Raw genomic sequence first — 228712 nt, forward strand, 5'->3', positions numbered from 1 at the left:
GTGCACGTCGTCGCGGTGTGAGACGTAGCTCTCTCCGTCGCGGGTTGTCGACGGCTGGATCTGGTCGACATCGGACTTGGTGGCCATGGTGGCCCTCCCTTTCGTTTCCTTCGCTGTGGGCGAGTGGGTGAGGACTAACTCGGATATCGTGAGACTAGACTCACAGTGGATTAAAGTCAACGGTCTGTCGATTTTGCAGTTTCGCCACACGCCGAGTGAAAAATAAGTGGGCCGCACATCGCACCTTGCGTGCGAATGTGCGGCCCACCTTCTGTGTCCGGTCTGTACTACTGAAGGGCGACGCGGAAGACCTGGAACTCGATTACCGGGCCAGGCGTGATGCGACCCTGGCCCACGAAGATCGTCTGGTTGACCCAGCTGTACCTGGGGTCACCGCACTCGAGCCTAGGCGTCGTGACGAAGTAGTGATCGCCGAAGTTGGTGCTCGACTCACCCCCGGTGAGCGCGGCCTCGGCTGCTTCGGTGACCTCTACCAGTCCCTCATAACTCATGTAGATGACGGCGCCGTCATTGGTGATGAACTGCGCGCGCACGTCCAGTCGCCCGAAGCCGTCGTCGCCGGCGAGCAGCCAGTCGCCGCCGCCGATCGCTGCCTGGCCGCTGAGGCGATCGCCGGTCACGGTCCCGCCCGTAACGGGAAGAACCTGACGAAGGCCATACGGTCCGGGGCCGACGATCTGTGGTGCGGCCAACTCTGCCGTGTAGGAGAATTCCGGAACAAGCTTCACTGGGACACCTCCAGGCCTGCGGCGGCCATTACCTTGGACATACCTTCGGCGATGAGTTCCGTACCGAAGGCTTGCTTGACGACGTTCGGGTCGAAGTACTCACGCATCAAGATGACCTTGCCGTCTCGAATCCGCATGTGCGTGCAGTACGTGTTCGCGTAGATATTCCCGTTCTGCCTGACGGTCGCCTTGCCGTGAAGCTCGAGAATGAAGAGTTCAGGATCGGTCGTGTCGTGGACGACCAGCGAGTCGATGGCCAGATCGGGCACAGACTCGAAGAACCAGTCGACGAAGTGGCCGATGAGCGCACCGCCAGGGACTGACGTCGCGAGCGGCTCTGGCGCAAAGGGCATCTCCCACACCGCGTCATCCGCGAACCACCTCTTCCACTTCTCGAGTTCTGCCCCGGTGGGCGGTCCACCTTCAAGATCGCCCCAGAAACCATCTACTACCTTGCGATTCTCCGCTTGCGTACTCACAGTCGCCTCCTTCAGTGCGGTCAGGCGGCGACGGATGTGTTCGTCGCCACAGGTCCGAGACTGCCCGACATGTCGGTGATAGTCAACACAGTGTCGACAACTTTTGGGTCCTGTGTTTGTCGCTCGCAGTCTTTGCTCAACGTGCCGTTGACTATAGTCGACACTACGTTTAATGTCTCCTTGGTTGGGCCGGTTCGCTCGTGTTCGAGCGATTCTCGGCGTTACCCGCAGGAAGGGAGTCTCGCTATGCAGAGCACTACGGACCCTGGCCGACGGCCAAGCACCTGCTGCGTGTTCCTCGTCCTACTACTTGTCGCGCTCTGTTCTGGGTGTGTAGCACTCGACGATCGGGCGGCGGGCGACGACCGCCCGGTGGTGTTGACAACTTTCACCGTGCTAGAGGACATCGCCGAGAACGTGGCAGGCGACCGACTGCGGGTCGAGTCGATCACCAAGGTTGGCGCGGAGATTCACGGCTATGAGCCGACGCCGCGCGATGTTGCTAAGGCGTCGGAGGCCGACCTGATCCTGGACAACGGCCTGAATCTGGAGGCCTGGTTCGGGCAGTTCGTCGAGTCGGTCGATGTTCCGCATGTGGTGGTCTCCGAGGGTGTTGAAGTCCTGGACATCACCGAGGACGCCAATGCGGGCAAGCCCAATCCACACGCGTGGATGAGTGCGCTCAACGCGCAGATCTACGTCGACAACATGGTCGCCGCCTTCTCGGATCTGGAGCCGGCATACAGCGCGGAGTTCGCTGAGAACGGCGAGGCGTACAAGCGAAAGCTTGAGAAGTTGCACCAGAAGATGGTCAAGAAGTTGGCTTCTTTGCCTGACAATGAACGAGCGCTGGTGTCCTGCGAGGGTGCGTTCTCTTACCTCGCCCGAGACTCTGGCCTGAGGGAGAAGTACATCTGGCCCGTCAATGCTGAGCAGCAGGCCACTCCGCAGCAGATCAAGTCTGTGATCGAGTTTGTCAAGGCCAACGAGGTGCCAGCAGTGTTCTGCGAGTCAACGGTGTCGGACAAGCCCATGCAACAGGTCGTCCGCGCGACGGATGCATCGTTTGGCGGGACGCTGTACGTCGACTCGTTGTCCGAGTCCGACGGACCGGTGCCGACGTACCTCGACCTGATCCAGCACGACGCTGACACAATCGTCGCGGCGTTGACTGGTGGTGCAGAGTGACGCCGGCGATCGAGGTGGATCACCTGGTTGTTCGTTACGGAGCAGTGTGCGCCCTCGACGACGCGAACCTACGGGTCGCACAGGGACGGGTGACGGCGCTGATCGGGATGAACGGATCCGGAAAGTCGACCCTGTTCAAGGCGATCATGGGCCTCGTCCGACCCGATTCTGGTGAAGTCAGGGTCGGGGGCTCATCTCCGAGTGCCGCACGTCGCCGCGGCCTCCTCACCTATGTCCCTCAGGACGAAGCAGTGGATTGGAACTTTCCCGTCTCCGTACGCGAGGTAGTGATGATGGGGCGCTACGGCCATCAAGGCTCCGCTCGGCGCCCACGCCAGGCGGACCACATCGCTGTGGCAGATGCCCTCGCCCGCGTAGGGCTGACCGACAAAGCCGATCGACAGATTGGGCAGCTTTCCGGCGGACAGAAGAAGCGCGCATTCGTGGCGCGAGGTATCGCCCAGGACGCTCGCATCCTCCTGCTCGACGAGCCATTCGCCGGAGTCGACAAGCGCTCCGAGGCGACCATCACCCGGCTTCTGCGAGAACTGGCCGCTGGGGGCCGGACAGTCTTCGCTTCGACCCATGACCTACACGGGGTTCGGCAACTCGCCGACGACGCGGTGTTGCTCAAGCGCCATGTGCTCCTGCACGGACCGGTGGATGAAGTGGTACAGCCCGATCATCTTGCCCTGACATTCGGGCTTGACCCGCGCGACCTTGGTGCTGGCAACGACCTAGACGACCTGGACGGTGTGATGTGAACGGCGACCTGACTTTTCTCGATCTCGTTCTTGAGCCACTCCAGTACGAGTTTGTGGTCCGAGCTTTGACGACCACCATCATCGCCTCCGTTTTGTGTGCCGTTTTATCGTGCTGGCTGGTCTTGGTTGGCTGGTCGCTCATGGGGGATGCCGTTTCCCATGCGGTCCTGCCCGGCGTCGTGCTCGCTTACGTCATCGGGATCCCGTTCGCGATCGGCGCGCTCGTGTTCGGCCTCATCGCCGTCGTCGCCATCGGCGCGATCTCGACAACCAGTCGCGTCAAGGAGGACGCTGCGATCGGGATCGTCTTCAGCACGCTGTTCGCTCTCGGTCTCGTCCTCATTTCGGTGACCCCAAGCCAGACAGACCTCAACCACATCATCTTCGGAAACATCCTGGGTGTCTCAACGACAGACCTGGCCCAAATCGGCGGCCTAGCGGCGATTGGGCTGGTTCTTCTACTCGTGAAGCGGCGGGACCTAACACTTTATGCCTTCGACCCGATCCATTGCCACGCACTCGGGATCTCCACGCGACGTCTCCAGGCTCTGCTTCTCGGCATGCTCGCCCTTACGGCGGTGGTGTCGCTCCAGGTCGTCGGGGTGATCCTCGTGGTCGCCATGCTCATCATTCCCGGGGCGACCGCGTACCTCCTCACCGATCGGTTCAGCCGGATGCTTCTCATCGCACCCGCAATCTCGGCGACATGCGCCGTCGTCGGAATCTACGTCAGCTATTGGATCGACGCCGCCTCCGGTGGACTCGTGGTCGTCGCACAGGGAGTCTCCTTCTTCGTCGTGTATCTCCTGGGCCCTCGACACGGACTCCTAGCCAAACTGACAAGTTCAGCGCGACGAACCGGCACGTCGCCCGCTACTGCCGAAGGCTCCGAACCGGTTGTAGCGGTCGGGGAGTCGACCCCATCGACCTTGACTGCGGAGTCCGCGACGCAGCATCAGGGGGAAGGCGAAGGCTGGCGAGACACTCGACCATTTTGACGTCTAGGTCGTGGACGCGCGTGACCCGGCCAATCCTCAAAGACTCCGCCATGTTCTCGAGTCTCGTGTTCCATGGCGACGTGACTGCGGCCAGTCGGGCGCAGGGATGCCCCTTCCGTGGTGACCTCGAGAGGCGTGGGCCTGGTCGCCATGGGCTAAGTGTATTGACCGCGAGCGTTGCCGACGGTAGGCGTGCGGGGTGGAGTTTCACTCACAGCGGCTGCTGTCGATACCTTCGGTCAGCACGTCCCGGAGCGACGTCGCTACTGCGTGCAGGCAGGTCGCGAAGTCCTTTTCGGCGCGCCCCTCAGTCCAGCGGTCGAGGGCGTTCTGGGATGCGATGGTGGCGATCTGCGCCACCATCTTCGCGCTGTCGTCGTCGACGCCCCGTTGTGGTGTGGTCGATGTGCTCGGCGAGGGCGGGCGGGTTGACCACTACCAGACCCGGCCGCTCTCCGGTCAGGGCGGGGTCGCGGATTTTGACCTCGGCGTGCAGCAGCACGTTGTCATGCGACCGAGTCCCGGGCGGATCCAGTCCGGCCACGCGACCACCGTGCCGTCGGCATAACCCTCCGAATCGGGATCCAGCGAAGCACGGCGGGGGAGAGGGAAGGTTTCGTTGGCGGCGCTACGCCTGCACCGCTCTTTCCGGCAAGCGGTCGGCTCCTCACTTTTTCGGGTCAACGGCGCGCAGGGCCCGTAGCGCGGTGTCGGTGACGTGGTCTAGGTAGTGGGATTCGACCGGCGCCTGTCGTACCACTAGGCGCCAGTAGATGAGCGCGGCCACGATGTCCTGGGCCATTTCCAGGTCGGTGTCCGCCGGGAGGTCGCCTCGGTCAATAGCTCGTGTCAGGAGTGAGCGCAGGTGGGCACGCCGCGGTTCCGCTATCGAGATCGAGATGGCCTCGGCGAGCGCGGGTGTCCGGTGTGCTTCAGCAATTAGGTCCGGGATGATCTTGGCGTAGGGCTCTGCGGCGAGCCAGGCGGCCATCGACTCGGCGGCGGCACGCATGTCCCGGCGCAGGTCTCCCGTGTCGACTACGTCGGCCATAGGCACGCTGATATCGGCGAGGACGGCGAGCACCATGTCCTGCTTGGTCGGCCAGCGGCGGTACAAGGAACTCTTGCTGGTTCCTGCCCGCTTGGCGACCCCCTCCATGGCTAGCCGGGCATAGCCCCTCTCGACCAGCTCGCCCAGAACGGCCGTGACGATAGCTGCGGTGACGTCGGGCTGGAGAACGGCCGCTCCGGACGGGGCACGCTGAGTCATAAAGCGAATCCTAGCCTATGGACGAAACGGTACCGGCCGCCCTATGGTGCACGAACGGGACGCTACCGTCTCGTCCTTTCCGTAGGAGAAGCGCTATGACGTTCAGCTCACCTGTCTCGGACGATCGCTCAATCGAGGCCCGCCTGGCGCGCTCGGACGGGCTCCACTCGCCCCGCCCACTCACCCGTGCCGACCGGGAGCGTTTTCTCTCCGAGGCGCGCGTCGCCGTGCTGTCCGTCGATGCAGGCCCGGGTCGACCTCCGGCGAGCGTCCCCCTCTGGTACGCGTATGAACCGGGCGGTGACGTGCTGGTCAACACCTCGCTCTCGAGTCGCAAGGCGCGACTCATCCGCGCTGCTGGCGCCGCTACTCTCGCGGTGCAGGACGCGTCTCTGCCCTACCGATACGTCGTCGTCGAGGGGCAGGTCGTCAATATTGTGCACCCGTCACCGATGGCTGTCCGCCGAGCCATCGCGAGGCGCTACCTCAGCCCCGAAGGGGCAGACGCGGCTGTCGACAGGTACGACCCTGATGACCAGGTGCTGTTCGTCCTGAGACCGCAACGCTGGTACTCAGCCGACTTCTCGGCTTCGCCCACCACCCATGCCGCCAACGGCTCCCTCGAGCCAACCCGTCCTGCATATCCCGCCCACGAAACCGGAGTTTCCGATGACTAGTGAAGTCCCTTCTAAGCAGGGTCCCGTCGCCACCGACATGCCACGCCTCAGGGGCGGAACGGTCACGACGGCGGGCATGATCTTCCTGGTGGTGGCCGCCACTGCGCCGCTCACCGCCCTGAGCTCCAATATCTCTATCAGCATCGGTCTCGGTGCGGGAACCGAGACTGTGGGCTATCTCCTCGTCGTGGGCGCGCTCCTGGCGCTCTTCGCAGTCGGCTTCCTGGTGCTGTCGCGGTACGTCGTCGAGCCAAGCGCATTCGCCGCATTCGTGACGTTCGGGCTCGGAAGGAGGCTCGGCTCTGCCGCCGCGTTCGTCGCCGCGCTCGCCTACGGGCTCGCATCGACGGCGATGGTCGCGGCCACGGGGTACTTCGCCGAGCTGACACTGACCTCGTATCTCGGCTCCTCGCCCCCGTGGTTCGTCCTGTCGGCGGTCGCCCTGTGTGTCGTCGCGGTCCTCGGTGTCCGTGGCGTCGACATCGCCCAGTGGGTGACGGCCTTTCTCTGCACCGCCCAGTTCGTCATCATCGTTGTGCTGTTTACGGCCGTGCTGGTCCAGCGTCCGGCATCCGCCTGGTCTCCCGACGGACTCATGCCGACCGAGCCCTTCTCGGGCACCGCCGCCCTGACGCTGGTGTTCTGTTTGGTCTGCTTCGGTGGCTACGAGGCCACGGCCGTGTACGGCGAGGAGGCGCACGCTCCGCGTCAGAGTATTCGCAGAGCGACGTTTGGAGCGTTGGGCCTGTTGCTCGTCGTCTTTGCGATGGGGACCTGGACCCTCAAGGCCGCCCACAATGACGTCGTCGCGGTGGCGACGGCGGACGCCGGTGCGCTGGTTCCGGCAACCGCGGAGGCCTACCTCGGCGGATGGGCCGGCCCGGTCCTGAGTGTGATGGTGGCCTTCAGCTTCCTGGGGGCAGCGATCGCGCTCCACAACATGGGCAGCAGGTACCTGTTCGCGATGGGCCGCGCCGGGCGCCTGCCCGATGTTCTGGCGCGGGTGCACCCGCGACACGGCACCCCGGTGCTCGGCACCGCGGTCCAGATCGCGTTCACCGCCGGCGTCCTGGCCGTGTTCGCGGCACTGGGAGCGGACCCGCTCACCAACCTCTTTCCGGCGGTCTCCGGGATCACGTCCATCTCGCTGGTGACACTCATGCTCGGCTGCTGCATCAGCGTGGTTGTCGCGCGGCTGCGAGGCCAAGTGACCGAGGGGCCCTGGCAGGCCATCGTCGCGCCCCTCCTCGCCGCCGCGGGGTTGGCCGTCGTGCTGTGGGCGATCGCCAGCAACTACGCGACCGTCACCGGCAGTGAGCACTGGGTGGTGGCGTGGATGCCCGCCGTGCCGGTTCTGATCGCCGTCTACGGCTGGCTCCATCCGGGCCGCGCAGGCAAAAGTGGGTTGCAACCGTGACGACGATACGGTACCGTTCCGACGTGACTTCTTCCACCCCTCTGCTCTTCCCAGACCATCCTCAGTACTGGTTCGAGACCATGCGCATGCTCGGCCACACTTCGTTCGGGGGCTCGGAGGTCGGTGAGGTGCTGGCCACATCGGCGAGCATCGCCGCGGGCGACCAGGACAGCTGGTATGACGCCTGGCTGCAGACAGCCGACCGAGTTGCGGAGGGCGCCCGGCAAGACTCCTCTCGAGGCCGCCTGACGAGCGCACGCGAAGGCTTCCTGCGCGCCGCGAACTACTACCGCAACGCCGACTTCTTCCTACATGCGGATCCACATGATCCGCGTGTCCGGCATGCCTACCGCCTCGGCGTGCGGTGTTTCGAGGCCGCGATCGCCATCTCCCGACCCTTCGAGGAAGCGGTGGCGTCGAGCATCACGCCGGTTCAGATCCCCTACGAGGGCCAGGCTCTGCGCGGTTACCTCTACCGAGCGGCACAGGGCTCCGACGAGAGGCGCCCTACGATCGTGATGCACAACGGTTTCGACGGCAGTGCCGAGGAGATGCACTTCTTCGGTGCCGAGGCTGCAGCCGAGCGCGGCTTCCACGTGCTGACCTTCGACGGTCCGGGGCAGCCGGCTGCCGTGCACGACCACGGCCTGACGTTCCGGCCGGACTGGGAGAACGTCGTCGGCCCCGTCCTGGATTTCCTCCTCGCTGAGCACGGCGACATCGTCGACTCTGATCGCATCGCGCTCCTCGGAGTGAGCCTGGGAGGCGTGCTGGCCCCTCGCGCGGCCGCGTTCGAGCCACGCATCGCGGCCGTCGTCTGCAATGACGGCGTGTACGACGCCCTCGGTGCGGTCGAGGCACTCCTTGGGCTGACCCGCGCTGAGATGGAGGCGCGCTGGCACGATCCCGCGTTCAGTACCGAGGTCGAGGCAGCCGCTGCGGAGCAGCCCACCCTGCGTTGGGCGCTCGATCACGGACTCTGGGTCATGGGAGCCGCAGACGCGGCCGAGTTCGTGCGGACTTATGCGCAGTATCACCTGCTCGACGGCGTGGCCGAACGGATCAGCTGCCCGGTTCTGGTCTGTGAGGCGGCCAGCGACCTGTTCTTCGCGGGCGACGAGACCTCGCTGTCGCAGCCTCGTCAGCTGATGGCTCATCTGTCGGCCCCCGCCACGCTGATGACCTTCACCAGCGCCGAAGGAGCTGATGCCCATTGCCACGTCGGTGCCCAGCGGCTGGCCGCAGGACGCATGCTCGACTGGCTGGCCGAGACCTTCGCCGCCGACCCGTCCGACCCCGGCGCCCCAGCAAGGAGCACAGCAGTGACACCACAGACCCCGGTCAGCAGCCCGGCGCACGCGGTCCTGATGCGGTCGATCGAGCTCCTTGCCGCCATGGACCTCGACGGCTACGTCGACCTCTTCGCCGAGGACGCCGTGATCGAGTTTCCCTACGCGCCCCCCGACCGACCCCGTCGACTGGACGACCCGTCATCCGTGCGGGACTACGTAATGGCGATCGGAGCCGCGGTCACGATCGAGTCGTTCCCGAGCCTCGTCGTTCACCACCTGACCGACCCGCACTCGATCGTTGCCGAGGTTGCGCTGCACGGCACGGCGGTCGAGTCCGGCGCGCCCTACGACGTCCAGTACGTCTGGATCCTCGAAGAGCGCGACGGTCGGATCACTCGCTTCCGCGACTACTGGACCCCCACGCAGACCGCGGCGACGACCGGGCATGCTGCCGGAGAGGTCGCACCATGAGCGCAATCGGGACCGTCCTCGTCACGGGGGGCACGGGGCAGACCGGACGCATCGTCACGGACCTCCTGCACCGACGCGGTGTGAACGTGGTCGTCGCAAGCCGGCACCACCCAGGCGAGCGGCTCCCCGCCGGGGTACGGCACGTCCGGTTCGACTGGGCAGATGTGGCAACGCACGAGGAGGCGCTGCGCGACGTCGACAGCATCTACCTCCTGCCGCCGCCACTGGACCCGGACCCGGTGGATGTCGTCGACGGCTTCCTCCGGAGGGCCGTGGGCGCCGGAGTCAGGCGGGCCGTGCTGCTCAACTCCTCTGCCTTCCCGCTGTGTGCACCTGGCTTGCACGCCGTACGGCTCACTGTCCAGCAGATGCCGGAGTGGTCGGTCCTGCTGGCCTCGGGTTTCATGCAGAACTTCTTGGGCACGCACCCCACCGCCGTCGCCGTCCGCGAACACCACGAGATCGTTGCGGCCGCAGGCAACGGCCGGATGGGATGGGTCGACGCGGCAGACGTGGCTGCGGTCGCGGCCGAGCTACTGACGCGCGCTGACCACGACAGCCGGGAACACGTGCTCACCGGACCGGAGGCGTTGTCCTACGACAACCTGGCGGCTGCCATCGCCGCCGAGTGGGAGCTCCCCGTCGGCTACCGGCCCGTCACCGCCGCCGAGCGCGCCGCGCAGCTCGTCGACGCTGGGCTCCCGCCGACGTTCGTCGACGCGCTCGTCGGCGCAGACGTGCTGACCGCGAGCGGCGCCGAGGACCGCGTGACGACGGAGGTCGCCCAGCTCGTCGGTAGAGACGCCACCTCGTTCGCCGATCTTCTCCACCGTCACGCACCACGCGCGGCAATGACGACGACACCGGAGGTGTAAGCCGTGCCAGCCTCAACCGCCCTCCTCTCCCGTGCCGACCTCGACTTCCTGCTCCACGACTGGCTCCGGGTCGGGGAACTCACCGACCGGCCACGCTTCGCGGAGCACTCGAGATCGACCTTCGACGCGATTCTGGACGCCTGCGCCGACCTCGCCCAGGACCGCTTCGCCCCTCACAACCGACGCAACGACACTGACGAGCCGCGGCTCGTCGAGGGCAGGGTCCACCTGCATCCAGAGGTCCGCCCGGCCCTCGACGCACTGGCGGAAATGGGCCTCCTGAGCGCGACGGCGGACCACCACGTGGGTGGGCTCCAGCTGCCTCATGTCGTCCACCTGGCCTGCGCCGCGTGGTTCGCGGCCGCCAACGTGAGCACCTACGGCTACGCGATGCTCACCGTCGCCAACGCGCAGCTCATCTGTGCACTCGGCTCCACAGAGCAGGTCACCCGGTTCGTGACGCCCATGTTCGAGGGCCGCTTCCACGGCACGATGTGCCTCTCCGAGCCACAGGCGGGCTCATCGCTCGCCGACACGATGACGCGAGCTCATCTGGCCGACGACGGGACGTACCGCATCACGGGGACCAAGATGTGGATCTCCGGCGGTGACCACGACCTGGGCGAGAACATCGTGCACCTCGTGCTGGCCCGTACCGGCGCCGACGACTCCGGCGTCCGGGGTCTGTCGCTGTTCATCGTTCCCAAGTTCCTGGTCGAGGATGACGGCAGCATCGGCGAACGCAACGACGTGTCGCTGGTCGGGCTGAACCACAAGATGGGTTTCCGCGGCACGGTCAACACTGTGTTGAGCTTCGGCGACGGGACACATCGGCCCAGCGGCTCCGCCGGCGCTGTCGGCTACCTGATCGGAGCGCCGGGGGAGGGTCTCGCGCAGATGTTCCACATGATGAACGCCGTCCGCCTCGAGGTCGGTGCGTGCGCCGCAGCCCTCGGCTACACCGCGTACCTCAAGTCGTTGGCCTACGCGCGGACGCGTCCGCAGGGGCGCCGGCCGGATGCGAAGGCCGCGCACCTCCCGCAGGTGCCGCTCGTGGAGCATGCCGACATCCGCCGGATGCTACTGGCCCAGAAGTCTTACGCCGAAGGGGCGCTCGGCCTGACGCTGTACTGTGCCCGGCTGCTGGATGAACGTGATACGGCGGTGGAGCCAGCCGAGCGCGATCGCGCGGCGCTGCTGCTCGACGTCCTCACCCCGATCGCGAAGAGCTGGCCATCGCAGTGGTGTCTGCACGGGACGTCGCTGGCCATCCAGGTTCACGGCGGATACGGCTACACCCGCGACTACGACGTCGAGCAGCACTACCGCGACAGCCGACTCAATCCGATCCACGAGGGCACCCACGGCATCCAGGCGATCGACCTGCTGGGCCGCAAGACGTCGATGCTCGACGGGGCGGGTCTCGAGGCGCTGGACGAGGAGATGCGGCGAACCGTTGCGACCGCTTCGCAACTGGGGCCCGAGCTCTCGGCCCACGCAGCCGATCTGGATCTCGTCAGAGCGCGCCTCACGGAGGTGACAAAGCTGCTTCATTCGCACCCCGAGCCGATCACCCGACTTGCCAATGCCTCGATCTACCTGGAGGCCGCCGGACACGTCGTCGTCGCCTGGATCTGGCTGGAGCAACTCGTCGCGCTCGGTGACCGGGATGATGCGTTCGCTCGTGGCAAGCGTTCGGCAGCGCGCTACTTCCGGACGTACGAGCTCCCGCGGGTCACACCTCAGCTCGACCTGCTGGCCTCTCTCGATCGGACGACCGTCGACCTCAACCCGGCTTGGCTCTGAGCATGCACGACGATCCGCGCCGACCAAGTTCCGCCCCTACTCTCACCTTCGTCAGGAGATGACTATGCCATCGCTCGGTCAACTGGTAGCCCGACAGGCCCACCGGGCGCCGACCCGGGACGCGATCGTCTACAATGGTAGACGAATCACCTGGGCGGGGCTTGACAGCGAGGTCAACCGCGCGGCGGCGGTGTTCCAACGCCGCGGCATGGTCAAGGGTGAACGGCTCGCGGTCATGAGCACGAACTGCGACGACCTCGTCGTCGTCCTCTACGCCGCGGCGAAGCTCGGCCTCCTGGTCGTCCCGGTCAACCCGCGGATGGCGGCGCCGGAGGTCACCTGGCTGCTCGAAGACAGCGGTGCAACGGGCTTCGTCTTCCATCCGGACCTCACGGCGGTTGCAGACGCGGCACGAGCAGCGGCCTCCGTACCGCCACGGATCCACCTCGCGCTCGGCCCGCTAGCGGGCCGCCCCGAGCCCGAGAGCCTCAAGAGCCTCATGGCCGACGCCCCGAACCACGAGCCGGCAACCCTGGTCGCGGAGTCGGATGATGCCGAGATCCTCTACACCTCAGGCACCACCGGTCGTCCCAAAGGTGTCCTACTTGATCACCACCAGGTGATCTGGGCGGGGCTCAACGTGAGCCTGACCGTCGGGATGGCGGAGAGTGAACGGATCCTGCAGGTCGCCCCGCTCTACCATTCCGCGGGTCTCAACCTCTTCCTGCACGGCGGCACCGCGGTTGGCGCCACCCACGTCCTCCTCGACACGTTCGACCCGGGGGTCGTCCTGGACGTCATGGAGTCGGAGCGGATCACGACGTTCTTCGGCGTCCCTACGATGTACCAGATGCTCCTGGACCGCCCGGACTTCGCCAGCCGGGACCTGTCCGCCTGGCGTATCGGTCTGTTCGGTGCGGCTCCGATGCCGCCGATCACGATCGAGCGACTTCACACAGCGGCACCGGGCGTGCGGCTCTTCAACCTCTGCGGACCGACCGAGGCCGGCCCGGGTGGCATCGGCCTCGGCCCAGACCACATCGCACAGCGCCCGAGCGCCAACGGGTGGCCCATCCTCAATACCGAGGCAAGGGTCGTGGACAGCCAGGGACGGGACGTCCCGACCGGCAGCACAGGAGAGGTGATCCTGCGGGGCGAGTCCGTGATGAAGGGTTACTGGAACAACCCGGAGGCGACGGCGGAGGCCCTGCGAGACGGATGGCTGCACACCGGAGACGTGGCGCGCATCGACGCCGACGGCTGCATCACGCTCGTCGACCGCATGAAGGACATGATCATCACCGGCGGCATGAACGTGTACTCCGTCGAGGTCGAGAACGCGCTGGCCGCCCACCCAGCTGTGGCGGACTGCGCTGTCGTCGGGGCACCTCACCCGGTCTACGGCGAGAGCGTGGTAGCCGTCGTATCGCCCCGCGAGGGCTGCGCAATCACACTCGAGGACCTGAGGTCACACGTATCGGCGCTCATCGCGGACTACAAGGCGCCGCACCGCCTCGTTCTCGGGGAGATTCCGCGGAACCCCTCGGGCAAGATCCTGAAGCACGTCCTGCGCGAGCAGGTCCGCGGCGAAACGGCAGCTTCATCATGACGAAGATGAAGGCGACGATGGTCGCCATCAGCCAGGACGTCCTCGGCGGTCCAGAAGTCCTTCGTCAGGTCGAGGTCCCTCGTCCGCGGGTCACGCCCAACCAGGTCCTGGTGCGAGTGTGTGCCGCAGGCCTCAACCCGACGGACCTCAAGCATCGGTCTCGACGGGTCTTCCTCGGCCCTACGCCCTTCGTGCTGGGGTGGGACGTCTCCGGTGTCGTGGAGGAGATCGGTTTCGGGGTCGCCGACTTCCGTCCTGGCGACGAGGTGTTCGGAATGTTGCCCTACCCCTCGGGGCACGGAGCGCATGCCGAGTTTGTGCTCGCCCCGGCCCGAGCACTTGTGCGCAAGCCCGCCGAGCTCGATCACGTGCAGGCGGGAGCTCTTCCGCTCGCTTCGCTCACCGCATGGCAGGCACTGGTCGAACGCGCGGGCATCGTGCCCGGGCAGCGAGTGCTCATCCACGGTGCAGCGGGCGGTGTCGGTCACCTTGCCGCCCAGATCGCCCGGGACCGGGGCGCGGCCGTGATCGGCACCGCGAGCGCATCGAAGCACGACTACCTTCGCGAGATCGGCGTCCACGAGGTGCTCGACTACCGCACGAGTGCCTTCGAGGCCGAGCTCTCCGACGTGGATGTCGTGCTCGACACGGTCGGTGGTGAAGTCATGACCCGCTCGCTCGCGGTGCTCCGCCCTGGCGGCACGCTCGTCACCATCATGCCCACCGGACGCGAGGTCCTGGTGGACGAGGCGCGCCAGCACGGCGTCCGGGTGGTCGGCATGCTCGCGGACGCCGATCGTGCTGGCATGGAAGCGGTAGCGGACATGGCGCGACGCGGCGCGCTGCGGCCCAAGATCGACCAGGTCTTCTCGATGAGCGCGGCAGCCGACGCCCATGCCCGAGGAGAGTCGGGACGCGCCTTCGGCAAGGTCGTGCTCGTGCCGGACTGACCTGCGCACCAGCGCGCCCGCGCTTCACACCGCGACCCGCACCGCCGTCGACCGATCGCACATCTGAAAGGAATCACATCTCATGAGTCCCATCCATCCAGACACCCTGGCCGGGAAAGTTGCCGTCATCACCGGCGCCAGCTCCGGCATCGGCGCCGAGATCGCCCGCGACATGCACCGAGCCGGTGCCCAGGTCCTCCTGGTGGGCCGCAACCAGGAGCGGCTGGCCGCCGTCGCATCGAGCCTGGCGGCGAACGGTGAGCGGGTCGAGAGCCTCCGCGTAGACCTCACCGACGAGGCTGCGCCAGACGCCGTCGTACGACGTGCGCTGGACCGGTTCGGCCGCCTCGACATCCTGGTCAATGCCGCCGGCGTCTTCACCCCCACGCCGTTCCTCGAGACGACCGACCAGATCCTGGACGACCAGTGGGACGCCAACGTGCGGGCACCGTTCCGGCTAGCTCGCGCTGCTACCGGCCACCTCGGCGAGGGCTCGTCGATCCTCTTCGTCTCCTCGATCTGCGGCTATGCCGGGTTCCCCAACTCGACGGCCTACTGCGCCACCAAGGGCGCCGTCGAGCTCTTGGTGAAGGCACTCACCGCCGAGCTCTCGCCACGCGGCATCCGCGTCAACGCAGTCGCGCCCGGCAACGTCCGGACCAGCATCAACGAGCACCTGCTGACCGACCCGGTCTACGAGAAGCAGATGCTCGCGGCAACCCCAGCAGGTCGCATCGGAGAGGTCAGCGACATCGCACCCGCGGTCGTCTTCCTGGCCTCACCGGCTGCCTCCTACATCCACGGGTCGTCCCTGCTGATCGACGGCGGATGGATCGCAAGTTGACCGAGTCTCCGGGAGTGCTCGAGCAGGGACTCGGAGAGCACCTGCTCGAGCACTACGCCATCGACGCTGCGCTCACGCGCTTGGGATCCGAGCGCGACGAGACCTACCGGGCCTCGCTCGCCTCGGCCGAGGACCTGATCGTCAAGGTCTGCCCTCTGGGCGAGCCGCGGGAGATCGTCGAGCTCCAGCTCGCAGTGGGCGATCATCTCGCCCGGGCCACGACGGTTCCGGTGCCGGTCGTCGTGCCCACGCCTGAGGGCAGGACCATCACCCGCTGGAAGCGCTCGGGCGCCGGTCTGTCGGACCGCATGGTCTACGTCATCTCGTGCCTACCGGGCCGCAGCCTCGCCGATCAGCGTCTTGGCCCCGAGCAGGTCGAGCGGGTTGGCGCCGTCCATGGCGAAGTCACCACGGCGCTCGCCGGCTTCCAGCACCCGGCCGCGGCACGCCGACTCCTGTGGGACCTGTCCGGACTGGCCGAGCTCGCTGACACCATCACACCCCCTCGGGCACAGGCCCGGGTGGCCGCTGAGGTGGTGAGGCAATTCACGGCTTCCGTCCGTCCCGTTGCCGAGAGCGGCGCGCGGCAGGTAGTGCACGGTGACTACAGCGTGCATAACGTGCTGGCAGACCCAACCGCTCCCGGCTTCGTCACTGGTGTCATCGACTTCGGTGACGTGCACATCTCTCCGGTGCTCTACGACCTCGCGGTCGCGGTGTCCAACCTCCTCGACCACCGGCTCGCCGACCCGTGGGTACTGGCATCCGCACACGTACGGGGATTCCTCAGCGCGCGCGACGTCCCACCGGCCGAGCTCCGAGCCCTCGCTGCGGCCGCGGCCGCCCGCTGCGTGCAACGAGCGCTGATCTCGCGATGGAGGTCCACCGCCGGCTCCACCCGTGCGGAGTATCTCCAGGAGCACTCGCGGCACGACTGGGTCAGAGCCGACGCTGCGATCCAGACGCTCGACAGTGCGACCGAACACTTCCTCGCAGCCGCCTGAACACCCGCCCGCACACGACTCAAAGGACCACCCCGTGTCATACCCGCGTCCCGCAGCCGTCAGCCCTGTTGGAATGGTCAACGGCTTCAACGTCGCCGACCTTGGGTCCCAATCCGCGGACATCACCTCGATGATTGAGCGACGGAACAGACTCCTGGGCCCCGGATACCAGCTCTTCTACAGCGATCCCGTCGAGGTCACCCACGCCCAGGGGGTGCACCTCTACGGCAGCGACGGGACCGAATACCTCGACGCCTACAACAACGTGGCGCAGATCGGGCACAACCACCCCCGCGTGGTCGAGGCGGTCTCTCGTCAGCTGGCGAGCTTAAACACCAACACACGCTACCTCCAGAAGCCGCTGCTCGACGTGGCCGAACAGCTCCTCGCTCACTTCCCGGCGCCGCTGGACCGGGTGACGTTGACGTGCACCGGTTCGGAGGCGAACGACCTGGCGACCCGGATCGCCCACCACCACACGGGCGCCAGCGGGATCATCGTCACCGCGCACGCCTACCACGGAGTCACGAGCAGCGTGGCGGCGTACTCACCATCACTGGGCCCCGGAGCACCCCTGGGACCGCATGTGCGCACCATTGCCGCGCCGGACCCAGCGCGGTTCCCGGACGAGGCTGCTCTGGTCGCTGCCGTGCGAGGCGACGTACGCCGGGCGGCCGACGATCTGATCCGTGCCGGGTACGGCGTGAGCGCGTGTCTCGTCGACACGGTCTTCTCCTCCGACGGCGTATTCGCCCATCCGGCCGGTGTCCTGAGGGCGGTCGCGGAGGAGGTCAATTCCTACGGTGCGGTGATGATCGCCGACGAGGTACAGGCCGGGTTCGGCCGCACCGGCGACGACTGGTGGGGCTTTGCTCGCCATGGTTTCGTCCCGGACATCGTAACGATGGGCAAGCCGATGGGAAACGGCTACCCGGTCGCCGCGGTCGTGCTCCGTGAGGAGGTCGGCCGTGCCTTTGAGGCGGCGGTCCGCTACTTCAACACCTTCGGCGGGAGCACGACCGCAGCCGTGGCGGCACAGGCGGTGATGACGGTCATCGAAGAAGAGGATCTGGTCGCCCGAGCCCGGCAGGTGGGCGCATCGCTGGGGGATGCGCTGAGACATCTGGGTCGAGGAACCACCCTCATCAGCGCGGTCCGCGGCATCGGGATGTTGTACGGCGTCGAGCTGTTGGCCGATGAGGGGACCGGCGACGGCGCCCAGATCGCGCGCGAGGTCACGAACCGGATGCGCCTAGCAGGGGTGCTGATCTCGGCCTCCGGCCCCCGGGGCAATGTGCTGAAGATCCGCCCGCCCCTCACCTTCGACCAGTCACACGTCGACCGCCTGGTCGAGACGCTCGCCACAGCCATCCAATCAGTCGACTGCGCTACTTGGGAGGGATGACCCATGACAACGATCGACGTCAACGCGGACGCGGGTGAAAGCTTCGGCCGCTGGGTGCTTGGTGATGAAGTCAGCCTGTTTGCGTTCGTCTCGAGCGCCAACATCGCTTGTGGTCATCATGCCGGCGACCCTTCAACGATGCGGGCGGCTGTTCAGGAGGCTCGGAACGCCGGCGTCGCGGTCGGTGCGCACCCCGGATACGACGACAAGGTCGGATTCGGCCGCCGTGCCATCGCGATGTCAATAGAGGAGACCGCCGACTCGGTCGTCTACCAGGTGGGAGCATTGGCCGCGATCGCCGCGAGCGAGGGCGTCCAGCTCCGGCACGTCAAGCCGCACGGCGCCATGATGGGTGCGATCTGCCGAGACCCCGAGCTCGCGGTCGGGGTCGCAACAGGTCTTCGCAGCGCCGGCTTCGAGCTGCCCCTGATGATGGCGCCGACGCCTGCCCTCACCGCCGTACGGACGGCGGGTCACCCGGTCATCCCCGAGAACGCCGTCGACCTCGACTTCGACGAGGACGGCATCAACGTCATCGAGCCGCGTCCCGCGGCCAAGGATCCCGATGGGGTCGCCGACACCGCCTTGAGGGTGGCAGGTGGCCGAGCAGTGGCCGTGTCGGGGCGCAGCATCGAGATGCCGGTGCGGTCGGTGTGCGTCCACGGCGACCGGCCCAACGCCGTACCCATCGCCGCCGCGGTCAACCGAGCTCTCACCGCTGCCGGTTTCGAGATCAGGCCGGCCGAGCCGTGGGTGTGACGCCCGCCCGGAGGGACTCGCCCGTGTACACAACGCTCCGCGACGGGAGCCGGGCCAGCTTCGGTGGCGACGAGTACGTCTTCGTCGAGCTCGACGAGGCGATGAGCCTCGACGCGGCCCTCCGGGTCCAGTCGATCACAGCGCGCGTCGCCGACCTGGAGCTGCCGGGCGTTCTCGACATCGCGCCTGCCAACAGCAGCTACCTGATCCGTCTCGACCCCGAGATCATCGACCCGCGCGGGGCGCTCGCCGCGATCGTGGACATCCACGCAGCCGCGGAGGCGGCGGCCACGACGATCTCCACCGAGATCCTCGACGTGCCCGTCCTCTATGACGACCCGTGGTCGGTCGAGGTGTGCATGCGGTTCCGCTCCGGTCACCAGTCAGCGACCGAGACCGACATCCAGTACACCGCGCGGATCAATGGCTTAGGCTCCGTCGACGAGTTAGTCGAGGCACACTCGAGCGCACCGTTCATCGTCACGTTTCCTTGCTTCAAGCCTGGCAATGCAGAGTCCTATCAGCTGGTGCCTCACGAGCGTCAGATCCAGGCGCCCAAGTACCTTACGCCGCGCACCGAGACACCGGCCCGGGCGGTTGCTCACGGCGGCGCCTTTACCGTCATCTACCCCTCGAGCGGCGTAGGTGGCTACCAGCTACTCGGCCGCAGCGCGATCCCGGTCGTCGATCTCACCCAAGCCGCGCGTGAGTTTCGTCGATCGCCATTGTTGACCCCCATCTCGACGCTGCTGCAGTTCCGCCCGGTTGGCCGGGAGGAGTATGACGAGGTGCGCCGTCTCGTCGACGCTGATGAGCACGTCGTCCGCCGTGCACCCGTCGAGTTCTCCCTCGCCCACTTCGAGGAAGACCCGGTGGGATACGCGCGATCGCTCAAGGCCCTGCTGTCGTGATCTCGGTCCTCGCCCCCGGTCCGCACACCACGATCCAGGACCTCGGCCGCCCCGGCTACTACGCCATGGGACTGCCACCCTCCGGTGCCCTGGACCAGTACGCTCACAAGTGCGCCAACCTGCTGGTCGGCAACGCCGAATCCGCCGCGACCCTCGAGTTGACCATGGCCGGACCCACCCTCGGCTTCGAGCAGGATACCCTCGTCGCGGTCACCGGCGCCGATGTCGACGTCACCGTCGACGGCCGTCCGGTGAATACATGGGCCGCGCACGCGATCCGTGCAGGTCAGCAATTGGCAATCGGTCCGGCTCGTGCCGGCGCCAGGTCCTACGTCGCGGTGCGCGGCGGCATCGACTCCCCGCCGTTCCTCGGCAGCCGTTCGACCTACACCGCCGCTGGCATCGGCGGCCTCGCGGGCGTGCCCCTCGTTGCCGGCGACACCCTGCGGGTCGGCTCCGAGATCGCGGCGCCGGGGCGGCCAGGCGCGCACCTCGACTCCCGTCTCCACGGCCGCCTTGCGGATCAGGTGACGGTCCGCGTCGTACTGGGGCTGTGCAGCTACCGCTTCACAGCCGAGTCGCTGGAGCAGTTCTTCACCAGCACCTACACCATGACTCCGCGCTCCGACCGCATCGGCTGCCGCCTCGACGGTCCCGGACTGGCGTTCGTGGAGCGGGACCCGCCGTTCGGCGCCGGTGACAACCCGAGCAACGTCGTCGACCTGGGCTATCCGGTCGGGTCGATCCAGGTTCCCAGCGGCATCGAACCGATCTGTCTGCTCCGCGACGCGGTCACTGGCGGCGGCTACGCGACGCTGGGCACGGTGATCAGCGCCGATCTCGACCTGCTGGCACAAGCGCGAGCGCCCGACACAGTGCGCTTCGAGCCGGTCTCGATCGACGGTGCCCTGGCTGCTCGTGCCGACGCTCGGGCGCGACTGCGTGACGCACGGATCAATCTCAACCTGCTCAGCCTGTTCTGAGTGGTCTTGCCCCTACCCATGAGCGACAACGGAAGTGAGAGAACATGCAGATCGACAACGTCGCGGCCATCGTCACGGGTGCCGCATCCGGGCTCGGAAACGCGACCGCTGCGGCACTAGCAGCCAAGGGGGCCCGCGTCTTCGGGCTCGACGTCGACATCACGACCGCTCCCCAGATCGATGGCGTCACCTACATCGAGGCCGACGTCACCAACGAAGGCCAGGTACGTACCGCAATCGCGCATGCCGCCGAGCAGGGACCGCTCAGAGTGGCCGTCAACTGCGCCGGCATCGGAACACCCACCCGCATCCTGGGCAAGGACGGCGTCCACGACCTGGCCCTCTACGCCAAGATTGTCGAGGTCAACCTGATCGGCACCTTCACCGTGCTCGCAATCGCCGCCGAGGCGATTGCGAGCACGGAGCCGCTCGACCACGCCCAACGCGGTGTCGTCGTCAACACCGCATCGGTCGCGGCCTTCGAGGGGCAGATCGGACAGGCGGCGTACTCATCCGCCAAAGGCGGCGTGGTCGGCCTCACCCTCCCGGCTGCCCGTGACCTCGCCCAGTTCGGCATACGCGTGAACACCATCGCCCCAGGGATCGTTGAGACTCCCATGCTCGCCACCCTCAGCGAGAAGGTCCGGGAGAGCCTCGCCACAGGTGTGCCGTTTCCGAAGCGCCTCGCACGACCGTCCGACTATGCCGACCTCGTTGCGTTCATCATCGATCACGACTACCTCAACGGCGAGACCGTCCGCATGGACGGAGCCCTGCGGTTGGCACCTCGCTGACCCCCCAGCTCTCATCAGAAAGAAGGCACCAGCATGCGCTCAGCCGTCATCGTCGATATCGTCCGGACCGCCTCCGGAAAGGGAAAGCCAGGCGGCGCCCTCTCCGGGGTCCACCCCGTCGACCTGTTCGGGACCCTCCTCGCCTCGCTCGCCGAGCGCAACGACCTCGATCCGGCCGTCGTCGACGACGTGATCGCCGGCTGCGTCACCCAGGCGGGTGACCAGGCCCTCAATGTCGCCCGCAACGCCGTGCTGGCCGCAGGCTTCCCGATCGAGGTTCCCGGCACTACCGTCGACCGGCAGTGCGGGTCTTCGCAGCAGGCCACACATTTCGCCGCCCAGGGCGTTATCGCCGGCGCGTATGACGTCGTGATCGCGGGCGGCGTCGAATCGATGAGCCGCGCCCCGATGTTCTCCTCAGCTCGCGGCGGCCACCCCATGGCGCCCCTCGGTGAGCGATTCCCGTCCCTGCCCAACCAAGGCATCGGCGCTGAGCGGATCGCCGCACAATGGAGGCTCGACCGCGAGGCACTCGACACGTTCTCTGCCGAGTCGCACCGCCGCGCCGCGACGGCAACCGCCGGCGGTGACTTCGGCCAGGAGATCGTCCCGATCGCGCTTTCCGACGGGAGCCTTTACACCGAGGACGAGACCATCCGCGCCACGACGTCCGTGGAGGGGCTCGCCGACCTACGACCGTCGTTCTACAACGATGAGATGGCCGCTCGGTATCCGGAGATCGGATGGCACATCACTCCCGGAAACTCCTCGCCACTGACCGACGGTGCAAGCGCGGCGCTGATCATGAGCGAACAGAAGGCCAGTCAGCTCGGGTTGACCCCGCGGGCTCGGTTCCACAGCTTCGCGGTCGTGGGTTCGGATCCGGAGATCATGCTGACCGGCCCGATCTCGGCGACGCACAAGGTCCTCAGGAGGGCCGGACTCACCATCGGCGACATCGACGCCTACGAGGTCAACGAGGCGTTCGCGTCGGTACCGCTTGCGTGGGCGGCGGAGTTCAACTCAGACCCCGGTAAACTCAACCCCCGCGGTGGCGCGATCGCCCTCGGTCACCCCCTTGGCGGATCCGGGACCCGGCTGATGGCAACTATGGTCAACCACCTTGAGGCCACCGGTGGGCGCTACGGCCTCCAGACCATGTGCGAGGGAGGCGGAATGGCCAACGCCACTATCATCGAGCGCCTCGGCTGACCCCCGGAGACGGCGGAGATCTCGGTAGAATCCGGCGAGCTGCAAGTGCTGACGCATGCGCCCCGGCGCGGTTCCTCCCGAACGAGCCTTTGTGGGCGAACCTCTGCGGCGTCGCCAACGGGCAGCGCTGAATGGGCAACTGGCGTGACGACGCCCCGCGCCATGGATTCGAAACATGTGGCGACGGTGGCGTTCCGTTCGAGACGGGGCAGGGGAGTGTCAAGGTCCTGCGTCAGCCAAAGGTCACCGGTCATTGAGTTCACGATTGGGTTTGAGGCGGCTTACGGACTTCTGGAGCGACAAGAGTCAGTTGTCTCGCGCGCCAAGCAGTTCGCGTGCCATGACGAGGCGTTGGATCTGGTTGGTGCCTTCGTAGATCTGGGTGATCTTGGCGTCGCGCATCATGCGTTCGAGGGGGAAGTCCTGGGTGTAGCCGGCTCCGCCGAGGAGCTGGACGGCGTCGACGGTGATCTCCATGGCGGTGTCGCTGGCGAAGCATTTGGCGGCTGCTCCGAAGAAGGGCAGGTCGCCGGCGTGCCGCTGGGACTTGGCGGCGGCGATGTAGACGAGCTGGCGGGCGGCCTCGAGCTTCATCGCCATGTCGGCGAGCATGAACTGGATCCCCTGGAAGTCGGCGATGTGCTTGCCGAACTGCTGGCGTTCCTGGACGTAGGCCAGTGCGTGGTCGAGGGCGCCCTGGGCGATGCCGACGGCTTGGGCGGCGATCGTGATGCGGGTGTGGTCCAGGGTGCGCAGGGCGAGCTGGAGGCCGGTGCCGGGTTCGCCGATGATGCGGTCGCCGGGCAGGTAGACGGCGTCGAACATCAGCTCGCAGGTGGGGGAGCCTTTGATGCCCAGCTTCTTCTCGGGTGCGCCGATGGTGAACCCCTCGTCGCTCTTCTCCACGACGAAGGCACTCACGTTGGATCCGCGCCGGCCGTCAGGATCGGTGACGGCGAGGACCGTGTAGTAGTCGGAGACACCTGCGTTGCTGATCCACGACTTCTGGCCGCTCAGCACCCAGTGGTCGCCGTCGCGGACGGCGCGGGTCTTCATGGAGGCGGTGTCGGAGCCGGCCTCGCGCTCGGAGAGGGCGTAGGAGAACGTCGAGGTGCCTGCGGCGAGCGGTGGGAGGTATCGCTGGCTGAGGCTTTCGGAGCCGGCGAGGATGAGCGGGAGGCTGCCGAGCTTGTTGACCGCGGGGATCAGGGAGGAGGAGGCGCACACGCGGGCGATCTCCTCGATGATGATGCAGGTCGCCAGGGCGTCGGCGCCCTCGCCGCCGTACTCCTCCGGTACGTGGGCCGCGTGGAGGCCGGAGGCGACGAGCGCGTCGTAGGCCTCGGTCGGGAACCGGCTGCTGGCGTCGACGTCGGCGGCGTAGGGGGCGATCTTGTTCAGTGCGATCGCGCGCACGGCCTCGCGCAGGTCGAGGTGGTGGTCGGCGAGCTCGAGATTGGGAACGTCCGCGGTCATGGTGTGTCTCCATCGTCGGGTGCGGTTGACGGTCTGTCGACGGGGCAGTAGGGGTGGAGGCCGTGGCCGGTCTTACGGCCGGCCCAGCAGGCCAGTGCCGACCACTTGGGCCAGGGGTGGAGGGGCGTAGAACGCCTCCTTGCAACTCCTCGTACAGCGACTTGCCCGCGGCCTTCGTTGGATCTTCGACGGCGCTGCGTGCTAACAGAGCCCACTGACCGCTGGCAACGACGGTCTTGACGAGCCGGCGCGGGCCGACCCGCTCTGTCCGCTGTCACGATTACGGAGTACCTTCCTTGCCGTGTCGACTAACGGCCCGAGAACACTGGGTCGCGACCTTCGGTGAATGCCTGCATGGCTTCGCGAAGGTCCTGGCTGAAGATGAAGGCGGCATTCCAGGCCGCGGTGTAACGGAGGCCCGCCGCGACGCGGGGCCCTCTTTCTGTATCCAGAACCTCCTTGACCCCGCGGAGCACCAACGGCGAATTCTGGGCCATACGCGCAGCCGTCCCGGCTGCGGAGGCCATCGTGTTCTCGGCGCCGTCCGTCACGTGATTCACGAGGCCGATCGAGGCGGCCCTGCTCGCTGAGATGTCATCGCCTGTGAGGGCGAGTTCGCGCAGATGACCGTCGCCGATGACGCCTGCCAGTCTCTGGAGACTTCCAAGATCAGCGACGATACCCACGCGCACCTCGCGTACGCTGAAGACCGAATCGCTGGAAGCGATACGGATGTCACACGCTGCCGCGAGGTCGACGCCGGCACCGACGCACCATCCGGTGATACATGCGATGGTGGGCTTTCGGCATGCCGCGACCGCGTTGATGGCGTCCTGCCACCCTTGGAGCAGCTCGAGGAAGTCCTGCCGCGCTTCGGTGTCGCCCGCCTCGGCGAGGCTGATGAGGAGACCGCCTGCGCTCTTGAGGTCCAGGCCAAGCGAGAAATCCTTGTCGGGCCCGACCAGGATGACGACGCGGACCGCGTCGTCCTGATCGAGGGACTTGAATACCTCGCCCAGCTCCTCGAAGAGTCGGGCATCCATGAGGGCACGTCCTCCGGGGCCGACGAGACGTACCCTGGCAATCCGTTCTTGCAGTACGACCTCGATGCGGCGCTCGCCGGACAGGTCAGACTCGGATTCCACGTTCTTGACACCCCTCGCATTTGTATGTCGACGACCCGGGTGCTCGAAGTATGCGGGCTCTGCAAGGTTCGAGAACGGGGTCGCGTATCCCACACTCTGCCTTCGCGGCATTGCGTCGTGCGCGACCTTGCCCCGGTCGTGGTCGGAAGACCAATCGGCACTCGGTTGCTCGATTATGCACTTTAGTGCACAATCGAGCAACCAGCTCGCCCCAGCGGTTGGGACAACACAGAGAGAACGTGCAATGACTCGCTACCCGCACCTCATGTCACCCGTCGACCTCGGCTTCGCGACACTTCCGAATCGCGTAGTCATGGGCTCGATGCACCTAGGGCTGGAGGAGGCCCCAGATGGATTCGAGCGGATGGCGGCGTTCTACGCCGAGCGCGCTCGCGGGGGTGTCGGCCTGATGGTCACCGGAGGCATCGCCCCCAATCATCCTGGCCGGCCGTTCGAGACCGGTGCGACGATGACGACCGAGAATGATGTGAACGACCATCAGCTCATCACCCGCGCCGTTCATGAGGCGGGTGGTCGGATCGTCATGCAGATCCTCCACTTCGGCCGCTATGCCAAGCATCCTGACCTGGTGGCGCCGAGTGCCGTGCGCGCCCCCATCAACCAGTTCACCCCGCGAGCGATGATGACCGCCGAGGTCGAATCGACCGTCGAGGACTTTGCGCAGGCCGCTGTCCTCGCGAAGCGGGCCGGATACGACGGTGTGGAGATCATGGGGTCCGAGGGTTACCTGATCAACACCTTCCTCGCGTCGAGCACTAATCTTCGGGACGACGAGTGGGGCGGCGATTTCGCATCCCGCATGCGTTTCCCGATCGAGATCGTGCGCAGAACCCGCGAACGGGTCGGTGAAAAGTTCATCGTCATGTTCCGGATGTCGATGCTCGACCTCGTGCCGGGCGGCTCCACTCTCGAGGAGACCTTGGAGCTCGCCAAGGAGCTGGAGGCCGCGGGGGTGACGATTCTCAACACTGGCATCGGGTGGCACGAGTCTCGAGTGCCCACCATTGCGTCCTCGGTCCCGCGCGCGGCGTTCGTAACGGCGACGGAGCGCCTGATGGGGATCGTCGGCATTCCGGTGGTCGCCAGCAACCGGATCAACGCTCCTGAAGTCGCCGAGGAGATCATCTCCTCGGGTGCGGCAGACATGGTGTCGATGGCGCGGCCGTTCCTCGCTGACCCGGACTTCGTCTCAAAGGCTCGCGACGGTCGCCCGGAACTCATCAATACCTGCATCGGATGCAACCAGGCGTGCATCGACCACACGCTCAGTGGCCAGTTGACGAGCTGCCTGGTCAACCCGCGGGCTTGCAATGAGACGTTGATCGACCTGTCGATCTCTCCGAGGCGACGCCGCATCGGTGTTGTCGGCGCCGGTCCTGCTGGGATGGCGTTCGCTCTGGCAAGCGCGCAGAAGGGCAACGATGTGGTGCTGTACGACGCCGAGCCTGTGATCGGAGGACAGTTCGACATCGCCCGACGTATCCCTGGCAAGGAGGAGTTCAGCGAGACACTGCGGTACTTCCGCAATGCGCTACCGCTGGCGGGCGTCGACATCCGGCTCGGCGAGAAGGTCACGGAGGATGAGTTACGCGATGGAGCCTACGACGATGTCGTCCTCGCCACGGGAATCAGGCCACGCGCGCTGGAGCTCCCAGGTGCTGACCACTCCAAGGTCGTCTCCTATCTCGACGTACTCCGGGGTGAGGCCGAGGTCGGACGCTCGGTTGCGATCATCGGTGCTGGCGGCATCGGCTTCGACGTCGCGGAGTTCATCACCCAGGAAGGGTCGCCGGCTAGCTTGGACAGCGGAAGATTCTTCAATGTATGGGGCGTCGACCCCAGCTTCGATGCGCCTGGTGGCCTCACCGCGGCGGTGGAACAGCGAGTCGAGCGAGAGGTGTACCTCTTGCAGCGGAAGGCGTCGAAAGTCGGCGCCAGCCTCGGTGTCACAACGGGCTGGATCCATCGAGCCGAGCTGGCTCGCCGCGGTGTCCGGAGTATGTCGGCCGTGACCTATCTCCGCATCGATGATCACGGTCTTCATGTCCAGGAAGGCGGTCGACCCCAGACGCTTGCGGTCGATACGGTCATCGTCTGTGCCGGCCAGGAGCCGAACCGTGACCTGCACGATCGGCTGCTCACGGTCGGAATCAGGCCCCATCTCATCGGTGGTGCAGACGTCGCAGCTGAGCTCGACGCCAAGCGAGCGATGAGGCAGGGCATGTTGCTCGCGGCTACGATGTGAGGTCCACGTCGTACCTGCCGTCGGCTGCTCCGTGGGGGGTATACGACACTTGGATCTCCGTCTACCCGAAGGCCATCATGTCGCTGCGCCATGCAATTCTCACCGCTCTGCTGGAGCGGCCGTCGTCTGGCCTCGACCTCACCCGCCGGTTTGACCGGTCTATCCGGTTCTTCTGGTCGGCCACGCACCAGCAGGTCTACCGTGAGCTCGCGAAGCTCGAGACGGAGGGGCTGGTTCGGACAGTTCCTCAACCGCCTTCGCGCGGCAGCCGCAAGGAGTACGAGGTCCTGGGCAATGGCCGCGATGATTTGCTTGCATGGGTAGGGCAGAGCGAAGGCCCCAAGCCGATCCGTGACCCGCTCCTGGTCCGACTGCGTGCTGCCGCTGCACTCGCCCAAGGTCGTGAGTCGATACTGGCGCAGATGCGCCTGCATCGCGCTGAGCACCAGAGGCAGCTCGATGAGTACCTCGAGATCGCCGAGCGCGACTTCAAGGGGGATCTGGACGAAGCCGGGCAGTTGCGCGGTCTGATCCTGAAGGCTGGAATCGGGCTGGAGGAGTTCTGGATCTCCTGGCTCGAGGATGCGATCGCAGACATCTCAGTGATGAGTGACGCCTCCACGGATCGGTACTGAGACGCAGTCAAGCGTCGGGCGAGAGATTTAAGGCCGAGACCACCTCGATAGGGCTCCCGTCGCTCTTTCGCGAATCGAACCTCTCTTCGGTGTGCCCTGGGGTCGGTGTGCCCTGGGGTCGGTGTGCCCTGGGGTCGGTGTGCCCTGGGGTCGGTGTGCCCTGGGGTGGGCGCTCGGCCTGTGCGGTCGAGTCTTGTGGCGCCGCGCGACCTGTCAGGTGGTCGCGGAACTTGACAATGATGATTCATCATTATACAAATTGGGAGTCGAGTAACACTGGACGGACTAGTCGAGGGGTAGGCGCGAATGCTGACGGATCTTGAGCTCTCGGTACAGGAAGTGACGCGCAGCTACGTCGAGCGCCAAATCTCGCCATACATCCAACACTGGGAGGACGAGGGCGAGGTCCCAGAGCATGTGTGGCGAGAGCTCGGCGACCAAGGTTTCTTCGGGCTAGCCGTCGATGCGGAGTTCGGAGGCGCCGGTGCAAGCGTGACTGCTTGGGCTCTCATGATCGAGGAGCTCGCCAAGGGCGACTGTGCCATTGCCAACCAGGTCGGCGGGACGAACTTCCCGTTCGGGTCGAAGCTCTCCGAGCTCGGCACCCCCTGGCAACAAGAACAGTTCCTGAAGCCAGCTGTGGCAGGCGACTACTACATCTCGTTGCTCCTCAGCGAAGCGCACGCAGGGTCCGATCTATCCCAGATCCGTACGAAGGCCACGAGAAGCGGCAAGGGGTGGGTCATCAACGGTGAGAAGAACTGGATCACCGGTGGAGCCACATCCGGCGCCGGCATCCTGCTCGCAACGACCGATCCGGATGCGGGGGCCCGTGGTCTCACGCTGTTCCTTGTCAGGCCGGATATGCCCGGCTACAACGTGGTGAGACGCGAACCGAAGATGGGCCACCGCGTCATCGACATCTGTCAGATCTCCCTCGACGACCTCGAGCTCAGTGACGATCACGTGCTGGGTGAAGTGGGAATGGGGTATCGCACCATCCTGGACGGGTTGGACACGAGTCGGATCGGCGTCGCGGCACAGAGCGTGGGTGTCGCGCAGAAGGCCTTCGACCTGGCACTCGAGTACGCCAAGGAGAGGGTCAGCTTCGGTCAACCGATCTTCCAGCACCAGGCGATCGGATTCAAACTCGCCGAGATGGCGACCAGCATCGAGGTCGCTCGCCAGATGTATTTGAGAGCGGCTGAGCTGAAGGAATCTGGCGCGCAGTCGATGCGCGAGTCGGCCATGGCGAAGCTGTTTGCATCTGAGATGGCGGAGTCCGTCTGCAGCGCGGCAGTTCAGATCTTCGGCGGCGCGGGTTTTGCTGGGGGCGGACTGGTAGAGAAGCTCTATCGCGACCAACGGATCCTGCAGATCTATGAGGGGACTAGCGAAGTCCTGAAGATGCTCATCCAACGGGAGCTGGCATGAATCGACCATTGACGGGCCAGATCGCCCTCGTGACTGGCGGGGGAAACGGGATCGGTGCGGCGATCGCCAGGCGCCTGGCCACCGCGGGCGCCTCGGTCGCCATCATGGATCGCGATGAGGCATCAGCCCAGGCTGTCGCGAGCGAACTGGAAACCATCGCCGAAGCAACCATGGTTGTGGTGGCTGACATCAGTGACAATGCTGCGGTGGCCAGCGGGGTATCGGAGGTCGAAGCGGCCATTGGGCCGATCGCCATCCTCATCAACAACGCCGGGTGGGACTCGCTTCGGCCGTTCCTCGACAACGACGTGGCGCATCGTGACCTCATCATCGACATCAATCTCAAGGGCATGATCAACGTGACACACGCCGTGCTCACCAGGATGGTCTCCCGCGGTCACGGACGCATCGTCACGATCTCATCGGACGCCGGTCGGGTCGGGTCATCGGGGCAGGCGGTCTACTCAGCGTGTAAAGCGGGCACGATCGCGCTGACGAAGTCGATCGCGCGAGAGGTTGCCAGGCATGGGATCACCTTGAACGTAGTGGCGCCGGGTCCCACCAGAACCAAGATGATGGCCGAAGCGCTCGAAGGTGACGACGAGGCCGCGAAACACATTCTCGAGCGGATGACCAAGGCGGTGCCGATGCGGCGCATGGGCGAGCCGGAAGACGTCGCGGGAATCGCTGCCTTTCTCGCGTCGGACGAGGCATCTTTCATTACAGGCCAGGTCATCAGTGTGTCTGGCGGCCTCACTATGCATGGTTAGGACGTGGTGGACATGAATGTTGTCGAATTCTTGGCAGACCTCGAGGGGAGGTCGGGGGAGCGGCCGATCATCTACTTTCGCGACCGCGGTGTTACGACAGCCGCCTTCCGGAAGCTCGTCTCGGATGCGGCCGCAGCGTTGGATGCGGCCGGAGTGCGTCTGGGAGACCGTGTGGCGCTGCTAGCGTCGAACCGTCCGGAGTGGCTGGCAATCTACTGCGCCACCCTGGCGAGAGGTTCGACCCTGGTCCCGCTCAACCCTGCTCTGTCGGCATCTGAGGTCGCCTACATCCTGGCCGACTGCGCGCCAACCTTGGTCATCGTCGACGACAAGAACCAGGTCCGAATCCCTCGCGACTTGACGGCACCGGTTGACGTCCTCGCCGAGCCTGAGGCGCAGGCATGGGATGTAGACGAGGGCAGCAGGTGGCCCCAAGTGGTTGACGTACCAGGCAGGCATCCGGCGCTCATCCATTACACGTCGGGGACCACCGGGCACCCGAAGGGCGCCGTGCTTCCGCACGTCGGCGTCGCTGCCACTCTCAGTCGAACGACCACATGGATCGAATCCACGGCCGACGACACCATCTTGATCAATGGATCGCTTGCCTTCATCATGCACTCCACCATTGCCGCGATGGGACACATCGCCATCGGCGCGACCGTCGTGCTCCAAGAAAGGTTTCACCCCGCTGAAGCGGTCAATGCCATCAACCTCTACGACGTCACGGTCATCATGTGGGTCCCGACGATGTACGTGATGGTCTGTGAATGGCTTGAGTCGCATCCGATCGAGACGGCCGGCTCCCTGGACAGTCTGCGCGCCTGTGTCTCCTCGGCGGCGAGCTTGCCGTGGAGCCTGGTGGAGCGGATGCGTTCTTTGACGGGCAAGACTCCGCACAACGCATGGGGAATGACCGAGGGTACTCCGTTGACCGGATTTCCCCCGAGGGTGACACCTGTCCCCGACTCGATCGGCCCAGCGATCGGGGACAGCGAACTCCGCATTCTTGGTGCTGATGGTGAAGAGCTGGGTGCTGGCGAGGTGGGTGAGATCGTCTTCCGGAGTCCGAGCAACATGATCGAGTACTACAACAGGCCCGACGCCACAGCGAAGACCATCATCGATGGCTGGGTCCACTCCGGCGACCTCGGTCACCGCGACGAAGCCGGAAACTTCTACATCTCCGGGCGGATCAGCGACATGATCATCCGCGGCGGCGCGAACATCTATCCCGCGGAGGTGGAATCGGTTCTAACTGAGCACGAATCGGTTGCCGAAGCTGCTGTTGTCGGAGTCGCCGATGAGCGGTTCGGCGAGCTTCCGGTGGCATTTGTCGTCCCTCGAAGCGGTGCGTCGGTGGACGACGATGCGCTGAGGGAGTTCTGCGCATCCAGACTCGCCCCCTACAAGGTCCCGGTATGGATCGCGAGTGTTCACGATCTTCCCCGAGGTCCCACGGGGAAGACCTTGAAGCGTGTCCTACGTGAGCAGGCCGCGTCGTCATGAGCTTCTTGATCCGAACGTCGAAAGGGACGGCATGACTACATATCGTGCAGAACGAGTCTCCGCTGGGCACGGCCTTCTCGAGGGCCCTGTCTGGACTCCAGAGGGACTGCTGGTCGCTGATGCCACGGCCGGAGGTGTCCTTCGGATCAGTGACTCCGGAGTGACGGAGACGGTGATTGAACACCGTCGGGGGATCGGCGGTATGGCGATCCATAGTGGTGGGGGCCTGGTGATCAGCGGTCGGAATGTGGCGGTCAAGGGCTTGGTCGGAAGTGACGATACTGCGACGCATGTGCTGAAGGAGAACGATCCGACCAACGGGATCATCGGCTACAACGATCTGACGGTCGACGCCCACGGTCGCCTCTATGTCGGCTCGCTTGCTTTCGTCGCCTCCGAGTCGCGCGATGTCGACAAGCCAGGCCAGCTCTTCTGTATCGACCTCGACGGTTCGGCCAGGATTGTGGCAGATGACATCCTCTTGACCAACGGGCTGGGGTTCTCTCCCGACGGTTCGCTCCTGTATCACGCAGACACGCTTCGATCGACCGTTTTCGTCTATGAAGTCGGAGACGGTGGCAGCCTCGGTCCTAAGCGGCCGTTCGTGCAGAGGAGCGACGACGGCCATCCAGATGGCCTGGCCGTGGACGTTGCGGGCAACGTCTGGGTGGCGCTGCCCCACACCGGTCGGGTCGCCTGTTTCGACGCGGCAGGCCGTTGCACTGCGTCGATTCAGATCGACGTCCCGATGGTCACGAGCCTCACCTTTGGTGGTGAGGACATGCGTGACCTGTACATCGTCTCAGGCTCTGAGGGTCTCGACTCCGACCGCGGAGCGGGAGTGTTCAAGGCGCGCGTCGAGACGCCTGGGCTGGCGATCGCCCGGTGTCGGGTCCCGCTGTGAGCAGGCTCGGAGAACGATGGATGAGTGCGGTGGCTAATGAACGCTCTTGACGCTGGTGGAGGACCTGGCGCAGATCGTCAAAGCATCAATTCCGGAGTCACGGGTGTGCGTGAGCAGCACCGGTTCGACGAAGCGCGGCTGGCTCATTGGCTTCGCTCGACGGTGGTGGGCTTCGACGGTCCCTTGAAGGTGGCTCAGTTCCGCGGCGGGCAGTCGAATCCCACATATCGGTTGACCACTCCCGGCGCTGACTACGTCCTACGTCGCAAGCCTCCCGGTCAGCTTGTGCCTGGCGCGCACGCTGTCGATCGGGAGGCCCGCGTCATGTCGGCGTTGCACACGGTGGGGATCCCTGTCCCGAAGGTGGTCGCGGAGTGCGGTGACGATGCCGTCATCGGCACTCCGTTCTACCTGATGGAGCTTGTGAACGGACGGATCTTCTGGGACAGCAGAATGGCTGGTGTACCCACTGGCGACCGAACGAAGATGTTTGATGACATGAACCGCGTCGTCGCTGCTCTGCACACAGTAGATCCCGACGCGGTTGGGCTAGGTGACTTCGGACGCAGAGATGGCTACGTGCGACGCCAACTGGAGCGATGGTCACGGCAGTACGACTCAGCCCGGGGCGACGCAGATCGCGACCCAGACGTCGACTGGCTGCGCGACTGGATCCGAGAGAGAGTGCCAGTTGACGCGGGAGTCTCGGTGACACATGGAGACATCAAGTGCGACAACCTCATCTATCATCCCACTGAACCCCGGGTGATCGCCATACTCGACTGGGAGCTCGCGACCTTGGGTGACCCGCTCGCAGACTTCGCGTACAACACGCTGATGTACCACCTTCCGCGTACGATCGCGGGCGGCTTGGGAGACCTTTCGGCCGATGAGCTCAAGGTTCTCGGGATCCCCTCTGAGACCGAGTATGTGGCCAGCTATCGCGAACGGACCGGACGCGTAGACTCGGCGGGCCTCGATGTCTATCTCGTCTTCAATGCCTTCCGGCTCTACGCGATCATGCATGGCATTCGAGCGAGGGTGCAGCAAGGCACTGCGGTGTCGGCGCACGCGGGCGACATGATCGCTGCCATGCCGCGGTTGCTCGAGGTCGGTCGGCGTCTAGCAGAGCGAAGCCCCGCCTGATCAGTCGCGCCTGAGTCGACGGCGTGTCCCCGCGACGCGGGGACACGCCGTCGCCGTCACTCGAGCCATCGACTCCTGAATGTCGGCGCACGCCTACCCGCGAACGCGTCGACGCCTTCTTGGAGGTCTGTGCCCGAGAAGGAATCGACGCGTAGCTGTTCGAGCGCGGCGGTCTCGACGGGCCGATTCAGTGCCTGCGCGATAACTAGCTTCGACAGCCGGATCGCGTATTGTGACTGGCTGGCCAGTTGCCTGCAGTAGTCCTCGATCGCTTCGTCGAGCTCAACTGCCGGCAACGCCGAGTCCACGAGGCCCAGTCGACATGCGGTTGCCCCGTCGATGCGACGGGCCGTGAACAACAGGTCTCGGGCCGCGCTGACGCCAACGAGCTCGATCAGGCGGCGGGTCGAGCTGAGGCTGTAGGCGACGCCCAGGCTCGTGGGAGGCGTCGCCAGCGTCGACGACGTGGTGGCGAAGCGGAGATCGCAGGCCATTGCGATCTCGAGCCCCCCGCCGATGCAGTAGCCGCTGATACGCGCAATGGTTACGCGTCGACAGTCTCCGACGGTCCGCTCTGCGGAGCCGATCGCATTCAGGTACTCTCGCCCGGCACGCGGTTCGCCGAGACTGGCGCGCAGATCGGAGATGTCGGCGCCCGCGGCGAACGCCCTGTCGCCGGCACCGCGAATAACGATTGCGACGACGTCAGGATGCGCTTCGGCCTGGGCGATCAGTTCCGGGATCGACCGCCACATGTCGAGCGTCAACGCATTTTGAGCGTTCTGCCGATCAATGGTCAAGGTAGCGATGCGACCCGCGAACGACAGCTGGATTCGCCCCTCGGTCGGCTCGGAGTTCATCGGGCGCCTCCGTCTCTGGTCGAGTTCTCGCCATCATCGCCTCCGCGGATGAATCGTGGCGCGGACGTTCCGAGACGAGGTGCCGATCGTTCGTCGTTTCGTCTAAACGTGCGGTGAATAGGGCTGGGTATCGCAGCGAACCGCCGGCCGGCAGCGCTCGCGGTCTCCTCGAAAGTCCCGCGGACCGCCCAGTGCGGATGGGCGAACGCTTCTTCAGGAGTCGTCATGATCGACACGCACGTATCGACGTCGTGGAGCAGGGATCGCCAGTATTCACCGACGCGCTGCGAGAAGACGTCAGCGAGGTGAGCCCGGACCAGCTCTGGGTCGGCACTCTCCAGCCGGAGCGGTGCTGGAACGGACAGGACTTCGCAGAGCTGCAGCCAGAAGCGCTCCTCCAGGGCAGCGACGGCAACCACGGCTCCGTCTGACGCGGCGTACAGCCCGTAGCGCGGTGAACCCCCTGCTGGATGCACCGTCCCAGGCTCGCCTGAGCTACCGGAAACGTCTACTTGAGCTCGGATCCACCAGTGCCACATGAACAGGTTTTCGGTCATCGCAATATCCAGATGTGTTCCGTGCCCTGTCGACTCCACAGCGCGAAGCGCGAGAAGGACGTTCACGAGTGCTGGGTACGTCCCTCCGCCGATATCCGCGATGAACGTCGGCGGCAGGTGTGGAGCCCCGTCCGACTCCGCGCGTCGCGCCGATGCCAGCAGACCTGCGTCGACGAGATAGTTGAGGTCGTGCCCGGCTTTCGTCGCCAACGGCCCGGTCTGGCCGTACCCGGTGATCGAGCAGTACACGAGGCGCTTGTTCAACGATCGGGCCTGCTCGTATCCGAGCCCTAGGCGTTCCATCACGCCAGGCCGGAACTGCTCGATGAGGACGTCAGCCTCGGCGATCATGGGCTCAAGCACCGCCGTCGCCGTCGGGTCCTTCAGATCGACCACGATGCTGCGCTTGCCACGGTTCAGGTTCGCGAAATCGGCTGGAGCAAGAGCGCGCATGTCGTCCCCTGTCCCTGGACGCTCGACCTTCACCACGTCGGCGCCGGCGTCGGCGAGGATCAGGCTCGCAAGTGGCCCCGGCACGAGGGACGAGAAGTCCAGCACTCTGACACCGGTGAGAGGTAGTGGTGACGACAAGGTAGCGGCTCCTGATCGGTCGAATTAATGAAGTAATGACTCATGAGTATAGGGTTTGGCGTAGCATGGATCAAAGACCCCGAGCTGAGGAGATCCTTTGACTACTCCCGAGACGTCGCCAGATGGTTTCGCTGATTCAGGCGTCGATCTGCGCCAGACCGCTCGCAGCCGAGAGCTCCAGCGGCACCTAAACGAGTTCATGGACGAGCACGTCTATCCGGCTGAGCGCGCAGTGCACCAAGAGATCGAGCGACTGGGGCCGTGGTCGGTCTACCCGACGATCATCGAGCTGCGCCGCAAGGCCAAGAGTGCTGGACTATGGAATCTCTTCCTGCCGGCAGGCCCTGAGGTAGACGGGTTGACGAACGTGGAGTACGCCCCGCTGGCGGAGGTGATGGGGCGGGTGCTGTTCGGGGCCGAGGTGTTCAACTGCGCGGCCCCAGATTCTGGAAACATGGAGGTGCTGCACAAGTACGGGACACCAGAGCAGAAGGCGAGATGGTTGTCGCCTCTGTTGGAGGGAACAAGCCGCTCAGCCTTCGCCATGACTGAGCCCGATGTGCCCTCCTCGGACGCGACCGCGATCTCTTGCTCGATCGTTCGCGACGGCGATGAGTACGTGATCAATGGACGTAAGTGGTTCACCAGCGGCGCAACCCATCCGCAATGCGACGTCATCATCTTGATGGGGAGGACGGATCCTGACGCCGATCGCCACCGGCAGCAGAGCATGGTTCTCGTACCGCGCGATGCGGCAGGCGTTCACGTCGCTCGGACTCTGCCGGTGCTGGGCTCGTATCTCGATCGGGCGTGTGAGGTCTGGTTCGATGACGTTCGCGTTCCGGTCGCGAACATGTTGCTTGGGGAAGGGCGCGGGTTCGAGATCGCACAGGGCCGCCTTGGGCCGGGCCGCATGCACCACTGCATGCGGTTGATCGGTCTCAGTGAACGAGTCCTCGAGCGCATGTGCCGCCGAGTTGAGGGAAGGACGACCTTCGGGCGCGCCGTGTCGGCGCAGTCCGTGACACTGGAGAGGATCGCCGAGGCCAGGATCCGTATCGAGCAGGCTCGGCTGTTGACCATGAAGGCGTCCTGGATGATGGACACAGTTGGAAACTCTGCTGCGAGGCAGGAGATCGCGATGATCAAGGTTGCCGCGCCTGCGGTGGCGCAACAGGTTGTCGACTGGGCGATTCAGGCGTTTGGGGGAGCAGGGACGACCAACGACTTCCTCTTGAGTCCGATGTATGCCAACGCGCGGGCGATGAGACTGCTGGACGGTCCAGACGAAGTGCATCGGAACCAGATCGGACGTATCGAACTCGATCGGCAACGCGCGAACTTCGGCGTACATGCGTCGGCCGATGCGCTGGATCGTGACGAGGCGATCGCGATGTCTGAGAATGGGCTGTGGCCCCGGCCTGCTGAGTGGCCAGCTGAGCCCCAGGGTGTGGTCGCGGCGGAGAGGGGGCGCTGATCGTGCGTGCCCTGATGTCTGTCGTGCAGGGTGGCCCAGAGACGTTGGAGTGGGTTGACATCTCACCGCCTGCGGTTAGTCAGGGCGAGGTACGTGTTTCGGTTCGCGCGGTGGGACTGAACGCGACCGACCTCCTCATGATGCGGGACCTCTATCAAGACAAGGTCGCCCGCCCGTACTCGCCAGGAGGCGAGATCGCCGGCATGGTGGAGGAGGTGGGTGACGGCGTCGAAGATCTCGCCGTCGGCGACCGAGTCGTTGCGATACTCGGCTCAGGCGGACTGCGCGAGGAGGTGTCGCTGCGGTCGTCGGACGCGATCGTCATTCCCGACGGAGTCTCATACGAGGAAGCGTCCGTCCTGCCGATCGCGTATGCGAGTGCCCTTCACGCGCTCAAGGACCGAGCCCATCTGGCCGCCGGCGAGCGCGTTCTCGTCCTCGGAGCGAGCGCCGGAATCGGCCTGGCGAGCGTGCAGATCGCGACACGAATGGGCGCGGAGGTCGTGGCCGCCTGCTCCACCGCCGAAAAGGTGGAGGTTGCGATGGCTGGAGGGGCCGTTCGGGGTGTTGCATACGGCGGGGGATCCCAGCAACCCGAGCGACGCGAGCTTCGCCGCTTATTCCTGGACGCCGTCGGTGTCGATGGTGCGGATGTCGTCGTGGATCCCGTAAGCGGCAGCCTCGCTGATCCAGCTGCTCGCGCGATGCGGACGGGCGGCCGGTTCGTCCTGGTCGGCTTTGCCGGGGGAGTGGGGACCCTGCCGAACAACGTCATCTTGGTCAAGCGCGCCGAGATCGTGGGTTCTGCGCTCGGCGAGCACCTGAAGGACCATCCGGCGCACCTGCGAGCGCTTATCGGTCAGCTCTTCGAGTGGTGTGTGGAGGGAACGTTGAGACCAAGCATCACCTCCGTGATACCACTGTCCGAGGCCGTCAGCGGACTTAACTTGCTCGATCGTCGTGCGATTACTGGGAAGGTTGTCGTGCGGTTCGGTGAATGAATCCGTGATTGGTTCGCATTGCTGCTGCTCCAGATGAGAGGACCCTTGACGTGGCTCGTGGGCCGTACAAGAGAAACCCGGAAAGAATCTCGAAGATGCGCCAGCGCATCGTCGAGAGCGCTGCTCAGATCATCGGCGAACGCGGCTATGCAGAAGCTTCGATTGCGCGGATCGTCGAAGAGGTCGGCATCTCCCAAGGTACGTTCTACCGATATTTCGAGACTCGCCAGGATCTGTTCGACGTCGTCCTGCCGACGTACGCCGAACGGATGTTGGAGTTCATCCAGAAGCACGTCGAGGTGGATGCTGTCGGGCTTGAGCGTGAGATGCAACGGATGCAGGCGTTCCTTGACTTTGTCGCAGATCATCCTTGGTTCGCTCGCGTCGTTGATGAAGCGAATGTTCAGGCGCCGGCGGCGAATGCGGCCTACTTCGACCGAGTGGTCGCCGGGTACGTAAGGACCCTCAAGCGAGCAGTTGAACGGGGCGAGATCCAGGGCTATGAGCCTGACGAGCTGGAAGGCATCGCCATTGCGCTCCTTGCTGCCCGCAGCTACTACGCGAAGGTGTATCTCTCGAGCATGGGCCGAGCTGGTGAATCATCTCGAGCGACGGTGCTCAAGGGGTACCGAGCGTTCATCGAGCGGGCGCTCTTCATGCCGCCACGTTGACCTGGGCCCTTCACCGAAGTAACGCGAGCGGCGGCGACCCCACCCCTCGAGGACGTGCCAGTAGGCGCGGGGATGGGGTCTGGCGCCTGAAATACGCACATCTGTTCCAACAGCTTCGTCGGTGGGACCTCGGGCTGGCGCCAGCCTTCGACAGGCGAGAAACGATCCTGCCCTCAAGCGAGAAGAGGCCCGGTGGACGGTCCGGTCGGGGCCTGAGCGGAGTGGTTCCGGCTTGCCGCCCTCGAGTCAGTCGTCCAGCACCGCCAGGGCGTCGGCTTCGACCAGGATTCCCTCAGGAAGCGGCATGTAGACGGTGGTGCGGGCTGGGGGCGGCTCACCGATTGCCACAGCGTACGCACCGTTCATCTCGGCGAGGTGAGCGGGATCGGTGAGGTAGACGCGGAGCATGACGAGGTCCTCCATGGCCGCTCCGCCCGCCTTGAGTACTGCGGTGAGGTTGCGCATGGTCTGGGTGGTCTGCTCTGCGACCGTGGTGCCGACGACCTCGCCTGTGTCGGGGTCGAGTGGGAGCTGTCCGGAGACCTGCACGATTGGGCCCTTGCGGATCCCTTGGGACAGTGGTGCCGCCAGGGCAGGTGCGTTCTCGGTGGTGATGACGTTTCGAGTCATGGTGTTGTCCTTGGAGGAGGTATACAAAGGGGATGTACGAGGGATCAGGTCCAGGCCTGACGTTCCTGGCCGCGTGGGTCGCTGACCTGGGTCCATTCGACGTCGATGCGCATCGTTGCTCGGCGCTCGGTGTCGTATGGGGCCCAGCCGGGGTCGCCGGTCCTGGCGAAGCGGACCCAGACGTCGTGCATGCGGGCGGCGAGCTCCGCCGGCGGCTCGTCGGGGCCGAGCAGGGCATTGGCACCCTGCAACTGGGGTAGCTGGGCGAGGTCGAAGACGAAGGGGAGCTCCACCGCGTGTGTGGCGCCGAGGTCTCCGTCTAGGGCATGGGACCGCCAAGCGAATTCGTAGTTGAAGGTGGCGGACTCGGAGTGTGTGGCGTGTGCGTCGGCGAGCGCCCAACTGCCAGCGCCGAACAGTGCGTCGCCCATGATGGCGGAGCGCAACTCGGCGAACGACGCCTCCGGGCGCGCCTTCTGGTACGTCTCGATGAGCTGTGCCGGGTCTGGGTGCGCACGGGCTGCCGTGCTGTCGACGTCGTCGGCGGTCGAGCTAGCGTAGTTGCCCACCGGAACCAAGTAGAGGTTGCCCTCCTCGGTGTTGGTGCCGATGAGTAGGTCGACCTCGGCGCTGAGGCCTCCGGCGACGGATTCGGCAGGCTGCGTGTCGAGGACCAGGCTGAAGGGGCTGAGACCGATCAGAGGGTCGTGATGCGTCTCGGTCTGCAGGTCGATCCCTGCGAGCCGGGAGGCGACCTCGACGAGGCGCTCGTCGGAGATCTCTGCGAAAGCGTCGACGTGGGGCTCGACGCCTAGGGCATCGGCCGCGGCCTTGGTGACACGGGCGGCCTGTTCGGTCGTGAACGCCCCCAGGCCGCTGCCGCTCTGGACGATCGCCCGGCGGAAGAGGCCCGTGGCTTGGGGGGTGGCGAGGACGCCACCGACGATGGTGGCCCCGGCAGACTGGCCGAAGAGGGTGACATTCTGTGGGTCGCCGCCGAAGGCTGCGATGTTCTCCCGAACCCAGCCAAGCGCGGCGACAACGTCGAGCAAACCGCGGTTGGCGGACGCACCGGGGAGGTCGAGGAACCCAGCGATGCCGAGCCGATAGTTGAGGGTGACCAGGACGACGCCGTCGCGCGCAAAGGCGGAGCCGTCGTACAACGCGGACCGCGTCGATCCGGCGACGAACCCGCCGCCGTGGACGAATACCATCACGGGCAGGTCGCTTCCCTCCGATGTGGGCGTCCAGACGTTAACGGTGAGGTAGTCCGCGCCGCGGCTCCAACCGGAGCCGAAGTAGGAAGACATGTCCACGGTTCCGAGCTTGCGCTCGGACTGCGGCGCGTTGGGGCCAGGCTCGGTAGCGTCCCGCACGCCGTCCCAGGGTTCGTGCGGCCGCGGCGGCGCGAATCGGCCGGCACCCAGAGGAGGGGCTGCGTAGGGGATGTTTAGGAATGCGGTGAAGCGATCCGCACGGCGCCCGCGGACGGCTCCCTGGGCGGTGGTCACGACGGAGTCCGGGTGATGGTTCACGGAGATGCCTTTCGGTGGGGTTCAGCCCTGCTCGGAGTAAGGGGCGAAAGGGGCCCAGCCCTTGGTGGCGAACTTGCTTCCGTCGCGTACCACCTCGACGGCGCCGTGACCGCCCAGATGTGCCGGGATCACGAGTGCGTTGTTGTCGGCCGCCCAGCCCAGAAGCTTGTGACGGGTGGCGCGAGCGCCGGCGGGGTCCTCACAAAAACAGCTGTTGGTGTCCGGCTCCAAAATCTGTACCGGGCTGTGCAGCAGGTCGCCGACGAACACAGCGCGGTCTGAACCCGAGGCGAGGGTCAGTACGGAGGAGCCGGGGGTATGCCCGGGGGCCGCGTCCAGGCGCAGGTCTGCGGTGATCTGGTAGTTGTTCTCCCACAGCTGTGTCTGGCCGGCCGCGTGCACCGGAGCCACGCTGTCTTCGAAGACGTTCTGGTTACCGCGGCCGAGCAGCGGCTTGTGGCCGTTCTCGGGATTCCAGAAGTCGAAGTCGTCCTTTGACATCAGATAAGTGGCGTTGGGGAAGGTAGGAACCCAGTGCCGCCCGTCCAAGTATGTGTTCCAGCCAACATGATCAACGTGGAGATGCGTGTTGATCACGATGTCTACGTCCTCGGGCGCGACGCCGGCCCGGGCAAGATTTGCCAGGAAGTCGGTCTCGAGATGACTCCAGACCGGTGAGTACGGGCGCTCCTTGTGATTGCCTACCCCTGTGTCGACGAGGATGGTCTTCCCCTCGCTGCGCAGCAGCCACGTCTGGATCGCGCTGTTCACGATGTTGGTCTCGGGATCCAGGAAGAACGGCGTCAGCCAAGAGGCCCCGTCGTCCCAGACCTCCTTGGGAATTTCCGGGAAGAAGGTATCCGGCGTCATCTCAACGGGTCCGTAGTATTCCCAGACCCGAGTGATCGTGACGTCGCCGAGGTTGATCTGTTCCATGAGACATCCTTGGTAGATCGGAGGCTTTCCAGGAACCGTATGTACGCCCGTGGTGCGCGCGGTATCCGTCAGGTGACTGCACCTGCACACGCCGTCGGACCGGCCGCTAGTAATCTTGGATGGACCGACGTAACGCGACTCCGATCGCGGGCAGACAATCCCTGGAGAAACTATGAACGTGCACACGGGCGACCCGGGTGCCGTCACGAGAGCGGATGGGGACCCGGGGGAGTTGATCATCGGCCGGGACACGGAGCTGGCACGCCTGTTTGACGCGGTGGACTCGGCAGCCGACCCGATTCTGGTGCTCATCGGAGACGTGGGAACCGGGAAGAGCACCTTGCTGGAGCACGTGGCGCGTAGGGCCGCTATGAGCGACGTCCGCGTCCTGCGCGCGGAGGGTAGCGAGTCGGAGTCAAGTCTTGCGTTCTCTGCGCTGCATCAGCTGCTGAGGCCGGTTCTGGCTCAGGTGGATGGGCTGCCGGAGAGGCAGCGTGCGGCGCTGCACCATGCCTTCGGCATGGGGACAACCTCGTCTGAACCCGACCTCATGATGATCGGGGTCGCCGTCTTGAGCCTGCTCTCTGCGCTGGGCGAGCAGAGTCCCGTACTCGTGGTGGTCGACGACGCGCAATGGTGCGACCGCGCTTCCCTGAACAGCCTGTCTTTCGCGGCCAGACGGTTGGCAGGGGAGCCGATCACGGTGCTGGTCGCGGCTCGCTTCGGCGAACACCTCCCCGGATTCGACCGTCGCGAACCGACCCTCACCCTGAGCCCGCTCGACCGCCCTGCTGCCAGCCGGCTGCTGGATCTGCAGCCGACCCGCCCAGCCGGTCGGACGAGGGCGCAGATCCTCGATCAGGCAGGCGGCAACCCATTGGCGCTGACGGAGATGGCGAGGTCGGCTGCTGCACACGATCCACGGCCGCCGGCCGTGGGTCCGCTCCGGCTCACCGATCACCTCGAGCGGATCTTCGCTACCCGCCTCGACGACCTGCCGACCTCCACCAGGCGGGCCCTGCTGCTCCTGGCAGCCGTGGACACGGTCGACTGCGCGATCGCGGTCCCGGCTGTCGTACCGGTCGCGGAGGATGCTGCGTGGTTGCCCGCCGAGCAGGCCGGGCTGGTCCGGCGGGTCGGCCGGGAGGTCAGATTCCGTCACCCGCTGGTCCGGTCCGCTGTGTATCACGCTGCGTCCTCAGACGCCCGAGGTGAGGTCCACCTTGTGCTCGCCGACGCCCTGCTGGACGAGCCAGATCGGCGAGCTTGGCACCTCGCCGCTGCGGCCACGCGCCCGGACGCCGCCGTATCGGCGGAGCTCGAGCAGACCGCCGACAGGGCTCGTCGACGTGGCGGTCATGCTGCCGCGGCCAAGGCTCTGGAGCGTGCCGCCGAACTCGCGCCGGGGTCCGACGACAGCGCCCGGCTGCTGGTCGAGGCCGCAACTGCTGCCGCGCTCACCGGTGACATCGGCTGGGTGGAGGAACTGGCCGCCGCGGCACGAGCGCGTACCGATGACCCGTCGCTCCTGGCCCGGGCCGCCGTGCAGGTCGGGCGGCTGGCGGCGCTGACCGTGCGCCACTCCGTGGTCTCCTCGCGACTGACCGACGCCACCGAGCAGATGGCTTTCACACAGCCTGCGACCGCGCTGCACCTGCTGGCCGACGCCGCGGTGGTCGGCTTCTACACCGGAGATGACGTCCAGCGGCTCCGCATCCGGGACCTGCTGCGGGGCATTCCCGAGGACGCGTCAGACGCATGGTTGCGCACGTGGGTTCGGGCCGTGGCAGACCCCTTCGACAACAGGGCAGCGCATCTCTCCCTGCTCCGGCAGGTGGCAGCCGAGGCGGAACGCCGTCCCGACCGGCTCACCTCTCTGGCGATCATGGCGTGGCTGCTGGACGAGACCCCTCAGGCTGTCCGCGCCTTCGACGAAGCGTTCGACCGCTGGGGGTCCAGCGGGCCGCTGCCGGAGGGCTTGGGCGGAGCGGCCGCATGGAGCTATGTGGAACAAGGAAGGTGGGGACGGGCCAGGGAGGCGTGTGCTCGCAGCAGCGCGGTCGCGTCGTCCGTCGGCCTGGACCATGCGGTGGCGTGCGCGGCCGCTGTGGACGCCACCGTGCTGGCCTACCAGGGCGACGCAGCTGCGGCCCGCGCCCGGGCCGACGAAGCGCTGGCCCTCATCGATCCGTTGGAGAGTCGCTCCGTGTTCGTCTATGCCCGTCGTGCGCTCGGCGCCGCGGCAATGGTGGATGGCGCGTACGAGGCGGCGTACGACCAACTCCGCATGGTCTTCACATCGGATGGCGCCCCTGTGCACTATCACGCCTCCTACCCGGCCCTGGCAGACCTAGCAGCTGCCGCTATGCGCAGCGGGCGGCACGAAGAGGCCCTAGCGATCGTCGATCATTCCGCCCACGCGCTCGCCGACAACGCCTCACCCCGATTGCGTGCATTGATCAGTCGGGCTCGTGGTCTGTTGGCAAATTCAGAGGACGCCGAGCCGCACTACCGGGCGGCGTTGGCGGACCCGGTGCTGGAACAATGGCCGTTCGAACGCGCCCAGACGCTGCTCGATCTGGCCGAATGGCTGCGACGCCGTCGCCGCATCGCGGAGGCCCGTGTGCCGCTTACCGAGTCCCTCGAGATCTTCCGGCGCCTGGGTGCTCGCCCGTGGATTGAGCGAGCTCGAGCCGAGTCGCGCGCCGCCGGCCTCGATCTCACGGCCTCGACCCCCGACGCGTTGGCCGAACTCTCCCCGCAACAGCAGCAGATCATCAGATTCGCCGCCCGCGGGCTGACCAACCGCGAGATTGGTGAGAAGCTCTTTCTCTCCCCGCGCACGGTCAGCTCGCACCTCTATCGAAGTTTCCCCAAGCTGGGTATCACCGCCCGCTCTCAGTTGCGCGATCTCATCGAGGACACGCTCGCGGCCGCCGAACGTTAAGAACGGGCGTACGAGGATTCACGCGCTCCGGTCCTCCCGGAAGCGCGAACGCGGGCGCTTGAGCGTCGCGTAGGTGAACTCGACAAGGTAGTCGTTCAAAGCCAGGGATGCCTTCGATGCTCTGTCGGGATCCCCGTCGCCGATAGGACGGAGCACGTTGTCGTGAAGCTCTGCGGCGAGGCTCAGCTCGGCCGCGGGATCGCGGAGCTGCCCGAACCAGAAGCGTCGGGACAGACCTTGGAGCGGGGCCATGGCCATCAGCAGATACTCGTTGCCCGCGGCACGCACTGTGACCCGGTGGGCTCGTTTGAGGTAATCGCCGAACGCCTTGAGGTCGGCGCCCTCGAACTGAATGAATCTGTCGGCCAATTCGTACATCTCGGCGCGCTGGTCGGGGTCCGCGCGCTGCGCGGCGAGACGGACCGCCAGCTCCTCGACCGGGCGTCGAAGCTCGAGCAACTTGAACTGTGCCTCCACGGTGATCGGCGACACGAACACGCCTCTGCTGGGGTGAATCTCAACCATGCCCTCGCGCGCGAGCCGTTGGAGCGCTTCCCGGACCGGGGTCCGCCCGAGATCGGTGACCTGCATGAGACGTGACTCCGACAACATCGCGCCTGGTGGCAACTCCTGGAACGTAATCATCTCCTCGAGCTGGTTGTATGCCCGATCGGCCTTGTTAGGCCTCTCCTGTTCCGTCATGGACGCGCCCTTCCTTGAGGATTCCCGCTCCGACTTCGTCTTCGCCGTCTCATTGTGCCCATTGTGACGGTTGACACTTTACCCCACGCCGGTCTACAACGGATACATGACCAATATATCGGTTCCTTCGTGGGAACTAGTGCCCAGTCACTCGCAGGATTGGGACCTTCCGGTGCTGGCCGAGGTCGACGTGCTTGTCGTCGGTGGCGGTGCAGCGGGGGTTGCCGCCGCCACAGTTGCGGCCGAGGCAGGCCTTCGGGTGGTGCTGGTGGAGAAGTACGGCTTCTGCGGCGGTGCTGCGGTGGCCGGCATGTCCGGGACGGTGTGCGGGCTGTATCTGGCATCGGAGGCCTCTGATGGGCCGAGGCAGGTAGTGTTCGGCTTCGCCGACAGGTTCTGTCGCGGCCTGGATGAGCGCGGCGGGCTGAGCGATCCGCAGCGGTATGGAAAGACGTGGACCGTTGCTCACGATCCGCTGGTCTGGCGTGAGGTCGCCGACCAGATGCTGGAGGCCGCGGGCGTTCAGGTGCTTCTGCACACGACCGTCGTCGGGGTCCTTCTCGAAGGCGAGGCGCACGCCGGAGTGGTGGTCGAGTCCAGTGCTGGTCGCGCGACGATCCGCGCCTCTCGCACCATCGATGCCTCGGGCGACGGGGCCGTGGCTGCCCGTGGTGGTCACGAGTATCTGTTCGGCAACGACGGCGTGATTCAGAACCCCACGATGTTCTTCCGGATTGGAAACGTCGACATCGACCGATTCTGGGACTTCTACGGCCAGGACACCATTTGTCCTCCCGCGGTCACCGAGGCTATCCATGCGGCACGCGACGAGGGGTTGGATCTGCCTCGCGACAAGATCTGGATCTTTCGCACCCCCCGTCCCGGCGAGCTGATGGTCAACGCCACTCGGTTGTCGGGACGGGACGGACGAGCGCTAAACGTCATCGATCCAGCCGACTTCACCGAGGCTGAGATCGTCGGTCGACGCCAGGTGCGTGAGTACGCCCGGTTCCTCCAGCAGCACGTCCCCGGCTGCGAGGCCAGCCACGTGGTCGACACCGGGGTGGAGGCGGGCATTCGGCAGACCCGAACCATCGTAGGGACGAAAACGCTGCGCAACTCCGACGTGGTCGAGGCCCGCAAGTTCCCCGACGGCATCGCCCGCTCGCCGTGGCCGATCGAGCTGCACAGCGGCAGCCGACCCAAGCTCGAGTGGTTGCTCGACGACGTCTATGAGGTGCCATATCTGACCCTGGTCCCCGCGACGGGGGAGAACCTGATCGTTGCCGGACGGTGCCTGAGCGCCGAGCACGAGGCGCTGGCCTCGGCTCGGGTGACTGCTCAGTGTTTCGAGTACGGGCACGCGGCCGCCGTCGCCTCAGTGCTCTCCCTGACCAGCCAGATGCCATACCGCGACATCCCCGGAGCCGACGTCCGTGCGGCCATGACGAAGAACGGAAGTGCACTATGACCAAGCTGCGGAGCGACTTCGAGCCAGGGACCACCCGATGGGCGGTACGGCGCGCCCAATGGACGGCGATGGGAATGACGCCGGAAGAACAGGCTCGTCCCAAGATCGCGATCGTCAACACATCGTCTCGGCTCTCGGTGTGCTTCGCACACCTCGACGACGTTGCCCGTAGGGTCGCCGAGGCGGTCCACAAGGCTGGCGGGCTCCCGCTGGAGATCCGCACGACCGCACCGAGCGACTTCGTCACTAGCGCCGGGCGCAAGGCCCGCTACTTGATGCCGACCCGCGACCTGATCGTCAACGACGTCGAGGCTGCGGTGGAGGGCGCGGTGCTCGACGGCATGGTGTTGCTCTCCTCGTGCGACAAGACCACGCCTGCCCACTTGATGGCCGCGGCACGGCTCGACCTGCCTGCCGTGGTCGTGGTCGGCGGCTACCAGCGCGGTGGCACCTTCTCGGGTTGCTCGGTGGACATCGACACGGTCTATGAATCGGTGGGCCCCGTCGCCGCCGGAGAAATGAGCGTCGAGGAGCTCGGCGCCTTGGCCGACAGCGCGATCCAGGGCCCCGGAGTCTGCGCGGGACTGGCCACCGCCAACACGATGCACTGCCTCGCCGAGGCGTTGGGTATGACCATGCCCGGGTCTGCGCCCACCCGCGCCAACTCTCCGTCGATGCTGGAGCGGGCCACAGCTGCCGGCGAACGGATCGTCGAGATGGTCGCCGAGCAGCTGACGGCACGCAGGGTGCTCACCCGGGAGGCGATCGAGAACGCGATCGAGGTAGCCCTCGCACTGGGAGGATCGGTCAACTGCATCCGCCACCTCGCCGCGATTGCGGCCGAGGCCGATCTCGACATCGACGTCGTAGCCGCCTTCGAGAGCCAGGGCCGAGACGCCGTGCAGTTGGCGGCCATTCGCCCCAATGGAACTGACCAGGTCTGGGATCTGGACCGGATCGGTGGCGTTCAGACCGTCCTCCGCACCCTGCTGCCTCGGCTTCACGGTGAGGCCCTTACCGTGTCAGGGCGAACCGTCGCCGAGCTCGCGGCCGACGCTCAGCAGGCTGACGGAGAGGTGCTTCACGAGCTGACCGACCCCATCAGGCCCGAGCCCGGGTTGCTGATCCTGCGGGGGGCGCTGGCCCCCGACGGCGCGATCGTCAAGGTCGCAGGCGTGGGGGCGGCTCGCCGCCAGTTCACCGGCCCCGCCTGCGTGTTCGCGGGCGAAGACGCCGCGATCGACGCTCTCGGCCGCGGCGAGATCAAGCCCGGCCAAGTGATCGTGCTGCGGGGTATGGGCCCCCGAGGCGGGCCCGGCACCGTGTTCGCGGCCAGCTTCGTCGCAGCCCTCAACGGCGCCGGGCTCGGCGGGCAGGTCGCGGTGGTCACCGACGGTGAACTTTCCGGTCTCAACCACGGTCTGGTGGTCGGGCAGGTGATGCCGGAGGCCGCAGACGGCGGCCCGCTGGCCGGCGTCGGCGATGGCGACCAGATCCGAATCGACCTCGATGCCCGGTCCCTGGACGTCGAGCCGGTACGCGATGGGGCGCCGGTTCGCGCATCAGACAGCAAGGACGAGGTGGGTTGGCTGGGTCAGTACGCCGCTCTTGTCGGCCCCGTCCAGACCGGTGCGGTGCTGCGCCGTCCCACAGACCGCGGATGAGTCCGCCCCACCAAAGAGGAGAAGTTGATGAGTTCTGATTCCACCTTCAGCGACGCACAGCGGGCACAGGCTCGTAAAGCGGGGATCGCGGCGCTCGTCGGCACCACCCTGGAGTGGTACGACTTCCTGATCTATGGGACCGCGGCCGCGCTGATCCTGAACGAGCTGTTCTTCCCCAGCGTGAGCGCTGCGGCGGGCACTCTGGCCGCATTCGCCACCTATGCGATCGGTTTTCTTGCCAGGCCGTTGGGCGGACTGGTGCTCGGAAACCTGGGAGATCGGATCGGCAGGCGCGCCATGCTGCTCCTCACGATCATCCTCATGGGTGTGGCCACCACCCTGATCGGGCTGCTTCCCACCTACGCCAGTATCGGCGTTTGGGCGCCCGCGATCCTCATCCTCCTACGGCTCCTTCAGGGCTTCGGGGCGGGAGGTGAATATGCGGGGGCCGTGGTGATGTCGGTCGAGCATGGCAACCAGGCCCGGCGCGGGGCAGCTGGGGCCTGGGCGCCGATGGGGTTCGCGCTCGCGACCTTGCTGTCGACCGGCATCTTCCAGCTCGTGGTCCTTCTTCCCGACGACCAATTCCGCGCCTGGGGTTGGAGGGTTCCGTTCCTCCTCGGCTTCGCGCTGCTCTTCGTCGGCTACTTCATCCGCCGACACATCCATGAGACCCCCGCATTCGAGAACGCACGAGAGCTGGAGCGGCAGGGCGCTGTCCAGCCGGCCAAGACGCCGGTGTTCGCGGTGATCCGGGAGAACCCGCGGAGCTTCCTGGTCGTGATCGGTGCCCGATTCGCCGAGAACGGCTTCGCCTACCTGTTCCCCGTGTTCGCAGTGGCATACGCCATCAACGAGGTCGGACTGACACGCCAGACCACCCTGCTTGCGGTCGTTGTCGCATCCGCGGTGCAACTCGCGGCGATTCCGGTCTTCGCGATCCTGTCAGACCGTGTCGGACGCCGGCCCATCTATGCTCTAGGGGCGGCTTTGTCTCTCGTATGGCTGGTTCCGTTCTTCCTCATCTTGGATACCGGAAACACGGTGCTGGTCATGTTCGCCATGGTGGTCGGCCTCGGCATCCTGTACCCCGCCATGCTGGCCCCGCAGGCTGCCTACTTCGCAGAGCTGTTCAGCACCAAGACACGGCTGTCGGGCTTTGCGTTCGCACGGGAGATCGGCTCCGTGCTCGCCGGTGGATTCCTTCCCCTGGTCGCCACCGCTGTTCTTGCGTGGGCGGGCCATTGGTGGGCCGTTGTGGTCTACATGGCCCTGCTCACTGCTCTGACCTTGATAGCGCTCGCTTTCGGGCCTGAGACGCGCAGTACGAGCCTGACGGAAACCAAGCAGGACCCGACTGCGGACGAGGCCGCCGACCTCGAGCTGACATAGCACCTCCCGGCAATCGGAGGCGGTGCGTCGGCGAGCCGAGCGCGTTCGACGCACCGCCGTTTCCGACTCGCATGCATCTTCAGGACCTCGTGCACGCCGTGAAATGGCCACGCGAGGCGATGAACCCAGGAGGCCGCCGCAGGCAGCGTTCGGCAGATGGATTCGCCCCCGAACGTCGCTGGTCATGGCCATCAGCGCGTCATCTGCTGCTTTCGGTGAGGTCCTCGAGAGCTTCCTTGCGCCCGTGCCCGTAGACGATGGAGCTGCGGAACTGAACGACTTCACGGCGGCTGCTGAGATTGTCGACGAGGAAGGAGTGCAGCGCGGCGACGTCACGGACCCCGACATGCAGAAGGAAGTCATCACCCCCGGCGAGCACGAAGACCGCCATCACTTCCGGCATCGCCAGCGCGTCACTGTGGAACTGGTCGATGAGATCACGGCTCAGTGGTCGCACCTGGGTGAACACCATCGCCTCGACGGACCGGCCGAGAGCGCCGAGGTCTACCGCCGTGTGGAAGCCCGTGATCACACCTCGCGACTCGAGCCGACGTACGCGCTCGGAACATGTTGAGGGCGCGGCGCCTGCAATGGCGGCCAGTTCGCGCATCGGGATCCTGGCGTCTCGCTGGAGCGCTTCCAGTATCCGGCGATCGGTCCGATCAAGGTTCGGAGTTTGGCTCATTTTCCGATCATATAGCCGACTGTAACCGCACGAGTGATTGAACCGTCCAGACTTCTACCCGTGAGCAGATCAGATCTTCAATCCACACGTTTCGACCATGAAGCGCTGCGCGTCGAGCGCGGTCATCGTTCTGATGTCGCCATCGCCGTCGCCGTTCATTCAACGCAGGCAGGCCCTGCGATCGGCGGATGCCGGATCAAGCCCTACCCCAGCTGGCGCGATGGGATCACCGACGCGACACGCTTGGCTGCCGCGATGACCGAGAAGTGCTTGCTGGCGGGGCTCCCGCACGGTGGTGGGAAGGCCGTCGTAATGGATCCAGGGACTCTCCACGACGCTGATGTACGTCACCTGGTCCTGGAGGACCTCGCCGACGTCATCACCGGACTCGGCGGGACCTACATTACCGGTCCAGACATCGGCTCGACCCCAGAGGACATGGATGCCATCCACCAGCTGACTGGCGGCCTCTCCTTCTGCCGCCCCGAGGCCAGCGGTGGCAGCGGAAACTCAAGTAGCGCGACGGCTCAGGGAGTGATCGCCGCCCTGGCCGCCGGCGCGGAGCACGTCTTCTCGACGAGCTCACTGTCCGGGCTTCGGGTCGGGATCATCGGCTATGGCAGCGTCGGCAGTCTGATCGCTGAGTCGCTGGCGTCACGTGGATGCACGGTGACCGTGGCTGAGGCGAATCAGCAGCGCCGCGACGATGTCGAAGCCGCCGGCCTGGCCTGGGCGCGGGGCGACCTTCTCGAAGAGGACCTCGACATCCTCGTGCCGGCCGCGGTCGGTGGCTTGTTGTCTCCAGAGAGCGCCCGCGCATGTCGAGCTCGGCTGATCGTCGGTCCCGCCAACAACCAGCTCACTGACGAAGGTGTCGCCTCGATCCTGTGTGAGAACGGCACCACCTGGGTGCCTGATGTCGTCGCGAGTGCGGGCGGCATCGTTCACGCGGTTTGCCGGGAGGAGATGGGTCTGGACGAGCAGGAGACCGCCAGTCGCGTCGCCGCGATCGGCGCCACCACGGCGGAGATCCTTGCGGAGTCACGCGACCTGGCGATCACTCCGCAGGCTACGGCCCGCAACATCGCCGCGCGTCGACAGAAGGAACTGGTATGAGCAGCCCCGCTGTCCCGACTGTCCAACGCGTCGTACTCGTCGTCCGTGAGGACCTGCCAGTTGGGCAGGCCGTCAATGCGGGCACGGTGCTAGGGGCGAGCGTCGGGTCTCTCCTCGATCTCCCTTTGGGTGCGGATGGCGCTGATGCTTCCGGAACCAACTATGGCGGCATCGTCACCACGCCCGTACCGGTGCTGGCGGCCGACGAGAAGGAACTCACGCGGCTGTTTCGTGCGGCGAACACCGACGAACGCCTGGTGGCGCTCTCGCTCACGGAGACCGCCCGTCGGGCCCGCACCTATGAGGCGTACCTGACGAGTCTGGCTGATACGGACGAAGCCGATCTCGACATCGCCGCCCTCGTCGTCGCGGGGCCGCGAAACCGCGTCACGCGGGCAACGAAGCATCTACCACTCTTCGGAGCCGACTCTGCCTGAAGACTGACCGACCTGGGACGTCTACGTCGGGCTTCGGCCGGTCCTGCCTGTCGCGTTCATCCTCGACGGCTGAGCACGAAGGACTCTGGCTGGATATGCAACATTCTCCGAATCATTGCATATCTGCATTGAATATGGATATGTTGCAAGTCCACGCTCTGAAAGGAACCTGCGATGTCGGCCCCGGGCGAACGTTCTCGCACAACGAGATTGTCGCGGAGCCTGCATGGCCCCAAGGCGGCGGACAGGACCGGGCCGCTGATGGCGTTCGACATCTCCAGGAAGGCCTTCCTGGCCGGAGAGCGTGTGGACATGCAGGGCCTGGCATCGACGCTCGGAGTGGACAGGGCCACGCTCTTTCGCTGGGTCGGGAACCGCGACCAGTTGCTGGGAGAGGTGATCTGGTCGGTCGCGGAGCCGACGCTGCGCCGAGCGTTCGACGCCGCCGAAGGGGAGGGGGCGGAGAGGGTTTCGATTGCCATCGCGGGGTTCGTCGTGGCGGTCACCGAGGCCGAGTTCTTCGGTGTCTACCTCAGACGTGAACGCGAACGCGCCCTGCGACTCCTGACCACGCAGGCGAGCAGCTTCCAACACAGGCTGATCGATGCCTTCGAGGAACTCCTGGTCAAGGAGAACGTAGCTTCGGGGGCAACGTCCCTCTTACCGGTGCGCGACCTCGCCTACGTGATCGCGCGTATCTGCGAGTCGTTCATCTACTCCGACCAGATCACTGGCGAACCCCCGAATCCCGACAAGGCGGCGCTGGCCATCGCGGCTCTTCTGGGAGTCGTTCAGAAGAAGCACTCCAGGGCGAACCACGACACCGACAAAGAGGTCAGATCATGAGGTCGAACATGCGTCAGGCACGGGTCAAGGCAACCATGATGGCCGTCGTCATCACGATGGCAACGCTGTCGCTCGGCGCCAGCCCCGCCGGAGCCGATCCCACGGCTTTCGTCGATTCCGATACCGAGTCGGCCGGCTATGCTCCCGTCGACCGCCCAGGCCCAGCCCTCGAGGTGCCCGCCGCGAAGCTCGCCGCCAGCGTCGAATGCACTGCTAGCGCCACCCGCGCGACCAGGGAAGTGGCCCTGTTCGTGCCCGGAACCACATTGACTCCAGACGAGTTCGCTTGGAATTGGTTCAATGCACTGGACGACCTCGGGTTCCCCTACTGTGCCGTCACCCTGCCCGACAACGCCATGACCGACGCCCAGGTCTCGGCCGAGTACGTCGTCTACGCGATCCGTCACGTGAACAGGATCAGCGGCCGCAAGGTCGACATCCTCGGACACAGTCAAGGCGGCACCGAGCCTCGCTTCGCGTTGCGCTTCTGGCCAGACCTACGGCAGATGGTCGATGAGTACATCGCCTTCGGCGCGACCAACCATGGGAGCCCCCTGATCCACGCCTTGTGCCCACCGGCTCTGGGCTGTGCCCCCGCCTTGCATCAGCAGCTCCCCAACTCGAGCTACATCAAGGCGATGAACTCCCGCCAGGAGACCTTCCCCGGAATCTCCTACACAAACATCTACACCCGCACGGACGAGTTCGTGCAGCCGAACTTGGATGACACCGGCACCTCCAGCCTCCAGGGCGGCGGGGGGCGGATCACCAACGTTGCGATCCAGGACGTCTGCCCGACGGACCTTGCGGGCGAGCACATCGCCATCGGCACCTACGACCCGGTGGCCTATGCGTTGGCCCTTGACGCGCTCACACATGACGGGCCGGCGAATCCGGTCCGCATCGCCCCCTCGACCTGCAGCAGGACGTTCATGCCAGGGGTCAATCCGGTCACCTTCGCCACGAACTTGGCCGCTCTTGACGCGACGATCGCCCGGGAACTTGCGCTCCACCCCAGGGTGCAACGAGAGCCGGCGGCGAAGCCGTACGTCTTCGCGGACTAGGTCTCCGCGCCTAGGTCGCCCGACGCCCACCGGATGAACTAGACGATGATGGTCACGCGCCGTACGCCTAACACTGCAGCGTCCCTGACTGGTCAGCGACGCCGCGCAAACTGATGGCTGCTGGACTGATCGGTGGCCTGGTTTCGGTCACATCGGGGACCGTGTTGGCGACAAACCAGCCTTGGTTACTTTGTCTGGCACTCGTCTCTGCTGCCACCTTTCTGATCAGTTGTATGCAGACCATCGAGACGGGGTCGGTGGCCGCCATCGCAGTTGCACCCATCGTGGGTGCCGACCTTGGGGCGGCCATACTTGCGGACCGGCTGCCGCTTCGATCGCGGAGATGTTCGCACCATGTGTGCGCGTTACTCGGGTGCGTCGATCATTTTTAAGATCGCGGCGATTCTGGTCACTGGCGGAACGCCTTCGTCATGACCGCACTCCTTGCCGGGTACAGGATCCGCGACTGGGTCTCGGTTTCGTCATGGTCATGGTGCTGGTGACCCTGATATGTGCGTGCCTCATGTCCGAAACGGCATCGGTCAGGGAGTCTAGGACGCGATCACGACCCGATCTTGTGAAGGCGTGACCGGTTCCTGTGAGCTGCCGGACGCAGGGTCGGAAGACTCCGTGGGAGGACGGAGACAGCGCGGAGATCCGCGTCATCGGCGTGCACCGCTTCGGTACTGCGTGTTGCCAGCCTCGCCGGCAAGCGCCACCACCACGGGCAGACCACGTAGTCCACGGCGGGAGACAGGGAGACGACACCGCCCGCGATGAGCATCATCCATCCGAAGCATCCCGGCCGTCGTCGCCAGAGCCTTCGTTCGACCGATGGTTCCGCCATACCGCGAGGGCACTGGGTCTCGGAACAGGGGGATATTGACAAGCATGAATCATGATTATAGTATTTCGACACCGTGATGTGACTGACGTCACGGAATACGGAGATACGGCGCACGGCGCGTCGCCCGTCGGAAGGAGTTCCTGATGCACCCACGATGGATGGCGCCGGCTCTGGCCGCCTTGCTCTTCGCGAGCGCTTGTGGCGCGGAGTCGACATCGGCTTCAGGCAGTGGTGATGCGACGATCGGCGTGATCGGTCCCCGGACCGGTCCGGCCCCCCAGTTCTATGAGGACACCAAGCGCGGGATCGAGTTGGCCACCCCGGTCATCGAGAAGCGGTACGGCCTCAAGCTCAACTTCATCTACGAGGACGACGCGGGATCACCCGAAGGCGCTTCGCGTGCTGTGCAGAAGTTGCTGAACGAGGACGATGTCGACGCGATCTTCGGTCCTCCGACGTCTGCGCCGGCGCTGCAGATCGCTGATGTCATCGCTCGATCCAAGCGGCCCTACTTCCTAGTGTCGGCGGGAAACCCAGCACTCGTCCCGACGGCCGGCGAGAAGAACTACGCGTTCAGGACGCAGTGGTCAGGCGCAGTGCTGAACGACGTCAACAGCCAGGTGGTGTTCTCGGAGATCGACGGGAAGGACCCGGTGGTCGGCATCGCTTACGCGGCTGACGCGTTCGGGCAGGCGGCGGTGGAGCAGTACGAAGAGCTCGGAAAGAAGCATGGTGTCGAGGTGGTGGGCGAGTCGATGCAGTCCGGCGCCACCGACTTCACAGCGGGGGCCAAGAGATTGCGAGACGCCGGCGTCAACTCGATGTTCTTCAACTTCACCTCGGGGTCAGATATCGCGACCGTCACGCGAGACATGAAGGTCGTCGGGTTCGACCCGGTGCGCAAGACGACGACGAGCAACGTTCTTGCGAACTATCGGGAGCTGTCCGAGCCTGACGAGTGGGAAGGCCTGAAGTTTGTTGAGCGAGAAGACCTGAACAGCCCCGCCTTTCGGAGGATCCTCGACGACTACCGAGCAGCCTATGGCGAAGAACCCCAGCTGCCCACGGTTGTCTTCAATGTGTACTCGGCACTGGACGCGTATGGACAAGGCCTCAAGGTAGGTGGCTCTGATCGCGAAGCAGTGCGTGACGCGATTGAAGCAGTCCCGAGCGTCGAAGTCGAGGGACTGAAGTATCAGAAGCCCTTCGCGCCCAACGACGGAGAGTTCTACGACGACGACATCGCCAAGTGGCACGTGTTGGGATTCGATGACACGGCGAAGGGCAACATCGTGACGGACGGCACGGTCGCTCAGTGCATCGAACGCGGTTGTTGAGGGGCTGAGATCACATGGAGATCGTTGTCGCGGGACTGGCGGCAGGCGGCCTTTTTGCGCTCGTCGCACAGGGCTTCGTCCTGACCTTCCTGACCACCAACACGTTGAACTTCGCGCTGGGCGAGTTCATGGTCCTGGCAGCGTTCCTTGCGCTGGGAGTCAGTCAATGGGGCTGGCTCCCAGATGCAGCGAAGATCGTAATCGTCGTAGGCGTCGTCGGCCTGCTGGGTGCACTCACATATCGGCTGATCGTTCTGCCATTCACCACCGGTGGGCACAACGACTCACGGTGGATCCTCTCGACAGTGGGCATTTCGTTCATCATCATCAACCTGACCACCAACGGCGAGGGTGTGATGCGCCAACCGCTCGCCTTGGGCGAGACGGATGGGTTCGTCGAGCTCTTCGGAGCCCGAGTCCTCGCACAACAGGGTCTCATTGCGTTGACGGCGGTCCTGGTTACGATCTTCTTGGTCGTGCTGACTCGATCGAGCGGGTTGGGCGTCCGTATGCGAGCCGTGTCGCAGGACGCTGAAGCGGCCTCGCTCATGGGCGTGTCGCCTGGTCGCGTCGGGATGATCGCCTACGCCCTCGGGATGTCCGTGGCGGCTCTCGCCGGCGTTCTCTGGGCGGCAGAGGTGGGCGTCTCTCCGCAGTTAGGCGAACCATTGCTTGTCGGCGCGTTCGCCGCGGGCATCATCGGCGGCCTCAAAACGCTATGGGGTCCTTTGGTCGGCGGAGGGATCTACGGCGTGGTCACGACGGCGGTCGGAGAGTCCATCGGCGTGATGTGGGGCGAGGTGTCCGGTCTCCTGGTTGTCCTGGCTGTCCTGATGTTCCGCCCTGAAGGGCTGCTGGAGCGGAGAGTAGCCGTCAAACTCTGACGCCGCGCTATGGCCCATGAACATACACACGATTCGGCCAGCCGCCGGGCATGGAGGAACACGATGATGCAACCCTCAACAACGGTGACCAGTATCCAGGAGCGCTGGTCACGGATCTCGCCGCAACTTCGAGACGCGCTGTTCCTCGCGCTTCTCGTCCTGATCTGCTTCGTCGCGATAGCGCCGGGCCTCGATGGCGACGGGACGGCGATTGCTCACATGCAACTCATCGGCCTGATCGCCGGTATAACCGTTGCGGCCGTCGGCCTCAACCTCGTGTCAGGATTCGCCCGCCTCATCTCACTCGGACAGGGCGCGATGTATGCCATGGGTGCCTACGTTTTCGGTTACCTCTCGCTCAAGGGAGGTCTGCCGGTTCTCGTAGCGATTCCTATCTGCCTGCTCGTGTGCGCACTCCTCGGGGTATTCCTCGCGCTTGGAGCTGCGCGCCTGCGGGGTCCTCAGTTCACGATGGTAACGCTGGTGCTCGCCGTGCTCGTACACAAGGTCCTCGTGGAGTGGCCTGTGCTCGGCGCGGCATCGGGTTATCCGAACGTGCTGCAACACGAGACCGGTCTCTTGCCAGATGCGACCGTCCTCGGGTTCACCTTCCTACCGCCGCTGTACGGGGGCCAGTTCGCGTCTGTGCTCGTGTTGGTGCTTCTGCTGACGGTGGTGGCGCTGGTGCTGTACCGAAACTTGAGCCGCTCGGCATGGGGCCGCTCCCTGAGGGCCGTCGGCGAGAGCGACATGCTCGCGTCGCACCTCGGCGTTCACGTGTTCCGGCGGAAGGTCGCGGCGTTCGCCATCTCAAGTGCGCTCGGAGGCTTGGGCGGCATCTTCTATGCGCTGTTGTTCGCGCATCTGCAGCCGGAGTCGTTCGACGTGTTCTTCTCCATCACGATATTGCTTGCCGTCATCCTCGGGGGCAGCGGAACGGTCATGGGGCCGGCTGTCGGAGCCGTGATCGTCGTCTGGCTGGAGCGTTCGGAGGCGCTTGAGGGCATCACGAGGCTGCAGCGCGACTACCTCAGCGAACAGTGGTACCTGTCCACCCCCGGGATCATCGGGCTCATCCTTGTCATCGCGCTCTTCGTCCTTCCCCGCGGAATCGTCGGAACCGCGTCGGCTTTCGTGGCAAAGCGCACGCGGCGCGATTCTCGCGGTGTTCCATCTGGGTCGCTCGACGCCTCTTCGAGCGTAGGCTTGGCGACCGGCACATCCGCGCGTGCTCAAGCGACCATTGTGCTTGACGTGGTTGGTGTGACGAAGCGATTCGGCGGACTGCTGGCCGTCGACCACGTCGACCTGCGGCTGCAGGAAGGACGCATCCATGGCCTGATCGGGCCGAACGGAGCCGGTAAGTCATCATTGGCCAACCTCATCAGTGGGGCGTACCGCCCAGACGACGGCGTGGTACGACTCGGTGGGGTGGACATCTCGGGGCTGCGTCCGGACCAAGTGGTCCGCCAAGGACTCGCGCGAACGTTCCAGACGCCGCAGCTGTTCAGCGGGGCCACGGCTCTCGAGAACGTCAAAGCTGGCTTCGCCGATACCGGGCAGCTCTCCTGGTGGACGGCCGCACTGAAGCCGCGCAGGCAATATCGCCGGGAGGCCGACCTGGAACAGATGGCACTTGCGCTCCTGCGACGTGTAGGCCTCCTCGAGGAGGCGCAAGTGTCAGCTGGCAGCTTGGCTTACGGAAAGGCGCGGGCGCTCGAGATCGCGCGTGCGCTCGCCAACGAGCCAAAGGTCCTCATAATGGACGAGCCGGCCGCAGGCCTCAACTCCACGGAAGTCATCGAACTCGGCCGCCTGCTGACGGAACTACGCTCCAACGGTCTGAGCATGATCCTGGTGGAGCACCACATGGACCTGATCTCCGCCGTCACCGACGAAGTCACGTGTATGGCGCAAGGATCTGTCATCGCCCATGGAACGCCATCCGAGGTCCTCTCCGATAGCACCGTCATGGACGTCTACCTCGGCGAGCATAGCCAATCCCGCGATCACGTAGCTACCGAAGGAGGGCAACGATGAGTCTTGTTGTCGACAATGTCAGCTCCGGCTATGAGAGAGCGACGGTGATCGCATCGATCGGCCTGAAGTTGGAACCCGGCCGCATCTCGGCGGTGGTCGGATCGAACGGCGCCGGGAAGTCGACGTTGGCGCGAACCATCTGCGGTCTTCTCGCCACGCGGTCCGGGAGCATCACGCTCGAAGACAGATCAGTCCAGAAGTTGCCGGCGGCGCAGAGAGCGCGCGCAGGAATCATCATGGTTCCTGAGGGCCGGAGACTCTTCGGCGGGCTGACTGTCGCCGAGAACGTCCGCCTGGGCGCTTTCGCTGCTCGGGGCCGCCGTAAGGCGTCGATGCGACAAGTAGAAACACTTCTTGATGCTTTCCCAGTGTTGAGAGAGCGATGGAGTCAGCGTGCCGGCCAGCTCTCCGGCGGAGAGCAGCAGATGGTCGCTCTGACCCGAGCAGTGGCGTCAGCGCCCAAATATCTACTTCTCGATGAGCCATCGCTCGGACTCAGCCCGAAGCTCACCCAGGAGGTATTCCGGCTGATCCAGCTGATCGCAGCAGAAACAGGTGCCGGTGTGCTGCTCATCGAGCAGATGGCTGACGACGCGTTGAGCTTGGCGCAGGACGGCCACGTGCTTGAACAGGGTCGCATCACCGCAAGCGGACCGGCCGGCGAGCTGCGCAGCTCGCAAGGCGTGCGGGCTGCCTACCTCGGAACGATCCATTGACATGGACGTTGACCTCACAACGTTCATCGGTCGAGAGCTCGAAGCCTTCGACCGCCACATCACGAGGGATGCCATCGGCAGATTCGCCTCCGCTATCGGCGAGACGAACCCGATTTACCACGACGTCGAACCTGCTCGGGCGATGGGGATGAGGGATGTTCCGATTCCGCCTACGTTCTTGATCACCTTGGAGGTCGACCATCGAGACACCCTTCGCTTCATACGCGAACTGGGCCTCGACGCCGCGACGGTCCTCCATGGGGAGCAGGCGTTCTACTTTCGCTCGGCGATCTATGCGGGTGACCGCGTTCGAGTCCAGCGGAGAATCACTGGCGCTGGGGTCAAGAACAAGACCTTGGGGTACTTACTCACATCGAACCTGTTCCTCAGGGAGGGCGAACTCATTGCCACCTCGGAGTGCACCTGGCTGGTGGGAACAGAAGGGCGAGCTCATGTTTGACATTACCACCGTGCCAGCGGCCGCTTTCGGGCCCGTTACCCGAGCGATGCTGGCCGACTATGCCGCAGCATCTGGGGACAACAATCCGTTGCACCTGAGCGATACGGCGGCCCAACAGGCTGGATTCCACGAGGTCATTGCGCAGGGCATGCTGTCTATGGCTTTCGTCGGTAGATGGGTGACGTCGTGGTGCCCGCTCCATGCGGTCCAGTCGATCAGCTCGCGCTTCACCGCGCCCACCCCACTCGGCTCGCATCTGCGGTGCGAAGGGCGTATCCGATCCGTCGAGAACGACTCGTTGACGGTTGATTACACAGTGACGCTCGAGGGAAGCAACGTGATCACGTTGAAAGGCGCCGTCGTGGTCAAGGCGGACTAACCCGACTGGACCAGGCCGTGCAGCAGCCCCAGCGACGTTTCGTGAGGGGTTCGTGCGGACCTAGGTTACTGTCGCAGTCCCATATGCGCATCAGAACGTCTGAAGCTTCTGCGCCGCAGCCTGTCAGCGCGTCGGCCCCGGGGAGAAAATCGTGATCGAGCACGGTGGTGAGTTTGACGCCGAGAAACAGGGCGACGTCGTCGGACTACTCGAGGTCGAGTTCTTCATGCCACCAAGTGGAAGCGCGGTGACGAATGTTGCGGTAGGTGACGAACTTCGGCCAGGCGTTGTCGGCGTCCGCTTGGCATGTCGTTCAACCGGCAGGACCTCGCGGTCGACATACTCACCTCGACGCGGATACCTCGAGGTCCTCGAATGGCCCACCCTGCCCTCCGCAGACCTCGTCCACACCCTCAGATCGACCGCAGCCCCACCCAGCGCCTGACTCAGATCGGCGACCTCTGCGTCAAGCGGCTGCTCCCCGCATTGAGGGACCCGACCCGACCGGCCCGCGGCCAATGCGGTCTTACCCGCTTCGAGGAAGTCGGCCTTCCACGGTTCGATGGACTGCTCGGACGCCTTCTCCTTACGCGCGGCCCCAGCGATCGACATCTCGCCAGCAAGCACGCTCACCACGATCCAAGCCTTCCGCTCGGTTGGGATCACAGCTGGTTCACTTACGGTTCAGGTACTCCTTCAGACTGACTTCAACTGTCCTGCCAGAAATCTGGGGCGCGACATATCAGACCGGCGGAGCAGAGCCTGGACGTTCATGCCCGCCTGCGTACTTTGTGAACTGCGCCAGCGCGTCGAAGTTGTCCACGGCATCCCTGCTTGCGACGGTGTCCAAGGCATGTCCTTGGATCAGTCGTTTGGCGGGCACTTCGAGTCGCTTGCCGGTGCGGGTGTGAGGCAGGGTGTCGAGGGTGATGATGTCGTCGGGTACGTGCCGGGGCGAGGCGGACGTGGCGATGGCTTGCTTGATGTAGTTGGTCAGCTCGTCATCGAGCGTGGAGTCGTCGGCGAGGACAACAAACAGGACGAGCCAATATCTCCCGCCTCCTAGTTCGGCGCCGACTACCAGCGAGTCGGCGATCTGCGGGAGCGTGTCCAAGGCGTCGTAGATGTCGGCGCTGCCGAGGCGGACGCCGTGGCGGTTGAGCGTGGAGTCGGAGCGCCCCGAGACGATGACGCTGCCGCGCTCGGTGACCTGGAGCCAGTCGCCGTGGCGCCATACGCCGGGGTAGGCGGCGAAGTAGGCGTCCCGGTACCGCTCGCCGTCGGGGTCGTTCCAGAAGTAGAGCGGCATGGAGGGCATCGGTTTGGTGACGACGAGCTCGCCCACCTCGCCAACCACAGGCTGACCGGTCTCGTTCCAGGCTTCCAGAGCGACACCGAGGTTGGGGGCTGAGATCTCTCCAGCCCATATCGAGGTGGTCGGCGCACTACCGGCAAACCCGCTGACCACGTCCGTACCGCCGGTGGTGGAGGCCAGCTGGATCGACGACCCGACCGCGTCGTGCACCCACTGGTAGGCGGGTGCCGACAACGGGGCTCCGGTGGCGCCGATCGTGTGTAGCGAACCGAGGTCGAGATTGCGGCCGGGCTGGATGCCGGCCTTGGAACTGGCGAGCAGGTAGCCGGGGCTGACACCTAGCATGGCGACCCGCTCGTCGGCGGCGATCTGCCACAGCCGTGCCGGGTCGGGGTAGCTCGGGCTGCCGTCGTACAAGACGATCGGTGCGCCCACCAGCAAGCCCGAGGCGACGATGTTCCACATCATCCAGTTGGTCGTGGTGTACCAGAACAGCGGTTTGTCGGGGCCGACGTCGAGGTGCAGGGCGAGCATCTTGAGGTGCTCGAGGAGCACGCCGCCGTGGCCATGCACGATGCCCTTGGGCAAGCCTGTGGTGCCGGACGAGAACAGGACCCATAGTGGAGCGTCGAACGCGACTCGCTCGAAACGCAGCTCCGCCGACCGTGCGGTGGCCTGCTGCCAGGTGGCGTGCGTGCCACCGGAATCAGCCTCGATGTCGATGGGCAGCCCGAGAACAGGTACGTGGACCGTGGCGCGCAAGGTGGGCAGAGCTCGCTGCAGCGCGGTGACTTCGCTGCGCCGGTCGAGGGACCGTCCGTTCCAGGAGTAGCCGTCCGCAGCGAACAGGACGACCGGCTCGAGCTGTGCGAAACGCGCGGCTGCCCCATGCGCCGAGTAGTCCTGGGCGCAGGCCGACCACACGGCGCCGATGCTCGCGGTGGCGAGGAAGGCGACGAGCGTCGGGGTGGTGTTGGGCAGATAGCCGACGACCCGGTCTCCGGGTCGGACGCCGGCCTCGCGCAACCACCCCGACACCGCGGCGACCTGGGCGCGAAGCTGTCCGCGGGTGGACCGCGTGGTGGTCCCGTCCTCGGCCACTGCGGTCACCGCTATGGCGTCGTCGTCCCCGTGCCGGAGGGCGTGCTCGGCGTAGTTGAGCTGCGTTTCGGGGAACCAGCGTGCGCCGGGCATCGAGGAGTCGGCGAGCACAGTGGTCGGGTGGCCGTCGGCCAGGATCTCGAAGTAGTCCCAGACGATGGCCCAGAACTTCTCGAGGTGGTCGACCGACCAGGCCCACAGATCGAGATAGCTGTCGAACGTGGTCCCCGTGCGCTCGGTGACGTATCGGCCGAACCGGGTGATGGCCGCATCGGCCACCACCTGCGGATCTGGGTTCCAGATCGGGGCGGGGCCGACCACGGTGTCGTCCTCAGTGCCCATCAGCCGGGCTGGTGGGCGCCGGTCATGAGCTCGGCAAGGTCGTCGGGGGCGAGGAAGGATGGCGGTGGGGGAGGGCCCCAGTTGAAGAGGCCACGGGTGCCTTCCCAGACTCCTGGTGTCCACAGCGCGTCGTCGACGATGCAGTCGAGGTCGGAGTAGTACTCGGAGAAGTTGCCGGCCGGGTCCTTGAGGTACCAGAAGAAGTTCGAGCCGACGTGGTGGCGGCCCAGGCCCCAGACGTGCCGGTCCGGGTCCTTCTCGAGCATCGAGGTGGCGCCGCGGCCCACCTCGTCGACGTCGTCGACCTGCCACGAGGTGTGATGCAGGAAGGCCACCGGGGCTTGCTGGACGAGCACGTTGTGGTGGTCGGTGGAGCAGCGCATGAACGCGGCCAGCCCGGGGACCGTGTCGCTGACCTTGAACCCGATGCCCCGCTGGAAGAACTTCTGGGAGAACTCCTGATCCGTCGAACCGAGCACGACGTGGCCGAGCTTGCGCGGCCGTACGACGCCTTCCCGCTCGACACCCGGAGCGCGAGACTCGGTGCGCGCGTTGACGCCGGGGGAGTTGTAGGCCGGCGCGGGCGTCGGTTCCTGGTCGTAGCGGTCGGCGACTTCGACGAGGACGATGACTCCGGTGCCAGGGTCCATCGCGCGGATGCCGCGCTCGGTGCGCTCGACCGGGACCTCGAGGTCGGTCAGGGAGGCGGCCACACGGTCGAGATCGTCGGGATCGTCCGCCCCGACCCCCAGCTGCAAGAGGCGCCGCCGTTCGTTGTGGACTACCTGCAGCTGTTCTCCGCCGTCGACGGTCGAGAAGGTGTGACCAGCGTTCGGCGTCGCGTCGAGGTTGTCGGGGGCCAGCCCGAAGTCGGTGTAGTACGCGGCCGTCTCGTCGGGGTTGGGAACGCCCATGACGATCTTGGTGAGGCGGTGCAGGGCCATGACAGTGCTCCTCGTAGGCGGGATCGGTGTAATCAAGCGGAGGGCGCGGCAACGAAGCGCTGTCGCAGCTCGCCGATGCCGGTGACGTACGAGACGAGCTCATCTCCCGGGCGGAGGAACCGGGGCGGCTTTCGCCCAGCGCCGACGCCGGCCGGGGTCCCGGTGAACAGCACGTCGCCGGGCATCAGCGGCAGCCTGGCCGAGACCTTGGCGATCATGGATGACACCGAGAAGATCAGGTCGCTCGTACGGCCCTTCTGCACGGTCTCGCCGTTGATGGCGCAGCCGATCTCGAGGTCGTCCGGGTTGGCGAACTCATCGTGGGTGACCAGCCACGGCCCCATCGGGCCGAAGCCAGGTAGAGACTTGCCCAGGCTGAACTGCGGCGACGGGCCGGCGGCCTGGGTGATCCGCTCGGAGAGGTCCTGGCCGACAGTCAGCCCGGCCACGTGGTCCCACGCCTTGTCTTCCTCAATCCGCCAGGCCCGCTTGCCCAGAACGACGACCAGCTCGACCTCCCAATCGGTGTTGCCGCCGTCGGGCAGCTCGACTGTGGTGACCGGCCCGGTCAGGCACGAGGCCCACTTGGTGAACAGCACGGTCGGGGCGTCAGGCACGGCGAATCCGGACTCGGCGGCGTGGTCGGCGTAGTTCAAGCCGATGGCAAGCAACTGTCCAGGCGCCGGCGCCGGTGCGCCCAGGTTCTCAACGGCGAACGGCACAGCCGCCGACAGGTCGACGCTCTCCGCCCAGGCGGTGAACTCCGCCCACCGGCCGTAGATCGCCTGGACACCCGGCCCGAACCGCCCACCGCTTGCCCGCTCGACATCGATTGCCCGGGTGCCCTCCGGGGCGACCAGGACCAGACGGCCCAAGAGGTTGGCGATGCGCACGAGTTGCTCCTTGAATTGGATCGCGGTGAACGGTTGAGTCGAAGCCTGCCCGACCGGTCCGCACTCGCCGAGGCCTGTGACGAACTCCGCATGGCCGAAAGGCGAACCTGACGCCTAGATCTGTGTCGTGCGGACGCGCACCCGTACGGTGGTCTCCTTGTGCGTCTCGACCCGGAGTTTGTGACCGATCGACGCCTCGTCGCCCCACGCGAGAGTGAGGATGGTGCCGTCGGTCGCCTTGGCCTCGTCGATCATGGCGAGGGACGTGACATGACGCTGGTTGACCGTATAGACGGGGTCCATCCCGAATCCAACGATGTCCGTGCCGGACAGCACCTTGTCGTAGTGGATGATCGAGAACCAGGCAGAGGGCAGGCCGAGGAACTTCGCCCGCTCGGGTCCGCCGGTCAGGCTGCTGGCCACCACCCGAGCGACGTCCGCGTCGTCCCACTCCAGCCACACCTTGCGGCGCCGCGGCCCTTCGGCGATCCGCTCCAGCGCCTCACGGCCGATGAAGTCGTGGTCGAACTTCACGACCCGTCCGTAGCCGAGGTCGTACGGGCTGACGTAGTAGTCCTCGACGTTCTCCGAGTAGAAGCTGCCGCCGAGAGACGCCTGCCCCTCGAACCCCATCGCCGGCAGCCACTCGCGATAGGCCTTCATGTCGTCGCCGCTGTAGACCGCGGGGAGGGGCAGCGCGATCCAGCCCGACTCGTTGGAGGTCGTCGGGTACGAGCGCGAGCCGCCGATCCGCATGTCGAACTGCTCGCCCGCGTCGACGAGGGCGGCGTACACCTTGTCGTGGCTGGCCCAGGGGCCGGTCATCTCCAGGCCGGTGTGCTCCTGGCCGGGTGTCCCGATCATCGTGTGGTTGAGCGCTCGAATCGGCGTACCGGCGATCGTGAACTCACCGATGTGGAAGAACCCGATCTCCGGGAGCGGTGAGTCCGCTGCAGCCGCCACCACATCGAGGGCGCGCGGACCTTGGATCTGCAGCCGAAAGAGCAATCGGTCGCCCGGGTTCCACATGCTCGCCTCGTCGCGGGTGACCGTTACGTCATAGTCGCCGATCTCGCTGCGGTACTGCACCCAGTTGGCAGCAGCGGGCCCCCCGACGAGCGAATACTCGTCATCGGCAAACGCGAACAGGATCGCGTCAGCGATCACCTTCCCCTGGGGGTTCACCGCGACGAACTGCTTGGCCTTGTTCTTCCCGAAGGTACGGAAGGAGTTGACGCCGGTGTCGGAGAACAGGCGCTTGACGTCCGGCCCCTTGAAGTAGACGTCGCTCATGTGGAACGACTGGTCGAACAGGACAGCGCTGGTTCGCCACGACTCCTGCTCGTCGCGCCAGTTCGTGTACTCCTCCTCCGGAATCGGAAAGCGGTAGGGGCCGCCCGGAAGCTGGCGGAGCATCTTCGCCGGGTTGCCGCCGGACTGCTGAATCATCTGCTCGAGACTTTGCTGCGTCACGATGCCTCCTTCGTACCGGCGATGCCGGTGTGTGCTGGGACCTCAAGCACGCTACGAAGAGGACGAGTGAGCGACTATCCGATGCGATCTGTCGCGCTATGCAGTTTCCGAATGGTGAGAGGCAGGGGAGTTGAGCGTCTCCGAAGGCATCTCGCCGTACTGGGCCCGGTAGCGGGCAGCGAAGCGTCCGAGATGGGGGAAGCCCCATCGCAGGGCGACCTCGGTGACCGTGGTCTCTGACGGGTCCAGGTCGCGGAGGTCGTCGTGGGCACGCTCCAAGCGGATCCTGTGCATGTACTGCAGCGGAGTCTGGTCGAGGTCCCTGCGGAACGCCATCTCAAGTGCCCGAACGCCGACATGGACGGCTCGAGCCAGGTCCGGAACCGTGTACTCCGCTCGAGGCTCTGCGGCGAGGAGGTCGATCGCCTGGCGGACGTGGGCCGACCTGGGCACCTCCCGGATCTGATGGATGACGTCGGTGTGGTTGTTGGGCACGGAGAGCCACAGCGTGGTGATCGCCTGTTCGCGCAGCCGCCTCGCCAAGGACAGCGGAACGGCCTTTCGGGGGCCGATGCGGGAGAAGACGTCGGTGAACAGCTGCGCCGTGCCGATGACGGCGCGCGACGCCGAGCCGGTCACCACGGGAGAAGAAGCCACGAACGGGCGTTCGTCGGCCTGAGGGGCCACCCAGCGAAGGGCCTGGTTGAGCACTGCCGACTCCACCTTCAGCGCCAGCACGGTGGTCCCGCGTGCCCAGCGCACGCGGCTGTCGTCGTGTCCGGGGGAGAGGACGACCATCGAGCGCTCCGGTTCGGCGACATGCTCGTGTCCATCCTGTTCGACCGCCAGCTGGCCGCAAAGCGGCACCAGGACAGCGAGAAAGCCGTCGAACCGGGGGCGCTCGATCGTGACATCGGTGCCGTAACGGATGACACCGAGGGTCGCGGGACCAACCTCGACGGCGTCGAAAGCCGCCGCGAAGTCGACCTCCTGGCCGTACACCCGCAGTCGGTGCGGCGCCGTCACGCGTGTCGCGGACTCCTGCGCTACCAAGGGGTCCCTGGTCCGGAAGAGCTCGAACCCGGCGAGGGGCTCGGTCTCCGACGTCGCTGTCACTGCCATGGTCGAGCCCTTCGTGCGGGGTGCCTCTCCCGCCAGGCTGCACGTGACGGCGCTCACATGTCAAGGCCTCCGAGGTTCGCCCCTCACGCCGAACGTGCTTCCGGCCGCGACACCGATGACCCGATCAACGCGGGCTGACGACGCTCGGCCGAGAGCACGGTGTGCTTCAGCAACATGGTGATCGTCATCGGTCCTACGCCACCCGGCACAGGGGTGATGTACGACGCCTTGTGACGTACCTGCTCGAAGTCGACGTCGCCGACGACGCGGTTGGTGCCGGCGACACGGTTGATGCCGACGTCGATGACGACCGCGCCGTCGTGCACCATCTCGGCCGTCACGAGCCCCGGTACGCCTGCGGCGACCACCAGCAGGTCGGCCAGTCGGGTGAACTGCGCCAGATCCCGTGTCAGCGCGTGACAGATGGAAACGGTTGCGTCCCGGCGGGTCAGCATGAGACCGAGTGGCTTGCCCACGATGGCGCTGGCGCCAACCACGACGGCATTCTGGCCGGCGACCTCGATGCCTTCATGGGAGAGCATCTCCATCACGCCGTGCGGAGTGCACGGTGGGAAGACCGGATGGCCCGCGACGAGTCCGCCGATGTTGTACTGATGGAAGCCGTCCACGTCCTTGCTGAGCTCGATGGCCTCCAGCACCTGCCGCGCATCCACCTGCGGCGGAAGCGGCAGCTGAACGAGGATCCCATGGACGTCCTCGCGACCGTTGAGCACTTCGATCAGGCTCACGAGCTCCGCGGTGGTGACGCTGGCCGGTAGATCGTGCCGGATCGACATGATCCCCACCTGCGCGCAGGCCCGCTGCTTGTTGCGGACGTAGACCTGCGACGCAGGATCGTCACCGACCAGAACAACCGCAAGGCCGGGACCGCGACCGGTGCGTGCCCTGAGGATCTCGACACGCGCCGAAAGATCCTCTCGGATCTCGCTTGCGATCGCAGTGCCGTCGATGATGCGTGCGACCACGTCAGCCCCTCGGCGCTTCGGAGTGGCCGGTCGACTGTGGAGAATACGCGAACGGAGCCGGCGCGACCGTCGCGCGTACCTCCATCTGCCGGTGCCGCTCGACGCGCGCCTTGCGCGAGCCACCATCCGGCTCGCCCCACAGTACGGTCACCTCGGTGCCCGGCTCGGCCTGTGCCGCATCGAGCATCGCGAGAGAGAGGATCCGTCGCTCGTTGGCTGAGTACCCGCAGAACGTCGACAGGCCAACGGGCCGAGCGTCGATAGACACCGTGTCGCGCTGCACCAGCAAGCCGTAGTCCGCCATGGGGAAGTCGATGAACTTGCCAGGCGTACCCTCCTCGAGGAGCGAGCCGATCACCGACAAGACGTCGTCCTTGTTCCACATCAGCGTGACGCGGCGGCGCGGCGGGTTCTGAGCGATCTCAGCCAGCGCGTCCCGACCGATGAAGTCGTGGTCGAACTTCACGATCTTGTCGTACCCGAGGTCGTAGGGGGTGGTGTAGAAGTCCTCGATCCGCGATGGCCGGAAACTGCCGGCGATCTGCCAGGTTCCCTCCCAACCATCGGCGGGCAGCCAGTGCCGGAACGCTCGCAGATCCTCGGCGGTGTAGATGCCAGGCAACGGACCGGCGATCCAACCAGACTCGTAATTGGTGCTGAAGTACGCCTTGGTGCCGCCGCGACGCAGGCCGAACTCCTCGCCGGCGCGGAGCAGGGCGTCGCGGACAGCGGCCTCGTCGTCGTACTCGCCACTGATCTCGTACGCCTTGTGCCGCCCGGCCATGCCGTGTCGGAGTACGAGGACGTCGACCCCTGCGACCTTGGTGGTGAACGTGCGGAAGGCGCCGGGGTCCGGCAGAGGCGCGCCCACGGCCTTCTCGAAGATGGTCGCGGCCAGCGGGCCGTCGAGCTGATACCGGAAGCGGACACGGGGTCCCGTGGTGTTCTCAGACGTGTTGTTGTCCCGTTGGATCGTGACGTCGCAGTCGCCCGTGCTTGCCTGGAACTCGATCCAGTTCAACAGAGGCATCCCGCTGACCAGCTCGTAGCTGTCGTCGCCATGGGCGTAGAGGATGGACTCGCCGATGATGTGGCCCTGCGGGGTGCAGCCGACGAACTGCTTCGCAAGACCCGGCTGGAGGTTGGCGAAGCTGTTGACGCCGATCCAGTTGAGCATGGCCCTGGCGTCGGGGCCGGTCACGAAGAGCTCGGGCATGTGGTGGGTCTGGTCGAACAGGATGGCCGTCTCACGCCAAGCACGCTGCTCCTCGCGCCAGTTCGAGAACTCGGCCGGGATCGGAATCCGATCGGTGCGCGTGCGGATGTTCAGACCCGGGCTGTCGTTGTAGAAGTAGTCGACGAGATCGGGACGCGAGTCGACGAGATCCTGGAGGGATCGAAGCGGGGAATCGACGGACATGTCGTACCAACCTTCCTGGTTCGCTTGTGTGCACTCGATCCGAAGCTGAGCGCCGACGCCTCGCGGGGCGTCTCCTCCCATGCTCGCGTCCCGCAGACTGCAGTCAACGCGGATGCGGCTTTCGGCCGTCGAGGCTTCGCCCCATGCCTCTTGGCGTCGCAGCGGCGCTCGATCGGTGCTCGATCGGCGCCGATGGTCAGGCTGCGAAGTGGCCTGGGCCGAATGTCGTTTGCGGGGTTGAGAGGCCGGCGGAGTCCGCGAGCATGGCGTTGCCCAGTCCCGAGCGGGCCACCTGCCTGCCTTGTCAGAGGAGAACAAAGTGCAGAACGAGACAGCACCCCTGGTCGACGTACACGCCCACCTCCTGACCCCGTGGTACGTGGAGGCAGCGTCGGCGGCAGGGCATCGGCATCCCGACGGGATGCCCTCGTGGCCGTCGTGGAGCGCCGAGGATCATCTCCGGCTCATGGACGCGCACGGCATCGAACGATCGATCCTCTCGATCTCGTCGCCAGGGGTCTGGCTCGGCGACGTGCAGTCGTCGACGGCGCTCTCTCGCCGGGTGAACGACTATGCAGCCGATGTGGTCGAGCAACATCCTGATCGCTTCCAGTTCTTCGCCTCGGTCCCGCTCCCGGCGGTCGACGAGGCGATCGCGGAGGCGACGCGTGCACTGGACGACCTCGGTGCGGCCGGCACTGTGGTGATGACCAACGCCGGCGGCGTCTACGTCAGCGACCCCACCGTGGAGCTGTTCCTCGACGAGATGGACCGGCGGGGAGCGGCGGTCTTCGTGCACCCGACCACGCCCCTGGGCTCGGAGAACACGACCTTGGGGTTCCCGCGACCCATGGTGGAGTTCTACGCCGACACCACCCGGGTGATCTCGGCCATGCTCATGAACGGTGACGTTGCTCGCCGCGAACGGCTACGCATGATCGTGCCGCACGTCGGGGCGTCGCTACCCCTGCTTGCGGACCGGCTGCGCCTGTTCGCATCGTTGCTGTCCTCGACGCCGGACGGACTCGAGCGCATCGACGAAGGTCTTGCGCGACTCTGGTTCGACCTGGCCGGGACGCCCATGCCGCTCCAGACAGACGCCCTCATCAGCCAGGTCGGCACCGGCCGGCTCCTCTACGGCAGCGACTACTGCTGGACGCCTCCCCATGTCGTCAAGTCGCAGGTCGAAGCCCTCGACTCCACGTGGCGCGCGGATGTCCACGGCCCGTGGCGTGACGTGGTGGGCGCCAACGCCGCCGACTTCCAAGCAGGCGGAGTGGCCGGCCGCTGACGGCGAGACCCACTCGGCCGATTCGCCAAGTGGCCCAAGAGGCTTCGCCCCACGACCGGCGATGAGTGTGACGTACGTCATACCGTGCCTCATCGCCTGCCGCTTGGGTCGGCGAAGATCCCGAGGAGGACCTCGTCATGAAGACAGCTGGAAGCGACCGTGGCTCACGGATGACAGCCGCGCAGGTAGCAACGGTGGGCGTGTGCCTGGCGATGGCGGTGCTCGACGGTTTCGACGCCCAGACCCTGGCGTACGCCGCGCCGTCCATCACGACCGAGTTCGGATTCAGCCCGGGCGCTCTGGGTGTCGTGTTCTCGGCGAGCCTCGTCGGCATGGCGCTGGGCAGTGTCCTCTTCGGGATGCTGGTCGACCGCCTCGGGCGCAAGGCCGGGCTCATTGCCTCGGTCGTCCTCTTCGGGCTGGCCACCCTCACGATCCCCGCTCTTGCCACCAGCGTGGAGACCTTCCTGCTCATCCGCTTCATCGCGGGAATCGGAATGGGCGGAGTGGCGCCGAGCTTCATCGCTCTCGTCTCCGAGAACGTCCCCGCACACGTCCGTTCCCGTGCCGTGATGTTGGCGGTCGGCTGCGTCTCCCTGGGTGCATTTCTCGGTGGCTTGGTGTCGCGTGCGGCCATCCCGGCGTACGGCTGGCGCTCGATCTTCATCATCGGTGGCCTGCTGCCGCTCGTGTGCGCCGTCCTGGCTGCCGTCGTCGTCCGAGGTGTCGCTACCCGCCCTCGGAGCACGGTCGATCACACGTCCACCTCGCCCGCTGTCCTCTTCCGAGAGGGCCGCGCCACCAGCACCATCGCGCTCTGGCTCGTCTACTTCCTGAACCTGCTCGTGATGTTCGCACTGCTCAACTGGCTGCCGACCCTTCTGGTCGAGGCCGGCCTCGACGCAGGAACGGCGTTCATCGGCAGCTCGCTGTTCGCTGCGGGCGGGTTCGTCGGCGGCATCCTGCTCGGGTTCCGGATCGACCGGCGCGGGCAGGCGCACGCGACACTGGTCGGCGGATACCTCATCGGCATGGTCGGTATCGGTCTGGTGCTGCTCACGACGAACACCCCGCTCCTGATGGCGGGCATCCTCCTCATCGGAGTCGGTATCGTGGGTGGACAGTCCGGGCTGACGATCCTCGCTGTCTCCCTCTACCCGCTGCCGATCCGCGGCACAGGCATCGGATGGGCGTACGCCGTGGGCCGGACCGGATCGATAGCTGGTCCGGCGCTCAACGGTGTACTGGTGGCCGGCGGGCTCGGCGCGACCTCGATCATCGGCCTCTCCGCCTTGCCTCTGGTCGCGGTGGCGCTCGGCGTGATCGCCCTCGCCGCCCTGCGGAGCCCGGCCCCGGCGGACGCCGAGGTCGCCGTCGGCTGATCAGGCTCTCAGCTGCTGCGCGGTCCGCAGCGCCACCATGGTCCCGGCCACGTCGTGGACCCGCAGCAGGTCGACGCCGCTCGATGCCAGTAGTGCGCTGACGACGGCGGTGGCGAGGTCGCGGTCGACAAGATCCGTCTCGTCACCGCAGACCTGTGTGAGCATCCGCTTTCGGCTCACGCCGACCAGCACGGGGAACCCGAGGTCCTGGACGACCTCGATGCGGCGGAGCAGTGTCCACGACTGGATGGCGTTCTTGGAGAAGCCGACGCCGGGGTCGACGATGATGTGATCCTTGTCGACCCCGGCATCGACGGCGCGATGGACTCGGTCCCGCAGCTCGGCCGCGACGTCGTCGGCCACGTCGGCGTACGTCTCCGGCCTGTGCTCCTGGACGCCCCCAGATCGCCAGTGGGTCAGCACGTAAGGAGCGCCCAGCTCAGCCACCGTGGCAAACATCGCCGGATCGGCGAGCCCGCCGCTGACGTCATTGATCATGCTCGCGCCGGCGTCGATCGAGCGGCGGGCAACCTCGGCCCGCATCGTGTCGACGGAGACCGGCACCCCTCGCTGCGAGAGAGCGCGAACGACGGGCAGTACGCGTTCGAGCTCTGTCGCAACTGAGGGGCGCCGCGCCCCGGGGCGTGTCGACTCACCACCGACGTCGACCCAGTCCGCGCCGTCCGCAGCCAGAGCCAGCCCGTGTCGTACCGCGTCGGCTGTGCTCAGGTATGCCCCGCCGTCGGAGAAGGAGTCCGGGGTCACGTTGAGGACGCCTATCACACGGGGTCGTTCAGGGGCCGGCATCACTTCAGGACGACGGTCTTGCGGCCGTGGACCATGACCCGGTTCTCGAGGTGGTAGCGCACCGCCCGCGACAAGGCCAGGCACTCGGTGTCGCGGCCGAGCGCGGTGAGGGCCGCGGCGTCCATCGTGTGGTCGACCCGCTGCACCTCCTGCTCGATGATCGGGCCTTCATCGAGGTCCGAGGTGGCGTAGTGGGCGGTCGCGCCGACGAGCTTTACGCCCCTGTCGTACGCCTGCTGGTAGGGCCGGGCGCCCTTGAAGCTGGGCAGCATCGAGTGGTGGATGTTGATGACGCGGCCGCTCAGCCGGTCGCAGAGCTCGGGCGAGAGGATCTGCATGTACCGGGCGAGCACCACCAGGTCCACCTGCTCCTGGTCGACGAGCTGCAGCAGCTTGTCCTCGGCGTCAGCCTTGGACCCGGCATCGACCGGGAGATGCACGAAGGGGATGCCGGCGGCTTGGACCATATCCCTGCAATCGGGATGGTTGGAGACGACCGCGACCACGTCCGCGGACAGCTGTTCGATGCGTACGCGGTAGAGCAGGTCACTGAGACAATGGCCGAACTTGCTGACCATGATCAGCATGCGCGGGCGCTGCTGAGAGTCGACCAGGCGCCAGTCCATGTTGAAGTCACGAGCCACGATCTCGAAGTCGGCGCGCAGCGAGTCGGCGTCGGGCGACACGTCATCGAGGCTCTCCGCGGCGACACGCATGTAGAAGCGTGCATCGTCGCGGTCACCGAACTGTTCGGTCTCGACGATGTTGAGGCCATGAGCGGTCACGAAGGTGGAGACCGCCTGGACGATGCCAGGACGGTCCGGGCAGGACAGGGTGAGGACGAGCTCGCTCATGACATTGCTCCGTACGTCTTGGCCCAGGCGCGGAAGACCGGCACCTGATTGAACGTGAATGCGTGGAGGCCCTCGATGTCACTGCCCGGCTTGTCAGAAACGACAGAGCGGATCAGCGGAAGGGGGTCGTAGGTTCGGCCGAGGAGTACGTTGCCGACCAGTCCGTGCTGCTTGGAGAGGAAGCGCAACGACTGCCCGACTCCGATGCGGAGCGACAGCTCGGTGAGCTTGGCGAGCTTGAGGGGACCGGCGATGCCGACGCGGAGCGGCAACGTCACGCCCCGTGCACGCGCTTGAGCCAGCCACGTCGTGAGCGCCTCGGCGTCGAAGCACATCTGGCTGACCATGTAGGTGGCCGAGCTCTGCTTGCGTAGCAGCGCCTCCCACAGGCGGTCGTCGCCGATGTGCGGGTGGCCCTCGGGATAGCAGCCGACCCCGATCCGGGTGAACGGATGCTCGATCTCCGCCAGGTCGTCGAGCAGTTGTCCCGCCTCGCTATAGCGGCCGACGGGAGCGGTGGCGTCGCCGCCGATCACGTAGAGGTCGGTCACCCCGAGGTCCGCGACCCGACGTACGACGTCATGGAGCGCTGCGCGGTCCTCGACCATGCGGGCCGCGATGTGGGGAACGACTCGTCGCCCTGCGCTTGCCGCCACTTCGCACTGCTCCAGAGTGCGACTCAGCCCGAACTTCGGGGAGCACGTCACCGCGACGGTCGCGCCCGGGGAGGTTGCCATGATCTGCTCCGGTCCGCCTTTCAACGGGATGACCTCCATCGTGGCGTCGGTCAGCATCTGGAGAAGCCGGCCGTCTACCTCTGGTGAGGTTGTGGGCTGGTCGGTGGCCATCGAGTCTCCTTTTGGATCGGGGCCGCTCAGGGGAGGGCCCGCGGGTTGGCGATGACGAGAAACGCTAGGTGTCGGCAGACGCCTCTGCGAGCCGCCTGCCGAAGCTCTCTGCGCCGGCTGGCGAAGCTGGTTTCGGGGGTTCGCGAAGTGCACCCGATCGGTTCGGTCCGTGGCTATCCGGCCCGCTCAAGCGCTCCTACATTCGGTTGGCACACGTGCATTCGCCTGACGAAGGAACGCGATGATGACCACTCCCAACCTCGAGCAAGCCATCGACCGCAGCGGCGGAAATCCCGCCAAGATGCTGCGCGCCGATGGCCGCGGCCCGTACCAGTTCCCGATTCCGCAGATGGAGTATGCGAACTGGCGTGACGAACAGCGGGTGTGGAGGGAATCCGCGATCTTCTTCGATCAGTCCTTCCACATGAGCGATGTCTACTTCCGTGGCCCCGACGCGAAACGGCTGCTCTCCGAGGTTGGCGTGAACTCGTTCCGCACCTTCGGGAGAGACAAGGCCAAGCAGTTCGTGGCGACGAACCCGCGCGGCCATGTCATCGGCGACGCCATCCTCTTCGGGCTCGACGAGGAGGAGTACGCCCTGGTCGGTTCGCCAGTGGCCGCTAACTGGGTGCAGTTCCACGCCGAGACCGGCGGCTACAAGGTCGACGTGGAGCGGGATGACGCCAGCCCGATCAACCCCCGGGAGCGACTGCTGTTCCGCTACCAGGTACAGGGACCCGCCGCCCTCGAGATCGTCCAGAAAGCTTCAGGCGGGACCCTCGGCCGGGTGAAGTTCTTCAACATCGGCGAGTTCCAGATCGCCGGAGTGACGGTCCGGGCGCTCAACCACACCATGGTCGGTATCCCCGGCCAGGAGCACACCGGCCTGGAGATCTTCGGGCCACGGGCACATTCAGCACCGGTCAAGGAAGCACTGCTCGAGGCCGGCTCGGGGCTCGGGATGCTCCAGGGCGGCGCGGTGTCCTACCCGACCACGTCCAACGAGTCCGGATGGATCGCCCGCCCCCTCCCGGCGGTCTACACCGGGGACGACATGCGTCCCTACCGGGAACACCTCCCCGCGCACGGCTTCGAGGCGCACGCCTCGCTCGGAGGAAGTTTCGTGTCCGACTCCATCGAGGACTACTACCTCACGCCGTACGACCTGGGTTATGGCCGCGTGGTCAGCTTCGACCACGACTTCATCGGCCGCGAGGCGCTCGAGCAGATCGCTGTCGCACCGCCTCGCCAGAAGGTGTGGCTCGACTGGGACGCGGGGGACACCGGCCACATCCTGACGAGCAGCCTGTTCGCCAATGGTCGCGGGGCCAAGTACCTGAGCCTGCCGACCGGCGGCTATTCCCTCCTCCACTACGACCGGGTGCTGCTCGACGGGACGGGCGTCGGCGTCGCGATGGACCCGATGTTCACGATGAACCACGGCAACGTCACCTCGCTGGCCAGCATCGACGCCGGCCTTGCCGAGGACGGACAGCGACTGACCCTCGTGTGGGGCGACGAGGCCTCCATCGGCGTCAAACCACAGGTCGAACCTCACCGCGAGACACAGGTGCGCGTGACAGTGCGTACGAGCCCCCGCACAAGCCAAGGAGCACGACGATGACCACCACCCCCGCCAGCGCCAGGACGGAAGACGACTGGACCGAGCCGCCCGAGCGGGTAGCGCCCCACTTGGCCGCCGCGGCAGCCATGTGGCAGGAGCTGCCCGGGTTGCTGCCGAAGATGGTGGCGACCCCTGAGGACTTCGTCGAGGCTGATGCTCCGATGGGAGCCATCGCTCGACGCCTCGTGGCCATCCCCAAAGTGACCGCGCCCCCTACCTCCGGTGAAGGTGAGGTGGAGGAGCTCAGGGGCGTGGAGTTCACCCACCACTTCGTCGATGCACCTGGTGACGGAGAGAGCGTGCGATGGCACTACGTCGAGAGCGGACCGAAGGACGGTGATCCGGTCGTCTTCCTGCACGGCGTACCGGACTCGTGGTTCCAGTGGCACGTCGTGATGGCCGCGATCTCGGACCGTCACCGCTGCATCGCCATCGACCTCAAGGGATACGGCCAGTCGGACAAGCGCACCGGCGACTACCGGCAGGAGGGCGTGGCCGATCAGCTGATCGCGCTGCTGGACACCATCGGTGTCGACCGCTTCAGCCTCATCACCCACGACCGAGGGACACCGCCGGCGGACCACATGGTGGCCAAGCTGGGCACCCGCGTGATCCGGTACGGCCGTGGCCAGCAGCATCTGTGGCACCTCCATCCCAGTCTTCACCCGCAGGAGAAGATGTTCACGGCGCCCACCGCGCCGTTCGTGCTCGGCGACGCTCGTACGTTCACGATCGTCGGCTACACGGCGCTCGGTGCGAAGCCGGTCGACGACAAGCTTCTCGAGCGGACGATCGCCGAGTTCTCCTACCCGGGCATCAACTCGGCGGTCCCTCGCTACTTCCACTCCTCCTCCTTCCGACAGGAATGGATCGAGCGCCGAACGCGTCTCATCGCCGCCTGGCGCTGCCCGGTGCTGCTGCTTCAGGGAAGCCACGACCCCGGTCAGCCGCACGAGTTCTACAGCGACCCCGATGTGCTCGCGATGCTGCCGAAGGGCAGCGGGCTGCACCTGTTCGACGCCGGACACTTCTGGCCGTTCGAGGTTCCGGACGACGCAGCCGAAACCATTCGCAGCTTCGTCGACGGCGACCTCGACGACTGACCGAAACAGACATCAAGGAAGAAAGGCACTTCGATGAGCAACGACACCGCCGACCAAGTGGACGGCATGACGTGGGGGCAGCTGCTGGAGCGCTCGCGCCAGCTCGACCTGCACGCGGAGCAGCTGTTCCTGATCCGGTCCACGCCGATCAACGGGTTCGCGCCCGTCGAGGACGCACTGGAGGAGCACCTGCCGTACCAGAAGAAGCTCGAGGACAGTGGCGTGATGTTCGGGGCAGGACCCCTGGCATCACCCGAGGGGACGGAGTGGAACGGCGAGGGTGTCTTCGTCTACCGCGCCGCGAGCCTCGAGGAGGCCGTCCGGCTGGCGGAGGCTGACCCGATGCACTCGCGAGGGGCTCGCCGGTTCGAGGTTCGCGCCTGGTGCCTGAACGAGGGCACGACCACCAAGTCCTCCGTCGGGGGCTGATGCAGCCATGATCTTGGTGACTGGAGCGACCGGGACCATCGGCCGGTCTGTCGTGTCGGGACTGATCGACGCGGGGACGCCCTTCCGGGCGACGACACGTCAGGAGTCGATCGCAGGTTCCGAGCCGTACACGGCGCGGATGGACCTGGGCGATCGCGACTCGGTTGTGGCTGCGCTCAAGGACGTTGAGACGGTGTTCCTGAACAGCAGCCAACACCCGGAGATGGCCTTGCACCAGGGCGGGCTCATCGATGCGGCAGTAGAGGCCGGCGTACGCCATGTCGTGAAGGTCTCGGCCGGCAGCGCGGCGACCGGCGCCGACAAGCCGAGCTGGGTCGGCCGCGCGCATGCGCAGATTGAGGCACACCTCAAGCGGTCCGGACTGGGAGCGACGATCCTGCGTCCGAACTACTTTATGCAGAATCTGCTCGGCCTCGCCCCTGCGATCGCCGCGGGCAAGCTCCCCATGGCGCTGCATGAGCAGCGCCTAGCCCCGATCGATGCCCGAGACATCGCGGCCGTCGCCACCGCCGTATTCCGCGACCCTGACACTCACCGCGGGCGTTCCTATGACCTCACCGGGCCAGAATCCCTGACACCGATCGACATCGCCGACCTCATCTCAGCAGGGTTGGGGAAACGGGTCGCCCACGTCCCGCTCACCCTCGACGAACTGGGCGCAAGCGCGGCGCGTGCCGGCGCATCTGAGTGGATACAGCGACACGTGGTGGAGCTCATGGACATCTACGCCCGCGACGAATCCGTCGGGCTCGTGTCTCGCGACGTAGAACTGGTGACCGGGCGTACGCCGGTTAGACTGGCGAAATTCGTGAAGGACCACGCATCGAGGTTTGGGAGCGTGACATGAGCGCCATACCGGACGTCGCCGGCCGGCCGAGCGCGGAAGACGCGCTCCTGCAGTCCCTCTCTGCCTACAAACGTTATGAGACCTACGATCTCGCGGTTGCGGAGGCGGGAATCAGACAGTTCATGGCACCCGGCAGACTGAGCGTACGTCGTGGTTACCGCGACCACGTCGATGCTCGTGCTTATTACGCCGACACTGGTTCCGTCGGGGTCGGGCGGATGAGTTATGGCGCGGAGGTACGTGTCGACAGGCAGGCGGACTCTCGATACCTCGGGGTCACGATCCCGTTGTCAGGGACGATACGCGTCTGGCGAGGTGGTGAGGTCGTCGAGGCCAGGGCCGGTGAGTCACTGGTGGTGATCGCAGCAGACGGGCGCTTCCGGGCCGAGTGGAGCGCCGACTGCGATGCCCTCATGCTGCGCATGACGACCTCCTCGCTAGCGCGCGCAGCGGGCGCGCTGACCGGTGAGTGGGAGTCGGGCCGGCCACCGCGGTTCGTGCATCAGGTGCTCCCACTCGAGGAGGGTTATGCAGTCCACGCCGCCGCCAGATTGCTCGCGCAGATCCTCGGGCAGTACGACGACATCGCCGTCGTGCCGAACGGGCTGCTCCATCAACTTTCCGAGCACGCGCTGAGCGCTGCACTACTCGGGTTGGAGCACGATCTCAGCGCCCCGACCCAACGCACCTTCCACGCTGCCCCGAGCAGTGCCGTGCGGTCAGCGATCCGCTTGATCGACGGTGAGGATGCCGAGGTTTTCAACGTGAACGAGTTGGCGCGCCACGTGGGAATTACCGTTCGTGCGCTTGAGCTCGGCTTCCGGCGAGTGCTCGACGAAACTCCATATCAGTACATGCGACGGATCCGGCTCGAGCGAGCACATCGCGACCTATCGTCCGCCGACCCCACCACCGGAACCACGGTCACCGAGATCGCGACCAGATGGGGATTTTTCCACACTGGGCGATTCGCTGCGTCTTACAAGGAGACCTACGGCGTCATGCCCTCTGCGACCTTGAACGCGTCACCGACGGGCCGCGACTGAAGGCTGCCAGCGTGACAACTTCGGTGAGAAACCGGCTACACCCCCAAACCGCGATTAGCCACATTGGGCTTGTTCACCGAGCGCTGACCACAGCAGCACGATCGTGAGCTTGCATTGCGAGCTGGCATGCTGTCGACGACGTCCAACAGCATCGATGCCGTTTTCGTCGCTAGCATCTGTTCGGTGAACGCAGGTCTGCTTGTCATGCCCAGGGGGATTGTGCCGCCCGGCGTCGGTGATCCTGTCTGACCAAGGAATGCCTCCGGTTACGGAGTGAAAATGTCTAGTTGTAATGAACACGAGCGTTGTTGACGGCAGGCGTGCGGGTCCGATGGCAGACGGCGGGTGGTGTAGTTCTCACTCACAGCGGCTGCTGTCGGTGCCTTCGGTGAGCACGTCCCCGAGCGACATGGCGACTGCGTGGAGGCAGGTCGCGAAGTTCGTCTCGCCGTGCCCCTCAGCCCAGCAGTCGAGGGCGTTCTGGGATGCGATGGTGGCGATCTGCGCCCCGACTCCTGTTCACAGGCAGCTTGGCACGACATAGACGGGTCCTCCGGTCCACTCTGCCGCGCCCTTGAACCGGTGCCTCCGACGGCACCGCAAAACGCCTTCGAATGAGTCAGTGGCGCCCGCCCAGAGTAGGCGAGCGCCACTGGCAGACCGATGGATGGGCCGCGGCTTGTCCCTCAGGCGTACAACGCTGACTCTTCTTCCGCCTCGCGGTCGAGGCGGGAGAGGTCAATTCCCTTCGTCTCGCTGAGGAAGGCCACTGCGACGGTGGACACAAGCGCCGCGACGGACAGGTAGCAAGCGATCGGCACCCAAGACTCGTAGGACTGCAGAAGCGATGTGCTGATGAAAGGAGCGAGCGAGCCGGCGAAGATCGCGGTCACCTGGTATCCGAGGGATACGCCGGTGTAGCGCATGCGCGTGGGGAACATCTCGGCCATCATGGCGGGCTGTGGGGCGTACATCAGGCCGTGTACCAGCAGGCCGAGCGTGATACCCAGGAAGATGAGCGCGTCTTGGCCGGTGGCGAGTAGCGGGAAGCCGACGAATCCCCAGCCGACGGCTAGGACGGAACCGGCCAGGAATACCGGCTTCCGACCGATGGCGTCGGCGAGTCGCCCGAAGAGTGGCACGGCAACGAAGTGGATGCCGTGCGCCCCGAGCATGAGCCCCAGAATTTCCGTGGCGGTGCTGCCTACCTTGAAGGCGAGGTAGGTGATCGAGAAGGTGACGACCATCTGGTACATGATGTTCTCCGCGACGCGAGCTCCCATCGCGATCAAGACCTGACGCGGGTACTGTTTGATGACCTGGAGGACCCCAGGCGTCGTTTCGTTGGAAGCCTCGGCGGCCGCACGGGCCTCGACGAAGAGAGGCGCCTCATCGACGCGGGTGCGGATGTAGTAGCCCACGATCACGATGACGGCCGACAGCCAGAATGCGATGCGCCAGCCGTAGGACAGGAAAGCTGCTTCGGGCATGGTGAAGGACAGTGCCGTCAGGACAAGGGTGGCGACGAAGTTGCCGAGCGGCAGGCCCGCCTGTACCCAACTGGTCCAGAATCCGCGGCTGTTTTGGGGGCTGTGCTCACCAACGAGGAGGACTGCGCCACCCCACTCGCCTCCTAGGCCAATGCCTTGGACGAACCGAAGGACGACGAGCGACAGCGGCGCCAGGTAGCCGATGTTCGCGAAGCTCGGGATGCACCCGATCGCGAAGGTGGACGCGCCTACCAGAAGCAGACTCACCTGGAGCAGTTTCTTGCGGCCAAGTCGGTCACCGAAATAGCCGAAGACGATGCCGCCCAACGGGCGGGCAATGAAGCCGACGGCGTAAATCAGCAGTGCGCTGATGACACCGTCGAGTGTGCTGTCCGAGGCTGGGAAGAACAGCGTCCCAAACACCAGTGCTGAGGCTGCCGAGTACAGCAGGAACTCGTACCACTCGATGACGGTGCCGGCCATGGATGCCGCGACGACCTTCTTGAGTGCGGTGGGCTGGGGATTCTCCTGGTGGAGGGCGTGGGTCATGTCTACTCCTTTCGATACCGGGCAGGCGTGGGTCGTGGTTGCGATGTCGTCCGTGGCAAGCTCTGCGAGCCAGCGCTCCGGCTTTCCGCCGATTGTGTTCCCGGTCACGTTGGGGTGGAGTCAAGCACGGTACAACACTAAGCGCAATCGGTTGCGCAAAAGTTGTCCCAAATCCATTCTCGCTGTGGACAACCGATTGCGCATTCTGATCTAATTCGGTTCGAATCAGTCCGTTGCAATCACAGAGGAGGCCACGATGGGGATGCTTGACGGTGTGCGAGTCGTGAGTTTCACCCACTTCCTGCAGGGCCCATCAGCGACTCAGCTGCTGGCAGACCTGGGGGCGGATGTCATCAAGATCGAGCCCCCGAGTGGCGCGTTCGAGCGCTCCTGGTCGGGCCCGGACGCCTATCTGAATGGCGAGAGCGTCTTCTTCCTGCTCGGCAACCGCAATGTTCGGAGTCTCGTGGTCGATCTGAAGGACCCCGAGTGGCGTGAGGTGGTGCTGCGCCTCATCGAGGAGGCCGATGTGCTCATCCAGAGCTTCCGGCCCGGTGTCATGGACCGACTCGGCCTCGGCTGGGAGGAACTCAGGACCCGCAACCCACGGCTGGTCTACTGTTCGCTGTCTGGATATGGCGGGGACGGCCCGTACCGTGGTCTCCCCGGTCAGGATGTCCTGTTGCAGTCGATGTCGGGGATCGCAGCCAACACCGGCGCAGCTGGCGAGCCGCCGACGCCGGTCGGGGCGTCGCTGGTCGACCAGCATGGTGCGGTACTCGGTGCATTCGGCATCCTCGCGGCCCTACACGGACGTGAACACACGGGCCGGGGATCTCACGTGGAGAGCAACCTGCTCAGCGCAGCGCTCGACCTGCAGATCGAGCCCCTGTCGTACTTCCTGAACGGCTTTGCCGGACAGCGCAGCAGCACTCGGGTGTCATCTCCGTACTACAAGGCTCCGTACGGTGTCTTCGCGACCGCTGACGGCCACCTGACGCTGTCCTTGAACTCGCTTGCCCTGCTCGCGAGCGTCTTCGACGACGACTGGTTCCTGACGGTCGAAGAGCAGTCGTCGTACGCGCGCCGTGAGGACGTCAACGCACGGGTTGCCAAGCACATGAGTCAGCGGTCGACGGGGGAGTGGCGCGAGATCTTCGGTGCCGCGAAGGTGTGGTTCGCCCCGGTGAATACCTACGCCGAGGTCGTGCGTGACCCACAGGTGCTGCACAATCAGACGCTTCTCGAGTTCGACCACCCGCGCGCTGGCGCGGTCAGGTTGCTTTCCCATCCCGTGGCTTACGACGGCCAACGTCCAGGAGTCCGCTCGATCCCCCCGGATCTCGGAAGCGCGAATTCTGAGGTGCTCAGCGCGCTGGGTTACGCCGCCGAGGACGTGGAACGACTCCAGGCGAAGGTGGTGCGGCATGACGGCGACCGCTGATGCTGCGCAGTCGGTGATCATTCATGCGGGCGCTGGCGAAGGCATCCAGCACCTCGAGCTGAACCGGCCGACGAAACGAAATGCACTGGATGTCGGCATGCTCCGTGAGCTGAACGACGCCATCCACGGCCGGTCGTCGGCTGCCCGCGTCGTGGTTATCAGCGGGGGCGCGTTCTTCTGCGCGGGTGCCGACATTGCTGTGTACGCACACGGCAATCACGGCCAGCGCGTCGAGCTCACCCGTGCTGCGGGCCAGTTGATCGATACCCTCAGCACCACGCCACTGCCCGTGGTGGTTGCCGTCGAGGGCATGGCCCTGGGCGGAGGATTCGAGCTCGTGCTGGCTGCCGACATCGTCGTGGCCGGCCACAGCACGCAGGTAGGCCTGCCAGAGGTATCGCTTGGCCTGATTCCGGGCTGGGGTGGCACTCAGCGATTGGCCGCCCAGGTCGGCACTCGCCGCGCGAAGGAGATGATCATGCTGCAGAAGCGGATCCCCGCGGAGGAGGCTCGCGTACTCGGACTCATCAACGAAGTCGTGCCCGACGGCACCAGCCTCGAACGTGCGCTGACCATCGCGCGTCAGCTTGTCGCCTCCTCGGCGACGGCGCTAGCAGCAACGAAGGAGCTGACCTCCAGCACCGAGCGTTCCCTCGCCTACGACGCCGAGCGGGCGAGGTTGACGCAGCTGTTCACCTCTGCGGACGGCGTAGAGGGGGTGGCCGCATTCGTCGAGAAACGCCCCGCCTTCTTCCGCGGGCGACTCGGGACGGAGGACTGACGTGAGAGACGGCCCCTGGACTTCGAGCATTGGTACATCGTCGCGTGCAACCCGGACGACCCGCTGAGATAGCGCGACGCAGCTGACCACCTCCTGTTGCGGGCGGGCACACGGATCGATTCCACACCGCAGTCTCCAACGTGATGGTCGTGGGCGACACCTCCCGAGGACATCATCGGGCCCGGTGTTTCGTGTACGAGCCTGCCGCAGCCGTGGCCGACTGCGTGTCGATCGAGATCGGCACGCGTTTCGGAGACCTGAACGTCAGGGAGGGGCGCCGGCACGTGCGTGCCGTCGGCAGCGCCGTCGACGACTGATGCTCGACGTGCGCCTCTCTGACGAGGGCACGCTCATCTCGTCAATGTGCTGGAGGAGATGTCGTGTCCCTGATGAGTAGTTCCGGGACCGGGTTGGTGATCACGACGTTCTCCAGAGCAGCGCCATTGAGGTGATCGAGCAGCATGATCGCGGCCACTTCGCCGAGCCGTTGCAACGGCATCCTGACCGTCGAGATCGCCGGATAAAGGGTGTTCGAGACCCAGGTGGTGTTGACCGCGACGATCGATAGGTCCTGTGGGACCCTCCGCCCGAGACGAAGTGCGGTCGACATCGCGCCCACGGCAGCGTTCACGCTGGCCACCACGACACCTGTGGGGCCATCCGCAGCGCCGAGCCGATGGTCGCGGATCAACTCCTCGGCGGCACGGGCTCCGGCGTCCGCCTCCCAGCCAGCCCTGATGACCCACGACGGGTCGACGGCGAGGCCTGCCGTACCCATCGCTGCCGCGTATCCGCGTTCACGCCGACGAGCCGTGTCGTGTGAAGGGGTGCCGGATATGAACGCGATTCGTCGATGACCCAGCTCGAGCAGGTGAGTGGTCGCGAGCGAGGCACCGCGCTCATCGTCCAGGAGGACGGAGCCAGTGCGGTTGGGCAGTCGTGAGTTGACGGTGATGGCCGGGATGTCGGACCCGAGCACGCGGGCGAGCGTCTCGTCGTCGAAGTCCTCTCTCCGCTGAATCAAGAACCCGTCCACCCGCCCTTCGCGGACCAGACGAGAAAGCTGCCGAGCGCCGGTTGGCGGCGCATTCACCTGACCCAGGAGTACGTCGGTCTCGCGACCTGCGGTGGCTGAATAGACGCCCGCCAGCATGTCGGAGAAGACGGCGTTGGTGACGTCCGGCACGATCAGCCCGATCGCGCCAGATCTAGACTGGCGCAACGCCCGGGCACGAGCGTTTGGCACGTAGTCGAGTTCGGCGGCGGCCGCCAGAACCCGGGCTCGTGTCGAATCACTCATGCGCGCACGCGCATCACCGGTGAGGGCACGAGACGCCACGGACTTGGATACGCCAGCAAGGCTGGCAACATCGTCGAGGGTCGCCACGCATCGAGTATAGGGAGGGCTCCCCGTTACAGACGGCATCTGATCCTCGTCGGCCATCAGCCCCGACTTTCAGGTCTCCGAACAAAGCCCTCATCGCAGTTAGACCCACGCTGCTGGATCACCACGAATGTGCCCCTGCCCCTGCAAGCGAGACGCCTCGGGGTCCGCTGGATCGGCCCCACCAGCCGCCAAGCGCGACCACGCGAGTCCTCTCAGCCCGGCGCACCGTCAGAAGGGCGCGACCGAGCCGCGGGTGGTGAAATCGTGAACGAATCTCAGTCCGTCGAGTGCACGACGATCCTCATTCCCGGCCTTCGACCGTGGTCCTCCAAGCGGTCTCGAGCGCGCGCAAGAAGCCGTCTACCTCCTGCGCGCCCGGGACCGCGTATCGGTTGCCGAAGACGTAGAACGGCACACCCGTGACACCAAGTCGGCGGGCTTCGAGCAGATCCGCTTCGACCTCGCTGGCGAACTCTCCGGACTGAAGCGACATCAATGCCTGTCCTGCGCTGAGGCCCGCCTCGACCGCGAGTCGAGCGAGCGTCTCATGATCGCTGATGTCGTGCCCTTCGGTGAAGTAGGCACGGAACAGGCGACGGAGCATGCCATGCTGCTTTCCTCGTGAGGCTGCAAAGTGGTGGAGCCGGTGAGCGGGTCGCGCATCGACGACCAGCGCGCGGTCGAAGCGGTAGTCCAGGCCTAGCGCACGGCCTCTCGTGGTCACTGGGTCGTTCACCTTGGCCGCATCGTCGAGGCTGATCCCCATTTGCTGAGCGATGAAGTGGTTGAGCGGTACTGGCACGCTGGGAGGCTGGGGCAGGAGCAGGAACGAGCGGTAGCGGACGTCGACCCGATCACTCTGCTCGAACCGCTCGAGCGCCTGTACGAAGAGCGTGTCGCCGATGTAACAGTGGGGGCAGACGACGTCGGTCCAGATGTCGACGCCGAGACGTAGGTGTTTGCTGGCGGGCGTGCCGTTCGGAGCGGTCTCCATGCGGCCGAACTTATCGGAACGCCCCGTCCGTTTTAACGATGTGAGATTCGCCAGCCCAAAGTGAGATTGCCCTGCCCACTCGCCTTCGACACGACCGAGCCCGCCTGACCAAAGCCGGACAGCGCCACCGGCGATGATCTGGCCGCGGTCGACCAGCGAGATCTGCGAGGCCCGGCCGATGAGGATCTCGTTGATCGCGGCGTACTGGCCCGCGACGCCGATGCGGTCGCGTACGCCCGACGGGTCACGCGACACGTCTCGGCCGGCGACGCGCACGTGACCGAAGTCGAAGCGAAGGAGGGTGGAGAGGATCCGTACGGCGGTGGTCTTGCCGGTCCCACACCACAACCGCGATGCGGGCGGTGGGTTCGAGCGCCTGCATCGTGCGCAGCAGTGTCTGTCCCCGGTAGCGCGGCCCGACCGGCCCCGACGGCCGAAGTAGTTGCCCTGATGGTGCCCGTTGCCGGGCACCATGACGGCGGTGTGGTCAGCGGTCGCGATATCACCGAAGACCTCGACGATGCGCGCTCCGCAGGGAGGGTCGGCAGCGAGGATGTGGAGCCCGTTGGTCTCGCGAAGGTCGTAGCGAAGAGTCGAGGTGATCATGCTCTCGACGTTATGGGCCACGGTGGCTGGTGGACATCGAGCCGGGGTACCGATCGCCAGTACCTGTTCCAGCAATACGACGTGCCAACGCAGGTACGCGAATCTGAGCCGCCCTGGCTACGGCGAGACGGCAGTCCGCTGTCGGCGGTCTGCCGCGCTCAGCCATCGGCGCCACATGGCAGCGCGGCGTTCCTCTGCGCTGACCTCGATGCTCGACAGCTCCGGACTCGAATCGAGCTGCGTCAACGGCAGGGCACGGAGTGCCTGGCCAGTGTCAGGGGCGCGCACTGGTCACATTGGTCGACGGAAATACGGACATAGAGTACAATCTGAGACTCATCCCTCATTTAAGAAATGAGTTACCATGTTCATAGCTGCTGCGACGGACAGCGTTTCTGTTGCGCCGAGTTGGGATCGCACTCCGGCGGCAGGGATCCGCCGACTGGGCGAAGTGCCGACGGCCAATGTCGGGGATGCGCTGGAGCGCATGACCGTGATGGACGGGGGCATCCGGCTGGTCACCGGCCGGACCCGACTGCTGCTCACCGGGCGGGCCGCACTTGTTGGGAATGCCCTCACTGTGGATGTGCGGTCGGGCGACAATCTGGCGATTCACCGAGCGCTCGACGAGGCCCAGCCGGGTGACGTTCTGGTGGTCAACGGGCGCGGCGACATTAATCGCGCGCTGATCGGCGACCTGATCGGCGAGATCATGGTCAACGCCGGGGTTACGGGTGCCGTGGTCGACGGTGCAGTACGCGACGTCCAAACCCTGTCCGAGATGGGCCTCGCCGTCTATGCGAGGGCAAGTACCCCTGCCGGGCCCTTCAAGAATGGCCCAGGTACCATCGGTGCGCCAGTAGCGGTCGGCGGGGTCGTGGTGGCGGCGGGAGATGTGGTCGTCGGGGACTCCGATGGCGTCGTCGTGGTCCCGCGGCGCCGGGTGCGTGAGGTCGTTGACGCGGTTGACGGGATCGGCGAGACGGAGGCGGCGCTTCGGGCCCGTATTCTCACCGCGAGGTCCGACGCTTCGGCGGTGCTTCGATGACGATCGGACGGCCGGCCATGAGGATCGAGGAGCTGCGGCACCGATCGCGGCGACCGGCTCTTTCCCCGGCCCCGCGGGGCGCGGTGTCACTTGCCATGGGTGAGCCGGACTTCCCGACGCCGCCGCCGGTGATTCAGGCTGCCGCGAACGCCTTGCGTGCGGGGAGGACGCACTATGCCGATCAGAACGGTCTCTGGGAGCTGCGGGGCGCGCTGGCGGAACGTCTGCCGGCGCGCCATGGAGCCGCGTGGGGTGCCGACGATGTCGTGATGACCCACGGGGCGACTGCCGCCCTGGCGGCGGTTGTCCTTGCGATGATCGGGCCCGGCGACCGCGTGGTCATTCCCGAACCGGCGTACTCGCTGTACGCCGATCTGGTCGTTCTTGCAGGCGGAACTGTCGACTATGTCCCGCTCGGTCGGGACCTGCATTGGGACTTGGACGCGTTGGCGACGGCACTCCCCGGTGCCGCGATGATGATCTTCTCGAATCCGTCGAACCCGACCGGAATTGTGCACCGTGAGCAGGAGCTCGAGGCGCTCGGCGACCTCCTTGACGGCTCTGACACGTTGGTGGTCAGCGACGAGGCGTACCACCGACTGGTGTACCCGGGCGGTCAGTTCGTCTCAGCGCTGATGGTCGACTCGCTGCAGGGCCGGACCGTCTACGTGCAGACGTTCTCCAAGACCTATGCAATGACCGGGTGGCGAGTGGGCTATCTTGCCGGGCCCCGCAAGGTGGTGGACGCGGCGGCGCACGTGCATCGAACGCTCAACGGCTCATTGAACACGGCGGTCCAGTATGCCGCCCTCGCTGCTCTCGCTCTGCCCGACAGCGTGGTCGATGGCATGGTCGACACCTACCGGGAGCGTCGAGATCTGGTGATTGCGCGCCTGTCGGACGTTCCTGGCCTGCGACTGGTGGCGCCGGAGGGCGCTTTCTATGCCTTCCTGCGCTACGACGTTGACGTGAGCTCCGAGGCGGTTGCCCGCGAGCTCGCCGAGCGCAAGGTGATTGTTCGGGCGGGTGCTGAGTACGGCCCTTCAGGCGAGGGGTGCATCCGAATCTCATTCGCCGCGGCCAACGAGGATCTGCGGGTCGGTCTCGATCGGATTATCCGCCATCTTGGCCTCCCGAGATCGTGAGGCGATAACATTGCCCTGCACTCGACGAGGCGGAGGATGCCTGTGACGGATCGGCAGGTCGCCCAGCACGGGGGACGCAGGTTGCGCAGTGACACCCTCCGTAATCGCCGGCGTCTACTGGAGGCTGCCGGCGAGCTCGCACGCGAGGCGCCCGACGAACTGACGATGCAGGCGGTCGCGTCGCGGGCGGAGATCGGCCCTGCCACGGCGTACCGCTATTTCTCCTCGATGGAGGATGTGATCGCCGCCTATGTGCTCGACGTCATAGAGGAACTCCGTGACTTCAGCGCTCGTTCGACGGCGCAAGGCCGACCCCTCTTCGATGCCGTCGCGCACGCATGGGTCGATCTGCTTGCCGAGCACGGTCCGGCGTTGGTGCAACTGCGGTCGCCGCGAGGCTATCTGGAGCGCCTCCATGGTGGGAATCAGATCATAGCGGCCACGCGGGACGCCTGGAGTGTTCCTGTGAGAGAGCTGCTCGACGACATCGGGCTCCCGCAAGTGACACTTGACCACGCCTTGTTCCTGTGCAACATGATCTTCGATCCGCGCGAGATCCAGGATCTTGTGCAAGAGACGCAGCTGTCCCGGCGAGAGATCGTCTCCAGGTTGACTGAGGTTTATTGCGGGGCGCTGCGAGGGTGGGTTCGCGCCGGCTGACGCGCGGCCACCTCTTCCTTCCCCTACCGCGGTATCGCCCCAGATGGCTCCTGGGTGTGACGTGCGGTGTGCTGCCATCGGTGCACGCTGTGCCCTGCCAACGTCTTGAAAGGGCCGCATCTGTTCAGGGATGCACTTGCCAAAACAAAATGATAGGTTCATCTCAAAATAGATAAGTGACCCAGTATTAGTGGCGAGGAGTTAGCGGTGGCAATAGCACCGAAGACCCTGCGAGCAGGGGATCTAGACGTCGGAGTCATAGACGACGGCGGTGGCGGCCTGCCGCTCGTGCTCATTCACGGTGGCGAGAGCGACCGGACCCAGTTCGAAACGCTTCGCGGACACCTCAGCCTGCAGATTCGGGGTATCTCCTATGACCAGCGCGACTCGGGGATCACTGTGAATTCGCCGACGCCCTACACGATGGAGGACCTCGCCGACGACCTCGCCGACTTGCTGGATGCGCTTGGGCTGGCACGTGCGCATCTGCTGGGTACCTCCTTTGGTGGTGCCGTCGCACAACACGTCGCGATCCGACACCCTGAGCGGGTCGCTTCCCTGAGCCTGGTGGCCACCACCCCGAGTTTCGCGATGGGCAGCGAAGCGGTCGACGAGCTTCTGAGCATGTCTCACGCTGACCGAGTACTCTCGGCCCCGGATTACTTCTTCACGCCTGAGGGCCAGGTCGCCCAGCGCGCCGCCCGGCCGGCCGGTACTCTCACCGCCCGTACGCCTGAGCAGAGCGCCCGCCGCCACGAGGTCGCTCGGCAGCACGAGGTCAGGGATCGCCTCGAGGTCATCGCCGCTCCTACCTTGATCGTGCACGGTACGGAGGACCGCTTGGCGCCCTACGCCGGCGCCCTCTTGATGAAGGAACGGATTCCGCACGCCGAGCTGCGTTCCATCGAGGGCGGGCGGCACGGCATCGCGCTGGAGTTCGCGGACATCGTCGCCCAAGCGGTGCACGAATTCCTCGGCGTGCCACTCCAGGCCCCGAGTCATGGCTGATCCCCGCCGCGATGTCGCAGCGCGGATGGCTTGGGCGGCGCGAGCATGGCTAGATTCCCTCGACACGGAGCAGCGCAAGGCTGCGACCGGACCGTCACCGGGTGCCGATGGCGTCACCGAGGCCGAACGCACCCGCTGGTACTACACGCCCACCGATCACGGAGGCCTGACCTTCCACGAACAACGTCCCGCTCAGCACCGGCTCGTGATGCAACTTCTGGCTAGTGGGCTGTCGGAAGCCGGCTACAACACCGTCGCCACTGTCCTCGGTCTGGAGAACGTACTCGATCGGGTTGAGGGTTTCTCGGTGAACTGGGGGCGTGAACGCACCCGTGATCCCAGCATGTACTACCTGCGGGTATTTGGTGAGCCAGGTGGCCTGCGGCCGTGGGGATGGCGGTTCGGTGGTCACCACGTCTCGCTCAACAACCTCGTCATGGACGGGCAGGTCGTCTCCTCCACGCCGTGCTTCCTAGGGGCGGACCCTGCCGCGTCACCTCTGTTGGGGGGCGACGCGCTGCGTCCTCTGGGGAAGCCCGAGGACCTGGCCCGGGAGCTGGTCCGTTCCCTTCGCTCCGAGACCGCCGAGCGCGCGATCCTGCTGCATCGCGCTCCCAACGACATCGCGGCGGGAAACAGTCCTCGAATCGATGGCCACGAGGTCATGCGCGCCGAGCTATGGCGTCCCGGCGGGCACATTCCGGACCGTGCCGAGCACCCGGTCACCGGACTCGACCGCGCGAACCAGCCGGCGCTCGCCCTCACCGAGTCACCCAAGGGGGTCCCGGGAGCCGAGTTGGACGCTGGTCAGCGGGAACTGCTCCGGACGCTGCTTGGCACCTACCTCGACCGGGTCCCGGAGGGGGTGTCCCCGCTGCCGCGATACGACGATCCAGCAGCCATCGACTCCGTTCACCTCGCCTGGGCTGGTTCCACCAGGCCGGGCGAGCCGCACTACTACCGACTGCAGGGTCCCCGCCTGCTCATTGAGTGGACCAACGTCCACCGCGGCGTCAACCATGCCCACGCCGTCTGGCGGGATCCGGAGTCCGACTTCGGCGGCGATGTCCTAGCAGCTCACCATGCAGCCCACCACCTGCCATAGAAACCTGGATGTGACACACATGACTGGTCACCAGGCATCACCGACCGAGAACGCGGCTCACAAGACGCGGCCCACACTGCGAGGGTCGTTCGGCATGTGTGCATCGACACACTGGCTGGCTTCGGCAACAGCCCAGTCGGTGCTGGAGCGGGACGGCAACGCGTACGACGCGGCCACCGCCGGCGCCTTCGTGCTGCACGTCGTTGAACCCCACCTCAACGGGCCGGGCGGTGACCTCGTCGCCCTGCTCGCCACGGCGGCCGATCCCTCCCCGCGTGTCCTGGTCGGACAGGGCCACGCTCCTCGGGCCGCAACCATCGAGCACTTTCGGAGCGCAGGTTTCGATCACGTTCCGGGTGCCGGAGCACTGGCTGCTGCGGTTCCTGGCGCGGTCGACTCGTGGTTACATCTGCTCGCTGAGTTCGGCACCTGGGAGCTCGAGGATGTGTTGGCCTACGCAATCCACTACGCGGAGCACGGGTATCCTGTCGTACCTCAACTTGCGCGCGTCCTCGCGATGGTCGAGGAGCTCTTCCGCACCCACTGGCCAACGTCGCGCGCCCTGTGGATGCCCGACGGACGGCCACCGCGACCGCACCAGACGCTCGTCAATCCCACCTACGCCCAGACTCTGCGCCGACTGTGCGCCGCGGGTGCGGGGGAGACCCGAGTCGCACGGATCGACGGAGCGAGGCAGGCATGGCGCACCGGCTTCGTGGCAACTGCGGTAGAGAGATTCGTACGTAAGCCACACCGGCATTCGTCGGGTGGGGATCACGCCGGGGTGATCACCGCAGCGGACTTCGCAGACTTTCACCCCACTTTCGAGCCCGCCGTCACCGCGAAATTTCGGGGCGTCACGGTGGCGAAGGCAGGCCTGTGGTCCCAAGGGCCCGTGCTCCTGCAGGCCCTCACGATGCTCGACCACTTCGGTGATGAGGACATCGATCCGTTGACGGCCGGCGGTATCCACACCATCACCGAGGCCCTGAAGCTCGCCCTGGCCGACAGGGAATCGTTCTATGGACACCTCGATCCGGGGGCCACGGAGGCGACGATCGGCCACTTGCTGTCTCCCCGCTACAGCAAGGACCGCGCAAGTCTGATCAGCGCGAGCGCGTCAAGGGAGTTCAGACCTGGAGCAATCGGCGTCACCCCGTACAAGCCCCCGCTGATCCTCACGCAACGTGCCGCCCAGGCCGATGGCGTCGGCGAGCCCACTGTGCAGCAGACCGGTGATACCCGGGGCGACACCTGCCACATCGATGTCGTCGATCGCTGGGGAAACATGATCTCGGCGACTCCGTCGGGAGGCTGGCTCCAGTCTTCTCCCACAGTCCCCGAGCTTGGATTCGCGCTGGGTACGCGCCTCCAGATGACGTGGCTCGACGAGTTAGCCCCGTCACGCCTGGAGCCGGGCCGTCGGCCGCGTACGACACTTTCGCCGACCTTGCTGCTCCGCAACGGCCGCCCCATCGCCGCACTGGGCACACCAGGCGGCGATCAGCAGGATCAGTGGCAGCTGATCTACCTGGTGCGAACGCTTGCCCTCGGGATGGACCCGCAGGAGGCGATCGACGCGCCCGCTTTCCACACCACCTCCGTTCCCAGCTCGTTCTGGCCACGGACCTGGACACCGGGTGGACTCGTGCTCGAGGACCGTACGCACAGCGCGGTCGTCGACGAGCTGCGCGACCGCGGCCACTACGTCACCCTCTCCGGACCATGGACCCAAGGCCGGCTGTCCGTGGTCCTACGGGACCCGGACAGCAGCGGTCTCCAGGCTGCGGCGAACCCACGGGGTGCCCAGGGATACGCGGTGGGGCGATGAACGGCCGCGCGGCACGTGCAGATGGTCCACTGGTCCGGCGGCGCATCATGTCCTTGGGGCCGATGCTCGTACTCACGTTCGCGACCGGTGTCGTCGACGCAGTTGGCTATCTGCACCTTGACCAGGTCTTCGCTGGCAACATGACCGGAAACGTGGTCATCCTGGGGATGGCGGCCGTCAACGGGACGGAGCTGCGGGTGCTCGGTCCAGCCGTCGCGCTGGCGTCCTTTCTCTTCGGCGCCGCTGTGGCTGGCCGCGTGTTGCGCACTGCGGCTCCGGGCTGGAGCGACCGCTGCACCGCGCTGCTGTTTGGCGTCGGCCTCGCCCTGGCTGTGGCAGCGGCCGGTCTGTCCGTCATCGGCGCTGATACCACCCCTGAGCTTCGCGCTTCGATGGCCGCAGTACTCACCCTGGCAATGGGCGCACAGGCGGCGACGGCACGGCACGTCGCGGTGAAGGACATCACCACCGTCGTCGTCACCTCCACCCTGACCGGCCTAGCGGCGGATTCCCGACTGGGAGCCGGGCGCAAGCAAGGCGCAGCCCGCCGGAGCGCGGCTGTCGCGTTCATCATCCTCGGAGCAGTCGCGGGGGCGCTTCTGAGTCAGGCACACGTGGGTCTGGCGGTCGCGGCCGCTGCGCTCGTCGTACTGGGCGCGACCGGGCTCGGCCACGCGTCCACCCGCTCGTCCGAGTACCGGACTTCCGGCCCGAACTCCCCCTCATCAAGCAGTTCCGCGACCGTGTCAACGAGAGGACGCTCATGACAACAGCACTGGACCCTACCGCACGGATCGGGAGGGCGGCCGTTGGTGCGGTGGGCGCGCTTGCGCTCGCAACGGGCGCACTGGAGTCGGTCGTGACGCCGACGCTTCCGCTGCTGCAGCTGGAGCTGGACATGACTCCAGCGGAAGGGGCGCTGCTCAGCATCGTGCTCCTCATCACCGGTGCTCTGGTGACCCCGGTCGCTGGGAAGCTCGGAGATCAGTACGGCGGCAAGAGGGTCATGATCCTCCTGATGGCCGTGGTCTCGGCGGGTGGTCTGGTCTCCGCCGTCGCGCCGAACCTGCCCGTTCTCCTGGTCGGCCAGGTGCTTCAGGGCGCCATGGTGGGCGCACTGCCGCTGTCGTTCATCGTTGTACGCAAGAATCTCTCCGAAGGCGACGCGAAGGTCGCCATCGGCGTGGTCAGCGGGCTGTTCGTCGGGGGCACGATGGCAGGAACGCTGTCGGCCGGGCCGGTGGCGGAGACGCTGTCGCGGCACTGGATGTTCGCGTTGCCGACCTTCGCTGTCATCGCATGCACCATCGCGGTGAGCAGGCTTCTGCCGAACGACCCGCCGGCCGGTTCCGCACGTGCCCGTATGGACTGGCCCGGCCTGGGCCTAATGAGCGGGACGCTGATCACGCTCATGCTGGTGCTCGCGCTTGCCCCCGAGATGACCGCACAGCCCATGGCGCTCGCCGCCCTCGTCGTCGTCCTGGTTGCCTTCGCGACCGGATGGGTCGCCGTCGAACGGCGGGTCCCCGCCCCGATGATCGACCTGAGCATGCTGGCACGGCCCGCGATCTGGAAGGCGTGCGTGCTGACGTTCGTGATCTGCCTCGGCACCTCGGTCGCCGTCTATCTCGTCCCGCAGCTGTTCGCAGTGCCCACCGAGGCGTACGGCTTCGGGGCCAGCGCCACCCAGATCGGCTTCTTCCTGCTCCCCGGCGCCGTGGCCGCGTCGCTAGCCGGGCCGCTCGGCGGGCTCGGATCGCGGCGATACGGCTCACGCGCCGTGGTCACCGCCGGCATCGTCATGATGACTGCATCGCTGATCGCGGTGGCAGTGGTGCACACTGAGGTCTGGCATCTTATCATCGGCAAGATGCTGATCGCTCTGGCGAACGGTCTCTGCGTCACCGCGATGATGACCGGCACCGCCACGGCCGTCGACCAGGGTGACACCGGGATCGCCACCAGCCTGGTCCTGGTGACCCGAGTCGTCGGTTTCGCGGTCGGGGCGCAGATGGCCGGCGCGCTTCTCACCGCCGCCACACCCGCCGGATCTGACGTTCCTGCCGAATCGGCGTTCGTCAACGGATTTGTCATCGCTGGCGTCGTCACGGCGCTGGCGCTGCTCGTCGCCCGAACTATGAACAGAGGAATCAAGGCATGACGCACAATGAGCGCACGGTCCTCATCTCCGGGGCCAGCATTGCTGGCCCCGCCCTGGCTTACTGGCTGAACCGCGCAGGATACGCGGTGACGGTGGTGGAGAAGGCGGATGCGCCGCGCAGTGGCGGATATCCGATCGACGTACGTGGCACTGCGCTCGAGGTCGTGAAGCGGATGGGTGTCCTCCCGCAGTTGCGGGACGCACACATCGATCTGCGCCGGCTGACCTTCCTCGACGGGGATGGTGACGAGGTCGCGTCGCTCCACCCACACGCCGTCACCGGTGGCGTCGAGGGACATGACCTGGAGGTGCGGCGTGGTGACCTGACCGACACCCTCTACGGTGCGGTCCGCAACGACGTGGAGTTTTTGTTCAACGACTCCATCGCAACGCTCCAGCAGACGGACGGCGGGCTCGACGTCACCTTCGAAGGGGGCAGCAGCCGCACGTTCGACATCGTGGTCGGCGCGGACGGCACGCACTCACACACGCGCGAGCTTGTGTTCGGCCCCGAAGAGCCGTTCCACCGCTATCTCGGCTACTGCTTCGCCGTGTTCACCGTGCCGAACCGGTTCGACCTCTCCCACGAGACCGTCATGTGGAACACGCCAGGCAGGGCCGCGGCGCTTTACGCGGTCGGCCAGGGCGAGGTGGTCCACGCCTTCTTGAACTTCGCCCACCCGGAATCACCGTTCGACGCATTCCCCGACCCCGAAGCCCAACGAGACTTGCTGGCCAAGGTCTTCGCCGACGCGTCTTGGGAGGTCCCGGGTCTGCTTGCCGACCTGGAGGAAGCGGACGACGTGCTCTTCGACGCGGTCAGCCAGATCCGCATGCCGAGCTGGTCCAGCGGCCGCGTCGCGCTGGTCGGCGACGCGGCGTACGCGCCCTCGTTCCTGACGGGGCAGGGCACCAGCCTGTCGTTGGTCGGCGCCTACATGCTTGCCGCTTCGTTGGCGGACCAGGACCACGCCGCTGGTTTCGCCGCCTACGAGGCGCAGACGCGCGAGTTCGTGGCGATGAACCAGAATCTAGTCGGGGAAGGCGGAGCCACGCTCTTCCCCACGACGACCGAGGCGCTCGAGCAGCGAAACAGCAGGCTGCGCGGGCTCGCTACGATCCCCGTCGCAGAGCCACGGCCGGCGCATTCTGCTCTTACCCTTCCTGAGTTCGTGACACCGCTGAAGCGACACTGAGCCATCCTAAGGTCGACAGGTCGGACGGTTCCCGGTCGCTGTAAGGGTTGCCGGGGACCCAGTAAGTTCAGTGGCGAGGTCAGGCGACAGCACGGACTGCACTAGCGTAGGAGTGATCCGACGCCAGGCCGCTGGACATATTCGCCATGGCGTGGCTTTCGGGTGCCGAGTCAGAGCAACCCGCCCAGTTCGATGGCTGCGATGGCGATGATCGCGACGGAGAGGAGGGCGGTGGTCCGGCCGCCCTGTCGATCTGCGGCCATGTCGGTCTTTCTGGGGTTCATGTGTGGCCGCCGTTTCCTACTCTCCGCAAAGGTCCAGACGCTGAGTGCCGAGGCAGCAGCGAGCACCACCACGCCTGCCACCCCGGCCCGGTCGAAGGAGAATCGGGCGAGGACAGCAGCGGCGGTGGCCACTGAGAGTGAGGTGCGCTGCCATGCCAGTTCAGTCCGCTCGGCAGCCGCGCCGAGGTCTGCCGGTGCTGGCGTTGGATGTCCGGAGTCGCCGGGCCCGCTCGGGGGTTCCCCGCTCACAGGACCGCCGCGGCGACGATGAGGCTGGCCAGCAGGAGTGCGCTCGTGAGGAGCGCGCCGTAACTGAACGCTGGGAGTGGCCGGCGGTGTCTCATTGCGCGTTCGGCGCGACTCCAGCGGATCCAGGCTGCAACGGCGCTCGTCATGCTGAGCAGGACGAGCGTTAGCGCGAGCAGGCGTTGTTCGTGGGGGCGGATGGAGAGGTCCACGGCGTCGACGGCAACCCCGGCGGCGAGCAGTGCGAGCGCCGTACGGACCCAAGCGAGGAACGTCCGTTCGTTTGCGAAGCTGAACCGGTAGTCCGGTTCATTGCCATGCTCGTAAACGAACGACGGCCATCGACGCCGGCTCATACACCGCTCCCATTGCGCAGCGATCGCATCATTCGGACTCACGCCGCCGGTACCAGTTGCCGTGCAGTTGTTGATAGGCCGACTCGATCACGTTGTCGGCGTCGACCGCTGCATCGAGCAGTGTCATACCTCTCGCTCTCCGTTCGCCGACCGCCCGGTGCCAGCGCTCTAGGTTGCCGATACTCAGATCGAGGAACGCCTGGGCCTGTGGGGTCAACGGCGACGTCGGCGTGATGGCATAGATGTCGCGAGCAGGCGCAGGGTCGAGCATCCGCAGCGTGGCGCCGCGACGCCGGGCCTCCATCGCTTGACGCATGGGCAGTAGCGCCGCTCCAGCACCGGCCGCCAACAGTGGCAGCAGGTCTCCGGACTCGCTGATGTCGACGACGATGTCCGGCTCGATCCCGTGCGTGTCCCGGATCGTAGCGAGGTATCTCTGGCCGAAGCCACGATCGACGACGAACGGTAGGCCGGCGAGCATCTCGACTGGCACCGGGTCGGGGAGGTCGTCGCCCCATCCCAGCGGCAGAGCGAGCAAGATCTCGCCCTGTCCGATGTGTCGGCACTCGATGCCTTGGCGCGATATGGGGCCGACGGTGTAGGCCAGTTCGGCGGCACCCGACCGGATCAGCGTCGCGATCTCGTCGGTGTCGCCGTCGTGCTGGGTCAGGCGCAGTGCGATCTTGGGGTGCTTGCGACGGAAGTCGCCAACCCAGGCGGCGAGGAAGCTCGAGGTCAGGGAGGCCGAAATAGCGAGGTCCACCCGGCCGCCTTCCAAGCCGCGGTAGCCTGCCGCCACGCTGCGGGCGTTCGCCATGTCGCGCAGCACCTGCCGCGCCGGGCCGACAAATGCTTCGCCCGCAGGGGAGAGCACGAGCCCTCTCCCGACCCTCCGGAACAGATCAATGCCGAGATCGGCCTCCAACCGACGAATGATCTGGGAGAGCGAGGGCTGGGCGAGATAGAGCGCGGAGGCCGCGCGCGTGATCCCGCCGTGGTCGACCACCGCAAGGAAACACTCGAGTTCGCGGAGATTCATGCCGCGGCCGGGCAGGCCACTCTCGCGCTCACTCATCGGCTCGTGACTGACTCTTGGTCGGCGCCGACGGTGGGGACCTGGAGGTCTGGCCGCACCTCGACGCCTTCAAGGGTGAAGGGAAGGAACGGTACGTCGAAGCTTCGGCCGTCTGTGTCTCGTCCGGTGGTCAAGATTCCGCTCATGAGCACGTCGGGGGCGGTTGCCACCTCCGAGAAGCGGCGTACCGCTGCCGCGACGAGCCCGAGGCTTCCGAGCTCCGCCACGCACCGCTCCGTGGGCAGGTGCTGGAGCACGGAGCCGATCTCGCTGAGCAGCTCTCTGCGGTGTGCGACGCGGGCAGGGTTGTCGGCGAACCGCGAATCCTGGAGCATCCATGGCTTGCCCAGGAAGCGACACAGCCGGGTGAAGTGCTCGACGGTGTAGGCCGAAAGGACGATCTGTCCGTCTGCGGTGGTGACGAGGTCGGCTGCGGGCGCCACGGTCGCTTGTCCGTTGCCCTTACGGCGAGGCTCCTGCCCGGAGGTGTGCCATTCGCCCCACAGGGCCGACTGCATGTGGATCGCCACGTCGAGGAGCGACACGTCCGCCACCGAGCCGCGACCTGTGCGCTCCCGCCTGAACAGCGCCGCCAGGACGGCCTGGACGACCGCATAACTTGCTCCCACATCGGCGATCGGCATGCCGACACGTTGCGGATCGCCGTCCTGCTCACCGGTGACCGACATCAGGCCGCTCTCGGCCTGCGCGGCGATGTCGAGCCCAGCCCGGCGGGCAGACGGCCCGCGGCGACTGAAACCGGAAACCGACACATAGACCAGGCGCGGGTTCAGCCCTGTGACGACCTCGGCTCCGAGTCCGAGGCCATCCATCGCCCCGGCGCGCATGTTCTGCACCAACACGTCGGAGGAGCCGAGCAGGTCGAGAGCGATCCGACGCTGATCGTCGTCCTTGAGGTCCAGCGCAACCGACCGCTTGCCGCGGTTGTAGGCGCAGACGATGCCATCGCCGTACGCTCCGATCGACCTGGCTTGATCGCCTGCCGGCGGCTCCACCTTGATGACGTCGGCGCCCAGGTCGGCCAAGATCTGCGTCGCGGCCGGTGCAGCGATGTAGTGCCCGAACTCGACTATGCGAATGCCCTCGAGCGGTGCCTGCATGTCACTCCTCATCCTCGGTTTTCTCCGGCCAGACCATCCCTCAGCGTTACGCGGGGTTGCGCTTCTCGATGAACGCGCGCGCTGCCGCCCTGGCATCGTCGCTTCGCGAGGTCTCCACCATGCGCCGGACCTCCGCGGGTAGGTAGTCGGTGAAGCTCTGGGTGGCTGCATCGAGCACATTCTGCTTCGCGTACCCCATGGCGAGCGGCGCCTGGTGAGCGAACTTGCGGGACAGCTCGTCGACTCGGGCATCGAGGTCCGAGGACACCTCGGTCACCATACCGAGCTCCGCTGCCTCCGCCGCCGTGAGCTTGACCGGGTCGAGCAGGAGCGCCCTGGCACGCATCGTCCCCACGGCCCGCGTGAGCAGCCAGGCGCTTCCGAGGTCACCGGAGACGCCAGCGCCTACGAATGCCGTGTTGATCATCGCCCGGGACGCCGCGACCGTGTAGTCGGTGGCCAACGCGATGCTGAGACCTGCGCCCGCGCATGCCCCGTTGATCTTGGCGATCGTCGGCTTCGGGAAGGTCAGCAGGATCTCTGCCACCAGCGACGCCCGACCGAGTCGTTCGAGATCGTCGTCGATCGAGATTCCGCGCAGCGTCCGACTTTCGTGGTCGCTCGCGTGTGGCGACTTGGCCCGCGCCAAGTCCGCACCTACGCAGAAGTCGCGGCCGGCGCCGGTGATGACCATGACCGCCGCAGCCGCGTCGGCACGTACCCGCTCCAGTGCATCGATGAGCTCGACGAGGAGCTGCCATGAGACGGCGTTGCGGCGCTCCGGGCGATTGAGAGTCACCGTCGCGACCCGCTCGTGCGTCTCGACGATGACGGCAGGTGGAGGGTCGGTGTCTAGGGGGTCGATCATGCGAAGGGTGCTCCTGTCCCAAGCCTGGGTCCGCGGGCGATCTGCTGGGCATGACCATCTTTGGGGCGCACGTTTCAGTGGTCAAAGACCAAAAAGCAGTGCCACTCATATGAAGGGGCAATGAGTCACTCATTGGCTTCCGCAATGAATCATTGTGGATACCCGTCTTGGACGTGAACTGTCGCCTGTAGTCGACTGTGGCCGTCGTCACTCGTAGCAATCCGCGCAGCCATCGTCTGCGCGGGTCGACCTGGAGGAGAGAGTCGCCCGATGAAGACAAGTTCTCAGTCCACGAGCCGCTGGTGTGTCATTGCCACCGTGGTGGCCGCTCTCGTTTCCGCGAGCGCCTGTGCTGCTCGGTCGCCGGTCGGTGACGACTATCCGCGCCGGCCGATCCAAGTAGTCGTGCCATACCCGGCTGGCAGCGGCATCGATACCACCACCAGGGCGCTTGCCGATGTCATCAACGACAGCGGTGACCTCGGGCAAGATCTCCAGATCGTCAACCGCGACGGCGGAGGCGGCACAGTCGGCACCACCGACGTCCTCAACGCCAAACCCGACGGCTACACGATCGGTGTCGTGCCCGACGGGCCGCTCACACTCGTCCCGCAGACCGAGAAGGTGGCCTACGACCCGACCTCGGCGACGTACATCAATGAGATCCTCACCTCGCCGATCCTGTTCGTGGTGCCGGGGGACTCGACGCTGAAGACGCTGCAGGACCTCGTCGACGCCGCCAAGGCCGAGCCGGCATCGGTCACGATCGCCGAGGGGCCCCTCAACTACAAGGTGCCGGCCGATCAGTTCGAGCAGCAGACCGACGTCGAGCTCAAGCACGTCGCGTTCGAGGGCGACCAGGCGACGACGACAGCACTCCTCGGGCGCAACGTGGATGTCGGTGTGATGCAGCTGGCGAGCGCCCTGCCACAGCTGAAGTCGGGCAAGATCCGCGCGCTGGGCATCACCTCTGCCGATCCGGTCGACCTGGTGCCGGACATACCCACCTTCGCGAGTCAGCGGATCGACATCGTGTGGCAGGCATTCAACGTCGTCCTCGCCCCCGGAAAGCTCCCTGACCCGATCAAGAAGAAGCTCACCGAGACCTTCGCCGAAGCCGTCGCCAGCGACGAATTCGCCGAGGCGGCAGAGAAGCTCGGCCTCATCGTCAGCGGGGCGACTCCGACGGAGACCCACGAGCACCTGACGGATAAGACCAAAACAGCGGCAGACATCCTGGGAGGCGGCGAATGACGCAGCCTCAGCGCGCAGTGCGCCATCCAGATGTCCAAGCGACGACGGCCGTGATCCTGCTGGTTGTCGGAGTCTTCTACGGCTTCCAGGCGGTGCGTGAGGGCATTGGTACCCCGAGCGACACCGGGTCGGGATTCTTCCCTCTCATTGTTGCGATCGTCCTCGTGATCGCCTCTGCGCTCCTGCTCGTCCAGGAATGGCGCGCCTGGCGGGTCGATCCCGCCCTCCAGGCCAAGAGCGCCCTCGACCGGGCCGGGGACGACGAGGGCGGCGCACTCGAGGGCGAACCGAGGACGAGATGGGCCCGGGTCGCCGGCGTCTTGCTCGCCTCCCTCGCGGTGCCGCTGTTTGCCGAGGTCGCCGGGTTCGTCGTCATGCTGTCAGCAGCCGTTGCCGTGATCGCCAAGATCGCAGGCATGCGAGGCTGGATGAGACCTTGCGCCCTCGGCGTGGGGTTCGGCGTCGTCGCTTGGCTCGTCTTCGTCTATTGGCTGTTCGTTCCGCTGCCAGCGGGCGTACTCGGACTCGGCTGAGAGGCTGAACGTGCTTCACGATCTTGGAGCGGGTTTCGCCTCGTTCTCAGACCCCACCTACCTCTTGCTCGCTCTCGCAGGTGTAGTCCTCGGCACGCTCGTCGGGGTGCTGCCGGGCATCGGCCCGATCGGCGCGATGTCGATACTGCTCGGCGTCACCACACAGGTCGGTCCCGCCGGTTCGCTCATCCTGTTCGCCGGCATCTACTTCGGGTCCACCTACGGAGGATCTACCACGTCGATCCTCCTGAACATTCCCGGTGAGGCGTCCTCGGTCGTCACGGCGCTCGACGGCAACCAGATGACGAAACAGGGCAGGTCGGGACCGGCTCTAACCATCGCCGCGGTCTCCTCGTTCGTCGCCTGCACGCTCTCCATCGTCGGTCTCATGCTCTTCGCGCCGGCGCTGAGCTCGGTCGCCGTCAAGCTCGGCCCGCCCGAGTACATGGCACTGTGTCTGGCTGGCCTGCTGCTCCTCGCGGCACTGTCGCATGGATCCACCGCTCGCGCTCTGGCGATGATCTGCCTCGGCCTCGCCGTCGGAACGGTCGGGATCGACCCGGTCGGTGGAGACCTGCGGTTCACCATGGGGTCGACCACCCTAGCCCAGGGCTTCAGCTTCACCGCGCTCGTCATGGGCGTGTTCGGTGTCACCGAGGCGCTGACCATAGTCGGCGGCAAGCGGTCGGCCCAGGCGGTGAAGGCGCCGAGACTGCGGGAACTCCTCCCGAGCCGTGCCGAGGCTCGCCGGGCCGGGCCCGCGGCTTTGCGCGGCTCAGCGATCGGCTTCCTGCTCGGCCTCGTGCCGGGGCCTGCGGCCGTGCTCTCGACCTTCGCGTCCTACGTGATAGAGAAGCGTGTCTCCCGGCATCCGGAGCGATTCGGCCACGGGGCCGTCGAGGGCGTCGCCGGACCGGAGGCCGCCAACAACGCGGCCGCAGGAGCCGCCTTCATCCCGCTCATGGTTCTGGGTATCCCGTTCGCGCCGACCATGGCGTTGGTCCTCGCCGCCCTGCTGCTCAATGGCATCGTTCCCGGCCCGACCTTCGTCGACGACCAGCCGGAGCTGTTCTGGACCGTCATCGCGGCGATGTACATCGGCAACCTCATGCTGCTGGTCCTGAACCTGCCGCTCGTCGGACTCTTCACGCGGCTGCTCTCGGTGCCTCCCCACGTGATGATGCCCCTGATCATCGGGCTGTGCACGATCGGTGTGTACGCCGATGGAAACTCCACCTTCGATGTCGTGGTGATGCTCGCCGCCGGCGTGTTCGGTTTCCTGCTGCGCTCAAGCGGCTTCAGCATGGCCGCATTCGTGCTGGCAGTCGTGCTGCAGCCGACCCTGGAGTCGTCCCTCCGACAGACAATGGCCTTCTCCGACGGCGATCCGACATACCTGCTCGGCCGACCGGTCACGATGGTCATCCTCGCGCTCGTCGCGGCGGCGGTTGCTGTCATGGCCCGAACCTCCTGGATCGCACGCCGCCAGTCCCGTGCCCTCGCTCATGGGCGGGGATAACTCCGAACGACACAGGATCGACCGAGGAGAGGCCGCGTGAAGGAGTCTGGCGGGGGTTACCAGATCCTGGAGCCCACGGCTGACACTCAACGGTCGCGCTTTCGGGCTCTGTATCGACCTGGTGGAAGGCCGTGTGCTCTGGCGAAGGCACGGCTGAATGCCGGAACGGAGCCGTAGCCCACGTTGGCGGCGATCAGTTCCACTGGGTCGTGGGTGTCGCGTAGGCGTACGGCTGCCAGGTCCATTCGCCACTGGGTCAGATACGCCGCTGGTGTCAGCCCAGTGGCGGATGGAAAGCGCCGGGCGAGGGTCGCCCGGGAGACGGAGATCGCCTCGGCGAGGGAATCGGTGGTCCACGGCATGGCTGGGTCCTTGTGTAGGTACTGCAGCGCCTTGCCCACGACGGGGTCACCCAGCGCGCCCAGCCAGGTGCCGAAGCACTCGGGCGGGTTCTCGGCCAGCCAGGCCCTGAGCATCTCCACCAGGACGATGTCGACGAGGCTCCTCAGCACCGCGGTCGAGCCGATGCCAGGGGAGGTCGATTCCCGGGCGAGCATGCGCACGGCGTCGTTCAGTCCCGCGGTGGCCGAATCGGCCCGCACGTGCACCAACGATGGCAGGGCGCTGAGGATCTGGGTCAGCGTAATCGGATCACTGTGATACTTGATGGTCGCTATCCGCGTCGACGCCGGCATCGAGCCGAGCCGGACGGGGTCGCGAAGGACGACGCCGATGGTGCCCGGACTCTGCGTCTGGTGAGCCAGTCGCAGTCCGGTCCGACCTGAGGGTTCGCTCGCGAGCCGGTATGGCGTGCTGGCCGGCAACAGCACGACATCCCCGGAGGCGAGCTCGACCGGTGAGATGTCAGGGGTGCTCAGCCAGGCGCGACCTGCCGTTACGGCGTGCAGAGACGGGGTGTCGTGGCCCTCGACGGACAACGCCCATTCCCCGCCCGCCTCGATGCGGGTCGTGAGCGCTCCGCGGACGCCTGAGATGGTCAGGGTGTCAGCGAGCGGGTCCATGCGTCGAATGCTATCGATTGAGTCAATCGGGCAAGAATTCGAGACTTGAGAGCATGGTTCGTATCGGTAGGCGCTACGTACGGTTAATCAGCCGCTGGGAAACGCCTGGCGCGGTCAACGGATAGAAGGACGAGCCCCATGGACTACAGCGCATTGCCGGGCCTCACGGTCGACGTGGACGGCGGCGTCGCGACGGTGACGCTCAACCATCCGCCCCTGAATCTAATGGACGGCGTCCTGCTCCCGTCGCTGCGGGGTTTCGTGCATCGCGTTCGTGCGGACCACGACGTGCGCGTGGTCGTGTTCCAGAGCGCCGATCCCGAATTCTTCAGTGCCCATGGCGACATGGCCTATGTGACTGACCCGGAGGCCCTGCCGGCCGCGACCAGAGCGGCCGTCGAGGCTGCGCCGGGTGCTGAGATTCCTGAAGGACTCAATGTCCTCCAGGCTCTGAGCGAGGAGGTGCGCATGCTCCCGCAGGTCACCATCGGCAAGCTGGCCGGATTCGCACGCGGAGCTGGCAACGAGTTCCTGATCGCGCTCGATATGCGGTTCGCGGCCATCGGAGCCTCGGGCCAGGCGCAGCCCGAGGCGCATCTGGCGATCGTTCCGGGCGGAGGTGGCACCGTGAACCTCACCCGCCTCCTCGGGAGGGCTCGTGCCCTCGAGGTCCTGGTCGGCGGGCAGCTCATCGACGCCGAGACCGCAGAGCGGTACGGCCTGGTCAACCGCGCCCTGCCTGCCGCCACCATCGACGAGTTCGTCGATGCGCTCGCGCGCAGGATGGCGAAGGTCAGGCCCGAGGTGGTCGCTTCCCTCAAGCGGATCGTCGAACGGGCCGCCCCCGCCCCCGAACTAGATGTCTACGCTGTCGAGAACACGGCCCTGTATGACCTCTTCACCGAGGACATGGTGCGAATCGCCCAGCGACAGTTGGAGGCCGGGGTGCAGACGAGAGAGGGGGAGCGGGACCTGGAGGGCCTGGTCGACAGCATCTCCTGACCGAAGGTCTTTTGAGGAGACACCCTTCGAGCCTCGATGTTTTCGTGAGTGAGCCCGAGCCGGCTGGCTCGGGCTCACCGGTTGCGGCTGGTGCACCGGGACGATGGGTGTCCCCAGCTTCGACGAGCCGACTGGTGAACGCACACGAGGTGTTTGCCTTGAATCCGGCATCGGAGTGGTGGATCATGTCGGGGCTGTGAACTCGATGTCCTTCGTGTTACGGACCCGGGTCGCCATCCCGAAGCGAGCGCATGACGAGCTCAACCTCCTTGGACGCCGCGGCGTGCTAGGCGACTCTCCGCTGAGTGCAGGGGCCATATCGCCGTTCGGAGGTGTGGTGGTTGCTTGGTGAAAGCACCTCGCGGGCTCGATGCATCCGCCGCCGGAAACTGAGTTGGGTGGATCCGTACGTCGTCGTGTTCAGTCCGGCTACGGCGAGGACGACTCCTACATGTTTCTACACGTCGTGGGCCGACGCCTCGCAACGCCTCGCATATTCGCTCTGCAGCTACGGCATCGCCCATACCGGATCTGTCGGGCTACGTCCTCGCTCCGAGCGGCGAGCGACCGATCTGGCGATCGACCTCCAGCACGGACCGTTGCCATCCGCCGATAATTCAAGTATCGAGGGCGGCCATCGCGCTGAGGCGTTGGGCGAGGTCCTGCATCCGGTCGCTGGCGGCATGCTGATAGCGCAGCGCGGCAGTCGGTGTTGTGTGTCCGGCTAGCTGCATCAGCTCGGCAAGCGTGGCGCCGGCGACGGCGGCGTTAGTGAGGCCGGTGTGGCGCAGGTCGTGGAAGCGTAAGTTGGACCGGCCGGCGACGCGTCGGGCCTCGAACCAGCCCCACCCCTTGCGCTTGACGGTGCCTTTCTCGGGTCCTGCTGCGTGAAGGACCGTCTCGGATCCATAGAAGGCGCTGGATCGCAGGTGCTTGCCTGCTTGGTCAGGGAACAGCAGGGCGTCAGATGTGCCGCCGACATGGTCGCGGAGGTGAGCGTCGAGGTCGTCGAGCAGATGGGGAGGCAGTGCCACGTCGCGTACACCCGCCGCGGTCTTGGGCGGTCCGATAATGCAGCCTCGTCGACATCCGCAGAGCCTGGAGTCGCTTGGCAACTCGTCCGGAACGGAGCGTACGTTGACGACGCCGCGCCGTACGGTGATCACCTTGCGATGTCGGTCGATGTCCTGGCGGCGCAGCTCGGTGAGCTCGCCGAAGCGCAGCCCGCACCAGGCGGCGAGCTGGATCATCAGGCGTCGGCGTTCGGGCATGTTCACGACGATGTTCGCGAGCTCGGAATTGGTGACCGGGCGGACGTCGTGACGCCGGCTAACAGAACCGCCGCCGCGCACCTTGGCGGGGTTGCCTGTCGTGATCAGGCCACGTTCGACGGCCGTGCCGAGGATGGTCCGAAGTAGGCCGTATGCCCGTGCCCGAGTGGTGTCGCGGCCGGCTGCGGCGTTTCCGTACCACGTGTCGATGTCGTCGGAGGTGATGTCAGCGAGCGGAGTGTTGCCGAATGTGGGGAGGATGTGGAGGCGTAGCAGATCCTCGTAGTCGGACCGGGTCCTAGGTGCCAGGGGGCGTCCTTTGACCATGCGCGCCGGCAGCCAGGCTGCCGCGTACTCCTCGAACGTTGTCGGCGTCGTTGTGCGGGCGGTCCTGCGGGCCTCGGGGGAGGTCCAGGTGCCAGCTGAGATCAACCGTCGCTCGTCCACGAGCCATGCTTCCGCGTCGCCTCGGGTCTCGAACGTCTGATCGGCGTAGTGGCGCACGGGTGTCGGGTTGCCACTCTTCGACAGGCGAGTGCGTCCGTCGGGATCGTTGTAGAAGGCTTGAAACCGCTGTCCCTTACGGGCCTTGACGGGCTTGATTGAACCGAAGCCGCGTCGTGCTCTCGTTTTCTGGTGCCCTGCCATCTCGCGACTCCTCGGATGCATTCCAATCTTGCCTACTGTCTGCCTACTAGGATGCGGAAAGGTGTCGTCCTTTGTCCATTCCGCGAACCAGCGCGGGAGCGCAAAAAGCCAGGTCAGAGCCTAGATGCTGGCTGAATCGAAGAACTTCGACGGGATGATAGTCACTGGTTCGAACCCAGTATCACGCACAACGAAGAACCGGCCGCTGACCAGGGTTTTTACCTGATCGGCGGCCGGTTCTCATTTGGCCCGATTCGCGGCGCTGCTGGGAGCGCCTGACGAAATGCCCGACTAGACGGTCACGCGGACTTCTTCTGACCGTCATCGCCGAACAGGCTGTCCATGACCTGTGCTCCGGCGTGCACGACCGTCCGGAGTTCGTGACGGTAGACCTGTTCGGTCACCCGGCCCTGATGAACCTCGGACGGGCCGACCGAGGTCCGAAGGGGGCTGCACTTCATTTGCCTTGGTTAGCTCTCGTCGCTTCCAGTGTCGACGCCAGAAGGTTCAGCGACAGTTCGTAGGCGGCGCCAACACGGTCGACGTCGCCGGTGATGCTCTTGTCCAGATATAGGCCACGGATGATGGCGACAGCGAGGGTCGACAGCGCCTCGGCCTGGTCTGGGTGGACGCCATCTTGGCGGAGCGCACTCTCGAGCGGGGCTTTCCAGTCCTTGACGACGGACCGTGCGAACCATTCGTACTTCTCAGGTTGACGGAGCGCGAGCCCATGGAGCTCAAAGAGGAAAGCAAATTGTCGCTCGTACTCAGGGGCGAGCCAGAGGTTCCACAGGGCTCGTAGCACTTCGATCGGTCGCCCGTTGCTGCTCGCCCAGAATTCGTCAAACGCCGTCGCCATTTGCCCATGGATCTCTTCACACACTGCTCGGATCAACTGATCCTTGCTTCCGAACTGGCGATTGAGCGAGGTGATGGATGCGCCGATCGCCGCACCCAGGGGTCGCAAGGTCAGATCAGCCACCCCGGTCCTGAGCACGTAATCGGTTGCCGCTCGGAGCAGTTCGGGCTTGCGGTGCTCCCACCGGAGTGCTCGCCCGTCGACGGTGGCCACTGCGCCGCTACCTGCCTTTGCCATGGTCTTGACCCTACAGGCGGCCGGACCCATTTACCGAAACGATCGATTCGGGTACTCTCCACTTTGAGACCTCGATCACAAAGGAAAATGAGATGACCACAACCCCTACCGCCATCACCAACGTGCAACTCATTGATGGCCGCGGAGGCGCGCCGCGGCCGGCCATGACAGTGCTGGTCGAGGGCGACCGGTTCACCACGATCGGTCCTTCTGCGAATACGGAGGTTCCCGTCGATGCGACTGTGGTCGACGGCAGTAATCGTTGGATGGTGCCGGGGTACGTCAACGGCAATGTCCACCTGCTCGACGCGTGGATGTTCATGGTGGGTCCGGGCACGATCGAGTACCTCGCTCGCTGGGAAGGTCGCTATGTCGAGGTCATAGAAGAAGCTGCCCAACTGGTGCTCCGCAACGGGGTCACCACCGTGTTCGACACCTACAACGCCATCGAACCGGTACTCAGCGCCCGTGATCGCATCAACGCCGGTACCTCACAGGGTGCGCGGATCTTCGCCGCTGGCGCCATCGTCGGGATGGGGGGCCCGTTCAGCGCCGACTTTCACTTCGGCGGGCGCAAGGCGGCGTCGCAGACGTTCGTCAATCGCATCGACGAGATGTTCGAGGCAGGAGTCGGCCACCAGTTGAGCTTGTTGCCCCGCAACGAGGTTCGCGCCCGCGTCCGCGACTACCTTGCCCGCGGTGTGGACATGCTCAAGATCGCCGTCAGTGACCACATTTTCATGACTGTCGGGCTGGATCGCTCTTACCAGACCTTCACCCGGCCGGTGCTCGACGTCATGATCGAGGAGGCGCGCGCCGTCGGGGTGCCGGTGCTGAGTCACAGTCTGTCTGTGGAGTCGCTCGAAACGTCCGTGGACCTCGGCGCGGATGTGTTGATTCACGCCAACTACACAATGGGCCAGCCCTATCCGCACTCATTGGTCGACAAGATCGTTGCCAGCAACTCCTACGCTGAACTGCAGACCATCCACGAGGCGCACCGCAAGGGTCTCGAAGAGGCTGGCAGCTGGGCCGCGTTGATGGGTGGCGGCGCCTTCGCGGACAACGAGCGCACCTTGGTCAGCGCCGGCGCGAAGATCCTGATGGGCACGGATGCTGGGTGCCCGAGCAACGACCACCTCGACGACCTCTCGCCGCTCGAACGCGAAGACCGACCATGGACCATCGGCGGAGACCACTTCCATTGGACCCAGTCGATGGTCGAGAAGGGCATGACCCCTCTGGAGGCCATCACCAGCGCCACCCTTCAGGTGGCCCGTGGATACGGGAAAGACGACCTGATTGGTTCAGTCGAGACCGGCAAGCTCGCAGACTTCGTCCTGCTGGACAAGAACCCTCTTGACGACATCCGCAACCTGCGTGCGATCACTGATGTGTATCAAGCAGGCCGAGCGGTCGACCGGGCGGCGTTGCCGACTACACCGCTAGTGACCACGCACCCCACAGCCTGAATGCACCACTCCAGCCGCGGGCAACCTGCCTACGCCGCGGCAGAGGCTCGGCGCCCCCACGGTCGGTGATGTCATCTACACCTTCGGGTCGATCCGGATGAGAGGAGCGAACCGGTCCTGGGATCGCAAGGCCCTCCTTGCGGCGCTGGGGTCGAGCGAAGATGACGGAGGCACCAGAAGGCGCTCGGAACACCAACTGGAGGGTAAAAAGAGCATGACGACCACACGTGTCGCACTTGTCACTGGAGCGAACCAGGGCATGGGGAGGTACGTCGCAACGTCGCTCGCCCGGGACGGCCATACGGTCTTCTTCGGGTCGCGAGACCTCGCCCGCGGCGAGGAGGCCGCCGCCGGGGCGGGACCGAACGCACACGCGCTGGAGCTCGACGTGACGGATGCAGCGTCCATCACGTCCGCAGTCGGCAGCATCCGTGACATCTCCGGACGGCTCGACATCCTGGTCAACAACGCAGGTGCGGCCTGGGTCGGCAGCCCTCCGCGGGACCTCGACGACGCGCGAGAGCGCGCGAGGCCGAGCATCGTGGATCTTGCGGAGATGCGCGCTGTGTGGGATGTCAACGTGTTCGGGCCGCTCGCGATGTTCCAGGCTGCCATGCCGCTCCTCAGGGAGTCCTCGGATGCGCGCGTCGTCAACGTGACCAGCGCGCTCGGCTCGCTGGCCCTGGCCTCCGACCCGGCGTCGGACGTACGTCGCATGTTCGACCCGGTGTACGCGTCATCCAAGGCAGCACTGAATGCCCTCACGATCACGATGATGGACGAGATGGCGGGGTCCGAGGTCAAAGTCAACCTCGTGTCTCCTGGCTTTGCCCGCACGGCCCTCGTCGGTTTCATGGGCACCGAGACCATCGAGGATGCATCCCAGGAGATCTTGAGGTGTGTCCGGCTCGGACCGGGCGACCCCGGCGGCACCTTCACCACCTGGGAGGCAACGCCCCTGCCGTGGTGAGGTGTGCATCCACGAGCCTCGAAGGGCTTGCCGGCCCGAGCCTGGACCGGAACCCGGCGAACGCTCCTGCCATCGCGTTCGAGGACCGAATCAGCTAGCACCCGCTCGGCCGATCCGCCGCTCGTAGGACACATCCGGATGTGTCGCTCGTCAGATGGGTTCAAGCTGGGTCGATGTAGAAGTTGTCGCGGAACAGTCCTGCGGGGTCCCAGCGGGCCTTGAGGTCACGTAGTCGTTCCAGATGAGCGGTTGGAAAGGCACGAGCGACAGCTTCGGGGCCGGTGTCGGTCTCGAAGCTGAGGTACGTCCCCTCCATGTGCTGCCGGAGCCGCGACCAGCGTTCCTCGAAGTTCGCGGTTCCGCCGCCGAGGGTGACGATGAGGAAGTTTGCGTCGCGCCAGGCGTACGCGGTCGCATCCGGCGGGACGTTGGCGGTGGCGCCGCCTGCCGAGCGTACGGAGAGGATGAAGTTGGCATTCAAGTCCAGCAGCTCGGCCAGGCCTTTCGCGACAGCAGTGTCCAGGTGGCGTGCCAGGGCAGAGTGTCCGTGGGGCTCGCCGTGGCCCTGCTGGGTCTCGGTCCCGGGTGGCGGGACGAGCAGGGCGCTGTAGGGGGTGAGCTGGACGGACTGGTTCGCAAGGGGAGCGAGTCGGGCGAAGGGCCGGAGGCGTTCGACGATGGTGTCGGGGTCGTCGGAATCGACGACGATGAGTGCCTGCACCACGGTCTGGCGGCCGGCGGGGCTCATCATGAGTGTGCCGGTGACGCTGGGATGTGCGTGTTCGATCGCGGTGCCCCAGTCCTGGAGGAATGCGGCGATGTCCTCGGGGACGTAAAGCAGAAGCGCGAAGCCGACCTGGGGGCCGATGGGGTCGGTGTCGAACTCGAAGGACACCGCGATGCCGAAGTTCGCGCCGGCTCCGCGCATCCCCCAGAACAGGTCGGGGTTCTCATCAGCGCTGGCCTGCACGAGCTCCCCGTCAGCGGTAACGACGTCGACCGAGCGGAGATGGTCGATGGTCAGCCCGTGCTCGCGCACGAACCAGCCGATACCGCCCGCGGTGGCGAGCCCGCCAACGCCGACGGTGCCGGCATCCCCGGAGGTCAGTGCACGGCCGCGCGGAGCGAGGGCGCGCGCGACGTCGCCCCAGACGGCTCCGGGGCCGAGTCGAATGCGGTTGCCGTCGAGCAACTCGATCGCGTCGAGCGCGTCAACGGCGATGACGATGCCGCCGTTGTTCAGGGATCTGCCCGACAGGCCGTGGCCGCCGCTGAAGATGCCCAGAGGCAGGTCCTGGTGCTTCGCGGCGTAGCGGACGGCGTCCTGCACCTCGGTGGCTGATTGTGGCCGCAGCACGAGCGCGGGGCGCGCGCCCCGGAAGTAGCTGTGCGTGTAGCGGGCATACCCGTGCTCCTGTGATGTGAGCGCACGATCGGCGAGCGAGGCGGGGACGGGGTCCCCGCCTATCCCGATATCGGTGGTTCGGGGACCGGCCGAGGTGCTGGCCGCACCGGCGGTGTCGCGAGCTTCGGCGACGCGTTCCTGGATCTCCTTTGCGGTGACCTCGGCGAAGCGGCGCAGTTCGTCGGGGTCGTCGCTTGCGAGGATGAACGCGCTGACGCCGTCCTCGATCGCGAGCCGGGCGAGTTCGTCGGCGCGGTATCGCGCGCTGATGTTCAGCAGCCGCACGATCTGCTCGGGAGAGCGTCCGACCTTCCGGGCGGACTCGTCGATGATCTGATTGCCACGGGCGAGGTCGCCGGGTTGCAGCCACGGCAGGCTCGGCAGCCATCCGTCGGCCTTCCGCCCGATGATCCGCAGCATGCGGGGTTTGACCGCACCGACCCAGATCGGGATGTCGTGAGCGGGTCGGGGGCCGCGGCGTGGGCTGTCGACATGGTGGATGCGGCCAGCGACTCGCAACGGTGAGGGGTCATCGACGTCCCAGATGCCAGTGACGATGTCCAACGCCTCGTCCAAGCCTGATACGGCGTCGGGCGGGGTGAGCAGCGGGCCACCCATCTCGGCGATCGCATCGAAGAAGCCCCCTGCCCCGATCCCTAGCTCGAACCGGCCACCGCTGAGCAGGTCCAGGCTCGCCGCGGCACGAGCGAGCACCGCCGGCTGCCGCAGCGGGAGATTCAGCACATTCCCGGCGACATGGATGCGCTCGGTGCGCGCCGCGACCCACGACAACAGAGTCCACGTGTCGTGAAACACCGCCTGATAGGGATGATCCTGGAACGTCACAAGATCCAGGCCGATGTCCTCGCTGAGCTTTGCCAAGTCGACCGCTTGCTGCGCTGGCGCGGCGACGGGGGAGATGAAGCTGCCGAACCGCAGTTGATGTCCGTAATCAGGCATGACTCAAGTCTCGTCAGATCGCCCTCGGCCCGCAAAGGCGAAGTAACCGAGTTATGATTGGTAAGTGACTTCGCCTCCTCCCTCCCCGCCTTCCACTTCCTGGCGCAGCGCCGACGAAGCGGAGTGCCAACACGCCAGCAAGGTCCTCGAGGTCGTGGGACAGCGCTGGTCGCCGAGCATCCTGCTTGCGCTGGGGCGCGGCGTCGAACGATTCAGCGAGATCATCGCGATGACGGCCGGCCTGTCCGCGCGAATGCTCACCTTGCGCCTCAAGCAGTTGGAGACCGCACATCTGGTCGAGCGCATCGTGATCCCCACCACCCCGGTCACGGTCCGCTACCGGCTCACAGCCCAGGGGCTGGACCTGATCGATGCGCTCCACTCCGTCGCCGGCTACGTGCAACGCTGGGAGGTCGATGATCCCGCGACCCGGGCTACGCGGTGACGGTGGCGGTGAGCGTGACGTTCACGCTTCGGCGAGGCGCGTCGGCCCGACCGCGGACAACAGCTGCAGCTTCCTGTAGCTCTCGCTGTCCGGAACCGCGGTGTAGACGAACAGGTGGTGCGACTGATCGGGGTCGACCAGCGACTGGCAGTGCAGCTCCAGCGCACCGACCTCGGGATGCACCAGACGCTTGACGTCATGGGGGCGAACACCGACCTCATGGTCGTTCCACACCGTGCGGAACTCCTCGCTCCGCTCGAGGAGCCGGCGAGATAGCTGTGCCGCTCTGGAGTCCGGGCCACGGAGCGTTGCCAGCTGGCGCAGGCTGGAGGCGAACGTGCGGCTGAGGATCGGATGGTCCTCGGGCGCATAGAACCGACGTGTGTCAGGGTCGGTGAACCAGCGATAGCCGATGCTGCGGGCCGGGCCGCTGTAGGAGGTCAGGTCTCCCATGAGGGCGACGCCCAGCGACGTCTGCCGGAGCGTCTCGCCCAGCTCCGTGACGATCTCGGCAAAGCTGTCGTTCAGACGGTCGAAGACCCGCAGCAAGCCCGGGCTGATGTGCTCGCCGGCCGGCCCTCGTGGAGGTGTGTTGTGCCCGGCAAGGCGGAACAGGTGGTCACGCTCGTCGAGGGACAGGTGGAGCCCTTGCGCGATCGACGCCAGCATCTGCTCGGATGGCTGCGTCCCGTGGTCCCGTTCGAGCTGCGTGTAGTAGTCGGTCGACATGTGCGAGAGCGCAGCGACTTCCTCCCGTCGGAGCCCTCTGGCCCGTCGGCGTCGTCCACGCGGCAGTCCGACATCCTCAGGCTGCAGTGACTCCCGCCGCCGGCGCAAGAAGCCGGCCAAGCCGACCCGATCGACTGTCATCCTTCGTTTCTACCAGTCGCGCACACGGCGTAACACGGATCGTCGATACCCCCGTAGCGGCGATGCCGGGCGACCCCAGCCTGGGATCGCCAACCCCCTGGTTGCCGTCCATCGACGTGGTCATTCTGGACCCGAGCACGTGACCAGCGACCAGCGAGGAGCAACGATGGCCTACACACCAGTCGGACGCGAGACCGACCGCATCGACGGCAGGCTCAAGGTCACCGGTGCCGCCGCGTATTCCGGCGACTACCCAGCCGCCGGCATGGCGCACGCCTACCTGATCACCAGCACCGTCGGGCGCGGCCGCATCCGAGCCATGGACACCAGGGCCGCGCTGGGCGCGTCCGGCGTCGTCGCCGTGTACAGCCCGTTCAACCCCTTGCGCCTGTACGTGATGCCCGGCCTCGGCGAGAACTACGCGCCGCTCCAAGACCCCGAGGTGCGCTTCCACGGGCAGATCATCGCCATGGTCGTCGCCGAGACGTTCGAGCAGGCGCGCGACGCGGCGGCGCTGGTCACCACGACCTATGACGCCTCGGCGCCACGCACCTCGCTCGACGACGAGCCGAGCACGCTGCCCGAGACCACGCCCAGTGGACGCCCGGCCAGCTCCACGGTCCTGGCCACCGGCGTCGCCTCGATCGAGGCGGCACTGACCGCGAGCGACGTCGTCGTGCAGGCCCGCTTCCACCAGGACGCCCAGCACCACGTCGCGATGGAGCCCCACGCCACCCTCGCCCAGTGGCGTGACGGCATCCTCACCGTCCACAGCGGCACGCAGGTGCCTCTCTTCGCCACCATGCTGATCGCCGCCAGGCTCGGTATCACGACCGACCGCGTGCAGGTCATGAGCAAGTACCTGGGCGGCGGTTTCGGCAGCAGGGTCCTGTCCTGGTACGACACCTCTCTCGCCGCGGCCGCGGCCGACGTCCTGAACCGCCCGGTCCGGCTCGTCCTGACCCGGGAGCAGGTGTTCCAGGTCATCGGGCGCCGCGGCCGGATCAACCAGACGGTCAGGCTGGGCGCCTCGCGAGACGGTGTGCTGAGCGCGGTCAGCCACGTGACCGAGGCCGAGATGCCGGCCGTCGGCGGGTGGCACATGGACGCGGCGGGATCCTCCACGGCGCTGGCGTACCGGACACCGAACCTGCATGTCGAGGACCGGCAGGTGACCCTCGACATGTCACCGACCTGGGCGATGCGGGCGCCCGACGAGGCCCCCGGGTCGTTCGCGCTCGAGACCGCGATGGACGAGCTCGCCGTGGCCACCGGCGTCGACCCGGTCGAGCTGCGGCTGCGCAACTACACCACCGTCGTCCCTGGCACCGACCGGCCCTGGACGAGCAAGTACCTCGACGAGTGCTACCGCGTGGGTGCACGGCGCTTCGGCTGGTCGCAACGGTCGGCCACGCCCCGCGCCCGCGTCGACGGCGACTGGCTGGTCGGCATGGGGATGGCCTCCGCCGTCTACCCGACCGACCGGCAGCCGGCCACCGTCCGGGTCCGGCTGCGTGCCGACAACACCGCCGTGGTGTCCACCGCGACGGTCGACCCGGGTACCGGTGCGGCGACCATGGTCGCTACGGTCGGAGCCGACGCCCTGGGCATCCCGTTGCGCCGGATCGAGCTCGATTACGGTGACTCGACGCTGCCGCAAGGTGGATCGTCGGTGGGCTCCGGCGCCACCGCGAGCACCGTGCCGGCGATCCAGGCCGCCGCACGGGCCGCCGTCGATGAGCTGCGGCGGCTCGCCGTGACCAGCACCCGCTCACCCTGGCACGGCGCCGATCCCGCCGACCTGACCTACGAGAACGGTCGCCTGCGCTCGGCGGACCGCGCGATGACCTTCGGTCAGCTCCTCACCACCGTCGGTGCGCCCGCCGCCGGGGGCGAGGGGGCACACGCGCCCGGCGACGAGGCGACCCGGTACGCGATCCACAGCTTCGGCGCCCACTTCTGCGAGGTCCGGGTCAACCGCTTCACGGGCGAGCCGCGCGTCACCCGGTTCACCACCGTCGTCGACGCCGGCCGCGTCGTGAATGCCAAGGCCGCCAGGAGCCAGCTCGTCGGTGGCGTCATCATGGGCATCGGGCACGCCCTGCTGGAGCACAACCCGGTCGAGCCCGGCACCGGGCGACTGGCCGCCAGCAACCTCGCCGACTACATGGTCCCCGTCAACGCCGACATCCCCGGCATCGACGTGCACTGGCTCGACCGTCCCGACCCCGTGCTCAGCGAGCTCGGTGTCAAGGGGCTCGGCGAGATCGGGACCGTCGCATCGGCCGCCGCGGTCGGCAACGCCGTCTTCAACGCCACCGGCCGGCGGGTGCGCGACCTCCCCATCACCCTCGACAAGCTGCTGCAGGACGACTAGGGCCTGTTTGGGATTGGGTCAGCGTCAGCTGATCCAGTCCAGGACGTCGTAGGCGATAGATGTCTCGCGTCATCGTTCAACGTTCGAGCGGGACTGGTCAGATGGACCTGACGATCCGTTCGTGGTCCAGTTCCCCCTCGCGAGTCTGGATCCCCGCGGCCACCAGGTCGTGCGCCCGCTGCGTGACCTCGGGGCCCATCGTCGTCATCAGTCCGTCGTTCTCGACCGCGTACGCCGCTCGCGGGACGGCGGGCGCCACGGTGTTCACCGCCGCCTTGATCGCGGCGATGACCTCCGGCCTCAGGCGCGCGATCCGCCCGCCGAGCTCGTCCACGAAGCCGTCCAGCTCGTCGGCCGGGAGCGCGCGGTTGACCAGGCCGTACCTTTCGGCGAGCTCCGCGTCCACGAGCTCGCCGCCCAGGAGGAGCTCGAGGGCACGGGCCCGGCCGGCCAGGCGGGTCAGGTTCACTGTCCCGCCGCCGCCGGGGAGGATGCCCAACAGGGCCTCGGTCTGCGACTGACCGGACCGGCCGATCGCCGCGAACCGCATGTCGAGGTACATGAGGAACTCGTTGCCGGCGCCGCGTGCGAAGCCGGCCAGCTTGCCGATGGTGACCTGCGGCAGGGTGCGTACCTCCTCGCTCATGACCTGCAGGATGTTCATGCCGTCGGGGACCGGCGCGTCCTCTGCGGCGGCGATCGCGGCGCGGGTCGCGGCCGACAGGGCGTCCGGGTCGGTGAGGTAGCCCATGTCGCCGTGGGCGCTGAAGAACTCCGGGTCGGCGCTGTCGAACACGACGACGCGGACGCTCGTGTCCTTCCTGACGCGGTGGACGAACCCGCGCAGCGAGGGCAGCAGGACGCCGTCGATCAGGTTGAGGGGCGGGTTGTCGAGGGTCACGGTCGCGACGCCGTCGGACGATGTGACCCGGAGGCCGGGCAAGTTGTCGTAGCTCATGAGCCGTGACCCTAGGAAGCGACCGGGTTACCGATCGGGAACCTAGAATCGTGCTATGTCCGAGCTTGCCGTCGACATGTTCGACGAGATCTGCCCCTCGCCGATGCAGCCGTTGCGGATGAAGGACAAGTGGGCGCCGATGGTGCTGCGTTGTCTGGAGCAGGGGCCGCGCAGGTTCTCCGAGCTGCGCGTCCCGCTGCACCGCACCAGCGCGAAGGAACTCACTCGGTCGCTGCGCAACCTGCAGCGCGGCGGCTTCGTGAGCCGCGCCTCGGCGGGCCGCACCGTGACCTACGAGCTCACCGACCTCGGGCGCGGCCTGCTCGACCTGCTCACCACGGTCTACGCCTGGACCGACGAGCACGGGGACGAGCTCCTCGACGCCTACGACCCCGATGACGACGTAGGCGGCCGAGGACGACAGGGCTGACGGCCTGCGCTCCGTTCAGCGGTGGCGAGGTGCCAGGGAGGTCACGGCTCCGCCATAAGGGGGGATCGCCAGAGCATGGATACGTTCGCCCGCTTGGGATAGAACCAAGTCAGAACTCTCAGAAGGGGGAGCGTCTTGATCGATCGCACCGGGCTGGCGGGGTTTCTCCGCAATCGGCGTGAGGCAATGCAGCCGGAGGACGTCGGCATGCCTCGCGGGCAGCGGCGCCGGACCAGCGGGCTGCGACGGGAGGAGGTCGCGGCGCTGTGCAACATGTCGGCGGACTACTACTCCCGCCTGGAGCGGGAGCGTGGCCCGCAGCCGTCGCCGCAGATGCTTGCCTCGATCGCCCAGGGGCTGCACCTGTCGATCGACGAGCGTGACCACCTGTTCCGGCTGGCCGGGCACAACCCGCCACCCCGGGGCAGTTCCAGCGAGCACATCAGCCCTGGGCTGCTGCGGATCCTGGACCGCCTCGAGGACACTCCTGCGGAGATCGTCACCGAGCTGGGTGAGACCCTGCGGCAGACGCCGATGGGGGTCGCGCTCACGGGTGATACGACCCAGTACACCGGGCCGGCTCGTAGCAACGGCTACCGGTGGTTCACCGATCCGTATGCCCGGGACATTTTCGCGCCCGAGGAGCACGCATTCCTGACCCGGATGTACGCCGCTGGGTTGCGTGGGCTCGTCACGCTCCGGGGTCCCGATTCCCGGGCGGCCTACCTCGCGGACCTGCTGCTGGACTGCAGCGAGGAGTTCCGGCGGGTGTGGGAGGACCACGAGATCGGGATCCGCCCCCACGATGTCAAGCACTTCGTGCACCCCGAGGTCGGTGCGCTGGAGCTGAACTGCCAGCGCCTGGTCGACCCGGACCAGGCCCACTCGCTGATGGTCTACACCGCGGTTCCCGGCTCCGAGAGCTACGAGAAGCTGCAGATGCTGTCAGTGATCGGAGCACAGGCTCTGCGCTGAATCGGCGACCCGGAGCTACCCGATCGCCCAGAGGTTCGGCGATCGGGCATGCAGTGCAATTGGTCCCACACCATGTGCCACCGTCGGCCGCGCGCGCCCGACACTCACTGACGCCACGTACCGACCTCGTGACCAGGCCATTCACAGCAGATGGCCTGGTCACTGGCTACAAGTGCTCGATCAGCTTGTCGAGGGTGATGGGAACGTCGCGCACCCGGATACCGGTGGCGTTGTAGACGGCGTTGCCGATCGCGGCCGCCGAGCCGACGGTGCCGATCTCGCCGAGGCCTCTGGCGCCCAGGCTCCGGGTCCCGACGTCCTCGCCGCCGTCGCCGAGCGGTCCGGTGAGGATGGGGTCGGGCCGGTCGAGCATGACAACGTCGATATCGGGGACGTCCGCGTTGACGGGAACCAGGTAGTCGGCGAGGGTGCTGTTGGCCAGGCGTCCGGTGTCGAGCTCCAGGTGGTTCTCCTCCAGCAGGGCGTGGCCGATGCCGAAGATGACGCCGCCGACGAGCTGGCTGCGGGCGGCCTTGGCGTTGATGACGCGGCCGACGTCGGCGACGGTGGTGAACCGGGTAACCCGGGTCTCGCCGGTGAATCGGTTGACGCGTACCTCGCAGAAGTGGGCGCCGAAGCTGTGGTGCACATACTCCGGGTCGGCGGCACCGGGTGACTCGGCGAGCGCGGTGATGCCCGGTGAGCCGACAGCTCTGAGCAGGCGGCCGAAGGTCATCGAGCGGCCGAGCCCATGCAGGGTCCCGCGCTCGTAGCGCAGGTCGTCCGCGCTGGCGCCGTGCCACGGCGACCCGTCGTCGGTGACGGCGACCCGCTTGAGTTCGTCGATCGCATCGCGGGCAGCGTTCACGACCTGGGGCACGGTGGCGTGCGTGGCGCTGGAGCCGACGGCGGGTGCTCCCTGAGGCAGCAGTGAGTCACCGATCTCCGGCGTCACCCGGTCCAGGGGTATCCCCAGGGCATCAGCACCGGAGATCGCGACCATGGTCGCCCCGCCGGTGCCGAAGTCCGAGATCCCCGTCGAGACCACGGCCGTGTCGTCGTCGAGCAACCGGACGCGTACGCTCGCGGGACGGCGGTGCGCAGGGTAGATGCCCGTGGCCATGCCGGTGCCGTACAGCCACTGCCCGTCGATGCGTGCGCGGGGCGTGGCGCTGCGGGCGGACCAGCCGAATCGCCGCGCGCCGACGCGGTAGCACTCCTCAAGGTGCTTGCTCGACCAAGGCAGCCCAGAGACGGGGTGGGCGGTGGCGTTGTTTCGCAACCGCAGTTCGACCGGATCGATACCGGTGGCTACGGCCAACTCGTCCATGGCCGTCTCCAGGGCGAAGGATCCGGGGGCTTCATTGGGTCCGCGCATCGCCCGGCTCCCGGGGATGTCGAGGACGGCCAGCTCCGCATGGACGCGCAGGTTGGGCGTGCGGTAGAGGGCGTCCGTGGTGTTGTGGGCCGGGGTCATGGGGAAGGTGACCGTGGTCGGGCGCTCGGAGACGCTCTGGTGGCTGACGGCGTTGAGGACGCCGTCCCGGGAGGCGCCCAGCCGAACGGTCTGGGTGAGCTGGGGCCGGTGTCCAGTGAGGGTGAACATCTGCTCGCGGGTGAGGACCAGCCGGACCGGGCGGCCGATCTCCCGGGCGGCGGCGGCGGGGAGCGGGGTGTCGCTCCACAGGATGACGCGGGCGCCGAACGCGCCGCCCACGTACTTGGTGTTCAGCTGGACATTCTGCGGCAGGACGCCAAGCCGCTGGGACATCCCGAGTGCGAACGCTGCGGGGACTTGCGCGCCGGCGTGGATGGTGACCCGGTCGCCGTTCCAGACGGCGAGGATCGCGTGGGGCTCCATGGCTACGTGGTGCTGGATGTGCTGGTGGAACTCAGCCTTCACGACGACGTCGCTGGCGTCGAGCGCGGCGTCGATCGATTCGACGCCAGGGGCCAGGACCTCGAGGCTGCTCGGCGTCCCGCTGAGGGTGGGGCCTGCGGGCTCGTGGGGTTCGTCCGCGAGGGAGGTGCGCGGTGGTTGTGCGGCGTAGGCCACTGTGACCAGTGCGGCGGCGTCACGCGCCTGTTCGGGGGTCTCGGCTACGACCATCGCGATGGCCTGGCCATGGAATCGGACCTCCGTGTCCTTCAGAGGGACGTAGTTCTCCACGAAGCCGGCGAGCGGGCCGGTGATCGGATACAGGTTGAGCCGGGACTCCGGAGCGGCGTAGACGCGCAGGACACCCGGCGCCGCACGGGCGGCTGTCGTTTCGATCCTGGTGATGGTGCCCCGGGCGATGGTGCTGGTGACGAGGTGGGCGTGGGCGAGGTCGGTGGCGCGGTAGTCACCGGAGTACTCGGCTGCGCCGGTGACCTTCAGTCTGCCGTCGACGCGGTCGGTCTCGCGGCCTACGGGGGAACTGGGCATCGTGACTCCTTCAGCTACTGAGTGCGAGCGCACCGGTCGACGGCGCACTGTGGTGGATGGGGACCCCGGTGCTCAGGGGTGCCCCCGAGCCGCCGTGCCGGTGGGCGACGATCTCCGCCGCGATCGACAGGGCCGTCTCCTGCGGGGTGCGGGCTCCGAGGTCGAGGCCGATGGGGGAGCGCAGGCGGTCGAGCTCGTGGTCGGTGAGGCCGGCGTCGCGGAGCCGGGCCAGGCGGTTCTCGTGGGTGCGGCGGGAGCCCATGGCCCCGACGTACGCCAGGGGCAGCCGGAGGGCGGCCGTCAGCAGTGGGAGGTCGAACTTGGGGTCGTGGGTGAGCACGCACACGACGGTGCGGCCGTCGAGCAGCCCGGCGTCGGCCTGGGCCTGGAGGTAGCGGTGCGGCCAGTCGACGACCACCTCGGCGTCCGGGAACCGCTCCGGCGTGGCGAATGTTGCCCGTGCGTCACAGACGGTCGCCCGGTAGCCCAGGAATGTGCCCAGCAGGGTGAGCGCGGCGGCATGGTCGATAGCGCCGAACACGAGCATCCGTGGGGGCGGGGTACTGGACTCCACCAGCAGCGTCATGGGTTCGCGGCAGTAGCTGTCGGCCACCCCGATCTCGACGGTGCCGGTGCGACCCGCATCCAGGGCCGCGGCCGCGTGAGTCTCGGCGACCTGGTCGAGCCGGGCGTCGCCGAGGGAACCCTCGGCGGGCCGGCCGGTCCGCACGACGAGCGCCCGCCCGAGGTGCGTGCTCGGGCCGCGTACCACCGTGGCCACGGCCACCGCCTGGCCGCTCGCGGCATCGGCGAGGGCCGGTTCCAGCTCCGGCTCGGCGCCCGGGTCGTGGTGACGTAGCAGCACCTCGATGATCCCGCCGCAGGTCAGGCCGACCCCGAGTGCGTCGGCGTCGGAGTACCCGAACCGCAGCGCCTGGGGCTCGTGGTTCCCGGCGAGCATGTCCTGGCAGGCGTCGTGCACGGCGGCGTCGACGCACCCGCCGGACACGTTGCCCAGCACCGCCCCGTCCGCGTCGACGACCAGCGACGAGCCGGGCTGGCGGGGTGCGCTGCCGGCCACACTCGTGACGGTGGCCGTCACGAACGGGGTGCGGCCCCGGGCACGTCCGAGCAGCTGGGCGGCGAGCTCAAGCACGGCGACCGCCCGCCCTCGCGCCGTCTGACCGGTCGCTCATCGGCCCTCCACCAGTTCGGTCAGCGCCCGCACCAGGGTGCGGCGAAGCAGGGCGGGCTTGAACGCGTTGTACTGGCGCGGCTCGGCGCCGTCCGCCGCGCGGGTGACGGCGGCCTCGAACGTGGCGGAGGTCGCGGGCCGCCCGGTCAGCGCGCGTTCGACCGCTGGCAACCGCCACGGCCGCGTCCCGACGCCGCCGACGGCGATCCGGGCCTGGGTGATGGTGCGCCCGCGCAGCTCGAGGGCGACGGCGGCGGAGGCGAGCGCGAACTCGTAGGACTGCCGGTCGCGGATCTTGAGGTAGTGCGAGCGTGCCGCGAAGGGGGAGCGGGGCACCGTGATCCCGGTGATGAGTTCGCCCGGTCGCAGGGTGTTCTCGATGTGGGGCGTAGCCCCGGGCAGCGTGTAGAAGTCGTCCAGCGCCACGGTTCGGGTGCCGCGGGCCGAGCCCAGGTGCACCACCGCGTCCAGAGCGACCAGCGGTACGGCCAGATCGCTGGGGTGCGTCGCGATGCATGCATCGCTGGTGCCCAGGACCGCGTGGCCGCGGTTGATCCCCTCCAGCGCCGCGCAGCCGCTGCCCGGCTCACGCTTGTTGCACGGGGTGGTCACGTCGCGGAAGTACCCGCACCGCGTGCGCTGCAACAGGTTGCCGCCGATGCTGGCCATGTTGCGCAGTTGGGCCGAGGCGCTCAGCTCCAGCGCCTGCGCGACCATCGGGTAGTGCTCGCGCACCGTGCGGTGGTCGGCAACGTCGCTCATCCGCTCCAGCGCGCCGATGTGCAGCCCCTTGCTGTCCAGCGTGATGCCGTCCAGAGGCAGCCGGTTGATGTCCACGACGCGCTCGGGGGTCATCACCTCGAGCTTCATCAGGTCGACCAGGGTCGTGCCCCCGGCCAGGAACGCGGTGTCCGGTCCCGCGCCCCGCAGGGCCTCGCGTACGGAGCGGGCCTGGGTGAAGGTGTAGGGCCGCATCAGCGCATCACCTGCTGGGCGTCCCGGATCGAGTCGACGATGCGGGGATAGGCGCTGCACCGGCAGATGTTGCCCGACATGCGCTCGCGGATCTCGTCGTCCGAGTCCGCTCCGCCCTCGTCGTCGACCATCGCGACCGCGGACATGATCTGCCCGGGGGTGCAGAAGCCGCACTGGAGGCCGTCGTGGTCGATGAACGCCTGCTGCATCGGGTGCAGCCGGTCGCCGTCGGCAAGGCCCTCGATCGTCGTGATCTTCCGGCCGGTCGTGGTGGCGGCCAGGGTGAGGCAGGACAGCACGCGCTGCCCGTCGATATGCACGGTGCAGGCCCCGCACTGGCCGCGGTCGCAGCCCTTCTTGGTGCCCTTGAGGTCCAGCCGCTCGCGCAGCGTGTCCAGCAGGGTGGCCCGCGGGTCCACCCGCAGCGTGACCGGGTCGCCGTTGACGGCGGCCCTCACCGTCACCTGGGCCACGCCGTCCACGGTGAGTGCCGAGGCCGCTTCCGCTGCCTCGACCTGTCCGGCCATCAGCGGGGTCACGGCGGCGGCGGCGGCCAGGCCGCCGCCCAAGAAGTTGCGCCGGGACACACCCCAGCGGTTCGGTCCGGCGTCGTCGTCTTGGTTCATCGAGTCTCCTGGCTGGTCGCACGTTCGGGCAGGGGCAGGACAGCGCCGCGACCATTCGTGTGGTCTCCGGGTCGGTGCTGCTCCAAGGCTGGCCGCTGGGAGCGGGACTATCCAGGCTCTGTCGATCCGAGGCTGGGGTCGAGCCGACAGCGTTGGAGCGGGCATCGAGCGGGTCGGGGACACGATGTGTGTGTTTGGGGGGATTGACAGGCCGTGGCTGTCGGTCTGGGAGGCGGCTTGAATGCCGTCATGACCTCTTCGAACACTGACTCATTGGTGCCTGACCGCGTTGTCGGCATTACCTCAGCCCGGAGCACGCACGGCGATCGTGCCGACTTCATGTTGCGCATGCTGCAGGTGGGGGACCCGCTCGCCGACGCCGTGATCGTCGAGTTCGACGAGCTCGGCCGGTCCGCCCGTACCGCGCTCCAGCGTGGTCTTGCCAAGGGTCGGGCAAGCGTGCCGGACGTTCCGCCCGCCGTGGACGCGCTGCTCGCTCACGCCGAGACCGTGCCCGGCTGGGTCTCTTCGGAGCTGCTGGACGACGGGGACCGGACGTCGCTCGCTGTGCCGCCGCACTGGCGCAGCTTGGCCTTCTCCGGTGGCTCGCTGGCGCACACCTACAGTTCCCCGGCGATCGCGAAGCTGCTCGTGGGCACGGGCAGGCTGACGTCGACGGCGCCGCGCCGGCTCGCCGAGACCGGGCTGTGGAACGCCTCGGCGATCCTGCCCGGTGGTCTGCGTCGCGGTGCTCCCGGCTTCGTGCAGACCGTGCAGGTCCGGCTGCTGCACGCACGAGTACGGGCCTCGGCCATGGCGCACGGCTGGGACGCCGACCGGTGGGGGGTGCCGATCAACCAGGCTGACATCGCGCGCACCTGGCTCGACTTCACCGTGGTGCCGTTCACATTCCTGGAGGGAGTCGGCTACCAGCTCACTCCCGAGGAGGAGTCCGGCCTGTACCGCTACTGGTGGTACATCGGTCACCTGCTCGGCCTCGACGAGGAGTTCTTCCTCGACATCGAGGACCACGCACGGGCCGGTGAGCTGCTCGATCTGCTGGACTCCACCACCGCTCCGCCGGACGAGAACAGCCGCGCTCTCGTCGGAGCCCTGTTCGATGCGGCGGCGGAGGCCCTCGCGGCGGTACCGGAATCGCCGATGGGCGCTCCGGGCTGGCGCGACCTACTGAACGCCCTGGCCGGTCGGTACCACGGCGAGGCCGCCGGCCCGCTGGGCATCCCGGACTCGCCGGTCACGGCGGTGCTGCCGCTGCTCGCCGCAGGGGAGGCGAGGGCGCGTCACTACCAGGCCCAGGTACCCGGCGCCGTGCAGCACGCCGTGGAGGACGGCACCCTCGCCGTACAAGGACTGGTCGCCGCGCTTTCCGGAGACAGCACCGTCTATCAGGACCATGCCACGGCCGCCCCGTGACAGGGACTGACTACATGGCCGACACGACCAGCTCCTGGGACTGCGGGTCAGGCCCGGAGGGCGGCCACGGCCTGGTCGAACAGGTCCACGGGATCGCTCGTGCCGCCCGACTGGCGCCACGCCTCCACCGCCACGTCGAGACAGGCGAGCGCCGCGGCGATGACCGCGCGGGCTCGCGGGTCGGCCGTCGCGCCGGGCTCGATGCCCAGACGCCGCTCGATGTTCGGGGCGAGCAGCTCCTGCCAGCGCAGGTGCTTCTCCAGGTGTCGTGCGCGCAGCGACGGGGCCTCGGCGTACATGTCGGCGATCTGCAGCGGGGTCGCGGCGTCGGTGGCCTGCTCCTGCAGGCCGATGAACGTCTCGCGTAGCGCTTCCCATGCCGTCTCCGTCGCGGGGCGTGCCTCGAGGGTCTCGCGCACACGCGCCCCGAGCGCCTCGAGGTCGCCCATCACGACGTCCTCCTTGCTTCCGAAGTAGTGGAAGAACGACCGTCGCGAGATCCCGGCGGCAGCCGCGATCTGGTCGACGGTCGTCGCTTCATAGCCCTGCTCCACGAACAAGCGCAAAGCGGTGCTGGTGATCTCGGCATGGACGGCCCGGCGCGTGCGTTCGCGCAGCGTCGGGGCATTGGGCTGTGGATCCATGCGCCAACCTTACCCTTAGTACGTTCCTTGCATTCGGTGCAAGAATCTGCCTACAGTGCAGTATGTCTTCCGTCGACTTCACCTCTCAGACCACCATCGTCACCGGCGCCAGCTCGGGCATTGGAGCCGCCTTCGCACGGGCTCTCGCGAAGCGCGGCTCCGACGTGATCCTGGTCGCCCGCCGCCTCGACCGCCTGCGGGAGCTCGCGAGCGAGCTCGAACGCGACCACGGTGTCCACGCCACCCCGATCGCCCTCGACCTCAGCAAGCGCGGAGCCGGACAGGCCCTTGCCGTTGAGGTGGCTGCCCGCGGCCTCACCGTGACGAGCCTCGTCAACAACGCCGGCTTCGGTACCGATGGGCCGTTCCACGAGGAGGACCCCGATCGCCTGCAGGACGAGATTGCCGTCGACGTGGCGAATCTCGTGGACATCTCGCGCGCCTTCATCGAGCCGCTCCGCCAGTCAGGACACGGCATCCTGGTCAATGTCGCGAGCATGGCCGCCTACATGCCCGGGCCCGACATGGCCGTCTACGGGGCGTGCAAGGCCTTCGTCCTGAGCTTCACCGAGGCGCTCTGGTACGAGTCGCGGTCGAGCGGCCTGCGCGTGTTGTCTCTCGCCCCCGGCCTGACCCGTACCGAGTTCTTCGATGACCTGGCGGGCGGCTCCTACAACGGCAGCTACCAGACGCCCGAGCAGGTCGTCGAGGCGGGCCTGCGCTCGCTGGACCGCGGCAACCGCCGGCCCAGCATCGTCTCGGGCCGGGTCAATGGCATCGCAGCCGGGGCGGGCCGTTTCTTCACCCGCCGCCGCGCCGTGATCATCTCCGGGCAGTTCGGCGCCCGCTCACGCAACACCCCGGCCACTGCGCCCGCCCTCACCACACACCGTCAGGCGAACGGCTAGGCCCGTCCGCGCTCGTGGCCTTGCGCCGGCAGCTTCAGGACGGCTCGGTGAGCGACTGTGTTCCGATCACGGCGAGCAGTTCGAGCAGCTCAGCGCTGTCGGTGCCCGGCGTGGGGGTAAACCAGAGCAGTCGTTGCCGACCGTCCTCGCTGAACAGGTTGAGGCAGTTGACATCGATCAGGCCGAGCTCGGGATGGTTGATGCGCTTGCGGTCTCGACGGCGAAAGGCGACGTCGTGGCGGTCCCACAGTGAGGCGAACTCCGCGGAGCCCTCTCGCAGCTCGGCGATCATGGACCGTGCTTCCGTGTCCCGGCTGCCTCGGCGGGCGGCTCCCGCACGCAGGTCGGCGACGAATGCCTGTGACTGGGCGTCGTGGTCGGCCTCGGGGTAGATGGCGCGGGACGCAGGGTCCACGAACCAGCGGTAGGCGAAGCTGGCGTGCCTGCCGGTGAAGTGTGTGTGATCGCCCACCAGCGCGACGGCGAGCGGGTTCTGGACCAGCGTCACGTGCAGATCGGTGATCACCTTCGCGGGCGTCGAGGCCAGGCGATCGAGCAAGTCCAGCATCCCGGGCTGCACGTGCGACGCCGCACTGCCCGCGGGAGGCACGGGCCGCTCGGCCAGATGGAAGAGGTGACGCCACTCGTCGTCGGTCAGCCGCAGCGCCCGGCCGAGCGCGGCGAGCATCTGCTCGGACGGCTGGGAGCCCGCACCGCGTTCGAGCTCGTTGTAGTAGTCCACCGACGCGCCCGCCAGCTGGGCGACCTCGTCGCGCCGCAGACCGGGCACCCGGCGCCGTGGACCGGGCACGAGCCCGACCTCCTCGGGCTGGATTCGTTCGCGGCGGGAGCGCAGGAATGCGCCCAGTTCGGCGTACCCGGCGGTTCTCATTCCTCAAGTATCACGTCAGTGGGGCCGCCGTCACAGGGGATGACAACCCCTGGTTCCCGTCTTCGAGGTCCTGGAACGTGGGAACTCCCGACGTACAGAAGAAGGATTCACCGTGGACAGACAACTTGTTGCCCCCCGCACCCGCTCGGTCGTTGCCGTACTCGTCGTCGGCACGATGCTGACCACGGCGTGCGCCGCCGCGCCCGCCTCGTCGTCTCCAGCGTCCTCGAGTCAGAAAGGTGCTTGGCAGGAGCGCGCGCCCATGGCTCTGGAACGGCAGGAGCTCTACCCCGAGGTCGTTGACGACCGGATCTACGTCGCCGGGGGACTGCTCAGTCCTAACACCGGTGTGTCGGCACACTTCGACGCCTACGATCCCGCTGCGGACACCTGGAACCGGCTGGCGACGCTCCCGCAGGCCAGGCACCACATCGGCCTTGCCGAGGCGGACGGTTCCCTGTTTGCGGTCGGTGGGTTCAGCGGTGGGTTTCCCCGGTGGCGGGCCGAGCCCGACACCTTCGTCTACTCGCCGGAAGACGATGCCTGGTCCACCGGGGTCGACCTGCCGGAGCCGCGGGCCGAGTTCGTGATCGAGAGTGTGCGTGACCACGTGTACGTCATCGGTGGCCGGGTCCGGGAGACACCTGACGCCACCACGTTCACGACCCATGTCGACAGCGACAGGAACGAGATGTTCGACCCGGCCACCGGCACGTGGACCACGCTTGCTCCGGCTCCCACGGCGCGCAACAGCGCAGCGTCCGCCGTCGTCGACGACCGGATCTACGTGATCGGTGGCAGGGAGTTCTCGCTGGCCGAGGACGGCTCCGCCGTCCAGGAGAACGTCGCGACGGTCGAGGCGTACGACCCGGCCACCGACGAGTGGGAGACGCTCGCCCCGCTCCCCGAAGCCCGCGGCGGACTGGCCGCAGCCGTGCACGACGGTTCGATCTACGTGTTCGGTGGCGAGCAGCACAACCCTGACCCGCTGGTCTACGACGACGTCTGGCGATACGACCCGGAAGCCGATGAGTGGACCGCCGCGGGCAACCTGCCCACGCCGCGGCACGGGCTCGGCGCCGCCACGGTCGGTGATGTCATCTACACCTTCGGCGGGGGTACCGAGGTGGGCGGCAACTTCGCCAGCGCTCGCAACGAAGCATTCACACCCGAATGAGAGGAGTTGCCGCTCCCGCTCGACGCGGACGCTGCCAGCACGTTGAGGTGCACGTGGCTGGCACATCAACTCAGACGATCCCCCGCACGGAGCGGGATGGTGATCCTGTGATCGGTAGGCCTGGATAGGTCTCAGCACCGACCATGAATGCCGTATCGCTCTGCAGGCTGTACCCGGTGGTCCGCGCCGCCATGATCCCGCTCACGACGCCTTCCTGGTTGCGCCGGCGCCCTGGGATCCGCGGCCGGCAGCGAGAGCGACACATCCGTGGTCGCGTGAGAGTGAGGATGGTGGTCTGGTGCGGGCGCCTACGCCTGCGTGTGCTGGCGGCGTGCGAGCCGGCCCAAGAGCCGGACCATCGAGCGCCGGGGCAGGATCTTGCTGGCGACGGCGAGCGGTCGGCCGTTGGTGATCACCGATGGGGGCGCGGACCGGCGGTCGAGCGTGTCCAGGGCGATCGCGACGACCTGCTCGGGCGTTGCACGCTTCGTGCCGAAGTCGGCGGACTGGCTGCCGGCGACGTCGAAGAACTCCGTCCGGGTGGCGCCTGGGCAGACGGCCAGCACGCGCAGGTTGGTGCCGCGGGTCTCTTCCCACAGTGACTCGGTGAAGCTGAGGACGAAGGCCTTGGTGGCGGCGTAGACGCTCATGTAGGGGATGGGCTGGAAGCCGAGCAGGCTTGCGACGTTGATCAGGATGCCCGTGTCGGCGGAGCTCAGCGGGTCGACATAGGCGCGGCTGAGGTCGACCAAAGCGCTGATGTTGAGCGCGATCATGTCCTGCAGGCGGTCGGCGTCCTCGTCGGTGAAGGCGTCGTGGGTGCCGAAGCCGGCGTTGTTGACCAGTCCGGTGGCGTAGATGCCGCGGGACTCGAGCTCGGTGCGCAGGGTGCGGCCGGCGTCAGGTTGTCCGAGGTCGCGGGCGACGGGGGTCACCGTCACGCCGTAGGCGCTGGTCAGTTCGGCGGCCAGGCTCTCGAGCCGATCCGTCCGGCGGGCAACCAGCACGAGGTTCGCGCCGCGGCGGGCCAGCTGGCGGGCGAACTCGGCACCGAGGCCGGAGCTGGCGCCGGTGACGATCACGGTCTGGCTGTGGTAGTCGATCTTGCTCATGGTCACCGGGTGACCACGATCTTTCCGCTCGCCTTGCCCTGCTCGACATAAGCCATCGCGTCGATCGTCTCGTCGAACTTGAACGTGCGGTCCAGGACCGGGCGAAGGGCGCCGCTGTCGTACAGCCCGGCAAGCGTCTTCAGCTGCGCGCCATCTCCTCGCATGAAGAGGAACGAGTAGCGCACACCGAGGCGCTTAGCCTGGCGGCGGACCTTGCGGCTCATCAGCGCCATCACCGGCCGGAGGATCGGCTGGCCGAGCTGGGCGGCGAAGGCCGGGTCCGGCGGACCGACGACGCTGATGGCGAGTCCGCCGGGCTTGAGGACCTTGAGCGACTTCTCCAGGCTGGCGGGACCCAGGGAGTCGAGCACCACGTCGTATCCGCTGATGACGTCGACGAAGTCGGTTGTCGTGAAGTCGATGACCTCATCGGCGCCGAGCTCGCGCGCCCGCTCCAGGTCGTTGGTGTGGGCGGTTGTCGCGACGTACGCGCCGAGGTGCTTCGCCACCTGGACGACGGTGGAGCCGAGACCGCCGGCGCCCGCGTGCACGAGCACCTTCTGGCCGGGCTTCACCTGTGCCAGATCGACGAGCGCCTGCCATGCGGCAAGAGCCACCAGGGGGACTGCCGCCGCTTCCTCGAATGAGAGCGTGGACGGCTTGTGGGCCACGTCGGCGGCATCGATTGCGATCGACTCCGCGAACGCACCGATCCGAAGGTCACGGGGGCGCGAGTAGACCTCGTCGCCCACCTTGAAGTCACGCACACCGGATCCGACCTGCGTGACGACGCCGGAGAGGTCATGGCCGAGGACGAAGGGCCGCTTGTACTTCAGGAGCTGCTTGAACTCACCGTTGCGCACCATCTTGTCCAGCGGGTTGATGCTGGCGGCATGTACGTCGACGAGTACGTCGCCCGGACCCGGTGTGGGGGTCGGTACGTCGGCCTCCTCGAGCCCGTCCGGGCCGTACTGAGTGACGACGAATGCCTTCATTTCTGCTCCTGGGTGGTCTGTGAACCGGCGCGCTGGGTGGCGCCGACGATGGTCATGGCGTTGCTGTAGGCGGTGGCGAGGATCTGGTCGGAGAGTTCGGCATCGCTGACGGCTCGGGCGGCCTGGAGTGCGCCGACGAGGAGGGTGAACAGGCCGATGGCGCGCTGGTGCGCTGCCTCGGGATCACCCGGATCGAGATGCCGGGCGATGGCGTCGATCAGGTCCTGGGCGCCGGCGGTGTACGCCTGCTTGGTGACGTCGTCGCAGCGGCCGATCTCGTCGAGCAGTGCGGCCGAGGGACAGCCGCCTGCCCGGTCGTCGCGGTGCGCGGGGGAGAGGTACTCGCTCAGGAGTTGCCCGATCGAGTCGAGCCCGGCGGGCAGCGCGTTCACCCATGCGACCTGTGCCGCCAACTGATCCGCCACGACCGACGCGACGAGGTCGCCCTTCGAGGCGAAGTGCCCGTAGAAGGCGCCGTTGGTCAGGCCGGCATCGGCCACCAGGGTGGCGATGCCCGAACCGTCGATCCCGTCGGCCTTGAACCGGCGACCGGCTGTCTCGATCATGCGACGTCGAGTCGCTTCCTTGTGCTCGGGGGCGTATCTCGCCATGTGACGGGCATCTCCTTTGGGCTTGCTTGTTCCACCACTATAGCAGTACGGTCATAATCGTATGAACGTACTTCAATGACGATGGAGCGCCCATGACCTCGCTTGCTGACCCACTGGACCTTCCCTGTGGGGTCCGACTTCCCAATCGCATCGCCAAAGCGGCACTGAGCGAGTCCCTGGGGGACGGTGACAACTCACCCGACGAACGCGTCGTCACGCTGTACCGGCGCTGGGCGCAGGGCGGATACGGCCTGTTGGTCACGGGCAACGTCATGGTCGACCGCGCCCACCTCGGGGAGCCGGGCAACATCGCGATCGAGGATGACCGTGCCCTGGAGCAGCTGAGGTCGTGGACCAAGGCCGTCCACGACGGCGGAGCTGCGATCTTCGCCCAGCTGAACCACCCGGGTCGCCAGTCGAACCTCCTGAACATCGGACACAGGCCTGTCGCGCCGAGCGCGGTGCCGTTGGCCCTCCCCGGCGCCCAGGTGCCGCGAGCGCTGACGTCCAGTGGGATCGAAGACATCATCGATCGGTTCGCCACCGCTGCCAAGGTGTGCGAGGACGCCGGGTTCGACGGAGTCCAGATCCATGCGGCCCACGGCTACCTCGCGACACAGTTCCTCTCGCCGCTCACCAACCTGCGCGACGACGAATGGGGAGGAGACTCGGAGCGCCGCATGCGGTTCCTCCTCGAGGTCATCCGCCGCGTGCGGGTTCGGGTGAGCCCGGGCTTCGCCGTGTCGGTCAAGCTGAACTCCGCGGACTTCCAGCGCGGTGGCTTCACCGAGGAGGACTCCCGCGCGGTCGTGGCCGCCCTCGCCGAAGAGGCCGTCGACCTGATCGAGATCAGCGGCGGCAACTACGAGTCCCCGGCGATGTCCGGCTCGGCGGCGTCATCCACTCGAGCCCGGGAGGCGTACTTCCTCGACTACGCCCGATCCGTTCGAGAGGCGGCGGGGGAGGTCCCGCTCATGGTCACCGGCGGGTTCCGGAGCCGATCCGGGATGCAGGACGCACTCACGGCCGGCGACTGCGACGCCGTCGGCATCGCTCGCCCGACGGTGACGACCACGGACGCCGCCGACGCGATCCTCCGCGGGCGCGCAGCCACGCTGCAGACCCACGAGATCGCGGTCGGGATGCGCAGGCTGCTCGGCCGGCTTGCTGATCTGAAGACGGTCGACGGAATGCTGAACCTGAGCTGGAACACCGACCAGCTGCACCGGATGGCGCGCGGTCTCGAGCCCGACCTGGATCGAGGCCCGCTGCGAACTGCCCTCGCGATGGTGCGCCGCAATGGCCGTATCTCGCTCAAGCCGCGTCGAGGTGTGGCATGACGCGCCGGAACTACGACCTGACCGGAAGGGTCGTGCTCATCACCGGCGGCAACGGCGGGATCGGATCTGCGACGGCGCGGACCCTGCTGGCGCGCGGGGCCAGAGTCTCTGTGGCCGACATCGATCCCACCACGCCGGCTCGAGCCCGAGAGCTGGATGCGACCAACGCCTTCGGCTGTGTCGCCGATGTCCGCGACCGCGAGTCGCTCGACGCTGCGGTCGCCGCGACCGTCGGCCGGTTCGGACGTGTCGACGTCGTGATCGCCAATGCCGGCCTGCTGGCCAAGGCCGCCACCCTGCGGAACACCCCGGTCGAGGACATCGAGAAGACACTGGCGGTGAACGTGACCGGCGTCGCGAACACCGTCGCGGCCGGCCTCGAGCAGGTCATCGCCAACAGCGGGCAGGTCGTGCTCATCAGCTCGGTCTTCGCATTCATCAACGGCATGGGCACGATCCCGTACGCGATGAGCAAGGCCGCGGTCGAACAGCTCGGCCGTGGCCTGCGCGTCGAGCTCGCCGACCACGGTGTCTCGGTCCTCACCGCCTACTTCTCCTTGGTGCAGACCGACATGATCGCCCGCGGTGTCGATGAGGACCCGGTCGTCATGGAACTGCTCGGCACCCTTCCCAAGGCCATGCTCAAGCGGATCACCCCCGCCACCGCCGCAGCTGCCCTTGCGGACGGGCTCGAGTCCAGGTCCACCCGCGTCATCCGGCCCGCCTTGTGGCGGCCGGTCTCCGCTCTCCGCGGAATCGTCGGCCCACAGCTGGACGACCGATACGCGGGCGATCGCCGGATCCTCGATGTCCTGGCACGCCTCGACGCCCGCCGCACCGCCACATCCAGCACCGAGACACCTTCGAAGGAACCCGCATGAACACCTGGCAGACCGCCCCGAGCAAGACCATCGACGTAGGCGGGACCGCATACACCTACCGCGAGCTCGGCGAGGCCGACGGCGTCCCTGTCGTCTTCCTGCACCACTTCACCGCGGTGCTGGACGACTGGGACCCCCGAGTCATCGACGGCGTCGCCGCTCACCACCACGTCATCGCGTTCGACAACCGCGGCGTCGGATCGACCGGGTCCAAGGTGCCTTCGGACCTCGAGCAGATGGGCTCGGACGCGATCGCCTTCATCGAGGCGCTCGGCCTCGATCAGGTCGACCTGTTCGGGTTCTCTCTCGGCGGCGCAGTGGCGCAGATGGTTGCCCTGCGACGGCCCGACCTCGTCCGGCGCATGATCCTCGCCGGCACCGGCCCCCGCGGCGGCGGAGGCATCTGGAAGATGCCCTTCATCGTCGGAGGTGCGTACGCGAAGGCGTTCCTCTTCCGGAAGGACCCGAGACACTTCCTCTTCTTCCCTCGCACCGCCGAGGGCAAGAAGGCTGCCAAGGAGTACTTCGCCCGGCTCGGCGAACGCACCCGCGACCTCGACCGGCCGATCTCAGGTCAGGCGCGACTCGCGCAGCTCCGGGCCATCACCTCCGCAGGGCTGCACGCGCCCGACGACCTCTCCACGATCAAGGTCCCGGTTCTGGTGGCCAACGGCGACAACGACCTGATGGTGTCCACCGCGAACTCGGCGGACATGGCTCGCCGCCTTCCGGACGCCAAGCTGGTCGTCTACCCGGACTCCGGTCACGGGGGCGTCTTCCATTACCACCGGGAGTTCGTGCCCGAAGTGCTCGCCTTCCTCGCCGACTGAAGGGTATGAAAGTGGCCGATCCCGACTTCCTGACCGTTGACGCTTTCGCCCGCCCGCGTGGTGGGCGGATCCGCTGGCGGCGATCGCTCCGGCAACTGATCGACGACGGCATCGACGGGCTGCGGGGCGCGACGGTCAACTACTCGAACAATGCGACGCACGCGGTTCCACCCGCGCCCGTACCGGGTGGCTGTGCGCTCGTCGCGGCGTGGCAGTCCCGTGAAGCGGCCGAAGCCGCATTCGCCGGTCCGCTGCGCCGCGCGATCGACCACCCTGGACGATTCAGCCTCGACGGTGAGGTCGTACGAGTCCGGATCGATCCCGAGTCCGATGTCGACAACTGGCATGGCTGGGAGCCTCGCGCGGGCGACGCGCCGCCCCTGACCAAGGAGGAGCCCATGGTGGCGATCGTCCACGGCATCCTCCGGCGGGGCGAGCTCATCACCTTCGTGCGCAACAACCTGCATGCGGCCAGCCGAGCCGCGCATCATCCAGGACACCGCGGAAGCATCGACATCTCCTCCCGGCTGCCGTTCGAGCACACCTCGATCAGCTTGTGGAAGACGTACGGGCTCGCGCAGGACTTCGCCTACAAGCCCGGGGGCCATGCCAGTGCGATGAAGCACGCTCTGAAGCAGAAGACCCATCGGGTCGGGGTGTTCCTCCAGGTGAGGCCGCTGGCCTGCTCGGGTGAGCTCGGGATCGACCAGACTCCGTTCCCTCAGCTGCCGCCGGCGAACCGGCCCGAGAACTGAGCGCGCTCAGGCGCTCAGGCGCTCGGGAGCGAGACCCTGGCGAGTGCGGCCCGGTGCGAGGCGAGCGTGGTCTCGGGGTCTGCCCCGAGACCGACGCAGAACGTGACGGCCATGGGCACCAGCACCTGCCCGACCGGGTCCTCGAACTCAGCGAAGTGCCTGGCGAGCTCGAGCGTGATGTAGCCGTGCACGTAGCTCCACAGCGCGCCTGCGGCCGCGGTCGGATCCTCGATCGCCATGCCGGCCGAGACACGAAGGCGGGCCGCGGCCCTGGTCACGTGCGCGTACGCGGCCTGGAACGCAGGGGAGTGGCCGGCGGGCTGCGGGCCCTTGCCGGACACGGGACGGTAGGTCGCCCGGCGGGAGAGGCCGAACATGGCGTCGTACAGATGTGGGTTCGCCCGGGCGTAGGCCAAGGTCGTGAGAGCCATGGCGAAAAGGTCTGACACCGGGTCATCGCTGACGTCCAGGAGTGCGAACGCACTCGCGATCTCGTTGAAGCCATGGTCCACGACCGCGTCGACGAGCTCGGGGACGCCGCCGAAGTAGTTGTAGACGACCATCGTCGACATACCGGCCCGGGCGGCTACCGTGCGCGCCTTCACGGCCGCAGGTCCCTCGGTCGCGAGAAGGGAGACTGTCGCGGCGATCAAGCGCTCGGGAATGCCGTTGGACGGGGCATCCGCAATGATCGGTTCGTCGGTCATGGGCCTATCGTTCCAAACCGGCGTCTGGGATCTGCGACATCCCATGCTCTGCGAGAGCGGTGATCGTCAGGGCGGGGTTCACGCCCGGGTTCGCCGGCAACGCCGCCGCATCGCAGACCATCATGTTCCGATAGCCGAAGACGTTGAGGTTCTTGTCGACCACGCCGGTCGACGGCGTCTCGCCGACCACCGCGCCTCCGACGACATGGGCAGTCATCGGCATGTTGCCGAACGCCTCGAAGACGCTGCTCTGCGGTATCCCGCCGGTCCGGTCAGCGAGCCACTTCGCCACCTGGTGTCCGGTGTCGATGTACGTCGGAGCAGGACGGTGTCGGTCGACCTCGGACGAGATGCGGTATCCCCGCCCAAGACGCCGCCGCCTCGCCTTGAACCGGATCGCGTTGTCCCGCGGCTGCATCACGAGCATCATCAGCGTCCGGCTGCTCCAGCCAGATCGCATGGTTGCGATCCACCTGGCCGGGTGGCGCATCACCGCACCGAGCCACCGGAGAAGGCGCCGCGGCCTGCGCCCCGGGCCGACGAGGACGGTGAAGAGGAGCCTCATGAAGTCCCCGTTGCGGCCATAGGTCAGGAACTCGATCTGGGTGTCCCCGTCGATGATCACCCGGCTGCTCGCGGTGACGTCATGCCATGTGCCGGCATCCTCGGGGAGCAGGACGGACAGGACCGCCTCGCTGTTGGTCCGCACCAACGTGCCGAGCTGGTTGCTGACGCGAGGCAGCGACCCGCGATGCTTGCAGTCCGCGAGAAGCTCGTTGGTGCCCACCGCACCTCCGGCGAACACGACCCCACCCGCGGTGTACGTCCGCTGGTGGCGGCCGACCAGGCGGCCCGGTCGTCGCGTGGTGATCCGGTAGCCGTCGGCTCCATCGTCCGCACCGAGCGGAGCCACGTCGACGACCTCGCGCTCGGAGATGATCTGGGTGTCTGCCTTCTGGGCGAACCACAAGTAGTTCTTGGTCAATCGGTTGGCCGACCCCATGCGGCAGCCGGTCATGCATTCGCCGCACCGCGTACACCCCGTTCGTGCCGGCCCCTCACCTCCGAAGTACGGGTCCGACACGGTCTTGCCCGGCTCGCCGAAGAAGACGCCCACGGGTGCCGGCTCGAACGTCTCGCTCGCTCCGAAGTGTCGGGCGACGTCGCGTGTCAGGGTCATGGTCACCGACTCCCACGGGGTGGTCGCGGCACCGAGCATTCGTTCGGCCGTGGCGTAGTGGCGATCGAGCTCCTTCTCCCAATCGGCCAGGTCGCGCCACTGCGGGTTGGTGAAGAACGGGCCCTGTGCCCGGAACAGGACGCCGCCGTACACCAGGCTTCCGCCGCCGACTCCGGTCTGCGTCGAGCTGAAGACGTGACCGAACAGGACGTTGCGCATGATCCCGCGCAGCCCGAGTGCGGGTGCCCAGATGAATCGCCGGCGGTCGGAGGCGGACCTGGGCAGGTCGTCGTCCGCGTACTCGCTTCCGCGCTCGATGACAGCTACTCGGTAGCCCTTCTCGGCCAAGCGCATCGCAGCGACGCTGCCGCCGAAACCTGATCCGACGACGACCCAGTCGAAGTCCAGGGACTGCGGGGGATCCTCGATGGCGTCTCTACTCATTGCTTCTCCTCGGGCGGGTTGTCGATCTAGAATAACTTCGTTATTGTGGGGAGATCAAGTAGCGCGAAAGCGCCCGTCACAAGGACTCGTCATGGCAGCAGAAGTAAGAGGAAACCTCGACGTCGAGGACCGCGGCTCGGTCCTGATCGCTCGTGTCGACGGCGGGCCGCTCGGCCTGTTCGGCAACGACATCGCCGAGCAGCTCGAGGTGCTCGTGGATCGCGCGGACGGCGACCCGAAGATCCAGGCAGTCGTCTTCACCGGGACCCATCCGGGCCGCTTCGTCTCGCACGCCGAGGTGCGGTGGCTCCAAGAGGGCGGTGCGACCGTGCCGTCCGTCGGCGTGAAGGGTGCCTCGGCCCTCGCTCGCGTCGCCAGGGGTGTCAACCGCGCCGGTGGCATGAAGGGTGCGCTCGGTAAGACGCCGCTCTGGCCCGCGGTCCAACTCGAACGGGTTCACCAGACGTTCCTGAAGATGAACCGGAGCGGCGTCATCTTCATCGCCGCCCTCAACGGGTCCGCGCTCGGCCTCGGCGCCGAGTTCAGCTGGGCCAACGACCTGCGTGTCATGTCCGATGGCGACTACTTCATCGGTCAGCCCGAGGTCCTGCTGGGCATCATGCCCGGTGGTGGAGGCACCCAGCGCCTGCCGCGGCTCGTCGGCAACCACAAGGCACTCGTGGCGATCCTGTCCGGGGAGCCGTTCACGCCGGCCCAGGCACTCGAGATCGGTGCGGTCGACGACGTCGTCGCACAGGAGAAGGTGCTCGAGCGTGCCCTCGAGCTCGCGGCGACTCTGGGATCGCGACCCAAGACCTCGCGCGCCGCGATCAAGCGCGCGGTGTACTTCGGCGGCTCGACCGACCTCGAGGCAGGGCTGCACATCGAACGATCGGAGTTCCTCGCGACCGCGCTGTCGAAGATCGGCCAGGAGCTCATGCTCGACTACATGGCCAACACCGAGGCCAGCGGTGAGCTGCCGCTCTACCAGCCCGGCGTCTTCGAGGAGGTCCTGGCAACCGGCAACACACGCGGAGCCGGAGCACCGAAGGCAGGAGCGTAGACATGAGCAACCACACCGTCACGCGCCGTGACATCACCTTCGACTCCGACGGCGACACCTGCGCCGCCTGGCTCTTCCTGCCCGAAGGCGTCGAGCGGCCGCCCGTCGTCATCCTCGGCCACGGGCTCGGTGCGACGAGGGAGATGCGACTCGATGCGTTCGCCGAGCGCTTCGCCCGGGCCGGGATCGCCGCGATGGCGTTCACGTACCGTCACTTCGGCGACTCCACCGGTCAGCCCCGACAGCTGTTGTCCATCAAGCGTCAGCTGGCCGACTGGGACGCGGCCATCGCTCACGTGAAGACCCGTCGCGACGTGGACGGCACTCGGGTCGCCGTATGGGGGAGCTCCTTCGGCGGTGGCCACGCGATCATCGTCGCCTCGCGCCACCCCGAGCTTCGGGCGGCGGTGTCGCAGTGCCCGTTCACCGACGGGCTCGCCTCCGCGCGGGCCCTCGGACCGGTCGGCACGATGCGCCTGCTGCCTCGCGTCGCCGGCGACCTCGTCGCCAAGGCGTTGGGCAAGGAGCCTGTTCTGCTGACGCTTGCCGGAGCGCCGGGGGAGAAGGCGCTCATGACGGCTGCCGACGCGCTCCCGGGTTACCTCGCGCTGGTTCCCGAGGACGGCACGTTCGTCAACGAGGTCGCCGCGCGGGTCGCGCCGACGATCACCTGGCACCGACCTGGCAAGGCAGCGAAGAACGTGAAGTCGCCCATCCTGTTCTGCATCTGCGACCACGACTCGGTGACGCCGCCCGAGGAGACGCTGGCCTATGCGCGTACGGCGCCTCGTGGCGAGATCAAGCAGTACGACGCGGGGCACTTCGACATCTATCTCGGTGAGCCCTTCGAAACCGTCGTCGCTGACCAGACGGAGTTCTTGGCCCGACACCTGGAGGTGGCACGATGAGGTTCTCCACCCTGCCCGACCGGCGCGCAGCGGCCGACCCTGCGGCGCCCGCCGTCGCGGACTCGGCGCAGACGCTGACGAACGCCGACCTACTCGACCGGGTGCGCTCCGTCGCCGTCCAGCTCAGGCAAGACGGAATCGCTCGGGGGGACGTCGTCGCTCTCCGGCTGACCAACCGGGTCGAGTTCGTCATCCTCCTTTTCGCGGCGTGGCGAATCGGCGCGACGATCACACCGGTCAATCCCGCCCTCACCCCCGGGGAGGTGACTCGCCAGCTCGAGGACTCTCAGACCAAGCTCGTGGTGATCGAGGACGACAGCGAACCCGTCCCGGGCGTCGAGTCGCTCTACCTCTCCGGCCTTCGCTACGACCTTGCGGGTGACGTCGATGCCGAAGAACCTGTCGGCGACCCCGATGCCCTGGCACTGCTCATCTACACCTCGGGGACGACCGGTGTGCCGAAGGGTGTGATGCTCGACCACGCCAACCTCGATGCGATGACGGAGATGGGCCGCGCCGGACTTCAGCTCGGACCCACCGACCGATGCCTGCTGATCCTTCCACTCTTCCACGTCAACGGCATCGTGGTCAGCGTGCTCTCGCCCTTGCTCGTGGGCGCCAGCGTCGTCATTGCCGAACGGTTCAACCCGAACACCTTCTTTGAAACGGTGGAGAGAGTGCGGCCCACGTTCTTCTCCGCCGTGCCCACGATCTACAGCATGCTCGCGGCGTTGCCCGAGGAGGCCCGGCCGGACACCTCGTCCGTCAGGTTCGCAGTCTGCGGAGCAGCCCCTGCTTCGGCCGAGCTCCTCGCCAGGTTCGAGACCAGGTACGGCTTTCCCCTCGTCGAGGCCTATGGGCTTTCGGAGGCGACCTGCGGCTCGACCATCAATCCCGTGGACGGTCTTCGCAAGGCAGGCACCGTCGGACTGCCCTTCCCCGGGCAGGACCTACGCATCCTCGGCCCGGACGGTGCGCCGCTCCCGCAGGGGCAGGTCGGCGAAGTGGTGGTGAGCGGACCGAACGTGATGCGCGGCTACCTCGGTCGGCCGGAGGAGACGGCGGCAGTCATCACCGACGGCTGGCTTCGCACGGGCGACGTCGGGTTCCTGGATGAGGACGGCTACCTCACCGTCGTCGGGCGGTCCAAAGACATGATCATCCGGGGCGGCGAGAACATCTATCCCAAGGAGATCGAGGACGTCCTCGCAGCGGACCCGGCGGTGCTCGAAGCAGCCGTCGTGGGCATGCCTGACGAGAAGTGGGGCGAGGTGGTCGTCGCATTCCTTCAGCCTCGACCCGGTGCGACGATCGACCTCGAGTCGGTCGAAGACCTCTGTAAGCAGCACCTGAGCCCGTACAAGCGTCCGGTCTCTCTCGTCGTTCTCGAGGCGCTGCCGAAGAACGCCGTGGGGAAGCTCGACAAGCGAGCGCTGCGCGAGCGCGACTACGCAATCTCCAGATGACCACGCAAGGCGCCTCCCTGACTCTCCTGAAAGGTCACCGATGACTACTGTGCACCGTCACTTCGACACGCTGTTCCATGATCTGCTCGCGCCCGAGGAGGTGAAGGATGTCCGCGGCCGAGCGCGCAAGGTGGCCGACGACGTCGTTGCTCCAGCGGCTTTCGGGATCGCGAACGGCAATGAGCGGGTGGATGGATTCCCGCGCGACGTCTTCGACGCGTTGGCTTCCGACGGGCTGTTCGGCGTGGGCTTCGACCGCCAGGTCGGGGGGTGGGGGCTCCAGCACCCGATGACCGCCACCGCGGTAGCCATCGAGGAGCTCGCCTACCACTCGAGCAGCATCGCCGCCGTCTTCGACGTGCACTGCATCCTGGCGGGCAACGCGCTCCTCCACGGAACCCCGCAGCAGCAGGAGCGCTGGCTGCGGCCCCTGGTGGCTGGAGAGGTGGTAGGCGCCTTCGCAACCACCGAACCCGAGGCGTCGACCGACCTGAGCCCGGAGGCGGTGCAGACCGTCGCCGAGCGCCACGGCGACGGATGGATCCTTCGTGGCCGCAAGCGATGGATCTCGAACTCGCCCGTCGCCGGCTTCATCGTGACACTGGCCAGGACCAGCGACCGGCTGTCGATGTTCATCGTCGACACGCGTCTGCCAGGGGTTCGGGTAGGCGTACCGGACCTGAAGATGGGCAACCGCGGCCAGTTGACAGCCGACGTGTACTTCGAAGAGGTCGAGCTCGGCGCAGACACTCTCCTCGGCGAGGTCGAGGGCCACGGCCTCAAGCACGCGCTCGCGACATTGACCTGCGGCCGGATCGGGATCGCCGCCGCGGGCGTCGGGCTCGCCCAGTCGGCGTTCGACAAGGCGGTGGCGCATGTCTCGACACGCCACGCGTTCGGGCGGCCGGTTGCGGCCAACCAGCACTGGCAGTTCCTGATGGCAGAACACGCCACCTCCATCGAGAATGCCCGCAATCTCTACATGAAGGCGGCACTGCGTCGCGACGCCGGAGAGATGTTCCCCGAGCCCGAGGCCGCGATGGCGAAGTTCTACGCGACCCGTCTCTCCGTGGACGTGGCACGTGATGCCGTTCAAGCCTTCGGAGGTCTGGGCTTTGCGCGTGAGCTCACCGCGGACGGCACGGCAGGACCAGTTGAGGCCCTCTACCGCGATAGCAAGATCGGTGAGATCTACGAGGGCACGAACGAGATCCAGAAGTGGGTGATCGCGCGACAGGTCTTCGGTCGCGCAATCGTCGGCTGATCTCCGCCCACACTTCCTTCTGGCTAGCGCACCAGGTCGCGGAAGGCGATGTCGAGCAGTTCTGCCCTCGTGCGCTCGGTGGGGTCGTCTGCCCAGGTGATCATCGACAGCTGGAAAGCGCTGAGGCTGGCCTCGACGAGTACGCGTGCGCGAAGAGTCGCGTCGTCCCCGTCGAGCCGCTCGGCGACGATGGGAGTGAGGAGCTCGGCCCAGACCAAGTGCTTCTCGACGTTGCGGGCGCGTAGCGACGGTGTGCTCGACAGCAGGCGCATCGCGGTCCTGACGCGTTGCTCATCGTGGGGTCCTCGTCCGACCAGTGCCATGTAGGCAGCGCGCAGGGAGAGCAGGACGGACTCGTCGACCGGACGGGCGAGAAGCTCGTCCCGCACGAATCCCCCGTTGGCCTCGAGCATGCCGATCACCATGTCTTCCTTCGCCGGGAAGTAGCGGTGCACGGTGCGGGCCGAGACGCCGGCCCGCTCGGCGATCTGCTCGACGGTTACGGTCTCGAACCCGTGCTCGGCGAACAGGTCCATGGCGACGTCGGCCAGTCGTTGGCGAACCGCATCGCGGGCGACGGCGCGCAGTCCGCCGGCCTGTTCGTCGCGTTGACCCATGGCCGCATTCTAAGCATTTGTCAGTGTCTGACAGACTTGGCATGTTCTGACACAACACTGCAGAAGGATTCGCATGCAGGAACGCACACTCGGTCAGCAGGGGCTGACGACGTCAGTGATCGGTTACGGCGCGATGCGCATCGCGCTCGGCGAGGAGAGCGAGGATGGCGCGTCCATCGCTGCCATCCGCCGCGCCTACGACGACGGAGTCACTCACTTCGACACCGCCGAGCTGTACGGGTGGGGTCGAGGGGAGAGGCTGCTCGGCACGGCACTGGCCTCGGTGCGGGACCAGGTGACGATCGCGACGAAGTTCGGCTTCACACCCTCCTTCGCTCCGGACTCACGGCTGGGCCACGTGCGCGAGGTCGTCGACAACAGCCTGCGCCACCTCGGGGTCGACCACATCGATGTGCTCTACCAGCACATCGACGACCCGACCGTGCCCGTCGAGGAGGTGGTAGGTGTGATGAAGGAGTACGTCGATGCCGGCAAGGTCCGGTTCCTCGGTCTGTCCAACACCACCCCGGACAACCTCCGAAAGGCGCACGCTGTGCACCCGATCAGCGTCCTGCAGGCGGAGTACTCGATCTTCTCCCGCCAGTCCGAGGCGGTCCTCCCTCTGCTCGAAGAGCTCGGCATCGGACTCGTCGCCTACGCGCCCCTCGCGCGAGGGTTCCTCGGTGGCGCCGTCACGCCGCGCGACGCTCTCGACGCCGGCGACTTCCGCCGACGCTCGCCGTGGTGGGCCCCGGGGAACTTCGAGGCCAACCTCGGGATCGTCGAGGAGCTGACTGCCCTCGCCGAGAGCAAGGGAGCGACGCTGTCGCAGCTGTCGCTGGCCTGGCTGGTGGCCCGAAGGCCGTACATCGTCCCCATCCCCGGGTCCGGCAACGCCGAGCGGGTCACCCAGAACAACGGAGCCGCTCGGCTCGAGCTCACCGCCGACGACCTCGCCCATATCGACCGCATCGCACCGACCGGCGCTCACGCCAACTAGGGCATCTCGCGCCCAACCGGCGAGACGAACCTCTTCGCTCACAACCCGATCGACACAAGGAGTAGACCCATGACACGACTGCAAGGAAAGCGCGCTCTCATCACCGGCGGCACCAGCGGCATCGGCCTGGAGACCGCGCGGCACTTCCTCGCCGAAGGCGCGCGACTCATCATCACCGGCAGCACTCAGCAGAGCGCCGACGCTGCCGCCGCGACGCTGGGCGGCGACGTCGTAGCGGTGGGAGCCGACGCTCTCGACCTTGCTGCCCAACGCCGTCTTGCCGACGTAGTGAAAGACCACGTCGGTGAGGTCGATGCCGTCTTCCTCAACGCGGGCGTCTCCGACTGGCGCCCGTTCGAGAAGCACGACGAGGAGAGCTTCGACCGCCTCTTCAACATCAACGTCAAGAGCGTCTTCTTCCTCATGCAAGCCCTCGTGCCCGTCCTAGCGAGGCCGGCGTCGGTGATCGTGAACGCGTCCACCAGCGCACATGGAGGTGCGCAGAACGCCAACGCGTACGCCGCGACCAAGGCCGCGGTGTCGTCCCTGGTGAAATCCTGGAACGCCGACCTCTTGGTCTCTCACGGCGTGCGGTTCAACGCCATCAGCCCCGGCCCCATCGCAACTCCGCTGTACGACAAGGCAGCCATCCCGGCGGAGTACCGCACTGATGTCATGGAGGGGATCCGTCAGGGCATTCCTGTCGGCCGGTTCGGCGATCCCCGCGAGGTCGCCGCGGCGGTGACCTTCCTGGCCTCCGACGAGTCCGGCTTCGTCGTCGGGCACGACCTGGTCATCGACGGAGGCCAGACCACCATCTACTGAAACCCGACGTTGTTCAGTCGGTTGTGCTGGCTATGCGTCGCCAGACTGCCTTCCTGATCCAGGTGCTGACGACCGTCGGGAGCGGGGCCTGGAGAGCGGCACGACCTCCGCCGTACGCTCGAACGGTTTGCTGAGCAGGGTGTGGAAACGGTCAGGGTCGACAGCGGCGGTGGGCTGTCCGGCGCGCTCTTGCAGCAAGGTCGTCGGTTCAGCGCGCGAGGTCGGCGCGCGCCTGCTCCAGGACTCGGTCGAGCTCGACGTAGATCTCGTCGTGCCGCTCCCGGAGCTCGTCGAGACCAGGTGCGTCGTTGAGGTCGCCGATCGCCTGACGGAGGGCTTCGAATCCTTTGGGGATCTTGCCGCCGGCGCTGAGGATGCTCAGCTGGCCGATGGCTGCGCGAGCGGCGGAGTTGTTGCGGTACGCCTCCTGACGCAACGACTCCCGCTCCGCCGCCGGGAGGTCGGCGAGGCGAGCCTTGACGCGGCTGTAGGTGACGCGCTCGAACTCGTACAGGCTCGCGGCGCACTCGCCGTAGACGCGGACCCTGGCATCCAGCAGCTGGAGGTCGCGGGAGTTCCGGTGCTGCCAGTACGCGCCCCACCAGGCTCCGAGAAGGGTGGCGATGATGCCCATCGCGGTCACAACCACAGTCGTAGTCACGTCGGGAGACCGTAGGGCATGCGGGCGTTGCCACGCACCGGAACCCGCGACTGGCTGTTGCAGGAGCCGGCGTCAAGCGGCCTCAGGCGTGGTGTAGCGCAGTCGTGGGGCGCCGATCACAGCCAAACGTGGTCTACGGGTTAGGTTCTGCGGCGGCATTCCCCCGATCTTGGAGTTTTGATGTCAGACCTGACCTATCAAATGCTGGCGTTGGTGGCCTATATGGTCGCCATGCTCGGCATCGGCGCCTGGGCGTACCGGCGCACCTCGAACCTCGACGACTACATGCTGGGCGGGCGCGATCTCGGCCCGATGGTGAGTGCGTTGAGCGCGGGTGCCTCGGACATGTCGGGGTGGCTGCTCATGGGCCTGCCCGGCGCGATCTACGCGACCGGGCTGATGGAGGGCTGGATCGCTGTCGGTCTGACCGTCGGCGCCTGGCTCAACTGGAAGGTCGTGGCACCGCGGCTGCGGACGTACACCGAGGTCTCGGGCGACTCGATCACCGTGCCCAGCTTCCTGGAGAACCGGCTCAAGGACTCCTCGCGGCTGCTCCGGATGGCCTCCGGCGCCGTCATCCTGGTGTTCTTCACCTTCTACGTGTCCTCGGGCATGGTCGCCGGCGGGGTCTTCTTCGAGAGCTCCTTCGGCACCGACTTCCACACCGGCATGCTGGTGGTCGCCGGGGTCGTGGTGGCGTACACGCTCTTCGGTGGGTTCCTCGCCGTCTCCTACACCGACTTCGTGCAGGGCGCGATCATGCTGCTCGCGCTGATCCTGGTGCCCGTCGTCGGTGTCTTCGTGACCGGCGGGCCCGCCGAGACCTTGGACAGCATCCGTGCCGTCGACCCGTCGCGGCTGAGCATGGTCGAAGGCGCCACCGCGCTCGGCGTCATCTCCGCGGCGGCGTGGGGTCTGGGCTACTTCGGCCAGCCGCACATCATCGTCCGGTTCATGGCCCTGCGTACGGCGGGGGAGGCCGCCTCCGCGCGGCGGATCGGCATCGGCTGGATGATGCTGAGCCTCTTCGGCGCCGTCGGCACCGCGCTCGTGGGCATCGCCTACTACCAGCAGAACCCCGACGCGAAGCTCGACGACCCAGAGGCGGTCTTCATCGTCCTGGGGCAGATCTTCTTCCACCCCCTGGTCGCGGGCATCATGCTCGCCGCCGTGCTCGCCGCGATCATGAGCACGATCTCCTCCCAGCTGCTGGTGACCTCCTCGGCGCTGGTCGAGGACCTCTACAAGGCGGTCTTCAAGAACGACGCCTCGGACCGCCAGTTGGTCCTGTTCGGCCGGCTCGCCGTGCTCGGGATCGCCGTCGTGGCCGCTGTGCTGGCCTGGCCCAAGAGCGGAACCGTGCTCGACCTGGTCGCGTACGCCTGGGCGGGCTTCGGTGCCTCCTTCGGCCCGATCATCCTGCTGGCGCTGTGGTGGCGGAAGCTCACCGCCGCCGGCGCGCTGGCCGGCCTGGTGGTCGGTGCGGTGACCGTCGTTGTGTGGGGCAACGTCGACGCGCTCAGCTCGCAGATGTACGAGATCGTGCCGGGCTTCGCTCTCAACACGCTCGTCGCGGTGGTGGTCAGCCTGGTGACCTACCGGGAGAACCCGGACATCGAGGCCGAGTTCGACGAGGCGATCCGGCTGCTGGACGCTGACGGCTCGCGCGAGGAGTCGGTCCGGGTCTGACGCGCCGGGCCCGGGATCTCGTGGAAACCACGATCCCGGGCCCGATGGCGTACTGTGGATCTCGTTGAAGGGATGGCTCTGTAAGCCATCCTGGCCGCACACCACGTCGCGGCTTGTATCTTTTATCTGGTTTTCGGTTCGCTGGACATCAGCACAGATGGATGTCTTCAGCGGCTTGGGACACAGTGTCCCTTGCACCGAACAGAGGAAAAAGATCATGGCTCAGGGCACCGTCAAGTGGTTCAACGCTGACAAGGGCTTCGGCTTCATCGCGCAGGACGGCGGCGGCGAGGATGTGTTCGTTCACTTCTCCGCCATCCAGACCAGCGGTTACAAGTCGCTCGACGAGAACCAGAAGGTCGAGTTCGACGTCACCGCCGGCCCCAAGGGCCCGCAGGCCGAGAACGTCCGCGTCGCCTGATTTTCAACGAAGGGCCCCGACCGCAGCAGCGGTCGGGGCCCTTCGTGCGTCCGACGACCCGGTCAGTGCAGGTGTGTCTGCCAGTCCTGTGGGACGCGATCCGCGGGCGCCGGTGGGGACTGAGACTCTGGTCGGCTCATCGGCTCGGCCAACGCCGGGCCCTGGAGCGCCTCCTGGTTCTCGAAGTCCCAGAACCACGTCTCCCCGGGTTCGAAGCTCTGCATGTAGCGGTGGCCCGTCTCGCGGAAGTGGCGGCTGGCGTGCTGCGCCGGGGAGCTGTCACAGCAGCCCACGTGCCCGCACTCGGCGCACCGCCGAAGGTGAAACCACCATCCGGAGTCGCTCGCGAGGCACTCGGCGCATCCGGTGCCGGAGGGCGGGGCAGCGACGTTGATCCCTGGTGTGCCGGTCATGCGCTCAGGCTATCGCGTGCGACAGCGACCGCTACGGAGCGAGGCGCACGCGTCGGTTCATCTCATCAGGTCCTAGGGTGGAGCCGAGGAGGGCTGACGGTGAGCGAACGCGATCGAAACGAGCAGGGGCGGGCACAGCAGGCCCGGCCGCGCGACGCGCTCGGCCGCCCGCTGCCCTACGGTGAGGTCGGCGTCGAGCCGATCTCCGAGGAGCCGCGTCCGCCGGCGGAGACCCTGGCGTACGCCCGCGAGCTCTTGGACGCGGGGCGCCCGTTCGCGGCCCACGAGGCGCTCGAGGTGCGGTGGAAGTCGTGCCCGGAGGAGGAGCGCGAGCTGTGGCAGGGGCTGGCGCAGCTGTGTGTCGGCCTGACCCACCACGAGCGTGGCAACGCCGTCGGCGCCTCGCGGCTGATCGAGCGGGCGGCGGGGCGGCTGGAGACGTACGAACGGGGTGCTGGTCCGACGTACGGTCTCGACCTCGGCGCACTCATCGCGTGCGCCCGGGGCCGGGTGCAGGGCGTCTGAGCGCCCGCGGCTTCGTCAGTACTTGGGTCGGGAGTTTGGAGAGCCCAGAAATGCAAACTCGATCCAGTTCGTGAACTCGACTGCGAGGTGCCATTGGTGCTGTCGAACCATGTGCGATGGGAGCAGTTTGGGAAACTCGACGAGCAAGTGGGCGTGGAATCCGGATTCGGTGTCTCGGAACTGGTGACGCACTCCGCCAATCGGGAGTCCGGACTCGGTTCGGGCAACGCCGGAGGCGTCGGCGCCGTAGATCGGGTCGAGCGGGGTTCGCAGGGATGTCAGATCCTGGTAGTCGATGAAGAATCTCGACGGCAGTGGACTTCCACCTGTTGTCTCGATGACCTCCTGTTGCCCATAACTCGTCGTCGTGATCAGGAAATGGTCGGGATTGGCCGCCACCATGCTGAGTTCGTAGTCAGTCCGTTCAGTTGACATGAACCAATCCGTGAAGGCGGCCGCGTCGCCTCCAGTCACATACAGGTCGCAGACGCTGTTGACGCGTTCTCCGCGAGACAGCCGTCCTGCCGTTCTGCTGGACATGTCAGAGGCACGCAACGACCGAGAAAGTCGGCTTCGGATCTCGTCTGGACCTAGGGCGAGCTTCGCCTCAGCGAACCGGAGCCGCTGGTCCGCCAACTCGCCGGGCGGCACCGCGAGACCGATGCGCCTCGCAGCCTTCGGTAAGCGGCGCGCCTCCCAGGCAAGCACCTCGTCGCGTGTGACGTCGTTGCCACCAATGGCCGCCCGTACCTCAACTGCCTTCATACCCAGCTCCGTTCAACCGTCGACCCAATAGCAACTACAGTTGCTATAAGATCGCAGGGTGGGTCAGTACGTCAACCGAACCTGCACCCAAGAAAGGGAGACCGTGGCCACTGTGGAAGAGCGTGTCCCCATCCGACGCCCTGGCGGTCGCGCTGCCGACGTGGTTGCCCGAGTCCATCAAGCGGCGCGGGAACTCCTGACCGAAGTCGGATACGAAGCGCTGCAACTACCCGACGTCGCCGTACGCGCCGAGGTGAACAAGACAACGGTCTATCGGCGCTGGCCGACGAAACGTGACCTGGTCACCGACCTACTCCTCCGCCTCAGCGACCACGACCTCCCGCACGCGGACACCGGTGACATCCGCGCCGACCTCGTCGCCCTGCTGAAAGACGTCGCCGAGCTGGTTCGAACTCCACTCATGCAGGCGATGGTGCGGGCATCCCTCGAAGGCACGATCGCCCCAGAGGCTCGGCACGCCTTCTGGGCCGAACGCATGCATCGCAGCTCGGTGATCATCGAGCGAGCCATCCATCGAGGTGAGCTTCCGGAGGACGCAGATGCGCGATCGATCCTTGAGCACGCCGCCAGTCCGATCTACTTCCGACTGCTGATCACCGGCGAGCCAGTGACCGACCACGACATCCGACAGTTCGTCGAACGAGCCGTCGAGACCGCCCAACGAGCGTGAGGGTGGCTGCTGTTGCGCATCCGGCCGAGCTGAGCTCTACCCCGTCTGCGGCATAGGACCGGTTGCCTATTGACCGCGAAGGTCCTCGGCGTGCTTTCGTGGAGGCATGAGCCGCACGGTCGATGTCGACTACCTGGTGGTGGGTGCCGGCGCCATGGGGATGGCGTTCACAGACGCTCTGATCGAGCACGCCGACGTCCGGGTGGCACTGGTCGACCGGCGCCACGGCGTCAGCGGGCACTGGCTGGAGGCGTACCCGTTCGTACGCCTGCACCAGGCCTCCGCCTTCTACGGCGTCGCTTCGACGTTGCTCGGTGGTGGGCAGCTGCAGCAGCGAGGGCCTGAGAAGGGCCTTCAGGAGCGCGCCACCCAGGCGGAGATCTGCGCCTACTACGCCCGGATCCTCGAGCGGATGATGGAGTCGGGCAAGGTCGAGTTCTTCCCGAACAGCGAGTACGTCGGCGACGGCACCGTCGTCTCGCGCATCTCGGGGGAGCGCTTCGAGATGCCCGGAGCCCGGATCGTCGACGCCCGTTACCTGGCGCCCAGCATCCCCGCCGAGAAGCCGCCGCCGTTCGGGGTGACCGAGGGCGCCCGGGTGCTGCCGGTCAACGAGCTCGCACGGCTCGAGGAGACCCCGAGCCAGTACGTCGTCGTCGGCTCCGGCAAGACCGCGACCGACGCGTGCATCTGGCTGCTGTCGCGCGGCGTCGACCCGGACGCGATCTGCTGGGTGCGGCCGCGCGACCCGTGGATGTTCAACCGGGCCGTCGTCCAGCCCGATCCCTCGATCTTCCTCGGCATGGCCGCCGACACGATGCAGATCGCGGAGAGGTCGACGTCGCCCGAGGAGCTGTTCCTCGGGCTGGAGGACGCCGGCATCATGCTCCGCATCGACCGATCGGTCATGCCGACGATGGCCAAGGCTCCGACGCTGGCGACGTGGGAGCTCGAGCAGCTGCGTACCCTCGAGAACGTCGTACGCCGCGGCCACATCCAGCACGTCGACCGCGGCAGCCTCACCTTCGCCGACGGATCGCTCGCCGTCGCCGACGACGCCCTGGTCGTGCACTGTGCCGCGGACGGCCTGAAGTATCCGCCCCTGCTCCCGGTCTGGCGCCCCGAGGCGATCACGCTGCAGCCGATCCGTGCCGGTTTCCCCTGCTTCGGCGCCGCGGTCACCGGTTACGTCGAGGCCACCCGCGACGCCGACGCCGAGAAGAACCGGCTCTGCCCACCGAGTCCGTTCCCCGACTCGATGGCGACGTGGGCGAGGATGAACGTCCTGGGCACCCAGGCGGCCATGTCGTTCTCGTCCGAACCGGATATCAAGGCGTGGTCCGACGGGGTCGCGCTCAACCCGGCCCGGGTCCCGCCCGGGTATCCCGCGTCGGCCGCCCTCGCCGACGCTCGCGAACGGCTGGCGAAGCACACCAAGCCTGCTCTCGCCCAGCTGGCCCAGCTGAGCTGAGCGCACGATGAGCGGCCCGGATGCCCGCCACCTACCACCTCGGACGGGTATCAGTGCCGAACGGCCGCACCTCCTTGATCTCAGGAGGTGTTCATCATGGTGTTGAACCGTTCGCTCCTCGCTGTCATCCCTTGCGCACTCCTGCTCTTCGCCGCGTGCGGCTCGTCCGATGGCGAGTCGGAGGTGGACGTCACGGATGCGAGCTCTGCGGAGACCGGGCAGGGAGATCCTGATCCCGACGATCCGACGGATCCCGATGAGCCGGTGGTGGCCGTGCCGACGCTCCCGATCGGCGGCGGGTCGTACCCGCTCGACGGCAGCCCCGGCGTGGTCTGCGCCGACGTCAGCTGGCTCTGGCCGAGCGGTGACAGCCCGTCGGTCCCCGAGGGCGTCTCGGTCGTCGTCACCGGCTACGAGGTCGAGCCGGAGGTCTTCGAGCCGGCTGACGCGGCGTGCGACGGCGCGTCCTGCCTGGACGGATTCGTCTTCACCGCCGACTCGACCAGCTGCCAGGTGGCGATGCTCTCGCTGGTTCCCTGGACCGATGAGCAGGAGGGCGAGGACGCCGTACTGCGGCTCAGCGGCGAGATGACCTGCTCGGCCGAGCCCTGCGAGCTCGAGGACGTCGAGGGTGGCGACACCGAGGCGTTCCTCACGGCGCCGGAGGTCGACACGGAGTCCGAGTCCGAGTCCGAGTCCGAGTCGACCGAGTCGACGGACCCGGCCGAATCAGGCTGAGCGATGACCGAGACGCCGCCGACGGGGATCGACCGCTGGGTGAGCCTGGCGACGAGCTTCGTCGCGCCGGTGACCCTGATCAGCGGCGTGCTGTTCTACTTCGGGTACGTCGCCGCCCGTGCCCAGTACGACTACTTCGGCCTCGACGTCGACGTGATCGGGCTCAGCACTCGCGCCTACGTCATGCGCAGCCCACAGCCTCTGCTGACCCCGATGCTGGTCCTGGTGCTGGGCGGCGTCGCGGTGGTCGCCTTCGACCATTGGGTTCGGCGACATGCCGTGGAGGACTGGTTTCGTCCGCTGGTCACCATCGTCCTCGGCGCCGGACTGGTCCTCCTGGCGGTCGGGACGTTGCTCCTGGCGGGCTTCGCACTCGTCGGTGGCTGGGCGTACTACGCCCTGGTGACGCCGGTCCTGCTCGGTGGTGGCGCGGCACTCGTGGCGTACGCCCTGCGGCTCCGCGGCGGCCGGCTCGAACCGCGCATCGTGCTGCTCTGGGTGGGCGTGGCCGCCTGCGTGATCTGGGCGACGGCCACGACCGCGCAGTGGACCGGCCGTGGCCTGGCGATGGAACAGGCCCGCAACCTCCGCAGCCTGCCCAGCGTCGTCCTCGACACCCGCGAGCGGCTGCACGTCCCGGCCACCGCCGGGGTCGAGGAGGTCGTACGACCTGATGCCGGTGAGGGCGACTACCGCTTCCGCTACTGGCGGTTGAGGCTGCTGATCCAGGGAGACGACCGGATGTTTCTCGTGCCCGACACCTGGAGCGCCGGCGGCACCACCATCCTGGTCCGGCTCGATGACGACGTACGGGTGCAGTTCCAGTTCCGGAACTCGCCACCGAGCTAGCGCTTCAGCCGTCGACCATCAGGTCGCGGAGGTCTGGTCTTCTGTTCCGCAGCTCTGGTTGCATCCAGCGTGCCCAGCAGGCGCAGCGCCTCGGCACTGTGCGAGCCGACGTCGGCGTGGTAGACGACGAGCTGTTGCCCGGGGCTGGAACGGACGTCGAAGGCCTCCATCCGGAGCGTCACCTCGCCGACATCAGGGTGATGGAACCGTTTGGACTCATGGCGCTTGCCGCGGGCATCGTGCCGCGCCCACAGGCGCGTGAAGTCCGTGCTCTGCTCGCTGACGGTTCGTAGTACCTCGCGGATGCGCGGGTCGTGTGGGGCGTCGCTGTGCAGGAGACGGAAGCCCGCCACGGTGTTCGTCGCAGCCTGCTCCCAGTCGGGGTAGAAGGTACGCGCTGTGGGGTCCAGGAACAGCTTGAAGAGCAGGTTGGCGCCGTGACGGAACCCGTCGAAGAGCGCGTAGGCCAGACGGTTGCCGGCCAGGACGTCGTAGGCACGACCCAGCACGAGGGCGGGGGTGTCCGGCCACATGTCCAGCAGTTGGAGCAGCTGGGGATCGACGCGCTCGGGGAGGATCGCACGGGAGGACGCCGGTGCCAGGCCGGCGATCCGGTAGAGATGCAACCGGGCCTCGTCGTCGAGGCAGAAGACCTGACTGAGAGCGTCGAGCACCTGGGCCGACGGATTGCGTTCGCGGCCCTGTTCGAGGCGGACGTAGTAGTCAACGCTCATTCCGGCCAGCATCGCAACCTCCTCCCGACGCAGACCCGGGACACGGCGAACTCCGATGCTGGGCACGTTCACGTCGTCGGGGCTCACCAGGGCGCGCCGACTGCGCAGATAGTCACCAAGAGGAGTAGAGGCCACGGCTTCGATGCTAGGGCGAATGAGTCATCGATGGGTGGGTGCGGTGCTCCCAGGGACAGCGCGGCCTTCATGGTGTCCGTTGAAGGCAGCACGGTTGACGCATGACAGAAACGAAGACATCCAAGACAGTCCTGGTCACCGGTGCGAGCAGCGGAATCGGTGAGGCAACCGCTCGGCGCCTGGCGGCCGAAGGTCACCACGTAATTCTGGCCGCTCGACGCACGGAGCGCCTCGAGGTGGTCGCCGCCGAGCTCCGCGACAGCGGACACAGCGCGGAGGCCCACGGTCTCGACGTAAGTGACCGGGCCGCGGTCGCCGGTCTGGTCGACTCCGTCGTGGCGCGCCACGGACGCCTTGACGTTGTGGTCGGCAACGCCGGCGTGATGCTGCTGTCGCGGCTCGACGCGCTGCTGGTCGACGAGTGGGACCGCATGCTCGACGTCAATGTCAGGGGCCTTCTGCACGGCATCGCTGCCGTCCTCCCGCACTTCAAGGCGCAGGGCGGCGGCCATGTGGTGACGATCGCGTCCATCGGTGCCCACAAGGTCGTTCCCACCTCGGCGGTCTACTCGGCCACGAAGTACGCGGCCTGGGCGCTCACCGAGGGGCTACGACTCGAGTCCGACCCGAGCATCCGAGTCACCACGATCTCGCCCGGAGTCGTGGAGACCGAACTGGCGGAGCACATCACGGATCCGGTCGCGTCAGCCGCGATGGAGGCGTACCGCGCCGCCAGCATCCCCGCGGATGCCATCGCGGGTGCCGTCAGCTATGCGATCGCCCAGCCGGCCGGCGTCGATGTCAACGAGATCGTCATTCGCCCGGCTGCTCAGCGGAGCGCTTGAGGTTGGCCCAATGCGTCCTTCAGCCTGGCGGCGAAGGTACTCGGGTGGTCCACGAAACCGGTGTGGTCGCCGGGGAACCGCATGGCGGTGAGTCCGAGCCGCGAGGCGAGCGCCTCGGTCGTACGCTCACACAGCTGGCCAGCCGACTCCTCGCCGATGCCGAGGACGATGCGAGGGCCGCGGCGCAGCGCTTCCTCGTCCGGCTCCCACCGCACGGAGGCCGGCAGCTCCTGGGCGTACCAGAACGCCTCTTCCGCCAGGGCGCTCGGGCTGCGCTCGCCGCCGAACATGGCCTCGAGCATGCCGTCCGGCACGACGATGTTCGCTTGGTCGAAGAACATGCCCCATGCGCCGACCACGTCGCCGTCGGCGTAGCGACGTCTCATCGCGTCCGTCAGGGCGCGCTGCTCGTCCCGGTCGTCGAGAAGCTCCAGCAGCGGGGGCTCGTGCGCCACGACCGTCGTGGCGAGCTCGGGATGACGCTGGGCGAAGGCGAGGGCCGTCACGGCACCGCCGCTGGACCCGAGGATGGCGACGGGGCCGAGGCCCGTGCGGCGTACGAGCTCGGCGAGATCGTCCGCGCGCTGCTCGGGTGTGGAGCCGACGGACCGATCGGCCAGGACGCTCCCGCCGTGGCCGCGTGGGTCGTGGGTGAGGACGGTGTGGTCGGCGGCGAGCGCCTCGGCGAGCGGGGCGAACTCTTCAGCGGACATCGGAGATCCGACGAGCGCGATGGCGGGCCCGGATCCGCGTAACTCGTAGTTCAGGCGTGTTTCGGGCAGGTCGATCTGGATGGGTGCGTACATGGCGTTCTCCTCGGTGTCGGTATCGGTGATGGCAGTGGTCGGGTCGGGGCCAGGCGCAGGAGCCTGGAGACGAGGGGCGGCGCGGCGGCCGCGAGCAGGACCGTGAGCGCGGCGGGTAGCACCATCGCGCCGGCCAGCCCTACCCCTGCGGCGAGCCCGCCGATGAGGACCGGCCCCACGAACCCGCCGAGATATCCGATCGTGGTGACGACCGAGAGCCGCCGCGGATCGATCCGGGACGCGCCCAGGCTTCCGATCACGATCGGCCAGACGAGGGCCGTGCCCGCGCCGGCGAGCGCCCATCCTCCGGCGGCGACCACGACCCGCGCACCCTCCGCGACGATGGGGGAGAGGAGGACGAGTACGAATCCGAGCAGCGTCACCCCGGCGGCCGCCGCCACCAGGATCGGTGCGGCGACCGTGCCGCGCAGACGGTCTCCCGCGAAGCGGACCAGGGTCATCGCGGCGAAGAAGACGGCGTACATCGTCGCTCCGGCGGCAGGTTCCGCGCCGAGGACGCGAGTGGTGTGGATCCCCGCCCAGTCGGTTGCCGCGCCTTCCACCACGAAGGCAGCGGCGGCCACAGCACCGGCGCCGATGAGTACGGGGCTCACCGCGCGCGTCGGCCCCTGAGAAGCTGCTGCGTTCGGATCCGCGGCGGTGCCTGGCTCGGTGCCGGCGCGGCCGGCCGGGAGCCGCAGTGCCAGCAGCGTGAGCAGGGCGCCGGCGCTCAGTGCGGCGGCGGGCAGGAGCAGGAGGCTGTCTCCGCCGGCACGCAGCGCGGCCGCCAGTGCGGACGACCCCAGTACGGCGCCGAGCGTCCAGCATCCGTGCATCCGGGCGATCACGGGTCGTCCCGCTGCGCGCTCGGCCGCCGTCGCCTGCGAGGTCAGCCCGACGTTGATGGCGCCGCAGCAGAGGCCGAAGGCGGCGGCGAGGGCGATCATCGGCTCGGCGGCAGGCGTCGCGCCGATCGTGGCGAGGAGGAGTGCAGCCGTGGGGAGGGCGACGCGGAGCACGGTGGCGTCGCTCCAGCGGTGGGCGAGGTGTCCCGCCAGCGGCATCGCGATCGCCGCGCCCAGCGCGAGGGTGAGGAGCAGGAGCCCGAGTCGCGTGGGGCCGAGACCGACTCGGGCGTCGAGGACGGGAAGCCCCGCGCCCCAGACCGCGGTGAGCATGCCCACTCCGCCGTGCAGCGCGGTGAGGGATCGGATCGACGAGGACATGTCTCCAGATTCCTCGCGGCCTCGGGTGCGCGTCCAACACCGGCGAAGCGCGGATCAACGCACTTCTGTTGTCGATCTCCTGTCGCCGGTTCGCCGACCGGACAGAATGGGCTCGTGGCAGGCGACCTCGAGATCAGACTCCTGCGCCGTTTCGTGGCGGTCGCGGAGGAGCTGCACTTCGGACGCGCGGCCGACCGGCTCTTCATCGCCCAGCAGGCGCTCAGCCGAGACGTACGCCGGCTCGAGGACGCCGCGGGCGTCCGCCTCCTCGACCGCTCCTCGCGCCGCGTCGCGCTCACGCCGGAGGGCCGGCGTCTCCTGGACCGAGCGCGCGAGCTCATCGCGCTGCATGACCGCGTCGTACGTGACCTGCGTGCCGACACCGGCAGCCTTGTCATCGACGCCGTCGCCCCGGGAACGACGCCTGCTCGTGTCCTGGACGCGGCTCGGCGTACGGCCCCTGACATCGAGTTCATCGTCCGCTACGGCGGTGGTTCCGCGGACACGGTGGTCGGGGCCGACGTCGGCTTCGGTGCCACCCCACAGGGCGTCTCGGCCGCGCGTGGGCAGGCGGTCCGCCATGAGCGGGTCATCGTGCTGCTCCCCGACGATCACGAGCTGACCGTGCTCGACGCCGTACCGCTCGAGGCTCTCCGTACGGCCCGGGTGTGTACGCGGTCCGGCGACCACGTGACTCCCGCATGGGCCCGCGCGATGGCTCAGCTCCTCGCGCCGTTCGGCGTGGACCCGGGGGACGGGCATCCCCATGTCCTCGGCGGTGCCGAGCTCGCCGCGCACCTGCGGCTGCACGGTGCGCCCGGGCTCGCCTTGGAGAGCCAGAGCCCGCTCGAGGGCATCGTCACGCGTCCGCTCGTCGCTCCCGTTGCGCTGTTTCCCTGGACGATGCGCTGGCGCGCGGATCTCGACCATCCCGGTCTCGATGTGCTCAGACGCAGCGCACGCGAGCTGTCCGAGGCGCAGGCATGGACCACGGTGCCCGACGGCGCCTTGCTCCTGAGCGCCTGAACGGTCGGAAGGGCCGGGCCCCGGCCGACATCCTGAGGGCGTCCGTCACCGAGTGCGAGGACGAAGGCCCCTCGTCGGCCGCGACGCCGTCGGGTTGCCTGGAAGCACTAGGTCGCCATCCTTCGGACGAGAGGATCCGCCGATGTGCACGAACGAGCCGAGATCTGACCGCGAGGGCTCTCGAGCAGGACCGCTGCCAGCCGCGAAGGCGTGGCGTGCGGTGGCTCGCTGTGTCGTCGCTTCGGCGCGAATGCTGGCCACGGGGGTCGTGCACTGGCCGCGCGTCAACGTGGGGCGCCGACTCCGGTTCGCCGACGGGACGACCGGTGAGGTGTATCGAGAGACAGCGGTCGCACTGCCACCTGTCGAGCCGTGCGTTCTGGTGGTGTGCTTCAGGCTCCGCCGGGTCCGGGGTCGCGGCCACCTGCTGTTCCGGTGGGAGAGCTGGCTGAACACCCCGCTGTTCGTGGGGTTCCCCGGGTTTGTCTCCAAGCTCTGGCTCGCCGCCGACGAGCAGGGTCGCTATCGGGGTTTCTACGAGTGGGACGGAGCCGACCTTGCCGAGCACTACGCCCGATCCCTGTGGAGGGTGCTCGCGCTGGTGAGCGAGCCGGGGTCGATCGACTTCCGGGTCGTGCCCGGGATGCATCGCGACGACGTGCTCGCGGATCCCGGCCTGCTCGAGGGCCACACCAGCCCCACGATCGCCGACTGGTGGTGCCCGGTCGGCACGTCATGAGCGCCCCGGACGTACCGTCGTCTGGGCAATGTGGGGACAAGGCGCTTGCCGGGTCCGGCCGGCGCAGGCACAGTGCGCAGCATGCGCATCCTGGGGGTATCGACGGCGGGCGCCGGCCATTTCAACCCGATGAAGCCTTGGCTGAAGCGCCTTGCCGAGCAGGGGCACGAGGTCACCGTGGTGGGGCCGCCCGGGTTGGCGGCGAGCGCGAAGGGGTTCGATTTCCGAGAGGGCGCCGCGCCTGACCCCGCGTCGGTCGCACCGATCTGGCAGCGGGTTGCTGAATCGCCGATGGAGGTGGCGCGGGAGCTGGTGCTGCGGGAGCTCTTCGCGCGCATCAACTCCGGGGCGATGATCCCGGCGGTGCGCGCGGCGATCGATGACCTCCGGCCGGACCTGGTGCTGCGGGATCCCGCCGAGTACGCATCGGCACTGGCGGCCGCCGAAGCGGGCGTTCCCCAGGTGCGGCTCGGCGTCAGTCTGTGCTCGGAGATCGCGTTCTTCGAAAGTGTGGCGGCGCCGGTGCTCGACGACTGGCGGTCAGGCCTGCACCGCGAGATCGTCGAGTCGCCGATCCTGACCAGGTTCCCGGCGAGCCTCGACCCCTCGCCGTTCGCCGCCACGGCGCGATACCGGATCGGCGAGCCCCTCACGCGTGAGGTCGATCCGAGCTTCGTCTACGCGACCCTCGGCACCGTCGCGCCCACGATGCCGCCGATGCGGCCGTGGTTCGACATCGTCGCCGAGGTCCTGGGCGCTCTTCCGGTGGACGCCGTCTTCACCGTCGGCCACGACCTCGACCCCGCACAGCTTGCAGCTGCCCCGAACGTACGAATCGAAGCGTGGGCCGAGCACGCCGAGGTTCTCTCCCGTGCGGCGGTGATCGTCCACCACGGCGGCTCGGGAACGGTTCTCGACGCCCTCGCCGCCGGCGTCCCACAGGTGATCGTGCCCCTCTTCGCCGATCAGGGCGCGAACGGTGCCGTCGTCATGAAGGCAGGCTTGGGGACCGCCCTGGTCGACTCCGGAGGCGCCGCGTTCCACGTTCCTCAGGACGGCGAGGTGGACAGGTTGCGGACGCTCGTCGCCGAGACGATGGCCTCTGACACGGTCGGAGTCCGCGCGGTTGAGGTCGCCGCGGAGATGTCCAGCCTGCCCGAGCTGGACGTTGCCATGCTCGGCATCAGCTGAGCGACGATACGTGCGAGCGGTTGGGCGAGGCACCCTGAGCGTTGCCTCGCCCAGCCGGACGGGTGTAAGCCGCAGATCCCTGCGGGCGTCAGTTGCCCCTGCATGCCTCGCCGGGCGACGGCACGAACTCCTTGAGTCCGGCGCGTACGAAGATGCCGTAGCTCTGCACCCCGTGGTAACGGTCGTTGCCGCCGGGGCTCTGGTTGCCTCGTTCGGCCAGCCCGTCGTCGTCGAAGCCCGGCGGGTTGCCCTCGATGGCGTCTGCGGTGTCCTGGCCCGAGAACACGCACTCCGAGGAGGCGCGGTCCGGCGCGGGGATGTCGTCGCCGTTGCCGTTCACCTCTGCCGCGCTCGCGGCACCGGCTCCAGCCAGCACGAGCCCGGCCGCGATGGCACAGCTCTTCATCAACAGCTTCATGACCTCTGTTCCTTCCGTCTTCGATGCCCCGGACCTGACCTGCCGTGGCACCGAACCGAATGGCCAGGAAGGCCGAGATGTCGTGTGGGCTTGCACTTTCATCATCAGTCCGGCCCCGACGCGTTGCTATACGCCAATCTGGGGGCTTCCCACCTCGACCGGCTCTTCCACCGGCGCGGAGTCGAGCTCCGGGAGCAGCCGGTCCAGCCACCGTGGCAGCCACCAGTTCGCCTTGCCCAGGAGCTTCATGGTCGCGGGAACCAGCATCAGGCGTACGACCGTGGCGTCGAGGAAGATGGCTGTGGCCAGGCCCACGCCCATCATCTTCACCACCGGGTCGCTGCCGAGGACGAAGCCCGAGAAGACCGCGACCATGATCAGCGCGGCTGCGGTGATGGTGCGACCGGTGCCGGCGATCCCTTCGATGACCGCGCGGGTGTTGTCGCCGTGGCGGCGGTACTGCTCGCGCACCCGCGACAGCAGGAACACCTCGTAGTCCATGGAGAGCCCGAACAGGATCGCGAACATGAACAGCGGGATGAACGACACGATGGGCACCGTCGACTCCACGCCGATCAGGCCGGCGGCCCAGCCCCACTGGAAGACCATGACGAGCACGCCGTACGCCGCACCGACGCTCAGCAGGTTGAGTACGACCGCCTTCAGCGGGACCAGTACGGACCGGAACAGCACGGCGAGCAGGAGGAACGACAGCAGCAGCACGGCCGCCACGAACCGCGGCATCCGCTCCTGCACCCGGTCGCCGAGGTCGGCGAAGGTGGCGGTCTGTCCGCCGACGTGGGCGGTCGCCGAGCTGCCGTCGAGGACGTTCGGGATGACCTCGCCGCGCAGCCTCGTGACGGTCTCCTGCGTGGCAACGTCCTGGGGCGACGTGGTCGGCTGCGCCACCACCGTCGCCACGCCCGCGGAGTCATCGATGGCCGGTTCGCCGACCGCGGTGATGCCCGGGTCCGCGGCCACCGCCTCGGCCAGCGGCGCCACGACGGACTTGTCCTGCGAGATGTCGACGGCGATCACCAGAGGCCCGTTGGCCCCGGGCCCGAAGCCGTCGGCGATCAGGTCGTAGGCGCGGCGTTCGGTCCTCGACTCGGGCTTGGTCCCGTCGTCGGGGAAGCCAAGGTCGAGCGCGAGCACGGGTGCGGCCAGGGCGATCATGAAGACCGCTGCTCCGATGAGGTACGCGGTCGCGTTGCGGGTCACGTGAGCACCCCACCGGTACCAACCTGTGCTGGGTCGAGGGCTGGGCCGGTGCACTCCGTCCGCGACCCGTCGCCGGCGTCCGTTGATCCGGTGCCCGGCCAGTCCGAGCAAGGCAGGCAGCAGGGTGACCGAGGCGAGCACCATCACGAGCACCATCGCGGAGATGGCGACCCCGCCACCGGTCACGAACGGGATCCCCGCGACGAGCAGCCCCAGGATCGCCACGACGACCGTGCCGCCGGCGAAGATCACCGCTTGTCCCGCGGTCGCCAGGGCTCGGCCCACCGCTTCGGGGACGGGCATCCCCGCTGCCAGGTTCTCGCGGTGCCGGGTGACCAGGAAGAGCGCGTAGTCGATGCCGACGCCGAGCCCGACCATGGCCGCGAGCTCGGGCGCCCAGGCCGGGATGTCGATCAGGTACGTCACCAGCTTCATCGAGGTGATGCCGATGACCAGGCCGAACAGCGCCATCCCGATCGGCAGCCCCATGGCGACGAAGGAGCCGAAGGCGATCAGCAGGACGATCATCGCGACGACGATCCCCGCGACCTCGCCGAGCCCGGTGGGGGCCTCCTCGAACGCGAAGAACAGGTCGCCGCCGGTCTCCAGCGTCAGCGACGACTCCTCACGCAGGTCGGCGACGGCGTCCTTGAGTTTGTCCAGGTCGGAGGCTTCGAGGTGCTCGATCGCCGGGTACTGCACCCGTACGAGCGCGATGTCGCCGTCCTGCGAGACGCTGCTCGTCGTGCCCTGCACGTGCGGGAGCTCCGCGAGGGCCGCCTCCACGGGCACCACCTGCGTCGTGGCGTCCGGCGCTTGGAGCACGACGTGGGCGGTGACGCCGCCCTCGTCGGCCTGGGCCTCGGCGAGCAGCTCCGCGGCTTGGTAGGAGTCGAGGCCGGGGGCCTCGAAGCTCTCCTCGAGCTCGCGCCCGAAGGCGGCGGAGGAGGCGATGACGACGAGCGCGAGAACGACCCAGGCGCCGATGGCGGTCCAGGGACGGGTCGCGGCGGACCGGCCCAGCCGGTAGAGGAGTTCAGACATGTCTCTACCGTTGCCGGGCGAGGAGCGATCCACATCGGGCCAAGGAGCAGGGGGCTGCTCGGCCGAAAGTACGAGGAGACGCTCGTGCTTGTGCCCCGTACGGCGAGGCTGTCCGCTCGCTAGGGTCGAGGGGTGGTGACCGCCTTCGTCCGCTCAGTCCTGGCCGAGCCCCGTGCCCCGGACCCGCCGGCGCGGGCGTGGTGGGACTGGGCCCTGGTCGGTGCCCTGCTGGTCACGGCCGCGGGCGAGGCGATCTTCCGCCCCGACGTACCGTGGCGGCCGTTGGCCACCGTGGTCGCGCTCGTGGTGATCCCGGCCCTGCTCTGGCGGCGTACGCATCCACTCCTGGCGACCGCGGTCGGCTTCGGCGGTGCGATGGTGCTGCACATCCCGTTGATCGTCGACGACGTCGTCGATGCGGGGCTCTACACCATGGTCTGCGTCCTGATGCTGCCCTACGCCCTCTACCGCTGGGCGTCGGGACGCGAGGCTCTGATCGGTACGGCGATCGTCGCCGTGCCGGTGACTCTGGGACTCGCCGCGACCGAGACCTTCGGGGACCTGATCGGCGGCGCCACCGTGGTGGTCGCGTCGTTCGCCCTGGGTGCGGCGATGCGCTACCGCGCGGTCGCGCGCCAGCGCGAGGTCCAGCAGGTCCGTACGCTCGAGCGCGGTGAGCTCGCCCGCGAGCTGCACGACACCGTCGCCCACCATGTCTCCGCCATCGCGATCCAGGCTCAGGCAGGGCGGGCGGTGGCGGCCACCGACCCGACCGCGGCCGTCGAGGCACTGGCCGTGATCGAGGCCGAGGCCTCCCAGACGCTGTCCGAGATGCGCACGATGGTCCGGGTGCTCCGCGATGGCGAGGCGGCCGACGCAGCGCCGGTCGAGTACGCACCGCAGCGGGGCATCGGCGATCTGCACGAGCTGACCCGGATGAGCCCCTTGGTGGAGGTGCAGTGCGTGGGCGATCTCTCCGACCTGCCGCAGCCGGTCGAGGTGTCGGTGTATCGGATCTGTCAGGAGTCGGTCACCAACGCGATCCGGCACGCCTTCTACCCCACGAGGGTCAGCGTGGAGGTCCGGGGCGAGGCCGGCGTCGTACGGTTGCGTGTGCACGACGACGGAGAAGCGCCCCGCCCCGCGACCAGCGTGGGCTATGGCCTGCTCGGGATGGCGGAGCGGGCAAAGCTCCTCGGCGGCGTGTGCCAGGCCGGGCCGGACCCGGCTGGTGGCTGGACCGTCGAGGCGACCCTGCCGCGCGAGGTGTCGCGATGACGATCCGGGTGGTGGTCGCCGACGACCAGCTCCTGGTCCGCACCGGCCTGACGATGATCCTCAACGCGCAGCCCGGGATCGAGGTCGTCGGGGAGGCCACGGACGGTCACGAGGCGGTGGCCGTGGCACGCGAGCTGCGTCCCGACGTCTGCCTCTTCGACATCCGGATGCCGGGCATCGACGGCGTCGAAGCCACCCGCCGGCTCGCCGGCCCCGGCGTCGAGGACCCGCTCGCGATCGTGGTCATCACGACCTTCGACCTCGACGAGTACGTCCATGGCGCCCTCAAGGCCGGTGCCCGGGGCTTCCTCCTCAAGGACGCCGGCCCCGAGCTGCTGGTCCAGGCGATCCACGCAGCCGCGAACGGCGACGCGCTCATCTCGCCCAACATCACCCGCCGCCTCCTCACCACGCTGGCCGGCCTGGAGCGAGCCACCCCGCCGGCCCAGCCGATCGAGCCGCTCACCGGGCGCGAGGAGGAGGTCCTGCTCACCGTCGCGCGCGGCCGCACCAATGCCGAGATCGCCAGAGAGCTGAACATCACGCTGAGCACGGTGAAGTCCCATGTCGCCGCGCTGATGAACAAGCTCAGCGCCCGCAACCGCGTCGAGGTCGCGATGTGGGCGTACGAGACCAAGCGGGTGAAGGAATAGGGCCACTACCGCGTCTTGGGTAGCTGGCTTGCGCTACCGTCGCGCCGTGCCGGGATCTGTTTAGACCTGTTGCATGCGGTCGCGCGGGTCCGGCGGCCGGTCCGTCCTGCAAAGGGGATGTCCATGACTCTGGGCGATGACACCGAGACCGGGAGCGAGGACTGGGCTCGCACGCGGGACTATCTGCAGAACGACCCGACCAAGTGGGACAGCCTCTCCTGGATCGCCGCGCGCACCCTCATCGACTCGGTCAACGACGTCCTGGGACGCGGGACGCAGGGGCTCGTCGAGGACCTGCGTGCGCGCTGGACGAAGACGGACGAGCCGACGATCGACCGCTCCGAGGTCTCGAGGTTCCTGGTCATCGGCGACACCGGCGAGCAGGACGCGTCGCAGTACGTCGTCGCGCCCGCCTTGGCGCGAGCCGCGGAACAGGCCGGCTTCGTGCTCGTCCTGAGCGATGTGATCTACCCGTCCGGCAACGTCAACGACTACGTGGACGGTTTCTACAAGCCGTACCGGTCGAACCGGGTGCAGGGCCTCAAGGCGCCCGCTGACGTACGGGCCGAGTTCGCGCTTCCGGAGGACGTCCCGGTCTACGCGATGCCGGGCAACCACGACTGGTACGACGGCCTCTACGGCTTCGCCCACCAGTTCCTCTACCCGGCGGACGCGCCACCGACCTGGCCCAGCGAGGTCCTGGCGCCGTCGTTCGGGGAGCCGCTGGGGCGATGGCAGCTGATCCGGGACCGCTTCGGCCGCATCATGTGGCGCACACCCAGCGAACCGTCGGACAGGTCCGCCCCGGCGCGGTGGGGGGAACCAGCCTCGGATGGCACGCCGGCACCGGAAGCCACGCTGCAGCCGGCGCCGTACTTCGTCATCAAGACAAAGCATGTGGACCTGGTGTGCATCGACACCGGCATCGACGGGACCATCGACGGCCCGCAGTTCGACTGGCTGAGCTCGCTCGGCGGTGAGAATCCGAAGATCCTGATGACCGGCAAGCCGCTGTTCGTCAACGGTGAGCGCCGGAAGGGGAAGGTGTCCGGAAGCCCTGACGAGACCGTGTACGACATCGTGGCCGACGAGAAGCGCGGCTACGTCGCGACGGTGGGCGGTGACACGCACAACTTCCAGATGTACGACCCGACGGTGCCGGACAGCTCGCGCGACGGCCTGTGGCACATCGTGAGCGGCGGTGGCGGTGCGTACACCCACGCCACCCATCCCATCCGGACGGCCACAGCGGACGCGCGAAGCGACCTGCGATTCCGGCCGACCAAGCTCTTCCCGCGGTCGGCCGAGTCGCTGTCGTACTTCGCCCAGCAGCTGGTCCCCAGCATCTGGCGGCTGCTGCTGACCGTCGTGCTGTTCGGCGGGGGAGTGGTCCTGGGCCGCTGGCTCGCCGACACCGGGGCCGGGGGCGTGGCCATCGCCGCGATGATCGTGCTGATGCTGCTGCACCTGATGCCGCAACGTCCCGGACGCAGTCATTTCGTACGCCGCCTGCTCCTGCGTCTCGAAGCGCTGGTCGCGGGGGTGCTGGCGACGCTGTTCCTGTACCACTTTCTGCCGGATGCGGCCGTAGAGCTGCTGGTGCTGTTCGGGTCGTGCACCCTGTGGATCTGCCTCAACGCGTGGTGCGTGCGGTGGTCGAGGTGGTGGAGCCCCGTCGAGCGGGTGCCCGGTTGGCATCACGTCGCGTTCGCGTGCGTGCTGGCGGCTCTCGTGATCCTGGCCATGCTGCCGATGGTCTTGGATGCGGGCGGCTCGGACGAGGGACGTACGGTGTCCTGGGTCCTCGTCGTCGCGGTCGACCTTTACGCCGTCCTGGCGATCATCGGGTGGCGGAAACGGATCGTCACCACCGTGAACGGCGCGAGGGCCGCGAGCTGGCTCGAGCGCTCGGTGGTGTGGGCCGTGCTCGCCCAGGCAGCAGTCGTGGCGGGCGAGATGCTGCGCGTGATGAGCGGCGAGGGCCTGACGCTGCTGTTCCTCAGCGGCCTGCTCGGGCTCGTGCCGTTGGCGGTGATCGCGGTGGTGGTGCTCGCGGCCATTCTGGCCCCGGACCTCCTCACCCGCCGCCTGCACGATGAGACCGGACGCCGGGCGCAAGCGTGGCTCCGCTGGCGGCGTTGGCTGGTTCAGCCCCTCGTCTTCCTCGCGGCGCCGGTGACGCTGGTGCTCTGGGCGTTGGTCGCCGACGCCGTCGACTCCGCATGGATGCGGGCCGCCTTCGCCCTGCCGGCGCTCATCACTGTGACGGTGATCGGCATGCTGGTCGTCGACTGGGTACGACGGGAGCACGAGCGCCTGTACATGCCGCTGCTGGTCCTCGCCGTCCTCGCCCTCGGCGTGCTCCTGCTGGGGGCGGCGGTGCCGGGCCTGCTCGACGTGCCCGGCTTCGAGGCGCCCGGCCGGCTCGCGAACGAGCTCAGGACATGGTGGCCGGCCGTCGCGGTCGGCGCGGCCCTCTTCACCGCCGTCGCCATCGGCGCCGCCGTCCTCCTCGCCCACCTGGTGTTCATCGGTGCGTACTCGCTGATCGCGGACCCCAGGGCGTGGGTGAGTCCTCGCTACCGCCCGGGTGGCCCGACGCACTACGACTTCATCAGCGAGGCGGACGCGACGGCCATCATCGAGGCCGAGCAGGAGGGTGGCCAAGCGGCAGAGGTCGAGGGCGTCGGCCGGCGGACCAGACGTCGGGCGCAGATCGCCTTCCCCGGCCTGAACCCGCCGTTCGGGCCGATCCAGAAGTTCGTCTCCGAGATCTACTCGCTCGACGAGCCGCCTTTCTTCAAGCACTTTCTCGAGTTCGAGACCTCAGCCACCGAGGTCGTGGTGAAGATCCACCGCGTTCGCGGCGACCAGCCGGTTGAGATCGAAGAGGTGGCGACGATCAGCCTGACGGACGCTGCCGTCGCGCGTCACTGATCGCTCCCAGTCGCGCCCGCTGGGAGCGAACTAGTGCGGGCTGGTCGGCACTGCCTGAGCCAGAAGCCGACCCGAAGCAGGTGCGTCGCTCTCGGAGTCTGGTGCGGGACAAGCCGCGATGCCGGCCTCGAGCAAAGCGGCTAGCCGGCTGTCACGGTCGGGACTGGCGCTCGCCACGACCCCGTTGACGGCGCACCTGACCATCGTCGGCGCGGAACGCTTCGCGAAGGTCTTTGCGTCGATCCGGCGTCGGATCCGAAGTCGATCGACCCAGGCAACCGCGCCAGGGACCATCCCGAGGGCTAACTGGGCATCCCGCCGGGTGGCCGCCAGATCGGGCTCGGCCTCCGCGCACAAGCGCTCAGCTTGAAGCAGGCCAGCTGCCAGCGCGCGCTGCGTCGCTTCTGGGACGTCGAGGATGGTCTGCGCCGCTACCGCCACCGCGACCGTGAGCCACGTCCGGTCGTTCCCGCGCCGGCCCACGACCGAGGGGATGAGCGGCACCAGCTGCTGGCGTCCGTCGTCGCTGGTGTGATCGTTCACCATCCTTGCCAGCTCCGCGAGCAAGGGATGAGTGCAGGAGGGATGATCGCTCCACCGCTCACCGGCGAGTACCGAGGCGAGCTCCATGAAGCATGCGCCGCGTCGTGGCGTTCGATGCCGGCCACGTGACAGAACCGGGATGCCGTCGGGAATGCGTGAGGGCTTCATCGCAACCTCCTTCTCCGAGCATGCGCCGACGTGCTGGCGCGATCAACCCCTTCGGCACTCAGGATTTGGCGTTACCGAACGCAGTAGCAGCCTGGCGTCGGGCGCGAGATCGACCTGTGATCCGAGGAATGCCCATGGTCATGGCCGAGCCCGCCCGCGGATGGGCTCGGCCGGCTGAGGAGGTCCTCAAGCCATCTCGGGGACGTGCAGGTGCGCGTAGGCGAGGTCGAACTCGTGCACGTCGACGATCTGGCCGCCCGCGTCGCTGGCGGCCCGCTTGCGCATCTCGTCAGTCGACGCGCGGCTGGCCTCCATCGCGGCGCGGGTCTCCCAGGCTGTGGTCGCGCAGCCCAGGCCGCTCGACCGGTTCAGGAGCAGACTGGCGCTGCAGAATCCGGGGGTCCGCTCGAGCTCGGGAAGGATCCCGACGCGGAAGGTCTCCGTCATGGCGTCGAGGTCGCCCTGCACCCAGCTGACTCGGCAGCACTCGCCGTGGTGGGTGCGGTGCATGACCTCGATCTCCCACTCGTCGACCTGCATGGGGCCGCCCAGGATGTCTCGCCCGCGGTCGCGGAGCGGGCGAAGCCGCTCGTCGCTGTCGCGCATGGCCGCCTCGTCCTCCCATGAGGACGTTGCGATGCACTGCCCGGTCTCGCGGTCGACCAGCAGGGAGAGACCGCGACAGCCCTCGATCTGGTCGAGCATGGGCCCGGCCTCGGTGTTGATGAACGTGATGCCCGCGTCGATGTTGGCGGGCCTGCCTTGGAACGTTGTGGAGCGTGCGTACACGGCCCACTCCTCTCGGGACAGGGCAGCGCCCGGTCCGGCACTGCCGGTTGATTCCCTGCCTACGCCTTCCGGCGCGAGGATGCAATAGCCCTTTCGTCGGGTCCCGGCCCGGCCTCGGGCCACCGCACACCGGCCCATCCTGATGGTGCTGAACGGCTCTCTTCAGAGCTCGACGTAGACGTCGTCGCCCTCGACCATGACCTCGTACGTCGTCAGCGGCGACGGCTTCCTGCCGAGCGCGATCATCCTCCGCGACCAGCGCGGCATGTCCCTTCCGGCGAATCCGGGCGTCCAGTCGAGGTTCTCGCCAGAGGCGAGGTCGAAGCGGGAGTTGTGCCACGGGCAGACGACCTGCCCGTCGGCGTACCTCAGACCACCTGGCCCGCTGGTGAGGGAGAAGCCCAGGTGGGGACAGCGGTTGCGCGCCGCGCACAACGAGTCCCCGGTGAGACCGACCACGATCGACGTCCCCGCAGCGTCTACGACGTGCAGCTTCCCATCGGCGAAGTCCGCCACGCTACCGACCCTGACTCGACTTGGCATGTCACGTCTCCCGTCTCGGGTGCCTGCCTCCGTTCTACCAGTGCTCTGCTTCTGACGTGGCTGTCGTTCCTGGCCCCGTCACCTCGTGAAGACCTGGCGCTTTCGCGGCGCTATGTACCGCTGAGCAATGCACGCACCCCAGACTCGAGCCTCGGCTCGCTAATCGACACGATCGCGAGCGAGTCCAGCAGATCGGTCCATTCACCGGGCGGCTCCAACTGGGTCACCAGGACGGGGCGCACAATTCTATGGCTTCTACGAAGTTGGTGGGAGTAGCGCAAGATCTGGCCGACTCCTAGGCGGAGTTGTCCTTCCAGGTTTGAGTCGTTGCAGGACTTGATCTCGGCCACTACGAGTGTGCCATCGGCGTCCACGAACGCCACGTCGAAGAACGGCTCGGTGCTCGGGGAGAGCGGCTCTCGTCCGCCCTTTCGGACAGCCTCGGCAAGTCTATTTTGAATCCGCGCATGGTTCCGGACGGCCAACTCCAGACCGGCCAGATGAGACTTCAACTCGTTCGCTTGCCTCTCGAGGTTGGCTTCCTCGTCCGCGAGCCCGTACGGCAAGAAACCGGGTCCTGCGTCGGCAAGACCAGGCGGGATGGCCACGTCAGCATCGCTTGGGTCCAGACTGATGCCGTGGCGGATTTGCCACGCGCGGACGAGCAATAGATCCCAGGAGTCGAAGAACTTGCGCACGGATGCGGGGGAAGGGTGAGCAACCTTGTTTCGCTGCCACTTGTCGTAGGCGTCGACGGTGGGCGGCTTCTCCAGATCTGTCCAGCAGGCGACAACAGATTGGACTGCCTTGACGTCGTCGAGTTCGCTTTTCGGGCCGGACCGTGGGTTCGCAGGGAGTCCTGCGGCTTGGAGGGCCGCCGTCCACGTGCCAAACCGCAATCCCATTGCCTGAGGCCCGGGTCGGTCTCGGCCGTCGGCTAAGAGCGGGGAATCATGAACGAACTTCAAGTAGCTGGCGTGCGCGAGCGGACTGGCGCCTGCTGCCGCCGCCTCGGCTAGGGAGTCGATCAGTTCCTGTGTCGTGTAGTTCTTTCGCCTGTTGCGCGGCGACTTTGCCAGCACTTTGTAATCCGGCACGTTGGCGTCGAGGAATTGCTGAACTGCCTTTTCCGAAACGCCGACCTCATTGGCTGTGGCCGCGAGGTTCCTCGTGGCGAGGAACGTGACGCGGATGGCCTCGCCATGTTCGTCGATCTCCAGCTTTCGGCGCAGTTCATCTGTCTCCTTCTTGGAGCGCACGTGGATGTCGCGTGCCTTGAGCCAATTGGAGATCGCTTGATGGCTTACGCCTGCAATCGCGGCTGCTTCTCGGAGGTCCGCACCTCTGTAGTAGGCGTGGAGCCAAGGCTCGACCGCTTCGGCTGGATGGTTCGGATCCGTCATGCACCTACTTAAGCGGTCCCGCGGCCACCTCGCCACCTGGAACGGGCCTCGCAACACGTTGTAGATCTGCCGACCGGATCCTCAACCGGCGACAACGGGCCGAGGTTCTGTGGCATGACCCGCGAGCGCGACCGATTCAGAGCCGAGCGTCGAGCCCGGGGTGGCTCGCGCTTGTCAGTCAGACGCGGCGAAATGACGCAGGCGCTCGGAGCGGGAGCGGTTCCCGACAATCAATCCGGTTTCGTGAATAGGGCGGCGACCTCTGCGGTTCCAATCTTGCTCGCCAGATCACGCGGCGTTGCTCCAGTGTTGTTGGCGATGTCGGGGTCAGCACCAGCCTGAAGCAGCGCTTGCACAGTCGCGGTCCGACCGTGCGAGTCGAACACTGCACGCCAAAGCGGGGTGTTCCCGTGCCGATCTTGTGGATTGACGGATGCACCAGCGTCGATTAGCACCTGGACTGCTTCGGTCTGCGACTGCTGGGCAGCGAGGTGTAGTGCCGTGAATCCCTGCCTGTCGGCCAGACCAACGTCGTCACCTGCGGCTAGACGAGCCCTGATGGCTGGGAGGTCACCGTTGGCTGCGTGATAGTGGAGATCTTGACGACCTAGGCGATCCATGCTGACAGTTTGCCGTTTCCCTCACCGCTGGTCGAACGAGCGGGCGCGTCCCGCACGCGGAGATAAGACGCACGCCGAGACATTCGAGTCATTGAAACCATTCGTCGGTCATCGCCGAAGGTTATCCGGTAGACCAGCACCATGAAGAAGATCGCGATCGAGTTCGATGGCGGCGCACTGGACGCTCGAGCGCTCGCTCGGGCCGTCGCGGCGCTCGTCGATGCAAGCCGTGTGGCCGACCACACGACCTTTGTCGAAGGGTTCTCGATGAATCCGAGCGACAACTGGCACCCGGGTGATCCGAGGATCTCGATCACGGAGAGGTGACTGTTACCGCCAATCGTCGGTCCCGTTGCTTGATGCGCTCGCGGCGAAACGAGGGTCGAGCTTCTGGGCGACACGTATCCGGTGAATGAATGACCAGGCGTGACGGTGTTTCATGCTGATGCCGTTGTCGTGCGAAGGGCTTCTAGTAGGCCTGACGAACATAGACTAGGTGGACGTTGTCGGGGTCGCGGTCGCGGAGGCGTTGGGCCAGCTGATCTTCGTATGTGGTGACGACGACCTGTCTCAGGGGTCCGTGCGTTTGGGTGACTCTGGAGAGGAGGTTCGCGACGTCGCGTCGTGTTTCGGGGGCGAGGTGCTCGAGTGGCTCGTCGAACCAGCAGAACGATGCCGATGTCGCCATTTGCACGACAAGGAGCCGCAGTAGGAGGATCGCTCCGGTGCTCTCCCCGGCGCTGAAGGCGGTGAAGGGCAGTTCGGTTTCGCCGAGCCTGCGGGTGATCGTGCCGCCGGGGGTCGTGCGGACCTCGCCGCGTTGGGGAAACAGGGTGGTCCAGCGTTGGGTGATCTCATTTGCGAGTGGACCGATAGTCCCTTGGAGGAGTTCGGTAACGGTGGCTTGGGCTGCGTTCTTTGCGGCTTCCAGGTGCGCCGCTTCGGACCATAACGCTACGAGGTACTGGTTGGCTGAGGCAGCGGTGAGTTCTGCGTCGAGTTGTTCTTGGGCGCGTCGGTGGTTGGTCGAAGCTTCGATGAGTTTCTGACGGGCGTCGCGAGCCGCGTCGATGAGTTCTTCACTACTTCGAGCCGCTGTGACGCCGTCGTCTGCCAGAAGGGCGGGCTCTGGCGGGAGGGAGGGGACCTGCTGGGCGGCGCTGCGCAGCTCGCGGATGGTCTTGAGGTCGTGCAGGGTCCGGGCTTCGTCGAGGGCGAGCGTTTCGTTTGCGCGGCGGAGGAGGGTGATGTCGTCCTCGGTGGAGGTGTGAGCGAGCGCAACGGTGTCCGCGTCGAGGGGGCGTCGGCATACGGGGCAGTCGTTGTGCGCTGTGTCCAGGCGTTCCCGGTTCGCTTTGAGGGTCTCGATGCGGGACTGGTTGATCCCTTGTTCGACCTGGAGTTCGCGGAGGTTGTTGCTCAGCTCCTCCTCGCGCTGGGAGATCGTGACGTTTAGTACGGCGGGTTCGATGCTGCGGTTAAACACCGTCGTCGCCGCCGCCGCGAGTGTGTCGATGGCTAGGTCACGGCGGTTCTTCTGGTCCGCCCATTCGCCGTGGCGTTCCCGGGCGTTCTCGATATTGCGTGCCAGGGTTGCTTCGGCGTCAATGGCGGCGAGTTCTTCCTCGCGTTGTTGCTGCAGCAGGCGCGTGGTCTTTACAAGCTCACGCAGATCGGTCACTCGGGCGGGGTCGGCGGCGTGGGCGGCCCTCACTGCTTTGATGGCCTTGTCGTTCTCACGGAGACGGACGGTCAGGACCTCAATGGCGTCGCGGAGGTTGTCGACGCCATAGATTCTTCCGAGGTGCTGCTCCAGGCCGATTTGGTCGGGTTTGGTGGTGGCTTGTTCGCGGTTGCCAAAGGGCACCAGGAGCCTGGACAAGAACTGATAGTTCGCGGCGAAGGCTTCGCTGAGGAGCGTGTCGATCTGGTTGTCTGCGATTGGTCCGCCGTTGAGCGCGACGGTTGCTTGCGTCGTTCGTGAAGCGCGGCGCGAAAGTGTGCGACGGATCCGCAACTCTCCCTTGCTGCCAAGGTCAATGGTCACCTCGACTGCTGCTTCGGGGGCTCCGACGCGGACGGCATCGTGGGGTGAGGAGCCTCCGTTGACGAGTCCGAAGATCGCCCATCTGACCGCCTCGACGAGCGAGGTCTTCCCGATCCCGTTGGCGGCGACGATGAAGGTGGCGCCAGGCAGCAGGTCGAGGTCGAGTTCCTCGTAGTTGCGCCAATTTCGGATCTGAACGTGAGTGATCATGCGTCGTCCTCGGAGCCTGGGAAGGTGGTTGACCCCCTCGGTGGGCCGGCAGATTCTCGCCACGCTGTGTCGAGGTGTGCGAGGGCTTCCGTCATCGAGTGGTCATCCAGCAGGGACTGAACGAAACGCATGACAGCTTCGCCCGTGGTTGGCGGGAGGGTCGACCACACTCCACGCTTGGGTTCCCTACACCGCGCCCCGCTTTGGCGGATGCTTGTGACCGCAAGGGTGGAGTGTCGTTCGGTGATCTCTTCGGTGTCGGGAGTGGGGAGGGGACCTGTCGTCGAGTCGGTCTCCTCCCATGCGGTGATCTTGCTGTCGAGATACTTGTGCATGGTGTCGAGGAATCCGTAACCGACATGAGTTGGCCGCGGCTCGGAATGCCCAGCTGGTGCGACGAAGGCGGCGTGAGTGTCGGCACTGGTGAACAGGACTGTCGTCCAGTCCCCGATGGGTAGGACGACCGCGATGGCGTTTGCGTCCGGCTCGTGTCTCAACAACGTCCGACACGGTGCGGCGAGCGTTTCGCCGGTCATCGCCAACAGCGACTGCGCCCCGGTGAGTGTGACGATCACTGTCGTCGTCTGTAGGTAGGTCACCTTGGCGATGCAGGTAAGTGTGTTCGCCTGCCCGATGTCGAGTGTGGTGCGGGGGAGCAGGTGCAGGTCGGATCCGAAGATCCGTGCTCTCAGGTCGTTGCGTAGTTCCGTGAACGGGTAGGTGAACTCCCACTCGTGGGAGCGACCTGCGCCTGAGTCGTTGGGATCTGGGCTGTGTGGGTGGGCGGCGGTGAGGTCGGCGAGGAGTGTCTCGATGTCCCACCGGACCGTGTGGCGTTCGTCATGGTGATGGTGGATGGGGAAGGCGAGTCGGTCCCCGATTGTGGCGGCGGGCACCGGTTTCGCTGCCACGGCTTGGTCGACGACGTCGGGGGCTACTGTGCCGACCCAGGCGATTAGTGCCTGGACGGGAACGGTGCGGGCTAGGTCGTTGATGAGGATGGCGTCGACCCCTAGCGGGGATGCGTCGGCGGGGATATAGATCGACTTCTCGTCGGCCATGTCAACGTCCAACACGGCGGGCACCACGCGGGCTGTCTGGTCGGTGGTCTGAGTGAGCAGGGCGAGGATCGCCTCGTCTCCGTTGCCGATCTGCCACAGATCACCGGCAGCGGGTTCGCTCTGAACGTTCCCTATTGAGATCAAGGGTTCGGGAAGCGTTGGCGCCCCGGCCAGGATCTCGGCAATGGTCGCTTCATCGAATTGTCCGACATCAAGTGCGTGCCCGTTGTTCCCGTCGGTGTCGGGGTTGTTGTGCAGCTCGGACTGGATGATGTCGTATTCGTCTTGGCATTCGGCGCAGTCCCGGAGATGTTCATGGATGGGTTCCGTGCCGGGTTCGTACTGTGCTGCGGCTACCAGCTCTATGGCCAAGGGGTGTTCGCTCACGATGCCACCTCCTTTTGTAGTCTCAATGTTGTATCCAACGTCGCACCGCCTGGATCTGTCTGATCTGTGAGCCATTCGCAGCAGTGTCGGTAGACCAGCAGTGCGAACGGTCCGGGGTCCTCTTCGACCGGGAGGTGGTCCTTAAGGCGTCGATCGAGGGCGTTGCGGAGGTTGTTCACCTGAGCGTGTTTGCGACCGACTGTCTCCTCGGCCTCGCGGCAGGTCAGATGCCGGGTGGCGAACACGCGCCGGTCGCGGTCTGTCATGGCCTCGAAAAAGTCGGAAGCCTGCTTCTCGGTCAGGTCGGCCTCGATGGCAGCAGCTGGGTCCGTCACCGCGGGCCGCTTCGTCGGTGGCACCTCGCCGTGCCGGTCCTCGATGTAGAGGGGTGTGTGAACGTGATCGAGCCGGTGGATGAGAATGGTGGCGAGTTCTTCGGCTGTCATGGACCCTGCTGCCTCGGTGAGGACTGCCTCGACAAGGCGGGCGTACGACTGTTCGTCTGCCAACGGGGCGTCCCGGGTTTCGCTCGTCCACATGGGGACGACGACCTTGACCGGCGCCATGGCGTGAACGAGGTCGCTGTGGGCTGCGGTCGTGGCTTCTTCCGGGCAACCGGGTAGCCCCCACCGTCCGTTGCCGAGGTCAGTGAACCGACCGGTCGCGGCCTGCTTCGACAACAGACGCTTCAGCCGGATGATTACCTTGCCGAGGTCGGTCTTGCGGCCTTGGTCGCGCAGGAAGTTCCGCACGGATTTCTGGAGTTGCCGTCTGAAACTGTCTTCGTCGGTGGAGTTCGTGACCAGTGTGATCAGGCGCTTGTCCGCGCCCTTGCGCAGGAAGAACTGGTGCGCCAGTTCTTGGCGCGCGCTCTTGTCCCACGACGTTGACCCAGGTGGCGGAGTGCGACCTCGGACCACGGCATCGACGGTCTTGTAGAGCAGGTCTAGGAATAGCGGTCCAGGCTTGCCGATGGTGACGAGTTCTTCGCGGGGGCCCATGGCTACTCCCGCCCCGTGCGCCGCGATGTCGTGACCAGACTGACGGCGCACTCAACAAGAACACGGGGTCGATCGGAAACGAGACGGTACAGCCCCTCGGGCAGGTACAGCGACCGCGCCTCGTCGCGACTCGTTGCGGTCGCATCACCCGTTGCCGTCATGCCGTCTCCTCTCCGCTCAACCTGCCGTCTGATATCCAACACGTGTCACCGCCCCATGTTGTCCAACCGATCTCAAACTTTTTCTTGGGATTCCTTTCTATGTCCGCACTCGGAGCAAAGATTGGAACTTTCTGCGCCGGTGCACTGGACAGATCTGGGAGGTGTCGCGTGTGGAAGGTCTGAAGGCACCCGAGGCATCAGACCCCGAGGCCGGCAAGTGGGCCATTCGCCCGGAAGAGGTAAGCACCATGACTGAGCCGAACAAGCGAGTGGTCCAGAAGCGCCCCGACGGCGACTTCGAGGTCCGCCAGCCGGGTGCATCGCGCGCCAGTGCCGTGACCCCGACACAGGCCGAGGGGATCAAGCGGGCCCGCGAGATCCTCGGCAACGACGGAGGTGGCGAACTCCAAGTCCGTGGCCTCAACGGTCAGATCCGCGCCCAGGACACCATCAAGCCGGGCAACGACCCCAAGTCTTCCAAGGGCTAGTGGGAGAGACCTTCGCGTCACTGGTCGACGGTGGCCACGGTGTGCCCGAGTGGTTTCTCAGAGCCATCCAGTGCATCGTGATCGCCGCACTGGCGGTCACGATGCACTTCGTCCCCGACACGTTCACCCAGGCGCGGTCGACGTAAACGCTCAGGTCGACCGGATCACGCGCAGGTTCCAGATTGCCCCGCACCTTCGGAGGCGCCTCGTTCGGCGCCGACCTAACGCGATCTAGCTGGCCCCCGCAGGCGGGCCAACGCGGCGACGCACTGACCCACACCAGTACGGAGCAGCGCCGCCTGGCGCGTCCCCGTGTCGCCGAGAGAACGACTGAAACACCGAGCAGATCCACCCCACAGTTAACGACACCGCCGCCGACCGAAACCAGAGAAAAACTATGGACACCTACACGCTCAAATCGTTCGGCGACACCGTCCGCAACGACTACGCCCGACGCACCACCGCCACCCACCTCTTCGAGGCCGCCTCCAAGTCCTACACCGGAGTCACCCGCGCCACCGCAGCTTTCGCGGCCCAGGGCCTCGAAACCCGGCGCATGGGCCACCCCGACTACGACGACCTCCAGATCGGCGAAGTACGCACCGCCAATATCGCGTGCGTCTTCATCGACCTCACCGACTTCACCGGCCGAAGCCATTGGGACGACCCGGCCCAGGTAACCACCCTTGCCCACGCCGTCCTGACCGGCTTCGTCGAAGTCGTCAGCATCTACGGGGGCTACCCACTCGGCCTACGCGGCGACGGACTCTTCGCCGGCTTCGGCCCCGGTGTCGCCACTGTCGCCGCCACCATGGCGCTCAGCGCATGCGCGTTCGCCCTCGACGCCGTCAACCGCGAGGTGAACCCCTGGCTCACCCGATCAGGGATCGAACCCGTCAAAGCTCGGGCCGGACTCGACTACGGACGCATCGACTTCGTCCGTACCGGCAGCCACGAGTCCAGCGAAGTGAATCCCATCGGGTTCGCCGCAAACTTCGCTGCCAAGTGCGAGAAGTACGCCAACTCCTGGGAGATCGTCGTCGGCTCCGGCCTCACCAACCTCCTTGCCGACACCAGCGATTTCACTCAGCACAAGCACTCACCCAAGACGTTCCAACGCCAGTACGAGCAGCATCTCTACCCGTTCTACGACTACAACTGGCACCCCGTCCTCCCACTCCTGCCCACCGTCGCCCGCCAACTAGATGGACGCCCCGTCAGCGCCGTCGGCATCGCTTAGACCCCAAGAGGAAGGAACAACGATGAGCATCTCCAACCTCCTCGGACACTTTGGAGTCCACGTCCCCCGCTACATCACCCTCGACGGGCAGATGATCCGCGACGGCGTCGTGACCACGGCAACCGGTGCCCTGCACCACCCGAGTCACGGCCCCGTCACGGTTGTCACCCCGCACACCTTTCACGATGGCGTCGAAGCCGCCGTCCGTGACAACGCGTCCAGGCGCGCGACGGCATCGGGAGTCATCGGGATAACACCGACAACCCCCGCCAGGTGGTTCAACGATCCCGCCGAAGTCGACCGCCACGACGCCGCCGTCCGCGCCGTCCTACCGGGTTTCGCCCTGAACCCCGCAGGCACGGCGAAGACGACGGCACCCCCGTCGTGGTCGGGGGTCATCAACACCGGACGTGGACGGTTCGCTGTCACCATCCACACCCGCACCGACGGCGGCCTCCCACGCATCGAACCCACCCGGCCCCGCCGCCTCGGCAAGTACCGAGCCGGACGCTGGGTACCGGCCCCGCACATCTTCACCAACCAGAACCTTTGCATCGCCGACGACGCCGACTGGAACCCCGACGAGCACACCGTCGCCGTCGCCGCTCTATGGACTGCGCATTGGTATGCCGCCTACACCGAATGGTTCATGACTGACCGTTGGCCCCAGGACGGATACCACCCCCGATGAGCCGACCCGTCCGGCGCACTGGCCGAACACAGCGTCCTCAGCCCGGTGACACCGACCCACCCGTTACGACCCCGGCGCCGACTGTCGTATCCACCGGGGGAGTCGTCGCCCACGACCAAGTCGCCCAATGGGTCCGGTTCGCAGATACCAAAGCGACCATCCTCTTGGCTGCACTCGGTATCGTCACCACGCTCCTTGTCACCCAACTCCACCTCGTCGCCTACGAGATCTACGACGACCACGGCACAGGACGCGTCATCCTCAGCTCACTCGCCACGATCGCCGTCGCCGCATTCGCAGCAGCACTGCTCCATCTCGTCAAAGCCATCAGCCCACGAACCGACACCGACGCCGCCCTCAACCGGTTTGGATGGCCGTCTCTGGCCACCCACACCAACGACGAGATCCGTCAACACGTACGTACCGTCGACCCCGTCACGGAAATCTGGGACCAAATTCGCCTTCTGTCCGTGCTTGCCAGGAGGAAGTTCGCCGCTCTCCGCGCGGCGATCTTTGCTTTTGCGATCTACGTCAGTTTCTCGGTCGCGACGCTCGTCGTTGCAATCATTCAAGGGCTGTGACAGCGCCAGTTGCTGTCAGACGGCGACTCCCGGCCAAGGTCTCGGCGAGGCTGTCGTGAGCGAGAGTTGCCGACCGTCGGACGTTTGCCCGGTCTAGCCGATCTATCGCGGTGAAGAGAGCGCCGGCCGCGAAAAGGTCGACGCGCGCTGCGTGTTCGACCTGCGTCTATCTAGGCGGTTCGACGCGTCCGAAGTTCGCTTGCGCGTTGACCGGGATCCCCAACCTGGGCGATCGGGCGTGCGGCACTCCGGATCTCGGCACGATTGACGTGACTATGGGACCGACTGCGGTGGCGCGGCGATTCGGCGGCGCGGGCGAGCTGCTCGGAGCGCACATCTTGCCCCAGCTCTCAAGAGTGCTACAGACCGTCCTGACCGCGCGCGGCGGTGACGATAGGAGCGAGTCGATGAATCTCCCTGAAGTACTGCTGACGTCGTTGTTGGGACTTCTAGCGGGGTCTGTCACCGCTTGGCTTGGAGCTCGGTGGTCGTACCGTCGGAAGTTGCAGGAACTCAAGTTCCAAGCGGCGCACGAAGCCAGGCGCGGGACGTACGAGGTGACCCTGCAGTGGGTTCGAGCCGCGTCTCTGGCTTCGCGATTGCAGGCGGAGCAAGGTCGGCACGGAGGTGCAGAAGAAGTGGACTACGAGAATTGGCCGCAGCCCAGGCCCGAGCAATGGGAGCTCTACGTGTCTGATCGCGTGAAGGCCCTTCATCACAGCTTCCTTTCGGCCGCCGGACGCGTCCACGCGACCGCGGGACGTCTCCGCGCGCAACGTGAAACCCTTGAGCTCGTCTCAGGTGTCGATTCCCCTGATCCGAAGCCACTCGCGGAGTTGGCCACTGGACGAGCCTCGCTGGACGCCGAACTGACCGGGAGATTGGTAGAGCTCGACGATGCGCAATCGGCCCTGCTAGATGCGATGAGGTCAGAAGTGATTGGCGACAACTAGGCTTCGATGCCGAGAACAGTCGATCGTCGTTCGACTCAGTGCCTCAGCCGTCGAACGCCTCGACCAGCTCAGCCGGAGCGGCGGCTAGCCAGGCATCCACCAGGAGATCGCGGAGGTCTCCTGGGGCAATGACGCTGAGCTCGATGAGGACGGCGGGGTAGTTGTTGAAGTGCTCGATGGTGAAGACGCCGGCGATGCCAGCGGCGAGGACGCCTTCCTTCTCATGCAGGTCGGCAGTGTTGACCGCGAGGATCGGGGGATCGGGCGGGGTCTGGTCGCCGAAGCGCTTGAGATCGGCCTTGCTGAACTGGCGGAGCCAGGCGAAGCCTTTGCCGCGTACGGACCAGGCCGGGTGTCCGTGGCGCTCGCCCTCGGTGACCTGGGGCAGCTCACCGATGATCCGAGCCAGGTCTTGGAGCGTTGCCATGCTTGGAGCGTAGTTCGTGGCGCTGCGCGATCGGGCTGGATCGACCAAGCCGATGAGTAAGGTCGGTTCGGTGACGTCCATGGTCGACTCGGTCGTGTCCCGGCTGTTGCGGACCCGCGCTGTCGTACGCGCGCCGATCTGGATCTATCGACACCGGGCCGGATGGCTCCTCGGATCCAGGATGTTGATGCTCGAACACATCGGACACCGATCAGGGGTCCCGCGGTATGTCTGTCTCGAGGTCGTCGAGCGGCCGGGCGTGGACGAGATCGTGGTGGTGAGCGGGTTCGGCACTGGGGCGCAGTGGTATCGGAACCTCCTGGCCGAGCCTGCCTGTCGCGTCAGCTTCGGAAAGCGTACGAGCGTGGCGGCGCGGGCGACGTTACTCTCGGAACAGGAGTCCGCTGCGGTGCTGGGTCGCTACCAGAAGGCACACCCGAAGGCCTGGCGGCGCCTGCGCGGTGCGATCGAGACGGCGGTCGGTCACGAGGTCGAGGGACTGCCGATGGTGAACCTGAGACTCATAGGAGACTGAGATGCGTCGCAAGTGGCTGTGGTTGATGAAGAACACGCTCAACAAGGTGACGACGAGGGTCGCTCGTTCCGGGCACGGGCCGTTCTCGCTCGTGCGTCACGTGGGCCGGAAGTCGGGGAAGACGTACGAGACGCCGATCATGCTCGCGCGGGTGCCGGAAGGTTTCATCGCGGAGCTGACGTACGGCGAGGACGTCAACTGGTACCGCAACATCGTCGCCGCCGGAGGCTGCGAGGTGTTCGTGGACGGGCAGTGGCACCAGGTCTCCGCAATCGAGCCCTATCCGTCCGAGGCGGGGCGGGACGCGTTCGGCTATCCGGCAAAGTTGGTCCTGCAGGTGCTGCAGAAGCACGAGTTCAGGCTGCTGCGTACAGCCTGAACAAACCGGGCGCCCCGGAGCGCGGCTAGTGGCTGCGGAACTCCGCGCTGCAGGCGGGGGAGCGGTGCTCAGCCCGCTAGCGCGCAGGGTTCCCGACGGTGGCGCAGCGAAATCCGGTGTCGTTGTCATGCATGGTCGCGTCGGCGTCGTTGAAGGTACTGGGGCGGCCGGTGAACAGGGGGCTGGACCAGGCTCCGCCTTTGAGTTCGTGTCGGCCGGTCGTTGTTGTGGTCTGAGTCCATTCCCAGACGTTGCCGACCATGTCGTAGGCGTAGAAGGGGCTGATTCCGGATTGGAAGCGGCTGACCTTGGAGGTGGTGCCGAGGCCGGTCTCTTTGACATTGCATTTGGCGGCTGTGTGTTCGTTGCCCCAGGGCCAGATGTTGCCGTTGGGTCCGCGGGCGGCTTTCTCCCACTGTGCGGCGGTGGGGAGGGTCTTGCCTGCCCAGTCGGCGTAGGAGGTGGCATCGTGCCAGGTCACGTGAGTGACAGGGTGGGTGTAGAGGTCGATGGGGCAGCGGCCCTCGGGCCAGTGCTCGGGGGCGCGGTGTCCGGTTGCGGCGATGAAGCGGGCGTAGTCAGAGCCGGTCACTGGGTGGGCGTCGAGCCAGAAGGTGTCTTCCCAGCGGGGTTCGTCTTCGGGGCCGGCGAGGTAGATGCCGGCAGTGACTTCGACCATGAGCTTGCCGTCGCGTGGGTGTTTGACGAAGTGGTCTCCCAGGACGGGATCGGGTTCGGGATCGGCCACGACGGGGTAGGTGGTCTCGCCGTCGCGGGTCAGGAGGTTGACCAATCGGGCGTGGACGTCGGAGGGGGCTTGACGAAGAAGGTCGTCAAGCATGGCCTGGGTGATCGGTCGCAGGCTGTGGCCAGAACCGGCCGCTTCGGCCTTGGCGATGCCGCGCTCGGAGACCTCGAGCCTGGCGGCCAGGTCGGCCTGGCTCCAGCGTGCTGCCACCCTGAAGGCACGCAGCTCGACGCCTGACCACTCTGGCACGATCGCCATGTCTGGTTTGCCTCAGATCCGTTGGGCCGGGATCGCAGCGTAGGCCCGCTGCAGCTCAGCGATCACGGGGTGATCTGGATCGAAGCTGTGGTTGTCGATCGCACTGATCGGACGTACGCCGATGCTGGCGTTGGTTGCAAACGCGGCCGGGACCTCGCCGAGCTGGTCGAGCGGGACACTCCGTAGGTCGTGCGCGCCGGCGGCTTGGAGGAGTGCCATCGTCACCCCCGGCAAGACGGGTGCGTCGGGCCAGATCACGTTCCTGTCGGCGGTGATGAAGCCGATGTTCCAGGTGCTGCCCTCGGAGATGTTTGTGTTGATCGGATCGGTGAACAGGACGTCGTCGAATCCGGCCTTCTTGGCGGTGACTCGATGGTGGAGCGTGCTGAACAGGCCGACGTGCTTGACCTCAGGGGTGTCGCGCTGGAAGGCGATCGTCTTGGCCCGCAGCGGTGGCAGCGACCCGCCGCCACTGGGGCGTGAGGTGATCAGAGGAACGGGGTGCGCGGCCACCGTGCCGATGTTTCCGAGGTGGATCGCGGGGTCGTACATCGTCACCCGCAACGTGTAGGCCCCGCTTGATCCGGCGATCGCCGCACGGATGTCGGCAACCAGGCCATCTCGGTCGAGATCGGCATCGAACACCGTCTTCGCGTTGCTGACCAAGCGTTCGAGGTGGAGATCGAAGCCGCGAACGGCGCCGTCCTCGACATGCATCGAGGTGAAGTGGCCGTAGCCGGTCATTGCGAGCGCGTTCAGTTCGGCGGCGGTCGCGTCGATGCCATGGATGGTCGCCATGACGATCACCCTGCCATGAAAGTGCAGAAAAGTTCAGGAGGTGGTCGAGGTCGGATCATTCCGGCCGAGCGCGTCTGAAGCGAGCGTGGGAGTCACCCTCATCCGCCTCCTCAAGGACGTCGATCCGCGATGCCTACTGTCCTGACCCGCCAACTCTCGAACGTGCCAACAGGTCCCGGGCGCCCGCGGCATACCGGGTCGCGATCAACCCAGCAGCCCGCGAGGGAGGAGATACTCGATCATGCTGCGCGTCTGTTCGCCGAACGTGGCTTCTCCGGCACGTCGACGCGCGAGATCGCTGAGGCGTGCGGGATCCGGCAGGCGTCGCTCTACTACCACTTCGCAGGCAAGCCTGGCATCCTCGCTGAGCTCCTCGAACTCTCGGTGAGGCCGAGCCTCGAGAAGGTCGAGACGATCGAACGGGAGTGTCCGACCGAAGTCCCGGAGGCAGCGCTCTATCTGCTCGCGCTGATCGACGCACACACTCTCGCGACGGTGCCGCACAACATCGGCAAGCTCTACCGGATGCCGGATGTCAGGAGCAGCGAGGTCTTTGAGGAGTTCGAGCCTGCCCTGCAAGCGTTGACTGCTGCATACGGTCGATTGGGTGCCACCGTCGTCAGCGGCTCCGTTGCCGCCATCGTGAACCTGGATCAGTTGGCCGGCCTGCTGATCCAGGTGGTTGAGGTGGTGATCCGGATCCGGTCCCGCGGTGAGGAGGTCACCCGTGCCGACGCGCGGGCAATCGCGGCGACCTGTCTGCGTATCTGCGGCGTGCCCGAGGAGCGGATCGCTCGCTCAGCGGTCACGGCTGACGATCTCTTGTTGCGATTCGCCGAGGAGGGGCAGACGTAGCGCAACGGGGAGTCGCTGGCGCCGTCTTAGGCGGCGGTAAGACGCACCTGATCCGGCCTACTGGAACTCATGAACGGGTGAGTTCAGTGCAGTAGTCAGGAATTCGAATGAGCAGTCGGCGAGGGAACCGTTGGCGGCTGCAGCGCCTTCTGGATTGCGGCTTGCACCGTCCTGTCCGTGAAGTAGCCGAAGTGATGGACCTGGGCGAGTTCCTGGCCCGGCAACTCTGCCGGCTTGCTGGAATCAAGTGGAACAACCAGGTCGTGGTCGCCCGCGGTCAAGAACGTCATGGTCTCGGCTGCGAGGCCGGGGAGGATGCCGAGCCCTGGCTGGGCCCCATCGAACGCCCCGCCGTATGCGGTGACCCCCTTGCGGGGTTGGCGCCGCAGCAGCCTGATGAAGCTCGAGTGCGGGAGCATGTCAGTCCAGCCATCCGGGAGGTGCCCTTGTGGCAGCATCGACCCGACGTGCCCAGCGCGCAGCCCGCCGTCGAGTATGGACTTGAACTGGGTGCCGAACGTGGCGAGCGCGTACCCAAGCAGGTTGTCCCCGGCTGCGGCCAAGGGTGTCCCGTTGTGTGGTGTTCCGAGGGTCAGAACCTGGGTGATCGTCGACAGATCCGCGGCAGCCATGGTTGCTACGAGCCCGCCTCGAGAGTGGCCGATGAGCGTGACTTGCGTGCTGTCGATTCTTTTTAGCGCCGAGATGAGATCGTCAACGTTCTCCGCGACAGGTCGCAGCGTGTCGTGCTCGAATCGGTACAGCGGAGTAGTGCCAGCGAGCGGACTGACATCGGGCAGCGCGGGGACACACGACGAGAACGTTCCGTGGATGAGCACGGCGATGGCGGCGGGACCCGATGGGGCGCTTCGGAGTTGAGGGTGCTGCTGCGTTAGATGAACGTACTCGGGCCGTTGCTCGACTGCATGGAGGCGCTCGATCCACGTCGGGTCGGTGTCTCTTGCTTCCCGCCTGTCGGCATAGACCTGCAGACGGACCCCGAGGATGACTGCTACTTGCCCGTGTAGGCGAAGGAACACCGACGCGATGCCGTTGGTCACCTTGGCCAGGAAAGTCTGTCGTGTGGTGCTGTTACCAATAAAGGCGTCAACGAGAATGTAGGTGTGCTGGTCGTCGCGTCCGCTCAGCACGAAGCCGTTTCGTCGGAACCCGGCGAGTGCCGACACGGTGGACGTCTCACCATCGTCTACGAACGTAAGACTCAACTCCTCAACGCCAGGTGGGACGACGAAGGAAGCGAAAGCTGTGTCAGCCACGGCCAGATCACGGCCGATCTCCAACTGAAGGAGCGAGCGCCTCCCAGGAACGTCACGACGCGCGAGGAACGGGTCCGCATCGTCGGCATCGCCTCGCCACCGACGCACGGCGCCATCGATTGCGGCGCTTGTGTCGCGAGCAGTGAATACCTGGTCAGCTGCTTCAGCGAAACCGCCAGCCTCATCGATCGCGCTCTCGACCGCGCCGTCTTCATCGAGGGCGAAGCCGGGACTCCCGAAGGCCGGGCCGGAGGAAATCCAGGTCATCACGGCTCCTCGAATTCGTCTGGGCGAGAATCGATCGTAGCTGTCGTCGAAGTGCCGCGTTGGCGAAAGAGAGCGACGCCATACGAATGGGCCGTCGCCGGTCAGCATCGGAGGGTAAGCCGAGCGCGTGCGCACCGCGGCCCTCAGCAAAGGGCAGGAAGTTCGTCCGCGGCAGAATCGGGCGCTGTCGATGTGGGGGGCGGGCTCCGCGGGCACCTCGTCGAGAGTTGTCTTTTCCCGCCCGGGCGCGTCAACTCGCGTCTCAGGCGTGTTGTGGGAGCGATCTCGGTCGCGGATACCAAAAGCTCGACTGCAGGATCGGTGTCTGGCCAAACTCGGTTCAGGTGATCGGCGGGAAACTCTCTATGCGGCTGCCGATCGGCTATCGGGTGCGGCCCACTTCCGGTCTGCAGCCCGCCGGTCACCGTGACGAGGGGTGGCTCAAGAAAGGACTGCCCTGCTTGTTGTAGCAATGCCCGCCTCGCCGTCCATAACGGGAACGAGCACAGGCAGGAGCAGCACGTGGAGCACGTGACCATCGGGTCGATCCCCACAAGCTTGTCGTTCACGACCGACTGCGTCGGCTAGGCCAGGATGCGGACCTATGCCAAGAAGTGGCCGGACCGGGTCTGGGCGGTCGAGGCAGCAACGGCACCGGCCGACCACTGGTACAGCGACTCCTCGAAGACGGCGAGCAGGTCGTCGACGTCCCCGCGAAGCTGGCGTGCGGGTGCGGCTGTTCGACACCGGTCACAACCGGAAGGCCGACGCCCGTGACGCGCACGCGGTGGCTGCGGTGGCGGTGCGCACCAAGACACTGCGGGTGCTGCAGGTCGACGGTGAGGTTGAGGCGCTGCGGATGCTTACCGATCGACGCGAAGCGCTCACCCGGCGTCGGGTACAGACCGTCGACCGGCTCCAGCCTCTGCTCGCAGAACTCCTAACCTGGTCAGGCGAAACGCGACATCACCACCGCTCAGGCAAGGGTCATGCTGGCGTCGGTTCTACCTCGTGACATCGCTGGGAAGACCCGTCGCCGGATCGCAGCTGAAGAGCTGGCCGAGCTGATCGCGGTCGAGACAAAGATCAAGAAGGCCACCGCTGAACTCAAGGCCATCGTGCTGGCCCGCGGCTCCCGACTGATGGAACTTCCCGGCGTCGGACCCGTTGTAGCGGCCCGGGTCCTGGCCGACGTCGGCGATGTCACCCGCTTCGCGGACCGCAACCGGTTCGCGTCCTGGACGGGCACCGCGCCCCTGGATGCATCGTCCGGTGAGCAGAACCGGCACCGGTTGTCCCGAGCAGGGAACCGGCGGATGAACCACATGATCCACATCGCCGCGATCAGCCAGATCCGGGTCAATACCGACGGTCGCGCCTACTACTTGCGCAAGCGAGCCGAGGGCAAGAAGTCCCTCGAGGCGATCAGGTGCTTAAAGCGCCGGATCTCCGACGCGATCTACCGCCAGTTCCTCGAGGACGCCCAGCAAGCCGCGCTCCAGAGCGATGGCACGGGTCCGGGAGGGCACTGCAGGGTGTCTCAAGAATCCAGCGCGGTCGACCTTCCCCTGCTCATCGACACTTCGGATCAGCCACTTCCCGGACCCGCAGACAAGACGCTACGCCAGACCGGTTGACAACAGAAGGGAGCCGGTATGACGCGGGACCCTTTCTGTCAGCCGGGGTTGCACGCCAGATCAAAGTTCGATGCGTAATGGCAAGATGACTACATGGCATCGGACTCACGGATGGTGGCATTGGGTTTCGGAAAGTTCGCGCGCGCCGACCGTATCTTCGCCCTGGAGCGCATCACCGGGGAGGAACGCGGAGATGGCCGCCGCACTCGAGTCTGGATCGACGGGGTCACCGACCCCTTGATCGCGTCCAGGACCGAGATCACAATCCTTCGCGATATGGGCCAGGAGTCCGCGGTCAACGCACCCGAGCTCGACGAGGCAATGGACCTCGCCGCGCGACTGGCGGCCGCGGCTGAGGCGGGTCGGGTCGATCTGAGCGATCTGGGTCGCCGTGCGCGACGCCTCCTCGCCACAACGACGCCACAGGAAGGGAGACCACGACAGCCCGCCCTTCGGTGAGTGACCCATCGCGGCGATATAGCGCGCTCGCGGCGGAATAACCGCGGATGGTTGGACACGCGCGCGTAGCTGTCGCCTGCGCATGCTGATCGTTGAGGTGCTGTACCCGCGAGCCGCAGCATGCGCGTCGGGGTTTGTGTCAGGGAGGGCGACGCGGTTGATACGTGTTCAACGGTCGCCCAGGTACGATCCGAGTTTGGTCAGGAACATGTTCACCTGCTGCTCCAAGAGTCCAGCGCGCTCCCGGCTCAGATCCTCGTGCTCACCGTGAGCGGCGGCGTTTCGAAGGCCAGACATCGCCTCGATGTCCTTCATGTCCTGTTTGTTGATTAGGTCCGCACTTCGGAGTGCCTTTCCGTAGGCGCTGATGCTTCGTGCTCCTGCCACCTCCAAGCCAGCCTCTTCTACGGCTCCGCGTAGCGCGACCTCAAGAGCCGCACCTGCCAACACGATGGAGGCGGCGGGGGTGACCCTCGTGTCAGCCACGAGCGCACGAACTTGCTCCATCAGGTCAGTACTCGCGACAGCTCGTACGCCCAAGGCGTCCGCGCCAACAATCGATGAGTAGCCTTCGTCAACCGAGTCGGCCCAAGACTCCAGGATGTCACCAATCTGGCGCACTCCGCTCTCCGTGGACTCATTCCCGCCATGGTTCTCGTACACCGCCTGTGCCCGCCTGAACCACTGGGAGTCGCCTCCGGCGTAGCGCCGGAGGAAGTCGAGGGCCGCAGCCGCGCGTGCCTCAATTCGTCCCATGCTCTTCTTGTCGTCGGCTGTCCAGAAGCCGCCATACATGCCATCCGTCTCTTCATACCGCATGTCGAGTCGAACCTCGTCGGCGTATCGTCGCGCTCTAGCGACCAACTCTTCTTGGGACTTCACGAGATCGACCCTAGGGCCTACCACCGACATGCGACGCCTCTGGGGCAATGGAGTGCAAGTTCTTCGGGCCACACTGCTATGAGCGGGACGGTGCCTCTCCGGAATCGACACTCGATTAAGCAAATCGGGAGTGGTTGGGCACTGAAACAGATGACGCGTGTTCGAAACCACGCTCATCGGCGCAGATTCGGGCACCGGTCCAGGTGCTAGAGCAGAGGAGAGGCGCGTCCCGTGGACGAGGAGATGACTTTGCGGGTGCGTCGGAGACGCAGCACGCCTCTTGCAACCTCCAAGCACCAGTCGCGTAACTCCGGCAGGGGTTATCACCGGTTCAACCCCTGGGCTACCGCCGAGGTCCGCAGCCCTTCACCGCATGCTCGTATTGGCGCGGCGACAGTAAGACACCGGCACGTCCCGCGTTGCTGACGCTCGGGATTGACTTCAGCCGTCGCCGGTGCTTGCGGCTAGTATCACCTCGTGTCCACCATCGACTGGCTTCCCGCCGGGCTTCATCCTGTGGCGCTCCGCCTCGCACGCGCAGACGGACTCGCGTACGAACTCGCGCAGGTGGCACTCAACTGGTCGCGCGGCACCAACGGTGACGGCGCCCTCACGGTGCGCCAAGTCGAGCGCGATGAGGGCTACTACAACGTCGAAGTTGCAAGCATCCGGCCCGTCCCACCCATCGCCGCGATGCTCTTCAGCGAAGCCATCGGACACCTTCGCGCGTCTCTCGACAACGTCGTCTTCCACCTAGCTGAACAAGAGCACGGGCAGCCGCTCACGGATTCCCAAGAGCGTGCCATCAGCATGCTCATATATGACAACCAGGCTAGCTACGACAAGAAGCTCAAGTCTCTGCGTAGCCAGGGGCTGAACGTCTTCGAACCGACAGCAACTCTCGGCAAGCGCATTGCAGCAGTCCAACCGTTCAATGAGTCCGCAGCGGTGCCGTCCCTCTCCCCGACTCTCGCCGCCCTTATGAGGGTTCCGGTTGTAAACGCGAACCCGCTTAGCCTGCTACGTGAGTACTCCAACCACGACAAGCATCGCTCCATGCGTCTCGCGGCGGGTCAAGCTCTCGTCCAGAATCACCGGGACTGGGATCGCAGCGTTGCGGGCGGGATGCGCGCCATCGAGGTCGGAACAGTCCTTGCCAAGGTCAAGAAGGGCGTCTACACCGAAGTCGATCTCTCCGCGTCCTTAATGCTCGAGCGACCCGACGGTACTTGGGTTGCATTCGGCCCTGAAATCGATGGGATCTCCACCTACATCGCCGACGTCGCCATTCCGATCCTTGTCACCGGCTTGGCCCTGCCCGACAGCCTTCCAGTCACCATTGATCTCACCGACAACGGCCGGTCCATCGCTGAGCGCGCAGAAGAAGCGGGCAGTGTCCGTGCACACGAGCGGGCGCGGGTAATCATGATGCAGGCCCTCGTCGAAGCCGAGCATCAAGACATCAAGTGGCCCGAAACCGTCAACAAGGCCCAAGACCCGACAGGCTGAGTGCGACTTGGCCACGAGTCGCCGAGCGGCCCGTTTCCAGTCTCTGGGTCTGCCGTGCTCAGTAGGCCACGAACGGCCACGACGGATGTTCCCTATCTGTCGGAGCCTGTGATCGCATCGATCGATGCTGCGTCGCGAGGTGGCCTGATGGCGGCGGTAAAACGCATGGCCGATCCTCGCATTGCGCCTGCGCCGAGACGCTGAGTCAGGGAGACTTGCGCCGTGCGCGTTTCTCGCTTGTGCATCCGGAACTACAGCAGACTCGCTGATCTCAGCATTGACGTGCGCCAGCATCTTGTGTTGGTTGGCCCGAACGACGTCGGCAAGTCGTCGCTCTTGCGCTGCCTCAACCTGCTGCTTGGGGCAAGTACCGCTCAACTTTACTCATGGCTGGTCCCCGATGACCTCGGCGACCCAGATCAGCCGCTCATCATCGAGGCAGATCTGGAGGAGTTCAATCCTGGCCAGGAAGCGCTGTTTCCCGACGAGATCACTGTCGACGCTGCGACCGGCAAGAAGACGCTGAGGATCAAGCTGGTTGCGGCCTTCGACGCCAACCAGACTCTGTCGGTTGAGCGGATGGCCCCAGATGGCCGCACTGGTCGGCAACTCTCGCGAGAGCAGATCGCCGGGTTCGGCTGGCGAATGCTCGGGGCCATGGGGCTCTCGCGCGACCTCCGCGCCGATCGTCATTCGCACCTTGACGACATCCTCCAAGCGGTCGACCTGGGGGCCGAGCAAGCCACCTTCGATGCGCTGTCGACGCAATTTCAAGACGCGCTGAGCAACTCGACAACCCTCGACGGGCTCCGAGCCAACCTCGCTGGGCAACTCACCCGCGCCCTTCCCGAGGCCGTGGCGAAGGACGATCTCGCGTTCGTCCCAGGGGCTAGCGCCGAGAACGACGTTCTGAACGACGTCCGCTTGCAGATCACGAAGGGTGGGCAGCAACGCGGCCTGTCGGAGCAGTCCGATGGCACTCGTGCGCTCTTCGCTATCGCGCTGCACGACATGGTCAGTGTCGGCGCGAACATGGTGGCAATCGACGAGCCAGAAATTCATCTGCACCCAACCAGCCAGCGCAGCCTGGCGCGCCTGCTACAACAGGGCGGCAATCAGAAGTTTGTCGCCACCCATTCAGCCGACATCGTGGGGGCGTTCGACTCAGAGTGCGTTGTGGCAGTCCGTGCGGGTGGCACAGTCGCTCAGCCCCAGGCGAACTTCCTGAGCGCTGACGAGCGTATGAGTGTCCGCTGGTGGGTTCGAGACAAGCTTGAGCCACTCACGGCCCGTCGTGTTGTCGCAGTCGAGGGTATCTCCGACCGCATCATTGTGGAGCGCTGCGCCGACGTGACCGACCGCAATCTTGATCGCCTGGGCTGCTCACTCGTCGAGACCAACGGTGCCGGCGACATGGGCCCGGTGATCAAGATCTTTGGGCCAACCGGTTTCGACATCCCGATGTCCCTCCTCATCGATGCAGACGCCAAGGGCTACACAGCGACCAAGCTGGGCGTTGCTGCTGCTGACCTTCATCTTCACTCGACGTGGGTGTCAGATCCCGATCTTGAGGCGGAGTACGTTGCGGCGCTCGGCCCTGCAACCGTGTGGACGGCGATCGAGCAATCCATGTTGTTCAGCGACAACGAGCGCGCCAACTGCACCATGACCGGAAATGGTGGCACGCGAACGGCCGACGACGTCGCCGCCTTCTGCCGCTCGAGCTCGAAGCACAAGGTACGGGCCGCGCTTATCGTCGTGCCACTCATCGGCGAGCTGGAAGCCCGCGCCATCGCGAGTATCGACAAGCTTCTGAGCGAAATCGACCTCATCTGAGATGGTCGAGCCCACGCAAGCTCAGCTCGACATCCGCGAACATGCCGATCTCGACCTCCTAGTCGTTGCCCCGGCCGGGTGCGGGAAGACAGAAGCGCTCGCCCTCAGGGTCCAAGGTTTGCTGCAGCGAGGGATAGCAGCGCCACCAAGACGTGTCTTGATCACGACGTTCTCGAACCGAGCTCGCGACAATATTCGTGAACGCCTGCGGTGGTACCTGAGCCCTACGGCCATGCGGGACCGTATTGCGATCGCAAACTTTCATGGACTCTCTGCGCGGATCTTCCGTGCACACGCATCGGTCATCGGTCTGAGCCCCGATCTGATCCTTCCAGACTTCGACTGGGTGGGGGAGCAATGCCGTAGTAGAAACCTCGGCTTTCAGGTATCGGGTGCCGTGCAAGATCTGCTTAGGGGGGCGAAGCAGCAGGGCATCGACGACGCCGCTGTCGAACAACAACTAATCGCAGCGGGGCTTCCAGACGCCTTGGACATCGAGCGTCAGCGAGTGGTCGATGGCCGTCTGACCTACGACGACCTACCGAGGCTCGCCGAGCTCGTTCTGGCCAACGACTCTGTCGCCGAGCTCTACCGCCACCACTTCCAGGCAATGATCGTTGACGAATTCCAAGATCTCACCCCACAACAGCTTCGCATCGTCAATCGCATCGGACGCGGCAAGACGACCTACGCGGGCGATCTCGCCCAAGGGATCTACGGCTTCGCCGGGGCCCGACCCGACGAGATCGACCGGCAAGTTAGAGCCGAGTCATCGACCGTCATCGAGTTCGCCGATTCACACCGTTCGTCCCCCGCAGTGCTCAGCATGGTCAACGCGCTCTCGGCCTTGACAGGTGGCACCGCCCTCACTTCAGCAAAGCCAGCCTCTTGGCCGCACGGCGGCCTGGCAGCTCGGATCGTCTTCCCGACGCCGGAGACCGAGACCGACTGGGCCCTCAAATGTGCGCGATTCATCTTGGCTTCGGCGCCGAACCATCGCATCGGCATCATCGCCCGCACGGCCAGCCGTCGTCGCTTCATCGACGCAGCCGTGGAGGCGAGTGAGCTGCCGTCCTACCGATGGGATGACGGAGTCCTCGACACAGACACCGCTCGCATCGTCAAGGTAATGCTCTCGCGAATGAACGTCGCTGACTTCCAGACCGCGAGCGACCCACTCGAGCACCTACGGAAGGCAGCCGGTCTGAGCAACGTGCAGGATCCGAGCACGCGCGAGGCCCTAGCCGAAGCACTGAACTGGTGCTGCGACCTGCTGCAGCAAGGCATAGCACCGAGCGCCATCAAGACACGCATTCGCGTCGGCGACGATTCGACGCTACTGAACGTGCCAGGGGTTCACCTTCTGACTGGGCACGTGGGCAAGGGCCAACAGTTCGACTGGGTCCTCGTCGTCGGCGCAGAAGATGGATGCATCCCGGACTTCCGGGCCACCAGCCCAGCGGCCATTCAAGAGGAGGCTCGGATCTTGTCCGTCATGCTCTCGCGCGCCCGTCACGGTGCCGTGATCATGTGCGCTGAGCGTGTTCCCGCAGCAACCACGGGGATCACCCGCAGGAAGGACCCTTCACGGTTCTGGCCCTACCTCCAGTCGGTGTGTGTCGACTCGCCGGCTGCCGTGGAGTGGATCAAGGGAGCCAACTGGGATCAGATCCGGAAACGCTAGCGACGGTGTCGTTTGGCCGCAGCCCGCAGGCTTGCCGTCGACGCGATGGCAAAGACTCACGTCGCTCCGGTGCATCTCGCCAGGGCAGGATGCACCGGCGTCATAGTGGGCGGTACGTCGCGCACTGCCATGCACACGATCGCGGTGAGTGTCATCTCGCCATAATCCGGACTGGACGCGTCTCACCGGTGACTGGACCGAGGAATCGAACTTGGAACTCGTACGCCGAGGACGAGGGCTTCGCGGACAATGATTCGACGCCGACGTATCAGCCTGGTTCGCGGACCTCGGCTTGCTGACTCGTCCGATACGAACTGATGGCCGACGACGCAAGCCGCGTCGTCGGTCGTCTGAGCCGAGATTGGCTCGAACAAACTAGCCGAAGGAGTTACCTTGTCCGACCAACTGCTTTCTGAGCTGATCGACCTGATCCCGGAGTCGCAGCGCGAACGCAGCGGCCGCGCGTTCTACTCAGGACGCGCGGCGTGGGCCAAGCCTTCGCGCATTTATCTGATCGGCTACAACCCGGGTGACGACGGCGACGCAGGCCCCGGCACCGTCATGGATGACGCAGAGACGATACTTCAGCACGACCGGTACTCGGCGTATGTGACCGAGGGCAATCCGGTCAACGAGCCCCGTTGGGGAACAGCCATGCAGGCGAGCGTTCGGCACGTCCTCGGCAACCTCGGCTACGACCCGAATCTGGTTCCGGCATCGAACCTGTTCTTCGCTCGCAGTTCGCGCGCCGGTCACCACCCCGCAGAACTGAAGCAGCGGTGGAAGGAGGAGTGCTGGCCGTTCCACGAGCACGTCATCAAGAGCCTTGATATCGAAGTCGTCCTGTGTATCGGCAAGGACACTGCCGACTTCGTTCTGTCTCGTCAAGCGTTCAGCAACCACAGACCAACCAACACGTCGTTCACCTCCACGAAGGGTCTTCGGCGAGTCAGCCAGAAGTACGACGGCCCCGGCGTCCGCGTCGTCCGGCTAGGTCACACATCTTCGACCACCTGGCTCGGAGTCGAGCGCGACCCGTCGCCGTACGTCCGCGACTGGTGCGCCAACGACGGCCAGTGACAGACAGCGAAGCAGGCCACCGCGAAGCCCGAATCGGGGCTGCGTAGATTGCCTGTGCCCCGTCAGCCAAGTTGCGGGGCGATGCCACGTCAGCGGGTCTTCCAAGCCATGGATGCCTGTACCAGTCCGGTGTGCTGCGACAACTTGTGGCGACGACGTGTCTTGAGCGGATGCCGTGTCTATCTGGGCGGTATGCCCGCCATGCGACGCCCGCCGTGTCCGACTGTTGCGGGATGGGCCTAGTGCGCGCACCGATCTGACTCGATCGAGCCTCATGAGGCTGAGGTGGGTCACCTCAGGCCCAGAATCGGGGAACGGTCAGGCGCTCAGGGGTTGGGATCGAGGTGGGGGAAGTTGCGGTTGAGGGCCCAGTCGATCCTCACGCGCTGGCTGCGGTCCATCTGCAAACTGGGAACCATCGTGGGATACACCCACTCGGCGTGGGTGTTCTCAGCTGATGGGGTGGGCTCGCCGGCGAGGTAGCGGCCGGCGTAGATGATGGAGCACTCCTGGCGTACCTCGCCGTTGGTGGTGTTCTCGATGCGGTGGCGCGGGTCGGTCCAGATCCCGATCAGGCCGGTCACCTCGATGGTGATGCCGGTCTCCTCGAAGGTCTCGCGGACCGCGGCAGCCGTCAGCGACTCACCGGGCTCCATCGCCCCGCCGGGCATGGTCCAGTTGCCGGTGTCGTCGCGGCGGATCAGCAGGATCCTGCCCGGGTCGTCGAGCACGAAGGCGCCGGCGCTGGGTCGGATGCTGTTCACCTCGGGCGCCGAGGGATCGTTGTGCCAGTCGACTCGTCGGGCCATGCGGCTCCCGCCAGGGGCGCGAGGGCGTGGCGGATGTACAGACGTGTCCATTGTCGGCCGAGATCCCACGGTGCCGAGCATAGCCGAATTTGCCGAGGTCAAACGCACGCAAGCAGGGCCGTGCCGGCCACGAGTTCGATCCCGAAGTAGAACCAGATCGGATAGAAACCTACCGGGGTATCGAGAAGGCGAGAGATGAGTCGGCCGCCGGCCATCCCGATCAGAGCGAGGCCGACGGCGGTCACGGCGCCGGTCCGGATATCGCCGATGTCGAGGGCGGCGGCGCCGAGCACGGCGGCCATCGCGATGCCGAACCCGCCGTAGACCGCGCGGATCTCGGATCGGGACTCGGGCGTCTTCGTCGAGAGGTGGAACGGGGCGGCGAGGGCGCTCGGGGTGACCAGGGCGTACGTCCCCATCGCGAGGAAGAAGATGCCGACGACGGCGATGGTCAGGCTGGCCACGGTGTTCACCGTGGGATCATGACGCGCATGGCGACCGAGCCGCTTCCGGATTCGTGCTGCGACGACGCGCGGCCGACGGTGTGGCTCTGGTCGGGACATGCGGCGTACCGAGGCCCGTCGCTGCGCTTGGGCACGCACTCCGGGTCGGTCACCTGCTTCGCGCTGGGGCTGGACGCTCCCTTCCTGCTGCGATCAGGGCAGGCCGAGCCACGGCAGGTGCGGAGCGCGCTGATCCCTGCGCGTACGTCCCATCGGATCGTCGCGGGGGAGGAGCAGACGATGCTGTTCTTCTACGTCGACCCCGGCGCCTCGGGGACGGCGCATCTGCTCGGGCAGATGACCGACCGGACGAGCACGATCGCGTACGACCATCGCGACGAGGCGGCGCTGATCGCGGACTGGAGCCAGGGACCGGTCACGGATCCGGAGATGCTGCGACGACGTCTGCTCGGTGCCGGTGATGCCGAGCCGACCGACGAGCGGATCCGCGTCGTGATGCAGCTCCTTCGCGACCGACCCGGTGAGCGGGGGAGCGCGGCGGAGCTGGCCGCCGCGGTCAACCTCTCCCAGTCGCGTTTCCTGCACCTGTTCTCGGCGGAGTCGGGCACGAGCTTTCGCCGCTACCGTCTCTGGGCCAGGATGCGGTACGCCGCCGCGGCTGTCAGTCAGGGTGCCGATCTCTCGACGGCCGCCAGCGACGCCGGGTTCGCCTCACCGAGCCACTTCAGCGACACCTTCCGGGCGATGTTCGGACTCACCGCCACGCAGCTGCTCGCCAACCAGCTCCGGATCATCGTGATGGCGCAGCTGACTAGCTCGTGACGGCGCCGACCGCGGCCGACTGCACCGTACGCCGGTACTTGCCGAGCACTCCACGCTGATACTTCGACGGAAGTGGCTCCCAGCCGACCTTTCGCTGCTCCAGCTCCTCGGGTTCCACCTCGACCTCGAGGGTGCGGTTGACGACGTCGAGGACGATGGGGTCGCCGTCGCGGACGAAGGCGATCGGGCCGGCGTCGACGGCCTCTGGGGCGATGTGACCGACGCAGAGACCCGTGGTTCCTCCGGAGAACCGGCCGTCGGTGATCAGCAGGACGTCCTTGCCGAGACCAGCGCCCTTGATGGCTCCGGTGATGGCGAGCATCTCCCGCATGCCCGGGCCGCCCTTCGGGCCTTCGTTCCGAATGACCACGACGTCACGCGCGACGATGCGCCCCGCTTCGAGGGCGTCCATCGCGGCCCGCTCCCCGTCGAAGACCCGGGCGGTGCCGCGGAAGACGGTGTCGTCGAAGCCGGCCGTTTTGACCACAGCCCCTTCGGGCGCGAGCGAGCCCTTGAGGATGGTGAGACCACCGGTGCGGTGGATCGGCCGCTCGAAGGAGTGGATCACCTCGTCATCGAGCGCGGGCGGGCTCAGCTCCGCGAGGTTCTGCGCCATGGTCTTTCCGGTGACCGTGAGGCAGTCGCCGTGGAGCAGGCCGGCGTCCAGGAGCGCCTTCATCACGACCGGGATCCCGCCGATCTTGTCGACGTCGTTCATGACGTACTTGCCGTACGGCTTGAGGTCGGCGAGGTGGGGGACCTTCTCGCCGACCCGGGTGAAGTCGTCGAGAGTCAGGTCAACCTCGGCCTCGTTGGCAATGGCCAGCAGGTGCAGCACGGCGTTGGTGGAACCGCCGAGGGCCATCACGACGGCGATGGCGTTCTCGAAGGCTTCCTTGGTCATGATCTGGCGCGCGGTGATGCCCTTGCGCAGCAGCCCGACCACCGCTTCGCCCGAGCGGTGGGCGAAGCCGTCGCGTCGTCGGTCCACCGCGGGGGGAGCGGCCGAACCGGGCAACGACATGCCCATCGCCTCGGCGACAGCAGCCATCGTGTTCGCGGTGTACATGCCTCCGCAGGCACCTTCGCCAGGACAGATCGCCTTCTCGATGCGGGTGACCTCGTCGCGGCTGATCTTTCCGGCGATGCAGGCCCCGACCGCTTCGAAGGCGTCGATGATCGTGACGTCGCGACCGTCGACCTGCCCGGGCATGGTCGAGCCGGCGTAGAGGAAGACCGAGGCGAGATCGAGCCGAGCAGCCGCCATCAGCATGCCGGGCAACGACTTGTCGCAGCCCGCGAGCAGCACGGAGCCGTCGAGCCGCTCCGCGCTCATCACGGTCTCGACCGAGTCGGCGATGATCTCGCGCGACACCAGCGAGAAGTGCATGCCCTCGTGGCCCATCGAGATTCCGTCGGAGACGGAGATGGTGCCGAACTCCAGCGGGTAGCCCGCGGCCGCATGGACGCCGTTCTTCACCGCCTTTGCGAGCCGGTCGAGGGACAGGTTGCACGGCGTGATCTCGTTCCACGACGACGCGACGCCGATCTGAGGCTTTGCGAAGTCGTCGTCTCCAAGGCCGACGGCCCGCAACATGCCTCGGGCAGCGGTGGCTTCCAGACCGTCGGTGACGGCGCGCGACCTGGGTTTGATGTCAGGCGTGTTGGGGTTCACAAGTACGAGGCTAACCGTGAGCTGACTTGGACGAGGTGAGCATCGCCAGCCAGCTGCGCGAATCAGCGCGGAGGGACGCCCGCAGGAGGAGTGACCGTCTGCCGCTGCGTACCTGATTCTGGGTGATCCCGGAGGTGAAGGCGACCGGTCAGGATCCTGTCTGTTGCGCTGATCGGGGGAGGGTCGGATGAGCTCGAACGTGGCAGGGCGCGTCGTCTGCTACTCGGTCCTGTCTCCTCCGCGGCGCAGCCGCCGTGAGCAGATCATCTCCCAGCTGCTGACCAGCGTGGGCTCGTTGAGGGAGCACAACCGGACGGTCCGGGTGGTCGTGTTCTGGTTGGGGTCACGCCATCAGGAGACGGAGGACCGTCTGCGCTCGCTCGAGGCGCAGGTCGTTCACCTCGGCAGCTATGAGGACCTGCTGCATCCGTTTCCGGGCGGCGACGTGCTGGTCCGCTACCCGGTGCTGCACAAGTACTTCGTCCTCGACGCCGTGCTCGAGGACCTCGGGACATCGCAGCTGCTGCTCATCGACTGCGACACCGTCTTCCTCGACGACGTCGACAAGCTGTTCGAGCGCCACGCGGACGTCGATCTCGCGGCCTGCGCCGAGGTCGGGACCGTACGCCGCGAACGAGGCTACGACCCGGCGTATCTGGACGAGGAGCACCTCGCTCGGCTTGCGCAGTCGTTGGGAGGCCGGTTCGTCGAGCCGATCAACTCGGGCATCCTGCTGCTCAGCCGCAAGGGCATCGAGGAGCTGGCAAAGCTTCGACCGGCCCTGTTGGAGATCACCCTGCGGCTGATGGTTGGTCTGGCGAAGAGTGCTGAGGAGTCGGATTTCGCTCCGTTGGTCCAGCTGCGCGAAAGACTGGCGTCGGGTGCACCGGAGGTGAAGGGAGTAGCCCCGCTCGGATTCCCCTCGTCGAACCACTGGATCGTCGAGGAGGTCGCGCTGTGGCTGGCCCTCGGCCTGACCGAGTCGCTGACGATGCGGGATCTCCCGCCCTCCGACGCGGCCCTGGGTGGTGAGGTCTACCGGCGGCCCCGCTCCGCGAGCAGCTGGATCATCGGCCACTACTTCAGCGTCGACACCGCGCCGGCGATGAGCTGGTGCCGGACCGGGCAGCCGCCACATGCGTCGCCGAAAGGCCGGTCACGGGCCGCCGACGAGCTGCCGATCGACCCGGCGCTCGCGGCATCTCCGCTGCTCGTCGAGCACGAGGGGTTCGCGCTGTACGAGGACCTGTTCGGTCTCGACGTCCTGTCCGAGATGACGCGCGAGGCCCGCGAGGCGTACTGGGGTGGGCAGGAACAATCGCTGACAGCACGGTTCGGCGGCGTCGGGAGGGACAGTCACCCTCCTCGCCGACTGGTCAGCGCGGGTGGGGGCGACGTCCAGGACGCTGCCTACTGCTCGCCGTCGCTCAAGGCGTTCCTCGAAAGTCTGTGCGGGCTCGAGGTCGAGCCCACCGGCCGTCGGGGATCGGTCAACTACTACACCCGGTCGGGCGACTTCATGGGCCTCCATCTCGACGTCGTCCAATGCGAGCTCGTCGTCCTGACGGTGCTCCAGGACCTCTCACCAGCCGATGACCCGAGCGGTTCCTGGGAGCTGTTCCCAGGGCAGGTGGGCCGACCGCTGCCGTCGGTGAGCACCGGCCGGCGGGACCGGCGCTCGATCAAGGCGATGCCCGGTCAGAGCCTGGTGATGTTCGGCGGGCTCGTGCCGCATCGGGTGCGTCCCGTCGCCGCCGGGCAGCGACGGATCGTGTCGGCTCTCTGCTTCCGGGCCGGGCAGACCGCCCTCGAACCCCCAACGGTCCCTCAGGACTGAACCAACCAAACAAGGCACAACCAACCACACAATGGAGATATCTCATGACCTTCCAATCCGACAGTGACGCCGCCCCGCGTCCGAGGCCGCCCCTCGACCCGACCCCCGTCGTCTTCCCGAACGCACACGTCGAGCCGGAGTTCCTCAAGGCCTACACGGTCATGTGGGACGAGAGGCTGCCCCTGACCGGTGAGGGTCGTGCGCGCCTCGAACGCGCGCTCCGCCGCGCCGTCCTCGCCGAGCTGGCGGAGGCAGACTTCGAGGGTGACCTGACGATCACCACGGTCAACGATTCGGAGTCGCGCGGCATCCGCATCGAGCGGGCATGAGCACCTACGGGAAGCGCCCTGACGGTGCGCCCGGGGGTGGGCGACGTCGAGTCCTGCCGCCGGCAGAGTTCCATGAACGACTCCGGCGCAACGACCTTCGGCCGTCGCCCGCCGTGACGGGCATCGTGAAGCCGTCGAACCAGGCCGAGACATTCGACTTCTCCTTCGGCGGCTGTGCCGAGTGGGTCGAGATGCCTCTCGCTCTGATCCAGGGCGCCGAGTACGTCGGGGAGCGACCCTGCGGAGAACACGGCGGCCACCCCGTCGTCCAGCTCTCGCTGCGAGACTCGACGCCGGAGGACACCCCGGAGTTCCGTCTGCTGGCCGGCGTCTTGGCCGCCGACTTCACGTTCTCGGACGAGACGACGAAGGAGGCGACGACGACGGAGGGCAACCCATGTCGCGACTGTGTCCGGCGTTGCTTCGAGGTCGCCGACGATCCCGTGGCGTTCAGGGACTGCGTGACGAGGTGCCCCTGCTGACGAGTCGCGAACGGAACGCCAGGACTGCGGATCTACGTCCCGGTCGGCAGTGACTCGATGTACTCCTCGCTCGGCCCGAAGTCCGGTTCCGGGTGCACCTCGACGTACGTCGCGGGGTGGGTGAGGTCGAGGACGGCGACCTCGTTGGCTCCGGCCTGCCACAGCGGGGCGGGGGCGTACAGGCGGCGCTGGGGTCCGCGGCTCCACAAGCGGCCGAGCAGGGTGCCGTTGAGCCAGACGAGCCGGTCTCCCTCACCGGGGACGGCGAGCCAGCCGTCGGCGGGGCCGTCGACCTCGATGACCGCATGTGCGACGCCGTCGAGGTCGTCAGGCGCCCAGCGGTCGAGGGGTGCGAGGTGGTGCTCCCAGCCGTGGACGAGGCGCCGGTTCACCTGGACACCGCCGAGGATCCCCTTGTGCTCGCCGAGCAGCGGGCCGTAGTTGACGCGGCCGAGCGCCTCGACGACCAGGGTCAGCTCGGCCGCCCTGCTGAGACCGGGAAGAGTCAGCACCGCGGGCTCGGCGTCGTCACGCTCGAGCAGGCCGAGCGCGCTCCCGTCCAGGAAGACGTACGCCCTGTCGTGCAGCCCGCGCACGGTGAGATGGACGTCGTGGCTCGGGAGCGTGACCGAGGAGCGGTACGTCACCAGGCCGGTGTCGATGCCGAGCTCCTCGAAGCTCAGCGGCCCCGCCGCGTGCCTCGCAGGCCCGCGGGTCACCAGGGAGAGGAGGTCAGTGCCGGGAGACAGCGGCGCCGAGGAGAACGCGTGACGCGCGGCAACCGGCGGCAGACCAGGCAGCTCGTCGACCGTGCGCCCGGTGGCGGGAGCCAGGATGTCGCGGTAGAGCCGGAACTTCTCCGAGACCCGGCCGTCCTCGCCGACCGGGGCGTCGGAGTCGTAGCTGGTGACCGTGGGCTGGATGCGGCGGCCGTCGTGGTTGGCGCCGGCCCAGAGCCCGAAGTTGGTGCCGCCGTGCGCCATGTAGACGCTGACCGAGCCGCCGAGATCGATGATCTCGCGCAGTGTCGAGGCGGCGCTCGCGGGGGAGCGTTCGTGGTGGTTCTCGCCCCAGTGGTCGAACCAGCCGTTCCAGAACTCGGCGCACAGGAAGGGCTCGCCGGGTCGTCGTGACTGCAGCATCGTCTGGGCTTCCGAAGCGCGGCTTCCGAAGGTCGCCGCGGCGAGCGTGCCGTCGATCATGCCGGTGTCGAGCATGACCTCGGTCGGGCCGTCGGCGGTGTAGAGGAGCTCGGTGATGCCACGGTCGAGGAGCCCCTGCCGGAGCCAGGTGAGGTGGGCGGCGTCGTCGCCGTAGGAGCCGTACTCGTTCTCGACCTGCACGGCCACGACCGGCCCGCCGTGACCGGCCTGGAGCGGGACGAGCTCGGGGAGCAGGAGGTCGAGCCAGCGTGAGACCGCGTCCTGGTAGACCGGATCGGTGCTGCGCGGTGCCCGGGTGCGCGCGGTCAGCCACGACGGGAGACCGCCGTTGGTCCACTCGGCGCAGATGTACGGCCCGGGGCGCACGATCACGTCGAGCCCGAGGTCGCCGGCGATCGTGACGAAGTGGGCCAGGTCGCGGGGCCCAGTGAAGTCCGGGGACCCCTCGTCCTGCTCGTGGAAGTTCCAGGCGACGTAGGTGTCGACGGTGTTGAACCCGGTGGCGGCGACCCGGCGCAGCCGGTCCTCCCACAGGTCCGGGTGGATGCGGAAGTAGTGGATGGACCCGGACAGGATCCTGTGGGGGATGCCGTGCTTCAGGAACTCGCCGTCACGCCAGGCCAAGGTGGGGGTCACCAGCCGAGCGTATGACAACTTTTGCGCATAACGTAGCCAATCCGCGCAAAACTCTGCATGATGGACGGACCTCGTCAGGCCCACCCCCACCCTCGGGAGTCACGATGCCGAAGCGTTTCCCCGCAGCCCTCCTCGCGTCCGTGACGGCATTCGCCGGCGTGGTCGCTATCGCGCCAGAAAGCCATGCCGCCCCCACGGGCGGCTTCACGTTGACCTCGTCCGTGCTGAGCGTGCGGGTGGCCGACGACTTCCCCGCCGTGCTTGGTTACCGGCACACCGCCGGCGGCGAGATCAGCGGCGCCGCGACGACGCCGACCGCCGTGCGGATCAACGGCACGGCGCACACGGCGACCGTGACCGGCACCCAGGTCGACACCGACACGGCGACCTACCGGCTGACCTTCGCCGACCTGCCCGGCGTCGAGCTCGACGCGAAGCTGGAGGTGACCGGAGACGTCGTCACCTTCGCGGTCACCAAGGTGACCGACACCGCCGAGCACCGGGTCGGCACCCTCGACATCCCCGGACACGACCTCCTCTCGGTCAGCTCCGACCAGGCCGGCGCGACCGTGAGCACCGCCGTCGTGAGCGCGGACCGCACGACCAACGGCGACACCCACACCGAGGTCACCGCGGACCTGGCCACGACCGAGAAGCCGGTCGGATCGGCGTACGCCATCGTCGACACCGACCAGCTCGCCGCAGCGATCGAGACCAACTCGGTCTACGACCAGAGCAGCGGCGACGCGACCCGGGAACGTGGCCGGATCTGGCGCAGCGTGAGCGCCACCGACAACGGCCGCCGCGTCGGGCTGTGGAGCGGCCAGTGGACCTACCGGGCGACCGGCTCGCCCTACACCGAGGAGCTCCCGTGGGCGAAGGTCACCATCACCCCCGACGTCAACGGTGACCAGTCCGTCGACTGGCAGGACGGCGCGATCGCGCTGCGCGACATCCAGCGGCCGATGAACGGCGCGGAGGAGACCCCCGAGCGGGTGGTCACCCACATCCCGTTCAACTTCGCCAGCCAGGCGACGCATCCGTTCCTGCGTACCCTCGACGACGTCAAGCGGGTCTCGCTGGCCACCGACGGGCTGGGGCAGCTGGCGGTGCTGAAGGGGTACGGCTCGGAGGGCCACGACTCCGCGCACCCCGACTACGGCGGCAACTACAACAACCGCGCCGGTGGGCTCGACGACCTCAACACCCTGGTCCGTGCGGGCGAGAAGTGGGGAGCCGACTTCGGCGTCCACGTGAACGCGACCGAGGCCTACCCCGAGGCCAAGACCTTCAACGAGACGCTCGTGAACGAGAACAGCCCCGGCTGGGACTGGATCGACCAGTCCTACTACATCGACCAGCGCACCGACCTCGCCACGAAGAACATCGTCGACCGCTTCGCCCAGCTGCGCCGCGAGACGCACCCGAACCTCGAGTTCCTCTACATCGACGTCTACTACTCCTTCGGCTGGCTCCAGGAGCGCCTCGCGCAGGAGCTGCGCGGGCAGGGCTGGAACATCGGCACCGAGTGGTCCTACCACTTCGAGGAGGACGCGCTCTGGTCCCACTGGGCCAACGACGAGTCCTACGGCGGCGCCACCAACAAGGGCCTGAACAGCCAGATGATCCGGTTCGTACGCAACGGGCAGAAGGACACCTGGAACCCGGACAAGCTGCTCGGGCACACCGAGATCGTCGAGTTCGAGGGATGGACCGGCGAGAACGACGTCGACGCCTTCTACGACAACATCTGGCAGACGAACCTGCCGACCAAGTATCTGCAGCAGAACCCGATCCTGCGCTGGAGCCGCGACGAGATCGTCCAGGACGGTGGCGTACGCGTGGTCAACACCGGCCAGACCGACGCCACCCGGAAGATCTATCAGGACGGCGACCTCGTGCTCGACGGCGACGCCTACCTCCTCCCGTGGAAGGACGACACGAAGCTCTACCACCACAACACCGACGGCGGCCGGACCACCTGGAGCCTGACCGACGCGTGGAGCACCAGCAGCCGGCTCAACGTCTACGAGCTCACCGAGCAGGGCCGGGTCGCGGCGGGCAGCGTGCCGGTCCGAGCCGGCAAGGTCACGCTCGATGCGAAGGCCGGGACGGCGTACGTCCTGACCAAGGCTCCCGGCGGCTCGCCCGCGCCGCAGTGGGGTCAGGGCAGCCACGTCGCCGACCCCGGCTTCAACGCCGGTGACCTCGACGCCTGGCACCCGAGCGGCCCGGCCACGACCGGGCGTACCTCGACCGGTCAGCAGGTCGCCGTCCTGGGTGCCGGCGGCAGGGCCGCGATCAGCCAGCGACTGAACGGCCTACGCAGCGGCCGCAACGCGCTGGGTGTCTGGGTGGAGGTCGAGTCCGGCCGGAGCCGGGCCACCACCGTCGCCGTCACCTCCGGCGGCAAGACCTACACCCAACGCGTCGAGCGGTCGACCGCGAAGAACCTGGTCGCCGCCGACGAGCTGCACAGCACCTACTTCCAGCGGGTCGAGGTGCCCTTCGACGTCGGCGGCGACGGCACCGCGACCGTCAGGATCTCCGCGGACGCGGGATCGGCGAAGGTCCGCCTCGATGACGTACGCGTCGTCGCGATCAAGCGCGACCTGCCGGCCGCGCCCGGCGCGAAGGTCATCGTGAAGGAGGACTTCGAGGAGGTCGTCCAGGGCTGGTCGCCCTTCGTCAAGGGCACCTCGGGCGGCGTCACCGACCCGCGCACCCACCTGGCCGAGCGGCACGAGCCGTACACGCAGAGCGGCTGGAACGGCAAGGTCACCGACGACGTGATCAGCGGCGACTGGTCGCTCAAGTCGCACGCCGAGAACGGCGGCCTCGTCTACCGCACCGTCCCGCAGGCCGTACGTCTCGAGCCCGGCCACCGCTACCGGGTCTCCTTCGACCACCAGACCGAGCGGGCCGACGACTACGAGTGGGTCACCGGCTACGACTCGGTCGCGAGCGGCGAGCCGCGCTCGGTCGAGGTCGGTGCCCGCCCGATCGGCAAGCAGGTCGAGACGGCCAGGTTCAGCGAGGAGTTCGTCGCCGGCGGCTGCGGCGACTACTGGGTCGGTCTGCGGACCGCCGACGACAACGGCGCCAACGGCGACATCAGCATCGACGACTTCACCGTCGAGGACCTCGGTGCGGCCGCTGACCTGCCGGCCTGCGCGACCCTCGCCGTCGACGCCGGTGAGGAGAAGCTGCTGCCGGGCGCGGTCACCGAGGTCACCACCACGCTGGCCAGCGACGAGGCGTCCGAGACCGGCGCCGGAAAGGTCGGTCTAGAGGTGCCGGAGGGCTGGACGGCCGAGGCCACCACGCCGGCGACCTTCGACTCGCTCGCTCCCGGGGCGAGCCACGCGGTGACCTGGAAGGTCACGCCGCCTGCCGACGCGGCCGAGTCGAGCTATCAGCTCACCGGCTCTGCGACGTACGACGTCGGTGGCGAGACCCGCACGGTGACCCGCTCGGCCACGGTGCAGACCGCGCCGCCTCCGCCGACCGCGGACACCTACGCCAGCGATCTCGGCTGGATCTCGGCCACCAACGGCTGGGGACCGGTCGAGCGCGACACCAACGTGGGGGAGAACGCTGCCGGCGACGGTGGGCCGATCACGCTCGCCGGCAAGGTCTACACCAAGGGGCTGGGGGCGCATGCGGTCTCGAAGGTGCGCTACTACCTGGCCGGCAACTGCACCAGCTTCACCGCCGACGTCGGGGTGGACGACGTACAGACGTCGCGGGGCTCGGTGAGGTTCTCCGTCGTCGCGGACGGGACGACGGTCACCGAGACCGGCACCCTGGGGCCGGCCAGTGCCACCGTTGCGATCACAGCCGACGTCACCGGTGCCGACTATGTCGATCTGGTGGCAGGCGATGCCGGCGACGGGAACGGCAACGACCACGCCGACTGGGCCGACGCGACCTTCCACTGCGGCCCCTGAGCGGCCGGACCTGCGTAGGCTGTCCGGGACCCAGGAAGGGGGCCCATGAGACAACAGCGACTCAACCAGCTGCTCGAGCTGATCAGCGAGCACGGGCACGTGTCGATCGCGGAGGTGGAGAGCGCGCTCGGTGTCTCGGCGGCGACCGCCCGCCGCGACATCGGGCACCTCGCCGACCAGCGACTGGTCACCCGGACACATGGCGGCGCGACCGCGCTCGGCTCGGCGTACGAGCTGCCGTTGCAGTACAAGATCGGTCGCCAGGCCGACGCGAAGCGGGCGATCGCGACCGCGGTCGCCGACCTGCTCGTGCCGGGCGAGACGGTCGCGCTCAACGGCGGCACGACCACCAGCGAGGTGGCCCGAGCGATCGGGCGCCACCCCGACCTGGCCGAGGACGACAGCATCACCGTGGTCACCAACGCGCTCAACATCGCCTACGAGCTCTCGATCCGGCCCAACGTCAACATCGTGGTGACCGGTGGGGCAGCTCGTACCCAGTCCTACGAGCTGGTCGGCCCGCTGAGCGAGGGGGTGCTGTCCAAGATCCACATCGACACCGCGATCCTGGGCGTCGACGGCATCAGCACCCGGGCCGGACTCACCACGATCCACCCGGCCGAGGCCAAGATCAGCGCCGACTTCATCGCGGCGGCGCAGCGCACCATCGTCGTGGCCGACAGCACCAAGCTCGAGCATCCGACCTTCGCGCGCATCCGCGACCTTTCCTGCGTCTCCATGCTCGTCACCGACAAACCGGTGCCGGAGTCGCTCGCGAAGGCACTGACCGATGGCGGGACGGAGATCATCGTCACGACTGAGCGATAATGATCATTTGTGGTGCTTTATTGACAGAAACGCGCAGCGCGTTGGATGATTCGGGTCCAGCCGGCAACACATCGGAGGGTGACCCGAGACCATGACCGCATCTGCACCGACGACGCATCTCGCAGCCGAGATCGCGACGCAGCCCGCCAACTGGCTGGCCGCCAGGAGCATCGCCGAACGATCGGCCGACGCCCTGCCGAAGACGGGGGAGAAGGTCGCGGTCATCGGCTGCGGGACCTCGCTCTACATGGCCCAGGCGTACGCCGCGCTGCGCGAGGAGCAGGGTCATGGCATCACCGACGCCTGGACGCCGACCGAGGCCCGGCTCGACCGGGACTACGACCGGCTGGTGGCGATCACCCGGTCCGGGACCACGACCGAGGTCGTCGACCTGCTCGCCCGGATCCGGGGCAGGATCGCGGCGACAGTGATCTCCTCCTCGCCCGGCACCCCGGCCCTCGAGCTGGCCGAGCCGATCCTCATGCCCGAGATCGACGAGAAGTCGGTGGTCCAGACCCGTTTCGCGACCACGACGCTCGCCCTGCTCCGCTGGCACCTCGGTGAGGACCTGAGCCTGGCCGCCGAGCAGGCCCAGCAGATCATCGACGCCGGCGAGAGCGCGTACGGCCCGGCGCTGACCGCCGAGCAGCTCACCTTCGTCGGTCGCGGCTGGACCAACGGAGTCGCGCAGGAGGCGGCGCTCAAGCTCCGGGAGTCCGCGCAGCTGTGGACCGAGTCCTACCCGATGATGGAGTACCGCCACGGCCCGCTCTCGATCAGCGCTCCCGGCCGGGTCGTGTGGGCCTTCGGTGACCTGGTGCCGGGCTTCGCCGACGACGTCGCGGTCACCGGCGCCGACCTGGTGCACCACGAGATCGACCCGCTCGCCGACCTGGTGCGCGTGCATCTGCTTTGCGTGGAGCGTGCCCGTCGGGCCGGTCTCGACCCCGACGCACCGCGCAACCTCACGCGCTCGATCATCCTCGGCCCGGCTGCCGCCCCTCCCGCCTGATGTCGGCGCTCGCCCTCGCCTTCGACGTCGGCGGCACCTCGGTGCGGGGGGCCGTGGTGGGCACCGCCGACGTCGTGCTCGCGGAGTCGCGGGTGGCCACCCGCACCGGCCCGGCCGTGCTCGACGACATCGCGCAGCTGGGTGAGGAGCTGCTCGCCGGCCTGAGCCCCGCGGCCAGGACGCAGGTCGCCGGTGTCGGGGTCGCCTTCCCCGGCCTCGTCGACACCGAGACCGGGACCTCCCTCAAGGCGGTCAACCTCGGTCTCGTCGATACGCCTGTGGCGGCGCCGCTGGCCGAGCGGCTCGGCCTTCCGGTCGCGGTCTCGCACGACACGGCCGCCGCCGCGGGTGCGATCTGGGTCGACGCCGGCTCGCCGGCCTCGGCGTTCGTCGCGGTGCTCGGGACGGGTGTTGCCGCGGTGACGTACGTCGAGGGCAGGCCGATCGTCGGCGTCTCGGGTCAGGCCGGTGAGCTCGGCCACCTCGTGGTGGACCCGGCCGGGCCGCTGTGCACCTGCGGGCTCCACGGCTGCGTGGAGACGCGCGCGGGCGCTCGGAGCATGCTGAGGCGATACGCGTCGCTGGGGGGTTCCGGGGTCGCCGGCGTCGCCGAGCTTGTCGCGCGGGTCGAGCACGATCCGCGCGCCGCCCGGGTCTGGTCCGAGGCGATCACCGCCCTCGCCGACGGCTTCCTCGCGGTGGGCGCCCTGCTCGCGCCGGGCGAGATCATCCTGGGCGGCGGCGTCGCCGAGGCCAGGGGATACCTGCTCGAACCACTACAGGTCCGGATGCGCGAGCGCGCCGGTGTCACCGCGGTCCCGCCGGTACGCCTCTCCGCCCTCGGCGGCCGGGCCGGCCTGGTCGGCGCCGCGCGCCTGGCTCTGGCCTCGACGGGGACGGACGCATGATCATCACCGTCACGCTCAACCCGGCGATCGACGTGACCTACCGGCTGCCCCGGCTGCGGGTGGGCGGGGTCCATCGGGTCGCCGAGGTCACCAGCCGGCTCGGAGGAAAGGGCGTGAACGTCGCCCGGGTGCTGCACCAGCTCGGCGAGCCGACCCATGCCGTCGGTCTCGCCGACCACGACTTCGGCGACGCTCTCGCCCGGGAGCTGCCATCGACCTTCCTGCCCGAGCTGGAGGAGGTACGCCGCACGCTGGTCGTCGTCGCCGACTCGACGACCTCGCTGTGGGAGCCCGGCAGGCAGGCGGCCCCCGGTGCTGATCTGAGACTGCTCGACCTCCTCGCCGATCGGATCGCCGAGGCGACGGCCCTCGTCGTCTCCGGCAGCCTCGCGCCCGGCGTGCCCGCCGACCTCCCGGCACGGATCGCGCGGCTCGGGGACGCCGCCGGCGTACCGGTGCTTCTCGATCTCGACGACGCGGCGCTGGCGGCCGCGGTCGGCACCGGCGCCGTGCTGACGCCCAACGAGGACGAGGCCGCCCGCCTGCTGGGCCGGCCCCTCGACGACCCAGCCGCCGCGGTCGCAGAGCTCGCCACCCGCCACGGTGGCCCGGTGGTGCTGACGCGCGGCCACCACGGGCTGGTCGCGTACGCCGACGGCAGCTGTTGGGAGGTGAGCCCGCCCGCCGGGGTCACCGGGAACCCGACCGGCGCCGGGGACGCGGCCGCCGCCGGTCTCGCCCGCGGTATGGCCCACGGCAGGCCGTGGCCGGAGATCCTTCGCGACGCCGCCGCGCTGGGCGCCGCCGCGGTGGTCACCCCGGTTGCCGGCGAGATCGACCCCGACGCGTACGCATCGTTCCTGGCCGACGTCAGGGTCAGCCGAATCGACCACGAGGAAGACTGACATGCCCCTGGTACCGATGTCGCTGCTGCTCGACCATGCCCGCGGCACCGGCCGCGGCCTGGGCGCGATGAACGTCATCCAGCTCGAGCTGGCCGAGGCGATCGTCGCCGGCGCCGAGCAGGCCGGCCGTCCGGTCGTGCTGCAGATCTCCGAGAACACCGTCGACTACCGCGGCCGGCTGGCGCCGTTGCTGCGGGCGACCATCGCGATCGCGGAGAGCGCCGAGGTGCCGGTCTGCGTACATCTCGACCACGCGACCCGGGTCGAGCTCGTCGAGGAGGCCGTCGAGCTGGGGTGTCCCTCGGTGATGTTCGACGCCTCCAAGCTCGACTACGACTCCAACGTGGCCGCCACGGCCAAGGTCGCGGCCTGGTGCCACGAGCGTGGTGCCTCCGTCGAGTCCGAGCTCGGCGAGGTGGGCGGCAAGGACGGCGTGCACGCACCAGGCGTTCGCACCCAGCCGGCCGAGGCCGCGGCGTACGTCGAGGCCACCGGTGTCGACGCGCTCGCGGTCGCCGTCGGCTCCTCGCACGCGATGACGACGCGTACAGCCAGCCTCGACAACGAGCTCATCACCCGGCTCGCCGCCGCCGTCGACGTGCCGCTCGTGCTGCACGGCTCCTCGGGGGTGCCCGACGAGGGCATCGTCGCCGCCATCGCCGCCGGGATGACCAAGGTCAACATCGCCACCCACCTCAACGCGACCTTCACCCGCGCCGTCCGCGCGGCGATCGCGGACGAGGGCAAGGTCGACCCGCGCAAGTACCTCGGCGCCGGCCGCGATGCGGTGGCCGGGGAGGCCGCGCGCCTGCTCGCCCTGATCGGCGGACCAAGGGTGGACCGGGCAGTGTGACCTGCGTTACAGTCGCCTCCAACTTACGATTGATTCTGACTCTTTAGGGCGTGAGGCGATCATGTTCAATCACTCAATCAGACGGTTGTTGGTCCCCGGGGTGGCTCTGGCCGCCGCACTGGTCGCGCTCAGCCCGGTGAGCTCCGTGGCCGCCGAAGCGAGCGAGCTCGGCGACGTCACCGGCTTCGAGCGCGACGGCGACAGCTACACCTTCGAGTCCGGCGAGGCCGCTCTGCGCGTCACCTTCGAGGACGCCGACATGGTGCGCGTACGCCTGGCCCCGGACGGCGAGTTCACCGACCCCGCCAACGACGACCCCACCGAGCCCGGCGCCCCCGACGCCGACATCGTCGTCAAGCGCGACTACCCCGGCGGGCGGTCGGAGGTGAAGGAGACCGGTGCGGCGTACGTCATCAGCACCGACGAGGCCGTGCTCACCGTGACCAAGCAGCCGATCACCCTGCGCCTCACCGACCCGGACGGGAAGGTGCTGATGGCCGAGGCCTCGCCGCTGACCTGGGACGACAAGAGCACGGCGCAGCACCTGCAGCGCGGCGCCGAGGAGCAGTTCTTCGGTGGCGGCATGCAGAACGGCCGGTTCAGCCACCGCGGCGAGACGATCAAGATCTCGCGCGACTTCAACTGGAACGACGGCGGCAACCCGAACGCGGTCCCGTTCTACGTCTCCTCCCGCGGCTACGGCGTGCTGCGCAACACCTTCGCGGCCGGCAGCTACGACTTCGGTGCGCCGACCACGACCACCCACGACGAGCAGCGCTTCGACGCCTACTACTTCGTTGGCGACGCCGAGCGCGTCATCGACTCCTACACCGAGCTGACCGGCCGCCCGGTCGCGGTGCCGATGTACGCCCTGGAGGTCGGCGACGCCGACTGCTATCTCCACAACGCCAACCGCGGCGAGCGCGAGACCCTGCGGGACTCGAAGGCGATCGCCGACGGCTACGCCGAGCACAAGATGCCGCTGGGCTGGATGCTGGTCAACGACGGCTACGGCTGCGGCTACGAGGACCTCGCCGAGACCGGCGACATGCTGAACGACCACGGCGCCGAGCTGGGGCTGTGGACCGAGGACGACCTGACCGAGCAGGAGACCGAGGTCAAGGCCGGTGTCCGCGTCCGCAAGACCGACGTCGCCTGGGTCGGCCCGGGCTACCGCTTCGCGCTGGACGCCTGCGAGCAGGCCCGCGACGGCATCGAGACCAACAGCGCCGACCGCTCGACCGTCCTCACCGTCGAGGGCTGGGCCGGCACCCAGCGCTGCGCCGCGGTGTGGAGCGGCGACCAGTCCGGAAGCTGGGACTACATCCGCTGGCAGATCCCGACGTACGCCGGCTCCACCATGTCCGGTCAGCACCTCGCCACCGGCGACGTCGACGGCATCTTCGGCGGCAGCGCCGAGACGTACGTCCGCGACATGCAGTGGAAGATGTTCCTGCCGATGACCTACCTGATGAGCGGGTGGGCGGCCTCCGACAAGCAGCCGTGGCGCTACGGCGAGCCGTACACCTCGATCAACCGGAAGTACCTGAGCCTGCACGAGCGGCTGCTTCCCTACTTCTACACGCACACGATGCGGGCCAACCGCAACGGCGTGGGAGCGGTCAAGCCGCTCTACCTCAACTACCCCGAGGACCCGAAGACCTGGGGCGACGCGGTCAAGTACGAGTTCCTCGCCGGTGACGACTTCCTGGTCGCCCCGGTCTTCGAGGACGCCACGACCCGCGACGGGATCTACCTCCCCGAAGGCACCTGGGTCGACTACTGGAGCGGCCGGGTCCACCAGGGACCGACCACGATCGACGGCTACAAGGCTCCGCTGGACACGCTCCCGCTCTTTGTACGCGCCGGTGCGGTCGTGCCGCAGTTCCCCGAGGGCACGCTCGACTGGCAGCAGGGCAAGAAGTCGGGCCGTCTCGACCTGGACATCTACCCGCAGGGCTCTTCCTCGTTCGTGAACTACGAGGACGACGGGCGCAGCCAGGCGCACGCCTCCGGCGAGTCCGCCACCCAGGAGTTCGAGGTCGACGCCCCGTCGCAGGGCCGCGGGCGGGTCGTGGTGCGGCTGGGCGAGGTGGACGGCTCGTACGCCGGCAAGCCCGCCTCCCGCGAGTACGGGCTCAGCGTGCACGCCGATGCCGAGCCAGGCGGCGTGGAGCTGGACGGCGAGGAGCTGCCGCAGCGGGCCTCGAAGGAGGACCTCGAGGGCGCGGCGATCGGCTGGTTCCATGACTCCGCGACGGGCATCACCCAGGTGAAGACCGGGAAGCTGTCCACCTCCACCGGGGCCGTGGTCGCGCTGAACGGGTCCTCGGCGGTCGGCGGCGGCCACCCGGGCGACCGCAACGCGACCCTCGACGCCGCCACCTCCGCGATCGCGGTCGCCGGTGAGGCCTCGGACGTCGCCGCCACCTTCACCAACGACACCGGATCCCGCGTCCAGCTCGACTCGATCACGGCCGCCGCACCTGAGGGCTGGGACGTACGCCCGGGCGGCGCGGTGTCGGGGTCCCTCGCTCCCGGTGCCTCCCGCACCGCGACGTTCAGCGTCACGCCGCCGGCAGACGCCTCGCCCGGCCGGGTGAAGATCGACGCGACCGCGACCTACGTGGCCCACGACCGGACGTACGCCGTGACGGACTCGGCCACGACCACGGTCGCCCATCCGGACCTGGCCTCGGCGTTCAACAACGTGGGTGTCACCAGCGCCGAGGATCCCGGACCGGGTGACATCGACGGCGGCGGCAGCAGCTTCCTCGCCGACAAGCTCGCCGAGAAGGGCGTCACCCCCGGCGCGACGGTGAGCGCGAACGGCTTCGACTTCACCTGGCCGGACTCGGAACCCGGCACCCAGGACAACGTGGCCTCCGGTGGCGAGACCATCCGGATCAGCGGCAAGGGCAACGCGCTGGCGTTCCTGGGGACCGGCACCAGCCTGTCGGCCTCCGCGAAGGCGACCGTGCACTACTCCGACGGCACCTCCTCCACGGGGACGCTCGGCTTCCCCAACTGGTGCTGCGCGGCGACCGACAGCTACGGCGCCAAGGTGGCCGTCACCACGCTCGGGAAGAACACCCCGAACGGCCCGGCCTATCCGACGGTCTCCTACCGCCTGTTCACCAAGACGCTGCGCACCGACCCGGCCAAGGAGATCGCCGCGGTCACCTTGCCCGCCAACGCCGCCGTGCACGTGTTCGCGATGGCGATCGGCGACGAGGAGATCGTTCCGCCGGCCCTGGCGGACGGCCAGTACTCGCTCGGCAACGTCGCCTCGGGGCTCGCGCTCGATGCCGCCGGTGCGACCAGTAACGGTCAGCTGACCACGTCGGCCGTCGGAGCGGCGGCGTCGCAGAAGTGGGTGGTCACCCGCAACGAGGACGACGGCAGCTACCAGCTGAAGAACGCCGGCACCGGTCTGTGCGCCGACGTCGCCTACAGCTCGAAGACGAGCGGCGACCCGGTCGTGGAGTACACCTGCACGGGCACGCCCAACCAACGTTGGGTGATCGCGGCCGACGGCGCGTCGCTGAAGTTCTCGGCGAAGCACAGCGGTCTCAGCCTGGCGGCCGGCGCCAACGGGCTGGTCGTGCAGCAGACCGACACCGCGGCCGCGTCGCAGCGGTGGCGGGCCACCCCGAACTAGACCCACCCGGTCGCACTGCTTACATGGCCTCATGAACCGCGCGCTGCGGTGACGGAGGACGGTGGTGAGCAGTGCGACCAGGGAGTCGTCGTGAGGTGGTGCTCTGCGCTGTCTTCGTGCTGATCGCGCTGGGCTGGATCGTCACCGGGCTCCGCGCCGACTCCGGAGAGCTGCACGAGGCTCCGGTGGTCCTGGTCGGACCTGACGTCGTCACGGTTCCGCTGGTGAAGCAGGTGAACGCGGTCCCGGGGCGCCCGTTCTCGGCCGGAGCGGTCGACAGCCGCGCCGAGGCGGCGAAGCTGCTGGAGCGCGGTGACGTCGTCGCCGAGCTCGACATCGACCTGTCCGGCACCCAGGACGAGCTGCGTCTGACCACGGCCCACCGGCCGGCGCTCGCTCGCGCGGTTCAGGCCGAGGTGGAGCGGATCGAGAAGACCCGCGGACGTACGGTCGTGGTCGCGGAGCCGGCTGATCGGCTCGAGGGTCGGCCGCTGTCCTGGGTCACCTTCGCGACCGCGCTGGCCGGCTTCCTGCTGGTCTGCGTCGTCTCGCTCGTGTGGGGACCGTTCGCGCGTACGCTGCCTCGGCTCCTGGCGCGGTTGACCGCCCTCGCGGCACTGGCGGTGGCTGCGGACGTTGTCGGCTTGCTGCTGGCGGGTCCGGCGCCGGCGGGGGAGCGGATGCTGGTGGGGTCGGTCCTCGCTGCCACGGTGGTCGCCGCGGGCGCGTTGACCTTCGCCTGCGAGATCATCGGCGGGCTGCCGGGGCTGCTGTTCGCGGCGACGGTGATCGTCGCCGGGCCTGTGCCCTTGCTCCTCGCCGGGGACCGCCTGCTGCTCGCGGATGCGTGGGCGACCGGCTCCGGATGGACGATCGCGGGAGCGGGGGAGTCGCTGTTGTGGGCGGCGACCGGTGATGGGCGTGGCATCGCCCAGCCCATGGTGACCATCGTGGGATCGGGGCTGCTCGGTCTGACCGTGCTGGTGGCGATGCGGTGGCTGGTCCGCGTCGACGTCGAACGCCCGGGTGCGCTCGCGTCGGTGCGGTCGTGGCGGCGAAACCTCGGCCTGGTCCTCGCCTCGGCCACCTGCCTGACGATCCTCGCGACCGCGCTGACCTCCGCGCTGCACAGCGCGGCGGTGCCGCGCCCGCTGGCCAGCCTCGCCTCGACGACCCAGTGCGTCCCGGCGGGACCCGTCGAGGACGTCGACGACCTCAACCGGATCACCAGGCTCCGCTCCGAGCCGGCGCTCCAGGGCGGCGACGTGGGGGTGAGCGCCCATCTGAGTGATGGCCGGAGCATCTGGATGTTCGGCGACACCCTGCGGGACGAGAAGTTCTCCGGCGCCGGCTTCGTACGCAACTCGATGCTGCTCGTCGAGCCCGACTGCCTGCAGGTCGTCCTCCCGGAGTCAGGCGGCGCGATCATCCCCGACCGGAAGGACGGCGTGGGCTACTGGCCGATGTCGGTGACCACGCTCGACAAGCCGGGATACGCCCTCGTCGTGGTGGCCGCGCAGCGGGTGCGTACGACCGACTCCGACGATGCGTTCGGCTTCGAGGCACTCGGACCGGCCATCGCCCAGTTCGTGGTCCCGGACGGGGGAGTCCCGCAGTTGATCGCCGTGACCGACATCGGTGCCGACGACGCTGACACGCGCCGGCCGATGTGGGGCGCCGCGGCGGCCGTCTCGGGCGAGTGGCTCTATCTCTACGGCACCGCCCGCGAGCCCGACCCGCCGCTCGGCACCGGGTTCGCCCTGCACGTCGCCCGCGTCGATCCGGACCACGTCGCCGACCCCGACCGCTGGACCTACTGGGACGGCACCGGCTGGAACAAGCGGCCCGGCTCCTCGAGCGAGCTGATCCCCACCGCCGACGGCGTCTCCCAGACGCTGAGCGTCTTCGAGCGCGACGGGCGCTGGTACGCCTTCAGCAAGAGCGACGAGTTCCTCGGGGACGACCTCGTCTTCTGGACCTCGTCGTCGCCGACCGGTCCGTTCCGGGCGCAGCCGCCGGTCGGCACCCTTCCCTCCGGAGTGGCCCGTGGCGAGCTCCGCTACATGCCGCTGGCCCACCCGGACATCCTCGAGGAGCCCGGCTCGGTGGTCGTCTCCTACAGCCGCAACAGCACGGACTTCGGCGCGGTGCTGCGCAACCCACTCCTGTACCGGCCGAAGTTCATCCGCGTCGACCTGCCGGACGGCTAGCGCCGCCGGCTGCTGAGACGTGGGTCGCCTGGGTGACGATCAGCCCGGCCCGCACGCCTTGAGCACCACGCCGACGAGCAGCTTGACGGACTCGATCATGCGGCGATTAGTGCGCGCACGGCGTCATGCGGCTGATGTGGAGGCTGCCTCGCACCGGTCAGCGGTCGCCCCGAGGTCTGTGACCGGCGCAGCGGATCTGCGCGCTTCGACGGAGCGCTTCTTGGCTGCTTCCACCGCGCGCTCAGCAGGGGACGGAGTCGGTGGTCGGAGCCGGTCACCGAGAGCTCCCAGGAGAGTGCCGAGGATCGGGATCCATACCGGAATGAACATGAAGGCAAGCATCGGTAGGCATGTGGCCAGGGCGTCACCCATGACGGATCTCCTCGCGGCAGGAAGGTCGGGAGGAAAGGAGGATGCCAACCGCGGAGGCTCACCATCCACGCACAGCACGACGAAGTTCGCGCGACCGTTTGTGGTCTCGGCACAAGCCGCGACCAGCCTCAGGGGCGGGCGTCGTGACTGTCGGCGCGCGTGAGGACGGACGCGCCGAGCCATCTGCACGCGGTGAGCGCGAGCTCGAGGTTCAGGCGGTCCTCGTCGATCGCGCGCCCACGTACCTCCGCAGCCTTGTCGACCCGGTACTTCACGGTGTTCTTGTGGAGGTGCAGGACCTCGGCCGCCGCGAGATAGCTGCTCTTGGCGCCGAGGAAGGCGAGCAGGGTCTCGCGCAGACGCTGGTGGGGTTCGTCGTCGACGGCGAGCGCCCCCAGCGACCCCGTGACGAGCTGCCGAGCCTCGTCGAGGTCGTGGGCGAGGATCGAGGCGATCTGCACGCCAGGGTCCTCGTAGGTGGTCACCGCCGAGCCACGGTCGTTGGCCGTCGTGGCGACCAGGTGTGCCCGGACCGCCTCCCGATGTGAGGCGCGGAACCCGGCGACGGCCGGATGCGGACGCCCGAGCGCGACCCGGGCGCGGTCGGCGGCGGTCTCCGTGACCAGGTCGATGATCGACCGTATGTCCGTCGCCTCCGGAGGCTTCCGGCCCAGCGGGATCCACGCCCAGGCATGACTGCTGTCCTGTGGCATGAAGAGCGGCTGCCCGGCTGCCGCGAACCGCTCGCCGACCGCGGCGACCAGCGCCTCCAGTCGCCGCAGCCCGGTGGGGGCGCCGTCGCCGTCGGCGTCCCACACGACGAGTCCGAGGTGGTGCTGTCGCAGACGGTAGCCGAGCGCGTTCTCCGCCGCGCCGAGCTCGAGGTCACCGCCGGCCAGGAGGGCAGTGAGGGTGGCGGCGCGCACCGTGTTCCGGTTGGCCAGCCATCGTTCACGCTCGGACTCGTACTCCGCCACTACCTGCTCGGCGACCCGGTCCACATAGGCGAAGCCGCCACGTTGGAGGATCTGCGCCGCGGCGAGGGCGACCTCACGGTCGGGCTCCTGCCGGGCGACCTCCGCGACGGCCAGGTCGAGCAGCCAGCTCTGGCCGATGCGGTAGGCCCGGAGCAGCGCGTTCGAGGAGATGCCGCGCTGGGCCAGGCGCCGGGCGTACTCGATCGCTGCCGGCGGCGGCAGGATCTCCTCGAACGCGATCCTGTGCTGGAGGACGTGGAAGAAGGTCTCGACGTTGCTCTCGACGCTCGCGCGAAGCAGCTCGAGGATGACGTCGTCGCCGCGCAGCTCGGGGATCGCGTCCGCGATCTCGGCGTGCAGGGCGGTGGCGACGTCGGGGAGGGCCGCGCCAATCAGCCTCGTGACCTCGGCGGCCCGGTCCTCGGCCCGGACCCTCACGTCGGCAGGTGTCCCATTCACTCGTCCCATGATGTGAAGCCTGTCACAACTGCGCGGGGAATCTTCGTGCTCGCGAGCCAATCGGCGGACCCGTCTTCGTTCCTATCGTCTGGGACCACACCCGCCACCACCGCTGAGGAGCGCGCGACGATGGACCTCGACTACCTGCCCTGGAGCCAGCCCGACCAGTGGGCGGACCGCCCCTGCATGCGTGATGACCGCGTGGAGCTGACCTACGCGGAGTTCGCCACGCGTGTCGACGGCGCCGCCGAGCAGTTCGCCGACCACGGCGTCGGGCCGGGATCGGTCGTGGCGATCATGCTGCCCAACCGGGTGGAGCTGCTGGTGAGCCTGGTCGCCGCGTGGCGTCTCGGTGCCGCGGCGACGCCGATCAACCCGGTCTTCACCGCGACCGAGGCCGACTACCAGATCGAGGACGCGGACGCCGCGCTCGTGATCAAGGCCGATGCCGACGCCCCGGACGGCGGCGGGCGCCGCAGCCTGCTCGTCGAGGAGCTGCGTACGGCACCTGTCGGCGGGGCGTTGCCTCGACCGGCGATGTCGAGCAGCGACCTCGCGCTGCTGATCTACACCAGCGGGTCCACCGGCCGCCCCAAGGGCGTGATGCTGAACCACGCCAACGTGGCCGCGATGGCGGGCTCGATGGCGCAGGCGCTCACCCTCACCGAGCGCGACCACTGTCTGCTGGTCCTGCCCCTCTTCCACGTCAACGCGATCTGCGTCAGCTTCGTGGCCACGATGCGGGGCGGGGGACAGCTCACGATCCTGGGGCGGTTCCATCCGGTGGAGTTCCTCGATGCCATCGAGCGGTGGCGCCCCACGTACTTCTCAGCGGTCCCGACGATCTACACCCACCTGGTGGCCCTCCCCGCCGGCGTCGTACGCGACACCAGCTCGGTCCGATTCGCGATCTGCGGCGCCGCACCGGCGTCCAAGGAGCTGATCCGGGCGACCGAGGAGCGGTTCGGGTTCCCGCTGGTCGAGGGGTACGGGCTCACCGAGGGCACCTGCGCCTCGACGGCGAACCCGGTCGAGGGCCCTCGCAAGGCCGGCACCGTCGGGATCGCACTGCCGGGGCAGGAGGTCGCCATCATGGGCGCCGACGGCCGGCTGCGGCCTGCGGGGGAGCGCGGCGAGGTGGTGATCAAGGGCCCCACCGTCATGCAGGGCTACCTCAACCGCGCGGACGCCACCGCTGAGGCCCTCGGCGACGGCTGGCTGCACACCGGAGACGTCGGCGTCCTCGACGAGGACGGCTACCTGACCATCGTCGACCGGATCAAGGACATGATCATCCGAGGCGGGGAGAACATCTACCCCAAGGAGATCGAGACCGTCCTGCACACCCACGACGCAGTCCTGGACGCGGCCGTCGTCGGCGCGCCTCACTCGACCTACGGCGAGGTGCCCGTGGCGTACGTCGCCCTTCATCCGGAGCGCCCGGTCACTGAGGAGGAGCTGCGCGCGCTGTGTCGTGAGCGGCTCACCAAGATCAAGGTCCCGGTCTCGATCACCGTCCTGGACGCGCTTCCCAAGAACCCCGTCGGCAAGACCGACAAGCCGGCCCTTCGTGCCGCGCTCACACTCCAAGGAGCCTGAGATGGGATTCCTCACCCCTTCCCCGCAGCCGGTGCCGCCGGCCGAGTTCGTACGCCTGCCGCTGCGCGACCGCATCCGGATCCTCTCCAGCCACTGGGTCGAGGACGGGTTCGGGACACCGCGCGTCCTGCACCTCGTCTATGTCCTGAAGATGCTGGGCCTCTACTTCGCAGTCGGTCTCGCCATCACCTCGTGGACGACTGACTACGTGCATCTCACCGATCCGGCCTCCTGGTTCGACAACGTGGTGGTCTACCAGAAGCTCGCGGTGTGGCTGATGCTGCTCGAGGTGATCGGCCTCGGTGGCGCCTTCGGGCCGCTGTGCGGCCACTTCACGCCCATGCTCGGCAACATCCGCTACTGGCTGCGTCCCGGCACCATCCGGATGGCGCCCTGGGGGCGCCATGTGCCGGGCACCGGCGGTGACGAGCGAACGGTCCTCGACGTCGTCCTGTACGTCGCGGTGCTGGCCAGCCTCGTCTACCCGCTGCTGACCCCGGCCGAGCCGGTCCGGTTCCTCCCCGAGGGCACCAGTCCCCAAGAGCTCGTCCCACCCGAGGCGTTCGTGCCGATCCTGGTCGTCATGCCGCTGATGGGGCTGCGCGACAAGGTGGTGTTCCTCGCGGCCAGGTCCGAGCAGTACCTGCCGATCATGCTCATGTCCGCGACCCTCGGCGCACTGGTGATGGCCGAGGACGCCGGCAGCGCTGCCTTCGTGAACCTCGTCGTCGTCTTCAAGATCATCATCTGCGTCGTCTGGATCGGTGCCGGTGTCTCCAAGCTCGGTGAGCACTTCATCAACGTCGTCCCGCCGATGATCTCCAACAGCCCCGGCCAGCCGAGCCTCCTCAAGCGGCTGCACTACCGCAACGCGCCCACCGATCTCCGCCCCAGCCGGCTCGCCTGGTTCATGGCGCACGTCGGCGGCACCACCGTCGAGATCCTGATCCCGCTGGTGCTGCTGGTGACCACCAACGACACCGTGGCCCTGCTCGGCGCGGTCGCGATGCTCGTCTTCCACATCTTCATCACCTCGACATTCCCGCTGGCCGTGCCGCTGGAGTGGAACGTCTACTTCGGCTACATCGCCCTCGTGCTGTGGGGCGGTCTCGGTGGCGGGTTCGACGCCTCGGTCTACAACATCTGGAACTTCTCCGAACCGCTGCTGCTGATCCCGATCTTCGCGGTGCTCTGCCTCGGCCCGGTGCTCGGGAACCTGCGCCCGGACCTGGTCTCCTTCCTGCCCTCGATGCGGCAGTACGCCGGCAACTGGGCCTGCACGGTCTGGACGATGAGGCCCGGGGTCGAGGAGCGGCTCAACGAGCTGCCGCTCGTGGAGAACCAGCTCGACCAGCTGCAGCGGATGAAGCCCACGCCCTACGAGCCGGACGACGCCGAGATGACCATGCAGAAGGTGCTCGCGTGGCGTTCGATGCACAGCCAGGGACGCGGACTGTTCTCGGTGCTCTACGAGCACCTCGACGACCTCGAGGAGCGCACGCTCCGCGAGGGCGAGTTCCTCTGCAACGCCATCCTCGGCTGGAACTTCGGCGACGGCCACCTCCACGACGAGCGCCTGATCGCGGCGGTTCAGAAGCGCCTGAACCTCGACCCGGGTGACCTCGTGGTGGCCTACTGCGAGTCCCAGGCCACGCCCTGGACCAACCCGCCGCAGGCCTACCGGGTCATCGACGCTGCCCTCGGCGTCGTCGAGACGGGCACCTGGGACGTACGCGACTGCGTGGCCGAGCAGCCGTGGCTGCCCAACGGGCCGGTCCCGCTGCGGGTCACCTGGGCGGCACCGGGCTTTCGGCGGCGACGTACGCTCACTGCAGGATCCTCGAGTGACACGGAGCTGACGGCATGAGCACGGCAGTGGTGGTGGGTAGTGGGCCCAACGGGCTGGCCGGCGCGATCCGTCTCGCCCAGGCCGGGATGGACGTCACCGTCGTGGAGGCGTACGAACGGCCCGGCGGTGGCACCCGGACCAGCGAACGCACCGTTCCTGGTGTGCTCCACGACGACTGCGCCGCGTTCCACCCGACCGGGGTGGCCTCGCCCTACTTCGCCTCGCTGGGGCTGGAGCGGCACGGCCTGCGCTGGCTGTGGCCGGAGATCGATCTCGCGCACCCGCTCGACGACGGCCGGGCGGGGGTCGCGGCCCGCGACCGGGAGCTGACCCGGCGCTCGCTCGGTGAGGACGCCGGCCGGTGGGACCGGCTCTTCGCCAACGCCACGGGCAACTTCGAGGCGCTCATCGCGGAGGTGTTCCAGCCGGTGGTGCACGTGCCGCGCCACCCGGTCGTCCTGGGCCGCTTCGGCATCGACGCCCTGCAGCCGGCGACCTGGGCGGTCCGCCGGTTCCAGGACGACCCGGCTCGCGCGCTGTTCATGGGTGTCGCCGCCCATGCGTTCGGGCGCCTCGACACGCCGCTCAGCAGCTCGGTCGGCCTGATGCTGACCGCGGCCACACACGCTGTGGGGTGGCCGGTGGCCGAAGGCGGCAGCGAGAGCATCACCCGCGCGTTGCTGGCCGAGCTCGCCGAGCTCGGCGGGAAGGTGGTCACCGGGGTCCGGGTCACCTCCCTCGACCAGCTGCGCGACCTCGCCGGCGGTCGCCCCGACGTGGTCCTGCTCGACACCGCACCGGCCGGCGTGCTCGAGATCGTGGGCGACATGTTGCCCGCCCGCGTACGTCGCGCGCTGGGCCGATTCCGCTACGGTCCGGCGGCCTTCAAGGTCGACATCGCGATCGAGGGCGACATCCCGTGGACGAACGAGGACTGCCGTCGCGCCGGCACGCTGCACCTGGGAGGCACGGCCGCCGAGATCGCCGCCATCGAGAAGGAGACGACCCGCGGCGTGATGGCCGAGCGGCCCTTCGTCCTGCTCGGACAGCAGTACCTCGCCGACCCGACCCGGTCCCGCGGCTCGGTCAACCCGATCTATGCCTACGCCCACGTCCCGCACGCCTACGACGGCGACGCCACCGAGGCGATCCTCGGCCAGATCGAGCGCTTCGCGCCCGGCTTCGGGGAGCGCATCGTGGCGGTCTCCACACGCACGCCCGCCGAGTTCGAGACGTACAACCCCAACTGGGTGGGTGGCGACATCAGCGCCGGCGCGAACACCGCTCGCCAGATCGCCTTCCGGCCGCGCCCTGCGCTCGATCCGTACGCCCTCGGCGTCCCGGGCGTCTACCTGTGCTCCTCGGCGACACCGCCGGGCGGCGGGGTCCACGGCATGGGCGGCTTCCATGCGGCCGAGGCCGCCCTGAAGCGGCTGGGCTGACGAGGCCGGTCAGCGCGCGAGGGTGTGGAGGAGGCCGGTGACGGCAGCCGCGGCGGCACCGGGGTCCTGGGTGCGGATCGCGTCGAAGACGGCGAGGTGCTCGTCGGCGATCTCGGCCGTCTCGTCGTCGAGGTGGATGGTCGCGCGCAGGGTGTCCTCGAAGCCGGCGTAGAGCTCGATGAGGAGCGGGTTGTGGGTCGCGGTGACCACGCCGAGGTGGAACTCCGCGTCGGCCTCGGCGAAGGCGTCGGCGTCGCCCGCGGCAACGGCAGCTGCGCGCCGTTCCATGATGGCGGTCAGGGATCGCAGGTCGTCCTCGGTACGACGATCGGCGGCCAGCGCCGCGGCGCGGGTCTCGATCGCGTGGCGGACCTCGAGGACGTGCGCCAGGTCGACCCGGCCGACCTGACGCCGCATCATCGCGGCCACCTCGTTGGAGGCGGCGACGTACGTCCCGTCCCCGCGTCGCACCTCCAGCACGCCGGTGTGGGCCAGGGCGCGTACGGCCTCGCGCACCGTGTTGCGGCTGACGCCGAGAGCCGCGGCGAGCTCGGGCTCGGGCGGGATCCGGGCGCCGACGGCCCACTCGCCGTCTGCGAGCAGGGCGCGCATGCCGTCGATCGCCTGGTCGACCAGGGAGCGAGGCGTGGTGGTGGAGAGCGGCACGTGCCGTCCTTTCATCCAATCATCCGATGTCTGGCATCCTAGAGGGCGTGAACTCCCGCATCCAGTCCCGCCCCGATTCTCCGCCGTCGAACAGAGCCGTTCGGTCGACGGTGTGGCTGCTGGTCGCGGTCCTGCTGGTCGCCGCCAACCTGCGTGGGGGAATCACGTCGCTCGGTGCCCTGCTCGACAGCCTCGACGGGCTCTCGGCCGGCACCCGGGCCTTCCTGACCTCGCTGCCGGTGCTCTGCTTCGCGGTCGTCGGTGCCACGGGGATGACGCTCGCGCGCCGGCTCGGCGTACATCGTGGCATCGGCGTCGCGCTCGGCCTCCTGGTCGCCGGGCTGCTGGTCCGGGTGATCGGTGACCCCTGGCTGCTGCTCGCCGGCACGTTCGTCGCCTGTGCCGGCATCGCGCTCGCCAACGTACTTCTTCCCGCCGTGGTCAAGGAGGGCTTCCCGAACCGGGTCGGCGCGGTCACCGGTGCCTACAGTGCGGTGATGTCCCTGGGTGCGGCGATCGCGGCCGGGGTCACGGTGCCGATCGCCCACGCCGCCGGAAGCTGGCGGGCCGGCCTCGGGGTCTGGGCGCTGCTCGCCGCGCTGGCCCTGCTGGCGTGGCTGCCCCACCTGCGCGACCGAGGTCACCGCCGCGGCGGCGGCACCCGGGTCGCGCTGTGGCGTGAGCCCACCGCGTGGGCCGTGACGGTCGTCTTCGGCACCCAGTCGCTGTTCGCGTACGTCGTGATGAGCTGGCTGCCCAGCATCTACGCCGACGCCGGCTTCAGCCATGCGACGGCCGGGCTGCTGCTCGCGGTGAGCATCCTGGTCGGCGTACCCGTGTTCTTCCTGGCCCCCTCGCTCGCGATCCGCGCCTCGTCCCAGGGTCACCTGATCGCGGTCCTGACCGCGCTGCTGGCGATCGGGTTCGCCGGCCTCTGGCTCGCTCCCGTCGCCGGCGCCTGGCTCTGGGCCGTGCTCGTCGGCATCGGCGGCGCGGTCTTCCCGGTGGCCCTGACCCTGTTCAGCATCCGCACCGCGACGACCGCCGGCACCACCGCGCTGTCCTCGATGGCGCAGAGCATCGGCTACCTGCTCGCCGCCGCCGGCCCGTTCGTCGTCGGCCTGCTGCGCGAGTCCA

The 228712-nt window shown here is 67.1% G+C and carries 207 protein-coding genes (1 of these 207 cut by a window edge); 132 read left to right on the forward strand and 75 right to left on the reverse strand.

The window, feature by feature from the left end:
* Positions 1-287: 287 nt before the first annotated feature.
* On the reverse strand, positions 288-749 hold the full coding sequence (locus tag ACIO3S_RS07375) for a DUF3237 domain-containing protein (RefSeq protein ID WP_179657355.1): 462 nt from the start codon (positions 747-749) through the stop codon (positions 288-290).
* Positions 746-1228: a nuclear transport factor 2 family protein gene (locus ACIO3S_RS07380; RefSeq protein ID WP_400461087.1), complete on the reverse strand. Its 483-nt coding sequence runs from the start codon at positions 1226-1228 to the stop codon at positions 746-748. Before ACIO3S_RS07380 ends, ACIO3S_RS07375 begins: the two co-directional genes overlap by 4 nt.
* Positions 1229-1519: 291 nt before the next feature.
* Here ACIO3S_RS07380 and ACIO3S_RS07385 point away from each other — a divergent pair, with 291 nt between their 5' ends.
* The 4 genes from ACIO3S_RS07385 (at position 1520) to ACIO3S_RS07400 (ending at position 4746) form a co-directional block, all read left to right on the forward strand.
* Complete coding sequence (locus ACIO3S_RS07385; RefSeq protein WP_400461089.1) at positions 1520-2416, forward strand: metal ABC transporter substrate-binding protein; 897 nt, start codon at positions 1520-1522, stop codon at positions 2414-2416.
* A complete protein-coding gene (locus tag ACIO3S_RS07390; protein ID WP_400461091.1) occupies positions 2413-3180 on the forward strand; it encodes a metal ABC transporter ATP-binding protein in 768 nt (255 codons plus the stop codon). The genes ACIO3S_RS07385 and ACIO3S_RS07390 overlap by 4 nt, the downstream gene beginning before the upstream one ends.
* The gene (locus ACIO3S_RS07395; RefSeq protein ID WP_400461093.1) at positions 3177-4178 is read left to right on the forward strand and encodes a metal ABC transporter permease; all 1002 of its coding nucleotides are present in this window, start codon (positions 3177-3179) and stop codon (positions 4176-4178) included. Before ACIO3S_RS07390 ends, ACIO3S_RS07395 begins: the two co-directional genes overlap by 4 nt.
* Positions 4179-4521: 343 nt before the next feature.
* Positions 4522-4746: a hypothetical protein gene (locus tag ACIO3S_RS07400; RefSeq protein ID WP_400461095.1), complete on the forward strand. Its 225-nt coding sequence runs from the start codon at positions 4522-4524 to the stop codon at positions 4744-4746.
* A 99-nt stretch (positions 4747-4845) separates the two neighbouring features.
* Here the strand turns inward: ACIO3S_RS07400 and ACIO3S_RS07405 are convergent, their stop codons facing one another.
* On the reverse strand, positions 4846-5448 hold the full coding sequence (locus ACIO3S_RS07405) for a TetR/AcrR family transcriptional regulator (protein WP_400461097.1): 603 nt from the start codon (positions 5446-5448) through the stop codon (positions 4846-4848).
* A 95-nt stretch (positions 5449-5543) separates the two neighbouring features.
* Here ACIO3S_RS07405 and ACIO3S_RS07410 point away from each other — a divergent pair, with 95 nt between their 5' ends.
* The 15 genes from ACIO3S_RS07410 to ACIO3S_RS07480 all read left to right on the forward strand — a co-directional run bounded on the left by ACIO3S_RS07410 (position 5544) and on the right by ACIO3S_RS07480 (position 22457).
* On the forward strand, positions 5544-6125 hold the full coding sequence (locus tag ACIO3S_RS07410) for a pyridoxamine 5'-phosphate oxidase family protein (RefSeq protein WP_400461099.1): 582 nt from the start codon (positions 5544-5546) through the stop codon (positions 6123-6125).
* Between the two features lie 76 nt (positions 6126-6201).
* Entirely contained in the window at positions 6202-7542 is a 1341-nt protein-coding gene (locus ACIO3S_RS07415) for an APC family permease (RefSeq protein WP_400461101.1), read from the forward strand.
* 23 nt (positions 7543-7565) lie between these two features.
* Positions 7566-9305 (forward strand): nuclear transport factor 2 family protein, encoded by a 1740-nt coding sequence (locus tag ACIO3S_RS07420; protein ID WP_400461103.1) that lies wholly within the window; start codon positions 7566-7568, stop codon positions 9303-9305.
* Entirely contained in the window at positions 9302-10180 is an 879-nt protein-coding gene (locus tag ACIO3S_RS07425; RefSeq protein ID WP_400461105.1) for an NAD-dependent epimerase/dehydratase family protein, read from the forward strand. The genes ACIO3S_RS07420 and ACIO3S_RS07425 overlap by 4 nt, the downstream gene beginning before the upstream one ends.
* A 3-nt stretch (positions 10181-10183) precedes the next feature.
* Positions 10184-11986, forward strand: a complete 1803-nt coding sequence (locus tag ACIO3S_RS07430) for an acyl-CoA dehydrogenase (protein WP_400461107.1) — start codon at positions 10184-10186, stop codon at positions 11984-11986.
* A gap of 64 nt (positions 11987-12050) precedes the next feature.
* Positions 12051-13595: a class I adenylate-forming enzyme family protein gene (locus ACIO3S_RS07435; protein ID WP_400461109.1), complete on the forward strand. Its 1545-nt coding sequence runs from the start codon at positions 12051-12053 to the stop codon at positions 13593-13595.
* Positions 13592-14545 carry an NADP-dependent oxidoreductase gene (locus ACIO3S_RS07440; RefSeq protein WP_400461111.1) on the forward strand — a complete coding sequence of 318 codons (954 nt, stop codon included), beginning with the start codon at positions 13592-13594 and terminating at the stop codon, positions 14543-14545. The genes ACIO3S_RS07435 and ACIO3S_RS07440 overlap by 4 nt, the downstream gene beginning before the upstream one ends.
* Before the next feature lie 82 nt (positions 14546-14627).
* Positions 14628-15389: an SDR family NAD(P)-dependent oxidoreductase gene (locus ACIO3S_RS07445; protein ID WP_400461113.1), complete on the forward strand. Its 762-nt coding sequence runs from the start codon at positions 14628-14630 to the stop codon at positions 15387-15389.
* Positions 15386-16393, forward strand: coding sequence for a phosphotransferase (locus ACIO3S_RS07450; protein ID WP_400461115.1), 1008 nt, complete (start codon positions 15386-15388; stop codon positions 16391-16393). The genes ACIO3S_RS07445 and ACIO3S_RS07450 overlap by 4 nt, the downstream gene beginning before the upstream one ends.
* Positions 16394-16427: 34 nt before the next feature.
* Complete coding sequence (locus ACIO3S_RS07455; RefSeq protein ID WP_400461117.1) at positions 16428-17798, forward strand: aspartate aminotransferase family protein; 1371 nt, start codon at positions 16428-16430, stop codon at positions 17796-17798.
* Between the two features lie 3 nt (positions 17799-17801).
* Entirely contained in the window at positions 17802-18557 is a 756-nt protein-coding gene (locus tag ACIO3S_RS07460; RefSeq protein WP_400461119.1) for a LamB/YcsF family protein, read from the forward strand.
* Entirely contained in the window at positions 18554-19468 is a 915-nt protein-coding gene (locus tag ACIO3S_RS07465) for an allophanate hydrolase subunit 1 (protein WP_400461121.1), read from the forward strand. The genes ACIO3S_RS07460 and ACIO3S_RS07465 overlap by 4 nt, the downstream gene beginning before the upstream one ends.
* Complete coding sequence (locus ACIO3S_RS07470; protein ID WP_400461123.1) at positions 19465-20451, forward strand: biotin-dependent carboxyltransferase family protein; 987 nt, start codon at positions 19465-19467, stop codon at positions 20449-20451. The genes ACIO3S_RS07465 and ACIO3S_RS07470 overlap by 4 nt, the downstream gene beginning before the upstream one ends.
* A gap of 44 nt (positions 20452-20495) precedes the next feature.
* Positions 20496-21245 (forward strand): SDR family NAD(P)-dependent oxidoreductase, encoded by a 750-nt coding sequence (locus ACIO3S_RS07475; protein WP_400461125.1) that lies wholly within the window; start codon positions 20496-20498, stop codon positions 21243-21245.
* Between the two features lie 33 nt (positions 21246-21278).
* Positions 21279-22457, forward strand: a complete 1179-nt coding sequence (locus tag ACIO3S_RS07480; RefSeq protein ID WP_400461127.1) for a thiolase family protein — start codon at positions 21279-21281, stop codon at positions 22455-22457.
* A 306-nt stretch (positions 22458-22763) separates the two neighbouring features.
* On the opposite strand, the gene ACIO3S_RS07485 is transcribed toward ACIO3S_RS07480, so the two are convergent.
* Together ACIO3S_RS07485 and ACIO3S_RS07490 are read right to left on the reverse strand one after the other, a co-directional pair.
* Positions 22764-23933, reverse strand: coding sequence for an acyl-CoA dehydrogenase family protein (locus ACIO3S_RS07485; RefSeq protein ID WP_400461129.1), 1170 nt, complete (start codon positions 23931-23933; stop codon positions 22764-22766).
* Positions 23934-24241: 308 nt separating this feature from the next.
* A complete protein-coding gene (locus tag ACIO3S_RS07490; protein ID WP_400461131.1) occupies positions 24242-25078 on the reverse strand; it encodes a crotonase/enoyl-CoA hydratase family protein in 837 nt (278 codons plus the stop codon).
* A 265-nt stretch (positions 25079-25343) separates the two neighbouring features.
* On the opposite strand from ACIO3S_RS07490, the gene ACIO3S_RS07495 reads away from it, so the two are divergent.
* The 7 genes from ACIO3S_RS07495 to ACIO3S_RS07525 all read left to right on the forward strand — a co-directional run bounded on the left by ACIO3S_RS07495 (position 25344) and on the right by ACIO3S_RS07525 (position 33742).
* Positions 25344-27344: an FAD-dependent oxidoreductase gene (locus tag ACIO3S_RS07495; RefSeq protein ID WP_400461133.1), complete on the forward strand. Its 2001-nt coding sequence runs from the start codon at positions 25344-25346 to the stop codon at positions 27342-27344.
* 77 nt (positions 27345-27421) lie between these two features.
* On the forward strand, positions 27422-27979 hold the full coding sequence (locus ACIO3S_RS07500) for a PadR family transcriptional regulator (protein WP_400461136.1): 558 nt from the start codon (positions 27422-27424) through the stop codon (positions 27977-27979).
* A gap of 306 nt (positions 27980-28285) precedes the next feature.
* Positions 28286-29413, forward strand: coding sequence for an acyl-CoA dehydrogenase family protein (locus ACIO3S_RS07505; protein WP_400461138.1), 1128 nt, complete (start codon positions 28286-28288; stop codon positions 29411-29413).
* Complete coding sequence (locus ACIO3S_RS07510) at positions 29410-30183, forward strand: SDR family NAD(P)-dependent oxidoreductase (RefSeq protein ID WP_400461140.1); 774 nt, start codon at positions 29410-29412, stop codon at positions 30181-30183. Before ACIO3S_RS07505 ends, ACIO3S_RS07510 begins: the two co-directional genes overlap by 4 nt.
* A 12-nt stretch (positions 30184-30195) precedes the next feature.
* Positions 30196-31692 carry a class I adenylate-forming enzyme family protein gene (locus ACIO3S_RS07515; protein ID WP_400464570.1) on the forward strand — a complete coding sequence of 499 codons (1497 nt, stop codon included), beginning with the start codon at positions 30196-30198 and terminating at the stop codon, positions 31690-31692.
* A 31-nt stretch (positions 31693-31723) separates the two neighbouring features.
* Positions 31724-32596 (forward strand): SMP-30/gluconolactonase/LRE family protein, encoded by an 873-nt coding sequence (locus tag ACIO3S_RS07520; RefSeq protein WP_400464573.1) that lies wholly within the window; start codon positions 31724-31726, stop codon positions 32594-32596.
* Between the two features lie 105 nt (positions 32597-32701).
* Entirely contained in the window at positions 32702-33742 is a 1041-nt protein-coding gene (locus tag ACIO3S_RS07525; RefSeq protein ID WP_400461142.1) for a phosphotransferase, read from the forward strand.
* 56 nt (positions 33743-33798) lie between these two features.
* Here the strand turns inward: ACIO3S_RS07525 and ACIO3S_RS07530 are convergent, their stop codons facing one another.
* Complete coding sequence (locus ACIO3S_RS07530; RefSeq protein WP_400461144.1) at positions 33799-34602, reverse strand: enoyl-CoA hydratase-related protein; 804 nt, start codon at positions 34600-34602, stop codon at positions 33799-33801.
* Positions 34599-35750, reverse strand: coding sequence for a CaiB/BaiF CoA transferase family protein (locus tag ACIO3S_RS07535; protein WP_400461146.1), 1152 nt, complete (start codon positions 35748-35750; stop codon positions 34599-34601). Before ACIO3S_RS07535 ends, ACIO3S_RS07530 begins: the two co-directional genes overlap by 4 nt.
* A 97-nt stretch (positions 35751-35847) precedes the next feature.
* Between ACIO3S_RS07535 and ACIO3S_RS07540 the strand changes: the two genes are divergently transcribed.
* From ACIO3S_RS07540 to ACIO3S_RS07550, 3 genes are all read left to right on the forward strand, one after another.
* Positions 35848-37227 carry an acyl-CoA dehydrogenase family protein gene (locus tag ACIO3S_RS07540; RefSeq protein ID WP_400461148.1) on the forward strand — a complete coding sequence of 460 codons (1380 nt, stop codon included), beginning with the start codon at positions 35848-35850 and terminating at the stop codon, positions 37225-37227.
* A gap of 14 nt (positions 37228-37241) precedes the next feature.
* Positions 37242-38228, forward strand: coding sequence for an NADPH:quinone oxidoreductase family protein (locus tag ACIO3S_RS07545; RefSeq protein WP_400461151.1), 987 nt, complete (start codon positions 37242-37244; stop codon positions 38226-38228).
* Between the two features lie 95 nt (positions 38229-38323).
* Complete coding sequence (locus ACIO3S_RS07550) at positions 38324-38899, forward strand: TetR/AcrR family transcriptional regulator (RefSeq protein WP_400461154.1); 576 nt, start codon at positions 38324-38326, stop codon at positions 38897-38899.
* A gap of 246 nt (positions 38900-39145) precedes the next feature.
* Here the strand turns inward: ACIO3S_RS07550 and ACIO3S_RS07555 are convergent, their stop codons facing one another.
* The 3 genes from ACIO3S_RS07555 to ACIO3S_RS07565 are packed head-to-tail and all read right to left on the reverse strand — an operon-like array spanning position 39146 to position 42000.
* Positions 39146-39529 (reverse strand): RidA family protein, encoded by a 384-nt coding sequence (locus ACIO3S_RS07555; RefSeq protein WP_400461156.1) that lies wholly within the window; start codon positions 39527-39529, stop codon positions 39146-39148.
* 44 nt (positions 39530-39573) lie between these two features.
* Positions 39574-41064, reverse strand: coding sequence for a carboxylesterase/lipase family protein (locus ACIO3S_RS07560; protein WP_400461159.1), 1491 nt, complete (start codon positions 41062-41064; stop codon positions 39574-39576).
* Positions 41065-41085: 21 nt separating this feature from the next.
* Complete coding sequence (locus ACIO3S_RS07565; RefSeq protein ID WP_400461162.1) at positions 41086-42000, reverse strand: MBL fold metallo-hydrolase; 915 nt, start codon at positions 41998-42000, stop codon at positions 41086-41088.
* Positions 42001-42172: 172 nt separating this feature from the next.
* Between ACIO3S_RS07565 and ACIO3S_RS07570 the strand changes: the two genes are divergently transcribed.
* A complete protein-coding gene (locus tag ACIO3S_RS07570) occupies positions 42173-44947 on the forward strand; it encodes an AAA family ATPase (protein WP_400461165.1) in 2775 nt (924 codons plus the stop codon).
* Positions 44948-44965: 18 nt separating this feature from the next.
* On the opposite strand, the gene ACIO3S_RS07575 is transcribed toward ACIO3S_RS07570, so the two are convergent.
* Positions 44966-45649 carry a GntR family transcriptional regulator gene (locus ACIO3S_RS07575; RefSeq protein ID WP_400461168.1) on the reverse strand — a complete coding sequence of 228 codons (684 nt, stop codon included), beginning with the start codon at positions 45647-45649 and terminating at the stop codon, positions 44966-44968.
* 172 nt (positions 45650-45821) lie between these two features.
* Here ACIO3S_RS07575 and ACIO3S_RS07580 point away from each other — a divergent pair, with 172 nt between their 5' ends.
* The 3 genes from ACIO3S_RS07580 (at position 45822) to ACIO3S_RS07590 (ending at position 50176) form a co-directional block, all read left to right on the forward strand.
* Positions 45822-47120: an FAD-dependent oxidoreductase gene (locus ACIO3S_RS07580; protein WP_400461171.1), complete on the forward strand. Its 1299-nt coding sequence runs from the start codon at positions 45822-45824 to the stop codon at positions 47118-47120.
* 74 nt (positions 47121-47194) lie between these two features.
* A complete protein-coding gene (locus ACIO3S_RS07585) occupies positions 47195-48784 on the forward strand; it encodes a dihydroxy-acid dehydratase (protein WP_400461174.1) in 1590 nt (529 codons plus the stop codon).
* Positions 48785-48811: 27 nt separating this feature from the next.
* Positions 48812-50176, forward strand: a complete 1365-nt coding sequence (locus tag ACIO3S_RS07590) for an MFS transporter (RefSeq protein WP_400461177.1) — start codon at positions 48812-48814, stop codon at positions 50174-50176.
* A 199-nt stretch (positions 50177-50375) separates the two neighbouring features.
* Here the strand turns inward: ACIO3S_RS07590 and ACIO3S_RS07595 are convergent, their stop codons facing one another.
* On the reverse strand, positions 50376-50861 hold the full coding sequence (locus ACIO3S_RS07595) for an Lrp/AsnC family transcriptional regulator (RefSeq protein ID WP_400461179.1): 486 nt from the start codon (positions 50859-50861) through the stop codon (positions 50376-50378).
* Positions 50862-50894: 33 nt separating this feature from the next.
* On the opposite strand from ACIO3S_RS07595, the gene ACIO3S_RS07600 reads away from it, so the two are divergent.
* The 10 genes from ACIO3S_RS07600 to ACIO3S_RS07645 all read left to right on the forward strand — a co-directional run bounded on the left by ACIO3S_RS07600 (position 50895) and on the right by ACIO3S_RS07645 (position 60987).
* Entirely contained in the window at positions 50895-51977 is a 1083-nt protein-coding gene (locus ACIO3S_RS07600) for a Glu/Leu/Phe/Val dehydrogenase dimerization domain-containing protein (RefSeq protein WP_400461182.1), read from the forward strand.
* Positions 51974-52414 (forward strand): DUF2000 domain-containing protein, encoded by a 441-nt coding sequence (locus ACIO3S_RS07605; protein WP_400461185.1) that lies wholly within the window; start codon positions 51974-51976, stop codon positions 52412-52414. The genes ACIO3S_RS07600 and ACIO3S_RS07605 overlap by 4 nt, the downstream gene beginning before the upstream one ends.
* Before the next feature lie 261 nt (positions 52415-52675).
* Positions 52676-53260 (forward strand): QsdR family transcriptional regulator, encoded by a 585-nt coding sequence (locus ACIO3S_RS07610; protein ID WP_400461188.1) that lies wholly within the window; start codon positions 52676-52678, stop codon positions 53258-53260.
* 8 nt (positions 53261-53268) lie between these two features.
* Positions 53269-54324: an esterase/lipase family protein gene (locus tag ACIO3S_RS07615; RefSeq protein ID WP_400461190.1), complete on the forward strand. Its 1056-nt coding sequence runs from the start codon at positions 53269-53271 to the stop codon at positions 54322-54324.
* Between the two features lie 990 nt (positions 54325-55314).
* Positions 55315-56508, forward strand: a complete 1194-nt coding sequence (locus tag ACIO3S_RS07620; protein ID WP_400461193.1) for an ABC transporter substrate-binding protein — start codon at positions 55315-55317, stop codon at positions 56506-56508.
* A 14-nt stretch (positions 56509-56522) separates the two neighbouring features.
* Complete coding sequence (locus tag ACIO3S_RS07625) at positions 56523-57392, forward strand: branched-chain amino acid ABC transporter permease (RefSeq protein WP_400461196.1); 870 nt, start codon at positions 56523-56525, stop codon at positions 57390-57392.
* A gap of 84 nt (positions 57393-57476) precedes the next feature.
* The gene (locus ACIO3S_RS07630) at positions 57477-59432 is read left to right on the forward strand and encodes a branched-chain amino acid ABC transporter ATP-binding protein/permease (RefSeq protein ID WP_400461199.1); all 1956 of its coding nucleotides are present in this window, start codon (positions 57477-57479) and stop codon (positions 59430-59432) included.
* Positions 59429-60148 carry an ABC transporter ATP-binding protein gene (locus ACIO3S_RS07635; protein ID WP_400461202.1) on the forward strand — a complete coding sequence of 240 codons (720 nt, stop codon included), beginning with the start codon at positions 59429-59431 and terminating at the stop codon, positions 60146-60148. Before ACIO3S_RS07630 ends, ACIO3S_RS07635 begins: the two co-directional genes overlap by 4 nt.
* A gap of 1 nt (position 60149) precedes the next feature.
* Positions 60150-60608, forward strand: coding sequence for a MaoC family dehydratase N-terminal domain-containing protein (locus ACIO3S_RS07640; protein ID WP_400461205.1), 459 nt, complete (start codon positions 60150-60152; stop codon positions 60606-60608).
* Positions 60601-60987 (forward strand): MaoC/PaaZ C-terminal domain-containing protein, encoded by a 387-nt coding sequence (locus ACIO3S_RS07645; RefSeq protein WP_400461208.1) that lies wholly within the window; start codon positions 60601-60603, stop codon positions 60985-60987. Before ACIO3S_RS07640 ends, ACIO3S_RS07645 begins: the two co-directional genes overlap by 8 nt.
* A 742-nt stretch (positions 60988-61729) precedes the next feature.
* Here the strand turns inward: ACIO3S_RS07645 and ACIO3S_RS07650 are convergent.
* From ACIO3S_RS07650 to ACIO3S_RS07680, 7 genes are all read right to left on the reverse strand, one after another.
* Complete coding sequence (locus tag ACIO3S_RS07650) at positions 61730-63745, reverse strand: acetoacetate--CoA ligase (protein WP_400461211.1); 2016 nt, start codon at positions 63743-63745, stop codon at positions 61730-61732.
* Positions 63745-64689, reverse strand: a complete 945-nt coding sequence (locus ACIO3S_RS07655; protein ID WP_400461214.1) for a VOC family protein — start codon at positions 64687-64689, stop codon at positions 63745-63747. The genes ACIO3S_RS07650 and ACIO3S_RS07655 overlap by 1 nt, the downstream gene beginning before the upstream one ends.
* Positions 64690-64721: 32 nt before the next feature.
* Positions 64722-65582 (reverse strand): fumarylacetoacetate hydrolase family protein, encoded by an 861-nt coding sequence (locus tag ACIO3S_RS07660; RefSeq protein ID WP_400461217.1) that lies wholly within the window; start codon positions 65580-65582, stop codon positions 64722-64724.
* A gap of 114 nt (positions 65583-65696) precedes the next feature.
* Positions 65697-67055 carry a hypothetical protein gene (locus tag ACIO3S_RS07665; RefSeq protein ID WP_400461220.1) on the reverse strand — a complete coding sequence of 453 codons (1359 nt, stop codon included), beginning with the start codon at positions 67053-67055 and terminating at the stop codon, positions 65697-65699.
* A 96-nt stretch (positions 67056-67151) separates the two neighbouring features.
* Complete coding sequence (locus ACIO3S_RS07670; RefSeq protein ID WP_400461223.1) at positions 67152-68177, reverse strand: AraC family transcriptional regulator; 1026 nt, start codon at positions 68175-68177, stop codon at positions 67152-67154.
* An 83-nt stretch (positions 68178-68260) separates the two neighbouring features.
* Positions 68261-69163, reverse strand: a complete 903-nt coding sequence (gene folD / locus ACIO3S_RS07675; RefSeq protein WP_400461226.1) for a bifunctional methylenetetrahydrofolate dehydrogenase/methenyltetrahydrofolate cyclohydrolase FolD — start codon at positions 69161-69163, stop codon at positions 68261-68263.
* 1 nt (position 69164) lies between these two features.
* Positions 69165-70583: a hypothetical protein gene (locus ACIO3S_RS07680; RefSeq protein WP_400461229.1), complete on the reverse strand. Its 1419-nt coding sequence runs from the start codon at positions 70581-70583 to the stop codon at positions 69165-69167.
* Between the two features lie 319 nt (positions 70584-70902).
* On the opposite strand from ACIO3S_RS07680, the gene ACIO3S_RS07685 reads away from it, so the two are divergent.
* Positions 70903-71874, forward strand: a complete 972-nt coding sequence (locus ACIO3S_RS07685; protein WP_400461232.1) for an amidohydrolase family protein — start codon at positions 70903-70905, stop codon at positions 71872-71874.
* 137 nt (positions 71875-72011) lie between these two features.
* Positions 72012-73256, forward strand: coding sequence for an MFS transporter (locus tag ACIO3S_RS07690; RefSeq protein WP_400461235.1), 1245 nt, complete (start codon positions 72012-72014; stop codon positions 73254-73256).
* Here the strand turns inward: ACIO3S_RS07690 and folP are convergent, their stop codons facing one another.
* From folP to ACIO3S_RS07705, 3 genes are read right to left on the reverse strand one after another with little or no spacing between them, the layout of a single operon-like run.
* A complete protein-coding gene (gene folP, locus ACIO3S_RS07695; protein ID WP_400461238.1) occupies positions 73257-74063 on the reverse strand; it encodes a dihydropteroate synthase in 807 nt (268 codons plus the stop codon). It lies immediately after the preceding gene.
* The gene (purU, locus tag ACIO3S_RS07700) at positions 74063-74917 is read right to left on the reverse strand and encodes a formyltetrahydrofolate deformylase (protein WP_400461240.1); all 855 of its coding nucleotides are present in this window, start codon (positions 74915-74917) and stop codon (positions 74063-74065) included. The genes folP and purU overlap by 1 nt, the downstream gene beginning before the upstream one ends.
* On the reverse strand, positions 74914-75765 hold the full coding sequence (locus ACIO3S_RS07705; protein WP_400461243.1) for a methylenetetrahydrofolate reductase: 852 nt from the start codon (positions 75763-75765) through the stop codon (positions 74914-74916). The genes purU and ACIO3S_RS07705 overlap by 4 nt, the downstream gene beginning before the upstream one ends.
* A 244-nt stretch (positions 75766-76009) precedes the next feature.
* On the opposite strand from ACIO3S_RS07705, the gene ACIO3S_RS07710 reads away from it, so the two are divergent.
* Genes ACIO3S_RS07710 through ACIO3S_RS07730 form a run of 5 tightly spaced genes read left to right on the forward strand, consistent with a single transcriptional unit; the run spans position 76010 to position 80835 of the window.
* Positions 76010-77389 (forward strand): hypothetical protein, encoded by a 1380-nt coding sequence (locus ACIO3S_RS07710; protein ID WP_400461246.1) that lies wholly within the window; start codon positions 76010-76012, stop codon positions 77387-77389.
* Entirely contained in the window at positions 77386-78492 is a 1107-nt protein-coding gene (locus ACIO3S_RS07715) for an alpha/beta fold hydrolase (RefSeq protein ID WP_400461249.1), read from the forward strand. The genes ACIO3S_RS07710 and ACIO3S_RS07715 overlap by 4 nt, the downstream gene beginning before the upstream one ends.
* Before the next feature lie 33 nt (positions 78493-78525).
* Entirely contained in the window at positions 78526-78921 is a 396-nt protein-coding gene (locus ACIO3S_RS07720) for a YciI family protein (RefSeq protein WP_400461252.1), read from the forward strand.
* 7 nt (positions 78922-78928) lie between these two features.
* Positions 78929-79789 (forward strand): NmrA family NAD(P)-binding protein, encoded by an 861-nt coding sequence (locus ACIO3S_RS07725; RefSeq protein ID WP_400461255.1) that lies wholly within the window; start codon positions 78929-78931, stop codon positions 79787-79789.
* Entirely contained in the window at positions 79786-80835 is a 1050-nt protein-coding gene (locus tag ACIO3S_RS07730; RefSeq protein WP_400461258.1) for an AraC family transcriptional regulator, read from the forward strand. The genes ACIO3S_RS07725 and ACIO3S_RS07730 overlap by 4 nt, the downstream gene beginning before the upstream one ends.
* A 686-nt stretch (positions 80836-81521) precedes the next feature.
* On the opposite strand, the gene ACIO3S_RS07735 is transcribed toward ACIO3S_RS07730, so the two are convergent.
* Positions 81522-82874 (reverse strand): MFS transporter, encoded by a 1353-nt coding sequence (locus tag ACIO3S_RS07735; protein WP_400461261.1) that lies wholly within the window; start codon positions 82872-82874, stop codon positions 81522-81524.
* 256 nt (positions 82875-83130) lie between these two features.
* Between ACIO3S_RS07735 and ACIO3S_RS07740 the strand changes: the two genes are divergently transcribed.
* The 3 genes from ACIO3S_RS07740 to ACIO3S_RS07750 all read left to right on the forward strand — a co-directional run bounded on the left by ACIO3S_RS07740 (position 83131) and on the right by ACIO3S_RS07750 (position 85416).
* Entirely contained in the window at positions 83131-84318 is a 1188-nt protein-coding gene (locus ACIO3S_RS07740) for a CaiB/BaiF CoA transferase family protein (RefSeq protein WP_400461263.1), read from the forward strand.
* Entirely contained in the window at positions 84302-85099 is a 798-nt protein-coding gene (locus ACIO3S_RS07745) for an enoyl-CoA hydratase/isomerase family protein (RefSeq protein ID WP_400461266.1), read from the forward strand. The genes ACIO3S_RS07740 and ACIO3S_RS07745 overlap by 17 nt, the downstream gene beginning before the upstream one ends.
* 149 nt (positions 85100-85248) lie before the next feature.
* Positions 85249-85416 carry a hypothetical protein gene (locus ACIO3S_RS07750; RefSeq protein ID WP_400461269.1) on the forward strand — a complete coding sequence of 56 codons (168 nt, stop codon included), beginning with the start codon at positions 85249-85251 and terminating at the stop codon, positions 85414-85416.
* A gap of 41 nt (positions 85417-85457) precedes the next feature.
* On the opposite strand, the gene ACIO3S_RS07755 is transcribed toward ACIO3S_RS07750, so the two are convergent.
* Positions 85458-86486, reverse strand: a complete 1029-nt coding sequence (locus tag ACIO3S_RS07755; RefSeq protein ID WP_400461272.1) for a LacI family DNA-binding transcriptional regulator — start codon at positions 86484-86486, stop codon at positions 85458-85460.
* A 301-nt stretch (positions 86487-86787) separates the two neighbouring features.
* Positions 86788-88086, reverse strand: coding sequence for a DsbA family protein (locus ACIO3S_RS07760; RefSeq protein WP_400461275.1), 1299 nt, complete (start codon positions 88084-88086; stop codon positions 86788-86790).
* Positions 88087-88450: 364 nt separating this feature from the next.
* Between ACIO3S_RS07760 and ACIO3S_RS07765 the strand changes: the two genes are divergently transcribed.
* From ACIO3S_RS07765 to ACIO3S_RS07805, 9 genes are all read left to right on the forward strand, one after another.
* A complete protein-coding gene (locus ACIO3S_RS07765) occupies positions 88451-89134 on the forward strand; it encodes a methyltransferase (RefSeq protein ID WP_400461277.1) in 684 nt (227 codons plus the stop codon).
* Between the two features lie 95 nt (positions 89135-89229).
* A complete protein-coding gene (locus tag ACIO3S_RS07770) occupies positions 89230-90279 on the forward strand; it encodes a pyridoxal phosphate-dependent aminotransferase (RefSeq protein WP_400461280.1) in 1050 nt (349 codons plus the stop codon).
* Positions 90280-90321: 42 nt separating this feature from the next.
* Positions 90322-90939: a TetR/AcrR family transcriptional regulator gene (locus ACIO3S_RS07775; protein WP_400461283.1), complete on the forward strand. Its 618-nt coding sequence runs from the start codon at positions 90322-90324 to the stop codon at positions 90937-90939.
* 207 nt (positions 90940-91146) lie between these two features.
* The gene (locus tag ACIO3S_RS07780; protein ID WP_400461286.1) at positions 91147-91947 is read left to right on the forward strand and encodes an alpha/beta fold hydrolase; all 801 of its coding nucleotides are present in this window, start codon (positions 91147-91149) and stop codon (positions 91945-91947) included.
* Positions 91940-93052 (forward strand): DUF3500 domain-containing protein, encoded by a 1113-nt coding sequence (locus ACIO3S_RS07785; protein ID WP_400461289.1) that lies wholly within the window; start codon positions 91940-91942, stop codon positions 93050-93052. The genes ACIO3S_RS07780 and ACIO3S_RS07785 overlap by 8 nt, the downstream gene beginning before the upstream one ends.
* On the forward strand, positions 93030-94883 hold the full coding sequence (locus ACIO3S_RS07790) for a gamma-glutamyltransferase family protein (RefSeq protein ID WP_400461292.1): 1854 nt from the start codon (positions 93030-93032) through the stop codon (positions 94881-94883). The genes ACIO3S_RS07785 and ACIO3S_RS07790 overlap by 23 nt, the downstream gene beginning before the upstream one ends.
* Complete coding sequence (locus tag ACIO3S_RS07795; protein WP_400461295.1) at positions 94880-95650, forward strand: YoaK family protein; 771 nt, start codon at positions 94880-94882, stop codon at positions 95648-95650. The genes ACIO3S_RS07790 and ACIO3S_RS07795 overlap by 4 nt, the downstream gene beginning before the upstream one ends.
* Positions 95647-97044 (forward strand): MFS transporter, encoded by a 1398-nt coding sequence (locus tag ACIO3S_RS07800; RefSeq protein WP_400461298.1) that lies wholly within the window; start codon positions 95647-95649, stop codon positions 97042-97044. Before ACIO3S_RS07795 ends, ACIO3S_RS07800 begins: the two co-directional genes overlap by 4 nt.
* Entirely contained in the window at positions 97041-98240 is a 1200-nt protein-coding gene (locus ACIO3S_RS07805; RefSeq protein WP_400461301.1) for an FAD-dependent monooxygenase, read from the forward strand. Before ACIO3S_RS07800 ends, ACIO3S_RS07805 begins: the two co-directional genes overlap by 4 nt.
* 170 nt (positions 98241-98410) lie before the next feature.
* Here ACIO3S_RS07805 and ACIO3S_RS07810 read toward each other — a convergent pair whose 3' ends face one another.
* Genes ACIO3S_RS07810 through ACIO3S_RS07830 form a run of 5 tightly spaced genes read right to left on the reverse strand, consistent with a single transcriptional unit; the run spans position 98411 to position 102190 of the window.
* Positions 98411-98773 carry a DUF202 domain-containing protein gene (locus tag ACIO3S_RS07810; RefSeq protein WP_400461304.1) on the reverse strand — a complete coding sequence of 121 codons (363 nt, stop codon included), beginning with the start codon at positions 98771-98773 and terminating at the stop codon, positions 98411-98413.
* Entirely contained in the window at positions 98770-99126 is a 357-nt protein-coding gene (locus ACIO3S_RS07815) for a YidH family protein (protein ID WP_400461306.1), read from the reverse strand. The genes ACIO3S_RS07810 and ACIO3S_RS07815 overlap by 4 nt, the downstream gene beginning before the upstream one ends.
* 28 nt (positions 99127-99154) lie before the next feature.
* Positions 99155-100201, reverse strand: coding sequence for a LysR family transcriptional regulator (locus ACIO3S_RS07820; protein ID WP_400461309.1), 1047 nt, complete (start codon positions 100199-100201; stop codon positions 99155-99157).
* Positions 100198-101322: a CaiB/BaiF CoA transferase family protein gene (locus tag ACIO3S_RS07825; protein ID WP_400461312.1), complete on the reverse strand. Its 1125-nt coding sequence runs from the start codon at positions 101320-101322 to the stop codon at positions 100198-100200. The genes ACIO3S_RS07820 and ACIO3S_RS07825 overlap by 4 nt, the downstream gene beginning before the upstream one ends.
* 46 nt (positions 101323-101368) lie before the next feature.
* A complete protein-coding gene (locus ACIO3S_RS07830; RefSeq protein ID WP_400461315.1) occupies positions 101369-102190 on the reverse strand; it encodes an enoyl-CoA hydratase/isomerase family protein in 822 nt (273 codons plus the stop codon).
* Between the two features lie 405 nt (positions 102191-102595).
* On the opposite strand from ACIO3S_RS07830, the gene ACIO3S_RS07835 reads away from it, so the two are divergent.
* From ACIO3S_RS07835 to ACIO3S_RS07845, 3 genes are read left to right on the forward strand one after another with little or no spacing between them, the layout of a single operon-like run.
* Positions 102596-103444 (forward strand): tripartite tricarboxylate transporter substrate binding protein, encoded by an 849-nt coding sequence (locus ACIO3S_RS07835; RefSeq protein ID WP_400461318.1) that lies wholly within the window; start codon positions 102596-102598, stop codon positions 103442-103444.
* Entirely contained in the window at positions 103441-103977 is a 537-nt protein-coding gene (locus ACIO3S_RS07840) for a tripartite tricarboxylate transporter TctB family protein (RefSeq protein ID WP_400461321.1), read from the forward strand. The genes ACIO3S_RS07835 and ACIO3S_RS07840 overlap by 4 nt, the downstream gene beginning before the upstream one ends.
* A gap of 10 nt (positions 103978-103987) precedes the next feature.
* Positions 103988-105496, forward strand: a complete 1509-nt coding sequence (locus tag ACIO3S_RS07845) for a tripartite tricarboxylate transporter permease (RefSeq protein ID WP_400461324.1) — start codon at positions 103988-103990, stop codon at positions 105494-105496.
* Positions 105497-105582: 86 nt separating this feature from the next.
* Here the strand turns inward: ACIO3S_RS07845 and ACIO3S_RS07850 are convergent, their stop codons facing one another.
* Entirely contained in the window at positions 105583-106518 is a 936-nt protein-coding gene (locus ACIO3S_RS07850) for a cupin domain-containing protein (RefSeq protein ID WP_400461327.1), read from the reverse strand.
* A 138-nt stretch (positions 106519-106656) separates the two neighbouring features.
* On the opposite strand from ACIO3S_RS07850, the gene ACIO3S_RS07855 reads away from it, so the two are divergent.
* Positions 106657-107520, forward strand: coding sequence for an enoyl-CoA hydratase/isomerase family protein (locus ACIO3S_RS07855; protein WP_400461331.1), 864 nt, complete (start codon positions 106657-106659; stop codon positions 107518-107520).
* A 617-nt stretch (positions 107521-108137) separates the two neighbouring features.
* On the opposite strand, the gene ACIO3S_RS07860 is transcribed toward ACIO3S_RS07855, so the two are convergent.
* Both ACIO3S_RS07860 and ACIO3S_RS07865 read right to left on the reverse strand, forming a co-directional pair.
* Positions 108138-109238, reverse strand: a complete 1101-nt coding sequence (locus ACIO3S_RS07860; protein ID WP_400461334.1) for a tyrosine-type recombinase/integrase — start codon at positions 109236-109238, stop codon at positions 108138-108140.
* A 658-nt stretch (positions 109239-109896) separates the two neighbouring features.
* Positions 109897-110535: a TetR/AcrR family transcriptional regulator gene (locus ACIO3S_RS07865; protein WP_400461337.1), complete on the reverse strand. Its 639-nt coding sequence runs from the start codon at positions 110533-110535 to the stop codon at positions 109897-109899.
* 92 nt (positions 110536-110627) lie between these two features.
* Here ACIO3S_RS07865 and ACIO3S_RS07870 point away from each other — a divergent pair, with 92 nt between their 5' ends.
* Positions 110628-112007, forward strand: a complete 1380-nt coding sequence (locus ACIO3S_RS07870; RefSeq protein ID WP_400461340.1) for an amidohydrolase family protein — start codon at positions 110628-110630, stop codon at positions 112005-112007.
* Positions 112008-112221: 214 nt separating this feature from the next.
* Positions 112222-112977 (forward strand): SDR family NAD(P)-dependent oxidoreductase, encoded by a 756-nt coding sequence (locus ACIO3S_RS07875; protein ID WP_400461343.1) that lies wholly within the window; start codon positions 112222-112224, stop codon positions 112975-112977.
* A gap of 160 nt (positions 112978-113137) precedes the next feature.
* Here the strand turns inward: ACIO3S_RS07875 and ACIO3S_RS07880 are convergent, their stop codons facing one another.
* Positions 113138-115342, reverse strand: coding sequence for an LLM class flavin-dependent oxidoreductase (locus tag ACIO3S_RS07880; RefSeq protein ID WP_400461346.1), 2205 nt, complete (start codon positions 115340-115342; stop codon positions 113138-113140).
* A gap of 64 nt (positions 115343-115406) precedes the next feature.
* Here ACIO3S_RS07880 and ACIO3S_RS07885 point away from each other — a divergent pair, with 64 nt between their 5' ends.
* Entirely contained in the window at positions 115407-115787 is a 381-nt protein-coding gene (locus ACIO3S_RS07885) for a winged helix-turn-helix transcriptional regulator (protein WP_400461349.1), read from the forward strand.
* Between the two features lie 21 nt (positions 115788-115808).
* On the opposite strand, the gene ACIO3S_RS07890 is transcribed toward ACIO3S_RS07885, so the two are convergent.
* A complete protein-coding gene (locus tag ACIO3S_RS07890; protein ID WP_400461352.1) occupies positions 115809-116657 on the reverse strand; it encodes a helix-turn-helix domain-containing protein in 849 nt (282 codons plus the stop codon).
* Positions 116658-116823: 166 nt separating this feature from the next.
* Here ACIO3S_RS07890 and ACIO3S_RS07895 point away from each other — a divergent pair, with 166 nt between their 5' ends.
* Entirely contained in the window at positions 116824-119034 is a 2211-nt protein-coding gene (locus ACIO3S_RS07895; RefSeq protein ID WP_400461355.1) for a xanthine dehydrogenase family protein molybdopterin-binding subunit, read from the forward strand.
* Between the two features lie 97 nt (positions 119035-119131).
* On the opposite strand, the gene ACIO3S_RS07900 is transcribed toward ACIO3S_RS07895, so the two are convergent.
* On the reverse strand, positions 119132-119992 hold the full coding sequence (locus ACIO3S_RS07900; protein WP_400461358.1) for an enoyl-CoA hydratase/isomerase family protein: 861 nt from the start codon (positions 119990-119992) through the stop codon (positions 119132-119134).
* A 55-nt stretch (positions 119993-120047) separates the two neighbouring features.
* On the opposite strand from ACIO3S_RS07900, the gene ACIO3S_RS07905 reads away from it, so the two are divergent.
* Together ACIO3S_RS07905 and ACIO3S_RS07910 are read left to right on the forward strand one after the other, a co-directional pair.
* The gene (locus tag ACIO3S_RS07905; protein ID WP_400461361.1) at positions 120048-120422 is read left to right on the forward strand and encodes a winged helix-turn-helix transcriptional regulator; all 375 of its coding nucleotides are present in this window, start codon (positions 120048-120050) and stop codon (positions 120420-120422) included.
* 135 nt (positions 120423-120557) lie between these two features.
* On the forward strand, positions 120558-121397 hold the full coding sequence (locus ACIO3S_RS07910) for a helix-turn-helix transcriptional regulator (RefSeq protein WP_400461363.1): 840 nt from the start codon (positions 120558-120560) through the stop codon (positions 121395-121397).
* 166 nt (positions 121398-121563) lie between these two features.
* Here ACIO3S_RS07910 and ACIO3S_RS07915 read toward each other — a convergent pair whose 3' ends face one another.
* From ACIO3S_RS07915 to ACIO3S_RS07930, 4 genes are read right to left on the reverse strand one after another with little or no spacing between them, the layout of a single operon-like run.
* On the reverse strand, positions 121564-123825 hold the full coding sequence (locus ACIO3S_RS07915) for a xanthine dehydrogenase family protein molybdopterin-binding subunit (RefSeq protein WP_400461366.1): 2262 nt from the start codon (positions 123823-123825) through the stop codon (positions 121564-121566).
* Between the two features lie 10 nt (positions 123826-123835).
* On the reverse strand, positions 123836-124981 hold the full coding sequence (locus ACIO3S_RS07920; protein ID WP_400461369.1) for an XdhC family protein: 1146 nt from the start codon (positions 124979-124981) through the stop codon (positions 123836-123838).
* Between the two features lie 36 nt (positions 124982-125017).
* Positions 125018-125995, reverse strand: a complete 978-nt coding sequence (locus ACIO3S_RS07925) for an FAD binding domain-containing protein (protein WP_400461372.1) — start codon at positions 125993-125995, stop codon at positions 125018-125020.
* On the reverse strand, positions 125995-126621 hold the full coding sequence (locus tag ACIO3S_RS07930; protein ID WP_400461375.1) for a (2Fe-2S)-binding protein: 627 nt from the start codon (positions 126619-126621) through the stop codon (positions 125995-125997). Before ACIO3S_RS07930 ends, ACIO3S_RS07925 begins: the two co-directional genes overlap by 1 nt.
* 348 nt (positions 126622-126969) lie before the next feature.
* Between ACIO3S_RS07930 and ACIO3S_RS07935 the strand changes: the two genes are divergently transcribed.
* Positions 126970-128055, forward strand: a complete 1086-nt coding sequence (locus ACIO3S_RS07935; RefSeq protein WP_400461378.1) for an oxygenase MpaB family protein — start codon at positions 126970-126972, stop codon at positions 128053-128055.
* A 47-nt stretch (positions 128056-128102) separates the two neighbouring features.
* Here ACIO3S_RS07935 and ACIO3S_RS07940 read toward each other — a convergent pair whose 3' ends face one another.
* Entirely contained in the window at positions 128103-128699 is a 597-nt protein-coding gene (locus tag ACIO3S_RS07940) for a TetR/AcrR family transcriptional regulator (RefSeq protein WP_160024183.1), read from the reverse strand.
* A gap of 62 nt (positions 128700-128761) precedes the next feature.
* Between ACIO3S_RS07940 and ACIO3S_RS07945 the strand changes: the two genes are divergently transcribed.
* Entirely contained in the window at positions 128762-129607 is an 846-nt protein-coding gene (locus ACIO3S_RS07945; RefSeq protein WP_400461382.1) for an SDR family NAD(P)-dependent oxidoreductase, read from the forward strand.
* Between the two features lie 34 nt (positions 129608-129641).
* On the opposite strand, the gene ACIO3S_RS07950 is transcribed toward ACIO3S_RS07945, so the two are convergent.
* Positions 129642-130499 carry a helix-turn-helix transcriptional regulator gene (locus ACIO3S_RS07950; RefSeq protein ID WP_400461385.1) on the reverse strand — a complete coding sequence of 286 codons (858 nt, stop codon included), beginning with the start codon at positions 130497-130499 and terminating at the stop codon, positions 129642-129644.
* 262 nt (positions 130500-130761) lie between these two features.
* Between ACIO3S_RS07950 and ACIO3S_RS07955 the strand changes: the two genes are divergently transcribed.
* A complete protein-coding gene (locus ACIO3S_RS07955; RefSeq protein WP_400461388.1) occupies positions 130762-131676 on the forward strand; it encodes a Kelch repeat-containing protein in 915 nt (304 codons plus the stop codon).
* 308 nt (positions 131677-131984) lie between these two features.
* On the opposite strand, the gene ACIO3S_RS07960 is transcribed toward ACIO3S_RS07955, so the two are convergent.
* The 3 genes from ACIO3S_RS07960 to ACIO3S_RS07970 are packed head-to-tail and all read right to left on the reverse strand — an operon-like array spanning position 131985 to position 134349.
* On the reverse strand, positions 131985-132788 hold the full coding sequence (locus ACIO3S_RS07960) for an SDR family NAD(P)-dependent oxidoreductase (protein ID WP_400461391.1): 804 nt from the start codon (positions 132786-132788) through the stop codon (positions 131985-131987).
* A 2-nt stretch (positions 132789-132790) separates the two neighbouring features.
* Positions 132791-133783: an NADP-dependent oxidoreductase gene (locus tag ACIO3S_RS07965; RefSeq protein ID WP_400461394.1), complete on the reverse strand. Its 993-nt coding sequence runs from the start codon at positions 133781-133783 to the stop codon at positions 132791-132793.
* On the reverse strand, positions 133780-134349 hold the full coding sequence (locus ACIO3S_RS07970; RefSeq protein ID WP_400461397.1) for a TetR/AcrR family transcriptional regulator: 570 nt from the start codon (positions 134347-134349) through the stop codon (positions 133780-133782). The genes ACIO3S_RS07965 and ACIO3S_RS07970 overlap by 4 nt, the downstream gene beginning before the upstream one ends.
* Before the next feature lie 137 nt (positions 134350-134486).
* On the opposite strand from ACIO3S_RS07970, the gene ACIO3S_RS07975 reads away from it, so the two are divergent.
* From ACIO3S_RS07975 to ACIO3S_RS07990, 4 genes are read left to right on the forward strand one after another with little or no spacing between them, the layout of a single operon-like run.
* Positions 134487-135734, forward strand: coding sequence for an NADH:flavin oxidoreductase/NADH oxidase family protein (locus ACIO3S_RS07975; protein ID WP_400461400.1), 1248 nt, complete (start codon positions 134487-134489; stop codon positions 135732-135734).
* Positions 135731-136615, forward strand: coding sequence for an SDR family NAD(P)-dependent oxidoreductase (locus ACIO3S_RS07980; RefSeq protein ID WP_400461403.1), 885 nt, complete (start codon positions 135731-135733; stop codon positions 136613-136615). Before ACIO3S_RS07975 ends, ACIO3S_RS07980 begins: the two co-directional genes overlap by 4 nt.
* A complete protein-coding gene (locus tag ACIO3S_RS07985; RefSeq protein WP_400461406.1) occupies positions 136612-137445 on the forward strand; it encodes an alpha/beta fold hydrolase in 834 nt (277 codons plus the stop codon). Before ACIO3S_RS07980 ends, ACIO3S_RS07985 begins: the two co-directional genes overlap by 4 nt.
* 11 nt (positions 137446-137456) lie before the next feature.
* Positions 137457-138200, forward strand: coding sequence for a hypothetical protein (locus ACIO3S_RS07990; protein ID WP_400461409.1), 744 nt, complete (start codon positions 137457-137459; stop codon positions 138198-138200).
* 14 nt (positions 138201-138214) lie between these two features.
* On the opposite strand, the gene ACIO3S_RS07995 is transcribed toward ACIO3S_RS07990, so the two are convergent.
* A complete protein-coding gene (locus ACIO3S_RS07995; protein WP_400461412.1) occupies positions 138215-138907 on the reverse strand; it encodes a TetR/AcrR family transcriptional regulator in 693 nt (230 codons plus the stop codon).
* Between the two features lie 4 nt (positions 138908-138911).
* Positions 138912-140531, reverse strand: a complete 1620-nt coding sequence (locus ACIO3S_RS08000) for a GMC oxidoreductase (RefSeq protein ID WP_400461415.1) — start codon at positions 140529-140531, stop codon at positions 138912-138914.
* Positions 140532-140622: 91 nt separating this feature from the next.
* Between ACIO3S_RS08000 and ACIO3S_RS08005 the strand changes: the two genes are divergently transcribed.
* Genes ACIO3S_RS08005 through ACIO3S_RS08020 form a run of 4 tightly spaced genes read left to right on the forward strand, consistent with a single transcriptional unit; the run spans position 140623 to position 145232 of the window.
* Positions 140623-141594 carry an enoyl-CoA hydratase/isomerase family protein gene (locus ACIO3S_RS08005; RefSeq protein ID WP_400461418.1) on the forward strand — a complete coding sequence of 324 codons (972 nt, stop codon included), beginning with the start codon at positions 140623-140625 and terminating at the stop codon, positions 141592-141594.
* Between the two features lie 2 nt (positions 141595-141596).
* Positions 141597-142502 carry an alpha/beta hydrolase gene (locus ACIO3S_RS08010; protein WP_400461421.1) on the forward strand — a complete coding sequence of 302 codons (906 nt, stop codon included), beginning with the start codon at positions 141597-141599 and terminating at the stop codon, positions 142500-142502.
* Entirely contained in the window at positions 142499-143968 is a 1470-nt protein-coding gene (locus ACIO3S_RS08015) for a class I adenylate-forming enzyme family protein (protein ID WP_400461424.1), read from the forward strand. Before ACIO3S_RS08010 ends, ACIO3S_RS08015 begins: the two co-directional genes overlap by 4 nt.
* A 40-nt stretch (positions 143969-144008) precedes the next feature.
* Positions 144009-145232 carry an acyl-CoA dehydrogenase family protein gene (locus ACIO3S_RS08020; RefSeq protein ID WP_400461427.1) on the forward strand — a complete coding sequence of 408 codons (1224 nt, stop codon included), beginning with the start codon at positions 144009-144011 and terminating at the stop codon, positions 145230-145232.
* Between the two features lie 23 nt (positions 145233-145255).
* On the opposite strand, the gene ACIO3S_RS08025 is transcribed toward ACIO3S_RS08020, so the two are convergent.
* Positions 145256-145849, reverse strand: a complete 594-nt coding sequence (locus ACIO3S_RS08025; protein ID WP_400461430.1) for a TetR/AcrR family transcriptional regulator — start codon at positions 145847-145849, stop codon at positions 145256-145258.
* Positions 145850-145922: 73 nt separating this feature from the next.
* Between ACIO3S_RS08025 and ACIO3S_RS08030 the strand changes: the two genes are divergently transcribed.
* The gene (locus ACIO3S_RS08030) at positions 145923-146849 is read left to right on the forward strand and encodes an aldo/keto reductase (protein ID WP_400461433.1); all 927 of its coding nucleotides are present in this window, start codon (positions 145923-145925) and stop codon (positions 146847-146849) included.
* 69 nt (positions 146850-146918) lie between these two features.
* The gene (locus tag ACIO3S_RS08035; protein ID WP_400461436.1) at positions 146919-147674 is read left to right on the forward strand and encodes an SDR family oxidoreductase; all 756 of its coding nucleotides are present in this window, start codon (positions 146919-146921) and stop codon (positions 147672-147674) included.
* A 208-nt stretch (positions 147675-147882) separates the two neighbouring features.
* Here the strand turns inward: ACIO3S_RS08035 and ACIO3S_RS08040 are convergent, their stop codons facing one another.
* Positions 147883-148335: a hypothetical protein gene (locus ACIO3S_RS08040; protein ID WP_400461439.1), complete on the reverse strand. Its 453-nt coding sequence runs from the start codon at positions 148333-148335 to the stop codon at positions 147883-147885.
* Between the two features lie 180 nt (positions 148336-148515).
* Between ACIO3S_RS08040 and putP the strand changes: the two genes are divergently transcribed.
* Together putP and ACIO3S_RS08050 are read left to right on the forward strand one after the other, a co-directional pair.
* Positions 148516-150024 (forward strand): sodium/proline symporter PutP, encoded by a 1509-nt coding sequence (putP, locus tag ACIO3S_RS08045; protein ID WP_400461442.1) that lies wholly within the window; start codon positions 148516-148518, stop codon positions 150022-150024.
* Between the two features lie 217 nt (positions 150025-150241).
* The gene (locus ACIO3S_RS08050) at positions 150242-150445 is read left to right on the forward strand and encodes a cold-shock protein (RefSeq protein ID WP_141804077.1); all 204 of its coding nucleotides are present in this window, start codon (positions 150242-150244) and stop codon (positions 150443-150445) included.
* 62 nt (positions 150446-150507) lie between these two features.
* Here the strand turns inward: ACIO3S_RS08050 and ACIO3S_RS08055 are convergent, their stop codons facing one another.
* Complete coding sequence (locus ACIO3S_RS08055) at positions 150508-150858, reverse strand: UBP-type zinc finger domain-containing protein (protein WP_400461446.1); 351 nt, start codon at positions 150856-150858, stop codon at positions 150508-150510.
* A 99-nt stretch (positions 150859-150957) separates the two neighbouring features.
* Between ACIO3S_RS08055 and ACIO3S_RS08060 the strand changes: the two genes are divergently transcribed.
* On the forward strand, positions 150958-151383 hold the full coding sequence (locus ACIO3S_RS08060) for a DUF309 domain-containing protein (protein ID WP_400461449.1): 426 nt from the start codon (positions 150958-150960) through the stop codon (positions 151381-151383).
* 15 nt (positions 151384-151398) lie between these two features.
* Here the strand turns inward: ACIO3S_RS08060 and ACIO3S_RS08065 are convergent, their stop codons facing one another.
* A complete protein-coding gene (locus ACIO3S_RS08065; RefSeq protein ID WP_400461452.1) occupies positions 151399-152148 on the reverse strand; it encodes a hypothetical protein in 750 nt (249 codons plus the stop codon).
* Between the two features lie 160 nt (positions 152149-152308).
* On the opposite strand from ACIO3S_RS08065, the gene ACIO3S_RS08070 reads away from it, so the two are divergent.
* From ACIO3S_RS08070 to ACIO3S_RS08085, 4 genes are all read left to right on the forward strand, one after another.
* The gene (locus ACIO3S_RS08070; RefSeq protein WP_400464576.1) at positions 152309-152839 is read left to right on the forward strand and encodes a TetR/AcrR family transcriptional regulator; all 531 of its coding nucleotides are present in this window, start codon (positions 152309-152311) and stop codon (positions 152837-152839) included.
* 106 nt (positions 152840-152945) lie between these two features.
* The gene (locus ACIO3S_RS08075) at positions 152946-154310 is read left to right on the forward strand and encodes an NAD(P)-binding protein (RefSeq protein WP_400461455.1); all 1365 of its coding nucleotides are present in this window, start codon (positions 152946-152948) and stop codon (positions 154308-154310) included.
* A gap of 96 nt (positions 154311-154406) precedes the next feature.
* A complete protein-coding gene (locus ACIO3S_RS08080) occupies positions 154407-155048 on the forward strand; it encodes a hypothetical protein (protein ID WP_400461458.1) in 642 nt (213 codons plus the stop codon).
* A gap of 3 nt (positions 155049-155051) precedes the next feature.
* A complete protein-coding gene (locus tag ACIO3S_RS08085) occupies positions 155052-155897 on the forward strand; it encodes a hypothetical protein (RefSeq protein WP_400461461.1) in 846 nt (281 codons plus the stop codon).
* Here the strand turns inward: ACIO3S_RS08085 and ACIO3S_RS08090 are convergent.
* A complete protein-coding gene (locus tag ACIO3S_RS08090) occupies positions 155894-156766 on the reverse strand; it encodes a helix-turn-helix domain-containing protein (RefSeq protein WP_400461464.1) in 873 nt (290 codons plus the stop codon). The two genes, ACIO3S_RS08085 and ACIO3S_RS08090, sit on opposite strands and share 4 nt — an antisense overlap.
* Before the next feature lie 101 nt (positions 156767-156867).
* Between ACIO3S_RS08090 and ACIO3S_RS08095 the strand changes: the two genes are divergently transcribed.
* On the forward strand, positions 156868-157611 hold the full coding sequence (locus tag ACIO3S_RS08095; protein ID WP_400461467.1) for an SDR family oxidoreductase: 744 nt from the start codon (positions 156868-156870) through the stop codon (positions 157609-157611).
* Here ACIO3S_RS08095 and ACIO3S_RS08100 read toward each other — a convergent pair.
* Both ACIO3S_RS08100 and ACIO3S_RS08105 read right to left on the reverse strand, forming a co-directional pair.
* Positions 157596-158417 carry an alpha/beta fold hydrolase gene (locus tag ACIO3S_RS08100; protein WP_400461470.1) on the reverse strand — a complete coding sequence of 274 codons (822 nt, stop codon included), beginning with the start codon at positions 158415-158417 and terminating at the stop codon, positions 157596-157598. The two genes, ACIO3S_RS08095 and ACIO3S_RS08100, sit on opposite strands and share 16 nt — an antisense overlap.
* Positions 158375-159643, reverse strand: a complete 1269-nt coding sequence (locus ACIO3S_RS08105; protein WP_400461473.1) for an MFS transporter — start codon at positions 159641-159643, stop codon at positions 158375-158377. The genes ACIO3S_RS08100 and ACIO3S_RS08105 overlap by 43 nt, the downstream gene beginning before the upstream one ends.
* A 114-nt stretch (positions 159644-159757) precedes the next feature.
* On the opposite strand from ACIO3S_RS08105, the gene ACIO3S_RS08110 reads away from it, so the two are divergent.
* From ACIO3S_RS08110 to ACIO3S_RS08120, 3 genes are all read left to right on the forward strand, one after another.
* Entirely contained in the window at positions 159758-160669 is a 912-nt protein-coding gene (locus ACIO3S_RS08110; RefSeq protein ID WP_400461476.1) for a LysR family transcriptional regulator, read from the forward strand.
* A gap of 142 nt (positions 160670-160811) precedes the next feature.
* On the forward strand, positions 160812-161408 hold the full coding sequence (locus ACIO3S_RS08115) for a hypothetical protein (RefSeq protein ID WP_400461479.1): 597 nt from the start codon (positions 160812-160814) through the stop codon (positions 161406-161408).
* Between the two features lie 81 nt (positions 161409-161489).
* Positions 161490-162599 carry a glycosyltransferase gene (locus ACIO3S_RS08120; RefSeq protein ID WP_400461482.1) on the forward strand — a complete coding sequence of 370 codons (1110 nt, stop codon included), beginning with the start codon at positions 161490-161492 and terminating at the stop codon, positions 162597-162599.
* Between the two features lie 88 nt (positions 162600-162687).
* Here ACIO3S_RS08120 and ACIO3S_RS08125 read toward each other — a convergent pair whose 3' ends face one another.
* Both ACIO3S_RS08125 and ACIO3S_RS08130 read right to left on the reverse strand, forming a co-directional pair.
* Entirely contained in the window at positions 162688-163017 is a 330-nt protein-coding gene (locus tag ACIO3S_RS08125) for a hypothetical protein (protein ID WP_400461485.1), read from the reverse strand.
* Between the two features lie 126 nt (positions 163018-163143).
* Positions 163144-165282 carry an MMPL family transporter gene (locus ACIO3S_RS08130; protein WP_400461488.1) on the reverse strand — a complete coding sequence of 713 codons (2139 nt, stop codon included), beginning with the start codon at positions 165280-165282 and terminating at the stop codon, positions 163144-163146.
* A 135-nt stretch (positions 165283-165417) separates the two neighbouring features.
* On the opposite strand from ACIO3S_RS08130, the gene ACIO3S_RS08135 reads away from it, so the two are divergent.
* The 3 genes from ACIO3S_RS08135 to ACIO3S_RS08145 all read left to right on the forward strand — a co-directional run bounded on the left by ACIO3S_RS08135 (position 165418) and on the right by ACIO3S_RS08145 (position 170150).
* On the forward strand, positions 165418-166560 hold the full coding sequence (locus ACIO3S_RS08135) for a sensor histidine kinase (RefSeq protein ID WP_400461491.1): 1143 nt from the start codon (positions 165418-165420) through the stop codon (positions 166558-166560).
* On the forward strand, positions 166557-167213 hold the full coding sequence (locus tag ACIO3S_RS08140; RefSeq protein WP_400461494.1) for a response regulator: 657 nt from the start codon (positions 166557-166559) through the stop codon (positions 167211-167213). Before ACIO3S_RS08135 ends, ACIO3S_RS08140 begins: the two co-directional genes overlap by 4 nt.
* Before the next feature lie 123 nt (positions 167214-167336).
* The gene (locus tag ACIO3S_RS08145) at positions 167337-170150 is read left to right on the forward strand and encodes a metallophosphoesterase (protein WP_400461497.1); all 2814 of its coding nucleotides are present in this window, start codon (positions 167337-167339) and stop codon (positions 170148-170150) included.
* 30 nt (positions 170151-170180) lie between these two features.
* Here ACIO3S_RS08145 and ACIO3S_RS08150 read toward each other — a convergent pair whose 3' ends face one another.
* The 5 genes from ACIO3S_RS08150 to ACIO3S_RS08170 all read right to left on the reverse strand — a co-directional run bounded on the left by ACIO3S_RS08150 (position 170181) and on the right by ACIO3S_RS08170 (position 174216).
* Positions 170181-170861, reverse strand: a complete 681-nt coding sequence (locus tag ACIO3S_RS08150; protein ID WP_400461500.1) for a hypothetical protein — start codon at positions 170859-170861, stop codon at positions 170181-170183.
* Between the two features lie 186 nt (positions 170862-171047).
* Complete coding sequence (locus ACIO3S_RS08155; protein ID WP_400461503.1) at positions 171048-171650, reverse strand: hypothetical protein; 603 nt, start codon at positions 171648-171650, stop codon at positions 171048-171050.
* 162 nt (positions 171651-171812) lie between these two features.
* Positions 171813-172193: a Rieske (2Fe-2S) protein gene (locus ACIO3S_RS08160; RefSeq protein ID WP_400461506.1), complete on the reverse strand. Its 381-nt coding sequence runs from the start codon at positions 172191-172193 to the stop codon at positions 171813-171815.
* 110 nt (positions 172194-172303) lie between these two features.
* Positions 172304-173596, reverse strand: a complete 1293-nt coding sequence (locus ACIO3S_RS08165; protein WP_400461509.1) for a hypothetical protein — start codon at positions 173594-173596, stop codon at positions 172304-172306.
* 230 nt (positions 173597-173826) lie between these two features.
* Positions 173827-174216 carry an ankyrin repeat domain-containing protein gene (locus tag ACIO3S_RS08170; RefSeq protein ID WP_400461512.1) on the reverse strand — a complete coding sequence of 130 codons (390 nt, stop codon included), beginning with the start codon at positions 174214-174216 and terminating at the stop codon, positions 173827-173829.
* A 141-nt stretch (positions 174217-174357) separates the two neighbouring features.
* Between ACIO3S_RS08170 and ACIO3S_RS08175 the strand changes: the two genes are divergently transcribed.
* Positions 174358-174543, forward strand: a complete 186-nt coding sequence (locus ACIO3S_RS08175; RefSeq protein ID WP_400461515.1) for a hypothetical protein — start codon at positions 174358-174360, stop codon at positions 174541-174543.
* Between the two features lie 142 nt (positions 174544-174685).
* On the opposite strand, the gene ACIO3S_RS08180 is transcribed toward ACIO3S_RS08175, so the two are convergent.
* From ACIO3S_RS08180 to ACIO3S_RS08190, 3 genes are read right to left on the reverse strand one after another with little or no spacing between them, the layout of a single operon-like run.
* Complete coding sequence (locus ACIO3S_RS08180) at positions 174686-176473, reverse strand: AAA family ATPase (protein WP_400461517.1); 1788 nt, start codon at positions 176471-176473, stop codon at positions 174686-174688.
* Positions 176470-177921, reverse strand: a complete 1452-nt coding sequence (locus ACIO3S_RS08185; protein WP_400461519.1) for a hypothetical protein — start codon at positions 177919-177921, stop codon at positions 176470-176472. The genes ACIO3S_RS08180 and ACIO3S_RS08185 overlap by 4 nt, the downstream gene beginning before the upstream one ends.
* A complete protein-coding gene (locus tag ACIO3S_RS08190) occupies positions 177918-178922 on the reverse strand; it encodes a hypothetical protein (protein ID WP_400461522.1) in 1005 nt (334 codons plus the stop codon). Before ACIO3S_RS08190 ends, ACIO3S_RS08185 begins: the two co-directional genes overlap by 4 nt.
* A 409-nt stretch (positions 178923-179331) precedes the next feature.
* Here ACIO3S_RS08190 and ACIO3S_RS08195 point away from each other — a divergent pair, with 409 nt between their 5' ends.
* The 6 genes from ACIO3S_RS08195 to ACIO3S_RS08220 all read left to right on the forward strand — a co-directional run bounded on the left by ACIO3S_RS08195 (position 179332) and on the right by ACIO3S_RS08220 (position 183036).
* Entirely contained in the window at positions 179332-179571 is a 240-nt protein-coding gene (locus ACIO3S_RS08195) for a DUF2188 domain-containing protein (RefSeq protein ID WP_400461525.1), read from the forward strand.
* Positions 179571-179717 carry a hypothetical protein gene (locus ACIO3S_RS08200; protein ID WP_400461528.1) on the forward strand — a complete coding sequence of 49 codons (147 nt, stop codon included), beginning with the start codon at positions 179571-179573 and terminating at the stop codon, positions 179715-179717. Before ACIO3S_RS08195 ends, ACIO3S_RS08200 begins: the two co-directional genes overlap by 1 nt.
* A gap of 251 nt (positions 179718-179968) precedes the next feature.
* Positions 179969-180811 (forward strand): adenylate/guanylate cyclase domain-containing protein, encoded by an 843-nt coding sequence (locus ACIO3S_RS08205; RefSeq protein ID WP_400461531.1) that lies wholly within the window; start codon positions 179969-179971, stop codon positions 180809-180811.
* Positions 180812-180833: 22 nt separating this feature from the next.
* Positions 180834-181502 (forward strand): hypothetical protein, encoded by a 669-nt coding sequence (locus ACIO3S_RS08210; RefSeq protein ID WP_400461534.1) that lies wholly within the window; start codon positions 180834-180836, stop codon positions 181500-181502.
* Complete coding sequence (locus ACIO3S_RS08215; RefSeq protein ID WP_400461537.1) at positions 181499-182083, forward strand: Pycsar system effector family protein; 585 nt, start codon at positions 181499-181501, stop codon at positions 182081-182083. The genes ACIO3S_RS08210 and ACIO3S_RS08215 overlap by 4 nt, the downstream gene beginning before the upstream one ends.
* A 503-nt stretch (positions 182084-182586) precedes the next feature.
* Entirely contained in the window at positions 182587-183036 is a 450-nt protein-coding gene (locus ACIO3S_RS08220) for a hypothetical protein (RefSeq protein WP_400461540.1), read from the forward strand.
* Between the two features lie 43 nt (positions 183037-183079).
* Here the strand turns inward: ACIO3S_RS08220 and ACIO3S_RS08225 are convergent, their stop codons facing one another.
* Positions 183080-183463, reverse strand: coding sequence for an MmcQ/YjbR family DNA-binding protein (locus tag ACIO3S_RS08225; RefSeq protein ID WP_400461542.1), 384 nt, complete (start codon positions 183461-183463; stop codon positions 183080-183082).
* Between the two features lie 79 nt (positions 183464-183542).
* Between ACIO3S_RS08225 and ACIO3S_RS08230 the strand changes: the two genes are divergently transcribed.
* Together ACIO3S_RS08230 and ACIO3S_RS08235 are read left to right on the forward strand one after the other, a co-directional pair.
* Positions 183543-183998 carry a nitroreductase family deazaflavin-dependent oxidoreductase gene (locus ACIO3S_RS08230; RefSeq protein ID WP_400464579.1) on the forward strand — a complete coding sequence of 152 codons (456 nt, stop codon included), beginning with the start codon at positions 183543-183545 and terminating at the stop codon, positions 183996-183998.
* Between the two features lies 1 nt (position 183999).
* Positions 184000-184377 (forward strand): nitroreductase family deazaflavin-dependent oxidoreductase, encoded by a 378-nt coding sequence (locus ACIO3S_RS08235; protein ID WP_400461545.1) that lies wholly within the window; start codon positions 184000-184002, stop codon positions 184375-184377.
* Positions 184378-184453: 76 nt separating this feature from the next.
* On the opposite strand, the gene ACIO3S_RS08240 is transcribed toward ACIO3S_RS08235, so the two are convergent.
* Both ACIO3S_RS08240 and ACIO3S_RS08245 read right to left on the reverse strand, forming a co-directional pair.
* On the reverse strand, positions 184454-185383 hold the full coding sequence (locus tag ACIO3S_RS08240; RefSeq protein ID WP_400461547.1) for an SUMF1/EgtB/PvdO family nonheme iron enzyme: 930 nt from the start codon (positions 185381-185383) through the stop codon (positions 184454-184456).
* Between the two features lie 12 nt (positions 185384-185395).
* Entirely contained in the window at positions 185396-186181 is a 786-nt protein-coding gene (locus ACIO3S_RS08245; RefSeq protein ID WP_400461549.1) for an aminotransferase class IV, read from the reverse strand.
* Positions 186182-186310: 129 nt separating this feature from the next.
* Between ACIO3S_RS08245 and ACIO3S_RS08250 the strand changes: the two genes are divergently transcribed.
* Entirely contained in the window at positions 186311-187036 is a 726-nt protein-coding gene (locus ACIO3S_RS08250) for a TetR/AcrR family transcriptional regulator (protein WP_400461552.1), read from the forward strand.
* Positions 187037-187131: 95 nt separating this feature from the next.
* Here ACIO3S_RS08250 and ACIO3S_RS08255 read toward each other — a convergent pair whose 3' ends face one another.
* Positions 187132-188580: a hypothetical protein gene (locus tag ACIO3S_RS08255; protein WP_400461555.1), complete on the reverse strand. Its 1449-nt coding sequence runs from the start codon at positions 188578-188580 to the stop codon at positions 187132-187134.
* A 730-nt stretch (positions 188581-189310) separates the two neighbouring features.
* On the opposite strand from ACIO3S_RS08255, the gene ACIO3S_RS08260 reads away from it, so the two are divergent.
* The 3 genes from ACIO3S_RS08260 (at position 189311) to ACIO3S_RS08270 (ending at position 190676) form a co-directional block, all read left to right on the forward strand.
* Positions 189311-189595, forward strand: a complete 285-nt coding sequence (locus ACIO3S_RS08260; RefSeq protein WP_400461558.1) for a transposase — start codon at positions 189311-189313, stop codon at positions 189593-189595.
* Positions 189570-190217, forward strand: a complete 648-nt coding sequence (locus ACIO3S_RS08265) for a transposase (RefSeq protein ID WP_400461561.1) — start codon at positions 189570-189572, stop codon at positions 190215-190217. The genes ACIO3S_RS08260 and ACIO3S_RS08265 overlap by 26 nt, the downstream gene beginning before the upstream one ends.
* A 93-nt stretch (positions 190218-190310) precedes the next feature.
* Entirely contained in the window at positions 190311-190676 is a 366-nt protein-coding gene (locus tag ACIO3S_RS08270; RefSeq protein WP_400461564.1) for a hypothetical protein, read from the forward strand.
* Positions 190677-190844: 168 nt separating this feature from the next.
* On the opposite strand, the gene ACIO3S_RS08275 is transcribed toward ACIO3S_RS08270, so the two are convergent.
* Positions 190845-191558: a hypothetical protein gene (locus ACIO3S_RS08275; protein WP_400461567.1), complete on the reverse strand. Its 714-nt coding sequence runs from the start codon at positions 191556-191558 to the stop codon at positions 190845-190847.
* Between the two features lie 477 nt (positions 191559-192035).
* Here ACIO3S_RS08275 and ACIO3S_RS08280 point away from each other — a divergent pair, with 477 nt between their 5' ends.
* The 4 genes from ACIO3S_RS08280 to ACIO3S_RS08295 all read left to right on the forward strand — a co-directional run bounded on the left by ACIO3S_RS08280 (position 192036) and on the right by ACIO3S_RS08295 (position 197667).
* Positions 192036-193067, forward strand: a complete 1032-nt coding sequence (locus tag ACIO3S_RS08280) for a hypothetical protein (protein ID WP_400461570.1) — start codon at positions 192036-192038, stop codon at positions 193065-193067.
* A gap of 222 nt (positions 193068-193289) precedes the next feature.
* Positions 193290-194903, forward strand: coding sequence for an ATP-dependent nuclease (locus ACIO3S_RS08285; protein ID WP_400461573.1), 1614 nt, complete (start codon positions 193290-193292; stop codon positions 194901-194903).
* Between the two features lies 1 nt (position 194904).
* Positions 194905-196587, forward strand: a complete 1683-nt coding sequence (locus ACIO3S_RS08290) for a UvrD-helicase domain-containing protein (protein ID WP_400461576.1) — start codon at positions 194905-194907, stop codon at positions 196585-196587.
* A gap of 393 nt (positions 196588-196980) precedes the next feature.
* Positions 196981-197667 carry a hypothetical protein gene (locus ACIO3S_RS08295; RefSeq protein WP_400461579.1) on the forward strand — a complete coding sequence of 229 codons (687 nt, stop codon included), beginning with the start codon at positions 196981-196983 and terminating at the stop codon, positions 197665-197667.
* 326 nt (positions 197668-197993) lie between these two features.
* On the opposite strand, the gene ACIO3S_RS08300 is transcribed toward ACIO3S_RS08295, so the two are convergent.
* Entirely contained in the window at positions 197994-198476 is a 483-nt protein-coding gene (locus ACIO3S_RS08300; RefSeq protein ID WP_350720637.1) for an NUDIX domain-containing protein, read from the reverse strand.
* Between the two features lie 98 nt (positions 198477-198574).
* Positions 198575-198940, reverse strand: a complete 366-nt coding sequence (locus ACIO3S_RS08305) for a DUF4345 domain-containing protein (RefSeq protein WP_400461582.1) — start codon at positions 198938-198940, stop codon at positions 198575-198577.
* Positions 198941-198958: 18 nt separating this feature from the next.
* Here ACIO3S_RS08305 and ACIO3S_RS08310 point away from each other — a divergent pair, with 18 nt between their 5' ends.
* Positions 198959-199762 carry a helix-turn-helix domain-containing protein gene (locus ACIO3S_RS08310; protein WP_400461585.1) on the forward strand — a complete coding sequence of 268 codons (804 nt, stop codon included), beginning with the start codon at positions 198959-198961 and terminating at the stop codon, positions 199760-199762.
* Here ACIO3S_RS08310 and ilvD read toward each other — a convergent pair.
* Positions 199752-201437 carry a dihydroxy-acid dehydratase gene (ilvD, locus tag ACIO3S_RS08315; protein WP_400461588.1) on the reverse strand — a complete coding sequence of 562 codons (1686 nt, stop codon included), beginning with the start codon at positions 201435-201437 and terminating at the stop codon, positions 199752-199754. The genes ACIO3S_RS08310 and ilvD overlap by 11 nt on opposite strands.
* A gap of 187 nt (positions 201438-201624) precedes the next feature.
* Between ilvD and ACIO3S_RS08320 the strand changes: the two genes are divergently transcribed.
* From ACIO3S_RS08320 to ACIO3S_RS08330, 3 genes are read left to right on the forward strand one after another with little or no spacing between them, the layout of a single operon-like run.
* Positions 201625-203274 carry a hypothetical protein gene (locus ACIO3S_RS08320; protein WP_400461590.1) on the forward strand — a complete coding sequence of 550 codons (1650 nt, stop codon included), beginning with the start codon at positions 201625-201627 and terminating at the stop codon, positions 203272-203274.
* 44 nt (positions 203275-203318) lie between these two features.
* Positions 203319-203603 carry a hypothetical protein gene (locus tag ACIO3S_RS08325; RefSeq protein WP_400461593.1) on the forward strand — a complete coding sequence of 95 codons (285 nt, stop codon included), beginning with the start codon at positions 203319-203321 and terminating at the stop codon, positions 203601-203603.
* Positions 203600-204085, forward strand: coding sequence for a hypothetical protein (locus ACIO3S_RS08330; protein ID WP_400461596.1), 486 nt, complete (start codon positions 203600-203602; stop codon positions 204083-204085). Before ACIO3S_RS08325 ends, ACIO3S_RS08330 begins: the two co-directional genes overlap by 4 nt.
* A gap of 32 nt (positions 204086-204117) precedes the next feature.
* Here the strand turns inward: ACIO3S_RS08330 and ACIO3S_RS08335 are convergent, their stop codons facing one another.
* Positions 204118-205884: a beta-galactosidase family protein gene (locus tag ACIO3S_RS08335; protein WP_400461599.1), complete on the reverse strand. Its 1767-nt coding sequence runs from the start codon at positions 205882-205884 to the stop codon at positions 204118-204120.
* 104 nt (positions 205885-205988) lie between these two features.
* On the opposite strand from ACIO3S_RS08335, the gene ACIO3S_RS08340 reads away from it, so the two are divergent.
* The 8 genes from ACIO3S_RS08340 to ACIO3S_RS08375 all read left to right on the forward strand — a co-directional run bounded on the left by ACIO3S_RS08340 (position 205989) and on the right by ACIO3S_RS08375 (position 220211).
* Positions 205989-209834 (forward strand): endo-alpha-N-acetylgalactosaminidase family protein, encoded by a 3846-nt coding sequence (locus ACIO3S_RS08340; RefSeq protein ID WP_400461602.1) that lies wholly within the window; start codon positions 205989-205991, stop codon positions 209832-209834.
* A 45-nt stretch (positions 209835-209879) separates the two neighbouring features.
* Positions 209880-210662, forward strand: a complete 783-nt coding sequence (locus ACIO3S_RS08345; RefSeq protein WP_350720624.1) for a DeoR/GlpR family DNA-binding transcription regulator — start codon at positions 209880-209882, stop codon at positions 210660-210662.
* Between the two features lie 91 nt (positions 210663-210753).
* The gene (locus ACIO3S_RS08350; protein ID WP_400461605.1) at positions 210754-211674 is read left to right on the forward strand and encodes an SIS domain-containing protein; all 921 of its coding nucleotides are present in this window, start codon (positions 210754-210756) and stop codon (positions 211672-211674) included.
* A complete protein-coding gene (locus ACIO3S_RS08355; RefSeq protein WP_400461608.1) occupies positions 211674-212582 on the forward strand; it encodes an ROK family protein in 909 nt (302 codons plus the stop codon). Before ACIO3S_RS08350 ends, ACIO3S_RS08355 begins: the two co-directional genes overlap by 1 nt.
* Positions 212579-213487, forward strand: a complete 909-nt coding sequence (locus ACIO3S_RS08360; protein WP_400461611.1) for a 1-phosphofructokinase family hexose kinase — start codon at positions 212579-212581, stop codon at positions 213485-213487. The genes ACIO3S_RS08355 and ACIO3S_RS08360 overlap by 4 nt, the downstream gene beginning before the upstream one ends.
* Before the next feature lies 1 nt (position 213488).
* Entirely contained in the window at positions 213489-214340 is an 852-nt protein-coding gene (locus ACIO3S_RS08365; RefSeq protein WP_400461614.1) for a class II fructose-bisphosphate aldolase, read from the forward strand.
* Positions 214341-214401: 61 nt separating this feature from the next.
* Positions 214402-218001, forward strand: coding sequence for a TIM-barrel domain-containing protein (locus ACIO3S_RS08370; protein ID WP_400461617.1), 3600 nt, complete (start codon positions 214402-214404; stop codon positions 217999-218001).
* Between the two features lie 95 nt (positions 218002-218096).
* A complete protein-coding gene (locus ACIO3S_RS08375) occupies positions 218097-220211 on the forward strand; it encodes a hypothetical protein (RefSeq protein WP_400461620.1) in 2115 nt (704 codons plus the stop codon).
* A gap of 500 nt (positions 220212-220711) precedes the next feature.
* Here ACIO3S_RS08375 and ACIO3S_RS08380 read toward each other — a convergent pair whose 3' ends face one another.
* The gene (locus tag ACIO3S_RS08380) at positions 220712-222028 is read right to left on the reverse strand and encodes a PucR family transcriptional regulator (protein WP_400461623.1); all 1317 of its coding nucleotides are present in this window, start codon (positions 222026-222028) and stop codon (positions 220712-220714) included.
* A gap of 120 nt (positions 222029-222148) precedes the next feature.
* Here ACIO3S_RS08380 and ACIO3S_RS08385 point away from each other — a divergent pair, with 120 nt between their 5' ends.
* From ACIO3S_RS08385 to ACIO3S_RS08395, 3 genes are read left to right on the forward strand one after another with little or no spacing between them, the layout of a single operon-like run.
* Positions 222149-223618 (forward strand): class I adenylate-forming enzyme family protein, encoded by a 1470-nt coding sequence (locus ACIO3S_RS08385; RefSeq protein ID WP_400461626.1) that lies wholly within the window; start codon positions 222149-222151, stop codon positions 223616-223618.
* Position 223619: 1 nt separating this feature from the next.
* Entirely contained in the window at positions 223620-225485 is a 1866-nt protein-coding gene (locus ACIO3S_RS08390; RefSeq protein ID WP_400461629.1) for a DUF3556 domain-containing protein, read from the forward strand.
* Complete coding sequence (locus tag ACIO3S_RS08395) at positions 225482-226909, forward strand: phytoene desaturase family protein (protein ID WP_400461632.1); 1428 nt, start codon at positions 225482-225484, stop codon at positions 226907-226909. Before ACIO3S_RS08390 ends, ACIO3S_RS08395 begins: the two co-directional genes overlap by 4 nt.
* Before the next feature lie 9 nt (positions 226910-226918).
* Here the strand turns inward: ACIO3S_RS08395 and ACIO3S_RS08400 are convergent, their stop codons facing one another.
* The gene (locus tag ACIO3S_RS08400; RefSeq protein ID WP_400461635.1) at positions 226919-227575 is read right to left on the reverse strand and encodes a FadR/GntR family transcriptional regulator; all 657 of its coding nucleotides are present in this window, start codon (positions 227573-227575) and stop codon (positions 226919-226921) included.
* Positions 227576-227601: 26 nt separating this feature from the next.
* On the opposite strand from ACIO3S_RS08400, the gene ACIO3S_RS08405 reads away from it, so the two are divergent.
* A protein-coding gene (locus ACIO3S_RS08405; protein WP_400461638.1) for an MFS transporter crosses the window boundary here: on the forward strand, positions 227602-228712 show its 5' portion. It continues 113 nt past the right edge of the window; 1111 of the gene's 1224 nt are visible here — the first part of the coding sequence; it begins with the start codon at positions 227602-227604; its stop codon lies beyond the right edge, outside the window.

It is taken from the genome of Nocardioides sp. NPDC087217 (assembly GCF_044744805.1).
Classification (GTDB): Bacteria; Actinomycetota; Actinomycetes; order Propionibacteriales; family Nocardioidaceae; genus Nocardioides.

What these genes read in the sequence shown, in the direction of transcription:
- ACIO3S_RS07405 (WP_400461097.1), bottom strand. Translation starts at nt 5,448, where the DNA reads ATGACTCAGCGTGCCCCGTCCGGAGCGGCCGTTCTCCAGCCCGACGTC.
- ACIO3S_RS07410 (WP_400461099.1), top strand. Translation starts at nt 5,544, where the DNA reads ATGACGTTCAGCTCACCTGTCTCGGACGATCGCTCAATCGAGGCCCGC.
- ACIO3S_RS07415 (WP_400461101.1), top strand. Translation starts at nt 6,202, where the DNA reads ATGATCTTCCTGGTGGTGGCCGCCACTGCGCCGCTCACCGCCCTGAGC.
- ACIO3S_RS07425 (WP_400461105.1), top strand. Translation starts at nt 9,302, where the DNA reads ATGAGCGCAATCGGGACCGTCCTCGTCACGGGGGGCACGGGGCAGACC.
- ACIO3S_RS07435 (WP_400461109.1), top strand. Translation starts at nt 12,051, where the DNA reads ATGCCATCGCTCGGTCAACTGGTAGCCCGACAGGCCCACCGGGCGCCG.
- ACIO3S_RS07440 (WP_400461111.1), top strand. Translation starts at nt 13,592, where the DNA reads ATGACGAAGATGAAGGCGACGATGGTCGCCATCAGCCAGGACGTCCTC.
- ACIO3S_RS07445 (WP_400461113.1), top strand. Translation starts at nt 14,628, where the DNA reads ATGAGTCCCATCCATCCAGACACCCTGGCCGGGAAAGTTGCCGTCATC.
- ACIO3S_RS07460 (WP_400461119.1), top strand. Translation starts at nt 17,802, where the DNA reads ATGACAACGATCGACGTCAACGCGGACGCGGGTGAAAGCTTCGGCCGC.
- ACIO3S_RS07475 (WP_400461125.1), top strand. Translation starts at nt 20,496, where the DNA reads ATGCAGATCGACAACGTCGCGGCCATCGTCACGGGTGCCGCATCCGGG.
- ACIO3S_RS07480 (WP_400461127.1), top strand. Translation starts at nt 21,279, where the DNA reads ATGCGCTCAGCCGTCATCGTCGATATCGTCCGGACCGCCTCCGGAAAG.
- ACIO3S_RS07485 (WP_400461129.1), bottom strand. Translation starts at nt 23,933, where the DNA reads ATGACCGCGGACGTTCCCAATCTCGAGCTCGCCGACCACCACCTCGAC.
- ACIO3S_RS07495 (WP_400461133.1), top strand. Translation starts at nt 25,344, where the DNA reads ATGTCACCCGTCGACCTCGGCTTCGCGACACTTCCGAATCGCGTAGTC.
- ACIO3S_RS07500 (WP_400461136.1), top strand. Translation starts at nt 27,422, where the DNA reads ATGTCGCTGCGCCATGCAATTCTCACCGCTCTGCTGGAGCGGCCGTCG.
- ACIO3S_RS07505 (WP_400461138.1), top strand. Translation starts at nt 28,286, where the DNA reads ATGCTGACGGATCTTGAGCTCTCGGTACAGGAAGTGACGCGCAGCTAC.
- ACIO3S_RS07510 (WP_400461140.1), top strand. Translation starts at nt 29,410, where the DNA reads ATGAATCGACCATTGACGGGCCAGATCGCCCTCGTGACTGGCGGGGGA.
- ACIO3S_RS07515 (WP_400464570.1), top strand. Translation starts at nt 30,196, where the DNA reads ATGAATGTTGTCGAATTCTTGGCAGACCTCGAGGGGAGGTCGGGGGAG.
- ACIO3S_RS07520 (WP_400464573.1), top strand. Translation starts at nt 31,724, where the DNA reads ATGACTACATATCGTGCAGAACGAGTCTCCGCTGGGCACGGCCTTCTC.
- ACIO3S_RS07530 (WP_400461144.1), bottom strand. Translation starts at nt 34,602, where the DNA reads ATGAACTCCGAGCCGACCGAGGGGCGAATCCAGCTGTCGTTCGCGGGT.
- ACIO3S_RS07545 (WP_400461151.1), top strand. Translation starts at nt 37,242, where the DNA reads ATGTCTGTCGTGCAGGGTGGCCCAGAGACGTTGGAGTGGGTTGACATC.
- ACIO3S_RS07550 (WP_400461154.1), top strand. Translation starts at nt 38,324, where the DNA reads ATGCGCCAGCGCATCGTCGAGAGCGCTGCTCAGATCATCGGCGAACGC.
- ACIO3S_RS07555 (WP_400461156.1), bottom strand. Translation starts at nt 39,529, where the DNA reads ATGACTCGAAACGTCATCACCACCGAGAACGCACCTGCCCTGGCGGCA.
- ACIO3S_RS07565 (WP_400461162.1), bottom strand. Translation starts at nt 42,000, where the DNA reads ATGGAACAGATCAACCTCGGCGACGTCACGATCACTCGGGTCTGGGAA.
- ACIO3S_RS07570 (WP_400461165.1), top strand. Translation starts at nt 42,173, where the DNA reads ATGAACGTGCACACGGGCGACCCGGGTGCCGTCACGAGAGCGGATGGG.
- ACIO3S_RS07575 (WP_400461168.1), bottom strand. Translation starts at nt 45,649, where the DNA reads ATGACGGAACAGGAGAGGCCTAACAAGGCCGATCGGGCATACAACCAG.
- ACIO3S_RS07585 (WP_400461174.1), top strand. Translation starts at nt 47,195, where the DNA reads ATGACGCCGGAAGAACAGGCTCGTCCCAAGATCGCGATCGTCAACACA.
- ACIO3S_RS07590 (WP_400461177.1), top strand. Translation starts at nt 48,812, where the DNA reads ATGAGTTCTGATTCCACCTTCAGCGACGCACAGCGGGCACAGGCTCGT.
- ACIO3S_RS07595 (WP_400461179.1), bottom strand. Translation starts at nt 50,861, where the DNA reads ATGAGCCAAACTCCGAACCTTGATCGGACCGATCGCCGGATACTGGAA.
- ACIO3S_RS07605 (WP_400461185.1), top strand. Translation starts at nt 51,974, where the DNA reads ATGAGCAGCCCCGCTGTCCCGACTGTCCAACGCGTCGTACTCGTCGTC.
- ACIO3S_RS07610 (WP_400461188.1), top strand. Translation starts at nt 52,676, where the DNA reads ATGGCGTTCGACATCTCCAGGAAGGCCTTCCTGGCCGGAGAGCGTGTG.
- ACIO3S_RS07615 (WP_400461190.1), top strand. Translation starts at nt 53,269, where the DNA reads ATGCGTCAGGCACGGGTCAAGGCAACCATGATGGCCGTCGTCATCACG.
- ACIO3S_RS07620 (WP_400461193.1), top strand. Translation starts at nt 55,315, where the DNA reads ATGCACCCACGATGGATGGCGCCGGCTCTGGCCGCCTTGCTCTTCGCG.
- ACIO3S_RS07625 (WP_400461196.1), top strand. Translation starts at nt 56,523, where the DNA reads ATGGAGATCGTTGTCGCGGGACTGGCGGCAGGCGGCCTTTTTGCGCTC.
- ACIO3S_RS07635 (WP_400461202.1), top strand. Translation starts at nt 59,429, where the DNA reads ATGAGTCTTGTTGTCGACAATGTCAGCTCCGGCTATGAGAGAGCGACG.
- ACIO3S_RS07640 (WP_400461205.1), top strand. Translation starts at nt 60,150, where the DNA reads ATGGACGTTGACCTCACAACGTTCATCGGTCGAGAGCTCGAAGCCTTC.
- ACIO3S_RS07645 (WP_400461208.1), top strand. Translation starts at nt 60,601, where the DNA reads ATGTTTGACATTACCACCGTGCCAGCGGCCGCTTTCGGGCCCGTTACC.
- ACIO3S_RS07650 (WP_400461211.1), bottom strand. Translation starts at nt 63,745, where the DNA reads ATGGGCACTGAGGACGACACCGTGGTCGGCCCCGCCCCGATCTGGAAC.
- ACIO3S_RS07655 (WP_400461214.1), bottom strand. Translation starts at nt 64,689, where the DNA reads ATGGCCCTGCACCGCCTCACCAAGATCGTCATGGGCGTTCCCAACCCC.
- ACIO3S_RS07670 (WP_400461223.1), bottom strand. Translation starts at nt 68,177, where the DNA reads ATGGCAGTGACAGCGACGTCGGAGACCGAGCCCCTCGCCGGGTTCGAG.
- ACIO3S_RS07680 (WP_400461229.1), bottom strand. Translation starts at nt 70,583, where the DNA reads ATGTCCGTCGATTCCCCGCTTCGATCCCTCCAGGATCTCGTCGACTCG.
- ACIO3S_RS07690 (WP_400461235.1), top strand. Translation starts at nt 72,012, where the DNA reads ATGAAGACAGCTGGAAGCGACCGTGGCTCACGGATGACAGCCGCGCAG.
- folP (WP_400461238.1), bottom strand. Translation starts at nt 74,063, where the DNA reads ATGCCGGCCCCTGAACGACCCCGTGTGATAGGCGTCCTCAACGTGACC.
- purU (WP_400461240.1), bottom strand. Translation starts at nt 74,917, where the DNA reads ATGAGCGAGCTCGTCCTCACCCTGTCCTGCCCGGACCGTCCTGGCATC.
- ACIO3S_RS07705 (WP_400461243.1), bottom strand. Translation starts at nt 75,765, where the DNA reads ATGGCCACCGACCAGCCCACAACCTCACCAGAGGTAGACGGCCGGCTT.
- ACIO3S_RS07710 (WP_400461246.1), top strand. Translation starts at nt 76,010, where the DNA reads ATGACCACTCCCAACCTCGAGCAAGCCATCGACCGCAGCGGCGGAAAT.
- ACIO3S_RS07715 (WP_400461249.1), top strand. Translation starts at nt 77,386, where the DNA reads ATGACCACCACCCCCGCCAGCGCCAGGACGGAAGACGACTGGACCGAG.
- ACIO3S_RS07720 (WP_400461252.1), top strand. Translation starts at nt 78,526, where the DNA reads ATGAGCAACGACACCGCCGACCAAGTGGACGGCATGACGTGGGGGCAG.
- ACIO3S_RS07725 (WP_400461255.1), top strand. Translation starts at nt 78,929, where the DNA reads ATGATCTTGGTGACTGGAGCGACCGGGACCATCGGCCGGTCTGTCGTG.
- ACIO3S_RS07730 (WP_400461258.1), top strand. Translation starts at nt 79,786, where the DNA reads ATGAGCGCCATACCGGACGTCGCCGGCCGGCCGAGCGCGGAAGACGCG.
- ACIO3S_RS07735 (WP_400461261.1), bottom strand. Translation starts at nt 82,874, where the DNA reads ATGACCCACGCCCTCCACCAGGAGAATCCCCAGCCCACCGCACTCAAG.
- ACIO3S_RS07740 (WP_400461263.1), top strand. Translation starts at nt 83,131, where the DNA reads ATGGGGATGCTTGACGGTGTGCGAGTCGTGAGTTTCACCCACTTCCTG.
- ACIO3S_RS07745 (WP_400461266.1), top strand. Translation starts at nt 84,302, where the DNA reads ATGACGGCGACCGCTGATGCTGCGCAGTCGGTGATCATTCATGCGGGC.
- ACIO3S_RS07760 (WP_400461275.1), bottom strand. Translation starts at nt 88,086, where the DNA reads ATGATCACCTCGACTCTTCGCTACGACCTTCGCGAGACCAACGGGCTC.
- ACIO3S_RS07765 (WP_400461277.1), top strand. Translation starts at nt 88,451, where the DNA reads ATGTTCATAGCTGCTGCGACGGACAGCGTTTCTGTTGCGCCGAGTTGG.
- ACIO3S_RS07770 (WP_400461280.1), top strand. Translation starts at nt 89,230, where the DNA reads ATGGGTGAGCCGGACTTCCCGACGCCGCCGCCGGTGATTCAGGCTGCC.
- ACIO3S_RS07785 (WP_400461289.1), top strand. Translation starts at nt 91,940, where the DNA reads ATGGCTGATCCCCGCCGCGATGTCGCAGCGCGGATGGCTTGGGCGGCG.
- ACIO3S_RS07790 (WP_400461292.1), top strand. Translation starts at nt 93,030, where the DNA reads ATGCAGCCCACCACCTGCCATAGAAACCTGGATGTGACACACATGACT.
- ACIO3S_RS07795 (WP_400461295.1), top strand. Translation starts at nt 94,880, where the DNA reads ATGAACGGCCGCGCGGCACGTGCAGATGGTCCACTGGTCCGGCGGCGC.
- ACIO3S_RS07800 (WP_400461298.1), top strand. Translation starts at nt 95,647, where the DNA reads ATGACAACAGCACTGGACCCTACCGCACGGATCGGGAGGGCGGCCGTT.
- ACIO3S_RS07805 (WP_400461301.1), top strand. Translation starts at nt 97,041, where the DNA reads ATGACGCACAATGAGCGCACGGTCCTCATCTCCGGGGCCAGCATTGCT.
- ACIO3S_RS07815 (WP_400461306.1), bottom strand. Translation starts at nt 99,126, where the DNA reads ATGAGCCGGCGTCGATGGCCGTCGTTCGTTTACGAGCATGGCAATGAA.
- ACIO3S_RS07820 (WP_400461309.1), bottom strand. Translation starts at nt 100,201, where the DNA reads ATGAGTGAGCGCGAGAGTGGCCTGCCCGGCCGCGGCATGAATCTCCGC.
- ACIO3S_RS07825 (WP_400461312.1), bottom strand. Translation starts at nt 101,322, where the DNA reads ATGCAGGCACCGCTCGAGGGCATTCGCATAGTCGAGTTCGGGCACTAC.
- ACIO3S_RS07830 (WP_400461315.1), bottom strand. Translation starts at nt 102,190, where the DNA reads ATGATCGACCCCCTAGACACCGACCCTCCACCTGCCGTCATCGTCGAG.
- ACIO3S_RS07840 (WP_400461321.1), top strand. Translation starts at nt 103,441, where the DNA reads ATGACGCAGCCTCAGCGCGCAGTGCGCCATCCAGATGTCCAAGCGACG.
- ACIO3S_RS07850 (WP_400461327.1), bottom strand. Translation starts at nt 106,518, where the DNA reads ATGGACCCGCTCGCTGACACCCTGACCATCTCAGGCGTCCGCGGAGCG.
- ACIO3S_RS07855 (WP_400461331.1), top strand. Translation starts at nt 106,657, where the DNA reads ATGGACTACAGCGCATTGCCGGGCCTCACGGTCGACGTGGACGGCGGC.
- ACIO3S_RS07865 (WP_400461337.1), bottom strand. Translation starts at nt 110,535, where the DNA reads ATGGCAAAGGCAGGTAGCGGCGCAGTGGCCACCGTCGACGGGCGAGCA.
- ACIO3S_RS07870 (WP_400461340.1), top strand. Translation starts at nt 110,628, where the DNA reads ATGACCACAACCCCTACCGCCATCACCAACGTGCAACTCATTGATGGC.
- ACIO3S_RS07875 (WP_400461343.1), top strand. Translation starts at nt 112,222, where the DNA reads ATGACGACCACACGTGTCGCACTTGTCACTGGAGCGAACCAGGGCATG.
- ACIO3S_RS07880 (WP_400461346.1), bottom strand. Translation starts at nt 115,342, where the DNA reads ATGCCTGATTACGGACATCAACTGCGGTTCGGCAGCTTCATCTCCCCC.
- ACIO3S_RS07890 (WP_400461352.1), bottom strand. Translation starts at nt 116,657, where the DNA reads ATGACAGTCGATCGGGTCGGCTTGGCCGGCTTCTTGCGCCGGCGGCGG.
- ACIO3S_RS07895 (WP_400461355.1), top strand. Translation starts at nt 116,824, where the DNA reads ATGGCCTACACACCAGTCGGACGCGAGACCGACCGCATCGACGGCAGG.
- ACIO3S_RS07900 (WP_400461358.1), bottom strand. Translation starts at nt 119,992, where the DNA reads ATGAGCTACGACAACTTGCCCGGCCTCCGGGTCACATCGTCCGACGGC.
- ACIO3S_RS07905 (WP_400461361.1), top strand. Translation starts at nt 120,048, where the DNA reads ATGTCCGAGCTTGCCGTCGACATGTTCGACGAGATCTGCCCCTCGCCG.
- ACIO3S_RS07915 (WP_400461366.1), bottom strand. Translation starts at nt 123,825, where the DNA reads ATGCCCAGTTCCCCCGTAGGCCGCGAGACCGACCGCGTCGACGGCAGA.
- ACIO3S_RS07925 (WP_400461372.1), bottom strand. Translation starts at nt 125,995, where the DNA reads ATGCGGCCCTACACCTTCACCCAGGCCCGCTCCGTACGCGAGGCCCTG.
- ACIO3S_RS07930 (WP_400461375.1), bottom strand. Translation starts at nt 126,621, where the DNA reads ATGAACCAAGACGACGACGCCGGACCGAACCGCTGGGGTGTGTCCCGG.
- ACIO3S_RS07935 (WP_400461378.1), top strand. Translation starts at nt 126,970, where the DNA reads ATGCTGCAGGTGGGGGACCCGCTCGCCGACGCCGTGATCGTCGAGTTC.
- ACIO3S_RS07940 (WP_160024183.1), bottom strand. Translation starts at nt 128,699, where the DNA reads ATGGATCCACAGCCCAATGCCCCGACGCTGCGCGAACGCACGCGCCGG.
- ACIO3S_RS07945 (WP_400461382.1), top strand. Translation starts at nt 128,762, where the DNA reads ATGTCTTCCGTCGACTTCACCTCTCAGACCACCATCGTCACCGGCGCC.
- ACIO3S_RS07950 (WP_400461385.1), bottom strand. Translation starts at nt 130,499, where the DNA reads ATGAGAACCGCCGGGTACGCCGAACTGGGCGCATTCCTGCGCTCCCGC.
- ACIO3S_RS07955 (WP_400461388.1), top strand. Translation starts at nt 130,762, where the DNA reads ATGGCTCTGGAACGGCAGGAGCTCTACCCCGAGGTCGTTGACGACCGG.
- ACIO3S_RS07960 (WP_400461391.1), bottom strand. Translation starts at nt 132,788, where the DNA reads ATGAGCAAGATCGACTACCACAGCCAGACCGTGATCGTCACCGGCGCC.
- ACIO3S_RS07965 (WP_400461394.1), bottom strand. Translation starts at nt 133,783, where the DNA reads ATGAAGGCATTCGTCGTCACTCAGTACGGCCCGGACGGGCTCGAGGAG.
- ACIO3S_RS07970 (WP_400461397.1), bottom strand. Translation starts at nt 134,349, where the DNA reads ATGATCGAGACAGCCGGTCGCCGGTTCAAGGCCGACGGGATCGACGGT.
- ACIO3S_RS07975 (WP_400461400.1), top strand. Translation starts at nt 134,487, where the DNA reads ATGACCTCGCTTGCTGACCCACTGGACCTTCCCTGTGGGGTCCGACTT.
- ACIO3S_RS07980 (WP_400461403.1), top strand. Translation starts at nt 135,731, where the DNA reads ATGACGCGCCGGAACTACGACCTGACCGGAAGGGTCGTGCTCATCACC.
- ACIO3S_RS07985 (WP_400461406.1), top strand. Translation starts at nt 136,612, where the DNA reads ATGAACACCTGGCAGACCGCCCCGAGCAAGACCATCGACGTAGGCGGG.
- ACIO3S_RS07995 (WP_400461412.1), bottom strand. Translation starts at nt 138,907, where the DNA reads ATGACCGACGAACCGATCATTGCGGATGCCCCGTCCAACGGCATTCCC.
- ACIO3S_RS08000 (WP_400461415.1), bottom strand. Translation starts at nt 140,531, where the DNA reads ATGAGTAGAGACGCCATCGAGGATCCCCCGCAGTCCCTGGACTTCGAC.
- ACIO3S_RS08005 (WP_400461418.1), top strand. Translation starts at nt 140,623, where the DNA reads ATGGCAGCAGAAGTAAGAGGAAACCTCGACGTCGAGGACCGCGGCTCG.
- ACIO3S_RS08010 (WP_400461421.1), top strand. Translation starts at nt 141,597, where the DNA reads ATGAGCAACCACACCGTCACGCGCCGTGACATCACCTTCGACTCCGAC.
- ACIO3S_RS08015 (WP_400461424.1), top strand. Translation starts at nt 142,499, where the DNA reads ATGAGGTTCTCCACCCTGCCCGACCGGCGCGCAGCGGCCGACCCTGCG.
- ACIO3S_RS08020 (WP_400461427.1), top strand. Translation starts at nt 144,009, where the DNA reads ATGACTACTGTGCACCGTCACTTCGACACGCTGTTCCATGATCTGCTC.
- ACIO3S_RS08025 (WP_400461430.1), bottom strand. Translation starts at nt 145,849, where the DNA reads ATGGGTCAACGCGACGAACAGGCCGGCGGACTGCGCGCCGTCGCCCGC.
- ACIO3S_RS08030 (WP_400461433.1), top strand. Translation starts at nt 145,923, where the DNA reads ATGCAGGAACGCACACTCGGTCAGCAGGGGCTGACGACGTCAGTGATC.
- ACIO3S_RS08035 (WP_400461436.1), top strand. Translation starts at nt 146,919, where the DNA reads ATGACACGACTGCAAGGAAAGCGCGCTCTCATCACCGGCGGCACCAGC.
- putP (WP_400461442.1), top strand. Translation starts at nt 148,516, where the DNA reads ATGTCAGACCTGACCTATCAAATGCTGGCGTTGGTGGCCTATATGGTC.
- ACIO3S_RS08050 (WP_141804077.1), top strand. Translation starts at nt 150,242, where the DNA reads ATGGCTCAGGGCACCGTCAAGTGGTTCAACGCTGACAAGGGCTTCGGC.
- ACIO3S_RS08055 (WP_400461446.1), bottom strand. Translation starts at nt 150,858, where the DNA reads ATGACCGGCACACCAGGGATCAACGTCGCTGCCCCGCCCTCCGGCACC.
- ACIO3S_RS08065 (WP_400461452.1), bottom strand. Translation starts at nt 152,148, where the DNA reads ATGAAGGCAGTTGAGGTACGGGCGGCCATTGGTGGCAACGACGTCACA.
- ACIO3S_RS08075 (WP_400461455.1), top strand. Translation starts at nt 152,946, where the DNA reads ATGAGCCGCACGGTCGATGTCGACTACCTGGTGGTGGGTGCCGGCGCC.
- ACIO3S_RS08080 (WP_400461458.1), top strand. Translation starts at nt 154,407, where the DNA reads ATGGTGTTGAACCGTTCGCTCCTCGCTGTCATCCCTTGCGCACTCCTG.
- ACIO3S_RS08085 (WP_400461461.1), top strand. Translation starts at nt 155,052, where the DNA reads ATGACCGAGACGCCGCCGACGGGGATCGACCGCTGGGTGAGCCTGGCG.
- ACIO3S_RS08095 (WP_400461467.1), top strand. Translation starts at nt 156,868, where the DNA reads ATGACAGAAACGAAGACATCCAAGACAGTCCTGGTCACCGGTGCGAGC.
- ACIO3S_RS08100 (WP_400461470.1), bottom strand. Translation starts at nt 158,417, where the DNA reads ATGTACGCACCCATCCAGATCGACCTGCCCGAAACACGCCTGAACTAC.
- ACIO3S_RS08105 (WP_400461473.1), bottom strand. Translation starts at nt 159,643, where the DNA reads ATGTCCTCGTCGATCCGATCCCTCACCGCGCTGCACGGCGGAGTGGGC.
- ACIO3S_RS08115 (WP_400461479.1), top strand. Translation starts at nt 160,812, where the DNA reads ATGTGCACGAACGAGCCGAGATCTGACCGCGAGGGCTCTCGAGCAGGA.
- ACIO3S_RS08120 (WP_400461482.1), top strand. Translation starts at nt 161,490, where the DNA reads ATGCGCATCCTGGGGGTATCGACGGCGGGCGCCGGCCATTTCAACCCG.
- ACIO3S_RS08125 (WP_400461485.1), bottom strand. Translation starts at nt 163,017, where the DNA reads ATGAAGCTGTTGATGAAGAGCTGTGCCATCGCGGCCGGGCTCGTGCTG.
- ACIO3S_RS08130 (WP_400461488.1), bottom strand. Translation starts at nt 165,282, where the DNA reads ATGTCTGAACTCCTCTACCGGCTGGGCCGGTCCGCCGCGACCCGTCCC.
- ACIO3S_RS08140 (WP_400461494.1), top strand. Translation starts at nt 166,557, where the DNA reads ATGACGATCCGGGTGGTGGTCGCCGACGACCAGCTCCTGGTCCGCACC.
- ACIO3S_RS08145 (WP_400461497.1), top strand. Translation starts at nt 167,337, where the DNA reads ATGACTCTGGGCGATGACACCGAGACCGGGAGCGAGGACTGGGCTCGC.
- ACIO3S_RS08150 (WP_400461500.1), bottom strand. Translation starts at nt 170,861, where the DNA reads ATGAAGCCCTCACGCATTCCCGACGGCATCCCGGTTCTGTCACGTGGC.
- ACIO3S_RS08160 (WP_400461506.1), bottom strand. Translation starts at nt 172,193, where the DNA reads ATGCCAAGTCGAGTCAGGGTCGGTAGCGTGGCGGACTTCGCCGATGGG.
- ACIO3S_RS08165 (WP_400461509.1), bottom strand. Translation starts at nt 173,596, where the DNA reads ATGACGGATCCGAACCATCCAGCCGAAGCGGTCGAGCCTTGGCTCCAC.
- ACIO3S_RS08170 (WP_400461512.1), bottom strand. Translation starts at nt 174,216, where the DNA reads ATGGATCGCCTAGGTCGTCAAGATCTCCACTATCACGCAGCCAACGGT.
- ACIO3S_RS08175 (WP_400461515.1), top strand. Translation starts at nt 174,358, where the DNA reads ATGAAGAAGATCGCGATCGAGTTCGATGGCGGCGCACTGGACGCTCGA.
- ACIO3S_RS08180 (WP_400461517.1), bottom strand. Translation starts at nt 176,473, where the DNA reads ATGATCACTCACGTTCAGATCCGAAATTGGCGCAACTACGAGGAACTC.
- ACIO3S_RS08190 (WP_400461522.1), bottom strand. Translation starts at nt 178,922, where the DNA reads ATGGGCCCCCGCGAAGAACTCGTCACCATCGGCAAGCCTGGACCGCTA.
- ACIO3S_RS08195 (WP_400461525.1), top strand. Translation starts at nt 179,332, where the DNA reads ATGACTGAGCCGAACAAGCGAGTGGTCCAGAAGCGCCCCGACGGCGAC.
- ACIO3S_RS08205 (WP_400461531.1), top strand. Translation starts at nt 179,969, where the DNA reads ATGGACACCTACACGCTCAAATCGTTCGGCGACACCGTCCGCAACGAC.
- ACIO3S_RS08210 (WP_400461534.1), top strand. Translation starts at nt 180,834, where the DNA reads ATGAGCATCTCCAACCTCCTCGGACACTTTGGAGTCCACGTCCCCCGC.
- ACIO3S_RS08215 (WP_400461537.1), top strand. Translation starts at nt 181,499, where the DNA reads ATGAGCCGACCCGTCCGGCGCACTGGCCGAACACAGCGTCCTCAGCCC.
- ACIO3S_RS08225 (WP_400461542.1), bottom strand. Translation starts at nt 183,463, where the DNA reads ATGGCAACGCTCCAAGACCTGGCTCGGATCATCGGTGAGCTGCCCCAG.
- ACIO3S_RS08230 (WP_400464579.1), top strand. Translation starts at nt 183,543, where the DNA reads ATGGTCGACTCGGTCGTGTCCCGGCTGTTGCGGACCCGCGCTGTCGTA.
- ACIO3S_RS08235 (WP_400461545.1), top strand. Translation starts at nt 184,000, where the DNA reads ATGCGTCGCAAGTGGCTGTGGTTGATGAAGAACACGCTCAACAAGGTG.
- ACIO3S_RS08240 (WP_400461547.1), bottom strand. Translation starts at nt 185,383, where the DNA reads ATGGCGATCGTGCCAGAGTGGTCAGGCGTCGAGCTGCGTGCCTTCAGG.
- ACIO3S_RS08245 (WP_400461549.1), bottom strand. Translation starts at nt 186,181, where the DNA reads ATGGCGACCATCCATGGCATCGACGCGACCGCCGCCGAACTGAACGCG.
- ACIO3S_RS08250 (WP_400461552.1), top strand. Translation starts at nt 186,311, where the DNA reads ATGCCTACTGTCCTGACCCGCCAACTCTCGAACGTGCCAACAGGTCCC.
- ACIO3S_RS08255 (WP_400461555.1), bottom strand. Translation starts at nt 188,580, where the DNA reads ATGACCTGGATTTCCTCCGGCCCGGCCTTCGGGAGTCCCGGCTTCGCC.
- ACIO3S_RS08265 (WP_400461561.1), top strand. Translation starts at nt 189,570, where the DNA reads ATGCTGGCGTCGGTTCTACCTCGTGACATCGCTGGGAAGACCCGTCGC.
- ACIO3S_RS08270 (WP_400461564.1), top strand. Translation starts at nt 190,311, where the DNA reads ATGGCATCGGACTCACGGATGGTGGCATTGGGTTTCGGAAAGTTCGCG.
- ACIO3S_RS08290 (WP_400461576.1), top strand. Translation starts at nt 194,905, where the DNA reads ATGGTCGAGCCCACGCAAGCTCAGCTCGACATCCGCGAACATGCCGAT.
- ACIO3S_RS08300 (WP_350720637.1), bottom strand. Translation starts at nt 198,476, where the DNA reads ATGGCCCGACGAGTCGACTGGCACAACGATCCCTCGGCGCCCGAGGTG.
- ACIO3S_RS08310 (WP_400461585.1), top strand. Translation starts at nt 198,959, where the DNA reads ATGACGCGCATGGCGACCGAGCCGCTTCCGGATTCGTGCTGCGACGAC.
- ACIO3S_RS08320 (WP_400461590.1), top strand. Translation starts at nt 201,625, where the DNA reads ATGAGCTCGAACGTGGCAGGGCGCGTCGTCTGCTACTCGGTCCTGTCT.
- ACIO3S_RS08325 (WP_400461593.1), top strand. Translation starts at nt 203,319, where the DNA reads ATGACCTTCCAATCCGACAGTGACGCCGCCCCGCGTCCGAGGCCGCCC.
- ACIO3S_RS08330 (WP_400461596.1), top strand. Translation starts at nt 203,600, where the DNA reads ATGAGCACCTACGGGAAGCGCCCTGACGGTGCGCCCGGGGGTGGGCGA.
- ACIO3S_RS08340 (WP_400461602.1), top strand. Translation starts at nt 205,989, where the DNA reads ATGCCGAAGCGTTTCCCCGCAGCCCTCCTCGCGTCCGTGACGGCATTC.
- ACIO3S_RS08345 (WP_350720624.1), top strand. Translation starts at nt 209,880, where the DNA reads ATGAGACAACAGCGACTCAACCAGCTGCTCGAGCTGATCAGCGAGCAC.
- ACIO3S_RS08350 (WP_400461605.1), top strand. Translation starts at nt 210,754, where the DNA reads ATGACCGCATCTGCACCGACGACGCATCTCGCAGCCGAGATCGCGACG.
- ACIO3S_RS08355 (WP_400461608.1), top strand. Translation starts at nt 211,674, where the DNA reads ATGTCGGCGCTCGCCCTCGCCTTCGACGTCGGCGGCACCTCGGTGCGG.
- ACIO3S_RS08360 (WP_400461611.1), top strand. Translation starts at nt 212,579, where the DNA reads ATGATCATCACCGTCACGCTCAACCCGGCGATCGACGTGACCTACCGG.
- ACIO3S_RS08365 (WP_400461614.1), top strand. Translation starts at nt 213,489, where the DNA reads ATGCCCCTGGTACCGATGTCGCTGCTGCTCGACCATGCCCGCGGCACC.
- ACIO3S_RS08370 (WP_400461617.1), top strand. Translation starts at nt 214,402, where the DNA reads ATGTTCAATCACTCAATCAGACGGTTGTTGGTCCCCGGGGTGGCTCTG.
- ACIO3S_RS08380 (WP_400461623.1), bottom strand. Translation starts at nt 222,028, where the DNA reads ATGGGACGAGTGAATGGGACACCTGCCGACGTGAGGGTCCGGGCCGAG.
- ACIO3S_RS08385 (WP_400461626.1), top strand. Translation starts at nt 222,149, where the DNA reads ATGGACCTCGACTACCTGCCCTGGAGCCAGCCCGACCAGTGGGCGGAC.
- ACIO3S_RS08390 (WP_400461629.1), top strand. Translation starts at nt 223,620, where the DNA reads ATGGGATTCCTCACCCCTTCCCCGCAGCCGGTGCCGCCGGCCGAGTTC.
- ACIO3S_RS08395 (WP_400461632.1), top strand. Translation starts at nt 225,482, where the DNA reads ATGAGCACGGCAGTGGTGGTGGGTAGTGGGCCCAACGGGCTGGCCGGC.